Here is a 230,686-nt window from a genome sequence, read left to right as displayed (position 1 = left end):
CTGCCGCAAAGGATTTTTACGCCTGAATCATGCCATTAAACAGGCCTGCCCACGGCAGGCCTGCGTGATTACCACCCCTCAACGACGCGGATTTACATCTTCAGTGGCTTTGCGCGTTTAACGCTCTGCGAAATTAAGCAACGCTTCGCCATCCAGGCGGTAGCGCACCCATTCGCTCTGGGGCAGCGCGCCGATGCTGAGATAAAAATCAATCGCCGGCTGGTTCCAGTCGAGCACGCTCCACTCCAGTCGACCGCACTTGCGCTGCACCGCCAGACGGGCGATGTGCTTGATAAGCGCTTTGCCCGCCCCCTGGCCGCGGGCGTCAGGCGAGACATAGAGATCTTCCAGATAAATGCCGTTGCGGCCAAGCCAGGTGGAGTAGCTGGTAAAGAAGACGGCATAGCCTATCGTCACGCCATCCGCTTCGCAGATCAGCGCTTCCGTTTTACTCTGGGCGCCAAACAGCGTCTCGCGGATCTCCTGCGGGCTGGTCACCACCTCTTGCGGCGCTTTTTCGTAGACCGCCAGTTCGTAAATCATGTTGTAAATCACTTCTGCGTCGGCGGGGCGCGCTTCACGGATGCTGATACTCATGGCTTTTCCTGTCTTTCCTGAATTGAGGCTGACAAGCATAAGCGCTATTGTGCCCTGCATGAAGTGCAACTATCTCAACAAAAGATGAATGTTATGCATCCGGCGCTCCGAAAACTCGATCTCAACCTGCTGCCTGTGTTTGATGCGGTGTTTCGCCACCGCTCTGTGAAGCGCGCCGCGGATGAACTCTTTATGAGCACGTCGGCGCTAAGCCATGCCTTATCAAGACTGCGCGCCTTTTTTAACGACCCGCTCTTTTACCGTGAGGGGCACAACATGTGCCCCAGCGTTTATGCCTGCGAACTGGCGCCGTCGATAGCCTCAGCGCTGGGCGCGCTGAACCAGCAGCTTTCGCCCCGTCCCGCCTTTGATCCCTCAACCAGCCGCCATTGCTTCCAGATTGCCATTACGGACTACACGGCATTCTGCATCTTCCCTACACTGATAAGCGAACTTGAGCGCAGCGCGCCAGGCGTGCGCTTTGAGCTGCGCTATTTGCCGCACAGCCCGGCGCTGAACGAACTGCTCGCCGGCGAAGTGGACCTGGCGCTGGGCTTTAGCGCGCCTGACGACGTCACGCCGCCTGAACTGGACGCGATTGACTGGTTTGAGGATGAGTATGTGGTCATCAGTCACGCCCGCCGTACGCGCATGACGCTGGAGGATTATCTGGCGGCCCGCCATCTGGTGGTCACCCCGTGGAATGAAAGCCAGGGCATTCTGGATTTACAGCTGGAGCGCATGGGCTATACGCGGCAGGTCACCCTGAAAACGCCCTCCATGCTGAGCGCGCCGTTTATTGTCGCGCAGAGCGATCTGTTGATGGCGATGCCCCGCTTCGCCGCCGCCCGGCTGGCGTCGGCGGCCGGTATCACGCTGTTTGCGCTGCCTTTCGCCGTGCCGCCTTTTGAGGTGAAAATCTACTCGCATCAGCGCAGCGGCAAAAGTGAGGCCACGGACTGGTTAAAGCGTGTGCTGCGAAGCCTTATCAGCTAGCTATCCGGCAAAATAAGCCTGGGGCATCTCATTGTTCTGTATTTAAAAAATGTCGCAAAAACAGGTAGCCATAACGGCAGCGGGACAGTAGGTTTTATCAGCGCTAAATAAGCATCGCCACCTGCAAAACGCTATAAAAGGAAACGCGTATGACGCATTCAGACAGCACACTGCCCGTTGGGTATTCCCGTGTCGCGCCCGGCCATGTCGCAAGCGTGGTGACCTGCCTCGAAATGCTGAGCAAGCCGGAAACAGCAACCGCCCCGCTGCCCGCAGGCGTCACGCTGGTAAAGCTGCGTAACCCGGAGCTTGAGGCTTACCGGGCTCTGTTTCGCCAGGTCGGCTCCGCCTGGCTATGGTACTCACGCATCCTGATGGAAGATGAGAAGCTTCGCGCCATCCTGAACCGCGAAAGCGTGGAGGTGTATGTGATTAAAGAAAAGGAAGAGGATATCGGCATTCTGGAGCTCGATTTCAGCGAGCCGGACGCGTGCGAACTGGTGTTTCTCGGGCTGACGCCAAATACGACCGGCAAAGGTTTTGGCCGGGCGATTATGAATCAGGCCATTGCACTTGCGTGGTCGCGGCCTATTAAACGTTTCTGGGTGCACACCTGCACGTTCGACCACCCTTCGGCGCTGGGCTTTTATATCCGCTCCGGCTTTCGTCCTTACGCGGTGCAGGTCGAGGTGCAGGAAGATCCGCGGCTGACGGGGCACCTGCCTGCCGACGCCGCGCCGCATATTCCGGTTATCAGGCCCGCTAAATAACGCAAAAGCCAGTCCAGGACTGGCTTTTAAACGATAAGGCCCGTCTATCGCGCCCGGAACATAATGGTATCCGGCGTAAAAGACCCATCGTCCTCAATGGCGAAGTAGGTTTTGACGTCATCGGAAACGGTTTGCTGCAACAGGCGAATCGCCTCCACCAGCGCGGCGGGCGTTTTCATTCGTTCAACCCAGGCGCTGAATTCCAGCGCCTGGCGGCCCGCCACCATCTCCTGCACCGTCATGCCGCTCTCGTTGACCAGCCGCAGCCACTCTCCCTGCGAATAGTTATGTACATGCGAAGGGTCGCGCAGCATCTCCACCGTCTGTAACCAGACGTCGCGCACCGGCTGGCCGGGGGACGCGATGTCCATCAAAATAAACTCGCCGCCCGGCTTCAGTACCCGCTTTACCTCGCGCAGCGCCATGCCGACGTCGTGCCAGTGGTGAGCGGAATAGCGGCTTATCACCACGTCGAAACTCGCCGCCGGGAAAGGCAACGCCTCCGCCTGGCCCTGACGGGTGGCAATATTATTTAACCCCCGCGCCAGCGCCGCCTCCTGCACCACGGCCAGCATACTGTCTGACAGATCGTAAGCGGTGACATGAGCCGCCTTCTGCGCGGCGGCAAAGCTGGCGTGCCCTGCTCCGCAGCCAATATCCAGCACCACGGCGTCCGGCTTATCGCTGAGCCAGACGGCCAGCCGCTCTAAATCTTTACCCTGCGCATGAACGCTGCTTTGCAGGTAGGCCTGCGCCTGGCCGCCAAACTGGGCGCCGACTAATGCTTCGTGTGTTTTTGCTGTCATTTTTATCGCCTTATGGTGAGGAAAACCGCTCTGTGAAATGACTATACTGCGCGCTTTATACGGGTACAATATTGCTACTTATACTGGTATAAGGGAGTACCACGCATGGAAACCACCCCGCTTTCCGGCCCGAAAGCGTTGGGCGCTTTTTTACGCACCCAGCGGGAAAACACCTCGCCCGATATGCTCGGGTTGCCCGTGACGGCAAGGCGACGCACGCGCGGCCTGCGGCGCGAAGAGGTGGCGCAGCTCAGCGGCATCAGCACCACCTGGTATACGTGGATTGAGCAAGGCAGAGAAATCTCGATTTCTGCGCAGACGCTTTCGAATATTGCTGCGGCGCTGAAGATGAAACCGACGGAAAGAAGCTATCTTTTTCGCCTCGCGCTGCAAAATGACCCGCTCGAAGAGGCGGTGCCGGTCGTTGAGGAGGCGGTGCTGGCGGCGGTGAATCAGGTGAGTGAGCCCTGCTATCTGCTCGATTTAACCTGGAACATGCTGGCGTGGAACGCGCAGGCACAGGCGTTGTTCAGCGGCTGGCTCGATAACGACGCCGTGCCGAATATGATGCGGTTTATGTTTCTGCATCCGCTGGCGAAACAATTGGTGATGGACTGGGAGACGCGCGCCAGCCGCATCGTGGCGGAGCTGCGGGCCGACGCCATGCACTACCCGCATGATGAAACGCTCAACCGCTTTGTGCGCCAGATGAGCCAGGAGAGCGCGCCGTTTCAGGCGTTCTGGCAGCGTCAGCAGGTGATAGCGCGCGAAGGGGGCGAGCGCCTCTTCCGGCATGCGCAGCAGGGCCTGGTCTCCTACCGCCAGGTCAGCTGGCAGCTCGCCAGCAACCGCACGCTGAAGATGATTATGCTGCTCCCTGAAGAGGCGGCGCAGCGCTAGCGCCGCCGCATCCCGGATAACCCGCGCACGGCTTGCGCGGTTAAAAGGCGCGTCATGGGATTACCGGCGCTGCTCAAGCTGTTTCCTGCGCTTCTGGGAATACATCACGCTGTCGCTCTCTTTTACCATCTCGTGCAACGAGTGATATTTTGCGCCGTCACTGTCGAGAATGCCGTAAGAGTAGTTGATGTTATAAGGCTTGCCGGCGCGCTGGTTGTGCGCCTCCAGGCTTTCATGAAGCGAAGCCAGAAAGCGTCGGGCGTCGCTATGGCTTGCCAGCAGCACGGCGAACTCATCGCCGCCGAGCCGCCCCACGACATCTTTCGGGCCAAGATGCTGTTGCAGATGCGTCGCGAAAACCTTCAGCACCTGGTCGCCCTCGGCATGGCCCCACAGGTCGTTAATCGGCTTAAACTTATCCAGATCAAAAAAGAGCAGGCTAAAAGAGGCGCCGTGATTTCGCAGAGCGTGAAAGCGTTTCTCTGCGCGGCGGTAAAAGCCGCGGCGGTTAGGAATACCGGTCAGGCTGTCGGTCATCGCCATGCTGATGACCTGAAATTCATCTTCCACGATAAACGCCAGGTCCTGTAATGCGTCGATATCTTCCTGACTGAATGTGCGAGGCGTTGAGTTAACCAGGCAAATCGTTCCCACTACTGCGCCATCCGGCAGATGCACCGGGTAGCCTGCGTAAAAGCGAATATAGGGTTCGCCAGTCACCAGCGGGTTATCGTAAAAGCGCTCATCCTGGCGCGCATCGTTAACAATAAACGGACCTTTTTGCAAAATAGCATGCCCGCAAAAAGAGACATTTCGCGACGTTTCTCGCTCGCTAAGCCCCTGGCAGGCCAACAGCCACTGCCTGTCGCGGTCAAGCAAACTAATGAGCGCGACAGGCACCTGAAAAAGTTTTTTCGCCAGTCGGGTTAAGCGTTCGAAACGCTCATCGTCCCGGGTATCCAGCAGATCCATCATGTAGAGCGATTGCAGCCGCTCCTCTTCATTTTCAGGAAGACCGGGAAACTTCATCATTACACTCCACATCAATTACGGTGCGCACGCCTGCGTAACAAAAAACGAACCTGCCAAAAATACCTCAGGTGAAACGGCAGGTATAGAAAGGAATGCGCTCCCTTCCTGGAAATAGGGTTTCGATCCGCACCTTCATGCGCTGTCGGCGCAGTACCCGCACGGACAATGCGGCCATGCTGCAGTGAATGACGGCAGGCTCGTTGAAAGCGTGACCTCATTAAGGCTATCGCGTTATGCCGGGTTAAGCCCGTCTGGCGTGAAAAGGTTCGCCTTTCTGTTAATGGCGCTGCCGGGGTACCGACGGCTAGCTGTCAAGCCCGCGCGCGGCCTCCTGAAGCCGCAGGAAGCTCGCGTAGCGTCGCTGGTGACGCTCGCTCCAGGCCGCCGCAGGCGTATACTCCCCGGCAACGGCGCAAAAACGGCTCATCCCGTCGCTAACCGAGTCAACCACCCCGCCTGCGACCGCAGCCAGAATAGCCGAGCCGAGCAGCACCGGCTCGCGGGCTTTGGTGGCGATCACCGTCCGCCCGGTCGTGTCGGCCAGCAGTTGCCGGATGAGGGGATGTTGACCGGCGCCGCCGCTTATCACAATAGCCTGGGTATCCACGCCCGCCTGCTGCTGAACATCCATTATCTGGCGCAGCCCGTAGCCAATACTGCAAATGCCGGCAACGTAGAGCGACAGCAGGCTTTCCGTCTCGTTTTCCATCCCGAGGCCAGCAATCACCGCCCGGGCATGCGGGTCGGCAAAAGGCGAACGGTTGCCAAGAAACTCCGGCACGACGTGGATCCCCCGGGTATAGTCCACCGCCCCGGACGCCGAACCCACCTTTTCGAGCACGCGATCCGCCAGCCAGACCGGCAGCGGGACGCCGAGCTGATTTGCCTGCGCCTGGGCGTCGCGCGCTGCCGGATGCAGCGACAGCAGCCTGTCGATGGCCGCCCCCGCCGCGCTCTGCCCCCCTTCGTTCAGCCACATGCCCGGCACCATGGCGGAATAGTACGGCCCCCATATGCCGGGTAAAAAGACCGGTTCGTGGGTTGAGGTCATCGTGCAGGAAGAGGTGCCAAACACATAGGCCAGGTTCCCGGCAGGGCCGCCTTTTACGCCCGCCGTCCCGATGCCGCCCGCATGCGCATCGATAATGCCGGCGGCGACGGGCGTGCCGGGCAGCAGACCAAGCTGGACGGCGGCCTCTTCGGTCAGGCCGTTTGCGCAGCGCGTTCCCGGTTCGACAATATGCTGGCCGATGCGGCTGAACCCTTCGTCAGCCAGCTCCTCAAGACCAACCTGGCGGAAATAGCTTTCGTCCCAGCGTTGCTCATGGCTGAGATAAGTCCATTTGCAGGTGACGGTGCAGCTGGAACGGGCAAGGTCGCCCGTCGCTCGCCAGGTAAGAAAATCAGCCAGGTCAAAAAACTGCCACGCGTTATCATACGTTGCCCGGCGGTGCTCTTTCAGCCAGAGGAGCTTAGGGGTTTCCATTTCCGGCGAAATAATGCCGCCCACATAACGCAGCACCGGGTGATTCAGCGCAGTAATCCGCTCCGCCTGTTCAGTGGCGCGATGATCCATCCAGACGATGATATTGCGATCCGGGTCGTGGCTGTCGCCCACCGCCAGCGGCGCGCCCCCTTCGCCCAGCACCACCAGCGAACAGGTGGCATCAAACCCAATGCCGGCAACCTGGCCGGGCTTCACCCCGGCAAGCCCGAGCGCCTCTTTTACCGCATCGCAAACCGCCTGCCAGATGTCCCGGCTCGACTGCTCAACCGCCTGTCCATCGCCATAAAACAGGGAAATGTCCCGTTTCGCCGTCGCCAGCATCTCGCCTCCGGCGTCGAACACGCCGGCGCGCGCGCTGGCGGTGCCGACATCCACGCCAATAAGAATATTATCGTCGACGTTGCCCCTGTTCTGCGCTTCGTTATTCATCGTTTCTCCGTTGTCGTCCGGCCAATGGGTTACAGTGTCACTTCACAGATCCACGCTGTTAGGCAGAATGACCAGATCGCGCACCGTGACGTTTCGCGGTCGGGTCACCATAAACAAGATAGCCTCCGCCACCTCTTTCGGCTGCATCAGGCTGCCGTTCGCCAGCGCCTCTTCCATTTTCTCTTTCGGCCAGTCATCCAGCAGCGCGGTCACCACCGGGCCGGGCAGCACCGCCCCCACGCGTATGCCATACTTCGCGACCTGCCGACGCGTGGTGTGAACAAACGCCTGAACGGCAAATTTCGAGGCTGTATAAATCGGCTCCCAGATAACCGGCACGACGCCCGCTATCGAGCTGGTGAAGAGAATGTCGCCCGATTTTTGCGCGATCATATGCGGCAGCACCGCGTGCACGGAGCGAAACGCCGCATTGATATTCAGGTTGAGCATGCGGTCCCAGTCGTCCGGGTTGCCCGCTTCAATCGGCCCGCCCACATAGGCGCCGGCATTGGCGTGGAAAATATCCAGCCCCCCTGCCGCATCAAGGATGCCCTGCAACATGCCGGAAACCTCCTGCGGCTTTAGCAGGTCGATAACCAGCGCAAACGCCCCGTCGCCCATCTCGCGGGTGAGCTGCTCCAGCCTGTCGCGCGCCCGGTCAATCAGCACCACCTTCGCCCCTGCGGCGAGAAAGGTGCGGGCGCACTCAAGGCCAATGCCTGAGGCGGCGCCGGTGATGGCGACAACTTTATTCTCAAAGGGATCAAGCATGGGTTTCTCCTGTAAAGACTCAGGCGCGGCCGTGCGAGACGCGCGTGCGCCGGGCGAGGGAATCGACGATAACGGCGATAGCGAGCACGCCGCCCGTAATCATGTAGCGCAGGGAAGACGGCAGGTTCAGCAGCGTCAGGCCGTTGGAGATGGACTGAATAACGATAATCCCCAGCAGCGCAGACCAGGCGCTGCCCCGCCCGCCGAACAGGCTGGTGCCGCCAATCACCGCCGCCGCGATGGCGTTAAGGTTCACGTCGCCCGTCCCCGCCTGCTGGCTGGCAGAGGCGAGCCGGGCGGCGGCCAGAATTCCGCCTGCGGTGGCAAAGGTGGTGCAGAGCATAAAGGCGCTAATGTAAATGGCCCGCACGTTGATGCCCGAACGACGCGCCGCTTCGCGGTTGCCGCCGATAGCGAACATCGAGCGTCCCCATTTGGTGCGCTTAAGGGCGTAGTTAAGCAGCGCTGCAAACACCACGAACAGGCCGAAAATCCAGGGCACGCCGCGCCCGAGGTTGAGGTAAAACACGGCGAATTCAAAGATAGCCGTCAGCACAATGGCGCGAATCAGCAGCGCGCTCATCGGCTCCGAAGAGAGGTTGACCTGCTCGCGTCGGGCGCGGGTTTTCAGCCCCTGCGCTATCATCACCACTCCCGGGAGCAGGGCCGCCAGGTAGGCGAGCGCATCGGGCATCACCATCACCTGGCCAAAGCGCACCAGCGGCGAAATATAGGGCAAGTTAATGCTGCCGGACGGCCCCAGAATATAAAGCTGCATCCCCAGCAGGGCCAGCAGCCCGGCAAGCGTCGCGACAAAGCTTGGCATGCCGAGGCGGGTATAGAGCTGGGCGTAAACCAGGCCTACCAGCGCCCCGGTTATCAGCGCCGCCACAATAGCCCCCGCAACAGGCCACCCGTGGTTGACCCACAGCACCCCGATAATGGCGGAAGCCAGGCCGCTCATCGAACCGACGGAAAGGTCAATTTCGCCGAGCATCAACACGCACACGATGCCAAGCGAGATAAACCCGACGGTGGCGCAGTCAAACAGCATATTCACCAGATTATTGGGCGCCAGGTAAACCGGGTTAAGCAGGCTGAACGCCGCCGAGATAAGAATCAACCCCAGCACCACCGGAATCATCCCAAGGTCGCCGCTTTTAATCCGGTCGATAAAGGTATAGAGAATGGCGGTAAGGCCCTCGTTATGGCGCAACCGTTCGTCGCTGCGGTCGAGCGCGGCGCGCGGGTTTGGGACAGGCGTTTTTTTGGCAGGCGTCGTCATGGGCTAACCTCCCTTCCTGCGGGATGGGGGGCGGATTTTCTCTCCACCCGGCGCGATACGGCGTTTTCCGTGGCGCCGGTAATGGCCGCCACCAGCTCCTGGTTCGACGCTTCTGGCGTAAAGATGCCGGTGTTGCGCCCCAGGCGCAGCACCACGATGCGGTCCGCCACCGCCCGCACGTCCTCCATGTTATGGCTGATAATAATCACCCCCAGCCCGCGGGCGCGGATGCGCTCTATCAGGTTAAGCACTTCAGCGGTCTGGGCGACCCCCAGCGCGGCGGTAGGCTCATCGAGCATGACAATTTTCGGATCCAACAACAGCGACCGGGCGATGGCGACCGTCTGCCGCTGGCCGCCGGAGAGCGAGGCGACAGGCTCGCGCACGGAAGGAATACGGGCCGCCAGCTCCTGCAACAGCGTCCAGGCGCGCACCTCCATCGCCACTTCATCCAGTTGCCAGGCGGAAAGCTCATGGCCTAAAAACAGATTGGCGACCACATCCAGGTTTTCGCACAGCGCCAGATCCTGAAACACCGTGGCGATGCCGTACTCCAGCGCTTTGCCCGGGCTGTCGAGGTTCACCTCCTGCCCTTCAAATTCCACCCTGCCCGACGTCGGCTGATGCACGCCGGCGAGGATTTTAACCAGCGTTGATTTGCCTGCGCCGTTATCGCCCACCAGCGCGACCACTTCACCGGCGTAAATTTCCAGATCGATATCCGTCAGGGCTGATACGGCGCCGAAGTTTTTTGAAACGCCGCTGAGCTTCAGTATCGGTCGCCCGTGACCGGACGCTTTGCCTTCATTCACCATAACGCCCCCTGACGTGGATGGCGGCAGACCGGCCTCGTCCCCGGGCCTGTCGCCCATGACTTACTGAATGCCTAACGCTTTGCACTCCTCTGCATACTCGCCGGTACAGACCTGGGCGGGAGTCTGGATCTTCTTATCGAAGATTTCCGCTTTGATGTTTTCTTTCGTCACCACCGCCGGGGTAAACAGCTGCGAAGGCGTGTTGTAGAGCGTGGTGGTGGCTTTAGGCGATTTCCCCTCCACCAGCGCCATCGCCGCATTGGCGGCAGCGGCGGCCACAATCTCGGAGGGTTTGGAAATGGTGTTGTACTGGTCGCCTGCAATAATCAACTGCAGCGCCGCGATAGTGGCGTCATTGCCCGTGACTGGCGGCAGCGGCGTGACGCCCGCAGCTTTAAAGGCGGCGATGGCTCCGCCGCCGGTCCCGTCGTTGGCGGCGACAACGCCTTTAATCTGATCGCCGAAGCGCGTTATCTGCCCTGCGGTCCACTCCTGCGCTTTGGGCGGCGCCCAGTCTGGCGTGTCATACTCGGCCAGGGTTTTGTAGCCCGATTCTTTAAGCCCACGATGGATGCCGTTGCGAATCAGCCCGGCGGCGGCATCGGTGGGCGAGCCGTTTATCTGCAATACGCCCGCGCCCTGCGGGACGCCTGAGGCTTTTAGGTGCACGACCAGTGATTCAGAGATGGCGTAGCCTATCCCTTCATTGTCGAAAGAGACGTAGAAATCCGCGGGTCTATCCGGGATGGGACGGTCATAGGCAATCACTTTGACATCCTGTGAATGGGCGATTTCCATCAGCCCCGCCGCCGCCGACGAGTCAACCGGATCCAGCACCACCACCTTCGCCCCCTGCGCAATCACCGAGTTGAACTGCTGCTGTTGCAAAGAGGCGCTGGCGTTGGCGTTCTGATAGATGACTTTACAGTCGGGACAAAGCTTAGCCATTTCCGCTTTAAAGCCCGGATAGTCATGCTGCTCGTAGCGGGTGGAGGCCTGATCGGGCATCAAAAACGCGACCGTGGCGGACTCCGCCGCCCGGGCGCTCCCCGTTGCGGACATCATTATCGCTGCCGATGCCATCAGGATCGTGCGGTAGCTCATTTCTCTTCTCCTCAGGTAAGCGGAACGCAGTGCAACGTGCGCAGGCGCCGGGCCTGCAGATGTCCATGGCAAACGAGAGCGACGGGGAAAGGGACGGCGGGACAGCAGCGGGTCTGGGTTACACCACAGACGCTTCCCGGACGGGCATTTTCCTCAACGGAGTCAGCGCTTTTAATTCACATTTTATTTACTTTGTTAATACATTAGCGCAACCATCAGGCGATGATTATCGGGAACCCGGTTTTGGTTAAGCCCGCAGCAAAAGAGTTGTAAATGTGTGACTGAAAGCGGGAAAACAGCAAAAAAATCAACCGCTTCGGCTGAATAAAAAGGCACCCCAGTGGGCGCCTTTCCCTCAACCGCACGCGTGATTTTATGAGGAAGCCAGCAGGCGGCGGGTTTTGCGGCGGTAACGCGGGTTTCAGGTGCTGGCGCGCACAATGAGCCGCCAGTCCATCATCACCCGCTCGGTCGGCGCATGCGGGTTATCCATTTTTTGCTGCAACAGGCTGAAGGCCTTGCGGCCGATATCACGCGAAGGCTGCGCGATGGTGGTGAGCGGCGGCGACACCATTTCCGCGAGCTCCGTGCCGTCGAAGCCCGCCACGGCGATATCCTGCGGCACGCGCAACCCCGCCTGCCGGATGGCGGACATCGCCCCTGCCGCCAGCGTGTCGGAGATGGCAAACACCGCGTCCGGGCGCGTCTCTTGTTGCAGCAACGTTTCCATCGCCTGTTTGCCGGCGCTGAAGCTCAGCGCGCTGGCGTACGTTATCGCCTGCCACTCCAGCTGGCGGCTTCGCAGCTCCTGCTGATAACCCTGCTGGCGCAGCTGGGCGTATTTGTAACTGAGATCGTGGTTAATGAGCGCAATGCGCTGACGTCCGCTTTCCACCAGGTGACGCACCAGCTGTCGTGACGCGTCGACGTCGTTAATGCCCACGCACGAGATATCCCCGGCGTCGGCATATTCAGCGCACTGCACCCAGGGCGTGTCGCCAATCAGCTGGGTGAGTTCCGGTAACGTGGTGAACGCATCCATGGTAATAACGCCATCGACGATTTTGCCCGAGAGCAGTTGCAGGCTGGAGCGCGAACGTCGGATATCGGAGCCGGAGTTGCACAGCAGAATACGGTAGCCCTGCTGCTCCGCCTGCTCCTCAATGCCTTTTACCAGCTCGGCGCAAAACGGGTTGGTAATGTCAGAAACCAGCACCAGCACCATTGAGCTGCGCGCGGTACGCAGCTGCCGCGCTAACAGGTTCGGTTGATAGTTACTGGCCTTGATCGCCTGCAGGACTTTCTCGCGGTTCTTTTCCTTTACGGTGTCGCTGTTGTTCAGCACGCGTGACACCGTAGCAACCGAAACCCCCGCCAGCCGGGCGATCTTTTGAATGGACATGGTGGTAACACTTCCTGGGAAACACGGGTAGTAAGCAGGCTACCATAAATTCCCGGGCGACAAGAAGTTAGCCCGGCGCGCTGAGCCGCCGGGCCTCGTCAGTATTGTACCTTAACCCAGCGCTGCTGCTGGTGGCTCTGCATAATCGCCTCGACGACCGCCATGACCTGCGCGCCGTCGTGGAAAGTGGCGAAGTCCGCCGCCCCCCGTTCAGGCATGCGGCCCTTTTCCACCGCCTGATAAAACGCCGCCATCATGGCGCGAAACGCGTCCGGCCAGCCTTCGATATGGCCGCCGGGAAAGCGCGCCCGCGCCGCTATGTCGCCGTTCAGCAAGGAAGGATCGTCTGAGAGGATCTGATTGGCGTGGCGGCGATGGCCTATCCACATCTGCTGCGGCGTCTCCTGGTCCCAGGCGAGCGACGCCGCGCTGCCGCTCACCTCCAGGCTCAGGCGGTTTTTACGCCCGGCGGCCACCTGCGACACGCTGAAGCTCCCTTTCGCGCCATCCTCAAAGCGCAGCAGCACGAAGCCCATATCTTCCGTGGTCACTGGTTTCTCGTCATACTGCGCCGCCTGCTGCTGCCCGCCGAAGGTGGCCGCGCCCTGCTGGCTTGCCTTGCGGGTTGGCCAGACGATGGCGAGGTCCGCCATCACCTCAACGATTTTGCGCCCGGTAATGAACTGCGCGGTATCGCACCAGTGGGAACCGATGTCGGCGACCGCGCGCGAAGCGCCGCCTTTCCCGGCCTCCACTCGCCAGTTGTAGTCAGTCTCTTCCAGCATCCAGTCCTGCAGGTAGCTGCCCTGCACGGCGAAAAGACGGCCCGTTTCGCCGTTTCTCACCATGCTTGCGGCCTGCTGCACCATGGCGAACTGGCGATACACGAAGCTCACGCCATGCGCCACGCCCGCCTCTTCTGCAAGACGCACCAGTGTGCGGGCCTCCTCCAGCGTCATGCAAAGCGGTTTTTCCGAAAAAACATGCTTGCCGGCCTGGATAATCTGGCGGTTTATCGCCGCGTGCAGATGGTTCGGCGTGCAGTTATGCACCACATGCAGGTCAGGGTGTTGCAGAAAAGCGGCCACATCGCTGTAGGCATGGGGGACGTGAAGCTGCTGCGCGTGCGCATCGGCGCTCGCCTGGTTTGAATCACAAAGGGCCACCACCGCGACGTTGCCGAGGCGGCGCAGCGCCTCTATGTGCGCCGGACCGATGAACCCTGTGCCGATAATGCCGACGTTTATCATCTCTCGCCTCCCTGAGCCAGCCCCAGCTGGGCGCGCACGAGCGCGTCGTCGCTCTGCTGGGCGGCAAAATCATCAAACGCCCGATCCGCCACCGGAATAATGTGCTGGCGGATAAATTCCGCCCCTTCGCGCGCGCCGGTGGCGGCGTCTTTCAGGCAGCACTCCCACTCCAGCACTGCCCAGCCGCCGTAGTCATACTGCGCCAGCTTGCTGAAAATGGTTTTGAAATCGATCTGCCCATCGCCCGGCGAGCGGAAGCGGCCCGCCCTGTCTATCCAGCGCTGATAGCCGCCATAGACGCCGCTGCGGCCGTTCGGCAGATACTCCGCATCCTTGACGTGAAACGCCTTGATACGCGCATGGTAGATATCGATAAACTGCGCATAATCGATGTGCTGCAAATGCAAGTGGCTTGGGTCAAACAAGATGCTGGCGCGCGGGTGGTCGTTTACCGCGGCCAGAAACCGCTCAAACGTGACGCCGTCATGCAGATCTTCCCCCGGGTGGATTTCGTAGCAGAGATCCACGCCATGCTCGTCAAAGCAGTCGAGAATCGGCCGCCAGCGGCGGGCCAGCTCGGCGAACGCTTCGCTCAGCAGCTGCGGGTTGTGCGGCGGCCACGGATAAACGTAAGGCCAGGCCAGCGAGCCGGAGAAGGTGGCGTGCGCGCGCAGTCCCAGCTTCTGCGAGGCGGCGGCGGCCTCCCTGACCCGCTGCGTCGCCCACTGCGTGCGCCTCGCGCTGTGCCCCCGCACCGCGGGCGGCGCGAAGTTATCAAAAGCGACGTCATGTGCCGGGTGCACCGCCACCAGCTGGCCCTCCAGGTGCGTGGACAGCTCGCTGATGACAAGCCCGTGCTCCGCAAGCATGCCCGCCACCTCGTCGCAATAGGTCTGGCTTGCCGCCGCCTGGCTCAGGTCGAAAATAGCCGGATGGTTGCAGGGGATTTGCAGCGCGTTATAACCCAGCGCCGCCGCCCATTGCGCCAGCCCTTCCAGCGTATTGAACGGCGCCTGCGGGCCGATAAACTGCGACAGAAAAATCCCCGGTCCTTTTAATGTCTTCAAAAACCACCTCCTGAAAAGGGTTAATCGCGGTACTTAAAGGTAAAGAAGAAAAGAATAGCGATAGCGGCGGCGGCGATGGCCGGGATCCACCAGAACAGCGCCCAGTTTTCAGCGGATGGCTGCCCCGCCACCAGGTTGTTATAGAGCGCGCCGGAAATTTGCGAGCCGAGCAGCATGCCGATGCCGTAGGTAAACATCACCACCATGCTCTGCGCCTGGCCTTTCACCTGCTCGCCCGCCACGCGGTCGGTGTAGATGAATCCCACCACGAAGAAAAAGTCATAACAGACGCCGTGCAGCAGAATGCCGAGCAGGATAAGCATGCGCGTCTCATCGCCCATTCCCATGGCGAACAGCGCGTAGCGTACAAACCAGGCGAACATGCCAATCAGCAGCATGTACTTCACCCCGAGGCGACGGAACAGCAGCGGGATAACCAGCATGAAGAAGATTTCCGACATCTGGCCGAAAGACATCAGCGTGCTGACGTTTTTCACGCCCGCGTCGGCAAGCCAGGAGGCGGTAAAGGCGTAATAGGTGCCAAGCGGTATGGAAATGAGCGTGGCGCAGAGGCCGAAGATAAAGAAATGGCGCACTTTCAGCAGCGCGAAGGCGTCGGCGCAGAACATATCGCGCACTTTAAACGGCAGCCCTTTCGCCGGCGCTGGCGTGTGCGGCAGCGTCAGGCTGTAGAGGGCGAGGATAACCGAACAGACGGCGGCGAGCGTAAAGATAGAGACGCTGGCGGCGATGCCGGTAAAGCCGATAAACATGCCTGCCACAATCCAGCCGATGGTGCCGAACACGCGCACCACCGGGAAGCTCTTCTCGCTGTTCGCAAGACTATGGAAAGCGATGTTATTGGTCAGCGCCAGCGTCGGCATATAGCAAAGCGTGTAGCCGAACAGCAGCGCAATCAGCAGCACGCCGTTTTCCGCAATCAAGGCCTGCGGCACAAACCACAAAATGACCGCGCCCGCCAGATGCATGACCGCCAGCACTTTCTGCGACGGGAAAAAGCGGTCCACCAGCATGCCCAGCACAAAGGGGGAAAGAATCGAGGCGATAGGCCCGGCGGAGAAGGCGTCGCCAATCAGCAGCGACATGTTGTGCTGCGACATCACCAGCCCCAGGGTGACGGACCAGCTCCCCCAGATAAAGAACTGAATAAACATCATTAACGACAGCCGCGGGACCAGCATGCGATGCGTTATTGCCCCGGATTTCGTACCTTGCGTTGCAGTCACCATATAAGCCTCACAGAGGAAAAGTAATCGATTACAAACAGCGGCAAGCTAAAAGTAATCGATTACTTTTTAAGGCGTCGTCGTGTTGATCACAATTTTGAAACAAGAAGAATTGTTTTCTTTTTAATCAATGGAAACGGAAAACAGCGGCCCGGGAGGCGACGCGGTTAAGGCAGGCGAAACGAAAATCGAAAAAGGGAAGGTTCACGGGGTGCCAGTCTGCCCGCCCTCCTTAGCGGGAAGCTAAGCGCGAGGCGTTACGCCAGAAAGACAAGGCCCGCTAACGCCGATGCGATAGCGTAATCTTTGGCGAATTCCTTCAGGGCTTCGGTGTTTTCCCGGAAGTGGTTGAGCATCTTCTCTACCGCTTCCGCTTCATCTTCAGCGCTGGCTTCAAAAGGCAGTTTTCTCATCCCCTGCGCCGCTAACCTCTTTTTTTCATCCGCCGTGAGTTTCGCCTTCTCATAGACGTTTACGGTGATGTCGCTCGAGTAAAAAAGGTACTTTTTCACGATCTGTCCTTAACGCGTTATCCCTTATTTGAGACCATCAATAAAACAGTAATTTATCCAGCCAGTCGAGCGATTTATGGTTGATAAACGATCGGTTTCGCATTTCGCCATGCGATGAAAAAACGCGTGCGGATGAAAAAGGCGCCAACGCCGTAGCGATGGCTCGCCACCGTCGTGATTCACCCTGACCAGGCTACCCACCCGCGACTGGTCAACGCACGCGATAACCGGCTACGCCAGGAGCGCCTCCCGGCTTTATCTCAGCGCGGGCTGCTGTTTCGCCAGTGCTGTTCGCAGCGTTCGCGGGCTTCGGCGTTCAGGTCGCGCAGTTCAGGCAGGCTGTCGCTGGTGCCATAATCCATCGTGCTGGCCGCCTCTTCCTGCTCCTCTTTCGCGGCGAAACTCAGCGTTTCATCACGCTTGCGCCAGTCGCCGCCGTTTTGCTCATAAATAAGCGCATAAGTCGGCGTCTTTTCGTCGCTGCCGTAAATCTCATATTTACGGGTTGGCGCATCTTCAGGACCAAACTGGATCGTATCGATAAGTGTTGAATCGGCCATTGTTTTCTCCTCTGTGGTTAAGGAGTAAGGGTAGCCTATCGCGCGCAGTGCTGCGGGCCGACGCCGTTCAGCGACGTCGAACCGCCCGTCCCAGCAGCTTAACCTGCGCGGCCTCCAGCGCCAGCTGCACCGCCCCCTCCACCGTCGCCTGCGGGCCAAACTGCGTGGCGGCCACCGTGGTATGCGGCGAAAAGGCGGCCAGGGTTTTGCGCACCGCGGCGACGATAAGCCAGTTCGCCCCCACGCTGCCGCCCATCACTATCATCGCCGGATCGAGAACCGCCACCAGTCCGCAGGCGAGAAAGCCAATCTGCTCGCCATACTGCGCTATCGCCTGCATCGCCATCGGCTCGCCGCCCGTCGCCCGCTCCAGCAGCGCGTCCATGGAGCGCACCATCGGGAGCGACGGCGCGCGGCGGGCGTTCAGCCGGTCGAGAAAACCCTGCTTCGCCAGATGCCGCTCCAGCATCAGTTCGCCCGGCGACTCCTGCTCGCTCCAGGGAAACGGGATATCGGCTATCTCGCCTGCGCCGCCCCGCGCGCCATGTATCAGCATGCCGCCGCTGTATATGCCGCTGCCGATACGCTCGCCGATTTGCAGGAAAACCACGTCTTTTAGCCCTTTCGCTATTCCCAGCCGCACCTCTGCCGCCACGGCGCAGTTAACGTTGTTTTCAACGATGATATGCACCCCCGCAGGCAGCGCCAGACGCGCCAGAATCGCCTCGGGCGATAGCCCCGCCTGCGAAGGCCCCTCGCGCCCCGAAAGCTGAATATCGGGACGAACCGGTTTAGAGAGCGCGACGGTTATCGCCAGCAGCGGTCCGAACGCCGTAAGCTCCTGGCGCAACGCGGCGATGGCGTCGGCTGCGGCCTTAACCAGTTGAACGGAAGCGGCATGAACAAACTGCCGCAGCGCCAGCTGCCGTCCATCCAGGCTGCGGGCGATAAGCATCGCCTGGCTGTTGCCGATATCGGCGCCCAGCACCCAGCCCGTTTGTTGGCTGAGCTGATAAAGCTGCGCGCCGCGCCCGGCCCCTTCAACAACCGTGATAAAGGCGTGGCGCTGAAGTTCCTGCACGCCGGATGACACCGTGCTTTTGCTCATGCCGAGCCGCGTCATCAGCTCCGACTGCGTCGCACTCCCCTCAATGATAAGCGACTCCATCAGCAGCCGGGCACGCACGCTGAGCGCCGGCAGGCCGGACGAGGCGGCCTGCGGCATCGCCAGTTGCGCGGTCTGGTCGAGAAAAGCCAGCGCCTGCGCCAGCGCGCCGGTCCGGTTCAGCGCCTGCGCCTGCCCGGCAAGCCCGGCGCGCAGCGCTTCGCGCTCAAACCCGCCTGCCTGCCACCAGGCGTGCAGCCGGGCGAGATCGCGCTCCGCCTCTGGCTGGCTGAAAAAATCGAGCAGGCAACGCCCTGGCGAAGCGAGCCAGAGCCGGGCCGGGAGCGGCGAATCTTCCGGCTGCGGACCAACGCCGGGGACGGGCGTTACCGTCACGCCGGGCAACTGCAACGGGCGGCGGCGCGGATGCACCACATAAAGCGTGGCGCAGGCCGTCGGGTCTGGCTGCATGGCAGACGGCCCCGCCACCACCGCTTGCGGGAAGAAATGACCGACAATCTCCCACAGGTAGCGTCTGGTCAGGGTTTCGGCGGGCGTATGAATGTCGCCGCTGTAAATGCCCCTCGCCAGACGCTGAAGACGACCGCGCCGCAACGCCCGGCTAATCACCGCAGCGTCGTGCTCAGCGGCAAAGACCAACGCGGGCCAACCAGAATGCGCCATACCCTTTCCTTATTCATAAACCGCCAGGCGGCGAACGGGCCGCCCAGCCGGTCAATATTGTGTTAATCCGGTCAGTTTATATGCATGAAAAACGTTACGCTGGTCAAGTTATCTTGTGAGGCGGTAAACCGCTGTCGTGACCGCGCTCACGATTATCGGGGCAATATAATCATAATCAATTGAAATTAAACAAATTAAATAACCATAGCTGGCAGCGCGGCGGCTGTGCGATGGTGTCTGTGAAGCAAAAACAACCATCAGAACAGAAAAGAGACCCAACCGCTTATGACCGATAACGAAATCTTAATTCCCTTCGCGCAGGGGGTGATGCAGCAGGGCGACGCCTTCGCGCAAACCGTGGCGCGAACGCAGGCGTGGATAGCGTCGCTGGATACTGAAGCGATGCGCCGCGACACCCTGTTATTTGCCGGTATCGGCGCGTCCTATGCCGTGCTCGCCTCGCCGGTGCACGCGCTGCGAGCCGCCGGAATACGGGCGTTTCGCTCGAACGGCGATGATATGCCCGCAGGCGCCCCGCCGCTTGCCGACTGGTATATCGGCGTCTCACAGAGCGGGCGCAGCCCGGAAGTGGTGCGCATGCTGCAACAGCAGCGACACGAGCGTCGGCTGACGGTGGTCAACCAGGCTGACTCGCCGCTGGAGCGCATCGCCGCGAAGCCGCTGTGGCTCGGCACGCTAATCGATTCGGGCATGTCCTCGGTCGCGTTGATGGCTACCAGCGTCAGCCTGGGGCTGCTCACCGATGCGCTGATCGGCCGCGATACGCAGGCAGAGTGGCAGCGTTTGCCTGAACAGTTAACCGCGCTGCGGCCCGCCGCCGAGGCGGTTATTGCACGCTTCGCCGCCCGGCTGCAGGATGTAGGCTGTATCGATCTGGTCGGCGCTGGCGGTAGCCTGAGCGCTGCGGAACAGGGGGCGTTGCTGCTGCGCGAAGGCCCGAAAGCCGCCGCGATGGGCATGGGCACGCGCCACTACCTGCACGGCATGACCGACGCGGTGGGCAATACCGCCCACGTGGTGATTGGCGGCGAACGCGAAGTGTTGCTGGCAAAACAGATGGCGGCGTTTAAGGTGCCGGTGCTGTTAATTACCGATACCCCGCAGACGATTCCGGGCGTGGAGACGTTGACCCTCCCTTCCCTGCCGCCTTTACAACGGCTGACGCTCGAGTTGCTGGCGATGGAGTTGCTCGCCATCCATCTTGGCGCGGTGCTGGGCCGGGATATCGATGCCGGCATTGTGGAGCGAATCGATACCAAAATAAGCGGAGCAGGCTTATGAACGCCAGCTGGTTAGGAATGGACGTCGGCGGCAGCAAAATTCAGGTGCGCATTGAAGACCGCAGCGGCAGGCTGCTGTTTGACCAGCAGTGGCCCACCGGCCCCTGGAGCGGCGAGCCCTGGTCGCGCAAATCCGCGCGCATGGCGGAGCTGATTGCCTTTGCCTGCAAACAGGCGAAGCTAACCGCGCCGCCCGTGGCGGTAGGCATCGGTGCGCACGGCTGCGATACCCCCGAGGAGTGCGCCACCATGACGGCGTTAATGGCCGACCGCCTGCCCGGCTCGGTATGCCAGGTGGTGAATGACGCGGCGCTGGTGGCGTTAAGCGCTTATGGAGAACCCGCGGCAGGCCTGATTGCCGGTACCGGTTCGGTGGCTGTCGCCCGGGGCGCGGACGGCGGCTGGTTGCAGACCGGCGGCTGGGGCTGGGTGGTAGGTGATGAAGGCGGCGCCAGCGGCCTGGTGCGCGCGGCTATCGGCGCCATCCTGCTGGACTGGGACGGCGGCTGCCAGGACGACCCGCTGACCACCACGCTGGTGGAAGCCTTCGGCGTCGCGCACCTGCTGGACCTCCCTTCGCAGCTGCTGCGTACGCCCGCCAGCGAATGGAGCCGCCATGCGCCGCTGATTTTCGACTGTCTGCCGCGAGATTCGCGGCTCGCCCGCCAGGTGGTCGACGCGGCGGTGGTGTCGCTCACCTCGCTGATACTGCGCCTGCGCGAGCGCGGCGCGACGTTTAATCAGGTTATCGCCGCAGGCGGCGTCATTCGCCACCAGCCTGTTCTGTTCGGCCTGCTGGCTAACGCGTTGCGCCAGCATGATGCGGGTTTATCGCTCTCCCTGTTGCAGGCTGCGCCGGTAAGCGGCGCGCTGCGCCTGGCGCGGCAGATAGCGCCCGAGGCTTCCTTATCTTCTCCTCTGCGAGGTGCATGATGTCCCAGTATGAAAGCGAAGCCGCTCCGGCGGCCAGCAAAGCGTGGCGTTTCCCGAGCACGTACACCGTTCTTATCGTCATTACCGTCGTGGTCTGGCTTCTGACCTGGATAATCCCCGCCGGGCATTATCAGACGCAGGATGGCCGGCCGGTAGCGGGCAGTTTTCAGGTTGCCGCCAGCCCGCTTTCGGCGCACCAGCGCGTGAAGGAGCTTTTCCTCGCGCCGGTTAACGGCCTCTACGGTATTGAAAACGCCGCCGGGTTCGTTGGGCCTTATGAGAGCGGCAGTATCTTCGGCGCTATCGGCGTCTTCTTTTACGTGTTATCGCTCGGCGCGTTTATTGTCACCACCACCAAAACGGGGGCCATCGACGCCTGCCTCGGCCACGTGGCGCAGCGCTTCCGGCGGCGCGGCGGCTTGCTTATCGCCATGGTGATGCTGCTTATCGCCATCGGCGGCTCCACGTACGGCATGGGCGAGGAGACGCTGGGCTTTTACGCGCTGCTGGTGCCGCTGCTGCTGGGGCTGGGGTTCGACCGCATGACGGCGGTAGGGGTAATCCTGGTCGGCTCGGTGGTCGGCAACATGAACTCCACCGTTAACCCGTTTATGACCGGCGCCGCCTCGGCGGGCGCAGGCGTGCCGATGGGCAGCGGCATCGGGCTGCGGTTTATCATGTTTCTCGCGCTCACGGGGCTCGCCATTGCCTATGTGGTTATTTATGCCCGGCGCGTACAGCGCAACGCCGCCCATTCGGTGGTGGGCTTCACCGATGAAGATCGCGAGCTGGCGCAGGCGCGTCTGCAGTTGCCGCAACCGATGACGGGCCGCCAGAAAGCGGTGATGGCAGCCTTCGCCGCCACCTTCGCGTTTATGATTTTCGCCATCATTCCCTGGGCGCAGGTGATTGTCGGGCCGCAGGCGGCGTCGTGGCCCTGGCAGCTCGACTGGTATTTCCCGGAGCTGACCGCGCTGTTTCTGGTGATGTCCGTGGTCACCGGATGGCTTGGCGGGCTGCGCGGCAACAACCTGTTTAACGCCATGCTGGCGGGCATTGCGGACTTCATGGGCGCGGCGCTGGTCATCGTGCTGGCGCGGGGCATTACCGTCATCATGCATAACGCGCAGATAACCGATACCGTGCTGCACTCGATGGAGAGCGTGGTCAGCGGCGCCTCCTCCGGCCTGTTCGCGGTTATCATGTACCTGATTATCATGCCGCTCTCTTTCCTGGTGCCAAGCTCGTCGGGCCTTGCGACGCTCGCCATGCCGGTGCTCGCCCCGATTGCCGATTTCGCGGGCGTTGGACGAGAAATCGTCGTGACGGCGTATCAGGGGTCAGTGGGCGCTATCGCGATGATCTCTCCCACGTCGGCCATCGTGATGAGCGGACTGGCGCTGGCGAAAGTCAGCTACCCGCGCTACCTGATGTGGGTGCTGCCGCTGCTGGCGATGCTGGCTGTCGCCACCTGTCTGTTCCTGGTGGTCGGCGCGGCGTTATCCTGACGGCGCATAAACCAAACCCGGCCTCGCGCCGGGTTTGCTACGGTTCTTCTGCCGCCCGCTTTTATGGCTTATGCTGAAAAACAGTCAAAACAGCGCCCTTTGCGCCTTCCACGCGATTTCCCCTGCGATTTTACTTACCCCGAAAGATGCCCCTATAATGCGCCCCTTTCTGCGGCGGCGATGATATTTAAACAAAATTTGCCAGCCCGGATAAAAGCCCCGGCGCGATGGGGGTAGTCCTGACGGAGCATGACAAGGCCTCGCCAGTAAAGCAGTCACAGCAATGACTTAACAACACCAGAAAGCGGTTTACTTATGATTTCGGCAACACAAGAGAAGAGCGAAGGCGCGGTCCGCGCAGGCTGGAAATGGCGCGACAATGTCTGGGCGCTGGGGCTTTATGGCACGGCGGTAGGCGCAGGCACGCTGTTCCTGCCGGTGGAGGTAGGTACCCAGGGGCCGGTTATTTTTCTGATGATGCTGCTTGCCGGTCTGCCGCTCTCGCTGATGCCGCACCTGATGCTGTGTCGCGTTTATATGAAAGAGCAGCCGACGGCGGACTCATCGCTGCCGATTTTCGGCTCCTTTTTTAAGGGCAAAGGGGAGCTTGCGATTATGCTCTTTTACTGCCTGGCGTTCTTCCCGGTGACGCTGGTATTCGGCGTGGCGCTGGTTAACGCGCTGGATAATTACCTGAGCGCCCATCTGCATGCGGCTCACCTTTCCCGCGGCCTGCTCGCTTTTCTCGTCGTCGCCGGGATTTACGCGGTGCTGAGCAAAGGGCGCGACAAAGTAGTCGGCACCATGAGCGCGCTGGCGTTGCCGTTTGCCGCCTCCATTTTGCTCATCGCCCTGCTGCAAATCCCCCACTGGAATATAGCGAACCTGGCGGGCGTGATAACGAAAGCGCATGCGGCGCCCCTTACCGAGACGCTAAAAAGCATCTGGCTGACGCTGCCGCTTATCACCTTCTCGTTCTGCTGCGCGCCGATGGTTTCGCCGCTGACCTCGTACTACCGTGAACGGAAAGGGGAAGGCGAGCGCAAGGCGCTGTTGGTTATCCGCATGGCCTACGGCGCGATTTTCTTCAGCATCCTCTTCTTTGTACTGAGCTGCGTATTAAGCATTCCGCACGACAGTTTCGCACAGGCCAAAGTGCAGAACCTGAACGTGCTGTCAGTGGTGTCGGCGGAAGGCTCGCAGCTTGTCTATCTGCTGGCGCCGTTTATCGCTATTGTGGGCATGACAAAATCGTTTCTCGGCGTAGGGCTTTCCGTCACCGAAACCTTCGCGCAGCTCATTACCGAAGCCTCCGGCATCAAGGGCGCGGGCGGCAAGCGTATTGCTTACCTGATTATGTTCGCGCTGACCTTCGGCATCGTGTACGCCAACCCGAACGTCATTACGCTGATTGAAACCTTCTGCGGGCCGCTTATCGCCATCATCCTGTTTCTGATCCCGGCCTGGCTTATCTATACCCGCGCCGAACTGCGCGAACTGCGCGGCGTAAAAACCGCCGTCATCGCCCTGGCCGGCGTGGCGACGCTTTCCGCCCTGCTCTATTCGATGGCGTAACGCCGCTCAGGTTCAATTATGCCCCTCGCAGAGGGGCTTTTTTATCGCCTCGATTTCTCCCGACGCTGACTTAATACGCCGCGACTTCCCGCGCCATTTCCCGCGAATAGCGCTGGCTGCCGTTAATCAACATGCGGGTGTAGGCGGTGGCGACGTCGCCTTTGACCAGCGCTTCCACCGTAAGCGTCTCGAGGATTTTGCCGTACTGCATCACCGCCACCTTCTGGCACAGATGGGCGATGACGCCAAGGTCGTGCGTTACCATCAGATAAGTCAGGTTCGCCTCCTTCTGTAGCTCGGCCAACAGGTTGAGGATCTCAGCCTGCACCGACACGTCCAGCGCCGAGGTCGGCTCATCCAGCAGCAAAACCTGCGGCTCCAGAATAAGCGCCCGCGCAATCGCCACGCGCTGGCGCTGCCCCCCGGAAAGCTGGTGCGGATAACGGTCGCGAAACGCCCTGCTAAGGCCCACTCTGTCCAGCAAACTATTGACGCGGCGGTCACGCTCGGGAATGCCGTGAATCAGCAACGGCTCTTCGAGGATATCGCTGATGGTATGACGCGGATGCAGCGAGCCATAAGGGTCCTGAAAAACCATCTGCACCCGCCGACAACGCTCGCGGCTGATGCGCTTTTCCAGCGGAACGTTATTAATAGCCAGCTCGCCTCGCCAGTGGGTGAACAGCCCCGCAAGGCACTTCAGCACCGTGGTTTTTCCGGAGCCGGATTCGCCCACCAGCCCGTAAATCTCGCCGGGCCGCACCTCAAAAGTGACATCATGCAACACCTGGTTCTGCCTGCTGCCCTCGCCAAACGTCAGGTTAAGATGGTTGACTGTTATCATCTGCGTCTCCTTAGTCCGTGAGCCAGCTCGCCTGGCGTTGCAGAACCGGTAATACCGCGCGGCGGCGGTGAATTTCCGGCAGGGAGTCGATGAGTCCCTGGGTATAAGGGTGTTGCGCCTTGTGCAAATCGCAGGCGGCGAGCGATTCCACCACCCGCCCGGCGTACATCACCAGCACCCGGTCGCAAAAGCTGCGCACCAGGTTGATATCATGGCTGATAAAAATAAGCCCCAGCCCGCGCGACTGCACCAGGTCATCCAGCAGCCCCAGCACCTGCAGACGTACCGAGACATCCAGCGCCGAAGTCGGTTCATCCGCTATCACCAGTTCCGGGTCGGTAATCAGCATCATGGCTATCATGATGCGCTGCCCTTGCCCGCCGGAAATCTCATGCGGGTAAAGCTGGTAAACGCGCTCGGGCTGACGAATGCGCACTACCTCCAGCATCGCCAGCGCTTTCTCTTTCGCCTGCGCTTTACGCCCGCGATGGTGCGTAAGCCAGGCTTCAGCGATTTGATCGCCCACGCGCACCACCGGGTTCAGCGAATACTTAGGATCCTGCATGATCATCGATATCCGTTTGCCGCGGATCTGGCGCATTTGCGCCTCGCTGACCGTGCGCAGGTCGATATCGCCGAACTGCATTTTCTCGGCGGTGATGCGGGTTTTTTTCGGGTGCAAATGCAGCAGCGCCCTGCCCACGGTGGACTTGCCGGAGCCGGATTCGCCGACGATAGCCAGCTTCTCGCGCCCCAGTTGAAAAGAGACGCCGCGCACCGCGTGCGTCACCGCCGCGCCGTTGCTGAAATCGACATGCAGATTGCGGACATCGAGCAAGGGCGAATTAGTCGTTGCGAGGATCGAGGATGTCACGTAAGCCGTCTCCTAAGAAGTTAAACGCCAGGCTGTTGATTAAAATCGCCAGCCCCGGAATGGTCACCACCCACCAGCACTCCATCATGTAGGTGCGCCCGCTTGAGATCATGGCACCCCACTCCGGCTGCGGCGGCTGCGCGCCGAGGCCCAGGAAGCCAAGCCCGGCGGCGGTCAGGATTATCCCCGCCATGTTCATAGTGATGCGGATGATGACCGACGGCAGGCAGAGCGGCACAATGTGGCGCCACAGCACGCGCACCGGCGACGCGCCCTGCAGGCGCACCGCGGAGATAAAATCCGCCTGGCGCAGCGAGAGGGTTTCCGCCCGCGCCAGACGCGCTATCGGCGGCCACGCGGTGAGCGTAATGGCGATAACCACATGCTCAAGCCCCGGGCCGAGCGCGGCGACAAACGCCAACGCCAGCACCAGGCTCGGGAAGGAGATGAAAATATCCGTCACGCGCATTAACACCATATCGACCTTGCCGCCGAAATACCCCGCCGTCACGCCGAGCAGCAACCCCAGCGGGCCGACGGTAACCGAAACCAGCAGCACGATATAAAGCGTAATGCGCGAGCCGTAGACCAGCCGGCTGAAGATGTCGCGCCCGAACTCGTCGGTGCCGAACCAGTGCTGCGCATTCGGCGCCGTCAGCGCGTTGTTGAGATCCTGCACCAGCGGGTGCCAGGGCGCGATGAGCGGCGCGAATATCGCCACCAGCAGCAACAGGGCAATAATCCCACCGCCCGTCGCCGTCAGCGGATTGCGCGCCATTTTGCCAAGAAAAGCGCCGGTCAGCCGCAGCGCGCGCGTTACCCGCCGACGCCCTTCCCGGCTGTCGCGGCCAAGGGGCGAGTCCAGAAAAACCGTCATGATTTGATCCTCGGGTCAAAGAGTTGATAGAGCATGTCGGAGAGCAGGTTCAGCATCACGAAAATGACGCCCACCACCAGCACGCAGCCCATCACGGCGTTCATGTCGCCGAGCAGCAGGCTGCTGGTGAGGTAGGAGCCGAAACCCGGCCAGGAGAAGACCGTTTCAATCAGCACGGCCCCTTCCAGCAGCGAGCCATAAGCCAGCGCCACCACGGTTAAAAGCTGAACGAGGATATTGCGAAAGGCGTGGTTCCAGATAACCTGCCGTTCCGTCAGCCCCTTTACCCGTGCGGTGATGATGAACTCCTGGGAGAGCTGCGCCAGCATAAAACTGCGCGTCATCCGGCTAATGTAAGCCAGCGAATGGAAGCCCAGCAGTGCGGCGGGCAATATCAGGTGGTTGATGGCGTTCCAGAAAACGGCGGCATTGCCGGCCAGCAGCGCATCGACGGTTATCAGCCCCGTGCGCCGCGGCACGATGCCGTCGAGACCGAGATCGAGCCTGCCAGCGCCGCCCACCCAGCTCAGCCAGGCGTAAAACACCAGCAGCCCCATCATCCCCACCCAGAAAATCGGCGTGGAGTACCCGGCGAGGCTGATAATGCGCACCACATAATCCGTCACGCTGTTGCGCCTCGCGGCGGCCAGCACCCCCAACGGGATGCCCAGCCCTGCGCCGACGATAATGGCCATGGTCGCAAGCTCAAGCGTTGCCGGGAAGACGCGGATAATGTCCTGCGCCACCGGTTTACCGGTCAGCAGCGCGTTGCCCAAATCACCGTGCAGCAGGTTCGTGAGGTAAATGCCAAACTGCGTCGCCAGCGATTTATCAAACCCCAACTGGTGGTAAACCTGCTGATAGGTGCTCTGGTCGGCATCCGGCCCGACAATCGCCAGCACCGGGTCGATGGGCATCACCCGGCCGATAAAAAACGTTAACAGCAGCAGGCCGAAGAGCGTCACCATTACCTGCATAATGCGGCCTGAGAAACGCCTGGCGCGCGTGCCAGGGGCGAGAAGTGCGACGGTCATGGTTTCTCTCCTGCGTTGGTTTTATCCACTTCACGCAGAAACGTGGTGGCGGAGGGATGCGGCTGGTAGTGCTTCACCTCGTTGCGCACCACCACTGAATCCACCATTTGCGAAAGCGGGATAAGCGCGGGGATAAGCTTATCGTAGCGGGTCTGGATAGCCTGATAACCAGCCACCTGCTTTTGCGGGTCGCGTTCAAGCAGCGCGCGGTCGATCATCTCGTTGAGCTGTTTGTCGTAAAAGCCGGTGCGCCAGCCCTGAAAGTTGGTGAGCCGCGCGGCGTCGCTGTTATCGGGGTTGTAAACCAGCGCGCGTAAGCTTGAGTGCGGATGCGGCTCCATGCCGCTGCCGCCGCGTCCCACCAGCATGTCGAATTTACGCTCGCGCATCGCGCCGTAAATCTGGTTGCCGGTGCCGGTGATGATTTTGGCGTTGATGCCGCCCTGCATCAGCGTGGACTGCACCGCAATGGCGATATTGAGAAAGGGCTGGTCCGCCAGCACGCGAAGCGTGGTATTAAACCCGTCCGGGTAGCCCGCCTCCGCCAGCAGTTTTTTCGCCCGGGCAATATCGAGCCGGTAGCCCGGGTCCGGCAGCGTGGAGGGCATGCCGCTTTTTATCGGCCGCTGGTGCAGCACGCCATAGCCCGGCATCAGCGCGTTGTTGATCCCCTGATAGTCAATGAGATAGCGCACCGCCTCGCGCACTTTGGGATTGCTGAAGTGCGGCTCTTTCATGCTCATCGCCACGTAATAGACAGTGCCGCGCTGCACCGCGTCCACCGTTAAGCCCGGGTCATTGCGCAGGGCGTTGATGTCGGAAACCGCCATGTTGCTGGCGATATCCAGATCCCCTTTCTCAATCATCAGCCGCAGGGTCTGTGACTCCTGGAAATGGCGCAGCACTACGCGGCTCATTTTCGCTTCCTCACGCCAGTAACCGGGGTTGCGCTTCATGCGCAGCACATCTTTCGCCTGCCAGCTCTCCAGAATAAACGGTCCGGAACCCGCTTCATTAGTGGTCAGCCAGCGGTTGCCCCAATCATCGTTCACCGCATGCCGGGAGACCGTTTTGCTGTCCAGCACCCCCAGATTGCCGAGCGCCGCCAGCGAATAGAGGATGAGCTGCGGATCGTTGGCCTTCGGTAAGACAATCTGAAACGTATGCGCGTCAGGGGCGCTGACCTGCTGGTCGATATTCTTTTTGCTGAAGCCGTAGGATTTCCACACCGACGCCTGTGCGAGGTTGAGGTGGAGAATGCGGCGCATCGACCAGACCACATCCTGCGCTGTGAGCGGGTTGCCGGAGTGAAACCTCACGTCATCACGCAGATGAAACGTGAGGGTTTGCCCGTCCGGGCTGACTTCCCAGGCGTGCGCCAGCGCGGGTTTAACGTGAGTGAGCTGCGTCGGGTCCAGCTCTACCAGCGAATCGTAAAGATTCACCACGATGCCCACCACTTCGTTGCCGGTCATGGCCGCCGGGTCGAGCGTCAGCAGGTTGTTCATGTTCATACCGATGATGAGCTGATCGGGCGGCGTTTTCGCTATCGCCGCACCACTCCCCATCATCATGGCGAGCGCGAGCAGGCACGCCCCCAGCGAGGAAGTTCTGTTCATAGGTATACCGTTTTGTAGGGTAAGGGTTGCCGGGCAGACGCCTGGCATGATTTTGTTATTCGTCAGTCGTGGCTGAGGGTGTTCGCTTCGATATAGGCGAAGTTAATGTCTTCACCGAGCCCGGGGCGCTGCGGCAGGTGAACAAAGCCTTCATCGTCCATCGGGTCGACCAGCGTGTTGAGGTAAGGCGCCGGCTCGTCGTAATCCAGGAAAGGATGCAGCAGCCCGCGCTCGTACCAGCGGCAGTTGCGAATAGCGCCGATGACCGCGAGGCTCGCCGCGCCGTTGCCATGCACTTCACAATCCATGCCGAACGATTCCGCAAGGCTCGCCACTTTCAGGGTGGGCGAGATGCCGCCTACGCCGTTGGCGCCTGCGCGAAGAATGTCGCACGCCCCTGCTTTCACCCAGTCCGCCCGGCTGTGGTGTTTGCCGCCGAGGCTTTCCGGCCCGATGACGGGAATAGACAGGTTTTCCGCCAGCCAGCGGTAGGAATCCATGCTCTCCTCCTCCATCGGCTCTTCAAACCAGGCGAAGTTGAGCTTTTCCAGCGCCTTGCCTATCCAGAGCGCCTCGGTGCGGCTGTACCAGTGATAACCGTCAATCATCAGGTCAATATCCGGTCCCACCGCTTCGCGCACGGCGGCGCAGGCTTTAACGTCCATTTTCGGGTCAGGCGCGAAAGAGACAGGCGGCATCCAGGTATGCAGCTTGATGGCCTTATAGCCGCGCGCCACCAGCTTTTCGGCGAAAGCGGCATACTCATCCGGGGTGGAAAGGCCGCCTGCGAGGTCGTCTCCGCACATGGTGCTGCCATAGGCGGGCACTTTATCGCGAAAGCCGCCGAGCAATTTATAAACCGGCATGTTGAGCTTGCGGCCGATTAAATCCCACAGCGCCTGTTCCACAAACGACAGCGCGCGTTCAGTGAGCTGGTGCGCGCTGCCCCGCTGCCAGTGCGCGAGATCCTGCCAGATGCGTTCGCGGTTAAACGCCTCCTGACCGACCATGACCTTGCGCAAAAAGGTGTTGACGACAAAGGGGCGCACCACTTCCGGCGGCGCAAAAGAAAACCCCTGCGTGCCGTCGTCGGCGGTAATCGTCAGCATGGCCATTTTCGCCATACTCTCCGGGCCCGGGTGCGAATGCCCGGCGCTGTCGGAAACCCGGCGCGAGAGGTACTGGAAGAGGGTAACGTTTACAGATTCAATTTTCATGGTCGGTCCTTAAAAAGGCAGGGTAATTCATGTTCTGTTTATCAGCCCCGCGGATTACCGGAATCGGCAAGCAGGTTTTACGTAATTAAAAAGCCGTTTCAATGCTCAATCTAGGCACAAAAAATCACCATGTCCTCGGAAAATGTTCACTAACAGACGGTGATTTTTTGGGCGACAGCACGAAGTTAAGTGATGGTTTTCACAAAAGAAGTGCAAAGTGTGAGATGGGTCAGACCAGGGCGGGAGCGGGAAATTTGTGCCCCGTCACATCAGGCGGAAGCTCAGGTTTTCATCCCCTCTGGCGCTTGCTGCTGGCGGCTTCGACGCCGTTTTTTTCTCAAGCGCGGGAACGGTGCATGGCATTTGTTGCTTTTATGTTTCATTTAAGTTAATCGCATCCCCCTTTTACCCGCCTGTTCTGCTATAACAGGCGGTGCCCTGCCTGCGCAGAGGAGGCCGGGCAAAGGAACGCTACGTTGAATTTTTCGCAGTAAAAGGAAGAGATACCGGTATGCCCGTGAATTTTGACCTCAATGACCTTTACGCGTTTCGGGCCCTGGTGGAGTACGGCAATTTTCGGCTGGCGGCGGAGTCTATCTGCCTTTCGCAACCGGCGCTCAGCCGCCGCATTGATAAGCTTGAAAGCGCGCTGGGATTAAAGCTGTTTGAAAGAACCACCCGGCGGGTGACGCTCACGCTCAAGGGGCAGGCTTTCGCCGAGCGCTCGGGCCAGTTGCTGGCGGATTTTGAAGCGGTGATGGCGGACCTCAGCGAAGTCAGCTTAGCCCGCACCGGGCTGATTACCGTCGCCTGCGTCCCCTCTGCCGCTTACTACTTTATGCCGAACGTCATCCGCAGCTTTCAGGCCAGGTATCCCCGCGTGCGCATCAAGCTTATCGACAGCAGCGCGGGTAACGTCTACGACTCGGTCATGAGCGGCCAGGCGGATTTCGGCATCAGCTTTTCCGGCAGCACGCAGCCCGATATCGAATTTCTGCCGTTGCTCAACGATGAGTACGTGGCGGCCTGTCGGCCTGAACACGCTATTGCCGGTAAAAAAAGCATCACCTGGCAAGAATTTTACCGGCACGACTGGGTTGGGCTGGATAAAACGTCGGGGAACCGCACCCTGCTCGACCAGGCGCTGGCGGAGATTGCGCCCGAACGGCCCAGCATCTGTGAGACGCGCCACGTGACCACCATGCTCGGCATGGTGGAAGCGGGGCTCGGCATCGCTGCCGTGCCCGCGATGTCGATGCCGCTGTCCGCGCATTCCGCGCTGACAAAAGTCGCGCTCACCGGGCCGGTCGTCACGCGAACGGTCGGCCTGCTGAGAAGAAGCGGGCGCATGCTTTCCCATGTGGCGCAGGAGCTTGAAAACACCCTTATTGAACGGTATCGCTCGCTTTGACGGCGTGCTTCGCCTTCACAGAGCGAAGGCCGGTTGACTGAACGACGTTTTGCACCTCCGGCGAGGACAAATAGCGGAGCAAATCCGCCGCCTCATGGCGGTTTGCCGAGGTGGCAGTCACCGCACCGGCAAACCGCGTGGTGTATTGCACCTTTTCCGGCAGTTCGCCAATGAAGGTCACGCCCGGCACCGGCAGCAGCTCGCTCACCTGCTGGAAACCCAGCGCATATTCGCCTTTCGCCACCACCGAGGCCACCGGGATCCTGTCAACCCGGTGCGCTTTCTCTTTCACCTCTTCTGCAATGCCAAGCCGCCGGAACAGCTGCTCGCTGACATACCTGCCGCTGGCGCTGTCGGAGTAGGCTATCGAGCGGGCGTTGCGCAAAGCGGCGCGGAGTTCATCCTCGGTTTTAATGCTCACCGGCGTCGCGCCCTGCTTTATCACCGCGCCGACAAGCGAGTCCGCCAGTTCTACCCGCGAGCCAGGCAGGGTCTGGCCCTGCGCGGCGAGTTTTTCCAGCGCGCTTCCCACCATGATAACCACATCGGCCTTTTCACCCCGCGCCAGCCTTTGCGGAATGGCCTGTGGCGTATCGCCCATGGACGGGCCTGCAACCGTGTGAAGGTGAACCCCTTCCCGCGCTGCAAAACGCGGGGCGAGGGTTTCCCATGCCGCCTTAAAGCCGCCCGAGATCATGACGGTTAACGCTTTAGCCTGAAGCGCCGGGCTGCTCGCCAGGGCAACAATGAACGCCGTAGCGCGCCAGTAGATTTTCACGGTTTCTCTCCTTAGCCGAACGTCTTACGGGCATTGGGCAGCGGCAGCGTGCTGCGACGGTATAAAAAGAGGGTCGCCAGCAAAGCGCATACGGCGGCGAAGCTCATCCAGTACCCCGGCGAGGCTTTGTCGCCCGTGTACTCAATCAATGCGGTAGACATCACTGGCGTAAACCCGCCGAACACCGCCGTCGCCAGGCTGTAGGCAAGCGAAAAACCCGCCACCCGCACCTCCGCTGGCATAATTTCGGTAAGCGCCGGGATCATCGCCCCGTTGTACAGACCATAAATAAACGAGAGCCACAGCAGCACGGCCAGCATCATGTAAAAGCCCGGCGCGCCCGCCAGCAAACTCAGCGCCGGATAAGAGGTGGTCAGCGCCAGCAGCGTCATGGCTATCAACACCGGCTTGCGGCCAAAGCGGTCGGACAGCGCCCCGCCTACCGGCAGCCAGAAGAAATTGGACACCGCCACCAGCAGCGTGACCAGCAGGCTGTCTGAGGCGCTGAGCATCAGCACCTTTTTGCCAAACGTCGGCGCATACACGGTTATCAGGTAAAACGCGGTGGTAGTCATGGCCACCATCAGCATGCCGGCGATAACCACCTGCCAGTTATCGAGCAGCGTTCTGAACGCCTGCCCCATACCGGGATGGCTGCGCCGCGCGTTAAACTCCTGCGTTTCTGCAAGCTTGCGGCGAAGCAGGAAAATAAACAGTACGATCAGGCAGCCGAAAAGAAACGGGATGCGCCAGCCCCATTCGCGGATGGCCGTTTCCGCCAGCAACGCGTTGAGCGCGAAGCCCATCGCCGCAGCAACCATAATCGCCACCTGCTGGCTGCCGGACTGCCAGCTGGTGTAGAAGCCTTTACGCCCCGGCGTGGCGATTTCCGCAAGATAAACCGAGACGCCGCCCAGTTCCGCGCCTGCGGAAAAGCCCTGCAGCAGGCGCCCCGCCAGCACCAGCAACGGCGCCCAGAAGCCGATGCTCTCGTAAGAAGGGATAAGCACAATCAGGAAAGTTCCGGTTGCCATAATGGAGAGCGTGACAATAAGCCCTTTGCGTCTGCCCACCTTATCAATGTATGCCCCCAACACCACGGCACCGACTGGGCGCATCAGGAACCCGGCGCCGAACACCGCGAAAGTGAGCATCAGCGAGGCGAACTCGCTGCTCGCCGGAAAAAAGGCGTGCGCAATGTAGGTGGCATAAAACCCGAACAGGAAAAAATCAAATTGTTCCAGGAAATTACCGGAGGTGACGCGCAGGATAGCGCCAGCGCGCGCCCGGGCAGTTAACGGTAAGGAAGCGGTTTGCATCTGAGTCTCCATTTATTTACGACGCTTTTGCTGCGCCTGATTTGAAGACTGGACCAGGGTTGCGAAGTTAATAAGTGCAATAAATCAATCGACCCATGCGCGGGCTGCATTAATTAACCGCATCCGTGAATAAACTTAATGGTTTACAGATATTTACGCTGGCTGACACAGGTTTAATCTCCGCCTGCCAGCGCCAGATGGCTTTTCCATTTTGTGACGAAATTCATACAGGAATGCGCATTCATGTAACGTCAATTTAACAAAAAGACCATAAGGACGGCGGCGCGGTTGTCCAGTTTAATTAACCTGTTGTCCAGCCCGATGCAGCGCCGTTAGCGACGACTCAGCAAAATGGCATGACGTTAAGAGGAGATAACCATGCTGAGTCAACCGGAAAACAAATACCGTCCCTGGCCCCCCCTGAATCTGCCCGATCGCACCTGGCCTGAAAAGCGAATAACGCACGCGCCGCGCTGGTTATCGACGGATTTACGCGATGGCAACCAGGCGCTGGCCGAACCGATGGACAGCGAGCGTAAGCTCCAGTTCTGGAACTTATTGCTGGAGTGCGGCTTTAAGGAAATTGAGGTGGCGTTTCCTTCCGCCTCGCAGACGGATTTCGCCTTCGTCCGTCAGCTGATTGAGGAAGCGCGCATTCCTGACGATGTCACCATTCAGGTATTAACCCAGGCGCGTGACGAGCTTATCCTGCGCACCTTTGAAGCGCTGCGCGGCGCGAAACGCGCCACGCTTCATCTCTATAACGCCACCGCGCCGCTGTTCCGACGGCTGGTCTTCGGCATGGAGAAACAGGAGATTGTCGCACTGGCTGTCAACGCCACTACCCTGATTCGCCAGCAGTGCGAGCGATATCCGCAAACGTGCTGGCAGTATGAATATTCGCCCGAAACGTTCTGCTTCACGGAGCCCGAATTTGCGCTGGAGATTTGCGAAGCGGTGGCGGATGTCTGGCAACCCTGCGCAGAGCGCCCAATGATTATCAATCTTCCCGCGACGGTCGAGGTAAATACGCCCAACGTCTATGCCGACCAGATTGAGCATTTCTGCCGCCATTTTTCACGGCGCGACGAGGTGTGCATCAGCGTTCACCCGCACAACGATCGCGGCACTGGCGTAGCCTGCGCCGAGCTTGCAATGATGGCGGGCGCCGATCGCGTTGAAGGCTGCTTATTTGGCAACGGCGAGCGCACGGGCAACGTCTGCCTGGTGACGCTGGCGATGAATTTATACAGCCAGGGCATCAGCCCGGGGCTGAGCTTCCATGACATGAACAAGGTGGTTGAAGTGGTCGAAAGCTGTAACCAACTGCCGGTTCACCCGCGTCACCCCTGGGCGGGAAGCCTGGCGTATACCGCCTTTTCCGGCTCGCATCAGGACGCCATCAAGAAAGGGTTTGACGCGCGCAAAGCGGGCGACCGCTGGGAAATGCCCTATCTGCCTGTCGATCCGCAGGACATCGGTTGCAGCTACGAAGCCGTTATCCGGGTCAACAGCCAGTCCGGTAAAAGCGGCAGCGCCTGGATAATTGAGCAAAACCACGGCCTGAGGTTGCCCCGCGCGCTGCAGCAGGATTTCAGTCAGCATGTGCAGCGCGAAACGGATAGCCATGGCCGCGAGATGACGCTAAACGCGTTATGGCAGCTCTTTCGCACGCGCTACGGGCTGGTCCCCCAGCCGCCGCTCGCCCTGCGCGACTACCGCAGCGAAAGCCAGCAAAACGGCCGTTTAAAACTTCAGGCCACGCTTACGGTTAACGGCGAGCAAAAGAAAATCGAGGGATACGGCAACGGGCTGCTCTCCGCCGCCGCTGCGGGGCTGGCGCCTTTAACCGCACAGCCGCTGGTGATTAAAGACTATCACGAGCACACGCTGGGGGAGCGAAGCGACAGCCGCTCGGTCGCCTATATCTGCTGCGAGTTCGCGGATGGCGGCAGCCGCTGGGGCGTGGGCATCGACAGCGATGTCTCGCGCGCCTCGCTGCAGGCGCTGTTCAATGCGGCGGTAGCGCAGGATTAGTCATTAAAATAGTCGCTGGGTGATATGCCCATCACCCGGCGAAACATGGCGGTGAACGCGCTGTGGCTGCCGTAACCCAGCTCCAGCGCAATCGCGAGCACGGATTGCCCCTGCGCCAGGCGAATCAGCGCTTCCATGAGTTTTGCCCGCCTCACCCATTCGCTCCAGGTCAGCGCCGTTTGCTGCTGGAAATGGCGGTTCAGGGTGCGCTCGCTCATGTTAACAAGACGCGCCGCGCGCTGGCTGGACCAGTCATCCGCAGGCCGCGCCTGCATGCTTCTGCACAGCTGGCGCAGTATCGCGGTTTGCGGCTCCGCCAGGCCAAACGGCAGCACGGCCATTCCCCGTATCTCATCCAGAATCAGCTCATAAATACGCTCTTCGCGGCTGCCGCCGACATAGTGTTCAGGAAGCGCCAGCGAGGCCACGATAAGCTCCCGCAGCAGCGCGGAGATTTGCACAATCTGGCACGCGGCGGGAAGGTCCGCTCGCGCGAGCGGATCGATAAACAGCGTTCTGGCCGCCACCTGTCCGGTAATACGAAGCGCATGCCACGTTCCTGCCGGCAGCCAGACGCCGCGGCCTGGCGGGATCACCCAGCACCCGCTCTGGGTATCGACGCGCACCACCCCGCTGATGATATGTAAAAGCTGTGCGCAATCATGCTGATGCCAGGGTTCGGTGGCCCCGTGCGGATAATCATGCGCCACGGGAACCAGGGGGCGATGGGCAAACGAAAGCGAGGCGCTGGATTGCATAGGGTTATCGGTAATCAGTCGCAGATAAAGTTACAGGGACGCTGTCTGGCTGCGCCCCGTTTTAAGGTATTGAAGAGTCATAACAAATTTTTCCGAAAAAGTCAGGCCGGACCTCTGCGCCAGGCTTTGCAAGGCGTCAGGGCGCGCCGTTCGCCTTTTAAAAAATCAGTGAGGCGACAACCTGAGCCTGTTTTCACCTGGGGCGGTCTACAGGCCCGCAGTAATAAATACGCTCGCTCCCTGTTGCGGAATAATAAGAAAGCACGAATTTAAAGCGCGCCGATCATGGCAACGTTTGAAATATGAACGCCAGCCAGAAATTTAAACTGCCACTGGAAATGGCGAAAAAACCGCTTCCTGCATAATTTCTTTGTAACCCCGCGGGCATAACAATGTCATGCGCTGAAGTATCAGCTCAATTATTCACCCTCCCTCACTTATATCGGTCAGGAGATTTCTCATGAGCTTTGTTACCACGAAAGACGGCGTTGAAATTTTTTATAAAGACTGGGGCCCGAAAGAGGCGCAGCCTATTATGTTCCACCACGGCTGGCCGCTCTCCGCTGACGACTGGGATACCCAGATGCTTTTCTTCGTCGCAAAAGGCTACCGCGTGGTGGCGCATGACCGCCGCGGCCATGGCCGCTCCTCCCAGGTCTCCGATGGTCACGATATGGACCATTATGCCGCCGATGCGTTTGCCGTAGTGGAAGCGCTGGATCTGCAAAACGTTATTCATATCGGGCACTCCACCGGCGGCGGCGAAGTGGCGCGCTATGTCGCGAAATTCGGCCAGCCCTCCGGCCGGGTCGCTAAAGCCGTACTGGTTTCTGCCGTACCGCCGCTGATGGTGAAAACCGAGGCGAATCCGGAAGGATTGCCGCTGGAAGTGTTTGATGGCTTTCGCGCGGCGCTTGCCGCCAACCGCGCCCAGTTCTTCCTCGATGTGCCCGCCGGCCCGTTCTACGGCTTCAACCGGGACGGCGCGACCGCGCTGGAAGGCGTTATTCAGAACTGGTGGCGTCAGGGCATGATGGGCAGCGCCAAAGCCCATTATGAAGGTATCCGCGCCTTTTCCGAGACTGACCAGACGGAGGATCTCAAAGCCATCACGGTTCCTACCCTGCTGCTGCATGGCGAAGACGACCAGATTGTGCCGATTGCGGATGCGGCGTTGAAATCGATTGAGCTGCTAAAAAACGGTACGCTGAAAACCTATCCGGGGTTTTCCCACGGCATGCTGACGCTTAATGCGGATGTGCTGAACGCCGACCTGCTGGCGTTTATCGAGAAGTAGTCTGCCTGCGACGAGGCGGGACAGCGTCCTGCCTCGTCGGTGTTTGCGTTTAAACCGGCCTGTTAAGCGGCATCCCGGACGACGGGCACTCTTCACCCCGGTAACGCAATCGCCAGGCAGGAGGATGAACGGGTAAATCTCCTGGCGTGGCTGCATCCGAATGAGGAAGCAGTGGCGGGTTAAGCTCTCATTGCCGTCGTCCCTGAGAAAAGCCGCGATTAACTGTGCTTGCTGATGAACCGCGCGCGCCAGGGTTTTAATACTAACAGCGCCAGCCCGGCAGTGATGAAATCAAGGGCTATCGCGCAGCTGAAGACAACATGCCATCCCTGGGTGTGTTGATACAAAAGCGCGGCCAGCGGACCGCCGAAAATCGAGCCGATGCCCTGCGAAATATAGAGCCAGCCGTAGTTTGCCGCGGCGTGTTTGCTGCCGAACGTATCGGTCAGCGTTGACGGGAATAGCGAGAAAATCTCGCCCCAGCCAAAGAAGACGACGCCGGAAAGCAGCACAAACAGCATGGGGTCTTCACGACAGGCGAGCCATAGCGTCATCGCGACGCCTTCCAGCGCGAAGGCGATAAACATGGTTTTTTCCCGGCCATAGCGGTCAGAGATAAAACCAAACAGCGGACGCGTCAGGCCGTTGGTGAAGCGGTCAATGGTCAGCGCCAGCGGCAGCGCCGCCATGCCAAACACCACCGCCTTGCTGATGCCGAAATCGTCGGCAAAGACCGCCATCTGCGACGTCACCATCAGCCCCGAGGTCGACATCATCGCCATCATCGCAAACATCAGCCAGAACAGCGGCTGGCGCAGCATTTCGCGCGAGGTGAACTGCTTCGCGCTCTGCGCCACATTCTTACTGGCGGGCTGCGACGCTGTGGTCGGCGGCAGCTTTAGCCCCTGGCTTGCCAGAAAGCCGACAAAGGCGAAAATAATGCCGAAGACCGTCATGGTCTGCTCAAGGCCGTAGCTGCCAAGCGAGAGCGAAATCGGGAAGGTGGTCAGAATCGCGCCCATGCCATAGCCCGCCGCCACGGCGCCTGCCGCAAAGCCGCGCTGCTGCGGGAACCATTTCACCATCAGGCCGACAACGCCGATGTAGACGATGCCGGTGCCCAGCCCGCCCATACCGCCGTAGACCAGCCAGAGCGCCGTCAGGCCGTTGATATGCGCAGACAGCACCCAACTGCACCCCGCCAGGATCGTGCCGATGGAGATAAGCAACCGGGGACCGAATTTCTCGACAAGGCGCCCCTGGAACGGTGAAAAGAAGGTCTGAAGAATGATAAGCAGGGAAAAGGTCACCTGCAGCTCGGGTAATCCCACACCCAGTTTCTCAGTGAGCGGGCGGGTCAGCAGCGTCCACACATACTGCGGGCTGGATATGGATGCCATACAGATCAGGCCAAGAACCAGCTGCGTCCACTTGCCATATTTGGGGGCAACCAACGGTTCGCTAAGAACGGTCATAATAATCTCCAGTAGCCGGGTGATGTCGCGTTATGAAGAGACGGCCCGCAGGGCGCCATCCCGGAAAAGCAGCTCATGTCATGCAGAGAAAGGGGTTACCCGCGCGCGACGTCGCCATCGTGATGTCATCGGGGTCCTTGCATGACGCCTTGTCGACAATGGCGTATACAGAGAAAAGCACGAAGCGTGCCATTTTAATTACTGTTTATTTATCAATAGGTTCAAGAAAGAATATTGCACACGGGGAGAAAAGCGCGGCTGTACGCGTTGCACCGGAGCGGTGCGAATGTGTGATCCCGGTGCGTATTATCAGCGTGCGAATACAAGGCGCCGGAGGTTAAACGTGGAGGCGTTCTGGCTTGCCGGGAATCGGCGCAAGGCGAACCGGCGCGAAGGTATGTGAAAGGGATTTATTCGGTTTACGCAAGGAAGGGATGCCAGTAAAGCTACGCTTAATCTGTGCATCCTGTAAGACGGTGTAAAAGGCCGTGTTGGCGACGAGGAAAACAATGAAAAAAGGCCTTCTGGTTATCTTTACCCTGGCGGCGTTCGCCGCGAATTCTGTCCTGTGCCGCATAGCGCTCAAAGAGGGACATGCCGATCCCGCGACGTTCAGCAGCCTTCGCCTGCTCGGCGGGGCGGTAGTGCTGCTTTTTTTCCAGTTGGCGGCCCGTGGCGGGCGCGGCATTCAGTGGAACGTGGTGAATGCGGCTCTTCTTACCGCCTACGCTTTCCTGTTTTCACTCGCCTATGTTCACCTTAATACCGCCACGGGCGCACTGCTGCTTTTCGGCGCCGTTCAGGTCTGCATGATCCTGTGGGGCATCATCCAGGGCGAAAAACCGGGGCGGCGAAAAATAGCCGGTATTGCCGTGGCCGTTACAGGCATGGCGGTTTTACTTCTGCCGGGCGCCAGCATGCCCTCGCCGATACCGGCAATCATGATGATCGCCTCCGGGCTGGCGTGGGGAGCCTATTCGGTAAGGGGTAAAAAGGTGGCGGATCCCACTGGCGCCACCACCGGTAATTTTCTTCTGAGCGTGCCGGTCATCGCCTTGCTGTTTATGCTGTCGCCGGAGCAAAAGATGGTGGATGGCGATGGCGTGGCGCTGGCGCTCGTTTCGGGAGGCGTCGCGTCGGCAGTAGCCTATGTTCTCTGGTACCGCATTGTGCGTCATCTCACCTCGACCACCGCCAGCACCCTTCAGCTGAGCGTTCCTTGTCTCGCAGCGCTTGGCGGCGTCTTCTTTTTGAAAGAAATGCCAGACCTCAGGATGATTTTCGCCACCGCGCTCGTCATCGCAGGCATCGTCATGGTAATCGCGTCGGACCGGGCCGCCGCGCGATAACGGGCAGAATCGTCTCCGGCTAAATGAAAGCGCGTGTCGTTAGGTTCCGGCTGCCGCTTTACGGCGCGGCGCGGCGGCGGGCTTTACAAATAACTGGCGGCAATAGTCTGCTACCTCATTACGCCAGCTGCTAAGCTAATTTTTGCAGTTCAGACTCGGGTTCAGATGAATAAACCGCAGCCCGGGTCGGCTTTTCAGAATCTCTTTTACAAAGTTGGCGATGCCGGCGGGTCGCAAAGAACCGAAATTAATTCTGATAGCAGGGTAACTGAACTCACGTTCAGAGGCGGTAAACGATCCTGAGCGTTTGTCTCTTTATCGTCATGCACGACGATGGGATACGCGCTGTCTGGAATGACATTCATCTTCTTAAATGATGAAGCCCAACAGACCGATTGCCGCCCGGAACGGTGCAAGAGGAGTCATCGTATGGCTTATCATCATATTCTGGTTGCAGTCGATCTTTCTCCCGAAAGCCAGTTGCTGGTCCATAAAGCCGTTGCGCTGGCGCGCGCCTGGGAGTCGGAACTTTTTCTTATTCACGTCGATATAAATTATACCGAAATATACAGCAGCCTGGTCGAAGCGGAATTTCGCCGCGAACAGGAGGCGATTGCGCACGAAACCCAACAGAATCTGAACATATTAGTGGATAAAGCGGGCTATCCCATCCGGGAAATCATTAACGGTAAAGGCGATTTGGTTCAGGCGCTGGATGAAGCAATCCATCAATATGGCATTGACCTTGTCGTATGTGGGCATCATCAGGACTTCTGGAACACCTTAAGATCGCCTGCGCGTCAGCTTATTCATCGTTTGCATGTCGACATGCTGATTGTGCCGCTGCGCGAGGAAGACGAGGAATTCTCAGGAATGAGCCTGTTTTAATCTGTTTTCAGTAATAAGAAAAACGCCACCATTTTTGGCGCAATGATTGTGACACAGCGACCGTTCTTTTCGCCGTTTCTTCGCCCGGTTCGTTGCGAATAAATAAGCGAAAAAAAGCCGATAATGCCCTGCACTATCGGCTTTTTACCATCCCAATACGGCCACGTTATTTAATTTCCTTTTGAACAAACAAAAGTCGAGTTGTTATTTTTCGGTTCAGTACATACAGCGACGCCACGGCATGCAAATCATTCTGATGCGGGGGCTTCGGTACGCGCTGTGCGGTGATAAAAATGCGTTACTGGCGAACCGGTCGTGCCGCTAAGTCACTCAGGCTGCCGATAGTGTTTTTTCTTGCCGGATTAACGCGTTCAGAACCCTGGCAGCAATATGACGGGGGCTGAAGGTTGAGGCTTTTGATAATGCCGAGCAGCGGCTGCGCGTATTTTTCGCTCTGCTCATTTCGCAGCAAACGGTGAGTATGGTTTAGCAGGCATGCAATAAAGCGCGGCCGTAAGGTTTGTTTTCCCTCCCCTTCTTCACAAAGCCAGGTGGCCAGCGGCGCCAGGATAAAGGCTTTTATGTCTTCCGGGCTGTAGGTGCTATAGAGTTTCCAGATAAACCCGTCGCGCGTTTGGTCAGTGCCGAACTTAAGCTGGAAAATAAACTCCTGACGACGCTTTTCCCAGCCGCTCGGCCGGTACTGCCATGAATCATGCAACAGCGTATGAATTTCGCTAAGCGTATCGCCCGACGAGGTAAGCGCCCGAATAACCCTGATTTGTGCGACCTGCGCCTCGCTGTAGCCTTTCGCACAGGGAGAAGGAATGAGTGACGCAAAGCGCCAGTATTTTAACGTGGCAGGTAAAACATCGACCATATTGCAAACCGTTGAAGCTGAGATAAACACGTGCAGAACCCTCTACAGATTAAAAGTTGCGCTATAGTGGCGACAAACCCCTGCCTGAAAATTGACCAGAATCAAAAATAGTTTCTATACGTTATTATTCAATTTTTATTAAGACAATTCTTAGAAAAAAGCGGCACATTAACGCTGTGATTTTTTTATAAATTAAAATCAACTATTTATAAAGAAAGCTTTCCCTTTTTCACTTTCTGTAAACATTGCTTGATCAATGTCAATCGTTCAATAAATAACCAAAGTAAACTTTTGATATCTATCTCCGGTTGACGGTTTTGGACCGGGCGGGAGCGGGTTGTTTGAGACGTAACAGACCAGCCGCGACGCCCGATGCTGTCGGCGCATCCGGTAGGGACGCTACGATGCGGTAAGCTTTGTCCGCTCTGGCGCGGCAGGAAAATCCGCTGCTATACGGACGCGTATGACAGGAGCCGTATCATGGCTTACAAACATATTCTGGTTGCAGTAGACCTTTCTCCCGAAAGTCAGTTGCTGGTCAGTAAAGCGGTTTCGCTGGCTAAGCCTTACGACGCCAAAGTCTCTCTGATTCATGTTGAGCTGAACCAAACCGGCCTTTATACCGGCCTGATTGAAGCTGAGCTTGGCTATTCTCAGGAGCGTATCTCCTATGAAATGTTTCAGGGGCTTAAAGCATTAGCCAGCGGCGCGGGCTATCCCATCAACGAAACCCTGAACGGCAGAGGCGACCTGGCGCAGGTGCTGGCGGACGCGGTGAAAAAATACCAGGCCGATGTCGTGGTCTGCGGTCACCATCACGATTTCTGGAACCGGCTGATGTCCTCCGCGCGACAGCTGATTAACAATGTGCATGTCGACCTGTTAATTGTGCCGCTCTATGAACAGGACGATGACGACGACTAACCCCATTAAAAAAGCCGGTTAACCCCGGCTTTTTTATGGCCTGTCACGCAGGCGCTGCCGCCGCGCCGTCAGGGTGCGGCAAGGTCGATTTTCACCGCTCGCGTTTGCCAGATGTTCTCGCAATACTCTTTAATCGCCCGGTCTGAGGAGAACGCGCCTGAACGGGCGGTATTGATAATCGACATGCGCGCCCAGCGTTTTTCATCGCGCCAGGCTTCACTCACACGCTGCTGACACGCCGCGTAGTCGGCGAAATCCGCCAGCACCAGAAACGGATCCGCATTCAGCAGGTTATCCAGCAACGGGCGAAACATCGCCTTGTCGCCCCGCGAAAAACGCCCCTGCGCAATCTCATCCAGCGCCTCGCGCAAAGCCTCATTCGCCTCCAGATAGTGCCCAGGGCGATATTCCGACTGCTGAAGCGCCGCCACCTGCTGTGCTGTCATTCCGAACAGGAAGAAGTTGTCTGCGCCCGCCTGCTCGCGAATCTCAACATTTGCGCCATCGAGCGTGCCGATGGTCAGCGCGCCGTTCATCATAAATTTCATGTTGCCCGTGCCCGACGCCTCTTTTCCCGCCGTTGAGATCTGCTCGGACAGATCCGCGGCCGGATAGATAATGTGGCCGTTCTTAACGTTGAAATCGGGATAGAAAACCACTTTTAGTCGATCGCGTGTCGCCGGATCCTGATTAACCACCTCGGCGATGCCGGAGATCAGCCGAATCATCAGTTTCGCCATATCGTAGCCGGGCGCCGCTTTGCCGCCGAAAATAAAGCAGCGCGGTGCGACGTCAAGCGTCGGATCGCGGCGCAGGCGCTGATACAGACTGATGATATGAAGCGCATTGAGATGCTGGCGTTTGTATTCATGAATGCGTTTCACCTGAATATCAAACATCATCTCCGGCGGAACCGCGATGCCGGTGATGTTGCCGATGCGCGCCGCAAGCTTCGCTTTGTTCTCGCGCCGGACCGCACGCCAGGCCTCCTGCAGCGTGGCGTCGTCGGCATGGTCGGCCAGCGCGTCGAGGCGAGTCAGATCGGTTCGCCATTTCTCCCCCAGCGTATCGTCCAGCAGCCGCGCCAGCCCCGGGTTGCTCTGCATAATGAAGCGGCGCGGCGTAACGCCGTTCGTCACATTGAGAAAACGCGACGGGAACATCGCGGCGAAATCACGCAAAATCGTCTGTTTAAGCAGATCGGAATGCAGCGCCGCTACGCCATTGACCTTGTGGCTGCCGACGGTGGCGAGATGGGCCATACGCACTTTTTTATCCCCCTGCTCGTCAATGAGGGACATGCGCGCTACGCTGCCTTCATCGCCGGGCAGCGCGCGGCGGACCTCATCCAGAAAACGCTGATTTATCTCGAAAATGATCTCAACCAGGCGCGGCAACATGCTTTGCATTAGCGGCAGGCTCCAGGTCTCCAGCGCCTCCGGCAGCAGCGTGTGGTTGGTATACGCGAAAGTCCGCTGGGTGATGGACCAGGCGTCCTCCCATGAAAGCAGACGTTCATCAATCAGCAGGCGCATTAACTCCGCCACCGCAATGGAAGGATGGGTATCGTTCAGCTGCGCGGCGAAACGGTCGGCAAAACGCTCGACGGGCGTGTGGCTCACCTCCATCAGGCGCAACATATCCTGCAAGGCGCATGAGACGAAAAAGTATTGCTGCGCAAGGCGCAGGCGTTTACCGCTCTCCGGTTCGTCGTTCGGATAAAGCACCTTTGAAAGTGTCTCCGAGACCACTTTTTCTTCCACCGCCTCATAATAATCGCCTGCGTTGAAATCATCGAAATCGAAAGATTCCACCGCCTCGCTCTTCCAGAGCCGTAGCACGTTGCAGGTATTGACGCGGTATCCCTGCACGGGCACATCATACGCCACACCTTTCACCTGCCTCCCCGGAACCCATTCCACGCGCAATCTTCCCTGCTCGTCGTTCCACATGCGGGTGTAGCCGCCGAAGCTGACGTAATAGTGAATATCAGGCCGGATGATTTCCCAGGGCGTGCCCATTTTCAGCCACTTGTCGGTGCGCTCCACCTGCCAGCCATCGACAATATCCTGGTCGAAAATGCCGAATTCGTAGCGGATACCATAGCCTATCGCCGGGATCTCAAGACTGGCGAGCGAGTCGAGATAACAGGCTGCGAGCCTACCCAGGCCGCCGTTGCCAAGCCCTGGCTCTTCTTCGATCGCCAGCAGCGCATCGAGATCCTGACCGAGCGAGTCCATGGCCTCCCTCGCCTCTTCCTCCAGCCCAAGGTTAAGCAAATTGCAACCGAGCTGCGGGCCGATAAGAAACTCGGCTGACAGATAGCAGGCGACTTTGACGTGGTGCAGCGCGTAGTTTTTCACCGATTCGGCCCAACGCGCGAGCATGCGATCGCGAACCGTATAAGCAAGCGCCATATACCAGTCCTGGGGTGTCGCGATATCGGGGTAGCGGGCCTGACGGCAGATAAGGTTGCGGACGACATCGTGCTCAAACACAGCTTCGCTTGCCGCATCGGATGCAAGCGCTATGGAGGCAGACGCCTGTGCGACAGAAGTATCGTTGATCATATCGTTGTCTCGCATTGGCGCGTGCGCCAGTACCAGCGTATGACGATCCCTGTGTTTCTCTTTGCGCTGTTGGGACGCAGGCGCGAAAGTGGCGTGCCGGGAAAGCGTATTCGGGCGCAGGACGGCGTCGCGTCCGGGATGGAGCATGGTGAGGACGCCGGCAATGGATTGCCATCGCCCAACGGACATTGCGCCGTCGGCGCGCCTCACGGGAACAGCATGGCGAGCCGCAATGGCCTGCACTCCCGTTTTTCTTATTTTCGGTTCGTTGTTCTGCCCCGCTTTTAAGCAGGTCGCCGTTACCTGTTATCAACATAGTCAACGCCCGGGGCGATAGCAAATGCATTCAGGATGCCGCGTTGTCCTTTCCTGAGCCGCTAGTTTTAGCTATTTCAGAAACGCGAGTCTCCGGCGCTGTAACCCTGTTCTGTTGACGCGCCGGATATGTCGTAATAACAGAGCGGCAGAGGAACGAATAAGCATTATGCTTAACTCATAGCGCAACGACAGATTAAAAAAACGTAGCGCAAAGGGTTTAAGAGAATATTTCCGCCGCTTCCAACAGTATTCTCTATGTCAATAAGAGTTTCTCCTTACTTTTATATACCGGAAAGCTGATGTTTAATTATGCTGATGACCATTAATACTATAAATTAAAAACCGTGAGGCCAGCTTATTTGCTCTCTGTCAACCGCCCCGCTGATAAGCTATTAAATGACAAGAAAGTGATGCAGAACAAAAAAGCGTTAAAAATAACAAAGCACAGCCTGATAATTTTGCAGAAGCCTACGGCCAACGTCATAATTCCTGTTACTAAATCTGAGCGTTTCCTTTGATATTTCACGAGGCGCGTAGAGGTTTTCTTTTTTCCTTAGCCGGTTAATAAAGAATTTGGGCATTTGCATTATTTATCAGATTATTAAACGTGCCCGTCATAACGGTAGTAACCCGGTTTACGTTTGGGGTTGCCACACCAACCGTAAACTGTCGCTTCGAATGCCACGCGCCCTGGTTCAAATGGCCTTTCGGGTGTTAGCGACGGGCTGAGACATGAGGCGGCGTTAAAGACATCCTGATGGCACAATAATGGTACAGCAGTTCAAAAGCGGTAAATGGCCGTGAGTAGATGCGCAATGGCGCCCACCTGACGGCATGATAAAGCGAACAAGCGTTTGTCGCCTGGCTCTTAATAAGTGCAGGCCATAACGTCATAGCAGAACGTTTATCGCCAGGAACTCTGTCAGAGGATAAATATCATGGCTTATAGAAATATTTTGGTTGCAGTCGATCTCTCTCCAGACAGTCAGATACTGGTTCATAAAGCCGTTTCGCTGGCTGAGCGTGACGGCGCTAAAATCTATTTTATTCATGTGGATGTGAATTATGCGGATATTTATAGCAGTCTGGTTGAAGAAGATCTCGGCCCTGAGCAAGAGCGTATTGAAAAAGAAAATCGGCAGCTAGTTCAATCCTTAATTGATGCGGCGGGCTATCCCATCAGCGCAACCCTGTATGGCAAAGGCGACTTTATTCAGGCGCTGGAAAATGCGGTCGTAAAATATGATATCGATTTGATTGTGTGCGGCCATTACCAGGATTTCTGGAATACGCTTAAATCGGCAGCACGGCAGTTAATCCATCGAATGCACATCGACATGCTGATTGTGCCGCTGAGCAAAGATAATGATGAGTATTTTGAAGAGGACTAACGCGTTTCTGTTATAAAAAAGCCGGAACATTTCCGGCTTTTTAGGGTTGATTGCATTTTCAGCCGCCTCGTCGGGCATAACTGCCATCGCTTAGCCAGCAACCAGACCAAACACCGATCCGGTAAAGCCGGAGATCCCCATGGCCGCGATGCCTCCGAGAGTGACGCGCAGTATTCCTCTCATCACCGGCGCGCCTCCTGTTGCGGCGGCGGCACCACCAAGCATGCCGAGTGCTAACAACGTCGCAGCCACAACCGCAGTAACTGCATAATGAAAGGGGGTAATCACTGCGACGGCAAGGGGTAACAACGCGCCTGCGGCAAAACTCGCCGCTGAATACACTGCCGCTTGCAGCGGACGTGCGCTGCTGAATTCGGTGATGCCGAGCTCATCCCTGGCATGTGCGGCAAGGGCATCGTATGCCATTAGTTGTTCCGCTACCTGTCGGGCCAGGAGAGGAGAAAGCCCGCGCCGGACATAAATTGCCGTCAACTCATCCGTTTCCAGTTTAAAATCAGCCTTCAGTTCGTCACGCTCCTCAACAAGGGCCGCTCTTTCGATATCTGATTGAGAAGAAACAGAGACATACTCCCCCACCGCCATTGACATGGCGCCCGCAATCATACCGGCTATACCGGCAAGTAAAACATTCCGGGGAGTGCTGTCAGCCGATGCTACGCCTGTTAACAGACTGGCCGTAGAGACAATGCCATCATTGGCGCCCAGCACGGCGGCGCGCAGCCAACCGGAGCGGGACATTTTATGATTTTTCACCATATGTTCACCACCGAGCAACGCTTATCTGCATCAGGCTGTAGCAAGCCGGAAAAACAGGCGGAGAGAGTGTTCCTTTGCACCCGCTTACGTACGGCAACGTTATAGAAAAAGCATAACCAGACAGGCGTAAACTGCTCGTTGCCGGCTCAGTTTTATCATGCGCTCAGCCGGGATTTTGAATTGCTGATAAGTGGGCAGCGCATGATGGCGAAACCAGAGAAAAAGCATGCCCATGAGCCAGAACAGGCGGTTTCTGCGCGTTAAAGTAAGCCTGTCCCGTGAGGCAAAATATCGGGCTTCATCCACCTTGCAAATAAATCCTTTTGGTTCGCAGTGGGTAAAAATGCGAGGCGATAACGGCGGCTTTTTTTATTGGCGGCATAAATTTATTTCTGTTTACCAGATGCAAACCAGCCGCTTTATATCAATCCGTGAGGCCACTGCATGAAATTATCGCCGCAATTATGTTAACGGGCTACCGCTGTGCCGACTGTTAATTCAACGCATACATTCTTAAGGGGCGCCTGACGACGCCAGCGCCACTCTCCTTTGTGTTACAGCACCTCCTTGCTTTTTACCGGCGTGTCTGGCTTTCAGAACGCCCGTTCGCCTGAATCATGACGCTTGCTGGAGTTGAGCATGCTTATGCGCGTACCGGTACTGGGCTCCCGACAAATGAAAGATGGCAAATGGAGTTTTACTGTCTTAACGATGTCCAGCAGCGGCAATGTAATGCTATCTTCCACCCCGGTCTGGCTAAGACGATTAATATGACTGACGAGGCATGTAATAAAACGTGTCCGTAAGATGTCGCTTCCTTTCTGACATAACCCGTCAGTTAAAGGTAACAGAATAAAAGTGCGGACGTCGCCAGGACTGTAACTGCTGTAAAGCTCCCAGAGAAAACGGCTGCGCGTTTCGTCAGTTCCTGACTTAAGTTGCAGAATAAATTCCTGTCGGCGAGCTTCCCAACCGCTGGGCCGGTAATGCCAGGAATCGTTTAACAGAGTATATATATCACTCAGCGTGTCCCCGGAAGACGTTAAAACCCGAACAACCCTGATTTGCGCAACCTGCGGCTCGCTGTAACCCTTTTCATGAGGGGAAGAAATAAGCAAAGCGGCCTGCCAGCCTTTTAACGTCATAGGCAGGATATTGAGCATTCGACATACAGTGGATACAGACGTAAGCATAATAAAAATCCCCCGCCGGTTAAAAATTAAACTATCATAGACGCGCGGCAAATGCAGAAAGATTAATAATTATCAATAAAAACGGACGATAAATTTAAGGTGTGTTTTAATTTAGAATATTTTTCAACCCTTAATAAGCAAGACACGAAGGGTATGTTTACCGAAACAGTAACTCATCTCTTTTTATCTGAGGCGCAGCCTTGTTTTTATTCTTACATTGGCGCTGGTTGACTGTCGCGCCCTTCAGGCTGTAAAAAAGAGCCGTTAACGATGACCTTGCGAAAATTTTCACGTTGCAGTTTTATTACCTAAAAGTGCCTTTAAAATTAACACAATGACCTTTTAATTTTTAACGTGAATTTAAGCCATAATATGATATTGATAAGAAACGCTATTCAACGCCATGCAAAAAACGCGATAAAGCAGTACGGTTATTCACCAGGGTCAGTCATGGTATTTTGAATAAACCGTTTATCAAGCAGATACAAAAGCAGAGAGACTCTACGCCCGGTCCGCTCTGCCGTGTCTGGCGGCAGGTTATAACGCAGGGAGTAGCGTTTACCTTTTTTATCATAAAACTCGACATCCAGCACCGGCATGATAAGCGCAGGGAGTTTTCGGTATCTCAGCACGATTTGGGAATCTCCCAATTTCATATGCGTCGTTAAAACATCCTGTTCAACAAGCGTCGGCTGACGGGTATGATCGGGCGTAACGGTGATGATCTTCATGTCATTATCTTCATAAGCAAACTATTACTATACCGGGTGGAGGAACCCACGGTTCCTCCTGATACAAATGGCCAAACTTATCCGTTTTTCTGCTCAAGCGCTTCCGGCGCCTTTTGATGAATTGGAATACGCTGTGGTTTTTGGCTTTCAAGTAATTCCTGATGCAGACCAACTGTCAGGATGCCATCTTCAAGGCTCGCGTCTGTTACTTTCATATGTTCCGGAATAGCATAATTCAGACAGAAATCGGTACGGCTGATGCCTTTATGTAACCATCCTCCCTGCGTTTCTTCTGCGCTGCGATTGTCATCAAATTTCACTTCTTTTTTGCCGACAATGGTTAACCGTCCGCCTGTAACTTCAATTTCCAGTTCATGTTCTTTCCAGCCGGGTACGCTCAAACTAAGCGCGAAGCGATTTTCATCCATTTGGCGAATATCATAAGGCGGTTTAAAGGAGACGGGTAAATCCCCGGTGAGCTGACTAAACAATCTGTCGATGCGGTTAAACCTGTCAGAAAAAACTGCATCGGTTAATGAAGGATAGGCTGAAAAATCGTGCAGGGACATAATGATAACCTCCTGAATTATAAATATTCAAAAGTTCATCCGGGCAATATTGCTTTCAGATCGTGATAATTTATAGAACAGGTAAAATAATTTTCAAGCGAAGCAATATGACTGTTTATTAAACAGTTAACGGTTTTATGATTACGATCAATTGATCAAACAATAAACAACCCATCACTTAAAAAGTCGTCTCGCCTGGTGGAGGATAAGATGCAGGAGATCCATCTGGTAATATGTGGCATGAGGCGCTATGAATAACCGGTTGCTCGTCTCGCTGCATGAGCGAGACGCTAAACATCAATAAGCGATTCGGTGATAAAAAACCGGGTAAAACCGGCTTATTTATTACCAGACAACAGTACCGTTTCTGCACGCCGTAACTTAATTTTCATCCCGCATGATTTTTATCCATAGCGCACCAAGCAAGGCGAGATCAAGCAACAAAGCGAAGGCGTAAGGGAACCCCGCCGTTTCTGCAAAAGCCGCCTGAATCCGCAGGCACGTCATAACAGCAAGCGATATCGCGATAATAAGCGCAGCCAGTCTGCATTTGGCTGGACGCGCCCGATATAATTGCCGGGCTTCGCCGCACAATATTGTCGCCAGGCCTGCTCCCTCTGCCAGCCCGGAAATAACGGTCCCCATCAGCAGCAGTGATTTATTATTTGCTTGTGTACATGCAACCAGTAATAAAAAAAGGCCCGCGGCGTTAATCAAAAAAGCCAGACACAGAAATCCCGGCGTATTCCCTGCGGCGAACAGGCTTGTTTGCATCAGCAATACGCCAACAGCGAGGGTGAAAAATAATAACATCACCAGCCCGGCGGCAAAGAGCCAGCCCATCTGCGCGTTGAGGCGAAGCAGCAGCGCGACCTGCGCGGCAAGCCCACTGAGCAGTAAAAAAGCGGCATTACGTGAGGCGGGCAAAATCGACATCATCATGACGACTCCTTATAAGTAAAACGATGAGAAAAAATTCATCCTCCCAGAAAGATGGAGTAAGCTTATCCCCTGCTTAATCAGGTGATCAAAGTCAGGGTTTTCATCCATAGATGAAAATAACTCATCATGAAACCATCACGTCTGCCGCCGCTTGGCGCTTTACGCGCCTTTCATTCTGTCGCCACGCTTTTAAGCTTTAAGCGCGCCGCTGAACAGCTTAGTGTCAGCGCAACTGCCGTCAGCCACCAAATCCGCCTGCTGGAATCGATGCTGGAATGCCGGGTTTTCGAACGCAACGCGCAGGGCGTTAAGCTCACTGAAGCAGGCCATTTACTCTATGTCGGTACGCAAAGCGCGTTTGCGGCGCTGGAGGCGTCGGTAAAAAAAATCGACCAGACGAGGCAGCCGCCGAGGCTTACCATTACCACCACCTCCAACTTTCTGACTAACTGGCTGGTGCCGCGACTGGCTGAGTTTAAGGTCCGCTTTCCGCAAATTGATTTGCACCTGCATACCAGCGTTGAAAGCATCGACCTGACGCAAAAAACGGTAGATGTCGCTATCCGCTATCGCGAAAAGGCGGAAGAGAAATTGCACAGCACGCTGCTGTATGAAGATAGGTTTATCGTGGTCGCCAGCCCCACGCTTGCGCTGAAGCAGCCCGACGATCTGGCTCACGCCACGCTGTTTCACATCGATAATCGTCATGTCCCTGCACAGTTGCCGGACTGGCGACACTGGAAGCAACGTTACGGGCCGGCAACGCTGAATATCGCCCGTGGGCTGCATTTCAGCGACGAGACGCATGCCCTCCAGGCGGCCGTGGCGGGACAAGGCGTGACCATTGCAAGCCAGCTGCTGGCGGAAGATTTGATCCAGCGCGGTATGCTGGTCGCCCCCTTCCCCACTTCGTTGCCGGGAGCGAATTACTACCTGGTCACGATGGAAGAGACGGCCAGTCGCCCTGATGTCGTTGCGTTGCGAGCGTGGTTGAGGCGATGAGAAAATCGATCGGCTCGTTGCGCTCGCCCGCGATCATATCAGCCAGCAGTTTGCCGGTGGCGGTGCCGCGGGTGATCCCAGGACCATTACAGCACAGCGCGCCGTACACGTTTGGGGCCAGTTGGCCGAAGAATCCTTCGTGGTTTTCCGACAGGCAAATCGCCCCGCTCCAGGAGTATTCGAAATCGACCCGGTTGAGCATCGGAAAGCGGCGCTCAAAGGATTTACGGTGATTGGCGATAAAGCCATCCCCCAGAAAAACAACATTACCCAGTGGCTGCATCAACCGCCTTTATATCCGTGCGTATTTATTTACACTGACTGGACGGGTGGCCATTTTTTGTACAAATACATTAATTTTAGCGTCCCTTAAATAGCCGCGCCGCCCTTTCTTAATCAACATTTAAAATCAGGGAACATTAACTCATTGATTTTAATAAGTTAAAGCATGGACGAATTTATTATATCAATAATATCCGGGCAGCATATATAAATAACAGATTAACTAAATTATAATTATTTTATATGCGGTAGAACGTTGAGGTTAGAATGCGGTTCATTGTTATGTTGTTAAGCTTACTGGTCTTCATACCGGCCTGGGCGGGTGAACTTTCCAAACCTACTGGTAAAGTCCTTTTAACCATGGCCGGTAATATAGAAAATACCAATGAAGACGGGAAAGCCGTTTTTGATATCGCCAGCCTTGAAAAACTTGGCGTGGTCAGTTTCCAGACCACCTCCCCCTGGTATAATGGGCGCACTGAATTTACGGGTATTCCACTGCAAAAGCTCATGGATTATGTTGGGGCGAAAGGTACTGTTGTTAAGGTTACGGCGCTCAATGACTACACCACCGTTATCCCACTCAGTGATTTCAGGAAATACAATGTCATCCTTGCGACAAAAATCAACGGAGAATATATGCGCATCCGTGATAAAGGCCCGCTATTCATTGTATATCCCTATGACAGCCTGCCTGAACTGAATAATCAGATTTATTATTCCAGGTCAGCATGGCAAGTCAGCAGAATGAATATTGAGTAGGAGTTCAGACGCCCATCATGAACAGAATACTGGCTGGCATCATATTTTTCCTTTTTATATCCACCGGGTATATTTCTTTCCTTGTGCATGAACGGCAACAAGAGTTACAGAAACTGACGCATTACACCGACTCATGGTCGGCTGCACAACTGGTATCACAATATTACCGATTCGAATCATCGCTTGGTCTTTATACTATCGATGATACTATGAAAATCGATGATGTACGCCTGCGTTTCGACATTATGCTCAGCCAGAGTGATTTACTGGAAGAAGGTGATTTGGGGCGTTATATAGAAAGCAATAAATCGCATCATGAACTGGCTCTACAGCTTGAAAAGATCCTTAAATATCTGGATGTTCATCTTGAGAAAATGAATCGTTCAGAGCTACAGGCCTATCTGAAAAAAATGCATACGCTTGATGCGCCACTGGGCCGCCTTTCCTCTGGCGCATTAAACAAGGATGTTAACTCGATTAATAACGCCAACCTCAAAATTCAAACGCTTTACTATGTTTATTCAGCAACTTCTGTACTGCTGATAATACTGAGTGCGATACTGGGCGTCATGATATTTTTTCAGAACAGAAATATTCTGAAGGCGCATCTTCAGGTTAAGAGTCTTGCTGAAGAGCTCCAGAAATCGAAAGAAAAATTACAGATGCAAAATGCAAAGTTAGAATATGACGTCTATCACGACTCTCTTACCGACATGAATAACCGCCAGCTTTTCTGGGAAAACTTAACTACAGAAATCGCGCTGGCAAAAAAAAATAATAGTTCTGTGACCGTCATGTTGTTTGATTTAGACCGATTCAAAGAGGTGAATGATACATATGGTCATGATGCCGGCGATATGTTATTACGCCAGATATCCCGCCGCCTGCAGGCGATGAGCCTGACTTCAGATACGCTTTATCGCCTGGGTGGGGATGAGTTTGCGTTTCTCTCGAGTGGTCTGACAGAAAGCAGCGCTGTTTCGCGGGCTCAAAAAATATGTGATTCTATTAACCAGCCCTACACCATTTATAACGCCATTATAAACATTACCACCTCTGTCGGCATTGTTATCTCTGAAACTGAACGCCGCTCCGACTATCTCTATAAATTTGCCGATCTGGCCCTTTATGAGGCCAAAAATGAAGGCCCCGGTAAGATAAAAGTCTTCCGGCGACGCATGTTAGAAAAGCTGCAAGAAAGCAGAACCCTTGAGCATGACATGGCGATGGCGTTAGTGAAAAAAGAATTCGTCGTTTATTATCAGCCTATTGTCGATTCGTTCAGCCAGGAAATTTACAGTTATGAAGCCCTGATTCGTTGGGTACATCCTCATAAGGGCCTCCTGTCGCCGGATAGTTTTGTTCCTGTTGCTGAAAAAACAGGAATGATTAACGAGATGGGCAAATCCGTGCTTGAAATGGCCTGCCGGGAAGCGGCTTCCTGGGCGGTTCCGGCTAAAATTTCAGTTAATGTCTCTCCTGTTCAGCTAAGCAGCAAAGCCTTTGTCGGAATAGTCCTCTCCATTCTGAAAGAAACAGGGCTTCCGGCTGACCGCCTTGAACTGGAAGTGACTGAATCCTCTCTTTTTACTGAAAGCGCTACGCCGATGAATACGCTTAACAAGCTCAGAGCCATGGGCGTGAAAATCTCCATTGATGATTTCGGTACCGGGTACTCTTCACTTTCGCGGCTGAGCAGGCTGGCCTTCGATAAAATCAAAATAGACAAGTCCTTTGTGCATTCGATATCCACCCAGGAAGACGCCCTTAATATCATCAGGCTCATCACTGGCATGGCGAAATCCCTTAATATGAAGGCGGTTGCAGAAGGCGTTGAAACAGAAGAACAGCTCAATAGCCTTCAGGCACTGGGCTGCGATTTCGCCCAGGGATATCTTTTTGGTAAACCTCAGCCTTGTATTGATGGGGAAATCAGAAACGGTTAAATCACATTCCTCTTGCCCTGGTAAAAGCGCTGCGGGCAAGGCTTGCGAAACGCTTTTGCAGCGAGGCGGATGATGCCGCATTCGATGGCTCTCTGTTATTCAAGGGGAAAGGCTTCGCTAACGATACCTTCTGACGTTCGCTTCTCGTTCATAGCGGGCCTGCGCCCCACCCGGCCGTTCCCTTTGTGCCAGAAGCGGACGTTGATAACATTGCGAATGTTATTTTATGGGGAGCAGGTGACTGCTTTTCTCTCCATCCGGGATTCAACGCCACGCGATTTTTTGCCTTAATCCACAGGGGACGTTGCGACTTTCATGCTACGTTTTTCCACAACTAGCATGTCACGCTAACATCCCTAAACTCAACGAGATATATGCAACCTGAATACGGAGCACTTGATGGTCACCACACATGTTTTTATCGCGGTCAGTCTTGATGGTTATATCGCCCGGCAGGATGGCGATATCGACTGGCTGTTGCAGCGCGATGACCCGACAGAAGATCATGGCTATGCCGCATTCATCGCGGACAAAGATTGGATCGTGATGGGTCGAGGCAGCTATGAAAAGGTGCTGACCTTTGACGAATGGCCTTATGATCGCCCCGTGCTGGTGCTCTCCCGACAGCTAACCGGTACCCCCGTGCCCGAGAAGCTGAAGGGCAAAGTGCAGTTCTCTAGTCGCACGCCAGCGGAGGTGCTTGCTGACCTGGCGGCGAAGAACGTGCATCGCGTCTATATCGATGGCGGGCAGGTAATACAGTCTTTCCTGCGTGAAGGTCTGGTCGCCGATATCGTTATCACTACCATTCCTGTCCTGCTCGGTTCGGGAAAGCCGTTGTTCGGATCCCTGACTGGGGATATAGATTTGACGCTGTTATCAAGCCGCAGCTTCCCTTCGGGTCTGGTGCAGTCGCACTATCGGCTGACGTCATAAACTGCATATAAACATAGCGGCGGTCTCCGCTAAAACGAGCGTACCGCCCTGCTGCCAGCGGCACTGTTTTACTTCAACGACCTTGCTTCAGCTCACTGAAAAAGGAGCGAACCGGAAAAGGGATCGATAAATCCCGAAATGTGGCCCGTGCCGATATCTTCGCTTATATTGACGCGTTCTACAGCCTGGCCCGGAGCCACAGCCATCTGTTGCGGACATCCGCTACTTTATGTTGAACAGAAGGTTAATGCTGAGATTAGTCAAAATAGGGTCTTAGAATTTCTTCCGTCCAGTTCATAAAAGCCTTTACACGCTGCGACAAATTACGCCGGTGCGCGATGACAAAAGATGCAGCGAGCGGCTCGGGGCGTAGATCAGGAAGGACCTCAATCAGGGCGCCGCGTTTGATATGCGGTAAAAGTGAGGAAGACCCTCCCTGAATTAAGCCTAAACCCGCCAGCCCTGCCTTATGATAAGCCGGTACGCTATTGACTCTCACTGTGCCAGGTAACATGAGCGATTTATAACCCTCGCCTGTCTTTTTAGGGTTATTTATGAAGATATTAATACTTAATAGAGTGTATTCACACTGCGTACCCACGTAACGTCCCTTCCGGCGCAGCACTGAAGGCCAGCCTTTAAACCGCCACGGCTGTCTGTGTTTACGCTGAAATACACCACCCTTTACGAAGGATAAAGAGAAATGAATAAAGGTTATTTAATCGCTCACGTGACTGTTTCAGACCCTGTCGCATACGCTGAATATGCCCGAGCTGCCGGCGAGGTCGTGAAAGCGTTCAATCCGACGATAATCGCCTGGTCCGGCCAGTATGAAAACCTTGAGGGAGAAGCTCACGAACGGCATGTCGTTTTCGAGTTCGCATCCTTTGCCGAAGCCAAACGTTTTTATGAAAGCCCAGGGTATCAGGCAGCAAGATCATTACGGGCAGGTGCTGCGACCGGGACGTTTGTATTGGTTGAGGGAGCCAGCCTGTAATACCGGGAGCTATCATCTCCGCTTCTCACGCATAGCCCTTTATTTGCCGTCATAGCCTTAAGAGAAGCCCTTTGCACCTCACTATCCCGTCTTCCACCAGCTAAGCGTTTTGCTGGCGCGGAAATTCTCCGCAAGCGTCAGCGGCGGCGTGAAGGCGTGACGCAAACGCCTTCACCTCACGCTGCTACGCCGCATCAGAAATTCCCTTATGCGGAATAAAAAAGCCGACGACATCGCTGTCGTCGGCTTTATTCAAACCTGTCGCCGTGATCAGGCGTTCTGCAACTGCCGTCCACAGGCCATCACGCTCGCCAGCAGAACTTTCACATCCTCCAGGCAAACGGTCGGGTTGAGCAGCGTCAGCTTCAGGCAGGTTACGCCGTCCGCTTCCGTAACGCCAACGTTGGCGCTGCCGGAGGCGAGCAGCGCATCGCCGATACGCTGGTTCAACAGCGCAACTCCCGCGGCGTCGCCGTTTTCCGGACGGAACCGGAACAGGACGCTTGCCAGCTGCGGCTGCATCACCAGTTCCAGCTGCGGTTGCTCAGCCACAAACTGCGCCACCTGCTGCGCCAGCGTCACGCCATTATCGATGATGTCGGCGTACTGCTTTTTACCCAGCGCTTCCAGGCCCATCCAGAGTTTCAGCGCATCGAAACGGCGGGTGGTTTGCAGCGATTTCGATACCAGGTTCGGCACGCCCTGCTCTTCGTCAAAGTCAGAGTTCAGGTACGCCGCCTGGTAGCGCATCAGCTGATAATGACGCGCCTCTTTCAGCAGGAACGCGCCGCAGCTAATGGTCTGGAAGAACTGCTTGTGGAAGTCCAGCGTTACGGAGTCGGCGAGTTCGAGGCCATTGAGGAAGTGGCGATACTTCTCTGAAAGCAGCAGCGCGCCGCCCCAGGCCGCATCCACATGCACCCAAATCTGCTCTTTGGCGGCCAGCGCAGCGATTTCCGCTAGCGGATCGATAGCGCCTGCATCCGTGGTGCCTGCGGTCGCAACGATAGCCATCACCTGCTCGCCCCTGGCTTTCGCCTGCGCCAGCTTCTCCGTCAGATCGTTAAGATCCATACGCGAGAATTGGTCGGTTTTCACCTGCGTCACCGACTGGTAGCCAAGCCCCATCAGCGCCATGTTCTTCTGCACAGAGAAGTGCGCGCTGTCGGAACATAACACCTTAATTTTACTGAGGTCACCGGTCAGGCCGTGCAGCTGAACGGAGTGGCCCTGGCGGGCGAAAAAGGCATCACGCGCCAGCATCAACCCCATCAGGTTGCTTTGCGTGCCGCCGCTGGTGAAGACCCCGGCGTCGCCCGCCGGGTAGCCTACCTGCTCGCGCAGCCACTCAATCAGCTTGATCTCGATGATGGTCGCCGACGGGCTCTGATCCCAGGAGTCCATGCTCTGGTTGGTGGCGTTGATCAACACTTCCGCCGCCTGGCTAATGACCAGGCTCGGGCAATGCAGGTGCGCCACGCACTGCGGGTGGTGTACGGACAGGCTGTCTTTAAGGAAATACTCGACGGCGCGCTCAATGGCGGCCTGGTTGCCCAGGCCCTGCTCGCTAAATTCTAACCTGATGCGCTCACGCAATTCCTCAACGGTTTTACCCTGGTACATTTCAGGCTGCTTAAGCCACTGCACCACCGCGTTTGTACTCTGCTCAATCGCCTCCTGATAGGCGGCGATGCTCTGTGCAGAGCCCGACAGAATCGGATTTAAATCAGACATGCTTGCATTTGCTCCGATTAAACAGGCTTCACGCCGGCATTTAGCAGCGCGCTTTCAAACTTATCGAGGAACACATCCAGCTCGGCGTTGCTGATAAGCAGCGACGGCAGCAGGCGCAGTACGCTGCCGCCACGGCCGCCGCGCTCGAGGATAAGCCCCGCTTCGAAGCATTTTTTCTGCAACAGCGCAGAGAGTTCGCCATCCGCCGGGTAGCAACCCATGTGATCCTGCGCTTCGTGCGGTTTAACGATTTCAATACCAATCATTAAGCCCAGACCGCGTACGTGGCCGATAACCGGGAAACGCTTTTGCATTTCAGCCAGTTTGCCTTTCAGCCATTCGCCCTGTTCAGCGACTTTATCGGCAATGCGCTCTTCTTTGAGGATCTTGAGCGTGGTGAGGCCGGTCGCCATCGCCAGCTGGTTGCCGCGGAACGTCCCGGTGTGGTGACCCGGCGCCCAGGCGTCGAACTGCTTTTTAATGCCCAGCACGGCCAACGGTAAACCGCCGCCTACCGCTTTCGACATCACGATGATGTCCGGCTCGATGCCCGCGTGTTCGAAGGCAAAGAACTTGCCGGTACGGGCGAAGCCCGCCTGGACTTCATCCAGGATAAGCAGAATGCCGTGTTCCTGAGTCACTTTACGGATGCGCTGCAGCCACTCGGCTGGCGCCGGGTTCACGCCGCCTTCGCCCTGCACCGCTTCGAGAATAACGGCAGCCGGTTTACGCACGCCGCTTTCAACATCGTTTATCAGGTTTTCGAAGTAATACGTCAGCGCTTTCACACCGGCTTCGCCGCCAATGCCCAGCGGGCAACGGTACTGGTGCGGATAAGGCATAAACTGCACTTCCGGCATCATGCCGTTAACGGCTTCTTTCGGCGACAGGTTGCCGGTCACGGAGAGCGCGCCATGCGTCATGCCGTGATAACCGCCGGAGAAGCTGATAACGCCGGAACGGCCGGTCACTTTTTTCGCCAGCTTCAGCGCCGCTTCAACGGCATCTGCGCCGGAAGGCCCGGTGAATTGCAGGCAATATTCTTTCCCCTGACCTGGCAGCAGAGAGAGCAGGTAAGCGGAAAATTCATCTTTTAATGGCGTGGTCAGGTCAAGCGTATGTAACGGTAAGCCACTGGTAATGACGCTTTGGATGCTTTGGATAACCTCTGGGTGATTATGACCCAGCGCCAGCGTTCCGGCGCCCGCAAGACAATCAAGGTATTCTTTATTTTCAACATCCGTTATCCAGACGCCCTGCGCTTTAGCAATCGCTAACGGCAATTTGCGCGGATAACTTCTGACGTTAGATTCAAACTCAGCTTGTCTGTTAAGAAAGGACTCATTGCTTTGCGGTAATGAATTAGCACTTAAAGAATCAATACGGACTTTATCCGTCATCATATCTCTCCTACAACCTGGCGTTGTTTTAACACCGGGTTGGATAAGGGTTTAAGGGGGTAAAAAAAGCGCGGCTAATATATGTGTTTTCTTTACCACACACAATCTTATATTTTGTGTGGGCTTAAAAAACATTTTCTATAAAAATCAAAGATAAAAAATCCTGGCGCGCGTAATTTGCACAGCGTGAATTGTAAACAATTCTTTTCAAACCTTATTTCCGGCCAGATTCTGTACAACACAATGATAAGCCAGAAATTTTACTGGCGACGGCTTTTACTGTTATTAAACGTAAATTTTGCTGGCGGCTCGCTAATAAATACTGTTACTTTCCATCGGTTTATCGTAAATCTTCAGGAAATTATCGATCCGGCGGGTTTATTCACTTACTATGCCCGCGTTTAAAAAACCTCTAAGCCAAAAAGGAAGCGTCTATTAACCATTAATGCGCATCACACCTGGCTCCCGTGAAAGGCCATACAGGTTATCGCCAACGGGATAAAACGCTGGGTTTAAAACAGAAATGTTCGCGGGCGGACATTTCGTAAGGTGAAGATGACTTCCCTTATGCCGAATGAAAATTTTCATGCCATCAACGTATGGCGCCCTGATATGAGATTGTTATGACTCGCATTTATCCACACTTCATCGTTGCCAAATTTGGCGGAACCAGCGTCGCTGACTTTGACGCGATGAGCCGTAGCGCCAGCCTTGTCCTTGCTGATAAAAACGTCCGTCTGGTGGTGTTATCCGCCTCCGCCGGCGTCACCAATCTGTTAGTCGAACTCGCAAGCGGCCTTGAAAGCCGCCTCCGGCTGGACAAAATTGAAACCCTGCGTTCTCTGCAATACAACATCCTTTCACGCCTGAAACAGCCCGAAGCGATTGGCCAGGAGATCGATCGTCTGCTCGACAACATCCATCGCCTGGCTGAAATGGCGGCCGTTGCCCGTTCCGCCGCGCTGTGCGATGAACTGGTGAGCCATGGGGAGATGATCTCTTCCCTGCTGTTTGTGGAAGTATTGCGTGAACAGGAGGTGGAAGCCCAGTGGTTTGATGCCCGCAAAGTGATTAGCACCGATGACACTTTCGGCTGCGCGGCGCCGGCGATAAGCGCCATCGCCGCGATGGCGGAAAACCACTTACGTCCGCGTATCGAACAGACGCTGGTCGTGACGCAGGGGTTTATCGGCAGCGACGCGGCCGGACGCACCACCACGCTTGGTCGCGGCGGCAGCGATTACACCGCGTCCCTGCTGGCGGAGGCGTTGCAGGCTTCACGTGTGGATATCTGGACGGATGTCGCCGGGATCTACACCACCGATCCCCGCATCGTCCCCCAGGCGAAGCGTATTGATAACCTCTCGTTCGCCGAAGCCAGCGAAATGGCGACCTTTGGCGCCAAAGTGCTGCATCCGGCGACCCTGCTGCCGGCAATGCGCAAAGATATTCCGGTTTTTGTCGGCGCCAGCAGCAACCCGTCAGCGGGCGGCACGCGGGTTTGCCGCGATGTGGCGACGCCGTCGCGTTATCGCGCCCTGGCCGTGCGCCGTCAACAGACGTTATTAACCTTATCCAGCGTAAACGCGCAGCCCGCGCACCGCTTTTTAGCCGACACCTTTGCGATGTTATCGCGCCACGAAATGGCGTTCGATCTGGTGACGACCTCAGAAACCAGCATCGCGCTTATCCTCAACGCCACCAGCGCCACCTCAGGCGAGGCGGATACGCTGACCACCGCGCTGCTCACCGAGCTGTCGTCGCACTGCCATGTCGAGGTCGAGACCGGGCTGGCGCTGGTCTCGCTGATCGGCAATGCGCTCTCCGAGGGCGCGGCGGTGTGCAAAGAGGTCTTTGCTGAGCTGGAAAACCACCCGGTGCGAATGATTTGCCACGGCGCGTCTCGTCACGCCCTCTGCTTCCTGCTGCCAGCGCAATTTGCAGACAGCGCAGTCAAGGCGTTGCACCGTAGTCTGCTGGAATAACAGCCAGGAAAAGCGGCCTGCGCCAATACCGCCCTGGCCAACACGGCGGGCGCGAAAAGGCCGTTTATCACAGCGGCCTGCGCTAACAATGATGTGGCGACATTGCCGGGAGGGTTTCTGCGCGTTAAAACCGGGCCATGCTTCTGGCCCGGTTTTATCCCGTCTCACCAGGGCCAGACCCTGTTTTCATAATCAATAAAAAGATGCTTTTTATCGTGACGGTGTTGTTCGATGACGTTAAGCATGCCTTTTACGCTCGTCCCGACATCAATCTCCGCCTCGACGGCGCCATCCAGCGTTCCCATTGACGTATCGACCCAGCCCGGGTGAAGCGATATCACCGTCTGATTCCCCTGCCTGATGTCCATATAGAGACAGCGCGCCAGCATATTCAGCGCCGCCTTACTGGCCCGGTAGAGTTCCAGCGCGGCTACGGGCGCGGTATAGCCGGCAATACTTGCGCGGTGCGACGACATAAATACCAGCGCCCCTTCAGGCTCAAGCAACGACAAAAGATGCCTCGCCAGACGCGCCGGACCAAAAGCGTTAGTCATCATGATTTGCCGGAACTCGGCATCCGTTGCCTGCATGACCGACTGGTGTAGCGGGCCATATATGCCGGCGACCATAAAAATGATGTCGAATCTGCTTTCTGCAAGCCTTGCGATAAGCGGGGCGATATGCGACGCCTCCGTCACGTCCAGCGCTCCGGTAGCGAGTCTGTCCGGGTATGCCGCGCTGAGGGCGTTAAGCGAGGCCAGCTCAGCCGTAGGTAAATGTGTGGCGAAAACGTGCCACCCCAGTTGCAGGTACGCTTCCACCAGCCCTAATCCCAGTCCCTTATCGGCCCCGACGATTAAAATGCTGTGCTGTTTCATTTAATTCTCCTGCTTACTGCGCGGTATAACCGCCATCAGCCATCAATACCGTTCCAGTAACAAAGCTGGCTTTCGGCGAAGCCAGCCAGACAATGGCTTCGGCGATTTCCTGCGGCTGCGCCACGCGTCCAAGCGGGTGCGCATGGCCGTAACTGGCAAGCGTCGCACGGCTGTCTTCGACGATGCCGGAAAGCATATCGGTTTCGACAACGCCGGGCGCCACGGCATTAACGCGGATGCCCTGCTCCGCCGCTTCCAGCGCCAGAACCCGGGTTAACTGGGCAATGGCGCCTTTCGATGCGGAGTAGGCCGCCGTGGTCTTCATGCCGACCACGCTAACGATGGAGGCAACATTGACGATGGCTCCCTGCTGGCGGGGTTGCATCGCCTTAAGAGCCTCTTTGCAAAAGAGAAAGTACCCTCTGGCATTAACCGCCATAATGCGGTCCCACTCTTCCACCGCGGTTTCCGTCGCGGGTTTATTGAGGGTTATTCCCGCGTTGTTGATAAGCATATCCACCTGCCCGAACGCCGACCGCGCACGCGCCACCGCGCTGACGACATCCTGCTCGCGGCTCACATCGCAGACCTGGGTGATAACCCGCTCGCCCTGCGCCAGGGAATGTACGGCGGGGTCAATATCCAGCGCCAGGATCTTCGCCTCATGGCGGATAAGCAGGTTTACCGTTGCCTTACCGATATCGCCTGCCGCGCCAGTGACTATCGCAACCTTGTTCTTTAGCCCTGCATAATCGGTCATTGTTTATTCCTCCGGAATGGGGGCGCCTCATTGCACGCCGCGGCGCCTTGCCAAAACGATGGCTGGCCGCGAAGCACGGTTTTAATAAGCCAGACAGACGACTCAGACGGATGCCGCCTGAGATCGCTTCCTGACTGCGGGGAAAAGGATAAAAAACCCGCCCCTTTGCAACAATGACAGCGGCTGTCCAAACATTGCCTTTTCCTGTCAAAATCATGCTGGACACGTTGTTTTCAGGCGCATAAATTATCTTTTTTTCTATTTCAGGAGGCGTCGTGCCCGGGCTAACATCAGCGCTAACACAAAAAATGATTGCGGCTTTCCTGGCGCTGACGCCGGAAGAAGGGTATTCGCGGACCTGCATGAAGGAGATAAAGCTGTTGCGGGTTAATGAGTCCATGCCGCACACGCCCGTGCTGTATGAGCCGTGCATCGTCATCGTCCTGCAGGGGAAAAAAACAGGCCTGCTGGGTGGGCAAGAATTTGCCTACGATCCGCAACACTACCTGGTCGTTTCCGTTCCTCTCCCTTTTACCAGCCAGACGGTCGCAAGCCAGGAAACGCCGCTTCTGGCGATGTCGATATCGCTTAATGTCGCGGTGATTGCCGAAATACTGATTGAACTGGGAGAACCGCGCGCCAGCGGCGATGAAAAGCCAGGACCGCTCTTTTCCTCCCCACTCGGCGATGAGCTGACCGATACGGTTTACCGTCTCCTGACCGTGGTCTCTGATGAGGTGAAAGCCAGGGTGCTGGGGCCAGGTATTCTCAAAGAGCTCTACTATCGGGTGTTGATGGATGAACAGGGTGCCTCCGTCAGAGCGGCGCTTTCCGGCAAAGGGCATTTCAGACAAATTGCGGCGGCTATCCGTACGCTGCATACCCGATTTATGGATAACCTTGACGTCGAGGCGCTGGCAAAGGAGGCGGGAATGAGCGCGCCCTCTTTTCACCGTCATTTCAGGGCCTTTACCGGCACCACGCCCATGCAGTATCTGAAATCTATCCGGCTGCATCAGGCGCGCTTTCTGATGGTGAAGCGAAATATCACGGCCAGCGAAGCATCCCTGAAGGTGGGTTACATCAGCCCGACACAGTTCAGCAGAGAGTTCAGGCGGTTCTTTGGACACCCACCGCAAAAGGAAGCGCAGCGTTTACGGTATCTATTGAAAGTCAAAGCGGAATCGTACTGGCCAGATTAAGGCGCCATCCCGTGCCCGATAATTGCCCTGCCCGCATGAAAAGCGCCTCACGCCGTCGCGTGCATCGTTTTCATGACGACAGGTTCCCCGCCTTCGCGCCAACGGAGGCGGGTCTGCCAGCAGTGTTCAGGGCCGCGCGGCGGTGCCGTCCGGTAAACGGGCATTGGTCCACTCCGGGATGCCGCCGGAGACCGGGTATTTCGCCGCCTCTTTCAGATTGATATCGACGCCCAGCCCCGGACGGTCGCTCAGGTACGCATACCCTTTTTCTATTTCCGGGCAACCGGGGAAGACCTCCATCAGCGCGTCGTTCACCGGGGTATACTCCTGCACGCCAAGGTTGGTGATGCTCAAATCGATATGCAAATTGGCGGCCACCCCGACCGGTGAAATATCGCCAGGGCCATGCCATGCCGTGCGTACGCCATAAAGCTCGGCAAAGGTCGCCAGTTTTTTGGCAGGCGTAATGCCGCTGATGGTGCTGACGTGACAGCGGATATAATCGATAAGCTGGTTCTGGATAAGCGGCTTCCATTCGTTGATCTGCGTGAAGAGTTCGCCCATCGCTATCGGCGTGCTGCTTTGCGCGCGCATTTTGGTAAGCCAGTCGATATTTTCCGGCGCAACCGGGTCCTCAAGAAAAAACAGCTGATAAGGCTCCAGCGATTTCGCCATCTGAATGGCGGCTATCGGCGTAATCCTTTCATGAACGTCATGAATAAACTCCACGCCGAAGCCAATCTTATTGCGCAGATGCTCGAACAGGCGCGGCACCGCCCGCGCATAGGCGTCCGGGTCAAAGTAAACGCCCGGCGTCCGGGCGCGCGGCGAGGTTTTCGGCTGAATATTACGGGCTTTGGCAAGCTTACCGGCGATAAGCCGCAGGTCATCGGTGCCCGCTCCGCCATACATCCCCATCTGGCAACGCACATACTGATACCCCTCCTCCATGCGGGCGAGAATGGCCTCTTCCACCTCCACCTCGTCAGCGCCGTCGCAATGGCGATAGAGCGCCACCCCGTCGCGGCACTTACCGCCCAGCAGTTCGTACACCGGCAACCCGGCCACCTTTCCTTTCAGGTCCCACAGCGCGATGTCCACCCCGGATAAAGCGTTATTCATTACCGGGCCGTTGCGCCAGTAGCCGCTAACCGCCGCCGACTGCCAGATATCTTCAATGCGGGCGGGATCTTTGCCCAGCAAAAAGGGCTTCATGTAGTTGTCGATAGCGGCGGAAACGGCATGAATACGCTGAGTAAACGTGGCGCACCCCAGACCGTACAGCCCCGGCTCGCTGGTTTCAATTTTCACGACCACCAGGTCAATGCCGCCCGGCGCCGTCAGTATCGTTTTTACATCCGTTATTTTCAGGTTGCTCATGAAGTTCCTCGCGTATCTTGTATGATGTCCTACATGTTAAAAGCATTAAAAAGCCCGGGGGCGGGCTTTTACAGGCAATCAGTTGTGGCGTACGTCTTTAATGGCATGCACGTTATGGGTCATGGCGCTGTTGAGCGTCTCTGTGGCCAGCGAAGCGTCGCGGTTTTTCAGCGCCATATAGACTTTGATGTGCGCCTCTACGCTCTCAAGCGTTATTCCCAGCACCCGGTTTAGCTCCTCCAGGTAGTGAACATAGATGCCCTTCAGCGACTCCATTACATGAATAAAGATAGAGTTATGGGAGGCTTTAACAATCGCCAGGTGGAAATCGTAATCCGCCAGCGAATATTTTTTGTAGTCATCCTTGTTAACCAGCATGCGGCTTAGCGCCTTTTCAAGCTCCTGAATATCCTCGTCCGTGGCGTTCTGCACGGCGAGCTCCATGCAGCGAAACTCCACCGTCTGGCGAAACACCCGCATATGGTCGAACTCTTCCTGGGAAAGATGAAGAATGGGCTGGTTATCATTAAACGCGCCGTAGCGCGCCGCATCGCGGGTCACATATGTCCCCTTCCCTTGATGCGTAATTACAACGCCTAAATCACGCAGCTTCTGAACAGCGCTTCTGACGCTTACCCGGCTTACCTGAAACGTGGCCGTCAGTTCCGCTTCAGAAGGCAGCTTACAGCCAGGCTCCCAGACTCCCTCCTGGATGTTCTTTTTCATCTGCTCATAGATAACATCCACAATGTTATGCTTTTGCACACTTTCCAGCGTCACGTCATTAGCCTTTATCGTACTTGTCCTACATGTTCGAATTTTTAACGCGTCCGGCTGTTTATCACAAGATAAATTTTACGCGCCATTCTGTCGCCCTGTCGCAAAGTTAAGAAATATTATTTAACATCAAAAAGATAGTTAAAAACCACGCCGTTTCGCCGTCTGCCTTTGTTAAATATTTGTGAGTTAACCGTCATTTTCTCGCCTCCGCAATTGCCGTCGCCGCTCGCCTCCAGTACAACCATTAGCATTAACTTGTTAGTCATGTTACATGAGGAATGAAATGGGCAATCTTTTCGATCTCACGGGTAAAACGGCGCTGATAACAGGATCCACCCGCGGACTGGGCTTCGCTTATGCCGCCGGGCTGGCGAAGGCGGGCGCTTCGGTTATCCTGAACGGCACCAGCGAGCAGCATATGGACAAGGCGCTGGCTGAGCTTAACGCACAGGGTTTCAACGCCCGCGGTTTTCTCTTTAATGTCGCCAGCGAAGAGGAAATCGAGCGCGTCTTCAGCCAGCTTGATGCGGAAAATGTGCATGTCGACATTGTCATTAACAACGCCGGCATTCAGTTTCGCAAACCCATGCTGGAACTTGCGCTGAGCGACTGGCAGCGCGTGCTGGATATAAATCTGACCAGCGCTTTCCTGGTGGCGCGCGCTGCGGCGCGACGCATGGTGGCCCGTCAAAGCGGCGGGAAAATCATTAATATTGGCTCGCTCACCAGCGAAGCCGCGAGGGCAACCGTCGCGCCCTACACCGCAGCCAAAGGCGGCATCAAGCTGTTAACCAAATCCATGGCGGCGGAATGGGCGGCTTATAACATCCAGTCCAACGGCATCGGCCCCGGCTATATCCTCACCGACATGAATGCCGCGCTGGTCGAGAACAAGGAGTTTGACCAGTGGGTACGCAACAGCAACCCCTCCGGCCGCTGGGGCAAACCCGAGGAGCTGATTGGCACCGCGGTCTACCTCGCCTCTTCCGCCTCCGACTATGTGAACGGGCAAATGATCTACGTCGATGGCGGCTGGCTCGCCACCCTTTAATCGCCGGCTCGCTTCCTGCGCTGAACGCCGGAACGCCGCCTGTCGCTGACTGAAAAAAGGCTAACGAATGAACGCTAAACCTACTCGTACCCGATTCTCAGTGCTTACCCTGTTGTTTGTTGTTACCGCGATTAACTATATGGATCGGGCGAATCTCTCTGTGGCGGGTTCGCATATCCAGGGTGAGTTCGCCTTATCGGCCACCCAGCTTGGCCTGCTTTTTTCGATGTTCACCTGGTTTTACGCCATGAGCCAGATCCCGGTGGGCTACCTGCTCGACCGGATCGGTTCCCGCTGGCTCTACGGCAGCGCTATTGTGCTTTGGAGCGTCTTCACGCTGCTGATGGGTCTGGCCTCTCACCACTTTTTCACCACCGCCACGGCGTCATTCATGATGCTGCTGGCCTGTCGCGCGCTGGTGGGCATCGCGGAAGCGCCCTCGTTTCCCTCTAACACCAAAATTATCGCGACCTGGTTTCCCGACCACGAGCGAGCCCGGGCGACGGCAACCTATTCCAGCGCGCAATACATCGGTCTTGCGCTGCTTACGCCCGCGCTCTCGTTTATCGTTAGCCGCTGGGGCTGGGAGATGTCGTTTTATATTTCAGGTCTGGTGGGCATCGTCTTTGGCATTTACTGGCTTATCGCCTATCGCGACCCGCAGCACAGCAAACGCGTGAACCAGGCGGAGCTGACGTTAATTCGCCAGGGCGGCGGCTATGGTTCAGCATCTCAGGGAACCGACAACCGCGTCGACTGGCCCTCCGTGCGCTACATCTTACGCCAGCGCACCACCTGGGGGCTTTTCATTGCGCAGTTCGCCGCCTCGTCCACGCTCTATTTCTTCCTGACGTGGTTTATCGTTTACCTGGAAAAAGGATTGCACCTCTCTATCGACAAAGCGGGTATCGGTGCGATGTTCCCTTATCTTATGGCGATGGCTGGCGTGCTGTGCGGCGGCACCCTGAGCGACCTGTTGCTAAAACGCGGCCGCAGCCGCACCTTCGCCCGCAAATTACCGGTAATGACCGGCATGCTGCTGACCTGCTCCATCGCGCTGGTTAACTTCTTTCAGGAAAGCCCGGCGATCGCCATCGCCATTCTGTCGGTCGCTTTCTTTGCCAACGCCTTCTCGAATCTGGGCTGGGTGGTGTGCAGCGATGTCATTCCCCGCCATCTGATCGGCACCATCGGCGGCTTTTTGAATATTTTCGGCAACCTTTCCGGGATCGCGAGCCCCATCATTATCAGGGTGATCCTGCAGCGCACCCAGAATTTCCAGTATGCGATGTGGTATATCGCCGCCGTTGCCCTGGCGGGCTTTCTCGCCTACCTGTTCCTTGTCGGCAAAATTGAGGTCATGACGCCGCCCGAAGGTGAGCAGGAAGCGGGGAAAAAGGAAAAATTCAACACACCGTCTAACGCGTAGAGGGACATCATGCAGAATAAAACTGTTAAAGCCGTCATGGTTAAAGGGGCGCGTGATGTGCGCCTGGAAACTCACACCCTCGCCTGGAATGAGGATCAGGTGCTGGTCAAAGTAGAGCGCGGGGGCATTTGCGGCTCTGATATCCACTATTTCCAGCATGGCCGGGCTGGCATGTCCGTGCTCAAATCGCCGATGGTGCTGGGACACGAATTTGTCGGCGTCATTGAGCAGGCGCCGCGTGAAAGCGCCCTGAAGCCCGGCCAGCGCGTGGCCATTAACCCTTCCCAGCCCTGCCAGCAGTGCGACATTTGCCTCAGCGGCAAACAGAACCTGTGCCGCGCAATGCGCTTTATGGGCAGCGCGCAGTTTTATCCGCATGTGAACGGCGGATTCGCGCAATATGTCGCGGTTAATCCGGCGCAATGCGTGCCCTACTCCGAAGCCGCAAAACCTGAAACGATCGCTTTCGCCGAGCCGCTCGCCGTCTGTATTCACGCCGTTAAGCAGGCGGGCGATCTGACCGGCAAGCGCGTGCTGGTCACCGGCGCAGGGCCGATTGGCTGTCTGGTTATCGCAGCGGCGCTCGCCTCTGGCGCAACCGAGGTTATCGCCACGGACATCAGCGCACGCTGTCGGGCGCTGGCGCAGGAGATGGGCGCGTCTTGCGCGCAGGATCCGCGTGACGAACAGGTTATTGAGGCATGGTCGGCGAATGGCGGCGCGTTCGACGTCTGTTTTGAAGCCTCCGGCGCCTCTTCTGCGGTGGCGTCGGTGGTGGGCTACACCCGCCCCGGCGGCATTATCGTGCAGCTCGGTATGGGCGCGGCGGAGGTAAACTACCCTGTCGGACCGCTGCTGGTGAAAGAGATCCAGCTGCGCGGCTCGTTCCGCTTTATCGACGAGTTCACTACTGCGGTCAGATGGCTGGAGGCAGGGAAAATCAACCCGCTGCCGTTACTCTCTGCGCAATTAAACATGGAAGAGGCGGTCGCCGCGCTGGAACTCGCCTCAGATAAAGAACGCGCGGCGAAAGTACAGCTGATATTCTGATTTTAAACCTCATGAGCCGCGCCGTGCGCCACTGCGCGGCTTACCCTTTCTGTAAACGCCCCGCTACGGCTGCCATGTCAGCTCCTCCCCGGCCATTTTCTTATCCAGATAATACGCCGCGCTGATAAGCGCCAGATGAGAAAGCGCCTGCGGGAAATTGCCCAGCGCGTTGCCGAGCGGATCAAATTCCTCTGCGTACAACCCCAGATGGTTGGCGTGGATCAGCACTTTTTCAAATTCGATGCGCGCCTCTTCTAACCGGTCGGCGCGGGCGAGGCATTCGACATACCAGAACGAACAGGCGACGAAGTAGCCCTCTTCGCCGTGCAGGGAGTCCGCCGGCGTTTCGCTGGCGATATAGCGGCGCACCATGCCGCCGCGCACCAGTTTGTTTTTAATGGCGTCGAGGGTCGCCAGCCAGTCGGGGTCTTTGGCGCTGACGAAGCGAAACAGCGGCATCAGCAGCATGGAACCATCGAGATCGCTGCCATGGCGGGTCGAGGTAAAATGGCCGAGATCCGGGTTCCAGAAGTGGGTCCAGATATCTTCGTGGATAGCCTGGCGCACGCTTTCCCATCGTTCATAAGGCATCGACAGCGAGCGTTTAGCGCCAAGGCGCAATGCTCTGTCGAGCGCCACCCAGCACATCAGGCGCGAGTAGAGAAAGTGCTCCGGCTCGCCGCGCATCTCCCAGATCCCGGCGTCGGGGCTGTTCCAGATATCGCAGACGTGATCGACCAGCCGGATAACGTGCTGCCAGCCGCGATGCGGTATGCCGTCGCCATATTTTGTCGTGAGATAAAGGGTGTCCAGCAGTTCCCCGTAGATATCCAGCTGGCGCTGCTGGTAAGCGCCATTACCGATACGCACCGGCGTTGAACCGAAGTGGCCTGCCAGGTGCGGCAGTTCGTGCTCCTGTAAATCGGTGCCGCTGTCCAGCCGGTACATTACCTGCAATTTATCCGGCTCAAACTGGCTGTTCTCCATGCAGGTGCGCACCCAGTGGCCGAACGCTTTCGCTTCATCAATATAGCCAAGACGGATAAGCGCATAGCAGCTAAAGGACGCATCGCGGATCCAGCCGGCGCGGTAGTCCCAGTTGCGCTCGCCGCCGATAAGCTCCGGCAGACCGAACGTGGCAGCGGCGGCGATAGAGCCATGTCGTGTTGAGCTTAAAAGTTTCAGCACCAGCGAGGAGCGGATCACCATCTCCCGCCAGCGCCCGCGGTATTTGTTTTTGCCGACCCACTGCTGCCAGAATGCGAGGGTATCGTGGTGCAGCCGTTCCACTTCCTGCTGCCCCTGCGCCATCACGGCTTCGCTGCCGAGAATAAAAAAAGCCTCTTCGCCGCAGCGCAGCGTGAACTGGCTCTGCACAGCCCCCTCTTCGGCGGTCAGCGGCACAGAAGCGTTCAGCGTGACGGTTTGCTGATTCTCCGCCTGCCAGAGGGCGGTGTTTTCCAGCACCTGGAGATCGGGCGTAAGCCTGGCGTAATCAAACTTCAGACTACAGCGCATGGTTAATGTCGCCTCACCCTGCGCCACTTTAACCCGGCGCACAATGCAAGGCAGCGCCTCCGCAGAGGCCTGAACCGGCATAAAGTCGTTCAGCTCAACGACGCTGTGCTGCGATAGCCAGCGGGTTTGCAGAATATTGCTGTCCGGCAGATAAAACTGCACGGAACGCCACCCTTCCCCTTGCGGCGAAAGCGTAAAAGCGCCCGCGCGCTCATTATCCAGCAGGGCGCTAAACAGCGAAGGGCTGTCGAGTTCCGGCCAGCACCAGAAATCGATAGCGCCTTGCGTGGTGACCAGCGCGCAGGTTCGCAGGTCGCCGATAATGCCGTGCTTGCAGATGGGGCATGGAGAGGAGCTGGCGTCGTTGGCAGTCATGTTTTATCCGGCGCAGGGAGAGGCTGTCGTTCAGCAAGTATAGTTGCGGATTCCGGCGGCTTTGCGCGAATGCGAAAAGTGGAATCGCCCGCTGAACGACGGCCGCGTCTCAACCTCTCCCCATCAGTCATCCTCGCGGTCGGCGGAGAGCGTCAGCGGCTTATTCTCCTCCAGCTCCTTGCGCCGCGCCGCCAGCGCCTTGCTAATTGACTGATAAGCGGTGCTGCCGAGCGCCAGACGCAAAGGCGGCGCGGGCAAATCGGCCGTCAGGATAATGGCCTCCACCGTTTTCGCCGCATCGCCTTTAATGGCAAAGTCGCCCGAGGCGATGGCGCGGCGCATCTCGCTTGCGGGCGTATTCTCATAGCAGGGCAGCGGCGCGGCCTGGTCAAGACCGGTGGCGAAACTTGTCGCGGTCGGGCCTGGCTCGATTATCAGGAAATCAATGCCAAACGTCGCCACCTCATGGGCCACGGATTCGATAAACCCTTCAATGCCCCATTTGGTCGCGTGGTAGAGGCTAAAGTTGGGGTAGGTTATCTGCCCGCCTTCAGAGGAGATTTGCACAATGCGCCCGCCGCCCTGCGCGCGCAGATAAGGCAGCGCGGCGCGGATAAGCTGAATGGAGCCGGTCAGGTTGGTGGCTATTTGCCGCTCGATTTGCGCATCGCTCACCGCTTCCGCCACGCCAAACAGCCCGTAGCCCGCGTTGTTGACCAGCACGTCGATACGCCCCGCCGGGTCAAAAGCCTGCTTCAGCGCAGCCCGCGTCGCTGCGGTATCGGTGACATCCAGCATCACTATGCGCAACTGCTCGCCATAGCGCGCCTGCAAATCATCCAGCGCGCCGGGCCTGCGCAGGGTGGCGATAACGCTGTCGCCGCGCGCCAGCAGACGCTCTGTCAGTAAACGGCCAAGGCCGGTTGAGGTGCCGGTAATAAACCAGGTTTTTGCCATTTTTCCGCTCTCCTGTAGTAAAAACGTACGCCTTTGAGCTTATGCCAGTATGATTGTCAAAATAAGCCACGCTAAACTGCATGAGGAGGTGAAATGCATTCACCAGTTAACCGGCCTACGCTTGCCGATCTCAAGGCTTTTATGGCGGTGGCGGAAGCGCGAAGTTTTCGCCGGGCGGCGGAACTGACCGGCGTCACCCGCTCTGCGCTCAGCCATGCCATTAAGGGTCTTGAGGCGCGGCTGGGCGTTCGTCTGCTGCACCGCACGACCCGAAGCGTGGGCTTAACGCAGGCGGGCGAGCAGCTGTTAACGCGCATCGCGCCGCATATTGCCGGGCTGGAGCAGGCGCTTGAGGAGACAGCCGACACGCAGGGGCAGCTGATAGGCACGCTGCGCATCAACGGCAGCGAAGAGGCGATTCGCCTGTTGCTGGCCGCCGTCGTGCCCGCCTGGTTGCGCCGTTATCCTTCGGTAGAGCTCGATTTAGTGGAAGATGGCCGGCTGGTCGATATTGTCGAACAGGGGTTTGACGCCGGCATCCGGCTTGGCGAAGCCGTACCGGCGGATATGGCCGCCGTGCGCATCGGGAAAACGCAGCGTTTTATCACGGTCGCGTCTGCGGACTACCTTGCCCTGCACGGTTCGCCGCTTACCCCGCAGGATCTTTCCCGGCACGTCTGCATTCGCCAACGGTTGCCGGGCGGCAAGCGTTACCGGTGGGAATTTGGCCAAAAAGGTGAAGAGGTGGCGGTCGATGCGCCTGGCGTTCTGACCCTGAACAATTCGCGCCTGATGGTGGATGCCGCCGCGGCGGGCCTTGGGATCGCGTATGTGCCGGAGCTCAGCGCGCTGGAGGCGTTAAACGCCGGCAGGCTGGTCAAAGTGTTAGAAGCGTGGTGCCCGGAAATCCCCGGGCTGTTTCTTTACTTCCCGGCGAACCGCCATATTCCCGCCAGCCTGCGGGCGTTTATCGGGATAATCAGGGAATACAACGCGGGCGACCTGTCGCAAAGGGAGAGTGATGAATAAACCTGTTATTGCCTGCCTGGAAGCGTCAGCCGCCGCCCGCTCCGTATGCGACTACGCCGCCTGGGCGGCGGCCACCCTCGGCGCGCCGCTCGCCCTGCTGCATATGCTGGCGGAGGTTGACCGCCCTGACGTCATGATCGGTGAAACGTCGCTGACAACGCAACTTGGGGAAGTCGAAGCGGAGCGGCGGCGGTTACGCATGGCGCAGGGCCAGGACTTGCTGGCTGAGTGCGCCGCGCGGCTAAAGCCGTCCGGTTATGAGAAGGCGCAACAGCTGCAAAAACAGGGCTCGCCTGCCGAAATCCTGCAAGAACTGACAGAAACGCGCCTGCTGGTGCTCGGCGATGACGGCGCGCGCCACCCGGTCGGCAGCCCGCTGGAGAGCCTGATTCGCCTGCATCGCGGAACGGTGTTGGCGGTGCCGGAGACCTTCACGGCGCCATCCCGCGCCCTGTTTGCTTACGACGCCAGCATGGAGTGCCGCAAACACCTGGCGCGCCTGACGGCGAGCCCGCTGCTCTACGGCATGGAATGCCATATTGTGATGGTAAACGGCAATGCCACCGCGCTTCAGGATGCCTTTGAGGCATTACATAAAGCGGGCATCCGGGCGCAGGCGTTTATGCTGGAGGGGACCTCGGTGGCCGACTCGCTCTGCCGCCATGCGCAAGCGCATAACATCGACCTTATCGTCATGGGCGCCTGGGGACACTCGCAGCGGCGGCGCTATTTTATCGGCCGCCACGCGGCGGACATGCTGTTCCGCCGCCGCCTGCCGCTGATGCTGCTGCGCTAAAAAACGCGGCCGCCGGGCCGCGTTTTACCGCTATTTCGCAGGAAACATAACCGCCAGCGAGTCCAGAAAATGGTATTTTTCCGGCCTCAGCGTGTTAAAACTTCTGCCGCCATCTTCTTCTTCGCGGATGTTGACGTTTCCCGCCTTCAGTTCCGTCAGCATCCATGCCAGGAAAGCGTCTAAATCCGGCGCTACGGCAATTTTTCGCGCTTCATCACGACCAAAGTTAATAACCTGCCCCGGGGCGCCCAGCGCGTCGGGATCGAGATCGATACCCAGATAATTTCCGCCCCAGTCACAGGCGAAAGGCACCCATCGCGGATTGCTGTATTCACATTTAATATACCCCTGGGGCGTGGACGACATGCCGCTGTTCATCTCTGCCCACTCCAGTGGCGAAAAGCTTTCGGCAACCTCCCGCCAGCTTTTCAACTCCTGCATCACCTGGTCGAGCGGCAGAAAACTCAACCCATACCACGGGCCGCTATTTACCTCCATCTTCTGGCCATCGTGCCAGCGATAAAGCGAGAGAAAGGCTGGCGGAAGCGGCGCGCCAGGCAGCATCGCCTGAAGGGCTTCCAGCGTTTGCGCATCGGCGCCCGGGTTAAGATCCGTTGCCACTTCAGGCAACGTTTCCGTTAGCCATCGTTCCAGTTCATTAAGTAATTGCATGGTTTTCCCTTGTTGCCTGCGTCAGCCCGTATCGTGAAGCGCTGCGTATGAATGATCAACCTGCAGTTTGGCAACCGCGGGTCACGCTGACGGTTCGGCCCGGCTGGCAGGGCATTTTCCGTATTGGCTAAAAAAGTCCGTAAAGCGCCTTGATTATCATCGGCTTTCAAGAATACTGTATATAAAAACAGTATTCAGGAGATCACTATGGATGGCGCAACCCGATTTCGCTTTTCGCCAGGCGTTATTCGCCCGGCGGCCTTTCGCTCTGCCGCTGGCGCGCTGAGACAAACTACACGGGCGCAGAACCATGTACGCCCTCATTGACGTTAACAGCTTCTATACCAGCTGCGAGACTATCTGGCGGCCGGATCTGCTTAACAAGCCGGTGGTGGTGCTGTCGAACAATGACGGCTGCATTATTTCCCGCTCGGCGCAGGCAAAGCGGCTTGGCGTCAAAATGGGCGCGCCTTACTTTCAGCAAAAAGCGTTGCTGGAGCGCGAAGGCGTGGTGGTCTTCAGCAGCAACTATGCGCTTTACGGCGACATGAGCCAGCGGGTGATGACCACGCTTGAAGCGATGTGCCCGCGGGTCGATGTCTACAGCATCGACGAAGCCTTTGCCGATTTAAGCGGTATCGGCGACCTGGAAGCCTTCGGTCGCGCGATTCGCGACACCGTCTATCAGCATACCCGGCTGACGGTGGGCGTCGGCATTGCGCCAACCAAAACCCTCGCCAAGCTCGCTAACCATGCGGCGAAAACCTGGACCAAAACTGGCGGCGTGGTGGATCTCTCAAGCCCACTGCGCCAGCGCAAGCTGATGGCCCTGTTGCCGGTGAGCGAAGTCTGGGGCGTGGGGCGTCGGCTCTCGTCGCGCCTTAACGCCATGGGAATTGAGAACGCGCTGCAGCTGGCGCAAAGCGATATTGGCTTTATCCGTAAAAATTTCAGCGTGGTGCTGGAGCGCACGGTCCGCGAGCTGCGGGGCGAGTCGTGCCTGGCTTTTGAAGAGACGCCCGCCACGAAGCAGGAGATAATCAGCTCCCGCTCGTTTGGTAAAAAAGTCAGCGACTATAAAGAGGTGCGCGAAGGCATCTGCACCTGGGCGGCGCGGGCGGCGGAAAAATTGCGCGCCGAAAGGCAATACTGCCGCTACGTCAGCGCTTTTGTGAAAACCAGCCCGCACGACGCGCATGCCCCTTACTACAGTAACCGCGCCGGCATCACCCTCTCCACGCCCACTCACGACACCCGCGATATTCTCGCCGCCGCCGTCCGTTGTCTGGAGGCTATCTGGCGCGAAGGGCTGCACTATCAGAAGGCTGGCGTCATGCTGGGCGACTTTTTCAGCCAGGGCGTGGCGCAGCTCAATCTTTTCGACCCCTATGCGCCAAAAGCCAACAGCGAAGCGCTAATGACGGTGATGGATAAGCTTAATCAGCAGGGCAAAAATCGCCTCTGGTTCGCCGGCCAGGGCATCACACAGGCGTGGGGAATGAAGCGCGAATACCTCTCGCCCGCCTGGACCACCCGGCTAAGCGACGTCCCTGTTTGCCGCTGATTTTTACATCCTGCCTGGATATAGCGCAAAAAAAGCGCGCCCTGGCGCGGGTAGACTTGAGAAAGAAACGCGAAAAGCCGTTTCGTTATCGGAACTTATAACGTAAGGAGGCAGTTTATGGACCGTATTATTCAGTCACCCGGCAAATACATCCAGGGCGCAGGCGTGCTGGCGCGCATAGGGGAATATATCAAACCGCTGGCGGCCACCTGCCTGGTGGTGGGCGATAAATTCGTGCTCGGTCTGGTAGAGGAACAGCTTCGCGCAAGCTTTGCACAGGCGGGCGTGAAAGCGGAAATCGCGCCGTTTGGCGGTGAATGCTCGCAAAACGAAATTAACCGTTTACGTACGCTCGCTGAGCGCGCGCGCTGCGGCGCGGTGCTGGGCATCGGCGGCGGTAAAACGCTTGATACCGCCAAAGCGCTGGCCCATTTTATGGCGCTGCCGGTGGCGATTGCGCCCACCATCGCCTCTACCGACGCGCCCTGCAGCGCGCTTTCCGTCATTTACAGCGACAGCGGCGAATTTGAACGCTACCTGCTGTTGCCTGCGAACCCCAATATCGTGGCGGTGGATACGCAGATCGTCGCGGGCGCCCCGGCGCGTCTGCTGGCGGCGGGCATTGGCGACGCCCTCGCCACCTGGTTTGAGGCGCGCGCCTGCGCACGCAGCGGCGCAGGCACCATGGCAGGCGGGCGCAGCACCCAGGCCGCGCTCGCGCTGGCGGAACTTTGCTATAAAACGCTGCTGGCCGAAGGGGAAAAAGCGATGCTCGCCGCACGTCAGCATGTAGTTACCGAAGCGCTGGAGCGCGTAGTGGAAGCGAACACCTATCTTAGCGGCGTCGGTTTTGAAAGCGGCGGACTCGCGGCGGCGCACGCGGTGCACAATGGGCTCACGGCAATTCCCGACGCTCACCACTATTACCACGGCGAAAAAGTCGCCTTCGGCACGCTGGTGCAACTGGTGCTGGAAAACGCGCCGCAGGAAGAGCTGGAAGCGGTTCTGCGCCTGACGCATGCGGTCGGGCTGCCGGTCACCCTCGCAGAGCTGGATATCAAAGAAGATGTGGCAGCGAAAATGCGCCTCGTGGCGCAGGCGGCCTGCGCCGAAGGCGAAACCATCCACAATATGCCAGGCGGCGTAACGGTAGACCAGGTTTACGCCGCGCTGCTGGTGGCGGACCAGTATGGGCAGCAGTGGCTCAGTGCGCGAAGCGTGTAAGCCCTCTCTCCCGGCGGGCGGGCGCAGCGCCATCCGCCGGGTTGTTGTTCGCTCCGCCTTTGCGGCGTTCGGGCTTCACCCTCGCCCCTTTAAGGGGTGCCGCCGCTTGCCAAAACGGCTCAGCAAAGCGCCCCGCCGTGTGCTACGCGCCCCGCCCGTACGGCGACAACTCTCACGCCTCGTTAAAAGGCGCTTCCCCTTTCAGCACCGCGTCAATCACCTGCAACGCGCCGCTGTCGTTGTTAGAGCCGGTTGCGTATTTCGCTATCGCTTTCACATCGCTCACCGCGTTATCCATAGCGAAGGAATAGGCGGCAAGCTGTAACATCTCCACGTCGTTGCCGCTGTCGCCCACCGCAACGCACTGCGCTTTTTCCACGCCCCAGCGCTTCATCAGGCGCAGCAGGCCGCTGGCTTTATGCGAGCCGGGGATGATTAAATCGACAAAGCCGTAGCCGCTGGTCACCGGCTTCACGATGCCATCCAGCGTGTGGTGCAGGCTTTCCACCAGCGAAGGAATTTCCGCATCCGGCAGATTCAGCGAAAACTTGAAAATAACATCGTCGATTGCGTAGAGATCTTCTACAGGTTGCAGGCGATGATAATGTTTTGCCATCAGGCTGACAAAAGCCTCCGGCGCGCCCGCCTGGTAATACGCGCTTTCCAGGCCGCAGACCACGAAGTTAATTCCCTCAAACGCCGAGAGCGCGTCAATCACCGCATGATATTGCTCACGGGTTAGCGCGCCGTGGTGAACGCGCTCGCCATGGTCGTAAACCAGCGCGCCATTCTCCGCGACAAACGAGATCTCGTCACGAATTTCCGGGAAGAAGGAGATAAGCTGGTAATACTGGTTGCCGCTCGCCACCACAAACTGGATATCCCTTTCCTTCAGCGCGCGATACTGTTGCAGGAACCGCGCCTTGTCGTAGGTTTTTTTGTCGTTCAGAAAGGTGCCGTCCATATCGACCGCGATGAGCTTGATTTTCATACTGCCTCATTGATTCGTTAACTCAGTCACAGAACATGCTAGCATTCTTTAATTGAAGAAACATATGAATAAAAGACGAATCATCTTCATTTGAAATGCCTATCAGTAAGTGAAAACGCGGGCGAGCAAGGCTTGCAGAAGCGATAATCCTTAAAACAAAACGCCCGGCGAGAATGGCCGGGCGCATGAATAAGCCGCATGAATAAGCGTAGTAACCTAACCCTCCTGCTGCGCGTCCTGCTCGTCGAAAACCTGCTGCGCCAGATGCATCGTCGCGTTAGCGGCAGGCAGGCCGCAATAGAGCGCGGAGTGCATGATCAGCTCTTTTAACTCCTCCCGCGTGACGCCGTTGTTAAACGCCGCGCGCAGGTGCATTTTCAGCTCCGCTTCGCGGTTCAGGGCAATCAGCATAGCGATGGTTATCATGCTGCGGGTATGGCGATCGAGGCCAGGACGCGTCCAGGTTTCGCCCCAGGCGTAGCGGGTAATAAAGTGTTGAAACTCGTTGTTAAGCGGCGTCAGGTTGGCCAGCGTACGATCCACATGCGCGTCGCCCAGCACCGCCCGACGCACCGCCATCCCCTGCTCGTAACGTTCCTCATCCTGCATGCCGTGCCTCCTGACTGAGTAAAAAAGCGATTAACGCGTCGTTAAATGCCTGCGGCGCTTCAACATTGGATAAATGCGAAGCGGGCACTATCGTAAGCTGCGAACCGGCGACCTGCTGCTGAAGAAACTCGCCGTCGGCGACGGTGGTCACCGGGTCCTGCTCCCCGGCGAGAACCAGCAGCGGCAGCGTAATCGCCTTTATTTCATGGCGCAGATCGGCTTCGGCCAGCGCCTCGCAGCAGGCGGCGTAGCCTTCGGCGTCGGACCGGGCAAGCTGGTCAATAAGCGGCTCGATAAGCTGCGGCGAGCGGTGACGGAACGCCTCGCTGAACCAGCGCTGCGCTGCGCCTGCGGCAACAGTGGCCATCCCTTCCTCACGCACGCTACGGGCGCGATCCAGCCAGCCCGCCGGCTCGCCAATTTTCGCCGCGCTGTTGGCGATGGTAACGGAAAGCAGGCGCTCCGGTGCGAAACGCGCCAGCCACAATCCTGTCAGCCCGCCCATAGAAATGCCGCAGAAGTGCGCTTTTTTAATGTTGAGAGAATCCAGAAGCGTAAGCACATCCCCGGCAAGTTGTGACAACGTCACCTGCCCCTTTTTGGCGGTTTGCCCATGGCCGTGGGTGTCGTAGCGCAGCACGCGAAAGCGCGCTGTCAGCGCCGCCAGCTGCGGCTCCCATAAGGAAAGCGTGGTGCCAAGCGAGTTGGAGAGTACCACGACCGGCGCCCCTTCAGGCCCGTCGAGTTGATAATGAAGTGTCATAACGATTCCTTGTAACGCGCCAGCACCTGGCGGATAAAGACCGGCGCGCTGCCGGTCGCCTCCAGCGGCGAAAGCAGGCGCGCGATCTCGTCTTCGGAAAAATAGCGGCGGATAAGCGCGTCATCGACCAGCAGCGTCTGCAGCGCCACGCCTTCATCCAGCGAACGGTGGCAAAGCGGCTCCAGATGCTGGTGCGCCGCCTGTTTGCCGATATGCTCAGCAAGCTTTAGCGTCACTGGCTCGGCCATAATCAGCCCATGGGTGATGTGCAGGTTTTCGCGCATTTTTTCCGGGAAGACCTGCATATCGCGGATCAGCTCAAGGCTGGTCTGCATAACCCCGCCGGCAAGGGTAATAATGTCCGGCAGCGTCTCCCACTCCGCCTGCCAGCCGCCGAGCGCCCTTTCATGCTGCTGTAGCTGGCTTGCGTAAAGCGTCGCCATCAGGCCGGGCAGCCGCGTGGTCGCCGTGAGAATAGCCGCGCAGGCAACCGGGTTGCGCTTGTGCGGCATGGCGGACGAGCCGCCGCGCCCTTGCGCTACCGGCTCCGCCGCTTCCCCGACTTCGGTCTGCATCAGCAAGGCGAAATCGCTGGCGAACTTGCCAAGCGTGGCGGCGACGCCTGCATACCAGCCGCCCACCTCCAGCAGCCTGTCGCGCTGGCTGTGCCAGGGCGTGTCGGGAAGCGAAAGTGAAAGCGCTGAGGCCAGCGCCTGCGCCACCTGCGGCCCCTTTTCCTCAAGTGACGCCAGCGTCCCCGCCGCGCCGCCAAACTGGGCAGCCAGCGCGCGCGGACGAATTTCTTTCAGCCTTTCCTGCCAGCGCAGCAGCGCATCCAGCGTGCCTGCGAGCTTCAGCCCAAAGGTAGTGGGCAGCGCATGTTGCAGCCAGGTGCGCCCCGCCATCACCGTTTGCTGGTGGCGCGCCGTCTGCTGCGCCAGCGCGGCCAGCAGATCCTTCAGCAAGGCTTCGGTTTCCGTGAAGGCGTCGCGCAGTTGCAGCATCAGTCCGCTGTCGATGATGTCCTGGCTGGTGGCGCCCCAGTGCACATAGCGAGCCGCTTCGTCATCCGCGGCCTTTACGCAGGCGGTAAGTTGCTTGACCAGCGGAATGGCGAGGTTGCCCGCCCCCGCCGTCGCCTGCGCCAGCGCGCCGAGGTCTAATTGCGCGACCTTGCAATGGTCCGCTATCACTGCCGCCGCTTGCGCAGGCACAATGCCGCACTGCGCCTGCGCCTGCGCAAGCGACGCCTCGACATCCAGCATCCGTTGCAGCGTCGCTTCGTCGCTGAAAAGCGGCGTCAGCCTGGAAGGCCGCAGCAGCGGGGTGAGAAGTTTCATTCCGGCTCCTTAAACGCGTTCGATAATAAGCGCTATGCCTTGTCCTACGCCGATGCACATGGTGCACAGGGCGTAGCGCCCGCCGGTGCGCTTAAGCTGCAGCGCGGCGGTCATGGCGATGCGGCCGCCGGAAGCGCCAAGCGGGTGGCCGAGCGCGATGGCCCCGCCATTGGGGTTCACATGCTCTGCCGCATCCGGCAGCCCGAGGTCGCGCGTTACCGCCAGCGCCTGGGCGGCAAACGCTTCATTAAGTTCGATAACGTCCATCTGATCAAGCGACAAACCCGTTTGCGCCAGTACTTTACGCACCGCCGGCGCCGGGCCGAAGCCCATAATGCGCGGCGCCACGCCCGCTGTCGCCACGCCGGCCACCCGCGCCAGCGGCTGCAAACCGTGCGTACGCATCGCCTGCTCGCTTGCCAGCAACAGCGCGCAGGCGCCGTCGTTTACGCCGGAGGCGTTGCCTGCTGTCACCGTACCGTCCTCCCGTACCACCGGCTTGAGTTTCGCCAGCGCCTCGCGCGAGGTGGCGCGCGGGTGTTCGTCGCGGGTAAAGCTGAGCGGCTCGCCTTTGCGCTGCGGGATAAGCACCGGGATAAGCTCGTCGTCAAACAGCCCCATCTCCTGGGCCCGGGCGGTGCGAAGCTGGCTGCGCAGCGCGAAAGCATCCTGGTCTTCGCGGCTGATGCCAAACTGCGCGGCGACGTTCTCCGCCGTTTCCGGCATGGAATCGACGCCATAACGCGCTTTCATTAACGGGTTGATGAAGCGCCAGCCGATGGTAGTGTCTTCAAGCGCCATACTGCGGCTGTAAGCGCTCTGCGCTTTGCCCATTACAAACGGCGCGCGGGACATGCTCTCCACGCCGCCCGCCACCATGAGGTGCGTTTCGCCGCTTTTGATGGCCCGCGCCGCCACGCCGATGGCGTCGAGGCTTGAGCCGCACAGGCGGTTGACGGTGCTGCCTGGCACCGTTTCCGGCAGGCCTGCCAGCAGCAGCGCCATGCGCGCCACGTTGCGGTTATCCTCCCCCGCCTGGTTTGCGCAGCCGTAAATTATGTCGTCAATCAGCGCCGGGTCGAGATTCGGATTGCGCTCCAGCAGCGCTTTTAACGGCAGCGCCGCCAGGTCGTCGGCGCGCACGCCAGCCAGCGTTCCGCCAAAGCGGCCAAAGGGGGTGCGCACCGCATCGCAAATAAAAGCCTGAGTCATTATCGTTCCTTACGCGCTCTGCGCCAGTTGCCCGAAGCTGAGTTTGACCGGCGTCAGCCGCTGCAGCTCTTCAAAAGAGAGGCCGTTGACGATTTCACGCACGACCGGCCCTTCAGGGGTGATATCGATGACCGCGAGGTCGGTATAAATACGGCTGACGCAGCCGACGCCGGTAAGCGGATAGCTGCAGGCTTCCACCAGCTTGCTCTCGCCTTCGCGCGTAAGCAGCTCCATCATCACAAAAACCTGGCGCGCGCCGATGGCGAGATCCATCGCGCCGCCCACCGCCGGAATGGCGTCCGGCGCGCCGGTGCTCCAGTTCGCCAGGTCGCCCGACGCGGAAACCTGATAGGCGCCGAGCACGCAAATATCCAGATGCCCGCCGCGCATCATGGCGAACGAGTCGCCGTGGTGGAAAAAGCTGCCGCCGGTGAGCAGCGTGACGTGCTCTTTTCCGGCGTTGATAAGCTCCGGATCTTCCTCCCCTGGCGCGGGCTTCGGCCCCATGCCGAGCAGGCCGTTTTCGCTGTGCAGGAAGATCTCTTTATCGGCGGGCAGATAGTTGGCGATGCGGGTCGGCAGGCCAATGCCTAAGTTCACATAAGCCCCTTCCGGGATATCGCGCGCCACGCGCTGCGCCATTTCGTCACGGGTGAGTCGTTTCATCAGTGAATATCCTTATGCGCTCTGCGCCAGAGTGGAAGCCGGATCCAGCGCCACCACGCGCTGCACGAAAATGCCGGGGGTGATGATGTGCTCGGGGTCAAGCTCCCCCAACGGCACCAGCTGGCTGACCTGCGCGATGGTCGTGGCGGCCGCCGTCGCCATGATAGGCCCGAAGTTGCGCGCCGCCTTGCGGTAGACCAGGTTGCCCCAGCGGTCGCCCTGGAAAGCTTTGATAAGCGCGAAGTCCGCTTTCAGCGGGTATTCCAGCACGTAATGGCGACCGTCGATTTCGCGGGTCTCTTTGCCTTCGGCGAGCGGCGTGCCGTAGCCGGTCGGGGTAAAGATGGCGCCAAGCCCCGCCCCCGCCGCCTGAATGCGGGCGGCCAGGTTGCCCTGCGGCACCAGTTCCAGCGCCACTTTGCCGCGGCGATAGAGATCGTCGAACACCTGGGAGTCTACCTGGCGCGGGAAGGAGCAGATCATTTTGCGCACCCGCCCCGCCTTCAGCAACGCGGCCAGCCCCACTTCGCCATTGCCGGCGTTGTTGTTGATGATAGTGAGGTCGCTCGCCCCCTGGGCTATCAGGGCGTCAATCAGCTCGGTGGGCTGACCGGCGGGGCCAAAGCCGCCAATCATGATGGTGGCGCCGTCCGGGATCCCGGCGACGGCCTCTTCCAGCGAGGGCACGCTTTTATCAATCATCCTCTGCTCCTTGATGTGCGATCATCGCACCGTTATGCGTTGTTCGAACAAAATGTGACGCCGCTAACGAGTCCGGTCAAGGGCGATAATCGAAATATGGTGCGATAATCGAACATGGGTTATCTTTGTTCACAGAGTGTGATCGAGCGCGTAATCAGGAGAAAAATGATGGCGATACACCCGCAAGACCGCCTTAGCGGCGACGCCGACCCGTTTAAGGGCGACCCGAATTTTATGGCTTCGCTGGCGCGGGGGCTGGAAGTGATTCAGGCTTTTACGCCGCAGCGGCGGCTGCTTTCTATTTCGCAAATAAGCCAGAAGACCGGCATCCCGCGCGCCGCCGTGCGTCGTTGCCTCTACACGCTTGGCAAGCTCGGGTTTGTGTATGCGGAAGACGGCAAAAACTATCAGCTGCGCCCGCGCATTCTTTCGCTCGGCCACGCCTATCTCGCCTCGACGCCGCTGGCGCGCGCCGCCCAGCCGGTGCTGAAACAGCTAAGCGAAATGCTCAATGAGTCCTGCTCTATCGCCACGCTGGACGGCGACGACATTCTCTATATCGCCCGCGCCTCCAGTTCGCGCATCATGACTATCGATCTGGATATCGGCAGCCGCCTGCCCGCCTGGTCCACTTCCATGGGCCGCGTGCTCTTAAGTTACCTTCCGGAAGAGCAGTTAAACGCACTGCTTGGGCGCATTACGATGATCCGCTATACGCCGCAGACGGTAGATTCGGTGGCGAAGCTGCGCGAAGAGCTAAAGCGGGTGCGCCAGCAAGGCTATGCGCTAAACGATCAGGAACTGGAGATGGGGTTGCGGTCGATTGCGGTGCCGCTGATGAACCCGCAGGGGGGTGTGGAAGCGGCGCTGAACGTGGGGGTGCACGCGGGGCAGGTTTCCGCTGAAGAGCTGCGAACCCGCGTGCTGCCGGAACTGCAAAATGCCGCCCGGGAGCTGGCGTTGCTGCTGGATTAACGGCTGCGCTTGGCGTGCCGTTCCCAGTTCTCCTGTTTGGCCTCGTCCGATTTTTTCAGCGCCACGTAGCAGGCGCCCGCGCCGCCGTGATGCGCAAGCGCCGTGCAGTAGGCCTGCACTTCATCGAACTCGGTCAGCCAGCGCGCCAGATAGCTGCGCACAATATTGGCGTGCGACTTATCTTCCCGCCCTTTGCCGTGAATGATAAGCAGGTTGCGCAAGCCGTCGCGACGGGCCTGATGGATAAAAGCGAACAGTTGCTGGCGGCACTGCTCCACCGGCTGGCGCAGCAGATTGAGGCTCGCCTGCTGGCTGTATTTGCCAAGGCGCAGCTTCTCCAGCACGCCGTTTTGCAGCCCTTCGCGTTTAAACTCCAGCGGCTCGGCGAGCGGTATGATGTCAAGAAAGCCGGTGGTGAGAAAGTTATCCAGCTGCAGCGCATCCAGCCGCTGCGGGGCGCGGTTTTTCACCGGCTTCACCCACTGCGTGGATTCACAATTTTTAAGGGGTTTGACATCTTCCATGGCGTCAAGAAAAAGCGATTTGTCGTCAGGGTGCACGGTCAATCCTCCGGGTACTGCGCAAAGGTTCACACTATAACCCTCCTCCGCACGCGGCTCAACGCTACCGCGCCCGGAAAAAGAGGACCGCTAAGAAGCCACAATTATGGATGTAAAACCAGTGGAATTCTTCTTAAGGGCGCTTTTTTGCCTACCTTTTGAGCAATTCGCAGCGAAAAACAGGAATAGATAAATAAATGTTAACTATTTGTGAAAGATGTCACTTAACGGTCATCACGTCCCGCCTGAAAAGCGCGTATATATATTCATACCCACAGTGTACGGAATAAGTGTGGGGCAAGGTCCCGGAAGCACTGCTGTGTCCTGTAGAGCCTGGCTGATGTCGGCAGGCTCTATTTTTTATGGGCGGGATTCACGGCGAAATGCGGTGATAAGGGCGCTGGTGAGCGGCGTTGGCGTGGTGTCGCGCCGCTGGATCAGGTAGTAAGCGGCCTTCGGCAGGCTCTCCGCCACCGGAATTTGCGTAAGCCGCGGCGCCAGCAGCGGGTCCGCGCCCAGCTCCTGCGGCAATATCGACAAAAAATCGCTCTGCGCCACCAGGCTTATGCAGGAAGAGAACGTTTCGCATACCACGCTGATGCGGGGCGTCTGCGCCCGGTGGTGGAAAAGATCTTCCAGATGCTTGTAATAACTGCCGCGCGGGGTCGGCATCGTCCAGTCATAAGCCATTAGCTCATCAAGCGAACGGGCCGCCGCCGCCGGATGCCCCTGGCGGGCAAAGACGGCAAACGGTTTTTCAAACAGCTTTTCAAACGTGAACTCTCTGTCGTACGGCCCCTTATAATAGGTGTTGATAGTGAAATCGAGTTCGCCCTGGCGCAGCTCGTTAATCATCGACACCAGTTGCCCTTCCATAATCCTGACTTTGACCTGCGGATGCTGCTGGTGAAAGCGAGAGATCACCGCTGGCATCAGGCTTCGCGCTACGCTTGCGCCAAGGCCGATGTTTATCTGTCCGGCAAGCTGCCCCTGGCGCTGGCGGATATCCTCCTGCGCGGCGCGCAGCTCTTCCAGAATCAGCCTCGCGTGCTGATAAAAACTCTCCCCGCATTCTGTCAGCGCCACCCCCTGGCTGCGGCGAATAAACAGACGCGCGGCTATCCCTTCTTCCAGCTCCTTGATCGATTTGGTTAACGCGGGCTGGGAGATATTAAGCGTGCGGCTGGCGCTGCGAATGCTGCCGTGACGGGCCACTTCCACAAAGGCGCGGATCTGGTGAAATTTAACCTGAAAAGACATCCCTACCCCGATAACCATTGTTTATCAGACAAAAGAAACTGGCATCTACTGTAAAGCAAAGGCTTGTGTCAGGGTAAGCCTTGAACGGTAAAAACGTATGAATAGCGCTGAGTGATAAGCAAAAGCTATCACAATGTGAGCTGGCTCACCTATTTTGCTGATACAGGAAAAGAAAACGTTATGGAACCTATCGCCGATTACCTTCGCTCCCTTGCGCCGCAGATGCAGGCGTGGCGTCGCGATTTTCATCATTATGCCGAGTCCGGCTGGCTGGAGTTTCGAACCGCAAGCCATGTGGCGGAGATCCTGCACGGGCTGGGTTATCAGCTTGCGCTGGGGCGCGATGTAGTAAATGCCCAGGCGCGGATGGGCCTGCCGGATGAAGCGACCCTGGCCCGTGAAGAGGCGCGCGCCCGCGAACAGGGGGCGGTGGAACGCTGGTTGCCCGCCTTTTCCGGCGGCTTCACGGGGCTGGTCGCGACATTGGCTACCGGCCGACCCGGCCCGGTTATCGCCTTTCGCGTGGATATGGATGCGCTGGACCTCGATGAGCGGCTCGATGAGAGCCACCGTCCTTTTCGGGAAGGGTTCGCTTCGTGCAACCCTGGCATGATGCACGCCTGCGGCCATGACGGCCACACCACCATTGGTCTTGCGCTGGCGCACGTGTTGAAGAAGTACGAAGCGCAGCTCAACGGCACCATCAAGCTTATCTTTCAGCCTGCCGAGGAAGGCACCCGCGGCGCGCGCGCCATGGTGGCGGCGGGCGTGCTGGATGATGTCGATTATTTCACCGCGGTGCATATCGGCACTGGCGTCCCTGCGGGCACGGTGGTTTGCGGCAGCGATAACTTTATGGCGACCACCAAGTTCGACGTGCGCTTTACCGGCGTGGCCTCTCACGCGGGCGGCAAGCCGGAACAGGGCCGCAACGCCCTGCTGGCGGCGGCGCAGGCGGCGCTTGGCCTGCATGCTATCTCCCCGCACAGCGAAGGCGCCTCCAGGGTGAATGTCGGCCTGTTGCAGGCAGGCAGCGGGCGCAACGTGGTGCCTGCTTCAGCCACCATGAAAGTGGAAACCCGCGGCGAAACGGAGGCGGTCAACGAGTATGTGTTCGAACGCGCAAAGGCGGTGATTGAAGGCGCGGCGGCGATGCACGGCGTGGAGCTGGAGATGCGCATGATGGGCGCGGCCACCAGCAGTCGCCCAACGCCTGAATGGGTGCAGTTTATCCGCGAACAGGCGTTGCAGTGCGCAGGCGTAAAAGAAGCGGTGGAGACCGTGAAGGGTCCTGCGGGTTCAGAGGACGCGACGTTGATGATGGCGCAGGTGCAGGCGCGCGGCGGCAAAGCGTCTTATGTGGTGTTCGGTACTGAGCTCAGCGCCGGGCATCACAACGAGCGGTTCGACTTTGACGAGCAGGTGATGACGGTGGCGGCAATGACCCTCTCGCGCCTGGCGCTTCACTTTCCCTGGCAGCGGGGTGTGTGATGGATAACGTTTACGCATTTGTTGACGATGCGCTGGAGACGCGCCGCGACGATTTTATTGCCATTGCGGATGATATCTGGGATCACCCGGAGACCCGCTTTGAGGAGCGCTGGTCCGCCGCGCGACTGGCGCAGGCGTTAGAGGCGGAAGGGTTTGCCGTCGCGCGCAATGCCGGCGGCATTGAAACTGCCTTTGTCGCAAGCTTCGGCGAGGGCAAACCGGTTATCGCCCTGCTCGGCGAGTATGACGCGCTGGCGGGCCTGAGCCAGCAGGCGGGAACCGCCGAACCCTGCCCGGTAACGCCAGGCGCCAACGGCCACGGCTGCGGCCACAACCTGCTCGGCACCGCGGCGCTGGCAGGCGCCGTGGCGGTGAAAAACTGGCTGGCGCAGCATGGCGGCGGCACGGTGCGCTTCTATGGCTGCCCGGGGGAAGAAGGCGGCTCCGGCAAAACTTTTATGGTGCGCGAAGGGCTTTTCGATGACGTCGATGCCGCCGTAACCTGGCACCCGGAGGCGTTCGCCGGGATCTTCAGCACCAGCACGCTGGCCAATATTCAGGTGGCGTACCGCTTCTCCGGCATCGCCGCCCATGCGGCGAACTCGCCGCACCTCGGGCGTAGCGCGCTGGATGCGGTAACCCTGATGACCACCGGCAGCAACTTCCTCAACGAGCATCTGATCGAAAAAGCGCGCGTGCATTACGCCATTACCGATACCGGCGGCATCTCGCCTAACGTCGTTCAGGCGCAGGCGGAAGTGCTTTACCTGATTCGCGCACCGGAGATGGCTGAGGCGCAGCGCATTTATGCGCGCATCAACAACATCGCCGAAGGCGCGGCGCTGATGACCGAAACCACCGTACAGGCGCGTTTTGAAAAAGCCTGCTCCAGCTACCTGCCAAACCGCACGCTGGAAGGCGCGATGTACGACGCGCTGCAGCATTTCGGCACGCCGCGCTGGAGTGAAGAGGAGCGCCGTTTTGCCGGAACCCTTCGCGCCACGCTCAGCGAGAATGACCTGCAAAACAGCCTCAATAATATTGCCAACACCGGCGGCGAAGCGGGGAGAGCTTTCGCCAAAAAACACCGCCACACGCTGCTGATTGACGAGGTCGCGCCCTGGGCCGCCACCGATGCCGTACTGGCGGGGTCGACAGACGTGGGCGACGTGAGCTGGAAGCTGCCGGTAGCGCAGTGCTTCAGCCCCTGTTTCGCCGTCGGCACGCCGCTGCACACCTGGCAGCTGGTAAGCCAGGGTCGCACCTCGATAGCGCACAAAGGGATGCTGCTGGCGGCGAAAGTGATGGGCGCCACGGCAATACGCGTGCTACAGGACGCGACGCTGTTAACGGCGTGCCGGCAAGAGCATCGAGAGACCGTTAGCGAGCAGCCTTACCACTGCCCGATACCGAAACACGTGACACCGTCACCTTTAAAATAATAAAACACAAACACAACAACGCAAACACAACGACAACCCGAGGAGCGCCCATGAGTATCTCTTCCATACCGACGGACACCCCTTCCGGCAAGCTGTATGGCTGGGTGGAGCGTGTGGGAAATAAAGTCCCGCACCCGTTTCTGCTCTTTATCTATCTGATTGTTATTCTCGCTGTTTCCACCGCCGTGCTTTCCGCCTTTGACGTGGCGGTACGCAACCCGGCGGACGGGAAAATGGTGGCGGTGAAAAACCTGCTCAGCGCCGACGGGCTGCACTGGTTTTTGCCTAACGTTATTAAAAACTTCAGCGGTTTCGCCCCGCTCGGCGCGATTCTCGCGCTGGTGCTGGGCGCCGGTTTTGCCGAGCGTGTAGGACTGTTGCCTACGCTGATGGTAAAAATGGCCTCCCACGTCAGCGCGCGTTATGCAAGCTACATGGTGCTGTTTATCGCCTTCTTCAGCCATATCTCGTCTGACGCCGCGCTGGTTATCATGCCGCCGATGGGGGCGCTTATTTTTCTCGCCGTCGGCCGTCATCCGGTAGCGGGGCTGCTCGCCGCTATCGCGGGCGTCGGCTGCGGCTTTACCGCCAATTTGCTTATCGTCACGACCGACGTGCTGCTTTCCGGCATCAGCAGCGAGGCAGCGCGAAGCATCGACCCGGCCATGCATGTCAGCGTCATCGATAACTGGTTTTTTATGGCAACCTCAGTGATTGTGCTGACGCTCACCGGCGGGTTGATAACCGATAAGCTCATCGAACCGCGCCTGGGCCGCTGGGAGGGTCAAAGCGATGAAGAGCTGCAAACACTCACCGGTGAGCAGCGGCGCGGTTTGCGGGTGACGGGCATAGTGGCGCTGCTGTTTATTGGCGTCGTGGCCCTGCTGGTGGTGCCGGAAAACGGCCTGCTGCGCGACCCGGTGAAGCACACGGTGCTGCCCTCGCCCTTTATCAGCGGCATTGTGCCGTTAATCATCCTGTTTCTGTTTGCCATCTCGCTCGCTTACGGCATCGCCACCGGCAAAATCCGCCGTCAGGGCGACCTGCCGCAACTGATGATTGACCCGATGAAAGAGATGGCCGGTTTTATCGTTATGGTGTTCCCCCTCGCGCAGTTTGTGGCAATGTTTAACTGGAGCAATATGGGGAAATTCATGGCGGTGGGGCTGACCGATATGCTGGAGAGCGCGGGGCTCAGCGGCGTGCCGGCGTTTGTCGGCCTGGCGCTGCTCTCTTCCCTGCTGTGCATGTTTATCGCCAGCGGCTCGGCAATCTGGTCGATACTGGCGCCGATTTTCGTGCCGATGTTTATGCTGCTTGGTTTCCACCCCGCCTTCGCCCAGGTGCTGTTTCGCGTGGCGGACTCCTCGGTTATCCCGCTGGCGCCCGTTTCGCCTTTCGTGCCGCTGTTTCTCGGCTTTTTACAGCGTTACCGTCCGCAGGCGAAGCTTGGCACTTATTACTCGCTGGTGCTGCCGTACCCGCTCATTTTTCTGGCGGTGTGGTTAGTGATGCTGGTGGCGTGGTATTTTATCGGCCTGCCAATTGGGCCGGGCGTCTATCCGCGCCTGGGATAAGCGAGGGAAAAATGCTGACGTTTCTGGAAGACAAAATAGCGACGCCGCTGGGCCCGCTGTGGGTAATTTGCGATGAGCAGTTCAACCTGCGCGCCGTGGAGTGGGAAGAGCACAGCGACCGAATGGAACAACTGCTGGTTATCCATTACGGCGCGCAGGGCTTCAGGCGGGCGGCAAGCGAGAACCCCGGCGGGCTTAGCGATAAGCTGCGCGACTATTTTGACGGCAACCTCAGCATTATCGATACGCTGCCGACCGCCACCGCAGGCACCCCCTTTCAGCGGGAAGTGTGGAAGCGACTGCGCGAGATTCCCTGCGGCCAGGTGATGCATTACGGTCAACTGGCCGAAGCGCTTGGCCGCGCGGGCGCAGCACGGGCCGTAGGGGCGGCCAACGGCGCGAACCCTGTCAGTATCGTCGTGCCTTGTCACCGGGTAATCGGGCGCAGCGGCGCGCTGACCGGTTATGCGGGCGGCGTGCAGCGTAAAGAATGGCTACTGCGTCACGAAGGTTATTTCCTGCTTTGAACAGATAATTCGCCTGCTAATTATACATTTACTTGAATATCAAGGGCATGACGTAAAAAAGCGCATGCCCTGTTTCATAAATTTCTGATTGATGTTTCACCACACTTACGTCGTGGGCAAAAAGATGTTAAAATTGACCGATATCAATTACGGCTTGAGCAGACCTATGATCCCGGAAAAGCGAATTATTCGACGCATTCAGTCTGGCGGTTGTGCCATCCATTGCCAGGATTGCAGTATCAGCCAGTTATGCATCCCTTTCACGCTGAATGAACACGAGCTGGACCAGCTTGATAACATCATTGAACGTAAAAAGCCGATTCAGAAAGGCCAGACGCTGTTTAAAGCGGGTGATGAACTGAAATCGCTCTACGCTATCCGCTCCGGCACCATTAAGAGCTACACCATCACCGAACAGGGCGACGAGCAGATCACCGGCTTTCACCTGGCGGGCGACCTGGTGGGCTTTGACGCTATCGGCACTGCGCATCATCCGAGCTTCGCGCAGGCGCTGGAAACCTCAATGGTGTGCGAAATTCCGTTTGAAACTCTCGACGATCTCTCCGGCAAGATGCCGAGCCTGCGCCAGCAGATGATGAGACTGATGAGCGGCGAGATCAAAGGCGACCAGGATATGATCCTGCTGCTTTCCAAAAAGAATGCGGAAGAGCGCCTCGCGGCCTTTATCTATAATCTCTCCCGCCGTTTCGCCCAGCGCGGCTTCTCGCCGCGTGAATTCCGCCTCACGATGACGCGCGGCGATATCGGCAACTACCTGGGCCTGACGGTGGAAACCATCAGCCGCCTGCTGGGACGTTTCCAGAAAAGCGGCATGCTGGCGGTGAAGGGAAAATACATCACCATCGAAAATGGCGATATCCTTGCCGAGCTGGCCGGGCAGTCCCGTAACGTCGCGTAATTTCACTCTTTTGCCGGGTCAATAGAATTTCCTGATTTATTGATCCGGCAATAATTTCCCCTCTGTTTCATTCAACATATATGGGTTACTCTTGTCTTACAGACTGTGGTTACGCAGTTGTAAGGAGAACCTGTATGGCAAAGTATCAAAACATGCTGGTGGCCATCGATCCTAATCAGGATGACCAGCCGGCGTTACGGCGTGCAGTTTACCTGCATCAACGGATTGGTGGCCGAATCAAAGCCTTTTTGCCGATCTATGACTTTTCTTACGAAATGACCACCCTTCTGTCTCCCGATGAGCGCACGGCGATGCGTCAGGGGGTCATTAGCCAGCGCACCGCCTGGATCCGCGAGCAGGCGCAGTACTACCTTGAAGCGGGCGTGCCAATCGATATCAAAGTGGTCTGGCACAACCGGCCTTTCGAAGCGATTATTCAGGAAGTGGTGAGCGGCAAGCACGATCTGCTGCTGAAAATGACCCACCAGCACGACAAGCTCGAATCCGTTATCTTCACGCCGACCGACTGGCATCTGCTGCGCAAATGTCCCTGCCCCGTCTGGATGGTGAAAGACCAGCCCTGGCCGGAGGGCGGCAAAGCGGTGGTGGCGGTCAATCTCGCCAGTGAAGAGCCCTATCACAACGCGCTCAATGAAAAGCTCATCCGTGAAACGGTGAAGCTTGCCGAACAGGTAAACCACACCGAAGTGCACCTGGTTGGCGCTTATCCGGTCACGCCTATCAATATCGCTATTGAACTGCCTGATTTCGACCCGAGCGTGTATAACGACGCTATCCGCGGCCAGCATCTGCTGGCGATGAAAGCGCTGCGGCAGAAATTTGGCATCAGCGAGAAGATGACCCATGTGGAAAAAGGGCTGCCCGAGGAGGTTATCCCGGATCTGGCCGAACATCTGGAAGCGGGCATCGTGGTGCTGGGCACCATCGGCCGCACCGGTATTTCCGCCGCGTTTCTCGGCAATACGGCCGAACAGGTTATCGACCACCTGCGCTGCGACCTGCTGGTTATTAAGCCCGACGACTACCAGACGCCGGTGGAAATCGACGACGAAGACGACTAACGTCGCGGCGCTGTAAAGCGAAAGCCCGCCTGTGCAAACAGACGGGCTTTTTTAATGCCGCGCTTTCGCTGCGCCAATAAAAAAACCGCTCCGAAGAGCGGTTCGTTATCAACAAAAACGATTACAGCGCTTTGAGGATCGCATCCACGCTGGCTTTGGCGTCGCCAAAGAGCATATGGGTGTTATCCTTGAAGAACAGCGGGTTCTGCACGCCGGCGTAACCGGTATTCATCGAGCGCTTAAACACGATGACGTTCTGCGCCTTCCACACTTCCAGTACCGGCATGCCGGCAATCGGGCTGCCCGGGTCGTCCTGCGCCGCCGGGTTCACCGTGTCGTTGGCGCCGATCACCAGCACCGTGTCGGTGTCGGCGAAATCGTCGTTGATTTCATCCATCTCCAGCACAATGTCATAAGGCACTTTCGCTTCGGCCAGCAGCACGTTCATGTGGCCTGGCAGACGTCCCGCAACCGGGTGAATGCCGAAGCGCACGTTGATGCCGCGCGCGCGCAGTTTTTCGGTGATTTCGGCCACCGGATATTGCGCCTGCGCCACCGCCATGCCGTAGCCCGGCGTGATAATAACGGAATGAGAGTTCTTCAGCATGTCCGCCGTCTCTTCCGCGCTAATTTCACGGTGCTCGCCCACTTCGTCGCTGCTGGTGCTCGCCACGCCGTCTGAGCCAAAGCCACCTGCGATGACGCTGATAAACGAGCGGTTCATCGCCTTACACATAATGTAAGAGAGGATGGCGCCCGACGAACCGACCAGCGCACCGGTGACGATAAGCAGATCGTTGCTAAGCATAAAGCCCGCCGCCGCCGCCGCCCACCCTGAATAGGAGTTCAGCATGGAAACCACGACCGGCATATCCGCACCGCCGATAGAAGCGACCAGATGCCAGCCGAACGCCAGTGCGATAATAGTCATCAGCAGTAGCGCCAGCACCTGCAGGCCCACGCTTTCAGTACGCACGAAGACGACCAGCAGCACAAAGGAGACCACCAGCGCCGCCAGGTTCATCTTGTGGCGGTTCGGCAGCATCAGCGGTTTGGACGAAATTTTGCCGCACAGTTTGCCGTACGCCACGATGGAGCCGGTAAAGGTCACCGCGCCGATAAAGATGCCCAGGAACACTTCCGCCAGGTGGATATTCACCAGCACCGGGTCCAGGCCCGGATTATGGTGCAGGTAGCTGTTGAAGCCCACCAGCACGGCGGCCAGGCCGACAAAGCTGTGCAGAATGGCAACCAGCTCCGGCATCTGAGTCATTTCCACTTTCTTCGCCAGATGCATGCCGATGGCGCCGCCGATAACCATCGCAATGATTATCCATACCACGTGGCCGGTTTCCGGCCCGAGGATGGTGGCGATAAGCGCAATCGCCATACCGGCGATGCCGAAGCGGTTGCCCTGCTGAGAGGTTTCATGCTTCGACAGCCCCGCCAGGCTAAAAATAAACAGGATCGCGGCAACAATGTATGCTGCGGTAACTAATCCTCCAGACATGTGTTACCCCTTAGTTCTTCCGGAACATTTTCAGCATGCGCTGAGTGACGGTGAAACCACCAAAAATGTTGATGCTGGCGATAAGCACGGCGATAAAGCTAAAGAAGCTCACCCAGCCGCCGTCGCCAATCTGCAGCAGCGCGCCGACGACGATAATGCCGGAAATGGCGTTAGTAACCGACATCAGCGGCGTATGCAACGCATGGGACACGTTCCACACCACGTAATAGCCGACCACGCAGGCCAGCGCGAAGACGGTGAAGTGCCCCAGGAATTCCCGCGGCGCCACGTCCGCCAGCCAGCCGAAAAGTACGATAGCCAGCGCCATCAGCGCGTATTTCCGCCACGGCGAGGCGGGTTTCACCGGCTCTTTGACCGTTTCGGTCTGTTTTACCGCCGCCTGCGGCTGTGCGGAAACCTGAATCGGCGGCGCAGGCCAGGTGACTTCCCCTTCGCGGATAACCGTTACGCCGCGTACCACTACGTCGTCAAAATCCACCACCACGTTGCCGTCTTTCTCTTTGCACAGCAGCTTAAGCAGGTTCACCAGGTTGGTGCCGTAAAGCTGAGAAGACTGGGTCGGCAGACGGCCCGGCAAGTCGGTATAACCGATAACTTTTACGCCATGAGGGGTGACAAAAATCTCGTTCGGGACGGTGTATTCGCAGTTGCCGCCGTTCTGCGCGGCCAGATCGACAATCACGCTGCCCGGCTTCATGGAATCGACCATTTCACGGGTAATAAGCTTCGGCGCCGGTTTGCCCGGAATAAGCGCAGTGGTGACGATGATATCCACCTCTTTGGCCTGGGCGGCGAAAAGCGCCATTTCCGCTTTGATGAACGCCTCAGACATCACTTTGGCGTAACCGTCGCCGCTGCCCGCCTCTTCGTTGAAATCCAGCTCAAGGAACTCGGCGCCCATGCTCTGCACCTGCTCTTTCACTTCCGGCCGGGTGTCGAAGGCGCGAACAATGGCGCCAAGGCTGTTCGCCGCGCCGATAGCCGCAAGACCCGCAACGCCCGCGCCAATGACCATCACTTTCGCCGGCGGCACTTTCCCCGCCGCGGTGATCTGGCCGGTAAAGAAACGGCCGAATTCATGAGCCGCTTCAACAATCGCCCGGTAACCGGCGATGTTGGCCATAGAGCTCAGCGCATCGAGCGACTGCGCGCGCGAAATACGCGGCACGGCATCCATCGCCATCACGGTCACGCCGCGCGCAGCCAGCTTTTCCATCAGCGCCGGGTTTTGCGCCGGCCAGATGAAGCTTACAAGCATTGTGCCGGCTCGCAGCAGCGCGATCTCCTCTTCCAGCGGCGCGTTGACCTTCAGCACCACGTCCGACTGCCATACAGTTTCGCTCGTCGCCAGCTCCGCGCCTGCCGCAGCAAACGCCTCGTCGTCGAAACTCGCCAGTTTACCCGCGTCATGTTCAACGGCGACGCTAAAACCCAGCTTTAACAACTGCTCCACGGTTTTAGGCGTTGCCGCGACGCGGGTTTCATTGGCCAACCGCTCTTTTGGTACACCAATACGCATAGTATTCCCTTCCATCGGTTTTGAATGATGGTCTGCCACTCGTTTTCATAATGAAGACGGCTCGCGCCGCTTCGGCCAGAAAATCAATCTGTAACAAACTTTCTATAACCTACTGAAATTAGCGCCCCCGATCCACCACAGGTTGCGGGTATTTTTGCGCTTATCCGCAAAAAGGCAGTCATGCGCGCGCATAACAGGGATTTTTGCTTTAAATCACGATGAGAAAGCCGATATTCCGCTTAAGCGCAACGGTAAAACATGATTCTGCTCGGACAGGAATGTGTTCTTTAACAAGTCTTTAACTTAAAAAGTAATAACCTTTATCAATTTTTCTGGTCAATCGCCCGTTTTTGACATCTATTAGCAAATGTTATCCCGCGTAACCGAAACGTCGCATTGAGTGTGAAAAATGGCGCAGACAGCCAAACCCATTCAATGCAATAATCAGCGGCTAAACGTTAATGTACACAGGCAGTATGAGTACCTTTTTTGCGCATGGCGAAGGATTATTTTTATGAAGCTTAAGTACACTCTTCTGGCGTCCGCGCTGTTTTCCGTGACCACGCTGTCCGCTCAGGCGGCCACCGAGTTAACGCCAGAACAGGCCGCTGCAGTAAAGCCTTATGACCGTATCGTTATCACCGGCCGTTTTAACGCCATCGGCGAAGCGGTTGACGCCGTATCGCGTCGGGCGGATAAAATGGGCGCCGCCTCTTTCTACATTCTGGATACCAACGACACCGGCAACAGCGGTAACTGGCGCGTGGTGGCGGACGTTTATCATGAGAACGCGCCGAAGGCCGAAGAGACCAAAAACCGCGTCATTAACGGCGTGATGGAGTTGCCCAAAGATCAGGCTATCGCCCTTGAGCCTTACGATACGGTGACCGTTCAGGGCTTTTATCGCAGCCAGCCGGAAGTTAACGACGCCATCACCAAAGCGGCGAAAGCGAAAGGCGCCGCCTCGTTTTATATTGTGCGCCAGGTAGATGCCAACCAGGGCGGCAACCAGCGCATCACTGCTTATATTTATAAAGCTGACGCGAAGAAACGCGTGCTGCAAAGCCCCGACGCTATTCCGGCTGATTCCGATGCAGGCCGCGCAGCGCTGGCCAAAGGCGGCGAAGAAGCGAAGAAAGTGGAAATTCCTGGCGTCGCCACCTCTGCTGCGCCAAGCACTGCCGTGGGCCGATACTTTGAAACCCAGGAAAGCAAAGGCGGTCGTTACACTGTCACGCTGCCGGACGGTAAAGAAATTCAGGAAGTGAATAAAATTACCGCCGCGCAGATGGTGCCTTTTGACAGCGTTCAGTTTACCGGTCATTACTCAAGCATGACGGAAATCTCGTACCAGGTGGCGAAGCGCGCCGCGAAAAAAGGCGCCAAGTATTATCACATTACCCGCCAGTGGGAAGAGAAAGGCGGCAACCTGACTATCAGCGCCGACCTCTACAAGTAATTTCATTCCCCTAAAAGACGGCCCAGGCCGTCTTTTTTTCTCTTTCAGAAGATTTTAGCGCCCCTCTCATTGCATGCCTTGTCTGGACTCCGTAAAATCGCGCGCCTTAGCGTGATCCTCCATTTTTATGCGCTCTGGCAAAATAATTATTCTGGGTCCTTCTCTTTAAACAACAGGATACCTATGGACAAAAAACTTGGTCTCGCCGCGTTAACCGCGCTGGTTTTAAGCTCCATGCTGGGCGCGGGCGTCTTCAGCCTGCCGCAAAATATGGCGGCCGTCGCGGGGCCTGCCGCGCTGCTGACGGGCTGGGCGATTACCGGCGCAGGCATTTTGCTGCTGGCGCTGGCGATGCTGTTTCTGACCCGCCTGCGCCCGGATCTCGACGGCGGCATTTTTACCTATGCGCGGGAAGGATTCGGCGAACTGGTGGGGTTTTGCTCCGCCTGGGGTTACTGGCTGTGCGCGGTCATCGCTAACGTCTCCTATCTGGTGATTGTCTTTTCCGCGCTGAGCTTTTTTACCGATACGCCTGAGCTGAAACTTTTTGGCGACGGCAATACCTGGCAATCCATCGTCGGCGCGTCGGTATTGCTGTGGGTGGTGCACTGGCTGGTGCTGCGCGGCGTGCAGACGGCGGCCAGCATTAATATCGCCGCCACGCTCGCGAAACTGCTGCCGCTGGGGCTCTTTGTGGTCCTCGCCATCATCAGCTTTAAGCTCTCCACTTTCAGCCTCGATTTCAAAGGCCTTGAGCTGGGCGTGCCGGTCTGGGAGCAGGTGAAAAACACCATGCTCATTACGCTGTGGGTGTTTATCGGCGTGGAAGGCGCCGTGGTGGTTTCCGCCCGCGCGCGTAATAAAAGCGATGTCGGCATGGCGACGCTGCTCGCCGTGCTGGCGGCGCTGGCGGTTTATCTACTGGTCACGCTGCTGTCACTGGGCGTGCTGGCGCGCCCTGAACTGGCGCAGATGCGCAACCCCTCTATGGCCGGACTGCTGGTGGAAATGATAGGGCCCTGGGGCGAGGTGATTATCGCCGCCGGTCTGATTGTCTCCGTCTGCGGCGCTTACCTGAGCTGGACGATTATGGCGGCGGAAGTGCCGTTGCTTGCCGCCCGCTATCGCGCTTTCCCTAAAATTCTGCTGCGTCAGAATGAGAACAATGCGCCGGCGGCCTCTTTATGGCTTACCAACGCCAGCGTACAGGTTTGCCTGGTGCTTATATGGGCGACAGGCTCGGATTACAATACCCTGCTGACCATCGCTTCAGAGATGATTCTGGTGCCTTATCTGCTGGTTGGCGCTTACCTTGTGAAGATTGCGAAACGTCCTTTGCACAGGCTGACGGGTGTCGGAGCGTCCATTTATGGTTTATGGTTGCTGTATGCCTCAGGCCCGATGCACCTGCTGCTCTCGGTTGTGCTTTACGCCCCCGGCCTGCTGGTTTTTCTGTACGCTCGCCGTACGCACCAGCATGACGTGGCGCTAAGATCGCACGAGCGCGTGTTTATTGGTCTGTTGTTAATCGCCGCGCTGCCGGCCACATGGATGCTGATGGGGTAACCGCCCCATCGTCGTCACTGACGAGGAGTGCTTATGGGCAAAAAACTGGATCGTCCGATAGTCATTACCGGTGGAGGCCGCCGCATCGGCCTCGCGCTGGCGCACCATTTTCTGGCGCAGCATCACGACGTGATTGTCAGCTACCGCACCCGCTACCCGGCTATCGACGTGCTGGAAGAGACGGGCGCTATCTGCATTCAGGCCGATTTCTGCACCGATGAAGGCATTCTCGCTTTCGCCGACGCCGTGAAAGCGCGCACCGATCGTATTCGCGCGCTGCTGCATAACGCCAGCGCCTGGCAATCGGAGGGGAATGGCCTGTCGCCGGCCAAAGTGCTGCATGAAATGATGCAAATTCATGTGCACGCCCCTTACCTGCTGAACTTTGCGCTGGAAGGGCTGCTGCGCGGCCAGGGCCATGCCGCAGCGGATATCATCCATTTCACCGACTACGTTGTCGAGCGAGGCAGTGAGAAACATATTGCTTACGCGGCCAGCAAAGCGGCGCTCGATAACCTCACCCGCTCGTTTGCCCGCAAACTGGCGCCGGAGGTGAAAGTCAACGCCATCGCCCCGTCGCTGATTCTGTTTAACGAAAACGACGATCCGGAGTACCGTCAGCGGGCGCTGAATAAGTCGCTGATGAAAATCGCGCCGGGCGAAAAAGAGATAATCGACCTGCTCGATTATCTGTTGACCAGCTGCTTCGTTACCGGTCGCAGCTTCGCCGTCGATGGCGGCCGGCAGCTGCGCTAAGCGCGGTTTATCATTGGTTGATGGAGCGCAGGCGGCGTCCGGTGTATGTTAAGCCTTTTACGCTAAACGCAACGGTATATGGCTAAAATAGTCTTTGTCGAGGATGACCCGGAAGTCGGCTCGCTGATTGCCGCTTATCTGGGCAAACATGATATTAACGTGGTGGTGGAAAGCCGCGGCGACCGCGCTGAAGAGGTTATCCAGCGCGAGAAGCCCGATCTGGTCCTGCTGGATATTATGCTGCCCGGTAAAGACGGCATGACGCTCTGTCGGGACTTACGCCCGAACTGGCAAGGCCCCGTCGTCCTGCTGACCTCGCTTGACAGCGACATGAACCACATTCTGTCGCTGGAGATGGGGGCAAGCGATTATATTCTTAAAACCACCCCGCCCGCCGTGTTGCTGGCGCGTCTGCGTCTGCATCTGCGCCAGGCGCAGCCGCAAAACCCGGAACTGCTCTCGCTTAAACCCCACAAGGCGCTGCGTTTCGGCACGCTGTGCATCGATCCGATTAACCGTCAGGTTACGCTGGGTAATGACGTGGTCGCCCTTTCCACGGCGGATTTTGATCTGCTCTGGGAGCTGGCGACCCATGCCGGGCAGATTATGGACCGCGACGCGCTGCTGAAAAACCTGCGCGGCGTCAGCTATGACGGGCTCGATCGCAGCGTGGATGTGGCGATTTCCCGCCTGCGCAAGAAGCTCAACGACAACGCCACCGAGCCGTTTCGCATTAAAACCGTACGCAATAAAGGCTATCTTTTTGCGCCGCACGCCTGGGAAAGCGAGGCGTAAAACGCACCTGCCGCGCCATCAGGCGCGGCACGGTCCGTTTGTGCGTCAGATTTGCGCCTGGCCGCCATCCACAAAAAGCTCAACGCCGTTCACAAAGCTTGCCTCGTCAGACGCCAGGAACAATACCGCTTTGGCGATCTCTTCCGGCTGGCCGACGCGCCCGGCCGGGATCTGCTCAGCAAGCCACGCTTTGGTGCCTTCGGCCTGGTCGCCGCCGCCGAACAGGTCGTTCAACCCTGCGGTTTCGGTCACGCCGGGGCTGACGGCGTTAACGCGAATGCGGCGCTCTTTGAGATCGAGTATCCAGTTGCGTGCGAAGCTGCGCACCGCGGCTTTGGTCGCCGAGTAAACGCTGAATGCTGGCGTACCGGTAATGCTGGTGGTAGACGAGGTCAGCACGATAGCCCCGCCATCACGCAGCAGCGGCAGCGCCTTCTGCACGGTGAACAGCACGCCTTTAACGTTGGTATCGAACGTTTCCTGATAATGCGCTTCAGTAATAGCGCCCAGCGCGGCAAACTCGCCGCCGCCCGCGTTGGCGAAGACGACGTCGATATGGTTATGCTGTTTCTGCACCGCGTCATAAAGGCGGTCGATATCACCAAGCTGGCTCATGTCGCCGCGCACGCCGGTAACTTTCCCCTCGATGCGGCTTACCGCCTCATCAAGCGTGGACTGGCGGCGACCCGTGATAAATACGAAGGCGCCCTGCGCTGCAAATGCTTTAGCGGTAGCGAAGCCAATGCCGCTGGTGCCGCCGGTAACGATAACCACTTTGTTGTTGAATTGCTGGCTCATTTTTCTTTCCTCAGGTGAGAGTGGATGATGACCGTTCGTCATGGAGAGAAGAATAAGCGCTTCCCAAAGGTGTGAGTAGTAGGACAAAATGGCACCCTGCGTTCTGAATAAGGAACGATAATGCAGACTGACCTTAATGATTACTTTTACTTTGCCGAAGTGGTGACCCATGGCGGGTTCGCGGCGGCCAGCCGGGCGCTGAAACAGCCCAAATCCAAACTCAGCCGCCGTGTGGCGGGGCTGGAAGCGCAGCTTGGCGTACGTCTGATTGAGCGCTCCAGCCGCCGCTTTCGCGTAACGGAAGTGGGCCAGGCGTTTTACGACCAGTGCCGGGCCATGCTGCTGGAAGCGGAAAAAGCGCAGGCGCTGATTGCCGAAGCGCAGGCGGAACCGCATGGACTGGTTCGTTTTAGTTGTCCGACAGGGCTGGTGGAGGTGATTTCCGCCGTGCTGCCCTCTTTCATGAACCGCTTTCCCAAAGTGAAGCTGCAGATTGTCGCCGTGGACCGGGCGGTGGATTTAATCCGCGAGCGCATTGATGTTGCGCTGCGCGTGCGTACTGAACTGACCAGCGACGCTGAGCTGGTGATGCGCTCGCTGGGCTATTCGCGCCGTATACTGGTCGCAAGCCCGGCGCTTGCCGGCAAGCTGGATGGCAATATCGACACCTTGTCCTTGCAGGCTACGCTCGGCACCAGCGACGAGCCGGGCGAGTTAGCCTGGCAACTGGAGCATGAGCAGGGCAAAAGCTGCCTCATCCGCCACGAACCTCGCATGAGCTGCGCCGACTTCAGCGCCATTCGCTCGGCGGCGATGGCCGGACTCGGCATTGCATTAATGCCGGATCATGTGTGCGCTGAGCAGCTCAAGCGCGGCGAGCTGGTGCAGGTATACCGCGGCTGGCAGGGCCAGCGCGGCATCGTTCACCTGGTCTTTACCACCCGGCGCGGTCTGCCGCCCGCCGTCAGGGCTTTTATCGATCATCTGGCGGTGAATTTTCCCCTTGCCCCTTCGGCAGGCAAATAACGGGCGTTTACTATGACGGGTCGGGAGATGTCATGAAGAAGCTGTTCATCCAGTTTTATCTGCTGCTGTTTATCTGTTTTCTGGTGATGACGCTGCTGGTGGGGCTGGTCTATAAGTTTACCGCCGAGCGCGCCGGACGGCAGTCGCTGGACGATCTGATGAAAAGCTCGCTCTACCTGATGCGCAGCGAGCTGCGGGAGATCCCGCCGCGCGACTGGAATAAAACCATCAAAGAACTGGACCTGAATCTCTCTTTTAAGCTGCGCATTCAGCCGCTTGCCAGGTTTCATCTGGACGACGCGACCATGCAACGTCTGCGGGAGGGGGAGATCGTTGCGCTGGATGATGAGTACACCTTTGTACAGCGTATCCCGCGCAGCCATTACGTGCTGGCGGTCGGACCGGTGCCTTACCTCTATTTTTTGCACCAGATGCGGCTGCTGGACATCGCGCTTATCGCCTTTATCGCCATTTCGCTGGCCCTGCCGGTGTTTATCTGGATGCGTCCGCACTGGCGCGACATGCTGAAGCTGGAATCCGCCGCCCAGCGGCTGGGGGAAGGCCATCTTGACGAGCGTATTCACTTTGAGAGCGGCTCCGGTTTTTCTCGTCTCGGGATAGCGTTCAACCAGATGGCGGACAATATTAACGCCCTGATAGCCAGCAAAAAGCAGCTTATTGACGGGATTGCCCACGAGTTGCGCACCCCGCTGGTACGCCTGCGCTACCGGCTGGAAATGAGCGATAACCTGAGCGCTGACGAGGCGCAGGCGCTTAACCGCGACATCGGTCAGCTGGAGGCGTTGATTCAGGAGCTGTTGACCTATGCGCGCCTCGACAGGCCGCAAACCGAGCTGCACGTAAGCCCGGTCGATTTGCCGCGCTGGCTGGCTGAGCGGATGGCGGAAACGCGCCAGATGAATCCGCACCGAGAGCTGGCGCTTAACGTTGGCAACATGGACGCATATGGGCTGGTAGACATTCGCCTGATGGAGCGCATGCTGGATAATCTGGTTAACAACGGGCTGCGTTATAGCGAGAAGCATATGCGTGTAAGCCTCGACCAGCATAACCAGCGCGCTTGCCTTGCGGTGGAAGACGACGGGCCCGGCATCCCTGAAGCGGAGCGTACGCGGGTGTTTGAACCGTTTGTGCGGCTCGATCCGAGCCGCGACCGGGCTACCGGCGGCTGCGGATTAGGGCTTGCGATTGTGCAGTCTATCGCGACGGCGATGGGCGGCTCGGTGAGCGTAACCACGAGCGACCTTGGCGGCGCCTGTTTCCGCTTCTGCTGGCCAATTGAGAAAGCGCCAGCGCCCGATACGAACGAAACGGTAGTGTAAAAAGCGTAAGCGTCGCCTGTTCCATTCATCCCCCCCTCTCTCCAGGGACGAGGAGAAATCATGGCGGGCGGCGCTGCGCTGACCTGCTGTATATTGCCCGCCAGTTCCCTTTTCCCTGAAGGATGAAGGGAAAAATCCGCCGGGCGACGCTGCGCTGGCCCGCCCTAAAGAGTGTCGGTCTGTTCCTTTCCGCTGCCAGCGCCCGCTGTTCCCTGCCAAACTTTACACTGCGCTGTGGCCTGTTCCGGCGAAACTGTGCTACAAATAAAGTATGTTGTAACTAATGAGGTTTTATTATGGCCCGTTACGATCTGGTTGAGCGCCTCAACACCACCTTTCGCGAACTGGAGCATGCGCTGATACAAATGCGCGAAACATTGAGCGGTTGCCGCCTGCTGGCGGGCCGCGTTTTTGAGCTGCCGGAGATTGAAAAAGGCAAAGAGCACGATCCGCTGCTCACCATCGCCGTCACGCAAAAAGTGGGCAAGGCGGCGCAGGAGGCGGCGCTTCGTCATTTCACACACCTGTTTATTCAGCAGCAGTCGGAAAACCGCAGCAGCAAGGCGGCGGTGCGTCTGCCGGGCGCCGTTTGCTTTAGCGTAAACCACCCGCAGTATGAATCGCTCCACCAGCAGGCGGAACAGATTAATCAGCTCAAAGCGGAATTTGAAAATATCATCACCGTGGAATCGGAACTGCCCTCGGTGCAGCGTTTTGAGTGGGTGCACCGCCATCTGCCGGGGTTGATTACCCTGAATGCCTATCGCCAGCTTACGCTGCTGGATAACCCCGCCACCCTGCGCTTTGGCTGGGCCAACAAGCACATCATCAAAAACCTCACTCGCGATGAAGTGCTCTCAATGCTTGAAAAAAGTCTGAAGTCGCCACGCGCGGTGGCGCCCTGGAGCCGCGAGCAGTGGCATGAAAAAGTGACGCAGGAATATAACAACATCGCCGCCCTGCCGGAAAAGGCGCGCCTCAAGATAAAAAGGCCGGTTAAAGTGCAGCCGGTGGCGCGGGTCTGGTATGCCAATAACCAGCGGCAGGTGCAATACGCCTGCCCTTCGCCGCTGATTGTATTGTGCCACGAAGAGCGCGGCGCAAAGGTGCCCGATATCGGCGAACTGCTCAACTATGACGCGCAGAACGTGCGCCATCGCTTCAAGCCGCAGGCGGAGCCGCTGGAGTTGCTGATCCCCCGCCTGCACCTTTACCGGGCGCGCTGATTAGCGCTTCATGCTGCCGACCATCTCTTCAGGGCGCACCCATTCGTTGAACTCCTCCTCGCTGAGATAACCAAGCTTCAGCGCGGCGGCCTTCAGGGTCAGCCCCTCTTTATGGGCTTTTTTGGCGATTTCCGCCGCCTTGTCGTAACCGATATGGGTGTTGAGCGCCGTCACCAGCATCAGCGACTCGTTCAGCAACTGGCTGATGCGTTCGCGGTTAGGTTCGATGCCGACGGCGCAGTGCTCGTTAAAGCTCTCCATGCCGTCGGCCAGCAGGCGTACCGACTGCAGGAAATTGTGGATAACCATCGGGCGAAAAACGTTGAGTTCGAAGTTGCCGGAGGCGCCGCCCATGTTGACCGCCACATCGTTGCCCATCACCTGACAGCAGAGCATGGTCATCGCTTCGCACTGGGTCGGATTCACCTTGCCGGGCATGATGGAGGAGCCGGGTTCGTTTTCCGGAATGGTGATTTCGCCAATGCCGCAGCGCGGGCCGCTCGCAAGCCAGCGCACGTCGTTGGCAATTTTCATCAGCGAGGCGGCAAGCCCTTTTAGCGCGCCGTGGGCATGCACCAGCGCATCGCAGGTCGCGAGCGCTTCAAATTTGTTCGGTGCGGTGACAAACGGCTGGCTGGTAATTTCCGCCAGCGCTTTTGCTACCCGATCAGCATATTCCGGGTGGGTGTTAAGCCCGGTGCCGACCGCCGTGCCGCCAAGCGCCAGCTCGGCCAGATGCGGCAGGCTGTTGTCGATGTGCTTCAGGTTATGCTCAAGCATCGCCACCCAGCCGGAGATCTCCTGACCGAGCGTCAGCGGCGTGGCGTCCTGCAAATGGGTGCGGCCGATTTTGACGATATCGGCAAAGGCGTTCGCTTTTTCGCTCAGGGTTTTGTGCAGCACTTTAAGCTGCGGTATCAGCTGTTCACGCAGTGCGATCACCGCCGCGACGTGCATCGCCGTCGGGAAAACGTCGTTTGAACTTTGGCTTTTGTTAACATCGTCGTTCGGATGCACTTTACGGCCCATGCCGCGTTCGCCGCCGAGAATTTCGCTTGCCCGGTTCGCCAGCACCTCGTTCATGTTCATGTTGGTCTGGGTGCCGGAGCCGGTCTGCCAGATAGCGAGGGGAAACTCATTGGGGTGCTTGCCCTCCAGCACCTCATCCGCCGCCTGAATAATCGCGTTGCCGCGCTCTGCCGGCAGCAGGCCGAGATCCATATTCACTTTTGCCGCCGCGCGCTTGGTCAGCGCCAGCGCCTGAATCAGCGCCACCGGCATTTTCTCTGTCGAGATGCGAAAGTGCTCCAGCGAGCGCTGCGTCTGCGCGCCCCAGAGTTTGTCCGCCGGTACGTCAATTGCGCCCATGGAATCTTTTTCACTGCGATGCGTTGCCATGACTTTCTCCATTCACATAAAAGGGGCGTCTCTGCATGTCAATGCAGGGACGAAGGTAAAGGGATCAGACGTTGCTCACACGTAAACGGGTGTCGTGATAATGCGTTACAGGGTAGTTCAGCTTTGCGCCCTCAGCGAAACGCGCAAAGAAAAAAGCCGCCCGCAGGCGGCTTCAACATTACTTCAGACAGGCGGAGCACTGTCCGCTCTGGATCTGTTTAAAGAAGTCGTTGCCTTTGTCATCCACCAGGATAAACGCCGGGAAATCTTCCACTTCAATTTTCCAGATAGCTTCCATCCCAAGCTCCGGGTATTCCACACATTCCAGCTTTTTGATGCTGCTTTGCGCCAGCACCGCCGCCGGGCCGCCGATGCTGCCAAGGTAAAAGCCGCCGTGCTTGTGGCAGGCGTCCGTCACCTGCTGGCTGCGGTTGCCTTTAGCGAGCATGACCAGGCTGCCGCCGTGGGATTGCAGCAAATCGACGTAGGAGTCCATACGCCCCGCCGTGGTCGGGCCAAGCGAGCCGGAAGCGTACCCTTCCGGCGTTTTCGCCGGTCCGGCGTAATAGATGGGATGATCTTTGACATACTGCGGCAGCCCTTCGCCGTTATCGATGCGCTCTTTCAGCTTCGCATGGGCGATGTCGCGCGCCACGATAATGGTGCCGGAAAGCGACAGGCGAGTGGAAACGGGGTATTGCGAAAGCTGCTTTACGATCTCGCTCATCGGGCGGTTGAGGTCGACGCGCACCGCTTCGCCCTCGCCTGCGCGGCGCAGTTCTGGTGGGATATATTTGCCAGGGTTATTTTCGAGCTTCTCAATCCAGATGCCGTCGCGGTTGATTTTAGCTTTGATGTTGCGGTCCGCCGAGCAGGAGACGCCCATGCCCACCGGGCAGGAGGCGCCGTGGCGCGGCAGGCGAATAACGCGAACATCATGCGCGAAATACTTGCCGCCGAACTGCGCGCCGAGCCCCAGCTTTTGCGCTTCCTCCAGCAGCTCCTGTTCAAGCTGCACATCGCGAAACGCCTGGCCGTACTCGTTACCTTCCGTCGGCAGGCCGTCATAATATTTCGTCGAGGCGAGCTTCACGGTTTTCAGGGTCGCTTCCGCCGAGGTGCCGCCAATGACAAACGCCACGTGATAAGGCGGGCAGGCCGCCGTGCCGAGGCTGCGCATCTTCTCCACCAGGTAGTTTTTCAACTTGCCAGGGCTTAAGAGCGCTTTGGTTTCCTGATAGAGGTACGTTTTATTGGCTGAACCGCCGCCTTTCGCGATACAGAGGAATTTGTATTCGTCGCCGTCCACGCTGTAGAGGTCAATCTGCGCTGGCAGGTTGGTGCCGGTGTTGACCTCTTTGTACATATCCAGCGCGGCGTTTTGCGAGTAGCGCAGGTTATCTTCGGTGTAGGTGTTGTAAACGCCGCGCGCCAGCGCCGCTTCATCACCGCCGCCGGTCCATACGCGCTGGCCTTTTTTACCCATGATGATGGCAGTGCCGGTATCCTGGCAGGTCGGCAGAATGCCTTTGGCGGCGATTTCCGAGTTGCGCAGGAACTGCAGCGCCACATATTTATCGTTTTCGCTGGCTTGCGGGTCGTGCAGGATATCCGCTACCTGCTGCTGGTGCGCCGGGCGCAACATAAAAGAGGCGTCGTGGAAAGCGTGCTGCGCCAGCAGCGTCAGCGCCTGCGGGTCGACCTTCAGCACTTCCTGGCCTTCGAACTCGGAGACCGAGACATAGTCGCGGGTCAGCAGGTAGTACTCGGTGTCGTCTTTTTTTAGCGGAAAAGGGGGCTGGAACACAAAGGGTTTATTTGACATTGCTCTCTCACTTACAGCTTCAGCTAAGTAATTATTCGTTCAGCACTTCATGTGCGATGACAAAAAAGCGAGTGGCACCATCGTACACAATTTTTTAACAAAAACTGAGACTAATACGACTTTTTCCCGGGCAGGGTTACTTGAATCGCTTTTATTGCTTTAATACCTGAACTTTTTTCTACCTTCTTACAGGGCTTAAGAATGAAAAAACTCATCAACTCAGTGCAGAACTATGCCTGGGGAAGTAAAACGGCGTTGACGGATCTCTATGGTATCGCGAACCCGCAAAACCAGCCGATGGCGGAATTGTGGATGGGCGCGCACCCGAAAAGCAGCTCAAAAATTCAGGACGAAGCGGGCGATACCCGCAGTTTACGTGATGTGATTGAAGCCGATAAACCGGCGCTGCTGGGGCAACACGTCGCAGAGCGCTTCGGCGAGCTGCCGTTTCTCTTTAAGGTGCTCTGCGCCGACCAGCCGCTCTCTATTCAGGTGCACCCAAATAAGCAGGCGTCTGAAGAGGGTTTCGCGCGGGAAAACGCGGCGGGCATTCCGCTGGACGCCGCCGAGCGCAATTATAAAGACCCCAACCACAAGCCGGAGCTGGTTTTCGCCCTCACCCCGTTCCTTGCGATGAACGCGTTTCGCGAGTTTACCGAAATCGTCTCGCTGCTGCAGCCGGTCTCCGGCGCGCATACCGCCATCGCCCATTTCCTGGAAAACCCGAATGCGGAGCGCTTAAGCGAGCTTTTCGCCAGCCTCCTCAACATGCAGGGCGAAGAAAAATCCCGCGCGCTGGCGGTGCTGAAGGCGGCGGTGGCAAGCCAGCAGGGCGAGCCGTGGCAGACCATTACGTTCATCGAACAATTCTACCCCGACGACAGCGGGCTCTTCTCTCCGCTGCTGCTGAACGTGGTCAAGCTCAACCCCGGCGAAGCGATGTTCCTGTTCGCCGAAACGCCGCATGCTTATCTGCAGGGCGTCGCGCTGGAAGTCATGGCGAACTCTGACAACGTGTTGCGCGCCGGGCTGACGCCGAAATACATCGATATCCCTGAACTGGTGGCGAACGTGAAGTTTGTCGGCAAAGCGGCAGGCGAGCTGCTGACCCAGCCCGTGAAGCAGGAGAGCGCACTGGACTTCCCTATTCCGGTGGCCGATTTCGCCTTCTCGCTGCACGACCTCAGCACTCATGAAACGCCCCTTGCCCAGCAAAGCGCCGCTATCCTCTTTTGCGTCGAAGGCGAAGCGGTGCTGCGCCGCGGTGATGAGCGTCTGGTATTGAAGCCGGGCGAATCCGCTTTTGTGGCGGCCAACGAATCGCCCGTTGCGGCAAGCGGCGTGGGCCGTCTGGCGCGGGTTTACAATAAGCTCGACTAAGTTACTGATCTTTTAGACAAGGATTGCTAAGCTTTACCTATTCTTTGCACCGAGCCAGGCGTCCTGCGCCTGGCTTCTCATTTAGGGATAAATTGCTATGAAAAAGTCTCTGGTTGCCGTTGGGGTGATTGTCGCCCTCGGCGTCGTCTGGACCGGCACCGCCTGGTACACCGGCAAACAGCTCGAAAACCGCATCGGCGAAATGGTTAACGAAGCCAATACGCGCCTGCAGCAAACCATGCCGGAAGCCGGGCTGCAGGTGAGCTATCAGCAGTACCAGCGCGGCCTGTTCCGCAGCCACCTGCAACTGGTCGTGAAACCTGTCGCTAACCAGGCGAACACCTGGCTGAAGCCAGAGCAAAATGTGGTGATTGATGAGGTTATCGACCACGGTCCGTTCCCTTTCGCCGAACTGAAAAAATTCAACATCCTGCCTGCGATGGCTTCGGTGATTTCCACCCCGGTCAACAATGCCACCACCAAACCGCTGTTTGATATCGCTAAAGGAGAAGCGTTTGTTCGCGCGCAAACGCGTGTGGGCTACAGCGGCGACACGTCGACCGATTTCAACTTCAGCGCGCTGAACTACGAAAGCCCGACCGAGAAAGTGGCCTTCAGCGGCGGCGATTTCACGCTGGACGTGGATAACGAAGGCAGCCTCTTTACATTGAAAGGCAAGGCGGAAAGCGGCCTGGTTAATGCTGTCAACGAATACAACCAGCGCGTGCAGTTTACCTTTAACGGCCTGAATACCGACGGCTCCAGCAAGCTCACCGCCTTTAACGAGCGCGTGGGCAGCCAGAAGCTTACGCTTGATAAACTCGCTGTCGCTATCGAAGGCAAAGAGCTGGCGGTGGTGGATGGCCTGAGCTTTAACGGTAAATCGGATGTCGCAAAAGATAGCAAAAACATCGACAGCCAGATCGATTACCAGATGGACAGCCTGAAAATTCAGAATCAGGACATGGGCAGCGCGAAACTCACCATGAAGGTGGGGAATATTGACGGCGAGTCCTGGCACCAGTTCAGCCAGCAGTACAACGCACAGAGCCGCGCGCTGCTCGGCCAGCCGGATGTGGTCAATAACCCCGAACTCTATCAGCAAAAAGCAACGCAGATTTTCTTCGCAAACCTGCCTGTGCTGCTTAAAGGCGAGCCGGTTATCACCATCGCGCCGCTGAGCTGGAAAAACGCCAAAGGCGAAAGCACGTTCAACCTGTCGCTGTTCCTGAAAGATCCGGCGAAGGCGCCTGCCGCCGCGGCGCCCGCAACCCCGGCGCAGCAGGTTGATCGCCTGGTGAAATCGATGGAAAGCAAACTGGTTATCCCGACCGACATGGCGACCGAGTTTATGACCCAGGTTGCGAAGCTTGAGGGTTACCAGCAGGACGACGCGGCGAAACTCGCCAGCCAGCAGGTAAAAGGCATGGCGGCGATGGGCCAGATGTTCCGCATCACCTCCATGGAAGATGACAACATCGTGACCAGTCTGCAATACGCTAACGGTCAGGTGACGCTGAACGGCCAGAAAATGCCGCTGGAAGAATTTGTCGGCATGTTTGGCCTGCCGGGCGACGTCGCACCGGGCATTCCGGGTCTCTCTCCAGAGCCGGCGCCGGTTCCGACACCTGCGCCTGAGCAAACCCCGTCGCCTGCCCCTGCTCCCGCGCCAGCCCCGGCCTTAACGCCGGACCAGCAGCCTGCGCAAACGCCTGCGCCGGTTCCGGCTCCTGCGCCGGATGCGGCGCCGACGCCAGCCCCTACCCCTGCGCCGACGCCAACCGTACCGCAGCAGTAAAACAACGGCCTCTGCGGAGGCCGTTTCTATTTACGCGTGACAAGGCGGGGCGCGATAATTTGGCTCTTGATGGGCTCTTCAGCGTACTGAATACGCTGCATGATGCGCTCCGCTACGCTGCGCCCCATTTCGCGGGCGGGCGTGAGAACAAAAGCACCGGGAATATCGTCCAGCCTCTCCTCTTCCACCTCGGCAAAGGCAGCCAGCGCCACGGTGCTGTCGAAATAGCTTTCAAAGCTGTCTTCACCACTCTGCCGCCCGGCCCGCAGCAGGCCGAACCAGGCGCCCATGGCGACGGTGGTGTTATGGCAAAGCACAGCGGAAATGGTCGGGTTGTGACGCAGCAGCACATTTATCGCCTGCGCCGCCTGGTTCTGGCTCGGCTCGCACTCTACGATCCATTCGCTATGAAACGGCAGACCGTACTGCAAAAGCGTGGCGCAGTAGCCGCCCAGACGCTCCGCGCGGGTAAGCGACGAACTGCGGCCGCCAAGCCATGCGATGCGCTGATGACCACGCTTAATAAGATGCTCCGTTAAGCGCTGCGCCGCCTGGTGGTTATCAGGGCGAATGTTATCCGCGTCGTCAAGATAACTGGCGCGGGAAGCGAAGACCAGCGGCACGCCAAGCCGGTTCGCCTCGTCGCGCAGCGCAGCGCCTTCGCTCGCCGCGCCGGCAATGACTATGCCATCCACCCCTTGCTTCATTAACGCTTCAAAGCCCCGGCGCATACGCTCGCCGTCGCGCCCGCCCTGAGTGAGGAAGAGCATACGCCCTTGCGCCTCCAGCGCTTCGGTCAGCCCCGCCGTCAACTCCGCATAAAAAGGTGTGGTTAAATCACGAACGATGAGACCAATCACCCCGCTCTGCCCGCCGCGAAGCGCCGCCGCCTGGCGGTTGCGCACGAAACCGAGTTGCTCAACGGCTTCGTTGACGCGCTGCCCGGTCGCGCTGGAGATACGGCCTTTGCCGCTCAGCACCAGCGAAACCGTGCTGACAGACACCCCCGCCGCCAGCGCTACGTCATTGATGGTGATTTTTTTCATCTGCGTCATTCACGTCATCCCTTTCCTGCTGCATCCGGTAAAACGTTTTATCAAGCTTGTTTTATCATCGCCTAAAGCGCGAAGAAATCTGTGAGGTAAAGCGCATTAAAATTTGATAAAACGATTTACCTTGCTCGGCGTGGTCAAACTTTAACGCTTTCGGACGCACAAGGAGTCGTTTATGGCGGCGAGTACCTCACAACAACGAGTCACATTATGGGAGTTCTTCCAGCAACTGGGCAAAACCTTTATGTTGCCGGTAGCGCTCCTCTCCTTCTGCGGCATTATGCTTGGCATCGGCAGCTCACTGAGCAGTCACGATGTCGTCACGCTAATGCCGTTCCTCGGCCAGCCGGTATTGCAGCTTATTTTTACCTGGATGAGCAAAGTGGGCTCCTTCGCGTTCAGCTTCCTGCCGGTGATGTTCTGTCTCGCCATTCCGCTGGGGCTGGCGCGCGAAAATAAAGGCGTGGCGGCGTTTGCGGGGTTTGTGGGCTACGCGGTGATGAACCTGGCGGTGAACTTCTGGCTGACGGCGAAAGGCATTCTGCCCACCACCGACGCCGCCGTGCTGAAAGCGAACAATATTCAGAACGTGCTGGGCATTCAGTCTATCGATACCGGCATTCTGGGCGCGGTGATCGCGGGTGTAATTATCTGGCAGCTGCATGAACGCTTCCACACGATTCGCCTGCCGGACGCGCTGGCCTTTTTCGGCGGCACCCGCTTTGTGCCGATTATTACCACGCTGGTGATGGGGCTGGTGGGGCTTGTCATCCCGCTTCTCTGGCCGTTCTTCGCCAAAGGCATTAATGGGCTTGGCTATATTATCAACAGCGCGGGCGACTTCGCGCCGATGATTTTCGGCACCGGCGAGCGCCTGCTGCTGCCCTTTGGTCTTCAGCACATTCTGGTGGCGCTTATCCGCTTTACCGAGGCGGGCGGCACGCTGGACGTGTGCGGCCACACCGTAAGCGGCGCGCTGACCATTTTCCAGGCGCAGCTCACCTGTCCGGAAACCCACGGCTTTGCCGAGAGCGCAACACGCTTTTTGTCACAGGGTAAAATGCCCGCTTTCCTGGGCGGCCTGCCGGGGGCAGCGCTGGCGATGTACCACTGCGCGCGGCCAGAGAACCGTCATAAAATCAAGGGGCTGCTTATTTCCGGCGTTATCGCCTGCGTAGTGGGCGGCACCACCGAGCCGCTGGAATTCCTGTTCCTGTTTGTCGCGCCAGCGCTCTATCTTATCCACGCGCTTTTGACCGGGCTTGGCTTCACCATGATGGCTATCCTTGGCGTCACTATCGGCAATACGGACGGCAACATCATCGATTTCGTGGTCTTCGGCATGCTGCACGGCCTCGCCACTAAATGGTATATGGTGCCTGTGGTCGCCGCGGTCTGGTTTGCGGGCTACTACGCCATTTTCCGTTTCGCCATTACCCGCTGGAATATCAAAACGCCGGGGCGCGATGTGGATACTGCGCCAGCGGCGGAAAAAGTGGCGGGCGCGGTGGGTAAATCGGGCTATAACGTCCCGGCTATCCTTGCCGCGCTCGGCGGCGCGGACAATATCGTGACGCTTGATAACTGCATCACCCGCCTGCGCCTGTCCGTAAAGGATATGTCGCTTGTGGATAGCGCCGCGCTGAAAGCGAACCGCGCCATCGGCGTGGTGCAACTTAACCAGCATAACCTGCAGGTGGTGATTGGCCCGCAGGTGCAGTCGGTTAAGGATGAGATGGCGAGCCTGATGAACACGGTTCAGGCCTGAGCAACAGCGGCGCAGCAGTAAAGTTGCGCCGCGAATAAGAGGTGTTATGTTCGATTTCTCGCAAACCGTGGACAGGCACGGCACCTGGTGTACCCAGTGGGATTACGTTGAAGACCGCTTCGGCGCGCCCGACTTGCTCCCCTTCACCATCTCCGACATGGATTTTGCTACCGCCCCCTGCGTGCTGGAAGCTGTGGCGAAGCGCCTTGACCACGGCGTGCTGGGGTACAGCCGCTGGAAAAACGACGATTTTTTGAGTGCCGTTACGCACTGGTACCAGCGTCGCTTTGCCTGCCGGATGGACGCCCAAACGCTGGTTTACGGTCCGTCGGTCATTTATATGGTTTCGCAGCTTATTCGCCAGTGGTCCGCACCAGGCGAAGGCGTGCTTATCCACACGCCTGCTTATGATGCTTTCTTCAAGGCGATAAGCGGCAACGACAGGCAGGTATTAACCGCCCCGCTGCGCTCAGTTGAAGGCGGCTGGGAGTACGACGAGCAGGCGTTTGAAGCGCAGCTCGCCCGGCCAGACTGCAAAATTTTGCTGCTGTGCAGCCCGCATAACCCCACGGGGAAAGTCTGGAGCCGGGCGGAGCTTGCTGCCATGGCGGCCCTTTGCGAAAAGCACGGAGTGCGCGTGATAAGCGATGAAATCCATATGGATATGGTATGGGGAAACACGGTTCACACCCCCTGGAGCGAGGTGGGCGGCGAACGCTGGGCGCTTTTAACCTCTGCTTCCAAGAGTTTTAATATTCCGGCGCTTACCGGCGCCTATGGTTTTATCCCGGATGCGCAGGAGCGTGAAACTTACCTGAACGCGCTCAAGGGCCGCGACGGACTCTCCTCGCCCGCCGTGCTTTCGCTGGTCGCGCACATTGCGGCTTATCGTCACGGCGAGCCCTGGCTCGACGCGCTGCGCCACTATCTGGAAGGCAACCTGCGCTTTGTTGCAGAGCAGCTTAACGGCGCGTTTGCGCAACTCAACTGGCAACCGCCGGAAGCGACTTATCTCGCCTGGCTTGATTTGCGCCCGCTGGCGCTTGACGATCGCCAGTTACAAAAGGCGCTGATTGAGCAAGAAAAAGTCGCCATCATGCCCGGTTATACCTACGGCGACGAAGGTCTGGGCTATTTGCGCCTGAACGTCGGTTGTCCACGCGCGAAAGTTGAAGATGGCGTGGCGCGCCTGATTCGCGCAATAAGTCGCCAGTTATAGACAGTAAAAGCCCTTTCTCGCCCTGATTTGTTGCGCAACGTAGCTTTCGGGGCGGAATTATTTTTATAATGGTATGCACTTTATTCTAAAAAAAGAGTGCCATCATGATTGATACCCGCCTTCCGCTAACCGATCTTCATCGTCACCTTGACGGTAACATTCGCGCACAGACTATCCTTGAGCTGGGCCGCCAGTTTAACCTCGAGCTGCCCGGCGCTACCCTTGAAACGCTGCGCCCGCACGTGCAAATCACCAAAAACGAACCGGACCTCGTAAGCTTCCTGGCAAAACTCGACTGGGGCGTGAAGGTGCTGGGCTCGCTGGAAGCATGCCGCCGCGTGGCCTATGAAAACGTGGAAGATGCCGCGCGCAACGGTCTGCACTATGTTGAGCTTCGTTTCTCGCCCGGTTATATGGCGATGACGCACCAGTTGCCTGTTGCAGGCGTAGTGGAAGCGGTGATTGACGGCGTGCGCCAGGGCTGCCGCGATTTCGGCGTTGAGGCGCGGCTGATTGGCATTCTGAGCCGTACTTTCGGCGAAGAGGCGTGCGTGGCCGAGCTTGAAGGGCTTCTTACCCACCGCGATCATATTACCGCGCTCGATCTGGCGGGTGATGAACTCGGCTTCCCGGGCAGCCTTTTCTTAAGCCACTTTAACCGTGGCCGCGATGCGGGCTGGCGCATCACCGTGCATGCCGGCGAAGCGGCAGGACCAGAGAGCATCTGGCAGGCTATCCGCGAGCTGGGCGCCGAGCGTATCGGCCACGGCGTAAAAGCGGTGGAAGATCCGGCACTGATGGATTTTCTGGCGGAGCAAGGCATTGGCATTGAATCCTGCCTCACCTCTAATATTCAGACCAGCACCGTCGCTTCGCTGGAAAAGCACCCGCTTAAGCGTTTCCTGGAGCACGGCATTCTCGCCACCATTAATACTGACGATCCGGGCGTTCAGGGCGTGGATATCGGCCACGAATATACCGTTGCGGCGCCTGCCGCCGGGCTGAGCGCGGCGCAGATCCGCACCGCGCAGGAAAACGGCCTGAAAATCGCGTTCCTTAGCGCTCAGGAAAAACAGGCGCTGCTGGATAAAGTGCGCGCCGCCTGACGCGCACCGCCAGGCGCTATCAGGACGCCGCCGTCTGCGCCTGGCGCTTCTCTTTCGCGGTGCGTCTGGCGTAACGCTGCGCCAGCACCGCGCACACCATCAGCTGGATTTGATGGAAAATCATCAACGGCAGCACCATCATCCCAACCTGGCTTGCCGGAAACAGCACGTTCGCCATCGGCACGCCGTTAGCGAGGCTTTTCTTCGAACCGCAAAACACGATGGTGATTTCATCGGCGGTGTTAAAGCCCATCAGCCGTGCCGACCAGGTGTTAATCACCAGCACAATGGCGAGCAGAACCAGCGAGCAGACCAGCACGCTCAGCAGCGCCAGCCCGTCCACCTGATGCCAGATCCCCTGCACTACCGCCTCACTGAAGGCCACGTACACCACCAGCAAAATGGAAGAGCGGTCGGTGTAGCTAATGAGTTTTTTATGTCTGTCGACCCAACGGCCGATCAACGGGCGAGAAAGGTGCCCCACCACGAACGGCAACATCAGTTGCAGAACGATTTTGCCGATAGCGTGCAGCGTATCCGTTTCTCCCTGATGCGCCTGCATCAGCGCGCCTACCAGCACCGGCGAGAGAAAAATACCCAGAATGCTGGAGGCTGAAGCGCTGCACACCGCCGCGGCGACGTTGCCGCCGGCAACCGAAGTAAAAGCGATCGCGGACTGTACGGTAGCAGGCAGAGCGCAGAGATAAAGAAAGCCCATATAGAGCGACGAAGGCAGTAGCGTGGGCGTAAGAAACTGCATCGCCAGGCCCAACAGCGGAAAGAGCGCGAAAGTGCTCAGAAAGACCACCAGATGCAGCCGCCAGTGGCCCATCCCCGCAACGATAGCCTCGCGGGAGAGCTTCGCGCCATGCATAAAAAAGAGCAACGCGATAGCGGCAGTGGTGAGATATTCGAACCCGGTTTTTACCTTTCCTTCACAGGGGAACAGCGAAGCGATAACCACCACCACAATCATTACCAGTAAGAACTTGTCTATTTTCAGTCGCTGTAACCAGCTCATGCACGCCTCCCGGTTCGTAAAGCGCAAAAACGCGCCGCTGAGGGCGCGTTATAAAAGTTAAAACGACAAATCAGGCAAGCGATAGCGTGGAGCGGTGTTTCGCCGACTCAATGCCCAGCTCCAGCAGCTCCATGATCTGGATAGCCTGACGGGCGGGCACCGGGTTCTCGCCCTGTCCGTTCAGCGCGTCGCGCACGCCCGCGTAGTACGCCGGGTAGTTCCCCGGCACCGTCAGCAGCGTTTGCTCGTCCAGCTCCTCGCCGTGCGCCACCGTTAACACGCCGTCGCGCATATCGTAGCCCCAGTCCTCCTGCGGTGGTCGTTCCCCCGCTTTGAGCCTGTCCTCCTGTGGGTCGAGGCCAAATTTCACATAGCTTCCCCGCGCGCCGTGCACGATATAACGCGCCGATTCCGCCGCCGCCAGCATGGTGCCGTGCAATACCACGCGACGCTGCGGATACGAAAGAATGGCGTGGAAATAGTCGGTGGTCTGCGCCCCAGGACGCAGCTGCGCCAAATCGACCGTCATCGTCACCGGCAGACCAAAGAGGTTCACCGCCTGGTCCAGCAAATGCGGCCCTAAGTCATACCAGATGCCGCTGCCCGGCCCCGCCTGCTCGCGCCAGCGGTCACGAACCTGAGGGCGATAGCGGTCGAAGTGCGATTCAAAATAGGCGACTTCGCCCAGCGTACCGTCTGCAATTAGCTGTTTAAGTGTAAGGAAATCGCTGTCCCAGCGGCGGTTATGGAACACAGAAAGCAGCAGGCCGCGGCTTTTCGCCAGCGCATCCAGTTCGCGCGCCTGTGACAACGTCACGGTGAAGGGTTTATCTACCACCACATGCTTGCCCGCTTCCAGCGCGGCTTTCGCCAGCGGAAAGTGGGTATCATTAGGGGTAGGAATGACGATCAGATCGATATGAGGATCGTTAAACAGTTGCTTAGGTTCGGCAACCACCGGCACCGATGGCCAGTCGGCATTGACTTTCGCGGCATCGCTGCTGGAGATGCCCGCAAGCGTCATGCCCGGCGTGCCGGCAATCAGCGGCGCGTGAAACGTTTTACTGGCGTAGCCATACCCCAGCAATCCGACCCGAATAGTGTCACTCATCTCTTTTCCTCTGCTTAGTGGACAGGGCTATTTCACACCAAACCCCTGCGCGCGACAACACGTTAATAAAGTGTTGACCCGGCCGCTTTTTTTCGCCAGCTGACGTACGGTCAGTTGGAAAAGTGATTCTGCTCGCATTTCTGAAACCGGTTTCGGAAACCGGTTGCAGCGTAAAACGCCCGCTGTCTACACTGCCTGTAAACTAACCCCCTCAAGGAGTGAATCAATGTCTCAATTTCCTGAACATTTTCTCTGGGGCGCCGCCACGGCAGCGTATCAGGTTGAAGGCGGTTTCGACGCCGACGGCAAGGGCCCTTCCATTTGGGATATTTTTGCCCATCAACCCGGCGCCACTTACCAGGGCACCAATGGCGACGTCGCGGTCGATCATTACCACCGTTTTCGCGAAGATGTCGCGCTGATGGCGGAAATGGGAATGCAAAGCTACCGCTTTTCCATCTCCTGGCCTCGTCTGCTGCCGAAAGGTCGCGGCGAGGTGAACGAAGCGGGTGTTGCTTTTTACAGCGAGCTTATCGACGCCCTGCTTGAGCACAACATTGAGCCGATGATCACCCTTTATCACTGGGACCTGCCGCAGGCGTTGCAGGATGAAGGCGGCTGGGAGATGCGCTCGACCGCAGAGGCGTTTGTCGAGTACGCGCGTCTCTGTTACGAGCGCTACGGCTCACGCGTTAAGCTCTGGGCGACCTTCAACGAAACTATCGTCTTCATCGGCCATGGCTATGTCACTGGCAGCCATCCGCCAGCGGTAAAAGATCCGGCGCGCGCCATTCAGGCCTGCCATCACGTCTTCATCGCGCATGCGCTGGCCGTCAAAGCGTTTCGCGAAAGCGGCATCAAGGGGCAAATTGGCTTCGTCAATGTTCTGCAACCGCACACGCCGTTAACCGATTCGCCAGAAGATAAAGCGGCCGCCGCTCTTGCTGACGGTATTTATACCCACTGGCTTTACGATCCGGTATTGAAAGGCGAGTACCCGGCGGAGCTGATTAGCCAGACTCAGGCGCTGTGGGGCGTGCCCCGCTTCGCGCCGGGCGATGACAGCCTGCTGAAAGAGAACATCGGCGATTTTATCGGCCTTAATTATTACCGTCGCGAAACCGTAGTGGCGAATAATGAAGAGACGCAACTGAAGGCCAACCACAGCGGCGAGCGCAACAGCGGCCACGAATTTGGCTTTAAAGGCTTATTTAAGTTTGTCCGTAACCCGAACGGCGTCTACACCGACTGGGACTGGGAGATTTGGCCGCAAGGCTTAACCGACGGCATTATGCAAATTAAAGCCCGCTACGGCGACGTGCCGATTTACATCACGGAAAACGGTCTCGGCGCGAAAGACCCTATTATTGATGGCGAAATCGTTGATGATGCACGAATTGATTATTTGCGCATGCATGTCGACGCTATGGAAGAGGCGATGCGCCAGGGCGCCGATGTGCGCGGTTACTACCCCTGGTCATTTATTGATTTATTAAGCTGGCTTAATGGTTATCAGAAACAATATGGTTTCGTCTATGTCGATCACCATGCCGGCCTCGCCCGTAAACGTAAAAAGAGTTTCTTCTGGTATCAGAAGCTTATTGCCAGCCGCGGCGAACAGCGTTAATCTTGCACTCCGTCAGGCGCCATCCGGCGCCTGCACTCTTTAAATGAAAGAAAAGTCTTAAATGTCCCCTGCGGCGTTTAAGAATTCTGCGCCCCTGCTTGTTTCCATTTATTATTTATCCGGCCCCAGCGGTCCGGTTTACTACGCTCTTTTTTATTTCTGTTACGCGGATACTTTTAAACATGACAGTTCAGGACTACTTATTAAAATTTCGTAAGATCAGCTCGCTCGAAAGTCTGGAAAAACTGTTCGACCACCTCAATTACACCCTTACCGATAATCAGGAGATGATTAATATGTACCGTGCCGCGGATCACCGGCGCGCCGAGCTGGTGTCGGGCGGACGGCTGTTTGACCTGGGACAGGTGCCAAAATCGGTCTGGCGTTACGTGCAATAATCACGACAGGTAGCATTCAGGACGAAAATCCTTATAATTCTGGCACTGTATTTTGTTCGTTGTCATTCATTGGCTCAATGCCTAACCCGGGAGGTAACATGACCGCCACGCCTGCAATGCGCATCGGAGGCTGGTTACTGGCGCCTCTCGCCTGGCTGCTGATGACGCTGCTTAGCACCACTATCGCCGTGGCCTTTTACCTGTTGGCGATCGCCTCGCCGCAAACGCATCAGGCTTTAGCGGCGCAAAGTGCGTCGACAGTGGCGCTGTGGTATTTCTCGTTCGTTTTCGCGCTGGCCATCTGGGGCTACACCCTGTGGCTGGCGGTGATGTTTTTTAAACGCCGCGCAGGCGTGCCAAGGCATTACATTATCTGGCTGCTGCTCACCGTTCTGCTGGCCATTAAATCTTTTGCCTTCGCGCCAGTGAGCGACGAGCTGGCGTTGCGTCAGCTGCTGTTTCCGCTGTTGGCGGCAGCGCTGCTGGTGCCTTATTTCAAACGTTCGAAGCGCGTGAAGCAGACGTTTGTCAACGCTAAATAACCTTACACATTCTCTGTTGTCGCTCCCGGCGCATTGCCTGATAATGAGCGGCTTTTTTCGTTTCAGGTCGAATAATGTCTGACTACTTACTCTTATTTGTCGGAACGGTACTGGTAAATAACTTCGTACTGGTGAAGTTTCTCGGCTTATGTCCGTTTATGGGCGTCTCTAAAAAGCTGGAATCGGCTATCGGCATGGGGATGGCGACGACCTTCGTGATGACGCTCGCCACGATTTTCTCCTGGATTATTGACCACCTGATTCTGGTGCCGCTCGGTCTGGTCTACCTGCGTACGATGGCCTTTATCCTGGTTATCGCGGTGGTGGTGCAGTTCACCGAAATGGTGGTGCGCAAAACCAGCCCGGCGCTCTATCGTCTGCTCGGTATCTATCTGCCGCTTATCACCACTAACTGCGCGGTGCTGGGCGTGGCGCTGCTGAGCATTAATCTGGGGCATAACTTTCTGCAATCGGCGCTGTATGGCTTTTCCGCCGCCGTGGGCTTCTCGCTGGTGATGGTGCTGTTCGCCGCCATTCGCGAGCGTCTGGTGGTTGCCGATGTGCCGCTGCCGTTTCGCGGCAACGCCATCGCGCTGGTCACGGCCGGGCTGATGTCTCTGGCCTTTATGGGCTTTAGCGGGCTGGTGAAGTTCTGATGAATATGATTGTCATTGCCGTCGTCGCTCTCACGCTACTGGCGCTGGTGTTCGGCATGCTGCTGGGCTACGCCTCGCGTCGCTTCGCCGCCGAAGAGGACCCGGTGGTGGACCAGGTCGATGATCTGTTGCCGCAGAGCCAGTGCGGACAGTGCGGCTATCCAGGCTGTCGCCCCTACGCGGAAGCGGTGGCCAATAATGGCGAAAACATTAACCGCTGCGCCCCTGGCGGCGAGGCGGTAATGCTGAAGATAGCCACGCTGCTGAACGTTGAACCGCAACCGATTGACGGCGACGCCGCCGCGCCGGAGCCGGCGCGCATGCTGGCGGTTATCGATGAACCTAACTGCATCGGTTGCACCAAATGTATTCAGGCCTGCCCGGTAGACGCCATCGTCGGCGCCACGCGCGCCATGCACACCGTTATGAGCGATCTCTGCACCGGCTGCAACCTGTGCGTAGACCCCTGCCCGACTCAATGTATTGAAATGCGCCCGGTCTCACCGACCCCGGACAGCTGGAAATGGACTTTAGAGACGATCCCGGTGCGCATGATCCCAGTGGAAAACCATGCTTAAGTTATTTTCTGTTTTCAGAAAAGAGAAAATCTGGGACTTCGACGGCGGCATTCATCCGCCGGAGATGAAAACCCAGTCCAACGGCACGCCGCTGCGCCATGTGCCGCTGCCAGGCCGTTTTATTATCCCGCTGAAGCAGCATATCGGCGCGGAAGGCGAACTGTGCGTTAAGCCCGGTGATACAGTGCTTCGCGGTCAGCCGCTGACGCGCGGCCGCGGACGAATGCTGCCGGTTCACGCGCCGACTTCCGGCACCGTCATCGCCATTGCCCCCCACTCCACCGCGCATCCTTCCGCGCTGGCGGAGCTGAGCGTGATTATCGAGCCCGATGGCAAAGATGAGTGGATAGCTCGCGAAGGCTGGGCCGACTACCAGAGCCGCAGCCGCGAAGCGCTTATAGAGCGGATTCATCAGTTTGGCGTGGCCGGGCTTGGCGGCGCGGGTTTCCCTACCGGCGCCAAACTGCACGGCGGCGGCGATAAGATCGAAACGCTGATTATCAACGCGGCGGAGTGCGAACCTTACATAACCGCAGACGATCGGCTGATGCAGGAGTGCGCCGCGCAGATTATCGACGGCGTGCGCATTTTGATGCATATCCTGCAACCGCGCGAAGTGCTGATTGGTATTGAAGATAACAAGCCGCAGGCTATCTCGATGATGCGGGCCGTGCTTTCGGGCGAGCATGATATTCGCCTGCGCGTGATCCCCACCAAATACCCTTCCGGCGGCGCGAAGCAGCTTACGCAGATCCTGACCGGCAAACAGGTGCCGCACGGCGGGCGCTCGTCCGATATCGGCGTGTTAATGCAAAACGTTGGCACCGCTTACGCTATCAAGCGCGCCATTATCGATGGCGAGCCGCTGACGGAGCGCGTCGTCACGTTGACCGGCGAAGCGGTTTCCCGCCCCGGCAACGTCTGGGCGCGCCTTGGCACCCCGGTGCGCCATCTGCTGGAGTTCAGCGGGTTTATTCCCACCTCCGGGCAACTGGTTATCATGGGCGGCCCGCTGATGGGCTTCACGCTGCCGTTCCTGGACGTGCCGGTGGTGAAAATCACCAACTGCCTGTTGGCCCCCTCTGCAACCGAAATGGGCGAGCAGCAGGAAGAGCAACACTGCATTCGTTGCAGCGCCTGCGCGGACTCCTGCCCGGCCGACCTGCTGCCGCAACAGCTTTACTGGTTCAGCAAAGGGCAGCAGCACGATAAAGCGACGGCGCACAACCTTGCCGACTGCATAGAGTGCGGCGCCTGTGCGTATGTCTGCCCGAGCAACATTCCGCTGGTGCAGTATTTCCGCCAGGAAAAGGCAGAGATCCGCGCCATCGCAGAAGAAGAGCGCCGCGCCGCTGAGGCGAAAGCACGTTTTGAAGCGCGCCAGGCGCGTCTGGAGCGTGAAAAAGCGGCGCGCCTTGAGCGTCACAAGCAGTCTGCGGTACAGCCTTCCGGCGAGAATAAAGATGCCGTCGCCGCCGCCCTTGCCCGCGTTCGCGCCCGTAAAACCGATGCTGCCGAACCTGTGGTGGTGCAGGCGGGCGCGAAACCGGATAACAGCGCGGTGATCGCCGCTCGTGAGGCGCGCAAAGCCGAAGCGCGCGCCCGTCAGGCTGAAAAAGCGCAAGCCGAAATGGCGGCGAACAGCTCCGTTCCTGCCGTCGAGGCGACCGAACCGCAAAGTATCGCCGACCCGCGCAAAACCGCCGTTGAGGCCGCCATCGCCCGCGCTAAAGCGCGTAAAGCCGCGCAGCAGGCGGATGCGCAACCGGTGCAAACAGAGGCGGCGGCAACCGAAGACGCCGCCCCGGTCGACCCGCGCAAAGCCGCCGTTGAGGCCGCCATCGCCCGCGCCAAAGCGCGTAAAGCGGCGCAGCAGGCGGATGCGCAACCGGTGCAAACAGAGGCGGCGACAACCGAAGACGCCGCCCCGGTCGACCCGCGCAAAGCCGCCGTTGAGGCTGCCATCGCCCGCGCCAAGGCGCGTAAAGCGGCGCAGCAGGCGGATGCGCAACCGGTGCAAACAGAGGCGGCGACAACCGAAGACGCCGCCCCGGTCGACCCACGCAAAGCCGCCGTTGAGGCCGCCATCGCCCGCGCTAAAGCGCGTAAAGCGGCGCAGCAGGCGGAAATGAATACAGCAGAAACGGAAATTGCAGCGGCAGTGAAAGAGGCGGCGACACCGGCGCCCGTTGACCCGCGCAAAGCCGCCGTTGAAGCCGCCATCGCCCGCGCTAAAGCGCGTAAAGCGGCGCAGCAGGCAGACGCTGAAAACGCGGCATCCGATGCCGCTAACGAAGAAGAAGCGGAAGATCCCCGTAAAGCTGCAGTTGCCGCCGCGATTGCCAGGGTACAGGCTCGCAAAGCCGCTCAGCAGGTTGTTAACGAGGAATAAATGGTTTTCAGAATCGCAAGTTCGCCCTACACGCACAATCAGCGCCAGACATCGCGCATTATGATGCTGGTGACGCTCGCCGCCGTGCCGGGCATCGCCGTCCAGACCTTTTTCTTTGGCTATGGCACGCTTATTCAGGTGCTGCTGGCGATAGCCAGCGCCCTGCTCGCCGAAGCGCTGGTGCTGCGCTTACGGAAAATATCGGTGAAAGCCATTATTCGCGATAATTCCGCGCTGCTGACCGGGCTGCTGCTTGGCATCAGCATTCCGCCGTTAGCGCCATGGTGGCTGGTTGTGCTTGGTACTGTTTTCGCTATTATCATCGCGAAGCAGCTCTATGGCGGCCTGGGGCATAACCCTTTTAACCCCGCGATGATAGGCTACGTAGTGCTGCTTATCTCTTTCCCGGTGCAGATGACCAACTGGCTGCCGCCGCAGCAGATCGCCGCCACCGTTCCGGGTCTGGTTGATGCGCTGCAGGTGATTTTCCACGGCGTGACAGTTAACGGCGATACCATGACGCAGCTGCGCATCGGCATTGATGGCGTAAGCCAGGCCACGCCGCTGGATACCTTTAAAACCGGCCTTCATGCCGGCCATCCGGCGGCGGAACTGCTGCAGCAGCCGATTTACGGCGGCACATTAGCCGGGCTTGGCTGGCAGTGGGTGAACCTGGCTTATCTGGCGGGCGGCCTGTTCCTGCTCTGGCGCGGTACAATTCGCTGGCATATCCCGGTGAGTTTTATCGCCACGCTCACGATCTGCGCCACGCTCGGCTGGTGGCTGGCGCCGGAGAAATTTCTCTCGCCATTGCTGCACCTGTTGTCGGGCGCGACCATGCTCGGGGCGTTTTTCATTCTTACCGATCCGGTGACGGCATCAACGACCAACAAAGGCCGCCTGGTTTTTGGCGCGCTGGCGGGTCTGCTGGTATGGCTTATTCGCAGCTTTGGCGGCTACCCGGACGGCGTGGCTTTCGCCGTGCTGCTGGCGAACATCACCGTGCCGCTTATCGATTATTACACCCGTCCGCGGGTTTACGGTCATCGCTAAGGAGCGCCTGTGCTGAAGACGATACAAAAACATGGGACCACCCTTGCGGTATTCGCCGCGCTGACCACCGGCTTAACGGCGATGGTGAATGCGCTCACCAAAACGACTATTGACAACCAGGCCCTTCTCCAGCAAAAACAGCTGTTCGACCAGGTATTGCCTGCGGAACTTTACGATAATGACCTGCAGCAAAGCTGTTTCGTGGTGAGCGCGCCTGCGCTGGGCGCGGGTGAAAAACAGCTGTGGGTTGCCCGTAAAGGTGATACGCCCGTCGCGGTAGTGATGCAGGCGACCGCGCCGGATGGCTATTCTGGCGCTATTCAGCTGCTGGTCGGCGCTGATTTTCACGGTAAAGTATTGGGGACCCGCGTTACCGAGCATCATGAAACCCCGGGCCTTGGCGATAAAATCGAAACCCGCATCAGCGACTGGATCACCCACTTTGCCGGAAAAGTGATTCAGGGGAGCGATGATACGACCTGGGCGGTAAAAAAAGATGGTGGCCAGTTTGACCAGTTTACCGGCGCGACCATTACCCCGCGCGCGGTCGTAAACGCGGTGAAGCGAGCTGGCCTGTATGCCCAAACGCTGCCGCCGCAGCTTGCCGCCCTTCCTTCCTGTGGAGAAAGCCATGAATGACGTAAAATCGATTCTGGTCAATGGCCTGTGGAAAAATAACTCAGCGCTGGTGCAGCTGCTTGGGATGTGCCCCCTTCTGGCGGTGACCTCCACGGCGACTAACGCTCTGGGTCTGGGCCTTGCCACCACGCTTGTGCTGACGCTGACTAACGCTTCGATTTCCGCCTTCCGTAAATGGATGCCTGCGGAAATTCGCATCCCTATCTACGTAATGATCATCGCCGCCGTGGTCAGTATTGTTCAGATGCTGATTAACGCCTACGCCTTTGGTCTTTATCAGTCGCTTGGCATTTTTATCCCGCTGATTGTGACTAACTGCATCGTGGTGGGTCGCGCAGAAGCGTTTGCGGCGAAAAACGGGCCGCTGCTGTCGGCGCTGGACGGCTTCGCCATCGGCATGGGCGCTACCGGCGCGATGTTTGTGCTGGGCTCTTTACGTGAAATCCTCGGCAACGGCACGCTGTTTGACGGCGCAGACGCGCTGCTGGGCGGCTGGGCGAAGGCGCTGCGCGTGGAAGTGTTTCATACCGATACCCCGTTCCTGCTGGCGATGCTGCCGCCGGGCGCCTTTATCGGCCTTGGCATGATGCTGGCCATCAAATATCTGATTGATGAAAAAATGAAGGCGCGCCGGGCGGCGCAGGCTGCGGTTGTGGCGGGCAAAACGGAAAAAGCCTGATGAACAAAGCGAAACGCATAGAAATACTTTCGCGCTTGCGCGAAAACGATCCACACCCTACGACCGAGCTTAATTTCACTTCTCCCTTTGAGCTGTTGATTGCGGTGCTGCTTTCCGCGCAGGCGACAGATGTTAGCGTAAATAAAGCGACCGCGAAGCTCTACCCTGTCGCCAACACGCCGCAGGCGATGCTGGACCTCGGCGTGGAAGGCGTAAAGGAATACATCAAAACCATCGGGCTGTTTAACAGTAAAGCGGAGAACGTGATTAAAACCTGCCGCATTTTACTGGAACAGCATGGCGGCGAAGTGCCGGAAGATCGCGCTGCGCTCGAGGCGTTGCCAGGCGTCGGGCGTAAAACGGCAAACGTCGTGCTTAATACAGCGTTTGGCTGGCCGACTATCGCCGTGGACACGCATATTTTCCGCGTCTGTAACCGTACGCAGTTCGCGCCAGGGAAAAATGTGGAACAGGTGGAAGAAAAACTGCTGAAGGTGGTGCCTGGGGAGTTTAAGGTTGATTGTCACCACTGGCTTATCCTTCACGGTCGTTATACCTGCATTGCCCGCAAACCCCGCTGCGGCTCCTGCCTGATTGAAGATCTCTGTGAATATAAAGAGAAAGTCTATTCATAATGCTTCGCCCGCGCCGTTGCGGGCGAATGTGAGCTTTCTCACCGATCATTTTTCACACTTTACAACTTTTTAGCCTTTATTTGGCCTTAACGCGACTGATTAAACTCGGCGATAAACCACCTTCCCAGGTTAAACGTTTTTTTTCGACAGGAAATTTCTATAACTTTGTGACAGAAATCACATCAATAACATCATGTTAATTTTCTGTTGTGAAAGCGCTGCAAAATGCCGCGTATAGCCTGCGCTGACACGCTTTTTTGCCGCACATCTGTCGGTATATTTGCCTCTATCAGGTCGCAATCACTGGTACGCGGGCAAATCAGCAGAACATATAACCTTTAAACCTTTGACGGCGGCTTAAATCAGATAAAATATTTGATATTGAGGTTAACAAAAAATTTAACGCTGACTCAGGTTTTGTTTTCGTGGGTAATATCCTGGCCGAGATAAATGTAACGGATTATTACAAAGGTATTGCCTGACAGGCCAGGATAGTGAACATTACCCGCCGTTTCTCACCCTAATAAAAATAAAGGGCATGCCGCACAGGCAATGCGCCGCTAAGACTCCCGTTAATACGGGGCGTAAAAAAAGAGGTATATGTGTCGACTGCAAACAATAAACCAGCAGAAAGCGTGAGCATTAACGCTTTCAAACAACCGAAATCGTTCTATCTCATTTTCTCTATCGAATTGTGGGAGCGTTTTGGTTACTACGGCCTGCAAGGGATCATGGCCGTCTACCTGGTGAAACAACTGGGTATGTCCGAAGCGGATTCCATCACTCTGTTCTCCTCTTTTAGCGCACTGGTTTACGGCCTGGTCGCCATCGGCGGCTGGCTCGGCGATAAAGTGCTCGGCACTAAACGCGTCATTTTCCTTGGCGCAACGGTGCTGGCGATTGGTTATGCGTTGGTGGCCTGGTCTGGTCATGACGCCGCTATCGTCTATATGGGGATGGCAACTATCGCGGTAGGTAACGGCCTGTTTAAAGCCAACCCGTCTTCGCTGCTCTCTACCTGCTATTCGAAGGATGACCCGCGTCTCGACGGCGCTTTCACCATGTATTACATGGCGATTAACATCGGCTCCTTCTTCTCTATGCTGGCCACACCGTGGCTGGCGGCGAAGTTTGGCTGGAGCGTGGCTTTCGCGCTGAGCGTGGTCGGTATGGTGATAACCATTATCAACTTCGCCTTCTGCCGTCACTGGGTGAAAGAGTATGGCTCAAAGCCGGACTTCCAGCCGCTGCACTTCGGCAAGCTTATCGCCACCATTGCGGGCGTGGTAGTGCTGGTAGCCATCGCCACCTGGCTGCTGCATAACCAGGGAATCGCTCGCATTGCGCTGGGCGTTATCGCGCTGGGCATCGTGATTATCTTCGGTAAAGAGGCGTTCGCCATGCACGGCGCAGCGCGTCGTAAAATGATCGTCGCGTTTATCCTGATGCTGGAAGCGGTTGTGTTTTTCGTGCTTTACAGCCAGATGCCAACCTCGCTGAACTTCTTCGCGATCCGTAACGTTGAACACGCTATTCTGGGTATCGCCTTCGAGCCGGAACAGTATCAGGCGTTGAACCCATTCTGGATAATGGTAGGCAGCCCTATTCTGGCCGCTATCTATAACAAAATGGGCGACCGTCTGCCGATGCCGCATAAATTCGCTATCGGTATGGTGCTGTGCTCCGGCGCGTTCCTTGTGCTGCCGCTGGGCGCGAAGTTTGCCAGCGACGCGGGTATCGTCTCGGTGAACTGGCTTATCCTGAGCTATGCCCTGCAGAGCATCGGTGAGCTGATGATCTCGGGTCTGGGTCTCGCGATGGTCGCACAGCTGGTGCCGCAGCGCCTGATGGGCTTCATCATGGGCAGCTGGTTCCTGACCACCGCTGGCGCGGCAATCATTGCCGGTAAGGTAGCCAACCTGATGGCGGTGCCGGAAAATGTTACCGACCCGCTGATGTCGCTGGAGGTTTATGGCCGCGTCTTCATGCAGATTGGCATCGCAACGGGCGTTATCGCCGTACTGATGCTGCTGACCGCGCCGAAACTGAACCGCATGACGCAGGATGACGACAAAGCGGCGAAAGCTTCCGAAACCGCAACGGCGTAATTCTCATCACGAAACCTTATTCAGCCGCTAACCTTTGGGTTAGCGGCTTTTTTTTTGCCCCGCCGGGCACTACCATACTGTGATAATTCATCGCTAACGAGGAGCGACTCATGAAGCTGTTTTACAAAGCAGGTGCCTGTTCCCTTTCACCCCACATTGTTTTACGCGAATCGGGTCTCGATTTTACGCTGGTGAAAGTAGACCTGGCGGCGAAAAAAACCGAAAGCGGAGATGATTTTTTCGCCATCAACCCTAAGGGGCAAGTACCGGCGCTACAGCTTGATGACGGCTCGATGCTGACAGAAGGCGTGGCGATTGTGCAGTATCTGGCGGATAAAGTGCCGGACCGCCAGTTGCTGGCCCCGGCAGGCAGCATGACGCGCTACCACACGCTGGAATGGCTTAACTACATCGCCACCGAGCTGCACAAAGGCTTTTCTCCGCTCTTTCGCCCGGACACGCCAGAGGAGTACAAGCAGACCGTGCGCGGCCAGTTAGAGAAGAAGCTACAGTATGTCAATGAAGAGCTGACGGATAAGCAGTGGCTGATGGGGCTGCGTTTTAGCGTTGCGGATGCTTATCTCTTTACCGTGCTGCGCTGGGGAAAAGCGGTGAAGCTGAATTTTGACGGGCTGGATAATATTGAGCAGTACCTGGCGCGTATGCAGGCACGTCCGGCTGTCGCGGCCGCGCTGGCGGCAGAAGGGCTTTGATGGTGCCGCTCTCCTTTAGCGGGAGAGCGGTTTAGCTTTTACAGCGCGACGGCGGTAAAGTAGTGCTCCGGTTTGGCGATGCCATCCTGCGCCGCAACCACCTGCAGCTCATACTCGCCCATGCGCTTCGTTGTCACCATCACCTCGTAAACGGCAGCCGTCACGTGCTCCAGCGCGTCGCGAAGGCTCGCGCCCTGCAGCAGTTTCACTAGCAACAGACCGCTTGTGACATCGCCTACGCCGACGGGCTGACGCTCACCGAAATCCACCAGCGGGCGGCTGATGTGCCAGGCTTCATCCTTTGTCACCAGCAGCATTTCAAAGCGATCTTTATGGTAGCCCGCCCGCGCCAGATGTTTCACCAGCACAATCTTCGGACCCAGCGCGATGAGTTCACGTGACGTTGTCACCGCTTCTTCTACCGTATTCACTGCGTGGCCGCTCAGCAACTCCAGTTCGATTAAGTTCGGCGCGATAATATCGCTCGCCGGGAGCGCGTAACGGGCATGGAATTCGGCTACGCCTGGCGCGACGATGCAGCCTTTTTCAGGGTGCCCCATGACCGGATCGCAAAAGTAGAGCGCCTGCGGATTGGCCTTTTTCACCTCGCGCACAATGCCAAGAATATGCTCGCCCTGCTCGGCTGACCCCAGATAACCGCTCAGCACCGCATCGCAGCGCTGCAGTTGGCCGATGGCGGCGATGCCCTGCACGATATCGGTCAGGTGGGCCGGTGGCATCACCGAGCCTGTCCATTGCCCATACTGCGTGTGATTGGAAAACTGAACGGTATTCAGCGGCCAGACGTTGGCGCCGAGACGTCGCATGGGAAATTCAGCCGCACTGTTGCCGGCGTGACCAAACACCACGTGAGACTGGATGGCGAGGATGTTTTTCATGTTGCTTCCGGATGAATTGCAGGTGATAGCGAAAAATAAAGGGCGTGGTTTCCCACGCCCTTACTTGCTGAATATTATTTCCAGCAGACGAGGCAGTAATTCTTTTTACCGCGGCGCAGCAGCGTATAGCGCCCGAACAGGCGGTCGGCATCGCTGAAGGTATATTCCGGGTCTGACTGTTTTTCACCGTTGATGGTGATGGCGTTCGAGGCGATGGTTTTACGCGCCTGGCCGCGGGAGGGCTGCAGCTCGGAATCGACCAGCGCCTGCTGGAGATCCGCCCCTTTTTCCATTTCAACCATCGGTACGCCGTCCTGGGCGAGCTGTTCGAAATCCGCCTCGCTCAGGTCGCTCAGGGTGCCGTTGAACAGGCTTGCGGTGATGCGTTTCGCCGCCACCAGCCCCTCTTCGCCATGCACCAGACGCGTCACCTCTTCCGCCAGCACATACTGGGCGCGCGGCGCTTTACCGCTGTTCTTATCTTCCTCTTCCAGCGCGTTGATCTCTTCAATGCTCATAAAGGTGAAGAACTTCAGGAAGCGGTAAACGTCGGCGTCCGCCGTGTTGATCCAGAACTGGTAGAATTTGTACGGGCTGGTTTTCTTCGGATCGAGCCACACCGCGCCGCCTTCGGTTTTACCGAACTTGGTGCCGTCTGATTTGGTTATCAGCGGTACGGTGAGGCCAAAGACCTGGTTCTGGTGCAGACGTCGGGTCAGGTCAATACCGGAGGTGATGTTGCCCCACTGGTCGGAGCCGCCGATTTGCAGCGTCACGCCGTGCAGCTTGTTCAGGCAGGCGAAATCGTAACCCTGCAGCAGGTTGTAGGAGAACTCGGTAAAGGAGATGCCCACATCATCACGATTCAGGCGCTGCTTCACCGCTTCTTTGTTAATCATCTGGTTAACAGAGAAGTGTTTGCCGATGTCACGCAGGAACGTCAACACGTTCATGTTGCCGAACCAGTCATAGTTGTTAGCCGCGATGGCAGAGTTTTCGCCACAATCGAAGTCAAGGAAAGGCGCAACCTGACGGCGGATTTTCTCCACCCATTCCTGCACCGTATCCTCGGTATTCAGTTTACGTTCAGTGGCTTTGAAGCTTGGATCGCCGATAAGTCCGGTTGCGCCGCCCACCAGCGCGACCGGCTTATGGCCGGCCATCTGAAAGCGCTTAAGGCACAACAGGGGAACCAGATGGCCCAGATGCAAGCTGTCAGCGGTAGGATCGAAGCCGCAATAAAGGGCGATTGGCCCCTGCGCCAAACGCTGCGCTAATGCTTCTTCATCCGTTACCTGAGCCACAAGGCCCCGCTCCTGCAATTGCTTGATCAAATTGCTGCTTGCCATCAATTTCTCCATCTGTTTACGACTGCACCTTTGCCGGTACACGGCTTTTCGCCCGCTGGCGAATACGTTTAAAATTCAGGGAGGCATAGAATAAAGCGCTGTGCCCGGTTGCGCCAGCGCTTCGCACAAGAAAATCCCTCACTCAGGGGGCGAGACGATCGATTTTCCAGCCCGCGCCTTCGCGCTGGTATAAAAAGCGGTCATGCAGGCGGTGTTCTCCGCCCTGCCAGAATTCCATCTGTTCAATAGAGACGCGAAAACCACCCCAGAAACTCGGCAGCGGGATCTCTCCCTGCTGGAATTTCTGTTTGAGTTCAAGAAACTTACTCTCCAGCACGCCGCGCGCGGAAATGCGGCTCGACTGTTTGGAAACCCAGGCGCCAATCTGGCTGTCGCGGGGGCGGCTGTGGAAATACTTCATCACGTCAAGCGTAGAGAGACGCTCTGCTTTTCCGATAACCATCACCTGTCGCTCCAGCATATGCCAGGGAAACAGCAGGCTCACGCGCGGGTTGTGTTCAATATGATGCGCTTTACGACTGCCAAGGTTGGTGTAAAAAACCATGCCTTTTTCGTCGTAATGCTTAAGCAGGACGATGCGCTGGTAAGGTTGGCCGGTTTCATCTACGGTGGCGACCACCATGGCGGTCGGGTCGGCAAGCTGCGCTTCGCAGGCCTGGGCAAGCCAGCGTTCAAACAGAGGAAGCGGTTGGTCGGCGAGGTCGCGGCGGCGCAACCCGCCTTTGGTGTATTCACGGCGCAGATGCGCAATCTTTTGCAGAGAATCGTTATCAGACATGGCGTTACTAAACGTAATCGTTGGGTAGAGCTATTGTGCGCTCCACCCGGTTAAATCTCAACGCCTGGGATTTTGCAACTGGCAATTATGCAGCACAACGCGATCTTTTTCGTAAACGTCAGCCGTATCGCCCTTCGACCAGAAAACGTAAATGCCGTCGGTATAACGCGCGCCAGAGGCGGAGAGCCCCTGCTTAAGGCGCAATGATTTGTCGTTATAGATAAAGCTCACTTCCTGGCGAGTGTTATTGAGCGAAACGGTCAGCGGTTTTTCATCGCACTGGTATTCAAGCTTATCCGTGTGCATACGCTCAACCAGATTGTTGTAATAACTACAGCCGGCAAGAAGCGAGGGAAGTAAAACAACAAGCAGTTTTTTCATGGGGCTATCCTGATGACTTTCTTTTACTTAGGGAAGCGGTATTCATCCTGTTTCAAAGGCAGTCTATCGGCTTCACCCCATGGGGTGAGTCGGCTAAATCCGATTCTGAAGCGGGTTTGCGGGGAAAATGGCGCCCAGCACGCTTGCCTGCGAAGCGCCGGTCACCGACGGCAGGTTGCCTGGCAATCCGGAAAGCGTGCGAAAAGCAAGCCAGGCGAAAGCCAGCGCTTCCATATCATCGCCGCTGATGCCCATCTCATCGGTGGTCGCAACCTCAATGCCTGGCAGCAGTCCGGCCAGTCGGTTCATCAGCAGCGGGTTTCGCCCGCCGCCGCCGCACACCAGCAGCCTTTCCCCACCACCGCTTAACAGCACTTGCTCAGCGATGGTAGTAGCCGTTAATTCCGCAAGCGTTGCCTGCACATCCTGCGCCGCCAGGCCCGGGAAGTGCGTCAACTGCCGTTCAAGCCAGCCGTAGTTGAAGTATTCACGTCCGGTGCTCTTGGGCGCAGGCTGCGCGAAGTAAGGATCGCTGAGCATATGCTGAAGCAGCGGAATTATCACTTTGCCACTGCTTGCCCACTGGGCGTCTTTATCATAAGCCTGCCCACGCTGGCGCCAGATCCAGGCGTCCATCAGCATATTGCCGGGACCGGTGTCATAACCGCGCACGGGTTGCTCGGGAAAAAGCAGCGAGAGATTGGCGATACCGCCAATATTCAGCACCATGCGCCGCTCGACAGGATGCGCCAGCAGCGCGTGGTGAAAGGCGGGCACCAGCGGCGCGCCCTGCCCACCCAGCGCGATGTCGCGGCGACGAAAATCGCCCACCACGGTTACGCCGGTGCGCGCCACAATCTGATTATTATCGCCAATTTGCAACGTATGCGGCGCGTCGCCGCCCGGTTCATGCCAGACGGTTTGGCCATGGCAGCCGATAGCCATGACCTCTTCAGGCTTCAGCCTTTCCTGCGTCATTAACGCCTGTACCGCGTCGGCGAACAGTCTGCCCAGGCGCGTATCAAGCTGTCCCAGTTGCGAAAGCGTCAGCGTCTGGCCCTGACAGATGGCGAGAATATCCTGCTTAAGCGCGAGCGGGATAGGCCAGGTCAGGCTCGCCTGCTGGGCGACCATGCGTTCGTCGATCGCCGCCAGCACCACATCCACTCCGTCCAGGCTGGTGCCAGACATCACGCCAATATAGCGCCCCGATTTCATAGGCTTTCCTTAAAGGTTGACGGGTTGCCCGACCCGGAGTCAGGCAATTTGCTGCGTTAATAGTAATTATTCACCTGAATGACGCAATAAAAACGCGATGCAGTTTAAAAGGCGTTTACCCTGCGTTAAACCGGGTACTTTTACTATTTTTACATGGGAATGCATGAACAATATGAAACGTGGCCGTTTAATGCCATATAATTTAACTATCATGGATGCTCATCGGAGCATTGTTTGTAAACAGGAGATTTGCATGATTTCACGTGTGCTGGTGGTCTCGCTGGTGGGCTTAACGCTGGCGGGTTGTGTTAATAATGATAGCCTTTCAGGAGACGTTTATACCGCATCTGAAGCCAAGCAGGTGCAGAATGTCAGCTATGGCACCATCGTTAACGTGCGTCCGGTGAAAATTCAGGGCGGCGATGAGAACAACGTCATCGGCGCGCTTGGCGGCGCGGTGCTGGGCGGCTTCCTCGGCAATACCGTCGGCGGCGGCTCCGGGCGTTCGCTCGCCACCGCAGCAGGCGCAGTAGCAGGCGGCGTTGCAGGCCAGGGCGTCCAGGGAGCGGTGAACAAAACCCAGGGCGTTGAACTGGAAATCCGTAAAGACGACGGCAACACCATTATGGTTGTGCAGAAACAGGGCAATACCCGCTTCTCTGCCGGTCAGCGTGTTGTCCTGGCCAGCAACGGCAGCCAGGTTACGGTCTCTCCCCGCTAAAATAAAAGCGACCTGCATGCAGGTCGCTTTTTTACGCATTAACCGCAAACCGAGAAACTATCCTCTCTCCTGAAGTTCGTTGATATTCTTCTCCAGACGCGCAATCAGGTTCAACAGCGTGTTGAGTTCCGCCTCACTGATGCCGGAGAGAATTTCACCGCGCGTTTTACGGATCACATCTTCCATCTCCGTGATGATAGGTCGCGCTTTTTCCGTCAGCTTGATACGTTTTGCTCGCCTGTCGCTTGCGCAGGTGTGACGGGAGATCAGTCCCTTTTCTTCAAGCTGATCGAGTGTGCGCACCAGCGATGGCTGCTCAATGCCGATCGCTTTGGCGAGCTGTATTTGCGACTGGTCAGGCGGCAGCTCATGAATGTTATGCAGCGTGACCCAGTGCGTTTGCGTGAGTTCCAGAGGTTTGAGGCGATGGTCAATCAGAGCACGCCAGATGCGCACTAACCGTGCCAGATCAGAACCTAATGGCGATTCCAATTTCATCTCCTTATAATTAGCTTGCTAAGTTATTGTACTGATTTTAGACTAGTGTGCAGCATTTATTTAACTAAAACAAATGTCTTACTTTTGCGACTATCGCAGCGGCAATTATAATCAATCTATATCAGATGAACGAAGCCGCCACCCCGAATCGCTGCTCAAAGGATTATCAACCGTGTCGTGGTCTTTTCTCGCATCAGGCATGCCCCTCCAGGATTTAGTCGCAGGCGCATCCGTCTATTTTCCTCCCCTTTTCAAAGCGGTCATTATCGGCTTTTTCATCTGGCTCGCGCTTCATCACCTCCTGCGCGACTGGATGTATTCCGGGGAAATCTGGCACCCCACGTTAATGGACTTATCGCTTTTTACCCTTTCCGTCAGCCTTGGGCTGCTGATCCTGCTAGTGTGGTAAGCCATGCGCCTGAAAACGTTTAAATACTTCTCAACGTTAATTGTCTTTGCCGCCGCGCTGACGGCCGGTTGGCTACTGTGGACTTATTACATGCAGTCGCCCTGGACGCGAGACGGTAAGGTTCGTGCGGAGCAGGTTAATATTACGCCGCAAGTTTCCGGCACGCTGACGCGCCTTGCGGTGCGGGATAATCAGTGGGTAAAAGCAGGCAGCGTGCTTTTTACTATAGACGAAACGCCGTACCGTATTTCTGTTTTGAACGCGCAGGCCCAAATTGCCCGCGCCAGTTCAGACGTTGCGAAAGCGCATTCAGAGGTGGCGAAAGCCAATAACGAGGCGAACCGCCGTCGCCATCTGCCACGCAATTATATTTCTGCCGAAGATCTCGATACCGCGAATATCAGCGTCGAGGCCGCGCAGGCAAGCCTCGAGGCGGCAAAAGCGGACCTGAAAGCGGCGCAGGCGGCGCTTGAACAGGCGAACTGGCAGCTTTCTCAAACAACCGTAAAAGCGCCGGTGGACGGCTGGGTTACTAATCTCTCAAGTCGCGCAGGCAACTACGCCACCGCCGGGCAGCCGGTTTTCGCGCTGGTCGACAGCCGCTCATTCTATGTGGTGGGCTACTTCGAAGAGACCAAGCTTCGTCATATTCGACCCGGTATTCCTGCTCGCGTAACGCTCTACAGCGGCCATCAGCAGTTAACCGGCAAGGTGGACAGCATCGGGCGCGCCATTTACGACCAGAGCGTGGAGAGCGACAGCGGGCTGGTCGCGGATATCAAACCCAACGTGCCCTGGGTCCGACTGGCGCAGCGGGTGCCCGTGCGTATTGCGCTCGATCCCGTGCCAAACGAACTGACGCTGGTTTCCGGCACCACCTGCACCGTTTCCCTCGGACCGTAGCGCCATGAAGCCCGACTGGCTTGCCTTGCGAAATACGCCCTGGGGGAAAGCCAACCCCGGCCAATGGCGCTATGCGCTGCGCAACAGCATTGCGATGTGTCTGGCGCTCACTATCGCTTACGCTCTTGAACTTGATGAGCCTTACTGGGCGATGACTTCCGCCGCTGTAGTCAGTTTCCCAACCGTCGGCAGTGTGATAAGCAAAAGCCTCGGGCGTATCGCAGGCAGCCTGCTGGGCGCCGCCGCTTCACTTATGATTGCCGGGCACACGCTGAACGACCCCTGGTTTTTTACCCTCGCCATGGCAGCCTGGCTTGCGTTCTGTACCTGGGCCGCCAGCCAGTTTCTTAACAACGCCGCCTACGCCTTTCAACTTGCGGGCTATACCGCGGCTATCATCGCCTTTCCGCTGGTCAATACGGTAGAAACAACGCAACTGTGGGATATCGCTCAGGCCCGCGTTTGTGAGGTTATCGTCGGTATTTTGTGCGGCGGCTTTATGATGATGCTGTTGCCCGGCAACTCCGATGGCACGACGCTGCTGACGGCGCTGAAAACTATGCAGACGCGGTTGCTGGAGCACGCCAGCCTCCTCTGGCAGCAGGAGACGACGGATAACATTCGCACCGCCCATGAAGGGCTTATCGGCCAGATCCTCACGCTTAACCTGTTGCGGATTCAGGCGTTCTGGAGCCATTACCGGTTCCGGCGGCATAACCTGTTGCTTAATTATCTGCTGCACCAGCAGCTAAGACTTACCAGTCTTATCTCCGGCTTGCGCAGGCTGCTGATGAACTGGCCTGACGCCCCGCCGTCTCTCTGGCCGCAATTGCAGACGCTGCTGCAGGCGCTGGCGCGACCGGGCGCGAGTAAATACAGCGTGTCGAGGGTCCTCGCCCAGTGTTACCCCACCAATGCCGATGATTTTCGCCATCAGGCTTTCTGGCACCGGCTGCGCCATTTTTGCTGGGTATATCTCGACAGCGCTCGCTGGCTGCATGAAGTGGAGGATCACGCGCCGGAACGCGTCGTCTCTCCTCCCGCGGCCCCCGCTTTCGCCCGCCACGCGGATAATATTGAAGCGTTGTGGAGCGCGTTGCGCACCTTTTGCGTGATTACGCTTATCGGCGCATGGTGCATCAACACGCAGTGGGAATCCGGTGCCAGCGGCGCGCTGACGCTTGCAGCCATCAGCAGCGTGCTCTATTCCGCCTCGCCATCGCCGCACAACTCTTTGATGCTGCTGCTGCGCACGCTGGCGCTGCTTTCTCTTTTTAGCTTTGTGGTGAAATTTGGCCTGATGGTGCAGATAACCGACCTGTGGCAATTTTTGCTGTTTTTGCTGCCGCTGTTAACCACCATGCAGCTAATGAAGCTGCAACAGCCGAAGCTTGCCGGGCTATGGGGGCAACTGATCGTATTTATGGGCTCGTTTATCGCCGTAACCAATCCGCCCGTTTATGACTTCGCTGATTTTCTTAATGACAATGTGGCGAAAATCACTGGCGTTGCGCTCTGCTGGGTCTCTTTTGCGGTGCTGCGCCCCGGCTCAGACCAGCGAAAAGGCCGACGCCATATCCGCGCTTTGCGGCGCGGTTTTATCGACCAGTTAAGCCGCCATCCGGCCCAGAGCGAGAATGGCTTTGAATCGCTGGTGTATCACCATATCAGTCAGCTTAGCAACAGTAAGGAAGAGAGCGCGCGCCGCTGGCTGCTGCGCTGGGGCGTCGTTTTGCTTAACTGCTCGCATGTGGCGTGGCAATTACGCGGCTGGGAGGCCCGTTCGGACCCTTTATCACGCGTTCGCGATAACTGCATCGCAACGTTAAGAGATGTGATGAGCGAAAAAGGCGTGCAGCAAAGGTCGCTGGCGGTCGCGCTGAACGAACTTGAGCGGGTGTATACGGTGCTTGCGAAGCATCATCAGCCGGATGCGCGACGGCTGGCGCAGCTAATCTGGCGGCTGTGGTGCTCGTTATCCCAACTGGAACAAGCGCCGCCGCCGGGTAACCCCAGCGACAGCGCAACGCGGCTTACTTGATAACGCCGCAGGCGTAACGTTCGCCGCCACCGCCCAGGGGTTTAGGATGATCGGACATGTTATCGCCGCCCACATGCACCATCAGCGCTTTATTTTTTATTTCATCCAGCGATTTAAGGCGCGGCGCGGTTACGGGTTCGGTCGCCTTGCCGTCATTATTAACCTGTAGCGCAGGCAGGTCGCCTAAATGGCCCGGACCTTTAGGCCCAAGATGCTTACCGGTATTTTGCGGATCGTAATGGCCCCCCGCCGCTTCTGCCGCCGCAGGTTTGCCTTCCTTCATAGCGGGTTCGCAAGAGCCTTTGGCGTGGATGTGAAAGCCATGGTCCCCGGGCGGCAAGGCCTTGAGGTCTGGGGCAAACTCCAGCCCGTTATCGGTTTCGCTGATTTTGACTGTGCCGATGGACTGACCAATCCCCTGAGGAGTGACGAGGTTCATTTCTACTTCTTCACTTGCCGCCTGGGCCGCGCCGCAGGCGAGCAGTGCCAACATTGCCAGACTAAAACGCTTCATGTTGCCTCCTGATCGGTTTTCTCGCTGGTAAGTCTATACCAGAGAGGGAGTTTTCACCGGGAGGCAACCTCTTTTCAGCATTAAGGCACGTCGTAACCCAGCGCCGCTTTACGGATGCGGAACCACTGCTGGCGCGTCATTTCCAGCGAAAGCGCCGGAATGGCGGCGCGCACGCGCTCAATTTTACCGGAGCCGATTATCGGCAGCGGCTGGGACGGCAGACGCATAACCCAGGCGTAAACCACCTGTTCGATCGTTTCCGCGCCCAGTTCCTGCGCCACATTTTGCAGCTCGTCACGCAGCGGCTGGAAGGCGGCGTCGTTAAACAGGCGCCCGCCGCCGAGGCAGGACCAGGCCATCGGACGAATGCGCAGTTGCTGGAGCTGGTCCAGCGTGCCGTCAAGCAGCAGCGGCTGATAGACCGGTGAAATTTCCACCTGGTTGGTGGCAAGCGTAAACGGCAGACGCGATTGCAGCAGCATAAACTGCGCAGGCGTAAAGTTTGATACGCCGAAGTGGCGGACTTTGCCGCTCTGATGCAGCGCGAGGAAAGCTTCCGCCACTTCGTCGGCATCCATCAGCGGGTCGGGACGGTGAATAAGCAGCAGGTCCAGAGAGTCGGTGGCCAGGTTTTTCAGCGAGGTTTCAGCGCTGCGCAGGATATGCTCACGGCTGGTGATATAGTGCCCGAGGGTGTTTTCTTCCTTCGCCGTCGTGGCTATCCCGCATTTAGTCACGATCTCCATACGTTGGCGCAGGTGCGGCGCCAGACGGAGCGCTTCGCCAAAGGCGGCTTCGCACTGATAGCCGCCATAAATATCCGCGTGATCAACCGTGGTGATGCCTGAATCAAGGTGCGCTTCAATGAAGCTGACCAACTCACGGGCGGAGAATTTCCATTCCATCAACCGCCAGTAGCCCATCACCAGGCGGGAGAACTCCGGCCCCTGTGGTGCGAGGGTAATACGTTGAACCATCTCTCTTTTCCTCGGGATAAAATAAACACTGCGCCGGAGTATACGATAGTCGCACGATTAAAACAGTGAAGGCTGCTGGGGTTCTTCGGGCGGCTCGGGTTTAGCCGCGCGCAGCTTACGCAGCAGGCGCTGGCGGCACAATCGCAGTACTTCCTGCTTTTGCGCATCGCTCATCCTCTGCCAGTTAAAACGCTCATCCCGACTGCGCAGGCAGCCGCGGCAGAACCCGCGCTCGTCGCTCTGGCAAATACCCCGACAAGGGCTGGGAACGGGGAAAAACTCTAGCTGCTCGGCCACAACGGCTCCTCATTAACAGAGTTGCTACAATTGAAGCCTCTCTTTTGAACGCTTGCAAGCCTGTAGCGGGTAAAGTGCGCTTTTGCACAAGCGTCTTCCTTGAATAAGCGTCGCGAAAAGTGACAACGTCACAGTAACGGACCATTGAGTTACTGTGACAGGCTTGCATTAGACCGAATGGTCTAGTACGGTAATGGCCATGAAAACGCATGATACTGATACCCGCGAACACCTCCTTGCTACCGGCGAGCAGCTATGCCTGCAGCGCGGTTTTACCGGCATGGGGCTGAGCGAGCTGTTGAAAACCGCAGGCGTGCCGAAGGGCTCGTTCTACCACTACTTTCGCTCTAAAGAGGCGTTTGGGGTAGCGATGCTGGAGCGGCACTATGCGCATTATCATGAACGGCTGCGCCAACATTTCGACCGCGCGGATCGCACCTGCCGGGAGAAGATCCTCGACTGGTATCAGGAGACGCTGCGTCAGTACTGTCATCAGGGCACGATTAGCGGCTGTCTGACCGTAAAACTGTCGGCAGAAGTATGCGATTTATCAGAAGATATGCGCAGCGCGCTGGATAAAGGCGCCGCCCAGGTTATCGCGCTTCTCGCGCAGACCCTTGAGCACGGCATGGCGGAAAAAAGCCTCAACGGCGCGAATGATGCGCAAACGCAGGCGCAGGTGCTGTATGTATTGTGGCTTGGCGCCAGCCTGCAGGCCAAGATTTCCCGCAGCGGCGTGCCGCTGGAAAGCACGTTAAAACATGTAGAACAGATTCTTTGAGCGCCCGCTCAGGCAGGCGCTTTTTATTTCCCTTGTCACTAGACGACCGGTCTACTCAGGAGACATTATGCCGTCCGAAAAACTGTTTACCCCGCTTAAAGTGGGCGCTGTTACCGTTCCGAACCGCGTCTTTATGGCGCCGCTGACCCGTCTGCGCAGCATCGAGCCAGGCGATATTCCTACCGCGATGATGGTGGAGTATTACCGCCAGCGCGCCAGCTCCGGTCTTATCATCAGCGAAGCGACGCAGGTTTCCGCTCAGGCGAAAGGTTATGCAGGGGCTCCGGGTCTGCATAGCGATGAGCAGGTTGCGGCGTGGAAAAAAATCACTGCGGCGGTACATGAAAAAGCAGGCCACATTGCCGTGCAGCTCTGGCACACCGGCCGTATTTCTCACAGCAGCCTGCAGCCTGGCGGCGAAGCGCCGGTGGCTCCGTCCGCTATCAACTCCGGCACGCGTACTTCTCTGCGTGATGAAAACGGCAAAGCTATCCGTGTAGACACCACGACGCCGCGCGCGCTGGAAACGCACGAAATTCCGGGCATCGTCGACGATTTCCGCAAGGCGGTAGGCAACGCGCGCGACGCCGGTTTCGATCTGGTCGAGCTGCACTCCGCTCACGGCTACCTGCTGCACCAGTTCCTCTCCCCGAGCGCCAACCAGCGTAACGACCAGTACGGCGGCAGCGTAGAAAACCGCGCGCGTCTGGTGCTGGAAGTTGTCGACGCGGTCAGCAAAGAGTGGAGCGCCGATCGCATCGGCATTCGCCTGTCGCCTGTCGGCACGTTCCAGAATGTGGATAACGGCCCGGATGAAGAAGCGGATGCGCTTTACCTGATTGAAGAACTTAACAAACGCGGCATCGCCTATCTGCACCTGTCCGAGCCGGACTGGGCGGGCGGCGCGCCTTACAGCGATGAGTTCCGCCAGAAAGTGCGCGAGCGCTTTGACGGCGCGATTATCGGCGCCGGCGCGTATACCCGTGAAAAAGCCGAAGCGCTGATCGAAAAAGGACGGATTGATGCCGTCGCTTTTGGTCGCGACTATATCGCCAACCCGGACCTGGTCGAACGCCTGCGCAAAAAAGCAGCACTCAACCCGCAGCGCCCTGAATCCTTCTACGGCGGCGGCGCGGAAGGCTACATCGATTACCCAACGCTTTAATCCCTTCATTGATAGCGGCGTTCTTTCGCCGCTATACTCATAACAGTGATTTAACAAACCACGACTTACATTTCATAGATTTAAGAGGATATTATGCGCTTACTTCACACCATGCTGCGCGTCGGCGATCTGCAACGCTCTATCGATTTCTATACCAACGTGCTGGGCATGAAGCTGCTGCGCACCAGCGAAAACCCGGAATATAAATATTCTCTGGCGTTTGTCGGTTATGGCCCGGAGAGCGAAGAAGCGGTTATCGAACTGACCTACAACTGGGGCGTGGAGAGCTATGAACTCGGCACCGCTTACGGCCACATCGCCATTAGCGTGGAAAACGCGGCGCAAGCCTGCGAGCGCATTCGCAACAACGGCGGTAACGTGACGCGTGAAGCGGGCCCGGTTAAAGGCGGTTCCACCGTTATTGCGTTTGTGGAAGATCCGGACGGCTACAAGATTGAGCTTATCGAAGAAAAAGACGCCGGTCGCGGCCTCGGCAACTGATCCTTCCCGGCGGGCCTTCGCGCCCGCCCTGCTGCATCCCGTCCCGAAATTTGCCATAATACGCGCTGCTTTAACTCCCCATTATATGAGACCCTGATGTCCGATACCCCGCAACTTGCAGGTCTGTGCGACCGTTTTCGTGGCTTTTACCCCGTCGTCATCGATGTGGAGACTGCCGGATTTAATGCCAAAACCGATGCGCTGCTGGAAATTGCCGCCGTCACCCTGAAGATGGACGAACAGGGTTGGCTCTCGCTGGATGAGACCCTTCACTTTCACGTCGAGCCCTTTGAAGGCGCTATTTTGCAGCCGGAAGCGTTGGCCTTTAACGGCATCGATCCGCACAATCCGTTGCGCGGCGCCGTAAGCGAATATGACGCGCTGCACGCTATCTTTAAAATGGTGCGCAAGGGGATGAAGGAGAGCGACTGCAACCGGGCGATTATGGTGGCGCATAACGCGACATTCGATCACAGCTTTATGATGGCGGCAGCGCAGCGCGCTTCCCTGAAGCGCAATCCTTTTCATCCGTTTGTCACTTTTGACACGGCGGCGTTAAGCGGCCTGGCTCTGGGGCAAACGGTGCTGGCGAAAGCCTGCACCGCGGCGGGCCTTCCCTTCGATGCCACCCAGGCGCACTCCGCGCTTTACGATACCGAGCAGACGGCACTGCTGTTTTGTGAAATCGTTAACCGCTGGAAGCGACTCGGCGGGTGGCCATTGCCGGCGGCGCAAGACACGCCATAAAAAAAGCGACCCGGTGGGTCGCTTTTTTATTACATCGGGCTTATTCAGCATCCGGCGTTTCAGATTTGTACTTCGCCGCGGTTTCTTTAATGAGCTGCTGCAGCTCGCCGCGCTGATACATTTCGATAACGATATCGCAACCGCCGACCAGTTCGCCATCCACCCACAGCTGCGGGAAGGTCGGCCAGTTAGCGTATTTCGGCAGCTCGGCGCGGATATCCGGGTTTTGCAGAATATCCACGTAAGCGAAGCGCTCGCCGCAGGCGGAAAGCGCCTGCACGGCCTGGGCGGAGAAGCCACAGCTTGGCAGCTTCGGCGAACCTTTCATATAAAGCAGGATGGGGTTTTGGGCGATCTGGCGCTGAATTTTTTCAAGGGTTGTGCTCATTGTCTTGCTTCCTCAAGCTTCTTAACGGCAGGAGCTTTTCATTGTAACGGCCGGGCGCAGATTTTGCGCTGACCGCCACGCCCGTAGCCGGGGTTAAACATTCATTAAGAATAACACTTTTATGTCGCCGATCGGCATACTATCTTTGCCGACAGCTCGCTTTACATACCGACAACGCGACGCGGGAAAGCGGAAAAATGCACATTTTTTTTGCGCTTGATAACGAAACGTATCGATGACGGCAAATGGCTATTAACTTTTGTCATTTTTTTAGATTAGAATCGGCTGGTTTTTAAAAAATCATACGCGGGCACGATTGCCGCCATCATCAGGGGAATGCTCAGTGGCGCGGATTAATAAAATCACCATCACGCTCTGTGCTCTATTTTTTACCAGTCTGACACTGAGTCCGTTAACGCACGCTTCAGAAAACGCGCGTCCGTCGGCTATTCAAAAGGCGCATAACGCTAAAACTAAGAAGCAAAGCAGCCAGATTAAAACCACCAGCAAGCAAAAATCCTCAGGCAAAACCTCTACTAAGCGCGTCGCCTCTTCTTCCAGCAAAAAAGCCAAAGCGTCAGCATCCGGTAAAACACTCGCCCGGCGCGGTAAAATCTCCTCTTCTGACTTAACGCTGAAAGGCAAAAAAGCGCAGACGCTGGCCTACACCGAGCAGTGCACCAAACGCAAAGGTCATAAAAAACGCTGTGTGAAAGTTAAATCGGACCAGCCGACCACCATCGCCGCAGCGCATAAGCTTCGCGTGCAGAAAGCGCAAAAAACGGCGCTGACTAAGCTAATGGGCCAGATAGGCAAGCCTTATCGCTGGGGCGGTACCTCGCCGCGCACCGGCTTTGATTGCAGCGGGCTCATCTACTACGCCTATAAGGATTTGGTGAAATTCCGCATTCCGCGCACCGCGAATGAGATGTACCACCTGCGCGACGCCGCCCCGGTTGACCGAGGCGAGCTGGAGAGCGGCGATCTGGTCTTCTTCCGCACTCAGGGGCGCGGCACCGCCGATCACGTGGGCGTTTATGTCGGCAACGGCAAGTTTATCCAGTCTCCGCGCAGCGGTCGGGATATTCAGATAACTTCACTGAGCGAAGATTACTGGCAGCGTCACTATGTTGGCGCGCGTCGGGTGATGACGCCGCGCACCATCCGCTGAATTTTAAACAAAAAAAAGGGAAGCCTGCGCTTCCCTTTTTTATTTATTCCGCCGCGAAGGCTTTTTCAGCATTGCGCCGTGAGGAAAAGAGGACCAGCAGCAGCCCCAGCGCGGCGATAATCGCCCCCATTACCGGTACAAAGCTGTAGCCAAGACCCGCCTGGATAACCGCGCCGCCTGCCGCCGCCCCCAGCGCGTTGCCGAGGTTGAACGCGCCGATGTTCACCGAAGAAGAAAGGCCCGGCGCTTCGCTCGCCACGCGCATTACGCGCATCTGCAACGGCGGCACCACGGCAAAGGTCGCCGCACCCCAGATAACCATGCTCACCGCCGCGCCCACCTCGCTGCGCGCCAGCAGCGGGATAGCGGCCATAATCACAATCAGCAGCAGCAGGAAGCCTTTAAGCGTGCCGTTGACCGAACGATCCGCCAGACGCCCGCCAAGGTAGTTGCCAATTGAGAAGCCTACGCCAATCAGCACCAGCATGCCGGTAATAAATGCAGGCGTAGCGTCAGTCACTTTATGCAGCACTGGCGCAATATAGGTATAAAGCGTAAACATCGCGCCAGCGCCGAGCACCGTCGTCAGCAACGCGCTGACCACCTGCGGGCGCATCAGCACGGCCAGTTCGCTCTTCACATCGGGGCGTTCGCCCGCGCTGCCTTTCGGCAAGGAGAAAAAGAGGCTTATCATAGAGACGACGCCCAGCCCGGCGGTCGCCAGGAATGACATGCGCCAGCCGATAACTTCGCCAAGCCAGGTCGCCGCTGGCACGCCGCCGATGTTGGCGATAGTCAGTCCCATAAACATGGTTGCTACCGCGCTCGCTTGCTTATGTTTCGGCACCACGCTTGCCGCCACGACGGACCCCAGCCCAAAGAAAGCGCCATGGTTGAGGCTGGTGAGGATGCGCGACGCCAGCAGCGTGCCGTAATCCGGCGAAATGGCCGAGAGGACGTTGCCGACGGTAAAAATCGCCATCAGGAAGATAAGCGCGTTGCGGCGCGAGCGGTGCGATAGCAGCAGCGTCATCAGCGGCGCGCCAACCATCACCCCTATCGCATAGGCGCTAATCAACATGCCAGCGGCGGGTATAGACACATCAACGCCTTTCGCGATAACCGGCAGCAACCCCATTGGCGAGAACTCGGTGGTGCCGATACCAAAAGCGCCAATCGCCAGCGCCAGTAAAGGAAAATTAACTCTCATGCAAAACTCCAGACAAAACGAGAGAGCGTCAGCGGCGGTTGCGCAACTGACAAGAACGGAATGCCAATCAGCATGTCAGATATAGCTTTGGGACAGAAGTCACAAGAATCGCAAAAGATATTTGCGATTTTGTTAAGGGTGTAGCTTTTTTGTTATTTGCTAATGATTACCCGAACGGGCAATAAAAGAAAGGACAACGTGGGGATTTATAAGGAAAAATGATGAGGAGAGGGAAAGTTAACCCCTCTCCCGACAAGCGAATCAGTGCATTACCGCCGTCAGCGCCGAAGCCACAATCAGACCCAGCACAACGACGGTGGTGACCAGCGAAAATTTCAGTTCGGTACTCATTTGTTCTCCTTTTTAACCCTACAAAAAGCGGGTGCGCTTCATTTTTACATAGTCCAACGCAAAAATCCTCTTTGATTTAGTCTGATATGCGTTTTCCCTCTTCCCCTTTTGCGCAAGATCGGCCAAAATTCTCGGCTAATTTATTATGTACCGGCCATTACCCCCCTCTCCTTCCAGCCGAACTGGCTTTTCCCGGCCTGATGCAACGTTTTCGTTGCCGCAAGGGGGTAGCGTAGGCAAACGTTTAACCAGCGTTTTTTCAGGAAGTTAGGGCATGGTCTGGAGTGACAACTAATGGCAACAATTAAAGACGTCGCGAAGCGAGCAAACGTTTCCACTACAACTGTATCACATGTAATTAACAAAACCCGTTTTGTCGCGGAAGAGACGCGCAACGCGGTATGGGCGGCAATTAAAGAACTGCACTACTCGCCGAGCGCCGTGGCGCGCAGTCTTAAGGTTAACCACACCAAATCCATCGGTCTGCTTGCGACCAGCAGCGAGGCGCCCTATTTCGCAGAGATCATCGAAGCGGTGGAAAACAGCTGTTTCGCCAAGGGTTACACGCTGATTCTTGGCAACGCTCATAACAACCTGGAAAAACAGCGCGCTTACCTGTCGATGATGGCGCAAAAACGCGTCGACGGCCTGCTGGTAATGTGCTCCGAATACCCGCAGTCGCTGCTCAGCATGCTGGAAGAGTACCGTCACATTCCTATGGTGGTGATGGACTGGGGCGAGGCAAAAGCGGATTTCACCGACTCGGTAATCGATAACGCTTTCCAGGGCGGATATATCGCCGGGCGCTATTTAATCGAACGCGGTCATCGCGAAATTGGCGTTATCCCGGGGCCGCTTGAGCGCAACACCGGCGCGGGCCGCCTGGCAGGCTTTATGAAGGCGCTGAAGGAAGCGATGATCTCAATGCCGGAAAACTGGATTGTCCAGGGCGACTTCGAGCCGGAATCGGGCTACCGCGCCATGCAGCAGATGCTTTCGCAGCCGCATCGCCCCACCGCAGTCTTTTGCGGCGGCGATATCATGGCGATGGGCGCGATTTGCGCCGCCGACGAGATGGGGCTGCGCGTACCGCACGATATTTCTATTATCGGCTATGACAACGTGCGCAACGCCCGTTATTTCAGCCCGGCGCTGACCACTATTCATCAGCCGAAAGAGACTCTCGGCCAGACGGCGTTCAACATGCTGCTGGACCGTATTGTCAACAAGCGTGAAGAGTCGCAGACCATTGAAGTCCATCCGCGTCTGATTGAGCGCCGCTCCGTGGCGGACGGTCCCTTCCGCGACTATCGCCGCTAATCCTGCCGGGGGCCGGTTAATCCGGCTCCCGCAACCACTCCCGGTTCAACGTCTCACTGTCGCCTAAATAATCCAACAGCCACTGCAACGCCGGAGAGGCGTCGTTTTGCCGCCACGTCAGGCAACAGGCGGCGTCCGGGAACGGGTTTTCCAGCATCAGCGCCCGCCACTCGCCGCGTTTAAGCCACGGGCGCGCGAAATGCGACGGCACCATGCCGACGCACAAACCCGCGCTCAGGCAATCCGCCGCTGAAGGCCAGTCCGGCACAATCACCCGACGCTGGTTATCCAGCAGCCAGGTAATGCGCTTGGGCAGCGAACGCGACGTATCCTCCAGCACCAGCGAGGGCCATTCGCGCAGCTGGTCGTCACTAAGCGGCGCGTTCTGTTGCGCAAGAGGGTGCTGGCTTGCCACCACGCAATGCCAGCTCAACATGCCCATATCCCTAAATGCATAGCGGCCGCCTACCGGAATCGCCTGCGTCGCGCCAATCGCCACCTCCACACGTTCATCCGCCAGCGCGTCCCAGACGCCATTGAAAACCTCCTGAGAAATTTTCAGTTCGACATCGTTAAAATGCCGATAGAAATCCAGCACCAGCTGGCGGGTGCGTTCGGGGCGGACAATGTTATCGACAGCGATAGAAAGCTGCCCGCGCCAGCCGTTGGCTATTTGCTGGCACTGTTGACGCGTGATCATCATTTTTTTGATAACAGAACGCCCTTCTTTTAAAAACCAGGCGCCGGCGGGCGTGAGCACTACGTCACGATGGCGACGTTCAAAGAGCGGCACCGCCAGCCATTCCTCCAGTTGTCGCACCGTATAGCTGACGGCTGAGGGTACGCGGTGCAACTCCTGGGCCGCCGCGCTGAAACTTCCGCTGCGGGCAACCGCATCAACCACTTCCAGAGAATATTCGGACCACATGTTATGCCTGCAAAATTTTTGAACGCAATCGCCAAATATTAGCGTTTCACATTGCAGGCTGCACTCTTTACACTCGCGGTCTTCGTTAAAGCGTCATAAGAGGAACCTATGCAACCCTCGAAAATTTTTCTTGTCTGGCTGGCCGGGCTTAGCGTGCTCGGCTTTCTGGCGACCGATATGTATCTGCCCGCTTTCGCCGCTATTCAGCAGGATCTGCAAACGCAGGCGGCGGCGATCAGCGCCTCCCTGAGCCTGTTTCTGGCGGGTTTCGCCGTGGCGCAGCTGATCTGGGGACCGCTTTCAGACCGCTTTGGTCGCCGTCCCGTTCTGCTGACGGGCCTCGCGATTTTCGCCGTCGGCTGCATAGGTATGCTGTGGGTGGAAAACGCGGCGGCGCTGCTGGCGTTGCGCTTCGTGCAGGCGGTAGGCGTGTGCGCCGCCGCGGTTATCTGGCAGGCGCTGGTGACGGATTACTACCCGGCGCACCGCGTTAACCGTATTTTCGCGACGATTATGCCGCTGGTGGGGCTTTCTCCGGCTCTGGCGCCGCTGCTGGGCAGTTGGCTGCTGAACCATTTCGAATGGCGGGCCATTTTCATCGTACTGTTCGCCGTGACGCTGCTGCTGATGTTGCCGGCGCTGCGCCTGCAGCCGCGTGTTAAACCCGCGGCTGAACCGCAGGCGGAAAAAATCCGCTTTGGCACCCTGCTGCGCTCATCCGCTTATCGCGGCAACGTGCTTATTTACGCCGCCTGCTCCGCCAGCTTTTTCGCCTGGCTCACCGGTTCACCCTTTATTCTTAGTGAAATGGGCTACAGCCCTGCTGTAATTGGCTTAAGTTATGTGCCGCAGACGATTGCTTTTCTTATCGGCGGCTACGGCTGTCGCGCTGCGCTGCAACGCTTGCCGGGCGCGCAACTGCTGCCCTGGCTGCTGATAGCGTTTGCCCTGAGCGTGGCTGCAACCTGGGCTGTGGGGTTGTATGAAAACGCGACCCTGACGATGCTGCTCATTCCCTTCTGTCTGATGGCGATGGCGAATGGCGCTATCTATCCGATTGTCGTGGCGGCGGCGCTGCAGCCGTTCCCACAGGCTACCGGGCGTGCGGCGGCGTTGCAGAATACGCTGCAACTGGGGCTCTGTTTTATCGCCAGTCTGCTGGTTTCCTGGCTGGTCGCCGCGCCGCTGTTTTCCACCACCAGCGTGATGTTAGGGACGGTGCTGCTGGTGGGCTGGGGCTATAAAATGCGGGGCCTGAAGGTGGTAGAAACTGAGCGGCAACCCGCGCAGTCTTCGCCGCACGCATCATAACGGCATCGATAATGTCATATTTATGTAATTAGGTTGCTAACAATATTCGGTTGAATCATCAGAATTTGCCGCCTATACTGATTCGCGGCTTTGCAATAAATCTCATAAATATTATGCAGTAACGGGAGCCGGAGCGCTCCCGTTTTGCTATGGAAGGCTTTTCTGGCAAGGGTATCCTCCCTTCCTCTGTTCTACGTCGGATATCAGGCACGCGGATTAGTCCGTGAGATTTCTCACCAGCCTCAAATTGCGACTACGCTGTTTGAAGGTTCTGATCACACAGGTGATGGAGAAGCTATGAGTTCATCGTGTATAGAAGAAGTCAGCATCCGGGACAATGAGTGGTATCGCATTGCAAGCGAAATGCTCAACCGGGCCGGCATAACCATTAACGGCCCCGCCCCCTCTGATATACAGGTTAAAAACCCCAATTTCTTTAAACGTGTTTTGCAGGAGGGCTCGCTGGGTCTTGGCGAAAGCTACATGGATGGCTGGTGGGAGTGCGAAAGACTCGACCAGTTTTTTACCAAAGTGCTGCGCGCCGGGCTGGAAAAACAGCTGCCCCACCATTTCAAAGATACGCTGCGCATTCTTGGCGCCCGCCTTGTTAATCTGCAATCAAAAAAACGCGCCTGGATTGTCGGCAAAGAGCACTACGACCTTGGCAACGATCTCTTTACCCGCATGCTCGACCCGCACATGCAGTATTCCTGCGGCTACTGGAAAGAAGCGGAGAATCTCCTCGACGCCCAGAATAATAAGCTGAAGCTGATTTGCGACAAGCTGCAATTGCAGCCTGGCATGCGTTTACTGGATATCGGCTGCGGCTGGGGCGGGCTGGCGGAGTTTGCGGCGCGCAATTACGGCGTTTCCGTGGTGGGCGTCACCATTTCCGCTGAACAGCAGAAAATGGCGCAGGAGCGCTGCCAGGGGCTGGACGTGACGATCCTGCTGCAGGATTATCGCGACCTGAACGATGCCTTTGACCGCATTGTCTCTGTCGGGATGTTTGAACATGTCGGCCCGAAAAATTACGCTACCTATTTTGAAGTGGCCGACCGCAATCTCAAGCCGGACGGTATTTTCCTGCTGCATACTATTGGTTCGCGTAAAACCGATAACAATGTCGACCCGTGGATCGATAAATATATCTTCCCGAACGGCTGTCTGCCTTCCGTGCGGCAAATCGCCGACGCCAGCGAGCGCCATTTCGTGATGGAAGACTGGCATAATTTCGGCGCGGATTACGATAAGACCCTGATGGCCTGGCATGAACGCTTTCTGAATGCCTGGCCGGAAATCGCTGATAACTATTCCGAGCGCTTTAAACGGATGTTCGTTTATTATCTGAACGCCTGCGCTGGCGCATTCCGCGCCCGGGATATTCAACTCTGGCAGGTGGTCTTCAGCCGCGGCATTGAAAACGGATTGCGTGTCCCCCGCTAAAAATAAACCCCGGCAGTCCCGGGGTTTATTTTTATTAAGATTTTACTTATTTAGGTTCTTCGTTAACTGCCAGCGCTGCGGCTGCCGCTTCGCGGCTTGCTAATACGCGCTCGACCGTATCCACGACCGCCTGCGTTTGCGGGTCGATTTCAATATTCACGCGCTGCCCCAGTTTTTTCGCCCCTAACGTCGTGCGCTGCAGCGTTTCAGGAATTAAATAGACGCAAAAACGCGTCGGCGTAACCTCGCCTACCGTCAGACTAATGCCATCCACGCCGATAAAACCTTTGTGCAGAATATACTTCATCAGCGTCGGGTCCTGTAATTTAAACCAGATCTGCCGGTTATTTTCCGAGGTCAGGATTTTCGCGACTTCCGCCGTGGTCATAATATGCCCGGACATTAAATGACCGCCGATTTCATCGCTGAATTTTGCGGCTCGCTCAATGTTCACTACGTCGCCTTCCTGTAAATCGCCCAGGTTAGTGATACGCAGCGTTTCTTTCATTAAGTCGAAGCTGATGCGGTTGCCGTTTATTTCCGTCACCGTCAGGCAGCAGCCGTTGTGCGCAACCGAAGCCCCGGTCTCAAGCCCCGGCAGGAGCGCCTCCGGCAACTCCACAACGTGGGTACGAAAGTTCGGTTTTTCATCAATGGCGACGACTTTGCCGGTGCCCTGCACAATGCCTGTAAACATATTAACCACTCCTGAATTCGATAAAACGGCGGCATTTCGCCGCCACCTGCATATTGAGCACAATAACAGTTGGAAATTCTCCTTGCCAGCCTGTAGCGGGAATAGCGCATTATTTCACTGGCTTAATAGTGAACTCCCGCTACAATAGTCTGACTCATTCCCCTGCAATTTCTTCTTGCTGCCAGTTAAGGCGGCTTTTTTGTCTTTCAAATAACTACAAAATACAGGTGTTCACGTGCAGAAGTATTTCATCGAAGCGCGTCAGTTATTAGCTCTGGCAATCCCGGTGATCCTTGCGCAAATCGCCCAGACGGCGATGGGATTTGTCGATACGGTTATGGCGGGCGGCTACAGCGCCACCGACATGGCCGCCGTCGCTATCGGTACCTCTATCTGGCTGCCAGCCATCCTTTTTGGCCACGGTCTGCTGCTGGCGCTTACGCCAACCATCGCGCAGCTCAATGGCTCGGGTCGCCGCGACCGCATCGCGCATCAGGTGCGCCAGGGCTTCTGGCTTGCCGGAATGGTATCCGTACTGGTGATGGTCGTGCTGTGGAACGCCGGTTATATCATTCACGCCATGCATAATATCGACCCGCAGCTGGCGGATAAAGCGGTCGGTTATCTGCGGGCGCTGCTCTGGGGGACGCCGGGTTATTTATGTTTCCAGGTGGCGCGTAACCAGTGTGAAGGCCTGGCGAGAACCAAACCCGGCATGGTGATTGGGTTTATCGGCCTGCTGGTGAATATCCCGGTTAACTACATTTTTATCTACGGCCATTATGGTATGCCGGAGCTTGGCGGCGTGGGTTGTGGCGTGGCGACCGCATCCGTTTACTGGGTGATGTTCGCCAGTATGTTGTTGTATGTTAAGCGCGCCCACGCCATGCGCGACATTCAGCATGCGCAGCATTTCGGCAAACCGGACTGGGGGGTCATTAAACGCCTGACGCAGCTAGGCTTGCCGATTGCGCTGGCGCTGTTTTTCGAAGTTACGTTGTTTGCCGTCGTGGCGCTTCTGGTTTCTCCGCTCGGCATCGTCGATGTCGCCGGCCACCAGATAGCCCTTAACTTCAGCTCGCTGATGTTTGTTTTGCCGATGTCCCTTGCTGCGGCAGTCACTATTCGCGTGGGATATCGTCTCGGTCAGGGCTCGACGCTGGATGCGCAGACATCCGCCTGGACAGGCATTGCCGTCGGCGTCTGTATGGCCGTCGTCACTGCGATTTTTACCGTGGTAATGCGCAAACATATCGCCCTGCTCTACAACGATAATCCGCAAGTTGTGGCGCTGGCCTCGTTCCTGATGCTGCTGGCGGCGGTGTACCAGATTTCCGATTCCATTCAGGTCATCGGCAGCGGCGTGCTGAGAGGATACAAAGACACGCGCTCCATTTTCTTTATTACTTTTATCGCCTATTGGGTGCTGGGTTTGCCGAGCGGCTATGTACTGGCGCTGACCGACCTGGTGGTGGAGCCGATGGGGCCTGCGGGGTTCTGGACCGGTTTTATTATCGGGTTAACGAGCGCGGCGATCATGATGTTTTGGCGCATGCGCTATCTCCAGCGCCAGCCTTCGTCGGTTATTTTGCACCGCGCGGCGAGGTAACCGGCGGCGCTGCGCTGACCGTTTCAGGGGCGGGTCCTGTCGCCGCCCCGTTATGCGCAGCGGCGTTGGATAAACAAGGGGTGGCGCTTTTTGTCCACCCCTTTACCACGATGCGCAAACGCGCGCCGCCATCTCAATCCGATCACTTTCTCATCATTCTGTGCACTTACGCGGCAATCGCGCTAAATCTCCTGAAAAATTACCCTTTTGCTCTTGCCAGCCGCCGGGCCTGCCGTTAATATTCGTCCCCGCTGTCACACAGCAATGCGTTCATAGCTCAGTTGGTTAGAGCACCACCTTGACATGGTGGGGGTCGTTGGTTCGAGTCCAATTGAACGCACCATCTTCTTAGTGCGTCCGTAGCTCAGTTGGTTAGAGCACCACCTTGACATGGTGGGGGTCGGTGGTTCGAGTCCACTCGGACGCACCAAATCACGTTATCCTTTTCGATTCTCGCTTTTCTGTACGATTTCCCGCAAAGCTTGTCCTGCCGCTGACGTTTTTGCTTAAACACGCGGATCACGGCCTCGCGTCGGGAATACAATGCCATTTGGCCAGTAAGCCGAAGCCGCGCCCTTTGATTTACCTGTTGCTAAACGCTTCCCGGCAAGCTATTGCGCCGCCCCGCCCTGACGGTCCTTTAACAATGCGTAACGGCTCAATAGCTGCTGCAAATGCATTTCCGTTTGTTGATACAGCGCAGCAGGCGCAACCGCATTATTTTGCTGCCCATCAATCTGACGCAACTGCTCCTCCACCGGCGGGGTTGCCGACAGCGATTGCTGGATGGCAAACACCATTGTTTTCAGTTCGCTTGCCGTTAAATATTTGCCGCGCCGCTCGTCCAGGGCGTTGAGCCGTTGCGTAAGCTGTTGCAGTTGTTCCATTCCCTGATGCCAGCCGTTAAGGCTCTCCTGCGTGGAAGCCGCCGCCGTTAACTGACGCTCCCATTGCTGAGAAAGTTGTTCAACCGTCGCGTCACCGGGCTGGAAAGCTTGCGCCTGCGCCAGCAGTTGCCGGGCGTAGCGGAACGTCCAGTCCGGCGGCAGACGGGAAAGTCGCACCAGCTGTCGCTCTGTTCGCGCTGCGATATTCGCGGGCGCGCCCTGCTGTTTCAGCTTTTGTTGTTGCTCGCGGGTCAGCACTTGCGCAAAAGGGGCGAGCGACGCGTTTAACGTGTCGCTCAGCGGTTCCGCACGGTTGAAAAGCCGCCACCCTTCTGCCGCCGCGCCCATAAGCAGCAGCATAGTGAGCATCCCGCCGATAAAGGGTTTTACCGGCGACAGGCGGCTTCTGTCAGTCTGCGCCTTTGCCGCCGGCTCAGGCTGCGCCACAAACACCCACCGCGCGGTTTCCTCTTCTTCAGGCAAAACCGGGTTATTCAGCGCGCAAAACGGTAAGCCCCCCCCCGCGTCAGAAGAAGTTTCGCCAGCGTCAGCGTTACTGTTCTCCAGCCGCACTGCGGCGTTGTGCACCTGCGTGCGCAGCGTTTCCAGCTGGCTTAAATGTTTAAGTTCGAGTCGCTCAAGCGCTTCTCCCGTGCGGGTAAGATGCTCCTCAGCCTGATAGAGCTGGCTCAAATCCGCCCATTTAAACGTCAGCGTACGTAGCGCCTGCTGGAGGCGCTGACTCAGGCTGCTGACAATTTCCATTCTGGCGTGGACCGGCTGCGGCCAGAGGTTTCCCCAGTGGTAGCTGATAAGCGCTTCCAGCATAGCCAGCCCTTCGTTCAGCCCGTGCAGGCCCGCAAGCCGGGTGCGAGCGAGCGTATACCAGGCGGTGGTTTGCAGTTCTACGCCATTCACCTCAAACAGCGACAGGCAAAGTTGTTCGACTTTACGCCAGTCTACGTCGGGCCGCGCCGGGTGAGAGAGTTTGCTGAGCTCTTCGCGAAGCAGACGGTGCCCGGCAAGCGGGCGGGGATCGCCGCCTGTTTTCAGGCGACGCGGGGTAACAGGCATCGTAAATTCCTTAATTAAGGTGACAGCGCGGCGCGGGCGTTGAACATTCGCTGCATGTCGTCGAACACGGCGAGAAAGAGCGGGTTTTGTTGATGTCCTGCGGTAAATGCAGCGCCCTTCAACGTTGTCATAGCGTATTTCGTCAGGTTATTACGACCAGACATTTATCTGCTTCGCTTTTGGAAAAAAAATAAATGCAAAAATATTAAGTTCACAAATAAGACTCGCCAGAGCGAGCGTTACCGGCCCTTTCCGGCAACGCAAACCGATAAGCGCAGAAGATTTACCGCGCCGCGCTTATTTCCCTATAGTAATCATTGTCGTATCGTAACATCTCAGGTTTTACTCAAGTAAAACAAATGCCAGAAAGGCGCTTTTTTTCAGATTCTGTCTAAGCTTCTCTAAGCAATCATACTGACGTGAAAAGTCATACAGTCAATTATTCCTGTTAACAGTAAGTGGAGTTTTTGCCTACTGATCGCCGCGAAGTCTTATCCCAAAGCCGTTCCCGCTCATTGCCCGCTGCCCACAGAAAAAAAGAATTAATCATTAAACTGTTTCATCCAGGAATAACTCCCCGGTAATTATTTATACCAGTAATAAATATGAGAATATTTTTAATAAAACCCATTGCAGATCGCTAATATCCGCCGCGTCAGGGCGACGACATTATACAAATAGCGTAAGGAGTGAATATGAATGGCAAACTGCGGGCTCAACCCCGCCGCCAGCAACGTGAAAGAAGAACAGGCAAGAAGCTTACTTTATTACAGCAACGCGATAGCCTGCCGTCGTTTCTTTGACAATGGGACGCAGCGGCAGGTTTGCAGAATGATTTCATCAACGATGCCGCCTGCGTTGAGCCGGCTCGTCGGCAAGCGGCGTTTCTTAATCGCCCGTACGCAACCGGCTACCAGCCGCACCAGGGGGCTATTTATTCTCGCTCTGCACCACATAACGCGTTGCCGCAAAGCGGTTGAGGATGAGGTGCACCAGAAAGACCATCGTCAGCGTCACCAGCAGCGATACTGTCACAGAGCTAATGCGGTAAAGATCGCTAAAGACCAGGTCTTTATCCGGGTGCATATTCTGGCCGAACATAATGCCAAGCGTGGTGATGCAGGAAAACCCGACGCCCGCGCCCACTTTCTCCATTACATGCAGCCGGGCGCTGAAGGCGAAACCGAGCGCAATAAGCGGCATCATCAACAGCATATGACTGCTGTGATCGTAAAGCACCAGCTGCACCGCCAGGATATAAAGACACCCCAGCACCACGCCAACCACCCGCCATATCGAGCTCAGCACCGCGCCGCGGTAGCTCATCGGAAAGAGGATAAGAATGCCCGCCATCAGCGCTGAAAGCGAATCGCTCAGATCGCACATCTGGAAAATGACAAAATTGAGCGTCGCCACCGTGCCGGAAAGCAGCGACTCATGGCGCACGCGGGCGGCGTCTTTTTCAATCAACGGCGGACGGCCGCGCGGCTCCACATCCGGCAATAAATAGTGCATCAGCGCGCTCAGGCACACCGCCAGTACGCTGGCTTCCATATTAGAGAAAAGCAGCGTATGCCAGTCGTTGCCCGGGTAGCTCATAAAGTTGAGCATCGTGCTCTGGCAGACCACGCCCATCGAGCCGAACAGGAACAGCGGCCCCTTGCTCATAAAGCGAAAACGCATGACGTACAGCGCAAACACCACGCCGGTCATGATGACCGGCCACTGCGAAAGCCAGCCGATAATCAACACCATCTCCACGCAATTGATAGCCGCGCTGAAGATAAACTGCTTCGCCACATGGCGGTTAAACACCGGCACCAGCGAAAGCAACATGATCGGGTAGACCACGAAGAAAACGCCGTACTGCACGTTGTAAAAACTCGACAGACTTAGCGCCATCACGCCCGCCACGACAATGCGCAGCGTCTGACGAAAATCATTCGCTGTGTAAACGATATTGCCATGGGGGGTGAACACCCGCGCCAGCGTATTAATAGACATAATGCAGCAGGCTCACCAGACGGATTTGCAGGCCTGAGAAAAAGCGGGCGAACGGCCCTTCGCTGTTATAGAGCTGAACGGTCGCACGAGCGCCGGTCGGCAGCGATTTCGGCAGCGGCTCGTCGAGCGCGACGTGAATACGCATACGCTGTGCGTCGCGCACCCAGCGGTTGGACTCTTCCGGCTGGGAAAGCTGGCCGTTCACCGCCTCCTGCCCCGCCAGGATGCCCGCATCGTGGCTGGCGACATGCGCGTGAAAAACGTGGCCCGGCAGCGCATCGAACACCACGGCGGCATCGGTTCCATTCTGCGTATGGCGCAGACTCTTCTCGCGGAAATCGGCCACGATATCGGTCTGGTTGCTCACCAGCGCCAGCGCCGGCGAGCCGGCGGAAGCGTACCAGCCGGGGCTTAACTGCATGTTGCTCACCATACCGTCGGCTTCGGCGCGCACTTTCGTCCAGCCGAGATTAAGCTGCGCCTCTTCCAGCGCATTGCGGTATTTTTGCAGCGTTACGTTGCGGCTGTCGTCGCGCTCGCCGCGCGCAATCGTGAGCTCGCGGATTTTTGCCGCCAGCTCCTGTACCGCCTGCTCGCTGGTCTGCCAGGTGGTGCGGGTTTTATCCAGATCCTGCTGCGAGACGTTCTGCTGGCCGCTCAGGCGCAGGTAGCGCTCAAAGGTCACCTTGTTGTTATGCGCGGTGAGCTGGGCGGTTTTTAGGCTCGCCTGTGCGGCAAGGATTTGCGCATCCAGCTGCTGGTTGGTCAACTGCGCCTGCTGCAATGCGATTTCCGCTCCCTGCACCTGGTTAAGGAAAGGCGCCGGATCCAGTTCAAACAGCAAATCCCCCTTTTTCACCGGGCTGTTGTTATGCACATGCACGACGGCGACATAACCCGATACGCGGGAGGAGACAGGCGTCACCACGCGCATTACGGTGGAGTCCGGCGTCAGCGGGATCCAGATATCCGCCAGGATGAAGTAAACAAACATCAGCAGAAAGGTGGCAATACTTACCCTTACCCAGCGGGCAAATTTTTGTTCCGGAGTCATCATGATTATTTAATTGTTATGGCTATCTTCTTCGCGAATCGTCCGCAGATTGCGCGCGATGTGATTTAAGGTTTGGCTGAACGTTTCCATATCCAGCGCGGGAATGTTTTGCGACACGCGAGCCTGGTAGGTTTCAATTACCTGTTTTAGCCTGTTCAGCACCTTCTCCCCGTCGGGAGTCAGCTTTAGCAGGCGGCAGCGTTTGTCGTAAGGCGATGTGGCGCGCAGCAGGTAGCCCTGGTTTTCCAGCTGTGTCAGGGTGCGCATCAGCGGCGGCAATTCGATACCCTGGACTGCCGCCAGTTCGCTTACCGAGACGTTATTCCCCAACTGGTGAAGCTGCATCAATACCGTCCAGCTTGACTGCGTCAGGCCGGTATCGGTAATAGCGTTATCGATCGTCGCACGCCACTGGCGCACAATCATCGCCATACGCATGCCCATCGGCCTGCTGGCGAAGCGTTCATCTTCAGTCACGGGTCTTCCCTCCGGTAAGCGGGCAGGCAAAATAATACTTATCAGGGTAAGTATCAAGAAACGAACCTGGAATAAGGCATGGATTGTATAAAGCGGGCGATATAAAAGAAGAGGCGCCTAAAGCGCCTCTTTAATGACGGAATTTACCGACAGGGTAATGCGTTTGTCAGTCAAAATCCTTTATGGCAGGCAATGTCCATTAATTCGCCCTCCGAAGGCGAGCCGTAAACATATCCCGTATACCAGTTGACATACACTCTCTGGCCATTACTGGGGTTTGTTTCTTTTGCCCAGTCCGATTCAATAGGGCTGGAATGGCCCCACGAATATTGACTAAGCGCTCCCCATTCTCCCCACAACGTTCCCACTGCTCGCGTTGCTTTCCCCTCGATTTGACCGTTGGAGAGCACCGTGTAGCTTGGCACCTCCAGGTTTTCCTCCGCGCAATAACGCTCTGCGTCCGACGGGTTGGTACTGCTATGATTCAGAGCCATGATCCAGTGTTGTAAGGTGAAGGTATACGTCAAAGGTTGGCCGCCCCATTTCGGCATCGCGGTAACGGTATTGCTGCCGCTTTCCGGCGTTGTCACCATTTGCACGTTGCCGTTGGCATCCGCTCTTACCCATTCATAGTGATCGGTAGACCAGGTGTAATTGGCGTTATTGGCAACATCATCGTTAATGACCAGTTGAAAAATCGCTGAGCGAAAGCCGGTCTTAGGGAAGCCGCTTGCTGCATCAAAGGTATGACCGCCGGCGATCACTTTGGTAATCGACTGCGCATAGAATGTCACCGTCTTTTGCAGCCCGCTGTCCTGCGGATTGACGGTCGCACGGGCCGCTACGGTCACCTCTTCACCATACAGATCGGTGAGCGAGACAACAGCGTTCCCCGAGCTATCCGTCATGGCGGTTGTCGCGCTCAGCACTCCCTTGCCGGTATTGCTAAAGGCGACCTCGCTGTTTGCCACCGGCGCGCCGCTGCTATCTGTCACCGTCGCCGTAAAGGTAATGGGGTTACCATTGGCATCTTGTCCCCAGCGGCTTGGCTGCAGCTTCGTGACGTTGATGGACAGAAAGTTAGCCTGTTTGGTTAACGTGCTGGCGTTATCCAGCGTCGCAGTAATATCAACGTTCCCCCCGACATTGTCTGTCATCGTGACGTGCGCCTGACCATTGGCGTCGGTAATGCCCGACGGGGTCAACACCACGGAGCTTCGGCTCGCGTTCCAGGAGACGTTCTGCCCTGGCAGGATATTGCCCTGCGCATCTTTAACCGTTACCGTCGCCACATTTTGCGCGACCCCATCGGCGCGTACGTTATCCGGAGAGATAACCATGTCGGCGATCGTGGCGGTTGATGTATCGGCAATAAACTGGCTGACCGTCGATTTGTTATTTCCGTTGGGCAGGCTGGCTTTTAGCGTAACGGGCTGAGCGACGGTATCCGTAAAGGTGACGCTGGCTTTACCTTCGCTATCCGTTTTTCCGGATGGCGAGAGTTGCACGGTCGTTTTATCGGCAATCCAGCTCACATCCAATCCGGACACAGGGTTTTTCTGACCATCAACCACCTGCACGGTAGCCTTGTTCGCCGCGACGCCATTGGCCTTGCTGCCATCGACATCCAGCGTCATCGTCTGAATCGTGGCGCTGGACGCATCAGCGACAAAGGTCATCGGTTTACTTTGCGTATCGCCATTAACAGCAGCGCTAAGGGTAACTTGTTCCGCTTTCGTGTCGGCGATCGTAACCGTCGCCGTACCATCGGCTGCCGTCACGCTCTCTGACGCGGAGAGTTTCCCGTTTCCTGTGACAGTCCAGGTAACGGTCAGCCCGGAAAGCGGGTTGCCATTAGCATCCACGACTGTCACCTTGCCGGCATTGGTCGCCGTGCCATTCGCCAGCGCGCCGGAGGTGACGGCCAGCTCGCCAATTTTCGCGCTGCCATTATCGCCAACAAAGGTACTGGACTTCGTCTCGCTGATGGAAGAGCCAAGCTGGACGCGCACGTTAACGGCTTCCGCTTTGGTATCGGTAAACGTTACGCTTAGTTTACCGTCCCGATCGGTGGTGCCGATTTCAGCGGACAGACGCGCTGAGCCGCTAATGCTCCATGTCACGGAAGCATCAGAAACCGGGTTATTGTTATTATCGGTGACAATAACCGTCGCGGAGTTGGTATCGGTACCGTTAGCCAGCGCTCCGCTGGTTACGCTATAGCTTTTAATGTGCTCGCTTGCGGTATCTGCGACAAATGACGACGAAGCGGTCAGGTTTTGTCCGTTAGCAAGCTGCGCTTTGAGCTGGAAGGTTTGGGCGACCGAGCTGGTATAGCTGACCGTAGCCTTTCCGCTATCGTCTGATTTTCCGCCCGACGCAAAAACGACGCCGGCTTTGTCACTGCTCCAGGTAACTTCCTGACCGGCAAGCGGGTTGCCCTTAGCATCCTTAACATACACTTGCGCGGTATTTGCTTGCGTACCGTCTGCCGGGCTGCCGTCTTTAGTGACGTTTAAATTTTGCAATGTCGCCGTCTGCTGGTCAGCAACAAAATGGCTTTGCGTCGTCAGGTTACTGCCATTATCCAGTTGCGCTTTAACGGTGACGGTTTCGGCAACCGTATCGGTAAAGGTTTCGACCGCTTCACCTTTGTCATCCGTAACTGCATCAGACTTGAAAGAGACAGTGCCTTTATCAGACAGCCAGTTCACATGCATACCGCTTACCGGGTTGCCGTTAGCATCTTTAACGGACACTTTTGCGGCGTTAGTCGCTATGCCGTCTGCAACGCTGTTGTCCCGGGTCAGGGTCAGCTCCTGCAGCGCGGCGGAGCTGTTATCGGCAACAAACTGCTCGACCAACTGCTGGTTATCGCCATTCTCAAGCGTTGCGGTCAGCGTTACGCTTTCTGAAACGGTATCCGTGAAGACGACGCGCACCTGCCCTTGCCCGTCCGTTTGCGCCTTCATGTTCCCTTTCGCTTTTCCTCGTTTTTTCGCCTGCGTTGAAAGAAATGCAACGGTCGATTTGTCCGCTGTCAGCGAAACCGACATGCCGCTAACCGGGTTGCCGTTAGCATCCGTTACGGTTACCAGGGCGGTATCTGGCGTCGAGCCATTAGCAGGGCTGCCGTTCGTTACGGCGATGAAGCTGGCTATTTTTGCCCCCGCCGCGTCAGACACAAAGGTGCTTTGCTGCTCGGCGGATAACTCACCGGCATTCACTTTTAGCGTAACCTGCCCGGCTTTGTCAGAAACAAATTCCGCACGTGCCTGACCTTTCTCATTGGTTGTGGTATCAGAAGCCTTCAGGCGCGCCGGCGACGAGAGCGTCCAGCTCACTTTGGCATTGGCGATGGGGCGGTTATTCACATCGGTAACCGTTGCAACTGCGCTGTTAGCCATCGCGCCATTCGCGACGCTGCCGTCTTTATCAGGCGTTAACGTTAAATGACTGACCGTGACAGGAACAAAATGGCTTGCCTGAGTCGCCGATTTGGCGCCGCTGGTCGCCGTAACCTGTACGGTTTCTTCAGCAACGTTAGTCAGGTTTACCGTTGCCACCCCCTGGCTATTCGTGACGGAAGCAAACGCACTCAACGTCGCCGAACCCGTTACGGACCATGCGACAGGTGCATTCGGCACTGGCGCGTCATCACTGTCAGTAGCGACGACTTGCACCGTGTTTTGCGCCAGGCCGTCAGCAGGCGCGTTGTCCGTTATAGCCTGTATGGCAAGCTTATTAACGCCTTCAACATGCTTTTTCTTATACTGAAGAATGATTTCGTTATTGCGTTCAACCAGATCGTACCGGCTTCCCGCCAGGGTGCGCAGCAGACGCACGTTATCCGGGTCAAGCTGCTCACGCCAGCTCTGTCCGGGTTGGTAACGTAGATTAAGCTGAAACTGGGTATCATCCATGGAATCCTGCCCTTTGCGGTAGTTAGTCGCCAGGGAGATCAGGGGCACCGGGGTATAGCTCAGGCCCACCGTCACGGCAGAAGGGTTATTTTGTAGGTGGTCGGTATCGAACAGCGCGACATCCTTGCCATAATATTGTTCATAGACAAGCTTCGCCCCCATCTGAGGCCAGGCGGGCATGTATCCTTCCGCTCTGATGTCAAAGCCATCGGCCGGCTTTTCATAGTATCCGTCTAAATCTCGGGAATCATGCCATTGCGAGGTGCCGATATAGTTGTTAGCGCTAAGCTTCAGGTAGTTGGTCCACGCCTCGGCGCCGAAACCGATGCGGCGGTTTTTACCGGTTAAATCATCATCGAAAAAAACGTTGCCGCCTAACATCCAGTTTTCAATATTGTAAGTGCGAACGCCGCTACCGATATTGCTGGTTACCCGACCATCCGGCGCACGCAGGCCAAATTGAGTAAACCAGACTGATTTCGCATTATCGTAAAGGGGCAAAAGCATATCAAACGAGCTTTGATCCCAGTTGCCATCGTTATCGACATTCAAATCCAGCCGGGCAGTGCCAAACTGATTTAGCCACTTCTCAGCATCAGACGCGGCTTTTCCCACCGCCATCGCTTTAGCCGAGCTTTCGACTCCATCCATGCCTTCAGTGGCCATTAAATTAGCGAATCGACTTACCGGTTCTGAATATTCAACGGGCTCGCTTTCCAGATTATCTTTCGCTGCAACAGAAGACGCAGAAAAGGAAGCAATAATCGGGAACAATGCTTGCAAGCAGATCTGTCCCCAGGCAAAGATTTTGATACTGCGATCTCTTCCTTTAAAAAAAGAATACTCCATCTTTATAACCCTAAGATTTAATTACCCATCAAGTGTTGCTATCAATTCGACTAAGCTTTGAGCTCGGCCTCACTCCGGATAGCGTCAATAAAGCAATCGCTCATTTCAGATGATTCCAATAAAACTTACCCTCTGTAGATAATAAAAATATATCTAAACCTAAAACCATTCCGCTCACAAATATTCCGTTAGCAAAATACAAAATCAGCATGGGTTTATGTACAAACATTTAAATGAGCAATAATATATTTAATCCCGACCATTCCAATATGACTTCGGGCTTTTAGTGCGCGACTAAAAAGCAAATTTTGCACTTTATAACGACTTTTAATCGTTATCGTACTGACTATTGAAAACACAGACAGAAAATGCGTTGTGGTTTTTCAAAAATGGAAATCAGCCTCTTCAGTTGAAATAAAAGGCTTATAAAACAAAGAAATAAGGGAGTGTCAGGTATGGGTTTTTTGTTGACGAAAAAGTTAAAATACTTTATGACAGTGATGGAAAAACGTTGTCTCACCAAAGCCAGTGAAGAGTTGTTTATCACACGTTCGCCTCTTGGCAAGGCAATAAATGAACTTGAGACAATCCTCGGCAATAAATTGTTTATCCGACAGCATGGCCAGCTCGAACCGACGGAGTTTGCTTTAAGCATACATTCCGAGGCAGAACCGCTTTATAAAAAAATCATTGAGCTTGAGAAACGACTAACAAGTATAAACGCATCTGAAGATATCAATATCATTTTTGACAGTCACTACCCTGGCAACTTGATCGATATCGTTACATGCAGTTTAAAAAACAGTAACATAAAGTGCCGTTTCGACGTGATAGAATTGCAGCAGGCAATGTTTGACAATAGCGAGTTCGACAGAAATACGCTAATCCTGAGCCACCGTAGTTATGAGCCTGAAGAAAACATGGTATCTGAATGTTATCCCAGCAGCGGGCTGGTATTACTTATAAGTAAGGAGATCGAGGAAAACCCGCAGAAAATATCACGCATTCCCATCCTGCTTAGAGAAAACACGGATAGTTATGCCCCGTATATCATAAAAGAAAGACTTGAGCCGCTATTTGGCGCTCCTTTAAAGGTTCGTTTCCATAAAGGTACATTAGTTGATTTTTTGATGATGACGGCAAATGGCGAAGGCTTAATGATCTTGCCGATAAAAGTCTGCGATTTACTTAAGGTAAACAGAAGCAATGCCATCTTTCTAAACGACTGTAGATTCAAGACTTATTATTATCACGCATTATCGAAAAAAACTGGCAATCAGGTTGATAAGGCGATAAAATATATTAAAGATTTGCTGTAACTGCATTTGAGCGCTCATATCTCAAAAGCCAGAAGGAAGCGACTTAATTTTAATAAGCCGCCCACGCTCTATATCTATATAATTTCCTTTTTTCAGTTCGGAAAGTATCATCATGGTTCCGCTTTTAGAAAAGCCGGATCGCCTGGTAATATAATCGCAGACATTCACCTGCCCCTTAAGGTCGGGGTTGTTATTAATTTCGCGCAAATAATGTTTTATTACGCTATACAAATCACATGAAAGCATGATTTGTAATTTAATATTCAGTATCGAAGCAGTATATTGCATTACATAATATAAATCCTCCCATAAATTATTGACTGAGATAAATTTATAAAAATCAGCTCGATTGCAAATCACATACGAAAAGCGGCTATCAGTTGTAAATTCCAGATCGCTATAATTTAATTCCGGCAATAAAAAACCACATAAGCGCCAGACATCTGTCCTAAAAGAATCCGATCGCTATGTCGTTGCAACCCCCATTCCCCTTCAATAATAATGATGATATTATCTTGCTTAAACAATTCCAGTTGTCCCTGATTGCCATCAAATACCTGCACGCGAGAAATAATACTCGTAGAGCACAATATAGTATTTATAATATTACTGATGTGCTTTAACGGCTTATCCATAACTGCTCCGTACTAAGTAATATTCCTATAAGAGAATTTACTTGCGCAACGAAAAGTAATCAATCCTCAGAATATAGTTATACAAAAAAAGTGATAACAAATCTCAAAAATATTCAAAATATTTCATAATGTTTAAGCCAAACTATCCCCATGTTTTTACCCGCCAGGGAATCCTTCAGGATTTTCTTAAGAAAAAATAGCCGCTCAGACGCTTTCTTTTGGAGCACGTGTCTTTCCACTGGTTTCCAGATAATGCACTGTGACGCAGGATAAAAAGGCCGCAATATCGGGCTAAATGCAAACATTTTGCGGTCATGATTGTGATTATGGCGCCAACAATGACAAAGCATAATTTGACCAGTTTTGCGTCACAATTTAGCCGCTCAATGATATTTAGCCAAAGTATTATTTTCCCCGATACATTGTCGTATCGTAATTAATGAAAGGAAAAAAAATGGCTAATACTATTGTAAGTATCGTTCCGGTACCGGCTATGGTTGCGAATGATGGCTCAGAAAAGTCGACGGTAAGCGCCACAGTTCAGACCGATGGTTCTCCTGCACAGGCTGGCGTAAATGTCATTTGGGATATTACTGGCGGCGACGGCCCGTCCTCTTCCACCACAGACGATACCGGTGTGGCTAAAATTGAGGTAACGGCGAAAGATGGCGTGGCAACAATTACTGTAAAAGCGTCAACTACAGATGATCTGACAGGCAAGACCACCTTAATTACGACTTATGTGCCGCTTAAAGCGCCGGTAGTTTTGAATGCCAGCGATGAAGACGGATGGACGCTTGATCATTATGATATTGAATTCGGCGTGCAGGCTGAAATTCCTTATTATAACAACGTCAAAGTTGACCAGGAGGTCACCTTCTATTGGGGCGATGCGTGGAGCACCTCGCTTTTTGTCACCGAAGACAATTTACCGCCTTATATTCTGGAGATTCCCGCAGCCTTTACGGTTAACGGCGAATATGATGTTTATTATGATGTCCGTGATAATGCAGGCAACCCACCGGTCTCCTCCAGTCATTTGGCGATTACTGTCGATGATGAAGGAAGCCTGACGCCGGTTCTGGTAATGCCGCAAGTCGCCGAAGCCGATCCGTATATTAATATGTCGGATGTCGCCGATGGCGTTTCTGTTCTGGTGAACTACCCCAGCATGGCGGAAGGCGATGCTATCTCGTTGTACTGGGTAGCTTATGATTCTCAGGGCCGTAAAATTGAGGCTGCTTGCGATACCCAGCAGTATGATGTAATTGCGGACCAAAAATCAGTCACCTTTACCATTGAGCAAACCAAATTCTACCCGAATGGCATGGGGTATGAAGGCTATGCTGAGGTTTATTATACTGTGTTGCCTGCTGGCGCCACTGCCAAACAGCTCTCTGAAACTTGTCGGTGCCTCGTTGACACCGTTCCCGCGTAACTAACCGAGTCCCGGCCTTGCGCCGGGACATTTCCTGAATATCCGGAATATATTCATTATCAGCTTAATGGACTATACGTTTGGACGCTGTCTATGTCTATTTTTCCTCTGACAGAGCTATCACATATCACCAATTCGGTTGCAAATTTTGATGTCGTTTGCAGTAAGGCCTCTTTATTCTCAGGAGCACTCTGCGGCGCGTTAATTTACATGTTAAACTTAACAAACATTAGCTTATCGCGGCGTATTTTCTACTTCTTAATTTCATTTCTACTTGCTATTAACTGTGCCGAAGTCGCTTCGCACTTGCTGGTAACGATCATAGCCAAATTTATTAACCCGCCACCACAGATTAACTGCGCATTTTCCGCAGCGTTAATGGGTGCGGTTGTCGTAAGGGTGATTAATGTAGCTTCAGATAATATCATCAAATATTTTCCCGGCAATAAATAAAGGAACGCTTATGATGCCCCATATAATTATCGCTATCTTAGCTCTTAATTTAATGCTGTTACATACTATTATTTCAAGGAGAAAGATCCCCAAAAGTAAAAAGGCATTACAGCTTTTTTACTGGTGCAGTATCGTTATCCTTTGTATGTCGGTTGTCCGGCTTGCTGATGGCCGCGTCACCTGTAGCGTTTTTAGCACCCTTTTTCTTGTTACTGTCGCGCTTCTTTTATGGCTACGCGCAAGCCAGTAAATAAAAATGGAGAAGTTAACAATGGGCGATTTATCTTTTCATTTTAGCCGGCGCGAGTTCGCCTGCCATTGTGGATGCGGGTTTGACGCTGTCTCACCAGAACTGATAGAGATCCTGGAGCAAGCCAGGCGTTACTTTGCATCACCAATCGTGATCAACAGCGGTTGCCGGTGCGCGCAGCACAATAATGCCGTGGGGGGAACGCCAGGTAGCCAGCATCGGCTTGGCACCGCCGCGGATATTGTTGTTGCTAATACGCCTGCCGCAATCGTAGCCGACTACTTTGAAAAAACGTACCCGAACCAGTACGGTATCGGTAGATATAAAACGTTTACACACATAGACGTTCGCAAAAACAGCGCCCGCTGGTCTTAGCGGCATCCGTCCTGATAACCACCGCACAGTAAAGCGTAGGGTGCTTTCACTCTACGCTTATTCTTTAGTAAAGACATATTCTCTACAACGACCTGTCTAAACCGGCCAGAAAAACCAATCATGCGCGTATGGAGAGAGGCTAGATCCGTTCAGGGAGGTAATAAACCGAGACCAGCATGCCTTTTTTCAGGGCGATATACCCCTTTTCGACAAGTAATGACAGCGTCCTGTAGATCATGCTTCTTGATAAAAAAGTGCTGTCTTTTATATAGCTGATGACACCGATCTCATTTTCATAAAATAATTCTTTATTGCGATAATACTCCAGCAATTTCATCTTTATGGCATGATAAGAGTCCTTTCCTGTCAAATATCGGTCCCGATAGAGCATGTAGCATAGATGGGAAGAAACCGTTTTAGCTACCGACTTCCATAGTTCATATTTGTTTATCAACCGGGTCGCCCCGGCCTGGGAGATTTTATAACCATTACCGCGGTTAAGCGTTTTGCAGTAATAGCCTCCAGGCATGTCAAGCAAACGCCCCAGCCCAAAAATAACAGGCGCTGCGGTCATGCCAATTAATAAATCATCACCCGCCCTACGAACTTCAACGCTCTGGTCTGTAAGCAGCCAGATACTTTGCTCTTCTGCCCGTAATATAGTCCCGGCACGTAAACTCACGGTCTGCGCATGGGGCGCTAGCTTTTCAATTATATCGACTTGCTCACTATAATATTTTTTCCAGTCAGGTATTGAATAACTTTCTACCCCATCCCAGTGTCTGGCATAAGGTGAGACAATATCTTCCTTTTCGTTCACGATAATCCCCTTGTGTTACCACGCCACGCTTTCATTCCCTGCCTGCCGCAGAGATCTCCTTCCTGTTATTCCTGTATTAGTCGTTTTTCTTTTCAATTTACATCCTGAATTTTGCATTGCGTTTATTCGCAGATTTATCGTTCAGTACAAACCATTATATATTTTATATAATCGCGGCATGCTCCGCACCCCTAACTTATGGAGTACATTATATTTATAAACGCTAATTGTTTTAGGGCTTACGCTCAGGCGGCGAGCCAGATAATCGGGCGTATGCCCTTCGCACAGAGAAATAAAGAAATCCATTTCCCGTCGCGTAAGACGCTCAGTCACTTTTTTCTTTTTCGCCTGGAAATCAAAGCGATATTTCTCTTCGCCTAATGCCTGAATATGCTCTTCCATTTGCGAAACCGTCACTGCCGGGTTGATGACCTTACCGGCTATATCAGAAATAATACGTCTGTTTTTACAGACCGCATTACCGATGAGGATCATGCCTACCGCGGGTCTGTACGAAAGAAACCACTCGCGAAACCGCAGCCAGTCAACCAGCTGCTCGCCATTACCATAAAAACCGGTTATCGCCCCTACCACGTTAAGGGTCGTTATGTAATGTTGTAATTTACTTAAGGTATGACAAAACAGCAGTTCACAATCCGCGATAGCCATCCCTTTCGTCAAATGAACAATCCCGTCCAGCCAATATTTGTTAGCTGACATAACAACCACATACCGCTTTTCAACTTTTTTATGCTTAAATGTTGTTAAGTATTGACTCATGCAATTTCCTCTTTGCTAACCGGGCCATTACAGATGTCCATCTGAATATGCAAAACCAAACGGAGTAACGCCAGTTTAATGAGCTATTCTCCTCAAGAAATCTCAGGCTACGTAAATTTTCTCTGCGGGCAACCGTCGCCCTGACGAAAAATGTTAAAAAACGTTTGCCTATAAACATATTACAGCACCATTCCTGATAAATAATAACGGCTCTTCAGGTAAAACCGTTAAACATCAATCACTCCGGGTAAATCACAGTCGATACAATTTACCGCTTAAAAGTTATTATTTTGGAACGATTCTGTTGAGAAGTATTACCCGGCGTTGCTGTTCTTCATGTCGTAGCTGATTGCCCTATTCATTTCGCCACTCAAACAAGATTAAACATTCACAGCGAATTCCTTTCTGATACCGCCTGTTCTTCTACATTTATTTTCCTGATACGGGTTGGTTCTGCAACCCGCAGCCACCTTTTTCAACAACGCAAAAAATAGCCAGCAAGGTTCCTTTTTTGGAAAAACTTACCAGGTGAATGTATTTACGCTCTCCTCTGTTAGTTAATCAAATAATGGATAGCGATATGAATTATACCGTTCTGCCCGGTCCCGATTTACCTCAGATGAGCAACGATGGCTACATCAACAGCACGGAACTGCTAAATGACGGCGGCGTGATTGTTGAGGTCAATGCCTATCCCACAGCTAAACCCGGCGACTATATCAATCTTTACTGGGACGGCCGCTTTAGCGCCTCGCAATATATTGACGATCCAGACCAGTTTAGCTGGCCATGGACCGTCATCATTGCTGCGGGCGAAGCGCCGGACGGCCCTCATCAGGCCTATTACACCGTTACTGATGTCGCGCAAAACCCTTCAGCGTCGCCCATTTCACCAGCGGTGGTAGACAGAAACCATACCGAGGGTTTGCCGCCGCCGCGATTCCCGGATGCCAATGTTAATAATGTCATTACTTATAATTCTGTAATTGCCAATAGCGGAACACATATTCACGTGCCTTTCACCTCGGGCATTTTTGCTATCGGCAACACGGCTTATGTTTACTGGCGTGAGCTGGATAGCTACGGCAATACGGTGCCGGGAAGTGAGGTTAACTTCACGCATGTTATTGAAAGTAAGGACATGAGCAACGGTTTCGAGGTGCTGGTGCCTGCTCCTTATATTACGCTCATTCAAACGTTCGCCACCGCCCAGGCCTGGTATTCTATCGTCCCGCCGGATGACGAAGCGCAAAGCTCGCAAAATGCCACCGTCACCGTCGATATGACCGGCACCGCCTCGTATCCCGCCCCTTATATCCCGGCAGGCAACGACGGCTGGATCGATTGCAGCGAAATCATGGCTGATGGCATTGAGGTAACCGTACCCGGCAACAGCCAGTTTGTCGCAGGCGGCCTCGTTACGGTCTTCTGGCAAGGTTTCGACGCTTCAGGCGCCTCGCTTCCCGACGCTGGCTTCCAGTTATCCCATACGCTAAGTGCGAATGATGTCTTACAAGGCTTTAGCATCACCGTGCCGACAGAATTTATTTTGCCGATCGGGATTGGTTACGCCGACGCCTGGTATCAGGCTTCCGCCCCTTCGGTCCCCGGCTTTTCAGCGGTTAAAACCGTTGAAGTCGACAGCGAGCATTGCACGCTTTTACCCGCGCCTGTTTTTCCGGATGCGCTGGACGATGGCGTTATTGATAGCGCCGAAGTAGAGGCCGACAGCGGAACGACGATGACGATTAGCTACCCGGATATGCGTGCGGGCGACATCGTGACGGCCTTTTGGTTTGGCTATAACTCTTCCCCTGCGTCCCCCCTTCCCGACACCAGCTGGACGCAAACCCGCACCCTCACCTCACAGGAAGCGCAGGCGCAGCAGGCGCTCTTCCATATAGCCACAGCGTTCATTACCCCGATCGGTAATGGTTATGCCCAAGGGAGATATCAAGTGATGTTTGAAAATGGCGGAATCGCCTCTTCGGCCAGCCAGACGGCGGCAGTCAATGTCCATGAAGCTCAGCAGCTCCAGATGAGTTGTTCCACCGGCGCCCCCTGGTTCGACCCAACCGTATACGTCAGGCCGATGAATCAGGTTACGCTTTCAGGCCCTCCGGGCGCCGACGTCATCCTTTCACTGCCGGATTCGTCAGACGCTTTCTTTTACCCGGACGGCACCAATGTGACCACGCTGCGGCTTGATGAAACCGGACGTGGCGCCATACAGGTTTATTGCTTTTCCACGGGCGGCATTACGGTCTACGCCTGGATGTTAACCAACCCAGCCGTCAACGCCACCGCCAATATGGCCTTCACCGAGTGGCTAAATGGCAATGGCGAACTGAAGCAGTATGGTTTCTCAACCGGCGCGATAGCCGACGGGAAGTCCCTGTGCAGCGTTTACCTGAAGACCGACCCCAGCACTCAGGCGCAACAGGCGAGACTGGTTCTGCAAGATCCAACCTCCGCACGCATCATCACCTCCGGCACCCAGCAAGCATGGGTAGACATCAGCCTTTATCACGCCGGCAGTTTTGATGTTATCGACAGCGCGCCCGAGGTAGTGAACTTCACCCTCTCCCTGCCTGATTCCTCCAGTGCGTATGCGGTGGGTTCGTTAACGTTCAGCCTTTTTAGCGCATTACAACACCTCTAATCGGTCATACAGGAGACCAACTATGAACTTTCACTTTTCTTCTCAGCAGGCGGCCGGCAGCCTTATTTTTTATACCCAGCCTAATTTTGGCGGACAGAACGCCATTGATGTCTTACATGGCGAAACCGGTGATATTGCTAATCGTTCGGGGGAATGGCTCTACCGCTCTGTTGCTATGGCGAATATGCACGCCTTCGCCTTTAGTGACGTTAACCCGGCAGACAGCAGCATCAATTACCTTAATCATATCGAGACCATGCTCAGCGCTAACTGCGCAGATTTACAAACGTTATGGCCGAGCGCTCAGGTTCCGCTGCATTATCTCGGCGTTGATCCTTCGCTGGTCGTTCCCGTCTGGTTACATATTGACGCCAGCCAGGATGTCCCTAACGCCATAGCAGCGCAGTTTGTCGTAGGCGTAAGCACCACGCAGATAAGCGCGCTCACGCTCCCTGGCAGAGACGGCATGCTCGGCTTGCCAGGCCGCACCGACGGCAGCGCTGTTTCCGCCTACTGCCCTTTTGGTGATTATGATCCTTCTACCGGTAAAGTAGCCTGGTCGGGTAATGGCAATATTGTGCTGGAATACCGCGGCGGCCAGATAACTATACTGACTTATTCCGGCTTCCCTGATGGCTGGAGCTTTAGCGAACCCAAACAAAATGCTGACGGCAGTTGGGTTGTGGAACTTAACGCAACCGTAGTGCCGGATTCGCTTATCATCAGCTCGCTCTATACCGACAAAAACAGCATCAAGAATGACGGTATCGATGCCGCGACGTTTACCGCTACGGTTATCGATACCCTGACTCAACTCCCCGCCAGCGGCCAGACCGTCTACTGGCATACCACGCTTGGGTCGTTAAGCTCCTCCTCCACTGTCACCAATGCGCAAGGGCAATGCACAAACCAATTGACCTCGGTAACTACCGGCACGGCAACGATTACCGCCAGTCTTGATAATGGCGATAGCCGTGCTGTTAACGTTGATATCAGTGCAGGCGAACCGCTTTTGCTCATCCGTGGCGCAAGAACCAGCCTGCGCGCTTCCGGTCAACGTCAGACCGGCAGACTGGTTGCGCTGGATGCGCTTACTTTGCTTCCTGTATCGGCCACATGGCGTTACCGCAACGCGTCCACCTCAACAGCCGCAAGCGCCTTTCTTGATGTTGCGCCTGAACAATATCTGGATGTCAGCCTGCCGTCGGGTGAAACCGTTACCCTTAATCCTTCCAATATTATTGGCAATGGCGAATGGACTGACGACAGTACTTCCGCAGGCGCTTTTGCTGCTCGTCTGAATAACGGCAGCTGCGCCGGATGGGGCGTTGCGGGCTGGGGTGGTTATTCGCCGTCGACGCAGGTCAATTATGGCGTCGCCTGCCCGGCGGCTACCTTTTATGCTTTCAGCGCCCTGCGATCCGACGGCTCGATATTCTCCTGGGGTGACGGCAATGAAGGTGGCATGCTGCCGGCAAACATTGCGGTATTAAATAGCGTACTGGAAATAAAAGGCTCCCGCGGGACCTTTGCTCTGCGCTCCAGCGTGCCGCCCTATATCCAGAGCTGGGGCTGGGGTGTAGACACCCCTTCAGCCATCAATCTGACCGTGCCGCCTTATATTGCCAGTATGTACGACATTAAATCGCTGTTTGCGAACGACAATGCTTTTGTCGTCATTAACAACAACGGGCAGGCTTTCGCCTGGGGTGATGCAGACGCAGGCGGCGCTATCAGCCAGCATGCTGGCGCATTACGGGGGATTTCTGATTGCTGCGCCTCCCGACGCGCCTTTGGCGTTATCGCCCAGGGCACCATCGCTGCCTGGGGCGATGAAGATTATGGCGGAAACGGCGCCGAGGTCGCTTATGTCAGCAATGCCTTGCGCCTGGTCGCGACAGAGAGCGCGTTTACCGCTTTGCTGACCAGTGGCGCGATTGTCTGCTGGGGCAATCCTGAATATGGCAATAACCTGCCAGACGCGTATCGTTACCGTACCGATATTCTTGACGTAAAAAGCACTTATGGCGCTTTTGCCGCGCTTTGCGCCGACGGAACGGTGATTAGCTGGGGGAACCCGCTATATGGCGCCAACAGCGCATCAGTCGCCGGCCAGTTAAGGGATATCGTTGCGCTTAGCGCTACTTCTGGCAGTTTTGCCGCGCTGACCCGTTCTGGTCATGTCGTCACCTGGGGTGATTCCAGTACGGGCGGTAACTCGACTGCGGTTGCGGGTCAATTAACCGACGTTTGCGCTATCTATTCCAATACGCATGCTTTTGCCGCCCTGAAGGCGGATAACAGCGTGGTGGTATGGGGCGACCCTGCATCAGGCGTGAATGATTTCCCATCGACGATTAACGGTAATATCTCTTATCGGGCTGAATAACTTTAAGGTGAGGGAACGCTTTCCCTCACCTTATTTTCACTTGCAAAGATAATACTCATTTTATTTTTAATTAAATCGAGGAGGCGCTAACCCGGAATAAACTTTAACTCTGATCATTATAATAAACCTTTGACCTTATTTAATAACAATCACGATTTACCAAGGACAGCTTATGAAAAAGTCTACCTTCACACTGTATCTCTCGCTTATTTTAGCCGCCACCGGTGCACAAGCGCAGACGTTAAAAGAAGCCAAAGCAGAATATTTAAAAACGCACCCTGCCCGCCTGGCCAGACCCAGCGGCCAACAAACGGCGGAATATCTTAATACTGACTATGCCGATACCGAGAAGGATTGCGGCTCAAGCAGTACGCCTGCGTTTTTATGTTCTGGCAACTTAATTCGCGGTACCGATGTCTTTTCAACGCAATTCCATGCCTGGGACCCCAGCCCCTCATCGCAATCCAGCGGCGGGGTTTCCTTTTCTTATTTACGGGCTGATTCTAAATTCAGTTCTGTTGCTTACGATTATAATAATGGCTTTATTTTTTATCCCTATTTCTGGGCGCCCGACAACGAAGGCATTGACACTAACATTGATATTATGTGCGCCTTCCCCGTAGATGGATGGACTGTCTACCGCAGTGACGCGGGCTGCGGCGCGTCCAGCGACTACCCGCAAGAAAGCGTGCCGTGTCAGGAGCAGGGTATCTACACCGCAGACCAGTGGTATGCCCATTTTGAAAAAGGTGGGGAAAATCATCTTTATATGTGTGGTTTTACCACCAGCGACTATAGCAGCGAGGACACTGCCGCAGGCTTTTATCAAAGCATTTTGAGCAGGGCTAAAATCGAGAGTAAATATTTCTCGGAGCAAAATGAGCTGCGGCTGGCTACATGGGCGCAAGGTAAACAAGATTCTCTGCCCATCGAAGCGTTCTTTTATATTGTGGAAAGCAGTTCCGGTCTGGATAGCGCGCGTAAAAATCAGCAGGATTTTTATAACACCACCACCAACCACATCTGGGTGCCGGTTATTAAATTAACACTGCCGCAGTCGCCGGGGGGAAATGCCGTGTTCAGCTATTCCGCTGCCGATCAGCTTATTCCGGAGCCGACAAGCCATTAATAAAACAACACGTTTATTTTCTTTTCGCTAAATAAACCAATACATCATTAACCTTGAAAGAAAGGCGGGAGCGCTTTGCCGATAATGCTGACAATACGCTCTCGTTTAAAATAATTAGCGTGGCTTTTTCAGGCCACAACTTCACACAGCATTTTATTAAAGGTGATTTATGCTACTTAAAATAACCGTAATTATTTTACTTGCTGCGCTGGCTCCATTTAATTTTAGCGAGGCCGCGCAAACCAATGGTCCAGACATTGCGAAAGCTATAACCGACAGTTACAACGCCACCCCTGCTGATTGCGGCTCTTCGGCCCAGCCTGCTTATTTATGTTCCGGCGTCTTTATTCGCGGCACCGATGTTTATTCGGATCAATACCATACATGGGACCCGAGTCCTGCCTCTCAGGAAAGCGGCGGGGTTTCATTTTCGTGGCTAAGAAAAGATGCGAAATTTAATAAACTCGCTTACTCCTATAATAATGGCTATATTTTTTATCCTTTCATGAACGCGCCGGCGGGTAAGACAACCTCCATCGACGTGCTTTGCATCTGGCCCATCGATGCGGCTTCAGAATACCGAAGCGACAGCGGTTGCGGGCCCAGCTCTCAGTATCCGACGCAAAGCGGTCCCTGCCAGCAGCAAAATATCTATACTGCCGAACAATGGTACGACCATTATCTGGAAGGCGGCAGAAGCCATCTTTACCAGTGCGGGTTTGAAACACGCAGCAACAGCGTTTATGACCGTGCCGATGGATACTACCAGGCAATACGTAGCATGGCGTTGATCAGCGATGAATCATTCAATGAGCAAAATGAATTGCGTCTGGCGACCTGGGCACAGGGAATGCAACGCACTCTGCCGATCGAGGCTTTTTTCTACATTAGCGGTACTTCCGGGCTGAGCAGCGCGCAGAATAACCAACGGGATCTGTTGCAAAGCACGGATAACGCGGTGTGGGTGCCCGTCATCGAACTGAAGCTGCCTGCATCGCCAGCAGAAGAGGCCCAGTTTATTTTTAATGATGATGATCAGGCTATACATGTGCACTAAGCACCAACGTGTTTAGCTTGCGATTAATCGCCATCCCCTGCGCCTAAATCAGGCCGGATAATCCACTCAATCCGTCCATTATCTGGCGAAAGGGGATGGCGCGCGCTTTTCACGCTATCGCAATTAACCCAGCGCGGTCTCCCGCAAACGGGTTTTGAGCTTGTTGTACTCCTCAATCACATACTGCTCGGCGCTTCGCTGGTCGGCGATGGCTTCCACCCGAACGGCGCAGTACTTGTACTCCGGCGTTTTGGTAATGGGGCTCAGGTTCTCCGCCACCAGCTCGTTGCAGGCGCCTATCCACCACTGGTAGGTCATATAAACGGCCCCTTTGTTGGGCCGGTCGCTGACCTGCGCGCGGGTGATAACCTTGCCTTTGCGCGACACCACCCATACCAGCGCTTCGTCCTCAATGCCCAACTGCTTCGCGTCAGCGGTGTTAATCTGCGCGTAGCCAGGTTCGTCGGCGAGCGCTGCCAGCGCTGCGCAGTTGCCGGTCATCGAACGACACGAGTAGTGCCCCACTTCGCGTACCGTTGAAAGCACTAATGGGTACTCCTCCGTCACCCTGTCAAGCGGCGGCGCCCAGTCGCAGGTGAAGAACTGCCCAAGGCCGTTCGGCGTCGAGAAGGCCTTTTCAAACAGATAATCGGTGCCCTGATCGGCGTCCGACTCATCGCGACACGGCCACTGAATGTAACCAAGCTCGCCCATTTTTTCGTAGGTGGCGCCGTAGAAGTCCGGACAAAGATGACGCAGCTCGTCCCAGATCTCCTGCGTGTTGTTGTAGTGCATCGGGTAGCCCATGCGGGTGGCGATGTCGCTGATTATCTGCCAGTCCGTTTTCAGGTCCCACTTCGGCTCCACCGCCTTAAAGAAGCGCTGGAAGCCGCGGTCCGCCGCCGTATAAACCCCCTCATGCTCGCCCCAGGAGGTGGAAGGCAGGATGACGTCCGCCGCCGAGGCGGTTTTGGTCATAAAGATATCCTGCACGATAACCAGTTCCAGATCCGCGAACGCCTGACGCACCGCCGACAGTTCAGCATCCGTTTGCAGCGGATCTTCGCCCATAATGTACGCCGCGCGCACCTCGCCATGCGCCACCCGGTGCGGCAGCTCGCTGATGCGATAGCCGGTGTGCTCGGGAAGCGACGCCACGCCCCAGGCCTTCGCGAACTTCTCGCGATGCTCAGGGAATTTCACGTACTGATAGCCTGGATAGGTATCGGGCAACGCGCCCATGTCGCACGCGCCCTGCACATTGTTTTGCCCGCGCACCGGGTTGACGCCCGCGCTCGGTTTGCCGAGGTTGCCGGTGAGCAACGCAAGGCTTGTGAGTGAACGTACCGTCTCAACGCCCTGATAAAACTGGGTGACGCCCATTCCCCAGAGGATCGCCGCACTTTTCGCCTGCGCGTACATGCGCGCCGCCTGGCGAATATCCGCCGCGCTAACGCCGGTGATGCTTTCCACCGATTCCGGCGTATAGCCCTCAACGATTTTGCAGTACTCCTCAAACCCTTCGGTGCGCGAGGCCACGAAGGCGCGATCGTAAAGTTCTTCTTGCACAATCACGTGGCCCATGGCGTTGAGCAGCGCGATGTTGGAGCCGTTTTTCAGCGCCAGATGCATATCCGCAATACGTGCGGTCTCTATTTTACGCGGATCGCAGACGATAATTTTCGCCCCCTTTTTCTTCGCCTTGATAACACGATTGGCGACGATAGGATGCGAATCCGCCGGGTTGTAGCCAAAGACAAACACTAAATCGGTATTTTCAATGCCAACGATGGAGTTGCTCATGGCGCCGTTACCGACCGACTGGTGCAGACCTGCAACCGAGGGGCCGTGTCAGACGCGCGCGCAGCAATCGACGTTATTCGTGCCGATAACCGCGCGGGCAAATTTTTGCATCACATAGTTGGTTTCATTGCCGGTGCCGCGCGACGACCCGGTGGTCATAATCGCATCCGGGCCATACTTCGCTTTGATGGCGGAAAGCTTTTCCGCCACATAATTCAGCGCCTCCTCCCAGGAGACTGCCTCCAGCTTGCCGCCGCGCTGACGGCGTATCATCGGCGTTTTCAGGCGCGGGGTGAGGATCTGGGTATCGTTAATAAAATCCCAGCCGTAATAGCCCTTCAGGCATAAATCACCCTGATTGGTTTTCCCCATCGCCGCTTCCGCCTTAACGACCTTGCCGTTATCGACCACCAGGTTGATTTTGCAACCCGACGCGCAATAGGGGCAAACCGTGACGACTTTTTTCATCCGTAGTGCTCCAGTTAGCTCAATAATCCGCAGACCGGGTTCGGCCTGCTTATCTGAATGTCTTAATGCAGAAACCGTGCCAGCCGCCCACAGGCGCGAAGGCCGCGTAAATCGGGCCGCGACCGCTGTCGCGCCGCCGCCCTTCGTCAAAAATGACGTGTCGAACGCTTAACTCACCGCCAGCGCGTCATAGCCCTTCAGGCGATAGTTAATAAAGGAGACCAGCCAGCAGAGGAGAAACAGACCGACCACGACAAACCCGGCGTCGCCGAGGTTGTCGTTCACCCGCGCCACCCAGGCCCAGAGGCCGCCGGACAGGCCGAATTTATCCATCAGCAACCCCAGCGCCTCCAGCCCGCCGATAAACAGCGCCGCCACCACCGAGCTGCCGGTTATGGTCATGTTGTAATAGAGCTTGCGCTGCGGCTTGTTGAAGGCCCAGCCATACGCGCCCACCATGACGAAATTATCGAGGGTATCGATAAGCGCCATACCGCTGGTGAAAAGCGCCGGGAAAACCAGAATCGACCACATCGACATGCCATGGCTGGCGCTGGCGGCCGAGATGCCGAGCACGCCGATTTCCGTTGCGGTATCGAACCCCAGCCCGAAGAGAAAGCCCACCAGATACATATGCCAGCTTTTGCCCACCAGCCCGAAGGCGGAGCGGAAAAGCCAGCTCATCGCGCCGCCGCTCGCCGCTTCATCGCCTGCCAGCGCTTCACCGCGTTTAAGCTTGCGAAAGCTTTGCCAGACGCCGCGCAAAATCACGAGGTTCACCAGCGCCATCGCCAGCAGAAACGCGGCGGAAACGGCAGTGCCAATGACGCCGCCCACATCGTGAAACCAGGTCAGATCGTCTTTAATGGCGGCGGCCGTGGCGGCGATGGCGATGGAGGCCAGCACCACAATGCTCGAATGGCCGAGCGAGAACCAGGCGCCGACGCCAAACGGTCGCTGGCCGCGCTGCATCATCTTGCGGGTGACGTTATCAATCGCCGCGATATGGTCAGCGTCCACGGCGTGACGCAACCCGTAGCCCCAGGCGAGCAGGCTTGCCGCCATCAGCGTCGGGCTGTTGTGAAATGCGAAAAGCGCCCAGCTCCAGGCGGCCAGGTTGGCGAAAATCAGGGCGCTGAACAGCGCCAGCGCGCGCGGATTGTTGCTTATCAGAGTTCTGTACATCGAAGCTATCCTGTGGGTTAAGAAAACGTGGCGGCGGCGATCGCCGCCTGACCGAACGCTATCGCGCCGTCGCCTGCGGGCAGCGCTCGCGGCAGCAGCAGCGTGAAATCGCGCAGATAAAAAGTGAGCCGCTCGCGCAGCAGCCGGTTGTGCAGCACCCCGCCGCCGCAGGCGATAACGCTCAGGCCCTGCGCCCGCGCGTGGTGGCGGGCAAGCGTCGCCAGCCCCTGCGCCAGCGCGTCGTGAAAGGCCCAGGCGCGCGCGCACGCGGGCGCATCGAAGCGCAGCCACTGCGCCCAGAAGGCGGCCATGTCCAGCTCGCCCTCCACCAATGGCAACGTCACCGGATGCGCTACCGCCCCGCCCCGCGTCGCCAGCGCTTCAAGCAGACAGGCGGCTTCGCCTTCGTAGCGTTGCGTCTCCCCCACGCAGCCCAGCGCGGCGGCGACCGCATCGAACAGCCGCCCGCAGGAAGAGGCTCGCGGCGAATTCACCTCTCGCGCTACCGCGCGCGCCAGCGGCCGCCAGGGTTTCGCCAGCAGCGCGGCGGCCTCCGGCAGCGTCTGCCAGCCGGGCACGAACGCGAGAAACTGCGCCAGCAGGTTGCGCCAGGGCTGGCGGGCCGCAAGGTCGCCGCCGGGCAGCGCCACGGCGGGCAGGCCGGCCAGCCGCTCGCACTGGCGGTAATCCACCCGCAGACACTCCCCGCCCCATAACTGCCCGTTCGCGCCCATGCCGATGCCATCCAGCGCGAGGCCGATAACCGGCCCGCCCTCCAGAGGCCAGCGGTGCTCCGCCAGGCAGGCGGCGAGATGGGCGTGGTGATGCAGCACCCGCTGCACGGGCAGCCCCATAGTTTGCGCCAGTTGCGTGGTGCGATAGCCCGGGTGCGCGTCGGTGACGACCCGCTGCGGGTGAAAGTCATACATGTCGCTCAGGGTGTCGAGCGCCTGACGCCACTGCGCCTCTACCCCCTCTTCACTCAGGTCGCCCAGGTGCTGGCTCAGCACCGCCTCGCCGCCGCGCGCCAGGCAAAAGGTGTTTTTCAGATCGGCCCCCAGGCAAAGCATGGGCGGCGCCTCGCGAAAGCCCGGCGGCAGCGCGATGGCGTCCGGCACGAAGCCCCTGGCGCGGCGCAGCACTTCACCATCGGCACGCATCACCGCGTCATCCATCCGTTGCAGGATGTCGCGGTTATGCAGCAAAAAACCGTCCGCTATCGTCGCCAGCTCGTCCAGCGCCTGTTCATTGGTCAATGCGGGCGGACGGCCGTTAAGGTTGCCGGAGGTCATCACCAGCGGGCGCGCCAGCGCCTGCATTAACAGATGCTGGAGCGGGTTTGAAGGCAGCATCACCCCCACCTCGTTCAACCCCGGGGCGATGGCGCTGCTTAACGCGGGCAACACCTGTTTATCCACCAGCACGATGGGCGCCGCAGGGGTGGAAAGGCGAGCCTGGATAGCGGGCGCCAGCCCGCCGGCGTCTGGCAGCATGACCGCCAGCGGTTTCGCCGGCCTGCGCTTGCGCGCCCGCAGCCGCGCCACCGCCGCCGGGTTTTGCGCATCGCAGGCCAGGTGAAAGCCGCCTGTCCCTTTCACCGCGACGATAAGCCCGGCCTGCAGCGCCGCGACGGCCGCCTGCAGCGCCGCCTCTTTCTGCGCCCTTTCCGCGCCCGCCCGCCAGAAAAGCTGCGGACCACAATGCGGGCAGGCTACCGGCTGGGCGTGAAAGCGCCGGTCAGACGGGTCGGCATACTCGCGGGCGCACGCCGCGCAAAGCGGAAAATCCGCCATCGCGGTAAGCGGGCGGTCGTAGGGCATGGCGCGGATGATGGTAAGGCGCGGACCGCAGTGGGTGCAGTTAATAAACGGATAGCGGTAGCGGCGGTTGGCCGGGTCATTCAGCTCGCGCAGGCAGTCGGGACAGGTTGCGGCATCCGGGACGATGTGCGTCTGCATCGCGCCGCCCGCGCTTTCACGGATGGTGAAGCCCTGCGGCGGCTGCGGCCACTGGAACGCCTGCGCCTGCACGCTGTCAATGCGCGCCAGCGGCGGGCAATGGGCGTAAAGCGCGGCGATAAACGCCCCCTCTTTATCCGCCAGACGCACCTCGACGCCAGCGGCGTCGTTGCAGACATCGCCTGTCAGGTTAAGCTTGTGGGCCAGTTGCCAGACAAAGGGACGAAATCCCACCCCCTGCACCCTGCCCTGAATACGTAAAACCGTGCCGTTGCTGTTCATCTTGTCGTCAAAAAAAGGCGCGGACCAACACGGCCCGCGCTATCAGGAAACACTTACGCGTCGACGGTCTCCCGCAGGCGGTTTTTCATGCCGCTGTAAGTGGTTTGCACAAAGCTCTCCGCCTGGCGCTGATCGGCTATCGCCTCGACCATCACCGCGCAGTATTTGGTCTCCGGCGTGCCGGAGATGGGGTCCAGGTTGTCCTGGGTCAGCTCGTTGCAGGCGCCTATCCACCACTGGTAGGTCATATAAACCGCGCCCGGGTTGATGCGCTCGTTGACCTCGGCGCGGCTTATTACCCTGCCGCGACGCGAGCTCACCCACACCAGCTGGCTATCCCGCACGCCGAGCATTTCCGCATCCTGCGGATGCATCTGCACAAAGCCCGGCTCGTCGGCCAGCGTCTGCAACGCCGCGCAGTTGCCGGTCATCGAGCGGCAGGAGTAGTGGCCCACTTCGCGCACCGTACAGAGCACCAGCGGGTAGTCGCTGTCAGGCCGTTCCGCGGGCGCACGCCAGGGAGCGGCGAACAATTGTCCTTTGCCGCTCGGCGTGGCGAACCGGTTGTCCTGGTAAAGATAGGGAGTGCCGGGATGATCGAGCGTCGGGCACGGCCACTGTACATGGCCCATATCGCCCATTTTTTCGTAAGTGACGCCATAGAAGAGCGGGCAGAGTTCGCGCATTTCGTCCCAGATCTGCTGGTTCGAGTCGTAATGCATCGGATAGCCCATTTCGCTGGCGATAAGGCTGATGATTTCCCAGTCGCGCTTCACGTCATACTGCGGCTCGACGGCTTTTTCAAAGCGCTGAAAGCCCCGGTCGGCGCAGGTAAACACGCCGCCATGCTCGCCCCAGGCGGTGGCGGGCAGCAGCACGTCCGCCACTTCGGCGGTTTTGGTCATAAAGATGTCCTGCACCACCACGAAATCGAGCGCCGCGAAGCCCTCGCGCACGAGGCCGAGATCCGCTTCCGTCTGCAGCGGATCTTCCCCCATGATGTAATAGGCTTTGACTTTGCCCTGCAGCGCCAGATGCGGCACCTCGGTAATGCGCACGCCGGTCTGGTCATCCATGGCGGTGGGATCGATACCCCAGGCGCGGGCGAATTTCTCGCGCGCCTGCGGGTCGGTGACTTTCTGATAACCCGGGAAAAAATCGGGCAGTACGCCCATATCGCACGCGCCCTGCACGTTGTTCTGCCCGCGCACCGGGCCGACGCCGACATGCTCGCGCCCAAGGTTGCCGGTCAGCAGCGCAAGGCTCGCCAGCCCTTTCACCACGTCAACCGCCTGGCCGAACTGGGTGACGCCCATACCCCACATGATGGTGGCGGACGGCGCGGCGGCGTAAGTGCGCATCGCCTGACGAATCTGTTGCGCGCTAAGGCCGGTGAGGTGCGCCACCGCTTCCGGCGCGTACGCTTTCACCGCCTCGCGATACGCCTCCAGCCCTTCGGTGTAGCGCGCCACATACTCTTTGTCGTAAAGCTCCTCTTCCAGCAGCACATAGCCAAAGGCGTTGACCAGCGCCATGTTGCTGCCGTTTTTCAGTTGCAAATGCTGGTCGGCGATACGCGCGGTCTCGATTTTGCGCGGATCGCAGACAATAATCTTCGCCCCGTTCTGCTTCGCTTTCAGTACCCGGCGCGCCACGATGGGGTGCGAATCGGCGCAGTTGTAGCCAAACACCAGCAAACATTTGGAGTTTTCGATATCGCTGATGGCGTTGCTCATCGCGCCGTTGCCAAGCGTCGCCTGCAAGCCCGCCACTGAAGGGCCGTGGCAGACGCGGGCGCAGCAGTCGACGTTATTGGTGTTAATCACCGCGCGGGCAAACTTCTGCATCACGTAGTTGGTTTCATTCCCCGTCCCGCGGGAGGAGCCGGTAGTCATAATGGCGCGCGGGCCGTGCTCCGCCTTAATTTGCGCCAGGCGCTTCGCGGTGTAGCGGATAGCCTCTTCCCAGGAGACAGGTTGCAGCTTGCCGCCTTTTTCATAGCGGATCATCGGCTGGGTCAGGCGCGGGGTCAGCAACCGGGTATCGTTAAGAAAATCCCAGCCGTAATACCCCTTCAGACAGAGCTGGTTTTCATTGGTCGCGCCCGGCGCGGCCTCGGCGCGGACGACTTTGTTGCCATCGACGACAAGTTTCAGTTTGCAGCCCGCACCGCAGTACGGACAAACGCTGGTGATTTTTTTCATCAGTAACAGACCTGTTAAAAGGTGAAAGCGCGGCTTAAAAAGCCAGATGGGTAAAGTTGTCCAGCGCGGCGCGGCGGCGACGCTCGGCGCTAAGCTGGGCAAGCTTGTTGCGGTCAACGCAGACGATGGCGTTGGTCGGGCAAGCCTGAATGCAGGCGGGTCCCTCTTCGCGGTGATAGCAAAGGTCGCATTTGTTGGCCTGCGCTTTTTCCGCCAGCACGTTCAGGCCCGCCCCGCTGTTGCGCACCACCGGGCGAACCACGACTTCCATCGCGCCATAAGGACAGGCGACGACGCAGGTTTTACAACCGATGCAGCGCTCCTGGTGGACATGGACAAAATCGTCGTCGCGGCTGATGGCGCCGTTCGGGCAGACGTTGGCGCAGGGCGCGTCTTCGCACTGGCGGCACATCGTGGCGGTAGAAACATTCACGCCTTTAATGACGTGAATGCGCGGCAGAAAGGTTTGCGGCGTCAGCGCGGCGCAGTCCTGTTCCGGCTGATGGGAAACGACGCACGCCACCTCGCAGGTGCGGCATCCGATGCATTTACTTGAATCAGCAATGATGAAGCGGTTCATCATAGTCTCCGGCTGTGGGTTAACCCTCACGGGTATTCACAATCCGTGCCAGATTTTATATCGCTGATTTTAAAGTAATTTAATTAAGAGGCGGGTTTGGCGCAACGTGTCATCGACATTAATGACGAAGAAAATGACGGCAAGCGGGCAACAAAAAAGCGGGTTTCAGTACCCGCTTTGTCTTTTTTAACTGAAATTTACGCCCACAACTCCGCTTCTGCCTGGGCGGCTTTCGTTGCCTTCATCTGCCCCTGCATACGGTAGAAGTTGTAGCGCTCAACAAACCAGGCGGACTGCTCCTTGCTCATATTACCGGTGACGGCGCGAATATCGATGTGTCGTCCTTGTCCGTTCATACGGGCAAAACTGCTAGCCAGAAAATCAAAATTAGTTAACGAATAGATATCGTGTCTGTTCATCAGTTTCTCCCTCCACTTCTTCAACTGTATACGAAGCGCGCTGCGTCTGGTTTTATTCGGACGATTCCTGGTCAGAAAAGGCAGTTTCGGACACTTCTGCGACGCGCGCCATCACACGGAAGTGTGGACGTGGTGAAAGGGGTGAGTCAGCGAGGCGTGAGATTTAGCGGGTGTTCTCCTTCGGGCCTTTGGGGAGAGGGACGCAGGCGCTGCGTTTCCCGGGACGGGGTGGCGTTTTATGACGTGCATATGTGCGGGCGATGAAGGATTCCGTTTTATGACATGCATATGTGCGGGCGATGAAAAGTTACGTTCGCCGGAATGTTGTTTTCCTATGTCATCTCTTTTCACGCGAACGTGCCAGGGGGCTTCGCCGCCGCTCGTGGGTTTTCTCCCTCGCCCCTTTGGAGAGTGGGTCGGGGTGAGGGCGCAGACGCTGGGTTTCCCGGGACCGGGTGGCGTTTTATGACGTGCACATGTGCGGGCGATGAAAAGTTACGTTCGCCGGAATGTTGTTTTCATATGTCAGCTCTTTTCACGCGAACGTGCCAGGGGGCTTCGCCGCCAGCCCCCTGGCGACCCCGGCTCCCGGCTCGCAAAATCGACCCCTTCGGGGCAGACCTTCCGTTCTGTCATCTGGCTTCGGGTCGGTCCTGACGGTGCATCCCTGCACCGACATGACCTCACGCCGGTTCCCTCCGGCGTGCCCCGGCCAGCTGCCCGCCCGGAAGGCGATTTTGAGGCCGGAGCAACACCATCGCTGACAGGCTGATGAAAAGCGTTACGAAGGAGTCGCTGTAAGGCAGAATGCGTTTTGATGGTGTGGAGGGTGAGCAAACGCAGCGCCACTCGAGGTTTTTTTCCCCTCGCCCCTCTGGGGATAGGGCCGGGTTGAGGAGAAAGGACGGCATGGACGTATCGTATTGCAGAGCAAGTGGCGCTTTGCTGACTGGCCCTGCAATACTTCCTGCATGCCATTAAAGCGAAGCAGTTCCTGTAACCAGAATCAAACGCCGAAGCGGAGGGTAAATCCGGCCTCAAAATCGCCTCAGCTTTTTCACGGTGGCCGGGACGCACCGGTCGGACCCGGTGCGAGGGCATGTCGGCACAGGGACAAAAACGCCGGGAGCGTTTTTGAACAACGCAAAGCGTTGGCCCCGAAGGGGCGAGGCCCATGGATGGGCCGAGTATACACCGTCAGGACCGACCCGAAGCCAGATGACAGAACGGAAGGTCTGCCCCGAAGGGGTCGATTTTGCGTGCCGGGAGCCGGGATTGTTAAGGGGGCGGCGGCGAGCCCCCTTAACACGTTCGCGTGAAGGAAGAGTACATATGAAAACAATGCTCCGGCGAACGTAACCTTTCACTGCCCGTGCATATATCCTGAGAGTAAGGCTCAGCGCGTGAGCCGCCTGCGACCCTCTTCCCAAAGGGGCAACAGAGCAAACCCGGCGGTTGGCGCTACGCCTCCCCGCCGAGGGCAACAAATCCCCCGCTCCCCTGCCAGTCGGCCAGCCTCTGATAAACGTCCTCCACGCTGCGTTTCACCGCCTCGGTCATTGGGTAATAAAAGCCGACAATATCAGGCTGAATGCCAAGAAAAAGCACCTCGCCCACCGCGTCCTGGAGCTGCTCCACCAGATAGTTGAGCGGCATGTTGTGGGTCGTCATCATGAACATGTCGGCAATGTCGTTCGGGTCGATAAGCCGGATATCGCCGGGGTTCAGCCCCATGTCGGTGGCATCGACTATCAACAGCCGGTCCGGGCGCAGCGCGCGGATGGCGCCAATGTCGTTTTCCGGCGCGCTGCCGCCGTCTATCAGCTGCCAGTTTCCCCGCGGCGCGGCGCGGCATTTCTCCGCCAGCAGCGGCCCTGCGCCGTCGTCGCCCATCATGCTGTTGCCCACGCATAACAAAACGTCAGTCACGATCCCTCCTTACCATGACGTAGACCGCCGGCTCCTGTTGAATCGCCTGCAATAGGCTCAGCAGCTCACGGCTCCAGGCCTGCTGCGACGCGCTCTGGCGAGGCAGCGCCTCATCAAACGCTGTCGCCAGCAGTGTCACATGGCTCTGGTCGATAACGATTTCGCCGTAGCGCGGCACGCCTTCCATCTTGCGCCGCGCCTCGCCCGGCTCAAGCGTGCCGATCCACGTCTGATAATCCGCAAACGGGCAGACCAGCGTCGCCTTCAGGCAGTCGATCACCCCTAAATGGTGGCCAATCGCCAGGCTGTAGTAGATAACCTGCTGCGCCTGCGGCGGCGTGGCGTCGTTCTCGTCGATAAACTTGCGGCTGAGTCGGCTGAATACCACCTTTTCCGTCATCCGATGCGCTCCCGATCCACCACCTCATTGAGGCGGTGCACTATCTCGCTCAGGCGCGGATCGTTTTCCTGCTCCAGCCAGCGCGCCACGCTGTTATGCCCGTTTGCGAGGTGGCGCATAAAATCGTCGGCAATCTGGCGACCGTAGCGGTAACCCGCGAGCCGCCGCGCGGCGCGGTCCACCCTCACCCGCAATGGCTGCACCATCTCCGGGTGCAGGATCTGCGCAGGCTGGTTATCCTCTTCGCCCGGCAGGCGCGCATGAATTTTCTGCTCCAGCAGCCCCAGCGCCATGGCGAAGCCATACAGCGTGGCGGCGGGGGTCGGCGGGCAGCCGGGAATATACACATCCACCGGCACTATCTTGTCCGTGCCGCCCCACACGCAGTAGAGATCGTGGAAGATGCCGCCGCTGTTGCCGCAGGCGCCGTAGGAGATGCAGATTTTCGGGTCGGGCGCCGATTCAAAGGCACGCAGCGCGGGCGAGCGCATGGCGCGCGTCACCGCGCCGGTAAAGAGCAGAATGTCGGCATGGCGCGGGGAAGGCACAACTTTAATGCCGAAGCGTTCGGCGTCGAACAGCGGCGAAAGCGTGGCGAAAATTTCAATCTCGCAGCCGTTGCACCCGCCGCAGTCCACCCGGTAAACGTAAGCGGAGCGCCGGATATTTTTCAGCAGCGACGTTTTCATGCGCGCGATAGATTCATCAACGGTGAGCGGCGTCGGAATGTTGTTCTCGTCGCGAGGGCCGAGCAAATTCATCAGATGGCCTCCTTCAGTTCGCGGGTCAGATCGATGCGATCGGACGGCGCAAGCCCCTGCTGGCGCTTGCAGTCGGGACAGGTTTCAACGCCTTCGCGGTGGCGCTCGGCGCGGGCATCGCCGTTATGCGCCAGCAGCGCAATCACATAATCAATCTCCTTTTGCACCGCAAACGGCTGCGCGCAAACGCGACAGCGGCAGAGAGCAAAACGCGCCTGCTGGAGAAAATCCTCCTTGCGCCACACGGCGAGCTCATACTCCGGCGTCAGGCGAATGGCCGCGGTCGGGCAAACCTCTTCGCAGCGGCCACAGAAAATGCAGCGCCCAAGGTTGAATTGCCAGGCGAGCTGCCCCGCCGCGAGGTCGGTCTCCACCGTCAGGGCGTTGGAGGGGCAAGCGTTCACGCACGCGGCGCAGCCGATGCACTGCTGCGGGTTATGCTGCGGCTTGCCGCGAAAGTTTTTATCGACCGGCATCGGCTCAAGCGGATATGCGCGGGTCGCCACGCCGGTTTTTAAGGCTTTTTTGATAAAGGTAAACATGCGGGCCTTCCCCTATTTCAGCGGCGAGTTTTTGCGCTCAATGCTATAGCGCTCCAGTTCTTTGTAAGGCACCACCTGGCTTTTCTTCTTGCGCACGTCCACCACCGTCATGCGGTCGGTGCAGGAGTAGCACGGGTCGAGGCTGCCAATAATCAGCGGCGCGTCGGAAACCGCGTTGCCGCGCAGCATATAGCGCAGCGTCGGCCAGTTGGCATAGGTCGCCGCCCGGCAGCGCCAGCGGTAGAGCTTCTGGTTGTCGCCGGTCATGCTCCAGTGAATGTCGTCGCCGCGCGGCGCTTCGCAAAAGCCCAGCGCGAAGCGGTTCGGGATATAGGTAAACCCTTCCACCATCAGCGGGCCGCCGGGCAGGTTATCAAGGCCGAAGTCGATCAGGTTAAGCGCGGTGAAGACCTCGTTAATGCGCACTTTAAGGCGCGAGATAACATCGCAGCCCTGCTCGCTGTGCACCTCGACCGGCAGCAGCCCGTAGCCGGCAAAGGGGTGATCGGCGCGGGTGTCGCGGGCATGGCCGCTGGCGCGGACCATCGGGCCGACATTGCTGAAGTCGCGGGCGATCTGCGGGTCGAGCCGCCCCACGCCCACGGTGCGCTGCTCTATGTTCGGCGTGCTGAGCAATACATCCACCAGATCCTTAACCTCGCGGCGCATCTGCTGCGCCAGCTGACGCGTCTGGATCATGTCCTCTTTCAGCAGGTCGCGGCGAATGCCGCCAATCAGGTTCAGGCCGTAAGTTTTGCGCGCGCCGGTCAGGATCTCCGCCATCTTCATGGAGGTTTCGCGCACGCGGAAAAACTGCATAAACCCGGAATCAAAGCCGACGAAGTGGCAGGCGAGGCCGAGGTTCAGCAGATGGCTGTGCAGCCGCTCCACCTCCAGCAGAATGGCGCGGATCGTCTGCGCCCGCTCCGGCACCTGAATGCCCATCGCGTTCTCCACCGACGTGGTGTAGGCGGTGCTGTGGGCAAAGCCGCAGATGCCGCAGACGCGGTCGGAAAGAAAGGTCACTTCGTTGTAACCCATGCGCGTTTCGGCGAGCTTTTCCATGCCGCGGTGCACATAAAAGAGCCGGTAATCGGCGTCGATAATATTTTCGCCGTCGACAAACAGCCGGAAGTGGCCCGGTTCATCCGAGGTGACATGGAGCGGGCCAATCGGCACCACGTTGTTTTTGGCGTCACCCAGCTCGTTAATGAACTCGTAGGTCTCTTTATCGCTGGTCGGCGCCGGGCGCTGGCGGTAATCCATACTGTCTTTACGCAGCGGATAGAGCGAGTCCGGCCAGTCGTCCGGCAGCACCAGGCGACGTTCGTCCGGCAGTCCTGTCGGCACCAGGCCGTACATGTCGCGCACTTCGCGCTCGCCCCAGACGGCGGCAGGCACGCGCGGCGTAACGGACGGGAACTCCGGTTTATTCGCATCCACCTCTACCCGCACCGTTATCCAGCATTTTGTCCCCTGCTCCATGGAGAGCACGTAATAGACGGCAAAACTGCCGCAAAGCTTGCGCTCGTCGTTGCCAAACAGCACCGACAGCCAGCCGCCTTGCTGGTAGTAGAGAAACTCCACCACCTCAGGCAGATAATTGAGCTTCACCGTCACGGTGAGCTGGTCGCGGGTTTGCCAGGCCTCATCCAGCACCACGCCAGGAAACGCCTCGTGCAGCGCGCGCAGATAGTGTTGACCCACTTTTTCTTCAGACATCGTTCAGTTCTCTTATCACGCCGCCAGCAAGGAGACGACAGCTAAAAAAGCCAGGCCAAATCCGGCCCAGGTGACGCGGGAGGCGGCGCCAAAGCGCAGGCGCGCCATGCTGTTTTCAAACAGCGCGATGATGAGCACGCCAGACAGTAGCTTCGCTACCGCCGCGACGACAGCCAGCAGAAGGCCGCCCATGCTGAAATGCGGCATCTGCCCCCAGGGCAGAAACACGCCGACAAACATCTGCAACACCACCAGTTGCTTGAGGCTCACACCCCACTTAAGCAGCGCGAAGCCCGCGCCGCTGTACTCGGACAGCGGCCCTTCCTGCAGCTCCTGCTCCGCCTCGGCTAAGTCGAACGGCAGCTTGCCCATCTCAATAAACGTGGCGAAGGCGCAGGCGGCGAGCGCCAGTAGCAGCGGCAGGCTGTGGGCGACGGGCCAGTGGTAAACCATCGCGGCGATATGGCTGATATGCGTCGAGCCCGCCACCTGCGCCGCGGTCCACAGGCCGAGCAGCAACATCGGCTCGACCAGCACGCCGAGCATCGCCTCGCGGCTCGCCCCTATCGCCGTAAACGGGCTACCGGTATCCAGCCCGGCGATGGCGAAAAAGAAGCGGGCGATGGCGAAGAGATAGATAAGCGTGATGAGATCGCCAACGCCGGGCAGCGGCGAGGCGAGCGTCACCACCGGCAAGGCGGTGGCGATGGTGAACATCACCGCTATCATCACCAGCGGCATCAGGCGGAACACCCATCCTGAGGCCGCCGGGGCCACGCTCTGGCGGCCCAGCAGCTTGAAGAGATCCCGGTACTCCTGCATCACGCCCGGGCCGCGGCGGTTATGCAGCCGGGCGCGGCAGACGCGCGTGACGCCGGACAGCAGCGGCGCGCAGGCAAAAAGAATGAGCGCCTGCGCCAGAGGGAAAATAACGTTCTGCATTTCAGACTCCCCGTGAAATGACAACAACCAGCAGCACCGCCAGTTCGATAACCGCCAGGCGGCGGCACAGCACAGGACTGGCGTTGCGCCAGCCCGGCGCCACCAGACTCATGGAACGACGAAGCGCGATGACCGGCGCGAAGGCGGCTCTCACCGGCTGGGCGAAGCCGTGGGCGGTAATCACCATCGCCGACTCATGCTCATAGCCGCAGACCCAGGCGCCGCCGCGGGTGCGGGCGGGCAACCTGTCGCCTTTCAGCAGCGTCAGCAGCAGGAACGGCAGCAGCAGCGAGCCGAGCAGCAGCAGCGTTATCATCAGCTGAGCAACGCCTGTGTGAGCGGTGACCAGCGGCAGCGGTACGGCGTTATGCAGCAGCGGCAGCAGCCAGGGCGCGCCAACGCCGCCCGCCACGCAGCAGAGCGCGCAAAGGGCCGCGCTCAGCGTCATTGGCCAGGGCGCAGGCTGCGCGTTTTCCGCCTCTGCGGTTCTCGCCGCGCCAAGGAAGGTGACGCCGTACACCTTCGCCATGCACATCACCGCCAGCGCGCCGGTAATGGCGAGACCCACCGCCAGCAACGGCCCGCACAAGCGCGCGGCAAACGGCGCAAGCTGACCCAGGCGGAAGAAAGATTGATAGATAACCCACTCCCCGGCGAAGCCGTTCAGCGGCGGCAACGCCGCCATTGCCATCAGCCCCACCAGCATGGCGAGCGAGATAACCGGCATCTTTTTACCGATGCCGCCGAGCTTTTCGATATCGCGATGCCCGGTGCGAAACCACACCGCGCCCGCGCCCAGAAAGAGCGTGGTTTTGAACAGGCTGTGATTAAAGAGATGGTAAAGACCGCCGGTCATGCCGAGCGCAATCAGCACCGGCTCGCGAAGCGCCAGGCCGGTGAGGCCCGCGCCAAGGCCCAGCAGGATAATGCCGATATTCTCAAGCGTGTGATAAGCCAGCAGGCGGTGGATATTGTGCTCCATCAGCGCGTAAAGCCCGCCGATAAAGGCGGTCAGCATGCCAAGCAGCATCACCAGCACGCCCCACCACAGCGGCAGCGCGCTGTCGATGAGCGACATCATCAGCAGGCCGTAAAGCCCCACCTTCAGCACCACGGCAGAAAAGAGCGCGGCGGCCGGACTCCCCGCCTGGGCATGCGCCTGCACGACGCCGCCATGCAGCGGCACAAGGCCCGCCAGCAAGCCAAAGCCCGCAAGCCCCAGCAGACGAACGCCGTCGCCGAGCGGCTGAGGGGCGGTGAGCTCATGCAACTGCGTAAAGTTCAGCGTGCCATACTGTCGCCACAGCAGCCCGCAGGCGAAAATCAGCAGCAGCGTGCCGCAGCGCCCGAGCGCGAACCAGAGCTTGCCTGCGCCGCTCTCGCCGGTTAGAAAAACGGCGGCAAGGCTCATTATCTCCGCCATGACCACCAGGGTGGCGAGGTTATCCGCGGTGACCGCAAGCGTGGCGGCGGCCAGCAGCAGGTTCAGCAGCCAGCCTTCGGTTCGCGGCGCGCCCGGGCGATCGCCCGCAAGCTGAAAGAGACTGACAAAAAAGCCCGGCAGGCCAAAAGCCAGCAGCCAGACGCTGTTGAGCGGCCCCAACTGTACGGTGAAGTGCCCTATGCCAAGCGCAGCGATGGTCGCCGGGCGCAGCTCGCCCAGCACCAGCGCCCCCGCCGTCAGCGCGCCAAGGCTGCCGAGCAATCCGCTCGCCGCCGCGACGAACGCGCTCAGCGGCTTATGCGGGCGCAGCAGCAGCGAAAGCAGCGCGCCGCCGAGAAATATCGCCAGCGCCCCATTCAGTAAAGTCACGATGCTCATGCGTTTCCTCTGCTTATGTCAGGCAACTGCGACAGATCGCCGAAGTCGGAATAGAGCGTCAGCTCGCGTTTGCGGCGGCTGGCGCGGGCGATGTCGTGGTTATCGACAAGCCTTAACGCGTTGGTCGGGCAGGTGCGCACGCACGCCGGGCCCGCGTCGTCAAAGGCGCATAAATCGCACTTCACCGCCACGGCGCGTATGCCGGGCGTCCAGTCGAGAAAAGCGCCGACGTGGGCCGGCGCCGGGGGCGCAGGGGGCGCCTTCGGGCTGTTGACGTTGGCGGGAACATGCAACGGACGGCTGCCGGAGAATTCAATCGCGCCAAACGGGCAGGCAATACCGCAAAGCTTGCAGCTTACGCACAGGCTCTCATTGAGCTGGACCGCCCCCGCCTCGCGGTTAATGGCGTTTACCGGGCAGACCTGGGCGCAAGGCGCATCTTCGCAGTGGCGGCAAAGCTGCGGCGCGGAGTCTTTTTCATTGCGCATCACCTGCAGGCGCGGTCGGGACTGCAGACCGTGCAGGCGATGGGTCTCTGCGCAGGCGGCTTCGCAGGTGCGACAGCCGATGCAGAGCGAAGAGTCAGCAAGGATAAAACGATTCACCAGTCATTCCTCAGGTGAGACATTTTTGACGAAATGTGTCGACGTCGACAGTCGCCGACACGTAAACGTGTCAGGCCACGTCAGGCTTGCGTGGGTTCGCCAGCAGCGCGCTGATGCGCAGCGGCGCATCGCCCTGCACCGCCTCATACAGCCCCTCATACACGGCGCTGATTTTATTGAGGTAATGCTCAAGCACGCGCTCGCGGTCGCGGATATCCACCGCGCCATCAAGCAGCCCGTTCTGGTCCAGCCGGGCGCTGGCGATGCAGGCCTGCTCACGCCCGTCGCGGCTCTCCACGAGATAGTTAATGGTGTGGCAGTTAAAGCCTTCGGCCTGCTCCACGCGAATAACGAAGTGGTCGAAGAGAAAGAAGCTGAGCCCGGTCTGCGGCTCGCAGCCCATGGCGTGATGCAGCTTATGTTTCGACAGGGTGATGGCCTGGACCAGGGTATTGCAGTAGGTATGCCAGTGCGACTGCAGGCTGCGGTGACGATCCGCGATAAATTCTGCTTTCTGGCTTAGTTCGGAAAGGATCATGGCGTAACTCTCATTTACGGGTAGCAGTCCCGTTTAGCATGAACCGTGCCATTTTTTATCCCATTGTATTTTAATGACTTTATTTAGAATGACAGCGTCTGTGCGCTGTCATGACGTGTCATTTCGACAGCCTCGACACCCTTTCTGCCGACACCGTTTTTCCTCTGGCACCGTTATTGCATTGCCCGTCCAGGGCGTCGGCCCATGGCTTCGGAGGTTTTATGCATGAACTCACCCTCTGCCAGCGGACGGTAGAAATTATTGAACAACAGGCGCAGCGGCTCGGCGCGCGGCGGGTGACCGGCGTCTGGCTGGAAATCGGCGCGTTTTCCTGCGTTGAGCAAAGCGCGCTGGCGTTCTGCTTTGAGCTGGTGTGCCGCGATACCTGCGCGCAAGGCTGCGCGCTGCATCTGGCGCAACAGGCGGCGGAGTGCTGGTGTCATGACTGCGAGCAGCATGTTCATCTGCTGACCCAGCGCGTCAGGCGCTGTCCGCAGTGTAACGGCGTGAACCTGCGCATCGTCGCGGACGACGGCGTGCAGATCAAACGCCTGGAAATCGAACAGGAGTAGCTATGTGTACCACCTGCGGTTGCGAACACGGCAACCTTTATATCGAAGGGGATGAACGCAACCCCCACTCGGCGTTTCGCGCCGCCCCCTTCGTTCCGGCAGCCCGCACTCAGGCCGCTATCACCAACGTTAATCTGTTTATCCCCGCCGTCGCCCCGCAGGGCGATCTGCATTACGGACGCGGCGAAGCGGGCACCCACGCGCCGGGGCTAAGCCAGCGCAAGATGGTGGAGATTGAAATTAATGTGCTGGAGAAAAATAACCGGCTGGCGCAGCGCAACCGCCAGCGCCTGAACGAACGGCGACAGCTGGGGTTAAACCTTGTTTCCAGCCCCGGCTCCGGCAAAACCACCCTGCTGACGGAAACCCTGAAGCGGCTGCACGGTAAAACGGCCTGTGCCGTCATTGAAGGCGACCAGCAAACGGTGAACGACGCCGAGCGCATCCGCGCGACCGGCACCCCCGCGCTTCAGGTGAATACCGGTAAAGGCTGCCATCTGGATGCGCAGATGGTGGCCGACGCCATGACCCGGCTCCCCCTCGCTGATGGCGGCATTCTGTTTATTGAAAACGTCGGCAACCTGGTCTGCCCGGCGGGGTTCGATCTTGGCGAACGGCATAAGGTGGCGGTGCTCTCCGTGACCGAGGGCGAAGACAAGCCGCTTAAATATCCGCACATGTTCGCCGCCGCCTCGCTGCTGCTGCTGAATAAAATCGACCTGCTGCCTTACCTCGATTTCGACGTGGAAAAATGTCTGGCCTGCGCGCGCGAGGTCAACCCGGATATCGACATCCTGCTGGTTTCCGCCACCAAAGGCGACGGCATGGAGGCCTGGCTCGCCTGGCTGGAGGCGCAGCGATGTGCATAGGCATTCCCGGGCGGATTTGCGAACTGGGCGAGGGTAACCTCGCCCGCGTTGAGGTCAGCGGCGTGAAGCGCGAGGTGGATCTTACGCTTGTCGGCACCCATGACGAACATGGCGCGCCGCGTCTTGGCCAGTGGGTGCTGGTGCATGTCGGCTTCGCCATGAGCCTGATTAACGAACAAGAGGCGCTGGATACCCTCGATGCGCTGCAAAACATGTTTGACGTGGAGCCGGACGTCGGCCCGCTGCTCTACGGCGAGGAGGCATGCTGATGCGCTATGTGGATGAATACCGCGAGCCGCAGCGGGTAATGCAGCTTATCGACAGGCTGCGCGAGCGGGCGGCGCGGCTGCCCTGGAGCGCTGAACGGCCGCTGCGCATTATGGAGGTGTGCGGCGGACACACCCACGCCATTTTCAAATTCGGGCTGGACCAGTTGCTGCCAGAGAACGTTGAGTTTATTCACGGCCCCGGCTGCCCGGTCTGCGTACTGCCGATGGGGCGCATCGACAGCTGCATTGAAATCGCCGAGCGCCCTGGCGTTATCTTCTGCACCTTCGGCGACGCCCTGCGGGTGCCGGGGAAAAACGGCTCGCTGTTGCAGGCGAAAGCGCGCGGCGCGGATGTGCGCATCGTCTATTCGCCCCTGGACGCGCTGAAGATTGCCGAAGAAAACCCGCAGCGCGACGTGGCGTTCTTCGGCCTGGGTTTTGAAACCACCATGCCCGCCACCGCCCTGACGCTTCGGCAGGCGAAAGCCCGCGGCGTGGAAAACTTCTTTTTCTTCTGTCAGCACATCACGCTGATCCCAACCCTTGCCAGCCTGCTTTCGCAACCGGATAACGGCATCGATGCGTTTCTCGCACCAGGGCATGTCAGCATGGTTATCGGCATCGCCCGCTACGATTTTATCGCCACGCAATATCAGCGGCCGCTGGTCGTGGCGGGCTTTGAACCGATGGACTTGCTGCAGGGCGTGCTGATGCTGGTGGAGCAGAAAATCGCCGGGCGGAGCCGGGTGGAAAACCAGTACCGCCGCGTGGTGCCGGACGCGGGCAACCCGGCGGCGCAGCACGCTATTGATGATGTTTTTTGTGTGGAAGGCGACAGCGAATGGCGCGGGCTCGGCGTGATAAACGGCTCGGGGGTCAAGCTTCGCGAAGCGTACCAACGCTTTGACGCCGAGGCCCGCTTTGCGCCCCGTAAGCACCAGGTCAGCGATGACCCGCAGGCGCGCTGCGGCGAGGTGCTGACCGGGCGCTGCAAACCCGCGCAGTGCCCGCTGTTCGGCGCGCGCTGCAACCCGCAAAACGCCTTCGGCGCGCTGATGGTCTCCTCAGAGGGGGCTTGCGCGGCGTGGTATCAGTACCGTTCTCAGGAGTGTGAAGCATGAACACCATTACCCTCGCCCACGGCAGCGGCGGCCAGGCGATGCAGCAGTTAATCGGCCAACTTTTTATGCGGGCGTTCGCTAATCCCTGGCTTGACGAACAGGAAGATCAGGCACGCCTGCCGCTTGCGGAGCTCACCGCGCGCGGCGATCGCCTGGCGTTTTCCACTGACAGCTACGTCATCGACCCGCTCTTTTTTCCCGGCGGCGATATCGGCAAGCTCGCCGTCTGCGGCACGGCTAACGACGTGGCGGTCAGCGGCGCGCTCCCGCGCTGGCTCTCCTGCGGCTTTATTCTTGAAGAGGGGCTTGCGTTGGCGACGCTTGAGCGCGTGGTGAACAGCATGGCGGCAACCGCCCGCGAAGCGGGGATAGAGATTGTGACCGGCGATACCAAGGTGGTGCCGCGCGGCGCGGCGGATAAGCTTTTTATCAACACCGCCGGGCTGGGGGCGATTCCGGCGACGATTCACTGGAGCGCCGCTTCGCTGACGCCGGGCGACCTGCTGCTGGTTTCCGGCACGCTCGGCGACCATGGCGCCACTATCCTTAATCTGCGTGAGGAGCTGGGGCTTGAAGGGGCGCTTTCGAGCGACTGCGCCCTGCTCTCGCCGCTGATTGAGGCGCTGTGCCCGATCCGGGGAGTGAAAGCGCTGCGCGACGCCACCCGCGGCGGCGTTAACGCGGTGATGCATGAGTTCGCCGCCAGCAGCGGCTGCGGCATGGCGCTTCAGGAGAAGGCGTTGCCGCTTAAGCCGTCGGTACGCGGCGTGTGCGAGCTGCTGGGACTGGACGCCCTTAACTTCGCCAATGAAGGAAAGCTGGTGATTGGCGTGGCGCGGGAAGCGGCGCAACAGGCGCTGGAGACGATGAAGGCGCATCCGCTGGGGCGTGACGCCGCGATAGTCGGCGAAGTCACCGCCAGCGCGGGCGTGCGGCTTTGCGGGCTCTACGGCGTGAAGCGCACGCTTGATCTGCCGCATAGCGAACCGTTGCCGCGGATCTGCTAAAGCCTGTTCCTGCGCAAAAAACCATTAATTAGCCTTTAGTTATTATAGTGCTTTGCTTGTTTCGCCTTTTGCGAAACCTTTCCGGATGAGTCTAATGTCATACACTCCCATGAGCGATCTCGGCCAGCAGGGGCTGTTCGATATCACCCGCACGTTATTGCAACAGCCGGATCTCTGCGCGCTGGCGGAAGCGCTGAAAACGCTGGTGAAAAGTTCTGGCATGGCGGATCGGGTTAATATCCTGCTTTACCACCCTAAGCATCAGCGGGTCTGTTTTTACAGCGTCGATAACCTCGGCAAAGCGGTGCAGTACGAAGATGAAACCGTGCTTTCCCACGGTCCGGTTCGCCGGGTGCTCTCCCGCCCGGAGGTGCTGCATTGCGACTATCAAGAGTTCGCCGAGACCTGGCCGCCACTCGCGGCGCTGGCCCTCTACCCGCCCTTCGGCCACTACTGCCTGGCGCCGCTTGCCGCCGAGGGGCACATTTTTGGCGGCTGCGAGTTTATTCGCAACGCCAACACGCCGTGGAGCGAAAACGAGTACTCCCGGCTGCAAACCCTGACGCAAATCGTCAGCGTGGCGGCAGAGCAGATCCAGACGCGCGTGGGCGATAATCAGAATTACCAGCTGCTGTGCCGGGAGCGCGACGACTTTCGCATTCTGGTGGCGATTACCAACGCCGTGCTGTCAAAGCTGCATCTCGATGAGCTTGTCACCGAGATCTCGCGCGAGATTCATTACTACTTCAACATCGACTCGGTCAGCGTGGTGCTGCCCTCGCCCCGCAAGGGCAAGCTCACCATCTGGTCCACCCACTACGTTGACGAAGCCGCGCCGCTGCACGACCAGAGCGAAGTTACCGCAAAAGGCACCCTTTCAGAACGGGTGCTGAAGAGCCGCGAAATGCTGCTGGTTAACCTGCACCAGCGCGACGAACTCGCCCCTTATGAACGCATGCTGTTTGAAATGTGGGGCAACCAGATCCAGACGCTCTGCCTGCTGCCGCTGATGTTTGGCGATAAAATGCTCGGCGTGCTGAAGCTTGCCCAGTGTGAGGAGCATATTTTCACCGCCGCCAACCTGAAGCTGCTGCGCCAGATTGCCGAGCGCATCGCCATCGCGGTCGATAACGCGCTCGCCTACCAGGAGATCCACCGGCTAAAAGAGCGGCTGGTGGATGAAAACCTGGCGCTGACCGAGCAGATAAACAACGTACCGGCGGATTTCGGCGAGATTATTGGCCGCTCTGACGCGATGACCGCGGTGATGAAGCAGGTGGAAATGGTGGCGAAAAGCGACAGCACGGTGCTTATCCTCGGCGAAACCGGCACCGGCAAAGAGCTTATCGCCCGCGCTATTCACAACCTCAGCGAGCGCAACGGGCGGCGGATGGTGAAACTCAACTGCGCCGCCATGCCCTCGGGCCTGCTGGAGAGCGACCTTTTCGGCCATGAGCGCGGCGCATTTACCGGCGCCAGCGCCCAGCGTATCGGCCGTTTTGAGCTGGCGGACAAGAGCAGCCTGTTTCTTGACGAAGTGGGCGATATGCCGCTGGAGCTGCAACCAAAGCTGCTGCGCGTGTTGCAGGAACAGGAGTTCGAGCGGCTCGGCAGCAACAAAGTGATTCAGACCGACGTACGGCTTATCGCCGCCACTAATCGCGACCTGCGCCAGATGGTGGCCGACCGGGAGTTTCGCAGCGACCTCTACTACCGCCTGAACGTTTTTCCCATCAACCTGCCGCCGCTGCGCGAGCGCCCGGAAGATATCCCGCTGCTGGTAAAAGCCTTCACCTTTAAAATCGCCCGTCGCCTCGGGCGCAGCATCGACAGCATTCCCGCCGAAACGCTGCACGCCTTAAGCCAGATGGAGTGGCAGGGCAACGTGCGCGAGCTGGAGAATGTGATTGAGCGCGCGGTGCTGCTGACGCGCGGCAACGTCTTGCAGCTTTCGCTGCCGGAAGTGGCCTTCACCGCCCCGAAGAAAGCGACGCTGACGCCCGCGACCGACGAGATGCGGGAGGGCGAAGATGAATATCAGCGCATTGTGCGGGTGCTGAAGGAGACCAACGGCGTCATCGCCGGGCCTAAAGGCGCGGCGCAGCGTCTGGGGGTGAAGCGCACCACGCTGCTTTCGCGCATGAAGCGGCTGGGGATAGAGAAGGATGCGCTGTAGCGCTGCCCTACGGGGCGGGGACCTGGCGGCGCAGACGCTGCGTTTCCCGGGATGGGTTGGCGTTTTCTGAGATGAATAGGCGTGGGCGGTGAAGGGTGGCGTTGTATGACGTGCATATGTGCGGGCGATAAAGGGTTTCGTTCGCCAGAGCGTTGTTTTCATATGTCATCTCTTTTCCCGCGAACGTGCCAGGGGGCTCAAAGCCAGCCCCCTGGCAACCCCGGCTCCCGGCGCGCAAAATCGACCCCTTCGGGGCAGACCTTCCGGTCTGTCATCTGGCTTCGGGTCGGCAGGACGGCACATCCCTGTGCCGACCTGCCTCTGGCCGTTCCCGACGGCCAGCCCCGGCCATCCGCCCGCCCGGAAGGCGATTTTGAGGCCGGATAAACGTCATCGCTGACAGGTTGATTAAAACAGTCGTGGTGGTGTTGCTGTGGGGCAGGACACGTTTTGGTGGTTCGCAGGGTAAGCAAGCGCCGCGCCAGTCGCCGGGTTTTCTCCCTCGCCCCTCGGGGAGAGGGATGGGGTGAGAGGCACAGATGGCTCAGGTGCCGGGCTTCGCAGGACGGGTTGGCGCTGCACCAACCGCTATGCTGCGTTTTCTGAGATGAATATGCGTGGGCGGTGAAGGGCTCCGTTCGCCAGAGCGTTGTCTTTATATGTCATCGCCACTCACGCGAACGTGCCAGGGGGCTTCGCCGCCAGCCCCCTGGCAACCCCGGCTCCCGGCTCGCAAAATCGACCCCTGCGGGGCAGACCTTCCGGTCTGTCATCTGGCTTCGGGTCGGCAGGACGGCACATCCCTGTGCCGACCCGCCTCTGGCCGTTCCCGACGGCCAGCCCCGGCCATCCGCCCGCCCGGAAGGCGATTTTGAGGCCGGATAAACGTCATCGCTGACAGGTTGATTAAAACAGTCGTGGTGGTGTTGCTGTGGGGCAGGACACGTTTTGGTGGTTCGCAGGGTAAGCAAGCGCCGCGCCAGTCGCCGGTTTTCCCCCTCGCCCCTTTGGGGAGAGGGCCGGGGTGAGGGGAAATGACGGCGCGGCCGTACCCCAGCCGTTAAAGCGAAGCATCTCCTGTAACCAAAATAAAAATCCCGCAGCGGAGAGTTTGAATCCGGCCTCAAAATCGCCTCAACTTTTTCACGGTGGCCGGGGCGCACCGGTCGGACCCGGTGCGAGGGCATGTCGGCACAGGGACGTGCCGTCATGCCCGACCCGAAGCCAGCGGGGAAAAGATGAGGTTTCCCGCTTCAGCGGGCGATTTTGCGTGCCGGGAGCCGGGATTGTTAAGGGGGCGGCGGCGAGCCCCCTTAACACGTTCGCGTAAAGGAAGGGTGCATATGAAAACAATGCTCTGGCGAACGGAACCCTTCACCTCCCGAACATATATCCTGAGGGAGTAAGGCTCAGCGCCTGCCCCCCCTCCCCCCGGCTCTCTCCCCAAAGGGGCGAGGGGGAAACCCACGGGCGGCGGCGAGCCCCCTTAACACGTTCGCGTGAAGGAAGAGTACATATGAAAACAACGCTCCGGCGAACGGAACCCTTCACCACCCACGCATATTCATCTCAGAAAATGCCAACCCACCCGGTGAAGCGCAGCGTCTGCGCCGCCTGCTCTCCCCAACAAACGAACCCCTTGACTCCTCTCAAAACCGATTAAAATTAATACTTATTACAGACGCGGGAACACCCGTAACAAAGCAGGCGCCGGAGCGCCAGGAGAGGGCTATGCAACAACCTTTAATCGGCGTGACCGCCTGCCGCTGGGAGCATAACGGTCAATATTTCCATGTGGCGGGCGATAAATATCTGCGCGCGGTGGTGTTTGGCGCCAGCGCCCTGCCGGTTATCGTGCCTGCTTTTGGCGACCTTATCGCGCCGGAAAGCTGGTTCGCGCGGCTCGACGGCCTGCTGTTTACCGGCTCGCCAAGCAACGTAAACCCCGATCTTTACGGCCATACGCTGCACGTGCTGAACACTCATAGCGACATGGCGCGCGACGCCACGACCCTGCCGCTGCTGCGTGCCGCCATTGAAGCGGGCGTGCCGCTGCTCGCTATCTGCCGCGGCTTTCAGGAGCTTAACGTGGCGCTGGGAGGCACGCTGCATCAGGCGGTGCATACGGCGGGGCCATGGGCGGATCACCGGGAAGATCCCAACGCCGACCTGGCGGAACAATATGGGCCAGCACATATCATTCATACCGAGCCGGGCGGCGTGCTGGAAGAACTTGGCCTGCCGCCAAAGTTTGAGGTGAACTCGCTGCATACGCAGGGGATTGAAACGCTGGCGCCAGGCTTGCGGATAGAAGCGCGAGCGCCAGACGGATTGATTGAAGCGGTATCGGTGGAAAGCGCTCGCGCGTTCGCTGTCGGCGTGCAGTTTCATCCGGAGTGGCAGGTGCAGCATAACCCGCACTACCTGACCCTGTTCCGCGCCTTTTCTAAAGCCTGCATAGCCCGCGCCACGCAGCGAGCGCGAGGAGACGTTTAATCACCCCTGCCGGGCGGCGCTGCCTGCGCGTCTCACCCTACCCCTCTATTTAGAGGGGCGAGGAATACTGTCAGGCCATGGCTTCAGACGTATCCCCCGGTTGAAGCCATGGCGGTTGGCCCTACGCTGACCCGGGAGACCCAGCGCCTGCGCCGTCCTCCTGCTCCTCCACCCGTTCGCCCTTAAACATTGGCGGCGGCTGGCGGAAACGGCGGGTCAGCCACGTCAGGTAGCCCACGCCGAGCGCCGCCCAGATAAGCCCCATCACCAGCGAGCTTTTCTCCAGGTTCAGCCACAGCACCGCGACCGTCAGCGCGCCTACCAGCGGCAGGATCAGGTAGTGAAACTTGTCGCGCCAGGTTTTGTTGCGCCCTTCGCGCAGGAAGAAGTGGTTCACGACCGAAAGATTTACGAAGGTAAAAGCCACCAGCGCGCCGAAGTTAATCAGCGCCGTGGCGGTGACGAGATCGAAAGAGAGCGACGTCAGCGCCACAATGCCCACCAGGATGACGTTCAGCGCCGGGGTGCGCCATTTCGGGTGCACGTAACCGAACACTTTTTCCGGGAAGACATTATCGCGCCCCATCACATACAGCAGGCGGGAGACGCTGGCGTGCGAAGCCAGCCCCGACGCGAGCGTATTAACGAACGTACAGCAGAGGAAAATAGACTGGAACAGCTTACCGCCAACATAGAGCGCAATCTCCGGCAGCGCGGCGTCCGGCTCTTTAAAGCGGCTCATGGTCGGGAAGAAAAGCTGAATAAAAAACGACGCGGCAATGAAGATAACCCCGCCATAGAGTGCGGTGAGGAAAATCGCCCGCGGGATCGTTTTGCCGGCGTTAGGCGTCTCTTCCGAAAGCGTGGTGACGGCGTCAAAACCCAGGAACGAAAAGCAGACAATCGTCGCCCCGGTGATGATGGGGATAAGCTGCGCGTTTTCGCTGACGAACGGTGAAAGCGACCAGACCGTGCCCACGCCTTCGCCTTTATGCAGCCCGTGCACGACGAGGAAGATAAACACCGCGATAATCGCCACCTGCACACCCACAAACAGCGTGTTGAAGTTCGCCACCAGATTGACGCTTTTGAGATTCGCAAGGGTCATGATGCCGACATAAAGCACCACCCAGATCCATTGCGGCACTTCCGGGAACATGGCGGAGAGATAGAGCTTCGCCAGCAGGACGTTGATCATCGGCAGGAAAAGGTAATCCAGCAGCGAAGACCACCCCACCAGAAAGCCCACATGCGGGTTGATAGCCTGTTGGGCGTAGGTATAGGCGGAACCGGCGGTGGGAAAACGCTTTACCAGCTTGCCGTAACTGACCGCGGTAAAGAGCACGCCCGCCAGCGCCACCAGATACGAGGCGGGAACATGGCCGTCGCTAAGTCCCGACACGATGCCGAACGTATCGAATACCGTCATCGGCGTCAGGTAGGCGAGCCCCATCATGACGACCTGCCAGAGCTTGAGCGATTTGCGCAGCTGCGGTTTTGCCGCCGCCGTCGCGACATTGAGATCGTAGTTAATCGCCATGCCGGTTCCCCTCTTTTCCCTCTGCGGCAGAGGCGATGGGGAACCCGTCAGGCAAACGGGGAGAGAAATGACTCAGGGAGAGCTTGCCGCTGAAGGCGGCGCAGCGGTTCGCCGGCCCGTATTTACTGCGGCTCAGGCGAAGGCCTGTGCGCGGCGGATAGACATAAACATGCACCATCTCTTTTTCCTCGTAACGTATCCTGAACGTCGTAGTCAACCGTGGCCGCGCTTAGCTCCTTCGCGCGACACCGGAAAAAGCCGGCCTGTTCCGCCCGGCAACGCTCGCCGCTATCTTCCACAGAAGCGGCCTGTTATTTCTGTTTGTCGGACTGCGGCCTCGACAGGGTATTACGGGTAAAAGCTTCCCGGCCTGCGCAACAAAGGCAGGGAAGCGAGGTTGATTGTCAGCGGAAAATCAGGCGTTTTTCAGCATCCACTCAATTTCTGTTTCTGTGATTAAACGCTCAAACTGGATCAGCTCATCGTTCTTGCAGGCGTGGAACACGTCGCAGAAGCGGCCGCCGAGAAGTTCTCGCATGGCCGGATGAGCCTGGAATTCGTAAAGCGCATCGCTTTGACGAATCGGGAATGGCGCACCCTCTTGCTCAAGACCGTTACCCTCGACGGCCTCCGGCAAAGGGAGGTCATTATCCAGACCCTGCAGGGCGCCCGCAAGTACCGCGGCCATAACGAGATAAGGATTAGCGTCCGCCCCGGCTACGCGGTATTCAACGCGGTGGCTTTCGCGCTCCCCACAGGGGATGCGCAGCGCGACGGTGCGGTTGTTGTGGCCCCAGGAGGCCTGGGTCGGCACATACATGCCTGGCTGAAAACGGCGGTAGGAGTTTACGTTGGGGGCGAGCAGCGCCATCGAGGCAGGCATCAGGTCAATCATCCCTGCCAGCATCTTCTTTAATACCCCGGAGTCTTCGCCTTCGGCGTCCGCCAGCACGTTGACGCCTTTATCATTCACCACGCTAATATGAATGTGCATGCCGCTGCCGGCGTGCTCTTCGTAGGGCTTGGCCATAAAGGTGGCCTGCATGCCGTGCTTTTCCGCCACCTGTCGCACCAGGCGCTTGAGCGCCAGCGCGTGATCGCAGGCCTGCAGCACGTTACTGGTGTGATGAAGGTTGATTTCAAACTGGCCCGGCGAGGCTTCCGCCACCGCGCCGTCGGCGGGAATTTGCTGCAGGCGCGCCAGTTCGTCGATATCGCTCAGCACATCGGCGAAACGATCAAGGTTGTCGACGGAGTACACCTGGCTTTGGGTATTACGGTCCTGCGTACCGGGCGCGCAGGGCGGCTGAAGATAGCCTTCAGCGTCGCGCTGACGGTCAATTAAATAGAACTCCAGCTCTACCGCTACCACGGGGAACAGCCCGCGCTGGCGCAACTGCTGCCAGAGTCGGTTAAGCACGTTCCGTGGCTCAACGTCAAAGGGAGTACCATCTTCATCCTGCATCGTCAGCAACAGCTGACCTATATATTCAGGATCGGTGGTCGACGGCACCAGCGTGCCGGTTACCGGCACGCAGCGGCGATCCGGTTCGCCAAGCTCCTGCCCTAACCCAGCCTCTTCCACCACGTTGCCTAAAATGTCCATCGCGAAAACCGAGGCCGGGAAGTAGCATCCTTTTTCTACTTTACGCAGGCCTGATACGGGAATGCGTTTGCCGCGAAAACAGCCGTTTAAATCTGTGAGCATGACGTCGATATGTTCGGTCAGAGGATAGCGCTCCAGATAGGCTTTTACTTCGCGAGCAAACGCACTGCTTCGCCTCTCTTCATTGTGCTGCATGAAATTCTCAACTTCTACGATATTGGTTTCCATGATTCACCGCCGTTGTTGCCAGGAGTCCCGGTCTGTTGACTGCGACCGTTCGATATAATTTCCACTTTTAAAATTTAGATGCAACCGAATTGTTTTTCAAATGTTAAATTGAGTTTGAATTTTGGTTACGGTGTTGCTAGATTGAGAAAATATTGAACAACAGGCGAAGCATGACCGTTATTTGTAAATAATTTAGTCCATCAGGCGAGGGTAAAATGGGCAATATATTTGACAGACCTCTCATTGGAGTGGTGATGTGCAGGAACAGGATAAAAGGACATTTAAGTCAAACCCTGCAAGAAAAGTACCTGAACGCCGTGCTCCACGCAGGCGGCCTTCCCATCCCTTTACCGCACGCGCTGGCGGAACCGGAACTCCTGACTACCCTTCTACCGCAGCTGGACGGCATTATGCTCCCCGGCAGCCCCAGCAACGTTCAGCCGCACCTTTATGGTGAAAACGGCGATGAGCCTGACGCCGACCCTGGGCGAGACACATTGAGCATGGCGCTGATTGAAAGCGCGCTCGAAAGGCGCATCCCCCTTTTCGCCATCTGCCGGGGCCTGCAGGAATTGGTTGTCGCCACTGGCGGAACGCTATATCGTCGGCTGTTTGAGCAGCCGGAGCTTCTGGAACACAGAGAAGATCCGGAACTGCCTTTGGCGCAACAATATGCGCCCTCTCATGAAGTTCAGGTACAGCCTGGCGGCTTAATCTCCCGCCTTGTACCGGGTTGCAACAGGTTCTGGGTAAACTCATTACACGGCCAGGGCGTGAAAACGCTGGGTCCGCGCCTGCGCGTGGAGGCAAGGTCAACCGACGGGCTGGTGGAAGCCGTGAGCGTCGAAGACCACCCTTTCGTGCTCGCAGTTCAGTGGCATCCCGAATGGAAGAGTAATGAATATGCCCTCTCCCGCCTGTTGTTCGAGGGTTTTATCACCGCCTGTCGGGGATACCGGGCAGAATTACGACCGCCCGCCTGACACTGACTTAAGGAAGCGAAAATATGAGCGATATCACCCTGGCGCCGGGGAAGCGTTTAGCGCAGATCCGCCAGCAACTGGGTTTGTCGCAGCGCCGCGTCGCTGAACTATCGGGATTAACGCACAGCGCTATCAGCACCATTGAGCAGGATAAAGTCAGTCCGGCCATCAGTACGCTGCAAAAGCTGTTGAAGGTCTACGGGCTGTCGCTGTCGGAGTTTTTTGCTGAACCAGAGAAACCGGACGAACCGCAGGTTGTTATCAATCAGGAAGATTTGATTGAGATTGGCAGCCAGGGCGTCTCGATGAAGCTGATTCATAACGGTAACCCTCATCGCACGCTTGCGATGATTATTGAGACTTACCAGCCCGGTACCACGACCGGGGAGAGGATTAAACACCAGGGGGAAGAGATAGGCACCCTGCTGGAAGGCGAGGTGGTGCTGGCGATTAACGGCCAGACGTACCGCCTGGTGGCAGGACAAAGCTATGCCATTAACACCGGCATACCGCACAGCTTCAGCAATACCTCGGCCGGGATCTGCCGCATCATCAGCGCGCACACGCCCACCACCTTCTGATAGCCGGAAAGCGCGTTTCCGGATAACGAAGCAGGCCGGAAGCGCCTCCTCGCAGGCGACATAACGTAAAAAAGCAGGCCCGGGATTTTTTAAAAAAATCTCCCGCGGCCCCGCTTTGACCAAATTCCGTGACGTACCGGCGGAACGATTCGATAACACGTTGAATTTCAAAGGAGAGCTTATGGAGTTTCATCATTTGCCTTACTGGCGCCAGCAGGCGGAACGGCTCACGGTTCAGGGGCGCCTGTTTATTAACGGCGAGTACAGCGACGCCCTGGGCGGCGAAACCTTCGCCACAGTCAACCCGGCGACAGGCGAAAACAACGCCAGGGTCGCGCGCGGCAAAGCGGAAGACATTAACGCCGCGGTGAGCAGCGCGCGGGCCGCCTTTGAGCGCGGCGACTGGTCGCAGGCCTCGCCCGCCGTTCGCAAGCACGTCCTGAACGCGTTCGCGACGCTTATGGAACAGCATCACGAGGAGCTGGCGCTGCTGGAGACGCTTGATACCGGCAAGCCGATTCGCCATAGCCTGCGTGATGATATTCCCGGCGCCGTGCGCGCTATTCGCTGGTATGCCGAAGCGATTGATAAAGTCTATGGCGAAGTCGCGCCGACGGGCGGCAGCGAGCTGGCGCTGATTGTCCGCGAGCCGGTGGGCGTGGTCGCCGCCGTGGTGCCATGGAATTTTCCACTGCTGCTCGCCTGCTGGAAGCTCGGCCCGGCGCTCGCCGCCGGCAACAGCGTTATCCTTAAGCCTTCCGAGAAATCCCCCCTCACCGCCCTGCGCATCGCGGCGCTCGCTAAAGAGGCGGGGCTGCCGGACGGCGTGCTGAACGTGGTGCCGGGCTTCGGCCACGAGGCGGGCAGCGCGCTGGCTCAACACCCGGATGTGGACGCCATCGCGTTTACCGGCTCCACGCGCACCGCGAAGCAGCTTTTAAAAGACGCGGGCGACTCCAACATGAAGCGCGTCTGGCTCGAAGCGGGCGGCAAGAGCGCTAACATCATCTTCGCCGATTGCCCGGACCTGAAAAAAGCGGCGGCGGGCGCGGCGGCGGGCATCTTCTATAACCAGGGCCAGGTCTGTATCGCCGGTACGCGGCTGTTGGTGGAGGCGAGCATTCGCGAAGCGTTTCTGCAACTGCTCGCCGAACAGGCGCAGGCTTTCCGCCCCGGCGACCCGCTCGACCCGGACTGCGTTATGGGCGCCCTGATTGACGACGCTCACGCGCAAAGCGTGCGCGACTACATCCAGCTTGGCCTTGAGCAAGGCGCTCAACTCTGGCTTGACGGGCGCAACACAGGGCGCGCCGCCTGCGTCGGCCCGACCATCTTTACCGGCGTGGAAAATACGATGCGCATCGCCCGGGAGGAGATTTTCGGCCCGGTGCTGGCCGTCACCACCTTTAGCGGTGAAGAAGAGGCGTTGCGGCTGGCCAACGACAGCGACTACGGCCTCGGCGCCGCGGTCTGGACGCGGGATCTCTCCCGTGCGCACCGGCTATCCCGCAGGCTGAAAGCCGGCTCTGTTTTCATCAACAACTATAACGACGGCGATATGACCGTACCGTTCGGCGGCTACAAGCAGAGCGGCAACGGCCGTGATAAGTCGCTGCACGCGCTGGATAAATTTACCGAACTGAAAACCATCTGGATTGCCCTGGAGCCTTAATCATGGAACACGTAAAGAGCTATTACGCCGCGAGCGCCAATGCCCATGCCCCGTATCCGACCCTGACGGAATCGCTGGAGTGCGATGTTTGCGTGGTGGGCGGCGGTTATACCGGTCTCTCCTCCGCCCTGCATTTAGTCGAGCAGGGTTATAACGTTGTGCTGCTTGAAGCGGCGCGCATCGGCTTTGGCGCCAGCGGCCGCAACGGCGGGCAAATCGTTAATTCATACAGCCGCGATATCGACGTGATTGAAGCGCGCTACGGCGCGCAGACGGCGCGAATGCTCGGCAGCATGATGTTTGAGGGCGCGCAGATAATCCGCGACCGCATCGCCCGTTACGATATCCAGTGCGACTACCGCCAGGGCGGGCTGTTCGTGGCGCTCAATCGTAAACAGTATCTGGGGTTGATTGAGCAGAAAGCGAACTGGGAGCGTTACGGCAACAACCAGCTTGAGCTGCTGGATGCGGACAAGGTGCGCGACGAAATCGCCAGCAACCGCTACAGCGGCGCGCTGCTCGACCACAGCGGCGGCCATATTCACCCGCTGAACCTGGCGCTGGGCGAAGCGGAGGCGATTCGCCTGCAGGGCGGACGCATTTTTGAGCAGTCGGCAGTGGTGAAAATCGAGCATGGTCAGCCCGCCGTCGTCAAAACCGATAAAGGCCAGGTGAAGGCGCGCTATGTCATTGTGGCGGGCAACGCCTACCTTGGCAGCAGACTGGAGCCTGCGCTGGCGCGGCGCAGCATGCCGTGCGGCACCCAAGTGGTAACCACCGAGCCGCTGGACGCCGACGTCGCCGCCTCGCTGCTGCCGAACAACTACTGCGTGGAAGACTGTAATTACCTGCTCGACTACTACCGCCTGACGGCTGATAACCGGCTGCTTTACGGCGGCGGCGTGGTTTACGGCGCACGCGACCCGCATGATATCGACAGGCTGATTATGCCCAAGCTGCTGAAGACCTTCCCGCAGTTGAAAGGGGTAAAAATCGACTATCGCTGGACGGGCAATTTCTTGCTGACGCTCTCCCGGATGCCGCAGTTCGGCAGGCTTGAGAACAATATCTATTATATGCAGGGCGACAGCGGTCACGGCGTGACCTGCACCCACCTTGCCGGCAAGCTTATCGCCGAAGCGCTGCGCGGCGACGCCGAACGCTTCGACGCTTTCGCCACCCTGCCGCACTACCCCTTCCCCGGCGGCCGCTCGTTCCAGATCCCGTTCACCGCCATGGGCGCGGCCTACTACAGTTTGCGGGACCGGCTGGGGGTATGACGCTCGCGCTGGCGGCGCAGCGCCACTCGCGGGGTTTTCTCCCTCGCCCCTCTGAGAAGCGGGGTGCCGATGCTCAGGTGTTGAGTTTCCCGGGACCGGGTGGCGTTTTATGACGTGCATATGTGCGGGCGATGAAGGGTTCCGTTCGCCAGAGCGTTGTTTTCATATGTACCCTTCCTTCACGCGAACGTGTTAAGGGGGCTCGCCGCCGCCCCCTTAACAATCCCGGCTCCCGGCACGCAAAATCGCCCCCTTCGGGGCAGACCTTCCGTTCTGTCATCTGGCTTCGGGTCGGTCCTGACGGTGCATCCCTGCACCGACATGACCTCACGCCGGTTCCGTCCGGCGTGCCCCGGCCAGCTGTCAGCCCGGAAGGCGATTTTGAGGCCGGATAAAAATCATCGCTGACAGGTTAATGAAAATAGTCATAGTGATGTCGCTGCAAAGACATAATAGCCTTTGTGGTTCGCAGGGAACGCTCGCCGGGTTTTCTCCCTCGCCCCTTTGGATAGAGGGTCGGGGTGAGGGGCGCAGGCGCTGGGTTTCCCGGGACCGGGTGGCGTTTTATGACGTGCTTATGTGCGGGCGATGAAGGGTTACGTTCGCCGAAGTGTTGTTTTTATATGTCACCTTTCCTCACGCGAACGTGTTAAGGGGGCTCGCCGCCGCCCCCTTAACAATCCCGGCTCCCGGCACGCAAAATCGCCCCCTTCGGGGTAAACCTTCCGCTCTGTCATCTGGCTTCGGGTCGGTCCTGACGGTGCATCCCTGCACCGACATGACCTCACGCCGGTTCCCTCCGGCGTGCCCCGGCCATCTGCCCGCCCGGAAGGCGATTTTGAGGCCGGATAAAAATCATCGCTGACAGGTTAATGAAAATAGTCATAGTGATGTCGCTGCAAAGACATAATAGCCTTTGTGGTTCGCAGGGAACGTTCGCTGGGTTTCTCCCTCGCCCCTTTGGATAGAGGGTCGGGGTGAGGGGCGCAGGCGCTGGGTTTCCCGGGACCGGGTGGCGTTTTATGACGTGCATATGTGCGGGCGATGAAGGGTTACGTTCGCCGAAGTGTTGTTTTTATATGTCACCTTTCCTCACGCGAACGTGTTAAGGGGGCTCGCCGCCGCCCCCTTAACAATCCCGGCTCCCGGCGCGCAAAATCGACCCCTTCGGGGCAGACCTTCCGTTCTGTCATCTGGCTTCGGGTCGGCAGGACGGCACATCCCTGTGCCGACCCGCCTCTGGCCGTTCCCGACGGCCAGCCCCGGCCATCTGCCCGCCCGGAAGGCGATTTTGAGGCCGGATAAACGTCATCGCTGGTGGGCTGATAAAAAGCATTACGAAGGAGTCGCTGTAAGGCAGGATGCGTTTTGGTGGTGTGGAGGGCGAGCAAGCGCCGTACCAGTCGTCGGGTTTTCTCCCTCGCCCTATCGGGGAGAGGGCTGGGGTGAGGGGAAATGACGGCGCGGCCGTACCCCAGCCGTTAAAGCGAAGCATCTCCTGTAACCAAAATAAAAATCCCGCAGCGGAGGGTTTGAATCCGGCCTCAAAATCGCCTCAGCTTTTTCACGATGGCCGGGGCGCACCGGTCGGACCCGGTGCGAGGGCATGTCAGTGCAGGGACGCACTGTCATGCCCGACCCGAAGCCAGCGGGGAAAAGATGAGGTTTCCCGCTTCAGCGGGCGATTTTGCGAGCCGGGAGCCGGGGTCGCCAGGGGGCTGGCTTTGAGCCCCCTGGCACGTTCGCGTGAGTGGAGATGACATATAAAGACAACGCTTTGGCGAACGTAACCGTTCACTTCCATCACATATTCACCTCAGAAAACACAACATGGCGGTTGGCGCCTCGCTGACCCGCCCTGCGTGCGGCTCTGCAACCCCTCTCCTGCTCCCCACAATAAAAAAACCGCGCCTGAAAAGGCGCGGTTTTCACCACGTTTTACATCACTTCCTCATCAGAAGCTGATTTTCAGCGTCACCTGACCGCCGTAGCCGCCGGTGCCGGCATCGTCCAGCGTCTGGGTATAACCCGCGCGCACCCCTAAGGTCACGTTATCGCGGATCTGTCCGTCAAGCCCCACATCCAGCGCGGCGGCGGTGCCGTCCTGATCCGGACTGAAGGTGGTTTCACTGTTCGCCACTCCCGGCGCACCGACGCGCAAATCGCCTTTCGAGTCGAAAGTCTGAATGAAGGACGGGCGCACCCACCAGCTCACCGGCGGCGGGTTGCCCGTCGCCTTCAGCGTCGCGTTGTTGCCAATACGCAGCCCCGCACGCACCTGCTGGCTGTGCGCGTCGCCGAACTTGATATCCGCCACGTCATCGCCACCATCGTTCAGATCCACGCTGCGATACTGGTACTGCACCTGCGGCTCAAGCACCAGCCCCGCGCCAACCTCGAACGGCAGGCCGGTTTCGAAGGAGCCGACATAACCCCAGCCGTGCGTCTTCATACCGTCGCCGTCACGCGGGTCGGTGTCGAAGTTGTGACGCGTGCCCTGCGCCACCACGTCGAACCACCAGCCGCGCTCATGTACGCCGTTGAAATAGAGACCCGCACTGTAGGCATCGTCTTTCACCGTGCCCGCTTTGGAGTCGTTCGAACGTTGCACGTCCACTTTAGACAGACCCGCTGCGCCGTAGATGCCAACGCTCAGCGCCATGGCGCTGTCGGCATTCTGCCAGAGATCGCTACCAATCTGCAGGAAGGTATAGCCGCCCTTGCTGTCCGGCGTGTTGCCGCTACGCAGGTCGTCGCTGCCGTGGTCGTGGCTCAACTGCCCGGCCTGGAAACGCGCCCACATATTGCTGCCGCTTTCTGTCGCCGCGCGAGCCGCGTAGCGACGGCTGTCCAGCGAACCGAGCAGCGCGCTGTCATAATCCATCGCCTGCGCAAAAAGCGAGTTGTAGAGATAGACAGCTGAACGGTAGTTCTGCGCTCCGCGATCCCCGGCGCTGGTTGCAGCGGTCGTCAGATACCAGCTCTCATCCGCTGCGCCCTGACGCAGGGTGTAGTTATAAGCCCCCGCCTGCAGCGCGCCCGCCATGCTGAAGGCGTCATCGGCGGTGGTGGCGCCGTTAATGGCGTTAACCACCTGAATGCCTTCGCCCGTGGTGCGCGCCCCAAGGCCGCCCAGGTTGCGGATAGCGAGCTGCGTGTTGCCGGTCGCCGTGCCGCCGTCAATCACCAGGCTATCGGTGGTGGCCACATTGCCCGCAAAAAGCGTGTTGAGCGTGATGGTGCCGCCGTTGCCCACCAGGTTGGTGACCGTAAGGGTTTTCGGTGCGAATGCCCCGGTCGGCGCCTGGTAATCAATGGTGCCGCCGAGCGTCAGGGTATTGAGCAGCGAGTCGCCGGTCATCAGCCAGCTTGAGCCTGCGTCAACCGTCAAATCGGTCGGGTCGATGGCGCCAGTCAGCGACGTGCCATTGGTTAACTGCAACGATGTGCCGAGCTGCGCCACGATATCTGTAACCGCCTGCAGGCCGCTGAAGACCAGCGTACCGGCTTGCAGATAGGTCCCGCCCGTCTGGTTAAGTACGCCGCTTAAGGTCAGCTGGCCGTCGCCTTCTTTATAAAGGCTGCCGTTGCCGGTTAACGCGCCGCTGTAGCTGCTTTCGGTGGTGTCGGCGGTAATGCTCAGCACGCCCGCATTATTAACATCGCCCGTTAAGGCGGCGCCGTCGTTAAGCTCGGTAAAGCCCGTTAAGGTGCCGCCTGCCGCTACGTTGAGGCTGCCGCCCGCGTTCACGGTGGTGTTGTTCGCCGTGCCGTCCGCGCTCACATCCAGCAAGCCGCCATTTTCCAGCAGCAGGCTGTCGGCCAGCTTATCAGCGATAGAGAATTCGCCGTTGCTGCTCTCGCCGTCTACGGTAGTATCCGTCGTGGCCACCAGCGCCGCGCCGCTGTTCAGCATGATGTTGGTTGCGGTGGCGCCGCTCGCCAGCGCCAGCATCCCGCCCTGCTCGACAGAGGTGAGATCGACCACGCCGCCGGCTTTCACATGCTGCGCGCCGCCCTCGCTCACGGTCGTGGCGACGGCGGTGCCGCCGAAGGTGACGCTCTGGGTGCCGTTCTCGCTAACGGTGGAAGAGGCTACTTCGCCGCCTGCATTAACTACCTGCTCGCCTGCCACAATGTTATCCACGACGATAGCGCCGTCGTTGACATTCTGGATCCCGCCCGCCTTGATGACGGTCGAGATAACGGTGCCGCCGCTGTTGACGTTCTGCGTACCGCCATCGTTAAGCGTGGTGCTGACGGCGGTGCCGCCCGTCAGAACGTTCTGGATGCCGCCCAGGTTAATCTGCGCGTCGTAAGAGGTGCCCCCGTTCTGGATATTCTGCACGCCGCCCTTATAGACGGTAGTGGATGTGGCCGTGCCGCCCTGGTAGATCTGCTGCACGCCCTTGTAATCCACGCCAGTGCCTTGCGCATTACCCCAGACGCGCTGTACAGCGCCATTGACCAGCACGGTGTCAGAGGCGTTCGCCCCCGCGCCGACATTCTGCGCGCCGTCGCCGATAAGATGGGTATCCAGCGCGCTGGCGCCGCGGGCCAGATTCTGGATCCCTCCCCGGATAAGGGTATCGCTCACCTGCGCGCCCTCGCTCACCATCTGCAGGCCGCCCGTCTCAACGACCGTCGAAATCACTGTGGCGCTGGCGTTCACCACCTGCTGGCCGCCGCTGTCGATGGTGGTTCCGTTCGCCGTGCCCGACACATCCTGCAGGCCGCCATCGCGGATAAACGTTAGGTTAGCCACTGCACCATCCAGCACCGTCTGGCGTCCGCCGTTATAGACAGAGTTGCCATTCGCCGTGCCTTCCAGTATTTGCAGACCGCCGTCGATAAGGGTGATATCCGCCAGGCCGCCCGCTTTCACGTTCTGGATGCCGCCGCTGTAAATCACGCCGAAATCCGCTTCGCCGCCAGCGTTAATGTTCTGCACGCCGCCTTTTTCAACGCGGGTGTCTACGGCCAGGCCGCCGTCGCCGATATTCTGCGTGCCGCCGAGCATACGGGTTTCAACCGCTTTCGCGCCGTTATTGATATTCTGCTCGCCGCCGTTCATCACGGTGGAAATGGCCGCCCCTGCGCTGGTGACGGTTTGCTTGCCACCGGCATTGATCACCGTATTACGCGACCAGCCATACGGGTCGACCAGCTGCTGGCCGCCATTGTTGATAACAGCGGCGTCAGAAAGGCCGTCCACGCGCTGTACGCCGCCGCTGTTAACCAGCGTGCCGCGCGCCTGGCCGCTGGCCGTCACCAGCTGTACGCCGCCGTCGCTGATGCTGGCGCCGGAAGCTGTGCCTTCCACCAGTTGCGTGCCGCCGCCAAAGATGGTGCCGTCGGACGCCGCGCCGCCCAGGTTGATATGCTGCAGCCCGCCGCTGTTAACAATGGTGCCAGCGGCCAGACCGCCCCGGTTGACCAGCTGCACGCCGCCGTCGCTCACTACGGCGGAAATAGCCGTGCCGTCGACGCTCTGGGTGCCGCCGCTGTTAATCTGGGTATTGTTCGCTTTACCGGTGCGCATGACCAGTTGCGTGCCGCCGTCGCTGATGCTGGCGCCGGAAGCAGTCCCTTCCACCACCTGTTTGCCGCCGCCGAAAATGGTGCCGTCGGATGCCGCGCCGCCAAGATTAATGTGCTGGAGACCGCCGCTGTTGACGATGGCGCCAGCGGCCAGGCCGCCGCTGTTCACCAGCTGCACGCCGCCGTTGTTCACTACCGATGAGGTTGCGGTGCCGTCCACGCTCTGGGTGCCGCCGCTGTTGACCTTCGTGCCGGTCGTTTTACCGCTCGTCTGCACCAGCTGCACACCGCCATCGCTGACGCTGGCGCCGGACGCGGTGCCGGCCACAACCTGCTGCCCGCCGCCGAAAATGGTGCCATCAGACGCCGCGCCGCCAAGATTAATATGCTGAAGACCGCCGCTGTTGACGATGGCGCCAGCGGCCAGGCCGCCGCTGTTCACCAGCTGTACGCCGCCATTGTTCACTACCGATGAGGTTGCGGTGCCGTCAACGCGCTGCAAACCGCCCTGATTGATAAGCGACCCGGTGGCGTTGCCGCCCGTCATCACATGCTGCACGCCGTTCTGGCCAATCACGGTGCCGCCCGCAAGCCCCGCCACGCGCTGGATGCCGCCCAGCAGCAGAGAACCGGAAGCCGCCGCCCCTGCGCGCACCGACTGAATGCCGCCGCTGTTTACCTGCGTATTGTTAGCGTGGGAACCGCTTTGCAGGATTTGCAGACCGCCATCATTGACGATGGAGCCATTGACCGTGCCGTCCACATTCTGCAGACCGCCGCTGTTGACGCGCGTGCCGGTGGTTTTACCGGTGACGTGAACCTGCTGCATGCCCCCTGCATTCACGATTGTGTCCGAGGCCGTGCCTTCCACTACCTGGGTGCCGCCTGCCAGCAGCCCGTCGGAGGCAGCGCCGCCCTCGTTGATGTGTTGCAGGCCGCCGCTGTTGACCAGCGAACCTGCCGCCAGACCGCCTGCCTGCACTAACTGCACGCCGCCATCATTCACCACGGAGGAGATTGCCGAGCCATCGACCGCCTGAGTGCCGCCGCTGTTGATAATGGTATCGGTGGCCTTGCCAGTCTGCTGAACCTGTTGGGAGCCGCCCTCGTTGACGCTGGTGCCGGACGCCGTGCCCGCAACGACCTGAGTGCCGCCGGAGAAAATGCGCCCATCGGACGCCGCGCCGCCTTCATTAATGTGCTGGAGGCCGCCGCTGTTGACGATGGAGCCCGCCGCCAGACCGCCGCTGTTGACTAACTGGGTGCCGCCATCGTAAACCACCGATGAGGTCGCGGTGCCGTCCACGCGCTGCAGGCCGCCGTCATTGATGAGCGAGCCGGTAGCGCTGCCGCCTGACTGCACATGCTGCACGCCGCCTGCGCCGATAACTGTGTCCGCCGCCATGCCAGCCAGCTCCTGAATGCCGCCGAGCAGCGTCGCCGCCGCTGCCGCGCCGCCTGCCAGCACGTCCTGAATGCCGCCGGTGTTCACTACGGTGCCGGTGGCAATACCGCCGCTGCGTACTTGCTGAACGCCGCCATCGTTTACGGTGGCGGCAATCGCCGCGCCGTCCACATCCTGCAGGCCGCCGCTGTTGATGGTAGCACCGGTCACTTTGCCGGTGGCGTGGATCTGCTGAACGCCGCCCGTATTGATGAGCGTATCGGAAGCAGCGCCTTCCACAATCTGCGTGCCGCCGAAGAGAATACCGTCGGAAGAGGCGCCGCCTTCGTTGATATGCTCAAGCCCCCCCGCGTTGACAATGGTGCCAGTCGCCACGCCGCCGCGATGGATTAGCTGTACGCCGCCGTCGTTAACCACGGCGGAAATCGCCGAGCCGTCTACCGCCTGGGTGCCGCCGCTGTTGATAATGGCGTTCACCGCTTTACCGGTTTGCTGTACCTGCTGCGTGCCGCCTGCGTTAACGCTGGTGCCAGACGCCGTACCGGCAACAACCTGGGTGCCGCCGCTGAAGATGCGTCCATCAGAGGACGCGCCGCCAAGATCGATATGCTGTAAACCGCCGTTATTAACGGTGGTATTAGCCGCAAGACCGCCGCTGTGCACCAGCTGCGTGCCGCCGTCGTTCACCACGGCGGAAACCGCCAGGCCATCCACCGTCTGGGTGCCGCGATTATTGATAATCGCGCCGGTTGATTTGCCGGTCTGCTGCACCAGCTGCGCGCCGCCGTCGTTCAGGTGGGTGCCGGTTGTGGTTCCCGCCACCACCTGGTTCCCACCGCCGAAGACGGCGGTATCGGATGCCGCTCCCCCCAGGCTTACATGCTGAAGACCGCCGCTGTTAACCACCGCGCTGATGGACAAGCCCTGATTCTCGACCAGTTGCGTGCCGCCGGTATTTACCACCGCAGCAGTGGCGGTGCCTTCCACGCGCTGCAGGCCGCCTTCATTAATTAACGAGCCGCTGGCGTTAGCGCCTGTCTGGACGTGCTGTATGCCGCCCTTGCCAATGACGGTGTCCCCCGCCGTGCCCGCCAGTTCCTGTACGCCGCCCAGCAGGACAGAGCCGGAGGCCGCGCCGCCGAGTTTCACCTCCTGGACGCCGCCGTCACGCACCACCGTGCTGTTCGCATGACCGCCGCTCTGCACCAGTTGGGTGCCGCCTGATTTGACGGTCGCGGAATTCGCCGTGCCGCCGACGTTTTGCAGGCCGCCGCTATTGACCTGGGCATCGACAGATTTACCGGTCGCCTGAATCTGCTGCTCGGCGCCTGCGTCAATCTGCGTGTTAGACGCCGTACCTGCCAGCAACTGGGTGCCGCCGAAGAGATGGGCATCCGCCGAAGCGCCGCCTTCATTCACGTGCTGCAAACCGCCGCTGTTGACCTGCGTACTGGTGGCGAGACCGCCGCTCTGGATGAGCTGGGTGCCGCCCGCTTTAACGACCGCCGAAATGGCGGTGCCTTCCACCGCCTGGGTGCCGCCGCTGTTAATTTGGGTGTCGCGCGCCTGGCCGCCCAGCTGTACCTGCTGCGTGCCGCCGTCGCTGACGCTGGCGCCGGAGGCGGTGCCGGAGACCTGCTGAATGCCGCCGCTGAAGATGACGCCGTCGGAAGCCGCGCCGCCGGCGCTGATGTACTGTACTCCGCCATCGTTAACGGTGGTGCTGCGGGCAAAGCCGCCGCTCTCGACCACCTGATGTCCGCCATCATTCACCACAGCGGAGATTGCCGTTCCGTCCACGGACTGCGTGCCGCCGTTGTTAATCAGGGTGTCGGTGCCGGTGCCTCCTGCGAGAATATGCTGTTCCCCACCGTCGCCCACCACCGTGGTCGCCGCCGTACCGGCTACGCTTTGCACGCCGTCAAAAATAACCGTATTGCTCGCTTGTCCGTCGCTTTCCACCCACTGAACGCCATTGTTGATAGTGGTGTCCGTGACGCTGCCCTGCTGGCGCACAATCTGCACCCCGCCGTCGTCAAGCGTCGTCTGTTGCGCCTGACCGCCTGCGACAATTTGTACGCCCTGGCCTGAAATCAGGTGCCCGGTAGTGACGCCGCCCGCCAGTACATTTTGCGTGCCGCCCTGCACCACTTCATCCTGCACGGCGGAGGTGACATCCGTCGTAAACGCCAGCGCAGCGGAGCTGGCGAGCGCAGAACCCACCGCCGCGGAAATCAGCACCGCCCCGCTGGCGCGCTTGCCTTTCGCCCGGGTTAACTCTGAAACCACGATAAATGCGCGCTGAACTTCACTCCATACCAGCCGGTAGCTGCAGTTGAGACTTTTCTTCATTTTTAATGTCCTCGGGACCCGTTCTCATCGGCCGTCAGGCGGCGTGCTGATCGGGGTCTGCCAATGCTGTTGTTTTGATGTCAAAGGGATTGCTTCGCAGCGCTATAAGCCGACGTAGCTGGCTGATAACCTGCTTGCCCGTAATAAAACGCGTGCACTCGTACTGCCGGTCCGTGCCTTTGTGGCGCGGACACCAGAAATAGTCCTGATGGTCGAAATCGAGCCGCACGTCATCCCAGCAGCCATTGCAGACGTGGGTATTGATGACGCGCCAGGGGGTATAAAACTCGCTGTTGGGTAGACTAAAGCCGCTTATCAGCACCACCGGGGTGCGGCTTGCCCAGGCAAGCCAGGAAAGCCCGCTGCCAAGGCCAATAAAAAAATCGGCGTGCTCCAGCAGCGCCACGCGATCGCGCAGCGGCAGATTGCCGGTGAAATCTTCCGCGCCGTGGGGAATTTTGTTCCAGACGTAGCCGCGCCCCACTACCTTCTCTTTGTCGATACAGATAACCCGGTACCCTTCGGCTTTAAGGAAATCAATGACTTCATGCCAGCCGCTGCCGTTGTTCCAGAACTTCGCCTGGCTGGTAGACTGGGTGGCGATACAAACGTAGGGTTCGGCTATCTGGCGCGGGGAGCGGGTGCGCAGATCGGGGATAATTTCGTCGGGATCGACGCCAAGAATATGCCCGGCGGTGCGGTGCAACCCTACCTGGCGGAAATCGTAGGGCTGGCGGTCCAGATCGCCATGAAAAAAGAGCCCGACGCGATACGTGGCGTAAGGCGCCTGCGCCTCGCCCCGCTCGGCCTGCCAGGTTTCTGGCGTAAAGAAATTAAGCTCGGGATAAGCGGGTCGGAAGAGATCGAGAATTGGCTGCGCCAGCGTGCAGTCGGTCTGACAGCGCCAGGTTTTGCGAAAACGCTCGGCGTAAGGCACCCAGCCGATCAGGTCGCCCAGCGTGCCGGTGGGAAAAGAGATCAGAACGCGTTGCCCACGCAGATCGAGCGCGTGGTCAAGTAGCGGGTCGCTCTCCCCCTTTCGCCAGACGCGTAGACGAAAAGGCACATAATATTTTTTGGTGCTGATGACCCAACCCTGAATAATATCGTTGGCGAAAAGCACATTTCCCGTTTCGTCGTCGCTTATTTCCACTCGCCAGTTGCCCTGGGGCAATAACAAACGTGCGCCGTCATTAAAATCAAATAAAATGCCTTCCGGCCCCTGCTGCGTAGGTAGCTCTGGAGGCAATATGAAAGCGTGACCATTACTGGCAGATGCGGAATTCGTCATCACCCTACCTTCCTAACTATTCAGGAAATATCTTAAACAACGCTTTGGCTAAAATTATGGAAATCAGGCAGAAGCCATTCTCCAGACGAGGCTGCCTGGAAAGTTATTTATTCCTGCTTTTTGTTCATCCATTAACCATGCGAAAAGCTGGCTTAAGTGTAGTGATGACTTAACTTATTGCAAATTCTTACTTTTTGTTAAATATCTTAATAATCAATAACTTAAAATTACTACCATTTTTAGCGGTTTTTTGAAAAACCTTAAATTACAATAACTTAACATTGCAAAGCGCAGAGTAATTTAGGAATATCCTTAACGCAAACTCACAAAAAAGCAAAACGCAGATCACATTACATAATATATTATGGCGATGGTGTTATTGCGCTTCAGATATTTTTTCAGTGTTCAATAAGAATTAAACCTAAAATAAAAGAAAGCAGCCTTATCAATAGACCCCCCGATTTTAAGGTTGCGCTCTTATTGGAAACTCACAAGCGTTATGCGCTGACCGACACGGTATTTTGCCAGCGGAAGCAAACCCGCTGTTTTTTAGCGCTACGCAACTGAGCCTTTGCGAACATAATTATGGGAAGTAGGCGACAGATAAAAAGATTAATTATTAGCCGTTAATTAAATGCTTTCGTCGGCAATAGTGCCGCTTTTAATGCTAAACCGTATCGCTTATTTTCATTGCCAACGCTTTCTTAATGAGCCTGTAACTCGCAGGCAACACAACCGCAGCGCCGCGCTGATTTGCATTTTGAAACAGCGTTTTCAATTCCTTTCCTGGCCCGTGGAAGCTATAATGCCGCCACTTTATCTTGAATGGTTTCAGCGCATTGGACTGTCACAACAATTACAATCAGATCCGTTCATCCCGGCTGGCTGAAGCGCAAGCACACTTTCCCCTGCACGCCTGGTTGATGTCACCTATTCTTATTAGGCTGTGGCATTACCGGGTGAGCGACACAGGTTCACAAGCCACGGCGAAGCGCGCCGCGGTAACGCATTTTTCCTATCCTTCATCAACTAAAAGATTAAGACTGTCATGAAAAAGACGAAAATTGTTTGCACCATCGGCCCGAAAACCGAATCCGAAGAGATGCTGACCAAGATGCTCGACGCGGGCATGAACGTGATGCGTCTGAACTTCTCCCATGGTGATTATGCCGAGCACGGCCAGCGTATCCAGAACCTGCGCAACGTGATGGAAAAAACCGGCAAGAAAGCCGCCATCCTTCTCGATACCAAGGGCCCGGAAATCCGCACCATCAAACTGGAAGGCGGCAACGACGTTTCGCTGAAAGCCGGCCAGACCTTTACCTTCACTACCGATAAATCCGTAATCGGCAACAGCGAAACCGTAGCGGTGACCTATGAAGGCTTCACCAGCGACCTGCAGGTAGGCAATACCGTGCTGGTGGACGATGGCTTGATTGGCATGGAAGTGACCGCCATCGAAGGCAACAAGGTTATCTGTAAAGTGCTGAACAACGGCGACCTTGGCGAAAACAAAGGCGTCAACCTGCCGGGCGTCTCTATTGCCCTGCCGGCGCTGGCGGAAAAAGATAAGCAAGACCTGATTTTCGGTTGCGAACAGGGTGTGGACTTTGTCGCCGCGTCCTTTATTCGTAAACGTTCAGACGTGGAAGAGATCCGTCAGCACCTGAAGGCGCACGGCGGCGAAAATATCCAGATCATCTCTAAAATTGAAAACCAGGAAGGCCTGAACAACTTCGACGAAATTCTCGAAGCCTCCGACGGCATCATGGTTGCCCGCGGCGACCTTGGCGTGGAAATCCCGGTTGAAGAAGTTATCTTCGCGCAGAAGATGATGATTGAAAAATGTATCCGCGCGCGCAAAGTGGTTATCACCGCGACGCAGATGCTCGACTCCATGATTAAAAACCCGCGTCCGACACGTGCGGAAGCAGGCGACGTGGCGAACGCCATCCTCGACGGCACCGATGCGGTTATGCTGTCTGGCGAGTCCGCGAAAGGGAAATACCCGCTGGAGGCGGTCACCATCATGGCGACCATCTGCGAACGTACCGATCGCGTAATGACCAGCCGCCTGGACTACAACAATGACAGCCGCAAGCTGCGTATTACCGAAGCCGTCTGCCGCGGCGCGGTAGAAACAGCCGAAAAACTGGAAGCGCCGCTTATCGTGGTTGCTACGCAGGGCGGTAAATCAGCCAAGTCCGTACGTAAGTACTTCCCGAACGCGACTATCCTTGCGCTGACCACGAACGAACAGACCGCGCGTCAGCTGGTGCTGAGCAAAGGCGTTATCGCACAGCTGGTAAAAGAGATCGCTTCCACCGACGATTTCTATCGTCTGGGTAAAGAAGTGGCCCTCTCCAGCGGCCTGGCTAATAAAGGCGATATCGTCGTGATGGTTTCCGGCGCGCTGGTGCCAAGCGGCACCACCAACACCGCTTCTGTACACGTGCTGTAATAATATTTCATCTTATTATTTCGTTTAAGAAGGCGTCGCAAGACGCCTTTTTTTATTTGTCCGCTACGGCGTCTTTAATAAAAACTCAAACAATATTTAACTATTTGCCCGTCCGTTGCGTGTGCGTTTATCTAAGAAGAATCCGATGAAACCGCCCTGTTTTATCAGAGTTTTTTTAACTCAGGGGTTAAAGGCGGTGTTTCTTTGAGCGAACGATCAAAATTAGGTGTATTACATGGAGATTAACTCAATCTAGAGGGTATTAATAATGAATCGTACTAAACTGGTACTGGGCGCGGTAATCCTGGGTTCTACTCTGCTGGCTGGTTGCTCCAGCAACGCTAAAATCGATCAGCTGTCTTCTGACGTTCAGACTCTGAACGCTAAAGTTGACCAGCTGAGCAACGACGTGAACGCAATGCGTTCTGACGTTCAGGCTGCTAAAGACGACGCAGCTCGCGCTAACCAGCGTCTGGACAACCAGGCTACTAAATACCGCAAGTAATAGTAGTTTGATTGAAAAATGGCGCACACTGTGCGCCATTTTTTTTGCCTCGCTTCTGCGCCCTCTCGACGCCCCTCTCCTGCACGGCCTCCCTGCCCTCTGATAATCACCGTTACTGCACCAGCGTCACGCTATGGGTACTCGCCACGGGCGTTCCTTCCGCCTGAGTAATGGGTGCGGGCTGCGGCGTCGCCTTGACGCTCTGCATGCTGTTTACAGGCGCAACGGTCTTCGGCGCGCTCTGCATGGCGTTGACAACAACCGGCACGCCTGCGCGACGGGTTATCGCGTTATCGACAGCCATGGCGTCTGTGGCGGCGTCATCAATAAACCTGCCGAAGCTGGCGTTGATGGCGATAGGCAGCGTCTGCGGGTTATCCCAGTCGTTTTGTGAAAGCGGCTGATGCACTTCCACGTAGCGTTTGCCATCCGGTTCTTGTGAATATTTCACAGGCTCATTGATGATTTGCACGCGAGTGCCCCACTCAACCTGGCTGAAGAGCGATTTGATATCTTCCGCCCGCATGCGCATGCAGCCGGAACTGACGCGCATGCCGATGCTCCTGCGCGCATTAGTGCCATGAATAAGATACTC

Annotated in this window: 200 protein-coding genes, 2 tRNA genes and 3 pseudogenes (1 of these 205 cut by a window edge); 98 read left to right on the top strand and 107 right to left on the bottom strand. The window is 57.6% G+C overall.

Annotation, left to right across the window (positions count from 1 at the left end):
- Window positions 1-117: 117 nt before the first annotated feature.
- Window positions 118-597: a GNAT family N-acetyltransferase gene (locus IEX01_RS05955; protein ID WP_024555443.1), complete on the bottom strand. Its 480-nt coding sequence runs from the start codon at window positions 595-597 to the stop codon at window positions 118-120.
- Window positions 598-681: 84 nt separating this feature from the next.
- Here IEX01_RS05955 and IEX01_RS05950 point away from each other — a divergent pair, with 84 nt between their 5' ends.
- Both IEX01_RS05950 and IEX01_RS05945 read left to right on the top strand, forming a co-directional pair.
- Window positions 682-1,593, top strand: a complete 912-nt coding sequence (locus tag IEX01_RS05950; RefSeq protein ID WP_048887832.1) for a LysR family transcriptional regulator — start codon at window positions 682-684, stop codon at window positions 1,591-1,593.
- A gap of 149 nt (window positions 1,594-1,742) precedes the next feature.
- Window positions 1,743-2,363 (top strand): GNAT family N-acetyltransferase, encoded by a 621-nt coding sequence (locus IEX01_RS05945; RefSeq protein ID WP_188723434.1) that lies wholly within the window; start codon window positions 1,743-1,745, stop codon window positions 2,361-2,363.
- A 44-nt stretch (window positions 2,364-2,407) separates the two neighbouring features.
- Here the strand turns inward: IEX01_RS05945 and IEX01_RS05940 are convergent, their stop codons facing one another.
- Complete coding sequence (locus IEX01_RS05940) at window positions 2,408-3,169, bottom strand: class I SAM-dependent methyltransferase (RefSeq protein ID WP_188723433.1); 762 nt, start codon at window positions 3,167-3,169, stop codon at window positions 2,408-2,410.
- Between the two features lie 105 nt (window positions 3,170-3,274).
- On the opposite strand from IEX01_RS05940, the gene IEX01_RS05935 reads away from it, so the two are divergent.
- Complete coding sequence (locus IEX01_RS05935; RefSeq protein ID WP_024555441.1) at window positions 3,275-4,069, top strand: helix-turn-helix transcriptional regulator; 795 nt, start codon at window positions 3,275-3,277, stop codon at window positions 4,067-4,069.
- Window positions 4,070-4,129: 60 nt separating this feature from the next.
- On the opposite strand, the gene IEX01_RS05930 is transcribed toward IEX01_RS05935, so the two are convergent.
- The 13 genes from IEX01_RS05930 to IEX01_RS05870 form a co-directional block, all read right to left on the bottom strand.
- On the bottom strand, window positions 4,130-5,098 hold the full coding sequence (locus IEX01_RS05930) for a sensor domain-containing diguanylate cyclase (protein WP_188723735.1): 969 nt from the start codon (window positions 5,096-5,098) through the stop codon (window positions 4,130-4,132).
- Between the two features lie 307 nt (window positions 5,099-5,405).
- Complete coding sequence (locus IEX01_RS05925; RefSeq protein WP_188723432.1) at window positions 5,406-7,037, bottom strand: FGGY-family carbohydrate kinase; 1,632 nt, start codon at window positions 7,035-7,037, stop codon at window positions 5,406-5,408.
- Window positions 7,038-7,079: 42 nt separating this feature from the next.
- Complete coding sequence (locus IEX01_RS05920) at window positions 7,080-7,808, bottom strand: SDR family oxidoreductase (RefSeq protein ID WP_024555438.1); 729 nt, start codon at window positions 7,806-7,808, stop codon at window positions 7,080-7,082.
- Between the two features lie 19 nt (window positions 7,809-7,827).
- Complete coding sequence (locus tag IEX01_RS05915; RefSeq protein WP_188723431.1) at window positions 7,828-9,093, bottom strand: sugar ABC transporter permease; 1,266 nt, start codon at window positions 9,091-9,093, stop codon at window positions 7,828-7,830.
- Window positions 9,090-9,908, bottom strand: a complete 819-nt coding sequence (locus IEX01_RS05910) for an ATP-binding cassette domain-containing protein (RefSeq protein ID WP_024560993.1) — start codon at window positions 9,906-9,908, stop codon at window positions 9,090-9,092. The genes IEX01_RS05915 and IEX01_RS05910 overlap by 4 nt, the downstream gene beginning before the upstream one ends.
- A gap of 60 nt (window positions 9,909-9,968) precedes the next feature.
- Window positions 9,969-11,012 (bottom strand): ABC transporter substrate-binding protein, encoded by a 1,044-nt coding sequence (locus tag IEX01_RS05905; RefSeq protein WP_024555435.1) that lies wholly within the window; start codon window positions 11,010-11,012, stop codon window positions 9,969-9,971.
- Window positions 11,013-11,433: 421 nt separating this feature from the next.
- On the bottom strand, window positions 11,434-12,414 hold the full coding sequence (locus tag IEX01_RS05900) for a LacI family DNA-binding transcriptional regulator (protein WP_024555434.1): 981 nt from the start codon (window positions 12,412-12,414) through the stop codon (window positions 11,434-11,436).
- A gap of 98 nt (window positions 12,415-12,512) precedes the next feature.
- Window positions 12,513-13,664, bottom strand: coding sequence for a Gfo/Idh/MocA family protein (locus IEX01_RS05895; RefSeq protein ID WP_024555433.1), 1,152 nt, complete (start codon window positions 13,662-13,664; stop codon window positions 12,513-12,515).
- The gene (locus IEX01_RS05890) at window positions 13,661-14,731 is read right to left on the bottom strand and encodes a sugar phosphate isomerase/epimerase family protein (RefSeq protein WP_188723430.1); all 1,071 of its coding nucleotides are present in this window, start codon (window positions 14,729-14,731) and stop codon (window positions 13,661-13,663) included. Before IEX01_RS05890 ends, IEX01_RS05895 begins: the two co-directional genes overlap by 4 nt.
- Window positions 14,732-14,751: 20 nt before the next feature.
- On the bottom strand, window positions 14,752-15,981 hold the full coding sequence (locus tag IEX01_RS05885) for an MFS transporter (RefSeq protein ID WP_188723429.1): 1,230 nt from the start codon (window positions 15,979-15,981) through the stop codon (window positions 14,752-14,754).
- A gap of 254 nt (window positions 15,982-16,235) precedes the next feature.
- Window positions 16,236-16,490, bottom strand: coding sequence for a hypothetical protein (locus IEX01_RS05880; protein ID WP_048887824.1), 255 nt, complete (start codon window positions 16,488-16,490; stop codon window positions 16,236-16,238).
- A gap of 260 nt (window positions 16,491-16,750) precedes the next feature.
- Window positions 16,751-17,050 (bottom strand): hypothetical protein, encoded by a 300-nt coding sequence (locus tag IEX01_RS05875; RefSeq protein ID WP_024555429.1) that lies wholly within the window; start codon window positions 17,048-17,050, stop codon window positions 16,751-16,753.
- Between the two features lie 67 nt (window positions 17,051-17,117).
- Window positions 17,118-18,839, bottom strand: a complete 1,722-nt coding sequence (locus IEX01_RS05870; RefSeq protein ID WP_188723428.1) for an ROK family transcriptional regulator — start codon at window positions 18,837-18,839, stop codon at window positions 17,118-17,120.
- 285 nt (window positions 18,840-19,124) lie between these two features.
- Here IEX01_RS05870 and IEX01_RS05865 point away from each other — a divergent pair, with 285 nt between their 5' ends.
- The 4 genes from IEX01_RS05865 to IEX01_RS05850 all read left to right on the top strand — a co-directional run bounded on the left by IEX01_RS05865 (window position 19,125) and on the right by IEX01_RS05850 (window position 24,156).
- The gene (locus IEX01_RS05865; RefSeq protein WP_024561154.1) at window positions 19,125-20,141 is read left to right on the top strand and encodes an SIS domain-containing protein; all 1,017 of its coding nucleotides are present in this window, start codon (window positions 19,125-19,127) and stop codon (window positions 20,139-20,141) included.
- Entirely contained in the window at window positions 20,138-21,073 is a 936-nt protein-coding gene (locus tag IEX01_RS05860) for an N-acetylglucosamine kinase (protein ID WP_024555426.1), read from the top strand. Before IEX01_RS05865 ends, IEX01_RS05860 begins: the two co-directional genes overlap by 4 nt.
- Complete coding sequence (locus tag IEX01_RS05855) at window positions 21,073-22,581, top strand: YfcC family protein (protein ID WP_024555425.1); 1,509 nt, start codon at window positions 21,073-21,075, stop codon at window positions 22,579-22,581. The genes IEX01_RS05860 and IEX01_RS05855 overlap by 1 nt, the downstream gene beginning before the upstream one ends.
- A gap of 315 nt (window positions 22,582-22,896) precedes the next feature.
- On the top strand, window positions 22,897-24,156 hold the full coding sequence (locus IEX01_RS05850; RefSeq protein WP_188723427.1) for an amino acid permease: 1,260 nt from the start codon (window positions 22,897-22,899) through the stop codon (window positions 24,154-24,156).
- Window positions 24,157-24,226: 70 nt separating this feature from the next.
- Here IEX01_RS05850 and IEX01_RS05845 read toward each other — a convergent pair whose 3' ends face one another.
- The 6 genes from IEX01_RS05845 to IEX01_RS05820 form a co-directional block, all read right to left on the bottom strand.
- Window positions 24,227-25,000: an ABC transporter ATP-binding protein gene (locus IEX01_RS05845; protein WP_188723426.1), complete on the bottom strand. Its 774-nt coding sequence runs from the start codon at window positions 24,998-25,000 to the stop codon at window positions 24,227-24,229.
- Window positions 25,001-25,010: 10 nt separating this feature from the next.
- Entirely contained in the window at window positions 25,011-25,874 is an 864-nt protein-coding gene (locus tag IEX01_RS05840; protein ID WP_024555422.1) for an ABC transporter ATP-binding protein, read from the bottom strand.
- On the bottom strand, window positions 25,846-26,751 hold the full coding sequence (locus IEX01_RS05835) for an ABC transporter permease (RefSeq protein ID WP_024555421.1): 906 nt from the start codon (window positions 26,749-26,751) through the stop codon (window positions 25,846-25,848). The genes IEX01_RS05840 and IEX01_RS05835 overlap by 29 nt, the downstream gene beginning before the upstream one ends.
- Entirely contained in the window at window positions 26,748-27,785 is a 1,038-nt protein-coding gene (locus tag IEX01_RS05830; protein WP_188723425.1) for an ABC transporter permease, read from the bottom strand. The genes IEX01_RS05835 and IEX01_RS05830 overlap by 4 nt, the downstream gene beginning before the upstream one ends.
- The gene (locus tag IEX01_RS05825; protein WP_188723424.1) at window positions 27,782-29,404 is read right to left on the bottom strand and encodes an ABC transporter substrate-binding protein; all 1,623 of its coding nucleotides are present in this window, start codon (window positions 29,402-29,404) and stop codon (window positions 27,782-27,784) included. Before IEX01_RS05825 ends, IEX01_RS05830 begins: the two co-directional genes overlap by 4 nt.
- 62 nt (window positions 29,405-29,466) lie before the next feature.
- The gene (locus IEX01_RS05820) at window positions 29,467-30,621 is read right to left on the bottom strand and encodes a mandelate racemase family protein (protein ID WP_024555418.1); all 1,155 of its coding nucleotides are present in this window, start codon (window positions 30,619-30,621) and stop codon (window positions 29,467-29,469) included.
- Window positions 30,622-31,132: 511 nt separating this feature from the next.
- Between IEX01_RS05820 and psrA the strand changes: the two genes are divergently transcribed.
- Complete coding sequence (gene psrA / locus IEX01_RS05815) at window positions 31,133-32,032, top strand: L-proline-binding transcription factor PsrA (protein ID WP_024555417.1); 900 nt, start codon at window positions 31,133-31,135, stop codon at window positions 32,030-32,032.
- Here psrA and IEX01_RS05810 read toward each other — a convergent pair.
- Both IEX01_RS05810 and IEX01_RS05805 read right to left on the bottom strand, forming a co-directional pair.
- Window positions 32,007-32,810 carry a substrate-binding domain-containing protein gene (locus tag IEX01_RS05810; protein WP_024555416.1) on the bottom strand — a complete coding sequence of 268 codons (804 nt, stop codon included), beginning with the start codon at window positions 32,808-32,810 and terminating at the stop codon, window positions 32,007-32,009. The genes psrA and IEX01_RS05810 overlap by 26 nt on opposite strands.
- Window positions 32,811-32,821: 11 nt before the next feature.
- Window positions 32,822-34,129, bottom strand: coding sequence for an MFS transporter (locus IEX01_RS05805; RefSeq protein WP_188723423.1), 1,308 nt, complete (start codon window positions 34,127-34,129; stop codon window positions 32,822-32,824).
- 378 nt (window positions 34,130-34,507) lie between these two features.
- On the opposite strand from IEX01_RS05805, the gene leuA reads away from it, so the two are divergent.
- Complete coding sequence (gene leuA, locus IEX01_RS05800) at window positions 34,508-36,166, top strand: 2-isopropylmalate synthase (RefSeq protein ID WP_188723422.1); 1,659 nt, start codon at window positions 34,508-34,510, stop codon at window positions 36,164-36,166.
- Here the strand turns inward: leuA and IEX01_RS05795 are convergent.
- Window positions 36,163-36,924, bottom strand: a complete 762-nt coding sequence (locus tag IEX01_RS05795) for an AraC family transcriptional regulator (RefSeq protein ID WP_188723421.1) — start codon at window positions 36,922-36,924, stop codon at window positions 36,163-36,165. The genes leuA and IEX01_RS05795 overlap by 4 nt on opposite strands.
- 460 nt (window positions 36,925-37,384) lie before the next feature.
- Between IEX01_RS05795 and IEX01_RS05790 the strand changes: the two genes are divergently transcribed.
- Window positions 37,385-38,221 (top strand): alpha/beta fold hydrolase, encoded by an 837-nt coding sequence (locus tag IEX01_RS05790; RefSeq protein ID WP_024555412.1) that lies wholly within the window; start codon window positions 37,385-37,387, stop codon window positions 38,219-38,221.
- A 218-nt stretch (window positions 38,222-38,439) separates the two neighbouring features.
- On the opposite strand, the gene oxlT is transcribed toward IEX01_RS05790, so the two are convergent.
- Complete coding sequence (oxlT, locus tag IEX01_RS05785) at window positions 38,440-39,696, bottom strand: oxalate/formate MFS antiporter (RefSeq protein ID WP_188723420.1); 1,257 nt, start codon at window positions 39,694-39,696, stop codon at window positions 38,440-38,442.
- A gap of 509 nt (window positions 39,697-40,205) precedes the next feature.
- Between oxlT and IEX01_RS05780 the strand changes: the two genes are divergently transcribed.
- Together IEX01_RS05780 and IEX01_RS05775 are read left to right on the top strand one after the other, a co-directional pair.
- Window positions 40,206-41,045, top strand: coding sequence for a DMT family transporter (locus IEX01_RS05780; protein ID WP_188723419.1), 840 nt, complete (start codon window positions 40,206-40,208; stop codon window positions 41,043-41,045).
- 429 nt (window positions 41,046-41,474) lie between these two features.
- Window positions 41,475-41,933 (top strand): universal stress protein, encoded by a 459-nt coding sequence (locus IEX01_RS05775; RefSeq protein WP_188723418.1) that lies wholly within the window; start codon window positions 41,475-41,477, stop codon window positions 41,931-41,933.
- Window positions 41,934-42,231: 298 nt separating this feature from the next.
- Here the strand turns inward: IEX01_RS05775 and IEX01_RS05770 are convergent, their stop codons facing one another.
- Window positions 42,232-42,843 (bottom strand): MerR family transcriptional regulator, encoded by a 612-nt coding sequence (locus tag IEX01_RS05770; RefSeq protein WP_268237245.1) that lies wholly within the window; start codon window positions 42,841-42,843, stop codon window positions 42,232-42,234.
- Between the two features lie 450 nt (window positions 42,844-43,293).
- Here IEX01_RS05770 and uspA point away from each other — a divergent pair, with 450 nt between their 5' ends.
- Window positions 43,294-43,737, top strand: coding sequence for a universal stress protein UspA (gene uspA / locus IEX01_RS05765; protein WP_188723417.1), 444 nt, complete (start codon window positions 43,294-43,296; stop codon window positions 43,735-43,737).
- Between the two features lie 68 nt (window positions 43,738-43,805).
- On the opposite strand, the gene IEX01_RS05760 is transcribed toward uspA, so the two are convergent.
- The gene (locus tag IEX01_RS05760) at window positions 43,806-46,496 is read right to left on the bottom strand and encodes a glycogen/starch/alpha-glucan phosphorylase (protein ID WP_229701810.1); all 2,691 of its coding nucleotides are present in this window, start codon (window positions 46,494-46,496) and stop codon (window positions 43,806-43,808) included.
- A gap of 1,067 nt (window positions 46,497-47,563) precedes the next feature.
- Between IEX01_RS05760 and IEX01_RS05755 the strand changes: the two genes are divergently transcribed.
- Window positions 47,564-48,016, top strand: coding sequence for a universal stress protein (locus tag IEX01_RS05755; protein WP_024555404.1), 453 nt, complete (start codon window positions 47,564-47,566; stop codon window positions 48,014-48,016).
- A 90-nt stretch (window positions 48,017-48,106) separates the two neighbouring features.
- Here the strand turns inward: IEX01_RS05755 and IEX01_RS05750 are convergent, their stop codons facing one another.
- On the bottom strand, window positions 48,107-48,793 hold the full coding sequence (locus tag IEX01_RS05750) for a VIT1/CCC1 transporter family protein (RefSeq protein ID WP_024555403.1): 687 nt from the start codon (window positions 48,791-48,793) through the stop codon (window positions 48,107-48,109).
- A 99-nt stretch (window positions 48,794-48,892) separates the two neighbouring features.
- The gene (locus tag IEX01_RS21795) at window positions 48,893-49,099 is read right to left on the bottom strand and encodes a KUP/HAK/KT family potassium transporter (protein WP_373289661.1); all 207 of its coding nucleotides are present in this window, start codon (window positions 49,097-49,099) and stop codon (window positions 48,893-48,895) included.
- On the opposite strand from IEX01_RS21795, the gene IEX01_RS05745 reads away from it, so the two are divergent.
- Window positions 49,026-49,241, top strand: a complete 216-nt coding sequence (locus IEX01_RS05745) for a hypothetical protein (RefSeq protein ID WP_188723416.1) — start codon at window positions 49,026-49,028, stop codon at window positions 49,239-49,241. The genes IEX01_RS21795 and IEX01_RS05745 overlap by 74 nt on opposite strands.
- Before the next feature lie 145 nt (window positions 49,242-49,386).
- On the opposite strand, the gene IEX01_RS05740 is transcribed toward IEX01_RS05745, so the two are convergent.
- The 4 genes from IEX01_RS05740 to IEX01_RS05725 all read right to left on the bottom strand — a co-directional run bounded on the left by IEX01_RS05740 (window position 49,387) and on the right by IEX01_RS05725 (window position 52,129).
- Entirely contained in the window at window positions 49,387-49,986 is a 600-nt protein-coding gene (locus IEX01_RS05740; RefSeq protein ID WP_268237244.1) for a MerR family transcriptional regulator, read from the bottom strand.
- 431 nt (window positions 49,987-50,417) lie between these two features.
- Window positions 50,418-50,717: a hypothetical protein gene (locus IEX01_RS05735; RefSeq protein WP_024555401.1), complete on the bottom strand. Its 300-nt coding sequence runs from the start codon at window positions 50,715-50,717 to the stop codon at window positions 50,418-50,420.
- Between the two features lie 77 nt (window positions 50,718-50,794).
- Complete coding sequence (locus IEX01_RS05730; protein ID WP_024555400.1) at window positions 50,795-51,286, bottom strand: Hsp20 family protein; 492 nt, start codon at window positions 51,284-51,286, stop codon at window positions 50,795-50,797.
- 381 nt (window positions 51,287-51,667) lie between these two features.
- Window positions 51,668-52,129, bottom strand: a complete 462-nt coding sequence (locus IEX01_RS05725) for a hypothetical protein (RefSeq protein ID WP_188723414.1) — start codon at window positions 52,127-52,129, stop codon at window positions 51,668-51,670.
- A 225-nt stretch (window positions 52,130-52,354) separates the two neighbouring features.
- Between IEX01_RS05725 and IEX01_RS05720 the strand changes: the two genes are divergently transcribed.
- Entirely contained in the window at window positions 52,355-53,230 is an 876-nt protein-coding gene (locus tag IEX01_RS05720; protein WP_188723413.1) for a LysR substrate-binding domain-containing protein, read from the top strand.
- Here IEX01_RS05720 and IEX01_RS05715 read toward each other — a convergent pair.
- Window positions 53,166-53,513, bottom strand: coding sequence for an FAD-dependent oxidoreductase (locus tag IEX01_RS05715; RefSeq protein ID WP_229701809.1), 348 nt, complete (start codon window positions 53,511-53,513; stop codon window positions 53,166-53,168). The genes IEX01_RS05720 and IEX01_RS05715 overlap by 65 nt on opposite strands.
- 266 nt (window positions 53,514-53,779) lie before the next feature.
- On the opposite strand from IEX01_RS05715, the gene IEX01_RS05710 reads away from it, so the two are divergent.
- From IEX01_RS05710 to IEX01_RS21900, 4 genes and pseudogenes are all read left to right on the top strand, one after another.
- Window positions 53,780-54,274: a putative pterin-binding protein gene (locus tag IEX01_RS05710; RefSeq protein WP_188723412.1), complete on the top strand. Its 495-nt coding sequence runs from the start codon at window positions 53,780-53,782 to the stop codon at window positions 54,272-54,274.
- 17 nt (window positions 54,275-54,291) lie between these two features.
- Complete coding sequence (locus IEX01_RS05705; protein ID WP_188723411.1) at window positions 54,292-56,220, top strand: putative bifunctional diguanylate cyclase/phosphodiesterase; 1,929 nt, start codon at window positions 54,292-54,294, stop codon at window positions 56,218-56,220.
- Between the two features lie 399 nt (window positions 56,221-56,619).
- Complete coding sequence (locus IEX01_RS05700; protein WP_188723410.1) at window positions 56,620-57,156, top strand: dihydrofolate reductase family protein; 537 nt, start codon at window positions 56,620-56,622, stop codon at window positions 57,154-57,156.
- 86 nt (window positions 57,157-57,242) lie between these two features.
- Window positions 57,243-57,392, top strand: a pseudogene (locus IEX01_RS21900) (IS3 family transposase); the annotation flags it as partial.
- Window positions 57,393-57,412: 20 nt separating this feature from the next.
- Here the strand turns inward: IEX01_RS21900 and IEX01_RS05695 are convergent.
- Window positions 57,413-57,691, bottom strand: a pseudogene (locus tag IEX01_RS05695) (type 2 periplasmic-binding domain-containing protein); the annotation flags it as partial.
- A 168-nt stretch (window positions 57,692-57,859) separates the two neighbouring features.
- Here IEX01_RS05695 and IEX01_RS05690 point away from each other — a divergent pair.
- Window positions 57,860-58,153 carry a DUF1330 domain-containing protein gene (locus IEX01_RS05690; protein ID WP_024560268.1) on the top strand — a complete coding sequence of 98 codons (294 nt, stop codon included), beginning with the start codon at window positions 57,860-57,862 and terminating at the stop codon, window positions 58,151-58,153.
- 270 nt (window positions 58,154-58,423) lie between these two features.
- On the opposite strand, the gene IEX01_RS05685 is transcribed toward IEX01_RS05690, so the two are convergent.
- Both IEX01_RS05685 and IEX01_RS05680 read right to left on the bottom strand, forming a co-directional pair.
- Window positions 58,424-59,887: a pyridoxal phosphate-dependent decarboxylase family protein gene (locus tag IEX01_RS05685; protein WP_188723409.1), complete on the bottom strand. Its 1,464-nt coding sequence runs from the start codon at window positions 59,885-59,887 to the stop codon at window positions 58,424-58,426.
- 17 nt (window positions 59,888-59,904) lie between these two features.
- Window positions 59,905-61,290 (bottom strand): diaminobutyrate--2-oxoglutarate transaminase, encoded by a 1,386-nt coding sequence (locus IEX01_RS05680; protein ID WP_024555848.1) that lies wholly within the window; start codon window positions 61,288-61,290, stop codon window positions 59,905-59,907.
- 620 nt (window positions 61,291-61,910) lie between these two features.
- On the opposite strand from IEX01_RS05680, the gene lysC reads away from it, so the two are divergent.
- Window positions 61,911-63,272 (top strand): lysine-sensitive aspartokinase 3, encoded by a 1,362-nt coding sequence (gene lysC / locus IEX01_RS05675; RefSeq protein WP_188723408.1) that lies wholly within the window; start codon window positions 61,911-61,913, stop codon window positions 63,270-63,272.
- Between the two features lie 164 nt (window positions 63,273-63,436).
- On the opposite strand, the gene IEX01_RS05670 is transcribed toward lysC, so the two are convergent.
- From IEX01_RS05670 to IEX01_RS05660, 3 genes are read right to left on the bottom strand one after another with little or no spacing between them, the layout of a single operon-like run.
- Window positions 63,437-64,150, bottom strand: a complete 714-nt coding sequence (locus tag IEX01_RS05670; protein WP_188723407.1) for an SDR family oxidoreductase — start codon at window positions 64,148-64,150, stop codon at window positions 63,437-63,439.
- A gap of 13 nt (window positions 64,151-64,163) precedes the next feature.
- Window positions 64,164-64,910: an SDR family NAD(P)-dependent oxidoreductase gene (locus IEX01_RS05665; protein ID WP_188723406.1), complete on the bottom strand. Its 747-nt coding sequence runs from the start codon at window positions 64,908-64,910 to the stop codon at window positions 64,164-64,166.
- On the bottom strand, window positions 64,843-65,310 hold the full coding sequence (locus IEX01_RS05660; RefSeq protein ID WP_188723748.1) for a hypothetical protein: 468 nt from the start codon (window positions 65,308-65,310) through the stop codon (window positions 64,843-64,845). Before IEX01_RS05660 ends, IEX01_RS05665 begins: the two co-directional genes overlap by 68 nt.
- On the opposite strand from IEX01_RS05660, the gene IEX01_RS05655 reads away from it, so the two are divergent.
- Window positions 65,309-66,112 carry an AraC family transcriptional regulator gene (locus tag IEX01_RS05655; RefSeq protein ID WP_229701808.1) on the top strand — a complete coding sequence of 268 codons (804 nt, stop codon included), beginning with the start codon at window positions 65,309-65,311 and terminating at the stop codon, window positions 66,110-66,112. The two genes, IEX01_RS05660 and IEX01_RS05655, sit on opposite strands and share 2 nt — an antisense overlap.
- 126 nt (window positions 66,113-66,238) lie before the next feature.
- Here IEX01_RS05655 and IEX01_RS05650 read toward each other — a convergent pair whose 3' ends face one another.
- Together IEX01_RS05650 and IEX01_RS05645 are read right to left on the bottom strand one after the other, a co-directional pair.
- Complete coding sequence (locus tag IEX01_RS05650) at window positions 66,239-67,492, bottom strand: enolase C-terminal domain-like protein (protein WP_188723405.1); 1,254 nt, start codon at window positions 67,490-67,492, stop codon at window positions 66,239-66,241.
- A gap of 78 nt (window positions 67,493-67,570) precedes the next feature.
- Window positions 67,571-68,272: a FadR/GntR family transcriptional regulator gene (locus tag IEX01_RS05645; protein WP_024555854.1), complete on the bottom strand. Its 702-nt coding sequence runs from the start codon at window positions 68,270-68,272 to the stop codon at window positions 67,571-67,573.
- A gap of 283 nt (window positions 68,273-68,555) precedes the next feature.
- Here IEX01_RS05645 and IEX01_RS05640 point away from each other — a divergent pair, with 283 nt between their 5' ends.
- The 3 genes from IEX01_RS05640 to idnD all read left to right on the top strand — a co-directional run bounded on the left by IEX01_RS05640 (window position 68,556) and on the right by idnD (window position 71,802).
- Window positions 68,556-69,323 (top strand): SDR family oxidoreductase, encoded by a 768-nt coding sequence (locus IEX01_RS05640; protein ID WP_024555855.1) that lies wholly within the window; start codon window positions 68,556-68,558, stop codon window positions 69,321-69,323.
- A gap of 67 nt (window positions 69,324-69,390) precedes the next feature.
- Window positions 69,391-70,752 carry an MFS transporter gene (locus IEX01_RS05635; RefSeq protein WP_188723404.1) on the top strand — a complete coding sequence of 454 codons (1,362 nt, stop codon included), beginning with the start codon at window positions 69,391-69,393 and terminating at the stop codon, window positions 70,750-70,752.
- 9 nt (window positions 70,753-70,761) lie between these two features.
- Window positions 70,762-71,802 carry an L-idonate 5-dehydrogenase gene (idnD, locus tag IEX01_RS05630; protein WP_024555857.1) on the top strand — a complete coding sequence of 347 codons (1,041 nt, stop codon included), beginning with the start codon at window positions 70,762-70,764 and terminating at the stop codon, window positions 71,800-71,802.
- Window positions 71,803-71,865: 63 nt separating this feature from the next.
- On the opposite strand, the gene IEX01_RS05625 is transcribed toward idnD, so the two are convergent.
- Together IEX01_RS05625 and IEX01_RS05620 are read right to left on the bottom strand one after the other, a co-directional pair.
- Entirely contained in the window at window positions 71,866-73,695 is a 1,830-nt protein-coding gene (locus IEX01_RS05625) for a glycoside hydrolase family 15 protein (protein ID WP_188723403.1), read from the bottom strand.
- 123 nt (window positions 73,696-73,818) lie between these two features.
- Window positions 73,819-74,652 (bottom strand): SDR family oxidoreductase, encoded by an 834-nt coding sequence (locus IEX01_RS05620; protein ID WP_188723402.1) that lies wholly within the window; start codon window positions 74,650-74,652, stop codon window positions 73,819-73,821.
- Between the two features lie 93 nt (window positions 74,653-74,745).
- Here IEX01_RS05620 and IEX01_RS05615 point away from each other — a divergent pair, with 93 nt between their 5' ends.
- Together IEX01_RS05615 and IEX01_RS05610 are read left to right on the top strand one after the other, a co-directional pair.
- Complete coding sequence (locus IEX01_RS05615) at window positions 74,746-75,681, top strand: LysR family transcriptional regulator (protein WP_188723401.1); 936 nt, start codon at window positions 74,746-74,748, stop codon at window positions 75,679-75,681.
- Window positions 75,674-76,477: a universal stress protein gene (locus IEX01_RS05610; protein WP_188723400.1), complete on the top strand. Its 804-nt coding sequence runs from the start codon at window positions 75,674-75,676 to the stop codon at window positions 76,475-76,477. The genes IEX01_RS05615 and IEX01_RS05610 overlap by 8 nt, the downstream gene beginning before the upstream one ends.
- Window positions 76,478-76,507: 30 nt before the next feature.
- Here the strand turns inward: IEX01_RS05610 and IEX01_RS05605 are convergent, their stop codons facing one another.
- On the bottom strand, window positions 76,508-77,149 hold the full coding sequence (locus tag IEX01_RS05605) for an SMI1/KNR4 family protein (protein WP_188723399.1): 642 nt from the start codon (window positions 77,147-77,149) through the stop codon (window positions 76,508-76,510).
- 310 nt (window positions 77,150-77,459) lie between these two features.
- Here IEX01_RS05605 and umuC point away from each other — a divergent pair, with 310 nt between their 5' ends.
- A complete protein-coding gene (umuC, locus tag IEX01_RS05600; protein WP_188723398.1) occupies window positions 77,460-78,713 on the top strand; it encodes a translesion error-prone DNA polymerase V subunit UmuC in 1,254 nt (417 codons plus the stop codon).
- Between the two features lie 117 nt (window positions 78,714-78,830).
- Window positions 78,831-79,937 (top strand): bifunctional L-1,2-propanediol dehydrogenase/glycerol dehydrogenase, encoded by a 1,107-nt coding sequence (gldA, locus tag IEX01_RS05595; protein WP_048887389.1) that lies wholly within the window; start codon window positions 78,831-78,833, stop codon window positions 79,935-79,937.
- 172 nt (window positions 79,938-80,109) lie between these two features.
- Here the strand turns inward: gldA and IEX01_RS05590 are convergent, their stop codons facing one another.
- The 7 genes from IEX01_RS05590 to IEX01_RS05560 form a co-directional block, all read right to left on the bottom strand.
- Complete coding sequence (locus IEX01_RS05590) at window positions 80,110-80,928, bottom strand: Cof-type HAD-IIB family hydrolase (protein ID WP_024555865.1); 819 nt, start codon at window positions 80,926-80,928, stop codon at window positions 80,110-80,112.
- 216 nt (window positions 80,929-81,144) lie between these two features.
- Entirely contained in the window at window positions 81,145-81,537 is a 393-nt protein-coding gene (gene pcaC / locus IEX01_RS05585) for a 4-carboxymuconolactone decarboxylase (RefSeq protein ID WP_188723397.1), read from the bottom strand.
- Entirely contained in the window at window positions 81,527-82,300 is a 774-nt protein-coding gene (gene pcaD / locus IEX01_RS05580) for a 3-oxoadipate enol-lactonase (RefSeq protein ID WP_188723396.1), read from the bottom strand. Before pcaD ends, pcaC begins: the two co-directional genes overlap by 11 nt.
- Window positions 82,297-83,640 (bottom strand): 3-carboxy-cis,cis-muconate cycloisomerase, encoded by a 1,344-nt coding sequence (locus IEX01_RS05575; RefSeq protein ID WP_188723395.1) that lies wholly within the window; start codon window positions 83,638-83,640, stop codon window positions 82,297-82,299. The genes pcaD and IEX01_RS05575 overlap by 4 nt, the downstream gene beginning before the upstream one ends.
- Window positions 83,641-83,649: 9 nt before the next feature.
- Window positions 83,650-84,852, bottom strand: coding sequence for a 3-oxoadipyl-CoA thiolase (pcaF, locus tag IEX01_RS05570; protein WP_024555869.1), 1,203 nt, complete (start codon window positions 84,850-84,852; stop codon window positions 83,650-83,652).
- A 9-nt stretch (window positions 84,853-84,861) separates the two neighbouring features.
- Entirely contained in the window at window positions 84,862-85,518 is a 657-nt protein-coding gene (locus IEX01_RS05565; RefSeq protein ID WP_024559681.1) for a 3-oxoacid CoA-transferase subunit B, read from the bottom strand.
- A gap of 12 nt (window positions 85,519-85,530) precedes the next feature.
- Window positions 85,531-86,220 (bottom strand): 3-oxoacid CoA-transferase subunit A, encoded by a 690-nt coding sequence (locus tag IEX01_RS05560; protein WP_024555871.1) that lies wholly within the window; start codon window positions 86,218-86,220, stop codon window positions 85,531-85,533.
- A 168-nt stretch (window positions 86,221-86,388) separates the two neighbouring features.
- Here IEX01_RS05560 and IEX01_RS05555 point away from each other — a divergent pair, with 168 nt between their 5' ends.
- Window positions 86,389-87,195 (top strand): IclR family transcriptional regulator domain-containing protein, encoded by an 807-nt coding sequence (locus IEX01_RS05555; protein ID WP_024555872.1) that lies wholly within the window; start codon window positions 86,389-86,391, stop codon window positions 87,193-87,195.
- On the opposite strand, the gene smrA is transcribed toward IEX01_RS05555, so the two are convergent.
- On the bottom strand, window positions 87,192-87,755 hold the full coding sequence (gene smrA, locus IEX01_RS05550) for a DNA endonuclease SmrA (protein ID WP_024555873.1): 564 nt from the start codon (window positions 87,753-87,755) through the stop codon (window positions 87,192-87,194). The two genes, IEX01_RS05555 and smrA, sit on opposite strands and share 4 nt — an antisense overlap.
- A gap of 360 nt (window positions 87,756-88,115) precedes the next feature.
- Window positions 88,116-89,015 carry a LysR family transcriptional regulator gene (locus IEX01_RS05545; protein WP_188723394.1) on the bottom strand — a complete coding sequence of 300 codons (900 nt, stop codon included), beginning with the start codon at window positions 89,013-89,015 and terminating at the stop codon, window positions 88,116-88,118.
- Between the two features lie 180 nt (window positions 89,016-89,195).
- Here IEX01_RS05545 and IEX01_RS05540 point away from each other — a divergent pair, with 180 nt between their 5' ends.
- The 6 genes from IEX01_RS05540 (at window position 89,196) to uspE (ending at window position 96,053) form a co-directional block, all read left to right on the top strand.
- The gene (locus tag IEX01_RS05540) at window positions 89,196-90,506 is read left to right on the top strand and encodes a M20 family metallo-hydrolase (protein ID WP_188723393.1); all 1,311 of its coding nucleotides are present in this window, start codon (window positions 89,196-89,198) and stop codon (window positions 90,504-90,506) included.
- Window positions 90,506-91,948 (top strand): M20 family metallopeptidase, encoded by a 1,443-nt coding sequence (locus IEX01_RS05535; RefSeq protein WP_188723392.1) that lies wholly within the window; start codon window positions 90,506-90,508, stop codon window positions 91,946-91,948. Before IEX01_RS05540 ends, IEX01_RS05535 begins: the two co-directional genes overlap by 1 nt.
- A gap of 50 nt (window positions 91,949-91,998) precedes the next feature.
- Entirely contained in the window at window positions 91,999-93,525 is a 1,527-nt protein-coding gene (gene abgT, locus IEX01_RS05530) for a p-aminobenzoyl-glutamate transporter (RefSeq protein WP_188723391.1), read from the top strand.
- An 11-nt stretch (window positions 93,526-93,536) separates the two neighbouring features.
- Window positions 93,537-94,052: a methylated-DNA--[protein]-cysteine S-methyltransferase gene (gene ogt, locus IEX01_RS05525; RefSeq protein WP_024557631.1), complete on the top strand. Its 516-nt coding sequence runs from the start codon at window positions 93,537-93,539 to the stop codon at window positions 94,050-94,052.
- 166 nt (window positions 94,053-94,218) lie between these two features.
- Window positions 94,219-94,971, top strand: coding sequence for a fumarate/nitrate reduction transcriptional regulator Fnr (fnr, locus tag IEX01_RS05520; RefSeq protein ID WP_049293342.1), 753 nt, complete (start codon window positions 94,219-94,221; stop codon window positions 94,969-94,971).
- Window positions 94,972-95,105: 134 nt separating this feature from the next.
- A complete protein-coding gene (gene uspE, locus IEX01_RS05515) occupies window positions 95,106-96,053 on the top strand; it encodes a universal stress protein UspE (RefSeq protein WP_024557633.1) in 948 nt (315 codons plus the stop codon).
- Between the two features lie 121 nt (window positions 96,054-96,174).
- Here uspE and pntB read toward each other — a convergent pair whose 3' ends face one another.
- Together pntB and pntA are read right to left on the bottom strand one after the other, a co-directional pair.
- On the bottom strand, window positions 96,175-97,563 hold the full coding sequence (gene pntB, locus IEX01_RS05510) for a Re/Si-specific NAD(P)(+) transhydrogenase subunit beta (RefSeq protein WP_024557634.1): 1,389 nt from the start codon (window positions 97,561-97,563) through the stop codon (window positions 96,175-96,177).
- 10 nt (window positions 97,564-97,573) lie between these two features.
- Complete coding sequence (gene pntA / locus IEX01_RS05505; protein WP_188723390.1) at window positions 97,574-99,103, bottom strand: Re/Si-specific NAD(P)(+) transhydrogenase subunit alpha; 1,530 nt, start codon at window positions 99,101-99,103, stop codon at window positions 97,574-97,576.
- A gap of 514 nt (window positions 99,104-99,617) precedes the next feature.
- On the opposite strand from pntA, the gene ydgH reads away from it, so the two are divergent.
- The 4 genes from ydgH (at window position 99,618) to rstA (ending at window position 103,679) form a co-directional block, all read left to right on the top strand.
- Window positions 99,618-100,562 carry a DUF1471 family protein YdgH gene (gene ydgH, locus IEX01_RS05500; RefSeq protein WP_024561740.1) on the top strand — a complete coding sequence of 315 codons (945 nt, stop codon included), beginning with the start codon at window positions 99,618-99,620 and terminating at the stop codon, window positions 100,560-100,562.
- A gap of 183 nt (window positions 100,563-100,745) precedes the next feature.
- Window positions 100,746-102,128 carry an amino acid permease gene (locus IEX01_RS05495; protein WP_024557637.1) on the top strand — a complete coding sequence of 461 codons (1,383 nt, stop codon included), beginning with the start codon at window positions 100,746-100,748 and terminating at the stop codon, window positions 102,126-102,128.
- Between the two features lie 33 nt (window positions 102,129-102,161).
- Window positions 102,162-102,884: a dihydromonapterin reductase gene (gene folM, locus IEX01_RS05490; RefSeq protein WP_024561742.1), complete on the top strand. Its 723-nt coding sequence runs from the start codon at window positions 102,162-102,164 to the stop codon at window positions 102,882-102,884.
- Between the two features lie 78 nt (window positions 102,885-102,962).
- Window positions 102,963-103,679: a two-component system response regulator RstA gene (gene rstA, locus IEX01_RS05485; protein ID WP_188723389.1), complete on the top strand. Its 717-nt coding sequence runs from the start codon at window positions 102,963-102,965 to the stop codon at window positions 103,677-103,679.
- 45 nt (window positions 103,680-103,724) lie between these two features.
- Here rstA and IEX01_RS05480 read toward each other — a convergent pair whose 3' ends face one another.
- Entirely contained in the window at window positions 103,725-104,477 is a 753-nt protein-coding gene (locus IEX01_RS05480; RefSeq protein ID WP_188723388.1) for an SDR family NAD(P)-dependent oxidoreductase, read from the bottom strand.
- A 120-nt stretch (window positions 104,478-104,597) separates the two neighbouring features.
- Between IEX01_RS05480 and IEX01_RS05475 the strand changes: the two genes are divergently transcribed.
- The 3 genes from IEX01_RS05475 (at window position 104,598) to tus (ending at window position 108,072) form a co-directional block, all read left to right on the top strand.
- Entirely contained in the window at window positions 104,598-105,503 is a 906-nt protein-coding gene (locus tag IEX01_RS05475; RefSeq protein WP_188723387.1) for a LysR family transcriptional regulator, read from the top strand.
- Between the two features lie 32 nt (window positions 105,504-105,535).
- A complete protein-coding gene (gene rstB / locus IEX01_RS05470; protein ID WP_188723386.1) occupies window positions 105,536-106,846 on the top strand; it encodes a two-component system sensor histidine kinase RstB in 1,311 nt (436 codons plus the stop codon).
- 296 nt (window positions 106,847-107,142) lie between these two features.
- Window positions 107,143-108,072, top strand: coding sequence for a DNA replication terminus site-binding protein (gene tus, locus IEX01_RS05465; RefSeq protein WP_024561747.1), 930 nt, complete (start codon window positions 107,143-107,145; stop codon window positions 108,070-108,072).
- On the opposite strand, the gene fumC is transcribed toward tus, so the two are convergent.
- Window positions 108,073-109,470, bottom strand: a complete 1,398-nt coding sequence (gene fumC / locus IEX01_RS05460; protein WP_024557645.1) for a class II fumarate hydratase — start codon at window positions 109,468-109,470, stop codon at window positions 108,073-108,075.
- A gap of 178 nt (window positions 109,471-109,648) precedes the next feature.
- On the bottom strand, window positions 109,649-111,295 hold the full coding sequence (gene fumA, locus IEX01_RS05455; protein ID WP_024557646.1) for a class I fumarate hydratase FumA: 1,647 nt from the start codon (window positions 111,293-111,295) through the stop codon (window positions 109,649-109,651).
- Window positions 111,296-111,496: 201 nt separating this feature from the next.
- Between fumA and manA the strand changes: the two genes are divergently transcribed.
- Together manA and IEX01_RS05445 are read left to right on the top strand one after the other, a co-directional pair.
- Window positions 111,497-112,675 (top strand): mannose-6-phosphate isomerase, encoded by a 1,179-nt coding sequence (gene manA, locus IEX01_RS05450; protein WP_048887378.1) that lies wholly within the window; start codon window positions 111,497-111,499, stop codon window positions 112,673-112,675.
- Between the two features lie 97 nt (window positions 112,676-112,772).
- Window positions 112,773-114,341 (top strand): annotated as a pseudogene (locus tag IEX01_RS05445) (YdgA family protein); the annotation flags it as partial.
- Window positions 114,342-114,499: 158 nt separating this feature from the next.
- Here the strand turns inward: IEX01_RS05445 and IEX01_RS05440 are convergent.
- Window positions 114,500-115,528, bottom strand: a complete 1,029-nt coding sequence (locus tag IEX01_RS05440; RefSeq protein ID WP_188723384.1) for a Mal regulon transcriptional regulator MalI — start codon at window positions 115,526-115,528, stop codon at window positions 114,500-114,502.
- A 172-nt stretch (window positions 115,529-115,700) separates the two neighbouring features.
- Here IEX01_RS05440 and malX point away from each other — a divergent pair, with 172 nt between their 5' ends.
- From malX to add, 3 genes are all read left to right on the top strand, one after another.
- The gene (gene malX, locus IEX01_RS05435) at window positions 115,701-117,293 is read left to right on the top strand and encodes a maltose/glucose-specific PTS transporter subunit IIBC (protein ID WP_188723383.1); all 1,593 of its coding nucleotides are present in this window, start codon (window positions 115,701-115,703) and stop codon (window positions 117,291-117,293) included.
- A 46-nt stretch (window positions 117,294-117,339) separates the two neighbouring features.
- Window positions 117,340-118,512 (top strand): MalY/PatB family protein, encoded by a 1,173-nt coding sequence (locus IEX01_RS05430; RefSeq protein WP_188723382.1) that lies wholly within the window; start codon window positions 117,340-117,342, stop codon window positions 118,510-118,512.
- Window positions 118,513-118,616: 104 nt separating this feature from the next.
- Window positions 118,617-119,618, top strand: a complete 1,002-nt coding sequence (gene add, locus IEX01_RS05425) for an adenosine deaminase (RefSeq protein WP_188723381.1) — start codon at window positions 118,617-118,619, stop codon at window positions 119,616-119,618.
- A gap of 19 nt (window positions 119,619-119,637) precedes the next feature.
- Here the strand turns inward: add and IEX01_RS05420 are convergent, their stop codons facing one another.
- Both IEX01_RS05420 and IEX01_RS05415 read right to left on the bottom strand, forming a co-directional pair.
- Window positions 119,638-120,639 (bottom strand): bile acid:sodium symporter family protein, encoded by a 1,002-nt coding sequence (locus IEX01_RS05420; protein ID WP_024557653.1) that lies wholly within the window; start codon window positions 120,637-120,639, stop codon window positions 119,638-119,640.
- 70 nt (window positions 120,640-120,709) lie between these two features.
- Window positions 120,710-121,750, bottom strand: coding sequence for an oxidoreductase (locus IEX01_RS05415; RefSeq protein ID WP_024557654.1), 1,041 nt, complete (start codon window positions 121,748-121,750; stop codon window positions 120,710-120,712).
- A gap of 226 nt (window positions 121,751-121,976) precedes the next feature.
- Between IEX01_RS05415 and IEX01_RS05410 the strand changes: the two genes are divergently transcribed.
- The 12 genes from IEX01_RS05410 to gstA all read left to right on the top strand — a co-directional run bounded on the left by IEX01_RS05410 (window position 121,977) and on the right by gstA (window position 133,770).
- Window positions 121,977-123,377, top strand: a complete 1,401-nt coding sequence (locus IEX01_RS05410) for a GH1 family beta-glucosidase (RefSeq protein ID WP_188723380.1) — start codon at window positions 121,977-121,979, stop codon at window positions 123,375-123,377.
- Window positions 123,378-123,559: 182 nt separating this feature from the next.
- Window positions 123,560-123,775, top strand: coding sequence for a transcription modulator YdgT (ydgT, locus tag IEX01_RS05405; RefSeq protein ID WP_024554387.1), 216 nt, complete (start codon window positions 123,560-123,562; stop codon window positions 123,773-123,775).
- Window positions 123,776-123,873: 98 nt separating this feature from the next.
- On the top strand, window positions 123,874-124,317 hold the full coding sequence (locus tag IEX01_RS05400) for a DUF2569 domain-containing protein (protein ID WP_024557656.1): 444 nt from the start codon (window positions 123,874-123,876) through the stop codon (window positions 124,315-124,317).
- Between the two features lie 74 nt (window positions 124,318-124,391).
- Entirely contained in the window at window positions 124,392-124,973 is a 582-nt protein-coding gene (gene rsxA, locus IEX01_RS05395; RefSeq protein WP_024557657.1) for an electron transport complex subunit RsxA, read from the top strand.
- Complete coding sequence (rsxB, locus tag IEX01_RS05390) at window positions 124,973-125,551, top strand: electron transport complex subunit RsxB (RefSeq protein WP_024557658.1); 579 nt, start codon at window positions 124,973-124,975, stop codon at window positions 125,549-125,551. The genes rsxA and rsxB overlap by 1 nt, the downstream gene beginning before the upstream one ends.
- On the top strand, window positions 125,544-127,943 hold the full coding sequence (gene rsxC / locus IEX01_RS05385; protein WP_188723379.1) for an electron transport complex subunit RsxC: 2,400 nt from the start codon (window positions 125,544-125,546) through the stop codon (window positions 127,941-127,943). Before rsxB ends, rsxC begins: the two co-directional genes overlap by 8 nt.
- Complete coding sequence (gene rsxD / locus IEX01_RS05380; protein ID WP_024557660.1) at window positions 127,944-128,996, top strand: electron transport complex subunit RsxD; 1,053 nt, start codon at window positions 127,944-127,946, stop codon at window positions 128,994-128,996.
- 9 nt (window positions 128,997-129,005) lie between these two features.
- Window positions 129,006-129,635 (top strand): electron transport complex subunit RsxG, encoded by a 630-nt coding sequence (gene rsxG, locus IEX01_RS05375; RefSeq protein WP_188723378.1) that lies wholly within the window; start codon window positions 129,006-129,008, stop codon window positions 129,633-129,635.
- Window positions 129,628-130,314: an electron transport complex subunit E gene (locus IEX01_RS05370; protein ID WP_024557662.1), complete on the top strand. Its 687-nt coding sequence runs from the start codon at window positions 129,628-129,630 to the stop codon at window positions 130,312-130,314. The genes rsxG and IEX01_RS05370 overlap by 8 nt, the downstream gene beginning before the upstream one ends.
- Entirely contained in the window at window positions 130,314-130,949 is a 636-nt protein-coding gene (gene nth / locus IEX01_RS05365; protein WP_024557663.1) for an endonuclease III, read from the top strand. Before IEX01_RS05370 ends, nth begins: the two co-directional genes overlap by 1 nt.
- Window positions 130,950-131,551: 602 nt before the next feature.
- Entirely contained in the window at window positions 131,552-133,057 is a 1,506-nt protein-coding gene (gene dtpA / locus IEX01_RS05360; protein WP_024557664.1) for a dipeptide/tripeptide permease DtpA, read from the top strand.
- A gap of 110 nt (window positions 133,058-133,167) precedes the next feature.
- On the top strand, window positions 133,168-133,770 hold the full coding sequence (gene gstA / locus IEX01_RS05355; protein ID WP_024557665.1) for a glutathione transferase GstA: 603 nt from the start codon (window positions 133,168-133,170) through the stop codon (window positions 133,768-133,770).
- A 38-nt stretch (window positions 133,771-133,808) separates the two neighbouring features.
- Here gstA and pdxY read toward each other — a convergent pair whose 3' ends face one another.
- The 5 genes from pdxY to anmK form a co-directional block, all read right to left on the bottom strand.
- Window positions 133,809-134,669 carry a pyridoxal kinase PdxY gene (gene pdxY / locus IEX01_RS05350; protein ID WP_024557666.1) on the bottom strand — a complete coding sequence of 287 codons (861 nt, stop codon included), beginning with the start codon at window positions 134,667-134,669 and terminating at the stop codon, window positions 133,809-133,811.
- Between the two features lie 74 nt (window positions 134,670-134,743).
- Window positions 134,744-136,018: a tyrosine--tRNA ligase gene (tyrS, locus tag IEX01_RS05345; protein WP_188723377.1), complete on the bottom strand. Its 1,275-nt coding sequence runs from the start codon at window positions 136,016-136,018 to the stop codon at window positions 134,744-134,746.
- A 142-nt stretch (window positions 136,019-136,160) separates the two neighbouring features.
- Window positions 136,161-136,817, bottom strand: coding sequence for a pyridoxamine 5'-phosphate oxidase (gene pdxH, locus IEX01_RS05340; protein ID WP_024557668.1), 657 nt, complete (start codon window positions 136,815-136,817; stop codon window positions 136,161-136,163).
- Window positions 136,818-136,874: 57 nt separating this feature from the next.
- The gene (gene mliC / locus IEX01_RS05335) at window positions 136,875-137,198 is read right to left on the bottom strand and encodes a C-type lysozyme inhibitor (RefSeq protein WP_024557669.1); all 324 of its coding nucleotides are present in this window, start codon (window positions 137,196-137,198) and stop codon (window positions 136,875-136,877) included.
- 93 nt (window positions 137,199-137,291) lie between these two features.
- Complete coding sequence (gene anmK / locus IEX01_RS05330) at window positions 137,292-138,416, bottom strand: anhydro-N-acetylmuramic acid kinase (protein ID WP_024557670.1); 1,125 nt, start codon at window positions 138,414-138,416, stop codon at window positions 137,292-137,294.
- Between the two features lie 253 nt (window positions 138,417-138,669).
- On the opposite strand from anmK, the gene slyB reads away from it, so the two are divergent.
- Entirely contained in the window at window positions 138,670-139,137 is a 468-nt protein-coding gene (gene slyB, locus IEX01_RS05325) for an outer membrane lipoprotein SlyB (RefSeq protein WP_024557671.1), read from the top strand.
- 57 nt (window positions 139,138-139,194) lie between these two features.
- Here slyB and slyA read toward each other — a convergent pair whose 3' ends face one another.
- Window positions 139,195-139,635: a transcriptional regulator SlyA gene (slyA, locus tag IEX01_RS05320; protein ID WP_024561720.1), complete on the bottom strand. Its 441-nt coding sequence runs from the start codon at window positions 139,633-139,635 to the stop codon at window positions 139,195-139,197.
- Window positions 139,636-139,834: 199 nt separating this feature from the next.
- Here slyA and IEX01_RS05315 point away from each other — a divergent pair, with 199 nt between their 5' ends.
- From IEX01_RS05315 to IEX01_RS05305, 3 genes are read left to right on the top strand one after another with little or no spacing between them, the layout of a single operon-like run.
- Complete coding sequence (locus IEX01_RS05315; RefSeq protein ID WP_029697080.1) at window positions 139,835-140,044, top strand: DUF1656 domain-containing protein; 210 nt, start codon at window positions 139,835-139,837, stop codon at window positions 140,042-140,044.
- 3 nt (window positions 140,045-140,047) lie between these two features.
- Window positions 140,048-140,947: an efflux RND transporter periplasmic adaptor subunit gene (locus IEX01_RS05310; protein ID WP_188723376.1), complete on the top strand. Its 900-nt coding sequence runs from the start codon at window positions 140,048-140,050 to the stop codon at window positions 140,945-140,947.
- 4 nt (window positions 140,948-140,951) lie between these two features.
- The gene (locus IEX01_RS05305) at window positions 140,952-142,988 is read left to right on the top strand and encodes an FUSC family protein (RefSeq protein WP_024557675.1); all 2,037 of its coding nucleotides are present in this window, start codon (window positions 140,952-140,954) and stop codon (window positions 142,986-142,988) included.
- Here the strand turns inward: IEX01_RS05305 and sodC are convergent.
- The 3 genes from sodC to IEX01_RS05290 form a co-directional block, all read right to left on the bottom strand.
- Window positions 142,981-143,502: a superoxide dismutase [Cu-Zn] SodC gene (gene sodC, locus IEX01_RS05300; RefSeq protein WP_024557676.1), complete on the bottom strand. Its 522-nt coding sequence runs from the start codon at window positions 143,500-143,502 to the stop codon at window positions 142,981-142,983. The two genes, IEX01_RS05305 and sodC, sit on opposite strands and share 8 nt — an antisense overlap.
- 80 nt (window positions 143,503-143,582) lie before the next feature.
- Window positions 143,583-144,479: an aldo/keto reductase gene (locus IEX01_RS05295; RefSeq protein WP_024557677.1), complete on the bottom strand. Its 897-nt coding sequence runs from the start codon at window positions 144,477-144,479 to the stop codon at window positions 143,583-143,585.
- 57 nt (window positions 144,480-144,536) lie between these two features.
- A complete protein-coding gene (locus tag IEX01_RS05290; RefSeq protein ID WP_188723375.1) occupies window positions 144,537-144,776 on the bottom strand; it encodes a DUF1289 domain-containing protein in 240 nt (79 codons plus the stop codon).
- A gap of 199 nt (window positions 144,777-144,975) precedes the next feature.
- Between IEX01_RS05290 and IEX01_RS05285 the strand changes: the two genes are divergently transcribed.
- The 4 genes from IEX01_RS05285 (at window position 144,976) to rnt (ending at window position 147,970) form a co-directional block, all read left to right on the top strand.
- Window positions 144,976-145,557: a TetR/AcrR family transcriptional regulator gene (locus IEX01_RS05285; RefSeq protein WP_373289658.1), complete on the top strand. Its 582-nt coding sequence runs from the start codon at window positions 144,976-144,978 to the stop codon at window positions 145,555-145,557.
- A gap of 67 nt (window positions 145,558-145,624) precedes the next feature.
- Window positions 145,625-146,722, top strand: coding sequence for an alkene reductase (locus tag IEX01_RS05280; protein WP_188723374.1), 1,098 nt, complete (start codon window positions 145,625-145,627; stop codon window positions 146,720-146,722).
- A 93-nt stretch (window positions 146,723-146,815) separates the two neighbouring features.
- Window positions 146,816-147,223, top strand: a complete 408-nt coding sequence (gloA, locus tag IEX01_RS05275) for a lactoylglutathione lyase (protein ID WP_024557681.1) — start codon at window positions 146,816-146,818, stop codon at window positions 147,221-147,223.
- A gap of 96 nt (window positions 147,224-147,319) precedes the next feature.
- A complete protein-coding gene (rnt, locus tag IEX01_RS05270; protein ID WP_024557682.1) occupies window positions 147,320-147,970 on the top strand; it encodes a ribonuclease T in 651 nt (216 codons plus the stop codon).
- A 40-nt stretch (window positions 147,971-148,010) separates the two neighbouring features.
- Here the strand turns inward: rnt and grxD are convergent, their stop codons facing one another.
- Window positions 148,011-148,358 carry a monothiol glutaredoxin 4 gene (gene grxD, locus IEX01_RS05265; RefSeq protein ID WP_188723373.1) on the bottom strand — a complete coding sequence of 116 codons (348 nt, stop codon included), beginning with the start codon at window positions 148,356-148,358 and terminating at the stop codon, window positions 148,011-148,013.
- Between the two features lie 343 nt (window positions 148,359-148,701).
- Between grxD and IEX01_RS05260 the strand changes: the two genes are divergently transcribed.
- Window positions 148,702-149,529 (top strand): C40 family peptidase, encoded by an 828-nt coding sequence (locus IEX01_RS05260; RefSeq protein ID WP_024560111.1) that lies wholly within the window; start codon window positions 148,702-148,704, stop codon window positions 149,527-149,529.
- A 43-nt stretch (window positions 149,530-149,572) separates the two neighbouring features.
- On the opposite strand, the gene IEX01_RS05255 is transcribed toward IEX01_RS05260, so the two are convergent.
- Together IEX01_RS05255 and cydH are read right to left on the bottom strand one after the other, a co-directional pair.
- A complete protein-coding gene (locus IEX01_RS05255; protein ID WP_024557685.1) occupies window positions 149,573-150,739 on the bottom strand; it encodes an MFS transporter in 1,167 nt (388 codons plus the stop codon).
- Between the two features lie 261 nt (window positions 150,740-151,000).
- The gene (gene cydH, locus IEX01_RS05250) at window positions 151,001-151,090 is read right to left on the bottom strand and encodes a cytochrome bd-I oxidase subunit CydH (RefSeq protein ID WP_034881826.1); all 90 of its coding nucleotides are present in this window, start codon (window positions 151,088-151,090) and stop codon (window positions 151,001-151,003) included.
- 294 nt (window positions 151,091-151,384) lie between these two features.
- Here cydH and purR point away from each other — a divergent pair, with 294 nt between their 5' ends.
- Entirely contained in the window at window positions 151,385-152,410 is a 1,026-nt protein-coding gene (gene purR / locus IEX01_RS05245) for an HTH-type transcriptional repressor PurR (RefSeq protein WP_024557686.1), read from the top strand.
- 16 nt (window positions 152,411-152,426) lie between these two features.
- Here the strand turns inward: purR and punR are convergent, their stop codons facing one another.
- The gene (gene punR / locus IEX01_RS05240; protein ID WP_024557687.1) at window positions 152,427-153,338 is read right to left on the bottom strand and encodes a DNA-binding transcriptional activator PunR; all 912 of its coding nucleotides are present in this window, start codon (window positions 153,336-153,338) and stop codon (window positions 152,427-152,429) included.
- Between the two features lie 108 nt (window positions 153,339-153,446).
- Here punR and punC point away from each other — a divergent pair, with 108 nt between their 5' ends.
- Both punC and cfa read left to right on the top strand, forming a co-directional pair.
- Complete coding sequence (punC, locus tag IEX01_RS05235) at window positions 153,447-154,649, top strand: purine nucleoside transporter PunC (RefSeq protein WP_188723372.1); 1,203 nt, start codon at window positions 153,447-153,449, stop codon at window positions 154,647-154,649.
- A gap of 297 nt (window positions 154,650-154,946) precedes the next feature.
- Entirely contained in the window at window positions 154,947-156,095 is a 1,149-nt protein-coding gene (gene cfa / locus IEX01_RS05230) for a cyclopropane fatty acyl phospholipid synthase (RefSeq protein ID WP_024557689.1), read from the top strand.
- A gap of 46 nt (window positions 156,096-156,141) precedes the next feature.
- Here cfa and IEX01_RS05225 read toward each other — a convergent pair whose 3' ends face one another.
- The gene (locus IEX01_RS05225) at window positions 156,142-156,792 is read right to left on the bottom strand and encodes a riboflavin synthase (protein WP_024557690.1); all 651 of its coding nucleotides are present in this window, start codon (window positions 156,790-156,792) and stop codon (window positions 156,142-156,144) included.
- 235 nt (window positions 156,793-157,027) lie between these two features.
- On the opposite strand from IEX01_RS05225, the gene mdtK reads away from it, so the two are divergent.
- From mdtK to IEX01_RS05210, 3 genes are all read left to right on the top strand, one after another.
- Window positions 157,028-158,401: an MdtK family multidrug efflux MATE transporter gene (gene mdtK / locus IEX01_RS05220; protein WP_188723371.1), complete on the top strand. Its 1,374-nt coding sequence runs from the start codon at window positions 157,028-157,030 to the stop codon at window positions 158,399-158,401.
- Window positions 158,402-158,667: 266 nt separating this feature from the next.
- A tRNA-Val gene (locus IEX01_RS05215) sits at window positions 158,668-158,744 on the top strand.
- A 10-nt stretch (window positions 158,745-158,754) separates the two neighbouring features.
- Window positions 158,755-158,831: transfer RNA gene (locus IEX01_RS05210), tRNA-Val, on the top strand.
- A gap of 181 nt (window positions 158,832-159,012) precedes the next feature.
- On the opposite strand, the gene IEX01_RS05205 is transcribed toward IEX01_RS05210, so the two are convergent.
- The 6 genes from IEX01_RS05205 to IEX01_RS05180 all read right to left on the bottom strand — a co-directional run bounded on the left by IEX01_RS05205 (window position 159,013) and on the right by IEX01_RS05180 (window position 168,471).
- Window positions 159,013-160,362 (bottom strand): VasL domain-containing protein, encoded by a 1,350-nt coding sequence (locus IEX01_RS05205; protein WP_188723370.1) that lies wholly within the window; start codon window positions 160,360-160,362, stop codon window positions 159,013-159,015.
- A 14-nt stretch (window positions 160,363-160,376) separates the two neighbouring features.
- On the bottom strand, window positions 160,377-160,526 hold the full coding sequence (locus IEX01_RS05200; RefSeq protein WP_154663414.1) for a hypothetical protein: 150 nt from the start codon (window positions 160,524-160,526) through the stop codon (window positions 160,377-160,379).
- Between the two features lie 766 nt (window positions 160,527-161,292).
- Window positions 161,293-162,366 (bottom strand): DUF2955 domain-containing protein, encoded by a 1,074-nt coding sequence (locus tag IEX01_RS05195; protein ID WP_188723369.1) that lies wholly within the window; start codon window positions 162,364-162,366, stop codon window positions 161,293-161,295.
- The gene (locus tag IEX01_RS05190) at window positions 162,356-163,423 is read right to left on the bottom strand and encodes an HlyD family secretion protein (protein ID WP_024557694.1); all 1,068 of its coding nucleotides are present in this window, start codon (window positions 163,421-163,423) and stop codon (window positions 162,356-162,358) included. The genes IEX01_RS05195 and IEX01_RS05190 overlap by 11 nt, the downstream gene beginning before the upstream one ends.
- Before the next feature lie 6 nt (window positions 163,424-163,429).
- Entirely contained in the window at window positions 163,430-163,897 is a 468-nt protein-coding gene (locus tag IEX01_RS05185; RefSeq protein WP_024557695.1) for a MarR family transcriptional regulator, read from the bottom strand.
- A 170-nt stretch (window positions 163,898-164,067) separates the two neighbouring features.
- On the bottom strand, window positions 164,068-168,471 hold the full coding sequence (locus tag IEX01_RS05180) for an Ig-like domain-containing protein (protein ID WP_229701807.1): 4,404 nt from the start codon (window positions 168,469-168,471) through the stop codon (window positions 164,068-164,070).
- Between the two features lie 653 nt (window positions 168,472-169,124).
- On the opposite strand from IEX01_RS05180, the gene IEX01_RS05175 reads away from it, so the two are divergent.
- Window positions 169,125-169,988 (top strand): LysR family transcriptional regulator, encoded by an 864-nt coding sequence (locus IEX01_RS05175; RefSeq protein WP_024558330.1) that lies wholly within the window; start codon window positions 169,125-169,127, stop codon window positions 169,986-169,988.
- A 21-nt stretch (window positions 169,989-170,009) separates the two neighbouring features.
- Here the strand turns inward: IEX01_RS05175 and IEX01_RS21790 are convergent, their stop codons facing one another.
- Together IEX01_RS21790 and IEX01_RS05165 are read right to left on the bottom strand one after the other, a co-directional pair.
- Window positions 170,010-170,234, bottom strand: coding sequence for a helix-turn-helix domain-containing protein (locus IEX01_RS21790; protein ID WP_373289680.1), 225 nt, complete (start codon window positions 170,232-170,234; stop codon window positions 170,010-170,012).
- 158 nt (window positions 170,235-170,392) lie between these two features.
- The gene (locus tag IEX01_RS05165) at window positions 170,393-170,623 is read right to left on the bottom strand and encodes a hypothetical protein (protein WP_188723366.1); all 231 of its coding nucleotides are present in this window, start codon (window positions 170,621-170,623) and stop codon (window positions 170,393-170,395) included.
- 454 nt (window positions 170,624-171,077) lie between these two features.
- Here IEX01_RS05165 and IEX01_RS05160 point away from each other — a divergent pair, with 454 nt between their 5' ends.
- The 3 genes from IEX01_RS05160 to IEX01_RS05150 all read left to right on the top strand — a co-directional run bounded on the left by IEX01_RS05160 (window position 171,078) and on the right by IEX01_RS05150 (window position 173,139).
- The gene (locus IEX01_RS05160; RefSeq protein ID WP_024558332.1) at window positions 171,078-172,061 is read left to right on the top strand and encodes an Ig-like domain-containing protein; all 984 of its coding nucleotides are present in this window, start codon (window positions 171,078-171,080) and stop codon (window positions 172,059-172,061) included.
- Window positions 172,062-172,154: 93 nt separating this feature from the next.
- Window positions 172,155-172,514, top strand: coding sequence for a putative holin (locus IEX01_RS05155; RefSeq protein WP_071788772.1), 360 nt, complete (start codon window positions 172,155-172,157; stop codon window positions 172,512-172,514).
- 271 nt (window positions 172,515-172,785) lie between these two features.
- On the top strand, window positions 172,786-173,139 hold the full coding sequence (locus IEX01_RS05150) for a D-Ala-D-Ala carboxypeptidase family metallohydrolase (RefSeq protein ID WP_024560102.1): 354 nt from the start codon (window positions 172,786-172,788) through the stop codon (window positions 173,137-173,139).
- A 139-nt stretch (window positions 173,140-173,278) separates the two neighbouring features.
- Here the strand turns inward: IEX01_RS05150 and IEX01_RS05145 are convergent, their stop codons facing one another.
- Window positions 173,279-173,959: a helix-turn-helix domain-containing protein gene (locus tag IEX01_RS05145; protein ID WP_188723365.1), complete on the bottom strand. Its 681-nt coding sequence runs from the start codon at window positions 173,957-173,959 to the stop codon at window positions 173,279-173,281.
- Window positions 173,960-174,100: 141 nt separating this feature from the next.
- Window positions 174,101-174,739: a response regulator transcription factor gene (locus IEX01_RS05140; RefSeq protein WP_024560101.1), complete on the bottom strand. Its 639-nt coding sequence runs from the start codon at window positions 174,737-174,739 to the stop codon at window positions 174,101-174,103.
- A gap of 580 nt (window positions 174,740-175,319) precedes the next feature.
- Here IEX01_RS05140 and IEX01_RS05135 point away from each other — a divergent pair.
- The 4 genes from IEX01_RS05135 (at window position 175,320) to IEX01_RS05120 (ending at window position 181,976) form a co-directional block, all read left to right on the top strand.
- On the top strand, window positions 175,320-177,401 hold the full coding sequence (locus tag IEX01_RS05135) for a hypothetical protein (RefSeq protein ID WP_188723364.1): 2,082 nt from the start codon (window positions 175,320-175,322) through the stop codon (window positions 177,399-177,401).
- 22 nt (window positions 177,402-177,423) lie between these two features.
- Complete coding sequence (locus tag IEX01_RS05130; protein ID WP_188723363.1) at window positions 177,424-179,790, top strand: Ig-like domain-containing protein; 2,367 nt, start codon at window positions 177,424-177,426, stop codon at window positions 179,788-179,790.
- Between the two features lie 172 nt (window positions 179,791-179,962).
- Window positions 179,963-180,919 (top strand): hypothetical protein, encoded by a 957-nt coding sequence (locus tag IEX01_RS05125; RefSeq protein WP_024560098.1) that lies wholly within the window; start codon window positions 179,963-179,965, stop codon window positions 180,917-180,919.
- 169 nt (window positions 180,920-181,088) lie between these two features.
- Complete coding sequence (locus tag IEX01_RS05120; RefSeq protein WP_024560097.1) at window positions 181,089-181,976, top strand: hypothetical protein; 888 nt, start codon at window positions 181,089-181,091, stop codon at window positions 181,974-181,976.
- A gap of 123 nt (window positions 181,977-182,099) precedes the next feature.
- Here the strand turns inward: IEX01_RS05120 and fdhF (IEX01_RS05115) are convergent, their stop codons facing one another.
- The 15 genes from fdhF (IEX01_RS05115) to hycA all read right to left on the bottom strand — a co-directional run bounded on the left by fdhF (IEX01_RS05115) (window position 182,100) and on the right by hycA (window position 200,136).
- The gene (gene fdhF, locus IEX01_RS05115) at window positions 182,100-184,247 is read right to left on the bottom strand and encodes a formate dehydrogenase subunit alpha (RefSeq protein ID WP_081708413.1); all 2,148 of its coding nucleotides are present in this window, start codon (window positions 184,245-184,247) and stop codon (window positions 182,100-182,102) included.
- 168 nt (window positions 184,248-184,415) lie between these two features.
- Window positions 184,416-185,432 (bottom strand): HoxN/HupN/NixA family nickel/cobalt transporter, encoded by a 1,017-nt coding sequence (locus tag IEX01_RS05110; protein ID WP_188723362.1) that lies wholly within the window; start codon window positions 185,430-185,432, stop codon window positions 184,416-184,418.
- Between the two features lie 17 nt (window positions 185,433-185,449).
- Entirely contained in the window at window positions 185,450-187,672 is a 2,223-nt protein-coding gene (hypF, locus tag IEX01_RS05105; protein WP_188723361.1) for a carbamoyltransferase HypF, read from the bottom strand.
- A gap of 53 nt (window positions 187,673-187,725) precedes the next feature.
- The gene (gene fdhF / locus IEX01_RS05100) at window positions 187,726-189,876 is read right to left on the bottom strand and encodes a formate dehydrogenase subunit alpha (RefSeq protein ID WP_188723360.1); all 2,151 of its coding nucleotides are present in this window, start codon (window positions 189,874-189,876) and stop codon (window positions 187,726-187,728) included.
- Between the two features lie 34 nt (window positions 189,877-189,910).
- Entirely contained in the window at window positions 189,911-190,456 is a 546-nt protein-coding gene (gene hydN, locus IEX01_RS05095; protein WP_024559476.1) for an electron transport protein HydN, read from the bottom strand.
- A 197-nt stretch (window positions 190,457-190,653) separates the two neighbouring features.
- Entirely contained in the window at window positions 190,654-190,875 is a 222-nt protein-coding gene (glgS, locus tag IEX01_RS05090) for a cell surface composition regulator GlgS (protein ID WP_024559475.1), read from the bottom strand.
- A 1,461-nt stretch (window positions 190,876-192,336) separates the two neighbouring features.
- On the bottom strand, window positions 192,337-192,804 hold the full coding sequence (gene hycI / locus IEX01_RS05085; RefSeq protein WP_024559366.1) for a hydrogenase maturation peptidase HycI: 468 nt from the start codon (window positions 192,802-192,804) through the stop codon (window positions 192,337-192,339).
- Entirely contained in the window at window positions 192,797-193,204 is a 408-nt protein-coding gene (locus tag IEX01_RS05080; RefSeq protein WP_024559365.1) for a formate hydrogenlyase maturation HycH family protein, read from the bottom strand. The genes hycI and IEX01_RS05080 overlap by 8 nt, the downstream gene beginning before the upstream one ends.
- On the bottom strand, window positions 193,201-193,968 hold the full coding sequence (locus IEX01_RS05075; protein WP_024559364.1) for an NADH-quinone oxidoreductase subunit B family protein: 768 nt from the start codon (window positions 193,966-193,968) through the stop codon (window positions 193,201-193,203). Before IEX01_RS05075 ends, IEX01_RS05080 begins: the two co-directional genes overlap by 4 nt.
- Window positions 193,965-194,507: a formate hydrogenlyase complex iron-sulfur subunit gene (locus IEX01_RS05070; protein ID WP_024559363.1), complete on the bottom strand. Its 543-nt coding sequence runs from the start codon at window positions 194,505-194,507 to the stop codon at window positions 193,965-193,967. Before IEX01_RS05070 ends, IEX01_RS05075 begins: the two co-directional genes overlap by 4 nt.
- Before the next feature lie 12 nt (window positions 194,508-194,519).
- The gene (locus IEX01_RS05065) at window positions 194,520-196,229 is read right to left on the bottom strand and encodes a hydrogenase large subunit (protein ID WP_024559362.1); all 1,710 of its coding nucleotides are present in this window, start codon (window positions 196,227-196,229) and stop codon (window positions 194,520-194,522) included.
- Window positions 196,230-196,244: 15 nt separating this feature from the next.
- Window positions 196,245-197,171 carry a respiratory chain complex I subunit 1 family protein gene (locus IEX01_RS05060; protein ID WP_188723359.1) on the bottom strand — a complete coding sequence of 309 codons (927 nt, stop codon included), beginning with the start codon at window positions 197,169-197,171 and terminating at the stop codon, window positions 196,245-196,247.
- A 1-nt stretch (window position 197,172) separates the two neighbouring features.
- Window positions 197,173-198,993, bottom strand: a complete 1,821-nt coding sequence (gene hycC, locus IEX01_RS05055) for a formate hydrogenlyase subunit 3 (RefSeq protein ID WP_188723358.1) — start codon at window positions 198,991-198,993, stop codon at window positions 197,173-197,175.
- Window positions 198,990-199,598, bottom strand: coding sequence for a 4Fe-4S dicluster domain-containing protein (locus IEX01_RS05050; RefSeq protein WP_024559359.1), 609 nt, complete (start codon window positions 199,596-199,598; stop codon window positions 198,990-198,992). The genes hycC and IEX01_RS05050 overlap by 4 nt, the downstream gene beginning before the upstream one ends.
- Window positions 199,599-199,668: 70 nt before the next feature.
- Window positions 199,669-200,136 (bottom strand): formate hydrogenlyase regulator HycA, encoded by a 468-nt coding sequence (gene hycA, locus IEX01_RS05045; RefSeq protein WP_024559358.1) that lies wholly within the window; start codon window positions 200,134-200,136, stop codon window positions 199,669-199,671.
- 221 nt (window positions 200,137-200,357) lie between these two features.
- Here hycA and hypA point away from each other — a divergent pair, with 221 nt between their 5' ends.
- The 7 genes from hypA to IEX01_RS05010 all read left to right on the top strand — a co-directional run bounded on the left by hypA (window position 200,358) and on the right by IEX01_RS05010 (window position 208,646).
- Complete coding sequence (hypA, locus tag IEX01_RS05040) at window positions 200,358-200,708, top strand: hydrogenase maturation nickel metallochaperone HypA (protein ID WP_024559357.1); 351 nt, start codon at window positions 200,358-200,360, stop codon at window positions 200,706-200,708.
- A gap of 2 nt (window positions 200,709-200,710) precedes the next feature.
- Window positions 200,711-201,577 (top strand): hydrogenase nickel incorporation protein HypB, encoded by an 867-nt coding sequence (gene hypB / locus IEX01_RS05035; protein ID WP_188723357.1) that lies wholly within the window; start codon window positions 200,711-200,713, stop codon window positions 201,575-201,577.
- Window positions 201,568-201,846: a HypC/HybG/HupF family hydrogenase formation chaperone gene (locus IEX01_RS05030; protein WP_024559355.1), complete on the top strand. Its 279-nt coding sequence runs from the start codon at window positions 201,568-201,570 to the stop codon at window positions 201,844-201,846. The genes hypB and IEX01_RS05030 overlap by 10 nt, the downstream gene beginning before the upstream one ends.
- Window positions 201,846-202,967, top strand: a complete 1,122-nt coding sequence (gene hypD, locus IEX01_RS05025) for a hydrogenase formation protein HypD (RefSeq protein ID WP_188723733.1) — start codon at window positions 201,846-201,848, stop codon at window positions 202,965-202,967. The genes IEX01_RS05030 and hypD overlap by 1 nt, the downstream gene beginning before the upstream one ends.
- The gene (gene hypE, locus IEX01_RS05020; protein ID WP_188723356.1) at window positions 202,964-203,974 is read left to right on the top strand and encodes a hydrogenase expression/formation protein HypE; all 1,011 of its coding nucleotides are present in this window, start codon (window positions 202,964-202,966) and stop codon (window positions 203,972-203,974) included. Before hypD ends, hypE begins: the two co-directional genes overlap by 4 nt.
- 94 nt (window positions 203,975-204,068) lie before the next feature.
- A complete protein-coding gene (gene flhA, locus IEX01_RS05015) occupies window positions 204,069-206,150 on the top strand; it encodes a formate hydrogenlyase transcriptional activator FlhA (protein WP_188723355.1) in 2,082 nt (693 codons plus the stop codon).
- A gap of 1,731 nt (window positions 206,151-207,881) precedes the next feature.
- On the top strand, window positions 207,882-208,646 hold the full coding sequence (locus tag IEX01_RS05010) for a gamma-glutamyl-gamma-aminobutyrate hydrolase family protein (protein WP_188723354.1): 765 nt from the start codon (window positions 207,882-207,884) through the stop codon (window positions 208,644-208,646).
- A 121-nt stretch (window positions 208,647-208,767) separates the two neighbouring features.
- Here the strand turns inward: IEX01_RS05010 and IEX01_RS05005 are convergent, their stop codons facing one another.
- The 3 genes from IEX01_RS05005 to IEX01_RS04995 form a co-directional block, all read right to left on the bottom strand.
- Window positions 208,768-210,186 (bottom strand): APC family permease, encoded by a 1,419-nt coding sequence (locus IEX01_RS05005; protein ID WP_188723353.1) that lies wholly within the window; start codon window positions 210,184-210,186, stop codon window positions 208,768-208,770.
- Window positions 210,176-210,364 (bottom strand): hypothetical protein, encoded by a 189-nt coding sequence (locus IEX01_RS21505; protein ID WP_024559142.1) that lies wholly within the window; start codon window positions 210,362-210,364, stop codon window positions 210,176-210,178. The genes IEX01_RS05005 and IEX01_RS21505 overlap by 11 nt, the downstream gene beginning before the upstream one ends.
- A gap of 237 nt (window positions 210,365-210,601) precedes the next feature.
- Complete coding sequence (locus tag IEX01_RS04995) at window positions 210,602-212,020, bottom strand: glutamine synthetase family protein (protein ID WP_188723352.1); 1,419 nt, start codon at window positions 212,018-212,020, stop codon at window positions 210,602-210,604.
- Between the two features lie 215 nt (window positions 212,021-212,235).
- Between IEX01_RS04995 and puuD the strand changes: the two genes are divergently transcribed.
- The 4 genes from puuD to IEX01_RS04975 all read left to right on the top strand — a co-directional run bounded on the left by puuD (window position 212,236) and on the right by IEX01_RS04975 (window position 216,536).
- The gene (gene puuD, locus IEX01_RS04990) at window positions 212,236-213,003 is read left to right on the top strand and encodes a gamma-glutamyl-gamma-aminobutyrate hydrolase (protein WP_024561369.1); all 768 of its coding nucleotides are present in this window, start codon (window positions 212,236-212,238) and stop codon (window positions 213,001-213,003) included.
- Window positions 213,004-213,026: 23 nt separating this feature from the next.
- Window positions 213,027-213,584 carry an HTH-type transcriptional regulator PuuR gene (gene puuR, locus IEX01_RS04985; RefSeq protein ID WP_024559145.1) on the top strand — a complete coding sequence of 186 codons (558 nt, stop codon included), beginning with the start codon at window positions 213,027-213,029 and terminating at the stop codon, window positions 213,582-213,584.
- Window positions 213,585-213,765: 181 nt separating this feature from the next.
- Complete coding sequence (gene puuC, locus IEX01_RS04980; RefSeq protein ID WP_188723351.1) at window positions 213,766-215,256, top strand: aldehyde dehydrogenase PuuC; 1,491 nt, start codon at window positions 213,766-213,768, stop codon at window positions 215,254-215,256.
- Window positions 215,256-216,536, top strand: coding sequence for an NAD(P)/FAD-dependent oxidoreductase (locus IEX01_RS04975; protein WP_188723732.1), 1,281 nt, complete (start codon window positions 215,256-215,258; stop codon window positions 216,534-216,536). The genes puuC and IEX01_RS04975 overlap by 1 nt, the downstream gene beginning before the upstream one ends.
- A gap of 1,954 nt (window positions 216,537-218,490) precedes the next feature.
- Here the strand turns inward: IEX01_RS04975 and IEX01_RS04970 are convergent.
- Both IEX01_RS04970 and IEX01_RS04965 read right to left on the bottom strand, forming a co-directional pair.
- Complete coding sequence (locus IEX01_RS04970; RefSeq protein WP_188723350.1) at window positions 218,491-225,834, bottom strand: AIDA repeat-containing protein; 7,344 nt, start codon at window positions 225,832-225,834, stop codon at window positions 218,491-218,493.
- A 34-nt stretch (window positions 225,835-225,868) separates the two neighbouring features.
- Window positions 225,869-227,125: an autotransporter strand-loop-strand O-heptosyltransferase gene (locus IEX01_RS04965; RefSeq protein ID WP_024558103.1), complete on the bottom strand. Its 1,257-nt coding sequence runs from the start codon at window positions 227,123-227,125 to the stop codon at window positions 225,869-225,871.
- A gap of 821 nt (window positions 227,126-227,946) precedes the next feature.
- Here IEX01_RS04965 and ynhH point away from each other — a divergent pair.
- From ynhH to lpp, 3 genes are all read left to right on the top strand, one after another.
- On the top strand, window positions 227,947-228,177 hold the full coding sequence (ynhH, locus tag IEX01_RS21895; RefSeq protein ID WP_419144542.1) for a protein YnhH: 231 nt from the start codon (window positions 227,947-227,949) through the stop codon (window positions 228,175-228,177).
- A complete protein-coding gene (pykF, locus tag IEX01_RS04960) occupies window positions 228,174-229,586 on the top strand; it encodes a pyruvate kinase PykF (RefSeq protein ID WP_024558102.1) in 1,413 nt (470 codons plus the stop codon). Before ynhH ends, pykF begins: the two co-directional genes overlap by 4 nt.
- A 268-nt stretch (window positions 229,587-229,854) precedes the next feature.
- Window positions 229,855-230,091, top strand: a complete 237-nt coding sequence (lpp, locus tag IEX01_RS04955; protein WP_001082307.1) for a murein lipoprotein Lpp — start codon at window positions 229,855-229,857, stop codon at window positions 230,089-230,091.
- Between the two features lie 112 nt (window positions 230,092-230,203).
- On the opposite strand, the gene ldtE is transcribed toward lpp, so the two are convergent.
- Window positions 230,204-230,686, bottom strand: the final stretch of a protein-coding gene (ldtE, locus tag IEX01_RS04950; RefSeq protein ID WP_188723349.1) for a L,D-transpeptidase LdtE. The gene runs 564 nt beyond the window's last position; the window shows 483 of its 1,047 coding nt (coding positions 565-1,047); its start codon lies off the right edge, out of view; the stop codon is at window positions 230,204-230,206.

The sequence above is a fragment of the Franconibacter daqui genome, assembly GCF_014644275.1.
Classification (GTDB): domain Bacteria; phylum Pseudomonadota; class Gammaproteobacteria; order Enterobacterales; family Enterobacteriaceae; genus Franconibacter; species Franconibacter pulveris.
The sequence above is the reverse complement of the archived record's forward strand: the minus strand, read 5'-3'. Positions and strand labels throughout refer to the sequence as shown.

Bases quoted from the DNA above. Each gene is read 5' to 3' on its own strand.
- IEX01_RS05195 (WP_188723369.1), bottom strand. From the start codon at position 162,366: ATGTCTATTAATACGCTGGCGCGGGTGTTCACCCCCCATGGCAATATC.
- IEX01_RS05555 (WP_024555872.1), top strand. From the start codon at position 86,389: ATGGCGATACACCCGCAAGACCGCCTTAGCGGCGACGCCGACCCGTTT.
- flhA (WP_188723355.1), top strand. From the start codon at position 204,069: ATGTCATACACTCCCATGAGCGATCTCGGCCAGCAGGGGCTGTTCGAT.
- pntA (WP_188723390.1), bottom strand. From the start codon at position 99,103: ATGCGTATTGGTGTACCAAAAGAGCGGTTGGCCAATGAAACCCGCGTC.
- pcaD (WP_188723396.1), bottom strand. From the start codon at position 82,300: ATGACACTTCATTATCAACTCGACGGGCCTGAAGGGGCGCCGGTCGTG.
- hypF (WP_188723361.1), bottom strand. From the start codon at position 187,672: ATGAACAGCAACGGCACGGTTTTACGTATTCAGGGCAGGGTGCAGGGG.
- IEX01_RS05190 (WP_024557694.1), bottom strand. From the start codon at position 163,423: ATGATGACTCCGGAACAAAAATTTGCCCGCTGGGTAAGGGTAAGTATT.
- leuA (WP_188723422.1), top strand. From the start codon at position 34,508: ATGCTGAGTCAACCGGAAAACAAATACCGTCCCTGGCCCCCCCTGAAT.
- IEX01_RS05870 (WP_188723428.1), bottom strand. From the start codon at position 18,839: ATGGCGCATTCTGGTTGGCCCGCGTTGGTCTTTGCCGCTGAGCACGAC.
- IEX01_RS05780 (WP_188723419.1), top strand. From the start codon at position 40,206: ATGAAAAAAGGCCTTCTGGTTATCTTTACCCTGGCGGCGTTCGCCGCG.
- IEX01_RS05495 (WP_024557637.1), top strand. From the start codon at position 100,746: ATGGACAAAAAACTTGGTCTCGCCGCGTTAACCGCGCTGGTTTTAAGC.
- IEX01_RS05705 (WP_188723411.1), top strand. From the start codon at position 54,292: ATGAACAGAATACTGGCTGGCATCATATTTTTCCTTTTTATATCCACC.
- IEX01_RS04970 (WP_188723350.1), bottom strand. From the start codon at position 225,834: ATGAAGAAAAGTCTCAACTGCAGCTACCGGCTGGTATGGAGTGAAGTT.
- idnD (WP_024555857.1), top strand. From the start codon at position 70,762: ATGCAGAATAAAACTGTTAAAGCCGTCATGGTTAAAGGGGCGCGTGAT.
- IEX01_RS05295 (WP_024557677.1), bottom strand. From the start codon at position 144,479: ATGGTTCAACGTATTACCCTCGCACCACAGGGGCCGGAGTTCTCCCGC.
- pntB (WP_024557634.1), bottom strand. From the start codon at position 97,563: ATGTCTGGAGGATTAGTTACCGCAGCATACATTGTTGCCGCGATCCTG.
- pdxH (WP_024557668.1), bottom strand. From the start codon at position 136,817: ATGTCTGATAACGATTCTCTGCAAAAGATTGCGCATCTGCGCCGTGAA.
- IEX01_RS05480 (WP_188723388.1), bottom strand. From the start codon at position 104,477: ATGAGCCAGCAATTCAACAACAAAGTGGTTATCGTTACCGGCGGCACC.
- cydH (WP_034881826.1), bottom strand. From the start codon at position 151,090: ATGAGTACCGAACTGAAATTTTCGCTGGTCACCACCGTCGTTGTGCTG.
- IEX01_RS05745 (WP_188723416.1), top strand. From the start codon at position 49,026: ATGAGCCAGAACAGGCGGTTTCTGCGCGTTAAAGTAAGCCTGTCCCGT.
- IEX01_RS05885 (WP_188723429.1), bottom strand. From the start codon at position 15,981: ATGGTGACTGCAACGCAAGGTACGAAATCCGGGGCAATAACGCATCGC.
- ydgH (WP_024561740.1), top strand. From the start codon at position 99,618: ATGAAGCTTAAGTACACTCTTCTGGCGTCCGCGCTGTTTTCCGTGACC.
- IEX01_RS21505 (WP_024559142.1), bottom strand. From the start codon at position 210,364: ATGGTGCATGTTTATGTCTATCCGCCGCGCACAGGCCTTCGCCTGAGC.
- IEX01_RS05750 (WP_024555403.1), bottom strand. From the start codon at position 48,793: ATGGTGAAAAATCATAAAATGTCCCGCTCCGGTTGGCTGCGCGCCGCC.
- IEX01_RS05545 (WP_188723394.1), bottom strand. From the start codon at position 89,015: ATGTCTTTTCAGGTTAAATTTCACCAGATCCGCGCCTTTGTGGAAGTG.
- IEX01_RS05315 (WP_029697080.1), top strand. From the start codon at position 139,835: ATGCCCCTCCAGGATTTAGTCGCAGGCGCATCCGTCTATTTTCCTCCC.
- purR (WP_024557686.1), top strand. From the start codon at position 151,385: ATGGCAACAATTAAAGACGTCGCGAAGCGAGCAAACGTTTCCACTACA.
- hypB (WP_188723357.1), top strand. From the start codon at position 200,711: ATGTGTACCACCTGCGGTTGCGAACACGGCAACCTTTATATCGAAGGG.
- IEX01_RS05605 (WP_188723399.1), bottom strand. From the start codon at position 77,149: ATGCAATTACTTAATGAACTGGAACGATGGCTAACGGAAACGTTGCCT.
- glgS (WP_024559475.1), bottom strand. From the start codon at position 190,875: ATGAACAGACACGATATCTATTCGTTAACTAATTTTGATTTTCTGGCT.
- IEX01_RS05805 (WP_188723423.1), bottom strand. From the start codon at position 34,129: ATGCAAACCGCTTCCTTACCGTTAACTGCCCGGGCGCGCGCTGGCGCT.
- IEX01_RS05205 (WP_188723370.1), bottom strand. From the start codon at position 160,362: ATGCCTGTTACCCCGCGTCGCCTGAAAACAGGCGGCGATCCCCGCCCG.
- fdhF (WP_188723360.1), bottom strand. From the start codon at position 189,876: ATGAAAAAAATCACCAGCGTTTGTCCGTACTGCGGTGCGGGCTGCAAA.
- gldA (WP_048887389.1), top strand. From the start codon at position 78,831: ATGGACCGTATTATTCAGTCACCCGGCAAATACATCCAGGGCGCAGGC.
- IEX01_RS05845 (WP_188723426.1), bottom strand. From the start codon at position 25,000: ATGATAACAGTCAACCATCTTAACCTGACGTTTGGCGAGGGCAGCAGG.
- IEX01_RS05850 (WP_188723427.1), top strand. From the start codon at position 22,897: ATGATTTCGGCAACACAAGAGAAGAGCGAAGGCGCGGTCCGCGCAGGC.
- IEX01_RS05900 (WP_024555434.1), bottom strand. From the start codon at position 12,414: ATGTCCATTCAAAAGATCGCCCGGCTGGCGGGGGTTTCGGTTGCTACG.
- IEX01_RS05370 (WP_024557662.1), top strand. From the start codon at position 129,628: ATGAATGACGTAAAATCGATTCTGGTCAATGGCCTGTGGAAAAATAAC.
- IEX01_RS05130 (WP_188723363.1), top strand. From the start codon at position 177,424: ATGAACTTTCACTTTTCTTCTCAGCAGGCGGCCGGCAGCCTTATTTTT.
- IEX01_RS05625 (WP_188723403.1), bottom strand. From the start codon at position 73,695: ATGACTGCCAACGACGCCAGCTCCTCTCCATGCCCCATCTGCAAGCAC.
- IEX01_RS05610 (WP_188723400.1), top strand. From the start codon at position 75,674: ATGAATAAACCTGTTATTGCCTGCCTGGAAGCGTCAGCCGCCGCCCGC.
- IEX01_RS05865 (WP_024561154.1), top strand. From the start codon at position 19,125: ATGACCGATAACGAAATCTTAATTCCCTTCGCGCAGGGGGTGATGCAG.
- IEX01_RS05830 (WP_188723425.1), bottom strand. From the start codon at position 27,785: ATGACCGTCGCACTTCTCGCCCCTGGCACGCGCGCCAGGCGTTTCTCA.
- IEX01_RS05565 (WP_024559681.1), bottom strand. From the start codon at position 85,518: ATGAAACGACTCACCCGTGACGAAATGGCGCAGCGCGTGGCGCGCGAT.
- IEX01_RS21790 (WP_373289680.1), bottom strand. From the start codon at position 170,234: ATGCTTTCATGTGATTTGTATAGCGTAATAAAACATTATTTGCGCGAA.
- IEX01_RS05775 (WP_188723418.1), top strand. From the start codon at position 41,475: ATGGCTTATCATCATATTCTGGTTGCAGTCGATCTTTCTCCCGAAAGC.
- IEX01_RS05310 (WP_188723376.1), top strand. From the start codon at position 140,048: ATGCGCCTGAAAACGTTTAAATACTTCTCAACGTTAATTGTCTTTGCC.
- punC (WP_188723372.1), top strand. From the start codon at position 153,447: ATGCAACCCTCGAAAATTTTTCTTGTCTGGCTGGCCGGGCTTAGCGTG.
- hydN (WP_024559476.1), bottom strand. From the start codon at position 190,456: ATGAACCGCTTCATCATTGCTGATTCAAGTAAATGCATCGGATGCCGC.
- IEX01_RS05420 (WP_024557653.1), bottom strand. From the start codon at position 120,639: ATGAGCTGGTTACAGCGACTGAAAATAGACAAGTTCTTACTGGTAATG.
- IEX01_RS05005 (WP_188723353.1), bottom strand. From the start codon at position 210,186: ATGGCGATTAACTACGATCTCAATGTCGCGACGGCGGCGGCAAAACCG.
- IEX01_RS05910 (WP_024560993.1), bottom strand. From the start codon at position 9,908: ATGGTGAATGAAGGCAAAGCGTCCGGTCACGGGCGACCGATACTGAAG.
- sodC (WP_024557676.1), bottom strand. From the start codon at position 143,502: ATGAAGCGTTTTAGTCTGGCAATGTTGGCACTGCTCGCCTGCGGCGCG.
- IEX01_RS05165 (WP_188723366.1), bottom strand. From the start codon at position 170,623: ATGGATAAGCCGTTAAAGCACATCAGTAATATTATAAATACTATATTG.
- IEX01_RS05180 (WP_229701807.1), bottom strand. From the start codon at position 168,471: ATGGATGGAGTCGAAAGCTCGGCTAAAGCGATGGCGGTGGGAAAAGCC.
- grxD (WP_188723373.1), bottom strand. From the start codon at position 148,358: ATGAGCACAACCCTTGAAAAAATTCAGCGCCAGATCGCCCAAAACCCC.
- lpp (WP_001082307.1), top strand. From the start codon at position 229,855: ATGAATCGTACTAAACTGGTACTGGGCGCGGTAATCCTGGGTTCTACT.
- IEX01_RS05590 (WP_024555865.1), bottom strand. From the start codon at position 80,928: ATGAAAATCAAGCTCATCGCGGTCGATATGGACGGCACCTTTCTGAAC.
- IEX01_RS05060 (WP_188723359.1), bottom strand. From the start codon at position 197,171: ATGCAGAACGTTATTTTCCCTCTGGCGCAGGCGCTCATTCTTTTTGCC.
- IEX01_RS05860 (WP_024555426.1), top strand. From the start codon at position 20,138: ATGAACGCCAGCTGGTTAGGAATGGACGTCGGCGGCAGCAAAATTCAG.
- IEX01_RS05915 (WP_188723431.1), bottom strand. From the start codon at position 9,093: ATGACGACGCCTGCCAAAAAAACGCCTGTCCCAAACCCGCGCGCCGCG.
- IEX01_RS05670 (WP_188723407.1), bottom strand. From the start codon at position 64,150: ATGAAACAGCACAGCATTTTAATCGTCGGGGCCGATAAGGGACTGGGA.
- IEX01_RS05475 (WP_188723387.1), top strand. From the start codon at position 104,598: ATGCAGACTGACCTTAATGATTACTTTTACTTTGCCGAAGTGGTGACC.
- cfa (WP_024557689.1), top strand. From the start codon at position 154,947: ATGAGTTCATCGTGTATAGAAGAAGTCAGCATCCGGGACAATGAGTGG.
- IEX01_RS05950 (WP_048887832.1), top strand. From the start codon at position 682: ATGAATGTTATGCATCCGGCGCTCCGAAAACTCGATCTCAACCTGCTG.
- IEX01_RS05935 (WP_024555441.1), top strand. From the start codon at position 3,275: ATGGAAACCACCCCGCTTTCCGGCCCGAAAGCGTTGGGCGCTTTTTTA.
- rnt (WP_024557682.1), top strand. From the start codon at position 147,320: ATGTCCGATACCCCGCAACTTGCAGGTCTGTGCGACCGTTTTCGTGGC.
- IEX01_RS05285 (WP_373289658.1), top strand. From the start codon at position 144,976: ATGAAAACGCATGATACTGATACCCGCGAACACCTCCTTGCTACCGGC.
- IEX01_RS05945 (WP_188723434.1), top strand. From the start codon at position 1,743: ATGACGCATTCAGACAGCACACTGCCCGTTGGGTATTCCCGTGTCGCG.
- gstA (WP_024557665.1), top strand. From the start codon at position 133,168: ATGAAGCTGTTTTACAAAGCAGGTGCCTGTTCCCTTTCACCCCACATT.
- ydgT (WP_024554387.1), top strand. From the start codon at position 123,560: ATGACAGTTCAGGACTACTTATTAAAATTTCGTAAGATCAGCTCGCTC.
- IEX01_RS05690 (WP_024560268.1), top strand. From the start codon at position 57,860: ATGAATAAAGGTTATTTAATCGCTCACGTGACTGTTTCAGACCCTGTC.
- IEX01_RS05685 (WP_188723409.1), bottom strand. From the start codon at position 59,887: ATGTCTGATTTAAATCCGATTCTGTCGGGCTCTGCACAGAGCATCGCC.
- rsxB (WP_024557658.1), top strand. From the start codon at position 124,973: ATGAATATGATTGTCATTGCCGTCGTCGCTCTCACGCTACTGGCGCTG.
- IEX01_RS05155 (WP_071788772.1), top strand. From the start codon at position 172,155: ATGTCTATTTTTCCTCTGACAGAGCTATCACATATCACCAATTCGGTT.
- IEX01_RS05795 (WP_188723421.1), bottom strand. From the start codon at position 36,924: ATGCAATCCAGCGCCTCGCTTTCGTTTGCCCATCGCCCCCTGGTTCCC.
- rsxA (WP_024557657.1), top strand. From the start codon at position 124,392: ATGTCTGACTACTTACTCTTATTTGTCGGAACGGTACTGGTAAATAAC.
- IEX01_RS05535 (WP_188723392.1), top strand. From the start codon at position 90,506: ATGGATAACGTTTACGCATTTGTTGACGATGCGCTGGAGACGCGCCGC.
- IEX01_RS05415 (WP_024557654.1), bottom strand. From the start codon at position 121,750: ATGAGTGACACTATTCGGGTCGGATTGCTGGGGTATGGCTACGCCAGT.
- IEX01_RS05905 (WP_024555435.1), bottom strand. From the start codon at position 11,012: ATGAGCTACCGCACGATCCTGATGGCATCGGCAGCGATAATGATGTCC.
- add (WP_188723381.1), top strand. From the start codon at position 118,617: ATGATTGATACCCGCCTTCCGCTAACCGATCTTCATCGTCACCTTGAC.
- IEX01_RS05955 (WP_024555443.1), bottom strand. From the start codon at position 597: ATGAGTATCAGCATCCGTGAAGCGCGCCCCGCCGACGCAGAAGTGATT.
- IEX01_RS05790 (WP_024555412.1), top strand. From the start codon at position 37,385: ATGAGCTTTGTTACCACGAAAGACGGCGTTGAAATTTTTTATAAAGAC.
- fumA (WP_024557646.1), bottom strand. From the start codon at position 111,295: ATGTCAAATAAACCCTTTGTGTTCCAGCCCCCTTTTCCGCTAAAAAAA.
- IEX01_RS05225 (WP_024557690.1), bottom strand. From the start codon at position 156,792: ATGTTTACAGGCATTGTGCAGGGCACCGGCAAAGTCGTCGCCATTGAT.
- IEX01_RS05280 (WP_188723374.1), top strand. From the start codon at position 145,625: ATGCCGTCCGAAAAACTGTTTACCCCGCTTAAAGTGGGCGCTGTTACC.
- IEX01_RS05070 (WP_024559363.1), bottom strand. From the start codon at position 194,507: ATGTTTACCTTTATCAAAAAAGCCTTAAAAACCGGCGTGGCGACCCGC.
- nth (WP_024557663.1), top strand. From the start codon at position 130,314: ATGAACAAAGCGAAACGCATAGAAATACTTTCGCGCTTGCGCGAAAAC.
- IEX01_RS05635 (WP_188723404.1), top strand. From the start codon at position 69,391: ATGAACGCTAAACCTACTCGTACCCGATTCTCAGTGCTTACCCTGTTG.
- malX (WP_188723383.1), top strand. From the start codon at position 115,701: ATGGCGGCGAGTACCTCACAACAACGAGTCACATTATGGGAGTTCTTC.
- IEX01_RS05700 (WP_188723410.1), top strand. From the start codon at position 56,620: ATGGTCACCACACATGTTTTTATCGCGGTCAGTCTTGATGGTTATATC.
- IEX01_RS05665 (WP_188723406.1), bottom strand. From the start codon at position 64,910: ATGACCGATTATGCAGGGCTAAAGAACAAGGTTGCGATAGTCACTGGC.
- uspE (WP_024557633.1), top strand. From the start codon at position 95,106: ATGGCAAAGTATCAAAACATGCTGGTGGCCATCGATCCTAATCAGGAT.
- mliC (WP_024557669.1), bottom strand. From the start codon at position 137,198: ATGAAAAAACTGCTTGTTGTTTTACTTCCCTCGCTTCTTGCCGGCTGT.
- IEX01_RS05920 (WP_024555438.1), bottom strand. From the start codon at position 7,808: ATGCTTGATCCCTTTGAGAATAAAGTTGTCGCCATCACCGGCGCCGCC.
- IEX01_RS05150 (WP_024560102.1), top strand. From the start codon at position 172,786: ATGGGCGATTTATCTTTTCATTTTAGCCGGCGCGAGTTCGCCTGCCAT.
- punR (WP_024557687.1), bottom strand. From the start codon at position 153,338: ATGTGGTCCGAATATTCTCTGGAAGTGGTTGATGCGGTTGCCCGCAGC.
- IEX01_RS05615 (WP_188723401.1), top strand. From the start codon at position 74,746: ATGCATTCACCAGTTAACCGGCCTACGCTTGCCGATCTCAAGGCTTTT.
- pcaC (WP_188723397.1), bottom strand. From the start codon at position 81,537: ATGCAGGATGAGGAACGTTACGAGCAGGGGATGGCGGTGCGTCGGGCG.
- IEX01_RS05065 (WP_024559362.1), bottom strand. From the start codon at position 196,229: ATGTCTGAAGAAAAAGTGGGTCAACACTATCTGCGCGCGCTGCACGAG.
- IEX01_RS05540 (WP_188723393.1), top strand. From the start codon at position 89,196: ATGGAACCTATCGCCGATTACCTTCGCTCCCTTGCGCCGCAGATGCAG.
- IEX01_RS05175 (WP_024558330.1), top strand. From the start codon at position 169,125: ATGGGTTTTTTGTTGACGAAAAAGTTAAAATACTTTATGACAGTGATG.
- IEX01_RS05755 (WP_024555404.1), top strand. From the start codon at position 47,564: ATGGCTTATAGAAATATTTTGGTTGCAGTCGATCTCTCTCCAGACAGT.
- IEX01_RS05140 (WP_024560101.1), bottom strand. From the start codon at position 174,739: ATGAGTCAATACTTAACAACATTTAAGCATAAAAAAGTTGAAAAGCGG.
- IEX01_RS05110 (WP_188723362.1), bottom strand. From the start codon at position 185,432: ATGTACAGAACTCTGATAAGCAACAATCCGCGCGCGCTGGCGCTGTTC.
- IEX01_RS05825 (WP_188723424.1), bottom strand. From the start codon at position 29,404: ATGAACAGAACTTCCTCGCTGGGGGCGTGCCTGCTCGCGCTCGCCATG.
- lysC (WP_188723408.1), top strand. From the start codon at position 61,911: ATGACTCGCATTTATCCACACTTCATCGTTGCCAAATTTGGCGGAACC.
- IEX01_RS05855 (WP_024555425.1), top strand. From the start codon at position 21,073: ATGTCCCAGTATGAAAGCGAAGCCGCTCCGGCGGCCAGCAAAGCGTGG.
- IEX01_RS05305 (WP_024557675.1), top strand. From the start codon at position 140,952: ATGAAGCCCGACTGGCTTGCCTTGCGAAATACGCCCTGGGGGAAAGCC.
- IEX01_RS05410 (WP_188723380.1), top strand. From the start codon at position 121,977: ATGTCTCAATTTCCTGAACATTTTCTCTGGGGCGCCGCCACGGCAGCG.
- abgT (WP_188723391.1), top strand. From the start codon at position 91,999: ATGAGTATCTCTTCCATACCGACGGACACCCCTTCCGGCAAGCTGTAT.
- IEX01_RS05655 (WP_229701808.1), top strand. From the start codon at position 65,309: ATGCCGCACACGCCCGTGCTGTATGAGCCGTGCATCGTCATCGTCCTG.
- rsxD (WP_024557660.1), top strand. From the start codon at position 127,944: ATGGTTTTCAGAATCGCAAGTTCGCCCTACACGCACAATCAGCGCCAG.
- IEX01_RS05730 (WP_024555400.1), bottom strand. From the start codon at position 51,286: ATGTCCCTGCACGATTTTTCAGCCTATCCTTCATTAACCGATGCAGTT.
- rstB (WP_188723386.1), top strand. From the start codon at position 105,536: ATGAAGAAGCTGTTCATCCAGTTTTATCTGCTGCTGTTTATCTGTTTT.
- IEX01_RS05820 (WP_024555418.1), bottom strand. From the start codon at position 30,621: ATGAAAATTGAATCTGTAAACGTTACCCTCTTCCAGTACCTCTCGCGC.
- anmK (WP_024557670.1), bottom strand. From the start codon at position 138,416: ATGAAATCGGGGCGCTATATTGGCGTGATGTCTGGCACCAGCCTGGAC.
- fnr (WP_049293342.1), top strand. From the start codon at position 94,219: ATGATCCCGGAAAAGCGAATTATTCGACGCATTCAGTCTGGCGGTTGT.
- IEX01_RS05875 (WP_024555429.1), bottom strand. From the start codon at position 17,050: ATGGCCGATTCAACACTTATCGATACGATCCAGTTTGGTCCTGAAGAT.
- slyB (WP_024557671.1), top strand. From the start codon at position 138,670: ATGATTTCACGTGTGCTGGTGGTCTCGCTGGTGGGCTTAACGCTGGCG.
- IEX01_RS05125 (WP_024560098.1), top strand. From the start codon at position 179,963: ATGAAAAAGTCTACCTTCACACTGTATCTCTCGCTTATTTTAGCCGCC.
- hypE (WP_188723356.1), top strand. From the start codon at position 202,964: ATGAACACCATTACCCTCGCCCACGGCAGCGGCGGCCAGGCGATGCAG.
- IEX01_RS05680 (WP_024555848.1), bottom strand. From the start codon at position 61,290: ATGATGACGGATAAAGTCCGTATTGATTCTTTAAGTGCTAATTCATTA.
- IEX01_RS05940 (WP_188723433.1), bottom strand. From the start codon at position 3,169: ATGACAGCAAAAACACACGAAGCATTAGTCGGCGCCCAGTTTGGCGGC.
- IEX01_RS05835 (WP_024555421.1), bottom strand. From the start codon at position 26,751: ATGACGGTTTTTCTGGACTCGCCCCTTGGCCGCGACAGCCGGGAAGGG.
- IEX01_RS05560 (WP_024555871.1), bottom strand. From the start codon at position 86,220: ATGATTGATAAAAGCGTGCCCTCGCTGGAAGAGGCCGTCGCCGGGATC.
- IEX01_RS05725 (WP_188723414.1), bottom strand. From the start codon at position 52,129: ATGGGCTGGCTCTTTGCCGCCGGGCTGGTGATGTTATTATTTTTCACC.
- IEX01_RS05255 (WP_024557685.1), bottom strand. From the start codon at position 150,739: ATGAGAGTTAATTTTCCTTTACTGGCGCTGGCGATTGGCGCTTTTGGT.
- IEX01_RS05135 (WP_188723364.1), top strand. From the start codon at position 175,320: ATGAATTATACCGTTCTGCCCGGTCCCGATTTACCTCAGATGAGCAAC.
- IEX01_RS05120 (WP_024560097.1), top strand. From the start codon at position 181,089: ATGCTACTTAAAATAACCGTAATTATTTTACTTGCTGCGCTGGCTCCA.
- pykF (WP_024558102.1), top strand. From the start codon at position 228,174: ATGAAAAAGACGAAAATTGTTTGCACCATCGGCCCGAAAACCGAATCC.
- IEX01_RS05715 (WP_229701809.1), bottom strand. From the start codon at position 53,513: ATGCAGCCACTGGGTAATGTTGTTTTTCTGGGGGATGGCTTTATCGCC.
- IEX01_RS05160 (WP_024558332.1), top strand. From the start codon at position 171,078: ATGGCTAATACTATTGTAAGTATCGTTCCGGTACCGGCTATGGTTGCG.
- hycA (WP_024559358.1), bottom strand. From the start codon at position 200,136: ATGATCCTTTCCGAACTAAGCCAGAAAGCAGAATTTATCGCGGATCGT.
- manA (WP_048887378.1), top strand. From the start codon at position 111,497: ATGAAAAAACTCATCAACTCAGTGCAGAACTATGCCTGGGGAAGTAAA.
- hypD (WP_188723733.1), top strand. From the start codon at position 201,846: ATGCGCTATGTGGATGAATACCGCGAGCCGCAGCGGGTAATGCAGCTT.
- IEX01_RS05760 (WP_229701810.1), bottom strand. From the start codon at position 46,496: ATGTCCGTTGGGCGATGGCAATCCATTGCCGGCGTCCTCACCATGCTC.
- IEX01_RS05660 (WP_188723748.1), bottom strand. From the start codon at position 65,310: ATGGACTCATTAACCCGCAACAGCTTTATCTCCTTCATGCAGGTCCGC.
- oxlT (WP_188723420.1), bottom strand. From the start codon at position 39,696: ATGACCGTTCTTAGCGAACCGTTGGTTGCCCCCAAATATGGCAAGTGG.
- IEX01_RS05925 (WP_188723432.1), bottom strand. From the start codon at position 7,037: ATGAATAACGAAGCGCAGAACAGGGGCAACGTCGACGATAATATTCTT.
- IEX01_RS05430 (WP_188723382.1), top strand. From the start codon at position 117,340: ATGTTCGATTTCTCGCAAACCGTGGACAGGCACGGCACCTGGTGTACC.
- hycC (WP_188723358.1), bottom strand. From the start codon at position 198,993: ATGAGCATCGTGACTTTACTGAATGGGGCGCTGGCGATATTTCTCGGC.
- IEX01_RS04965 (WP_024558103.1), bottom strand. From the start codon at position 227,125: ATGACGAATTCCGCATCTGCCAGTAATGGTCACGCTTTCATATTGCCT.
- IEX01_RS05930 (WP_188723735.1), bottom strand. From the start codon at position 5,098: ATGAAGTTTCCCGGTCTTCCTGAAAATGAAGAGGAGCGGCTGCAATCG.
- IEX01_RS05620 (WP_188723402.1), bottom strand. From the start codon at position 74,652: ATGGCAAAAACCTGGTTTATTACCGGCACCTCAACCGGCCTTGGCCGT.
- IEX01_RS05080 (WP_024559365.1), bottom strand. From the start codon at position 193,204: ATGACGGAAAAGGTGGTATTCAGCCGACTCAGCCGCAAGTTTATCGAC.
- rsxC (WP_188723379.1), top strand. From the start codon at position 125,544: ATGCTTAAGTTATTTTCTGTTTTCAGAAAAGAGAAAATCTGGGACTTC.
- IEX01_RS05710 (WP_188723412.1), top strand. From the start codon at position 53,780: ATGCGGTTCATTGTTATGTTGTTAAGCTTACTGGTCTTCATACCGGCC.
- gloA (WP_024557681.1), top strand. From the start codon at position 146,816: ATGCGCTTACTTCACACCATGCTGCGCGTCGGCGATCTGCAACGCTCT.
- puuC (WP_188723351.1), top strand. From the start codon at position 213,766: ATGGAGTTTCATCATTTGCCTTACTGGCGCCAGCAGGCGGAACGGCTC.
- IEX01_RS05720 (WP_188723413.1), top strand. From the start codon at position 52,355: ATGAAACCATCACGTCTGCCGCCGCTTGGCGCTTTACGCGCCTTTCAT.
- tus (WP_024561747.1), top strand. From the start codon at position 107,143: ATGGCCCGTTACGATCTGGTTGAGCGCCTCAACACCACCTTTCGCGAA.
- folM (WP_024561742.1), top strand. From the start codon at position 102,162: ATGGGCAAAAAACTGGATCGTCCGATAGTCATTACCGGTGGAGGCCGC.
- IEX01_RS05030 (WP_024559355.1), top strand. From the start codon at position 201,568: ATGTGCATAGGCATTCCCGGGCGGATTTGCGAACTGGGCGAGGGTAAC.
- IEX01_RS05575 (WP_188723395.1), bottom strand. From the start codon at position 83,640: ATGAAACTTCTCACCCCGCTGCTGCGGCCTTCCAGGCTGACGCCGCTT.
- IEX01_RS05400 (WP_024557656.1), top strand. From the start codon at position 123,874: ATGACCGCCACGCCTGCAATGCGCATCGGAGGCTGGTTACTGGCGCCT.
- puuR (WP_024559145.1), top strand. From the start codon at position 213,027: ATGAGCGATATCACCCTGGCGCCGGGGAAGCGTTTAGCGCAGATCCGC.
- puuD (WP_024561369.1), top strand. From the start codon at position 212,236: ATGGGCAATATATTTGACAGACCTCTCATTGGAGTGGTGATGTGCAGG.
- IEX01_RS05895 (WP_024555433.1), bottom strand. From the start codon at position 13,664: ATGATAAACGTCGGCATTATCGGCACAGGGTTCATCGGTCCGGCGCAC.
- fumC (WP_024557645.1), bottom strand. From the start codon at position 109,470: ATGGCAACGCATCGCAGTGAAAAAGATTCCATGGGCGCAATTGACGTA.
- ogt (WP_024557631.1), top strand. From the start codon at position 93,537: ATGCTGACGTTTCTGGAAGACAAAATAGCGACGCCGCTGGGCCCGCTG.
- slyA (WP_024561720.1), bottom strand. From the start codon at position 139,635: ATGAAATTGGAATCGCCATTAGGTTCTGATCTGGCACGGTTAGTGCGC.
- hypA (WP_024559357.1), top strand. From the start codon at position 200,358: ATGCATGAACTCACCCTCTGCCAGCGGACGGTAGAAATTATTGAACAA.
- IEX01_RS04995 (WP_188723352.1), bottom strand. From the start codon at position 212,020: ATGGAAACCAATATCGTAGAAGTTGAGAATTTCATGCAGCACAATGAA.
- IEX01_RS05440 (WP_188723384.1), bottom strand. From the start codon at position 115,528: ATGACGCAGATGAAAAAAATCACCATCAATGACGTAGCGCTGGCGGCG.
- pdxY (WP_024557666.1), bottom strand. From the start codon at position 134,669: ATGAAAAACATCCTCGCCATCCAGTCTCACGTGGTGTTTGGTCACGCC.
- pcaF (WP_024555869.1), bottom strand. From the start codon at position 84,852: ATGACTCAGGCTTTTATTTGCGATGCGGTGCGCACCCCCTTTGGCCGC.
- uspA (WP_188723417.1), top strand. From the start codon at position 43,294: ATGGCTTACAAACATATTCTGGTTGCAGTAGACCTTTCTCCCGAAAGT.
- psrA (WP_024555417.1), top strand. From the start codon at position 31,133: ATGCCCGTGAATTTTGACCTCAATGACCTTTACGCGTTTCGGGCCCTG.
- umuC (WP_188723398.1), top strand. From the start codon at position 77,460: ATGTACGCCCTCATTGACGTTAACAGCTTCTATACCAGCTGCGAGACT.
- IEX01_RS05735 (WP_024555401.1), bottom strand. From the start codon at position 50,717: ATGAAGATCATCACCGTTACGCCCGATCATACCCGTCAGCCGACGCTT.
- IEX01_RS05010 (WP_188723354.1), top strand. From the start codon at position 207,882: ATGCAACAACCTTTAATCGGCGTGACCGCCTGCCGCTGGGAGCATAAC.
- IEX01_RS05640 (WP_024555855.1), top strand. From the start codon at position 68,556: ATGGGCAATCTTTTCGATCTCACGGGTAAAACGGCGCTGATAACAGGA.
- tyrS (WP_188723377.1), bottom strand. From the start codon at position 136,018: ATGGCAAGCAGCAATTTGATCAAGCAATTGCAGGAGCGGGGCCTTGTG.
- rstA (WP_188723389.1), top strand. From the start codon at position 102,963: ATGGCTAAAATAGTCTTTGTCGAGGATGACCCGGAAGTCGGCTCGCTG.
- IEX01_RS05650 (WP_188723405.1), bottom strand. From the start codon at position 67,492: ATGAGCAACCTGAAAATAACGGATGTAAAAACGATACTGACGGCGCCG.
- IEX01_RS05200 (WP_154663414.1), bottom strand. From the start codon at position 160,526: ATGTCTGGTCGTAATAACCTGACGAAATACGCTATGACAACGTTGAAG.
- IEX01_RS05740 (WP_268237244.1), bottom strand. From the start codon at position 49,986: ATGCTTACGTCTGTATCCACTGTATGTCGAATGCTCAATATCCTGCCT.